214 protein-coding genes, 4 tRNA genes, 1 other RNA gene, 1 pseudogene and 2 riboswitches (1 of these 222 cut by a window edge) are annotated in these 228,016 nt (G+C 61.1%); of the genes and pseudogenes, 141 read left to right on the top strand and 79 right to left on the bottom strand.

All coding sequences use genetic code 11. The features are described 5' to 3' along the window. The 3 genes in view from LY631_RS08150 to LY631_RS08140 are tightly spaced (each overlapping or abutting the next) and all read right to left on the bottom strand, a layout consistent with a single transcriptional unit that may run on beyond the window. Positions 1–405, bottom strand: partial view of a CoA-binding protein gene (locus LY631_RS08150; protein ID WP_274424725.1) — the 5' portion only. It extends 117 nt beyond the left edge of the window; 405 of the gene's 522 nt are visible here — the first part of the coding sequence; the start codon lies at positions 403–405; its stop codon lies off the left edge, out of view. Then, complete coding sequence (locus LY631_RS08145) at positions 402–851, bottom strand: VOC family protein (RefSeq protein ID WP_274424724.1); 450 nt, start codon at positions 849–851, stop codon at positions 402–404. The genes LY631_RS08150 and LY631_RS08145 overlap by 4 nt, the downstream gene beginning before the upstream one ends. Beyond that, entirely contained in the window at positions 851–1,672 is an 822-nt protein-coding gene (locus tag LY631_RS08140) for an enoyl-CoA hydratase (RefSeq protein WP_274424723.1), read from the bottom strand. Before LY631_RS08140 ends, LY631_RS08145 begins: the two co-directional genes overlap by 1 nt. A gap of 129 nt (positions 1,673–1,801) precedes the next feature. On the opposite strand from LY631_RS08140, the gene LY631_RS08135 reads away from it, so the two are divergent. The 5 genes from LY631_RS08135 (at position 1,802) to argC (ending at position 5,472) form a co-directional block, all read left to right on the top strand. Continuing rightward, positions 1,802–2,269 (top strand): PaaI family thioesterase, encoded by a 468-nt coding sequence (locus LY631_RS08135; RefSeq protein WP_274424722.1) that lies wholly within the window; start codon positions 1,802–1,804, stop codon positions 2,267–2,269. Between the two features lie 196 nt (positions 2,270–2,465). Continuing rightward, complete coding sequence (gene rplM / locus LY631_RS08130; RefSeq protein ID WP_274424720.1) at positions 2,466–2,939, top strand: 50S ribosomal protein L13; 474 nt, start codon at positions 2,466–2,468, stop codon at positions 2,937–2,939. Then, on the top strand, positions 2,932–3,414 hold the full coding sequence (gene rpsI / locus LY631_RS08125) for a 30S ribosomal protein S9 (RefSeq protein WP_274424719.1): 483 nt from the start codon (positions 2,932–2,934) through the stop codon (positions 3,412–3,414). The genes rplM and rpsI overlap by 8 nt, the downstream gene beginning before the upstream one ends. Before the next feature lie 105 nt (positions 3,415–3,519). Further along, on the top strand, positions 3,520–4,467 hold the full coding sequence (speB, locus tag LY631_RS08120; protein ID WP_274424718.1) for an agmatinase: 948 nt from the start codon (positions 3,520–3,522) through the stop codon (positions 4,465–4,467). 72 nt (positions 4,468–4,539) lie between these two features. Continuing rightward, entirely contained in the window at positions 4,540–5,472 is a 933-nt protein-coding gene (argC, locus tag LY631_RS08115) for an N-acetyl-gamma-glutamyl-phosphate reductase (RefSeq protein ID WP_274424717.1), read from the top strand. A 58-nt stretch (positions 5,473–5,530) separates the two neighbouring features. On the opposite strand, the gene LY631_RS08110 is transcribed toward argC, so the two are convergent. Further along, positions 5,531–6,622: a COX15/CtaA family protein gene (locus tag LY631_RS08110; RefSeq protein ID WP_274424716.1), complete on the bottom strand. Its 1,092-nt coding sequence runs from the start codon at positions 6,620–6,622 to the stop codon at positions 5,531–5,533. Between the two features lie 153 nt (positions 6,623–6,775). Between LY631_RS08110 and LY631_RS08105 the strand changes: the two genes are divergently transcribed. Beyond that, on the top strand, positions 6,776–6,994 hold the full coding sequence (locus LY631_RS08105; protein ID WP_274424715.1) for a DUF2842 domain-containing protein: 219 nt from the start codon (positions 6,776–6,778) through the stop codon (positions 6,992–6,994). Between the two features lie 31 nt (positions 6,995–7,025). Here the strand turns inward: LY631_RS08105 and LY631_RS08100 are convergent, their stop codons facing one another. After that, a complete protein-coding gene (locus LY631_RS08100) occupies positions 7,026–9,179 on the bottom strand; it encodes a GumC family protein (RefSeq protein WP_274424714.1) in 2,154 nt (717 codons plus the stop codon). Positions 9,180–9,354: 175 nt separating this feature from the next. Here LY631_RS08100 and LY631_RS08095 point away from each other — a divergent pair, with 175 nt between their 5' ends. From LY631_RS08095 to LY631_RS08080, 4 genes are all read left to right on the top strand, one after another. Further along, positions 9,355–9,918, top strand: coding sequence for a polysaccharide biosynthesis/export family protein (locus LY631_RS08095; protein ID WP_274424712.1), 564 nt, complete (start codon positions 9,355–9,357; stop codon positions 9,916–9,918). 25 nt (positions 9,919–9,943) lie between these two features. Then, positions 9,944–11,062 (top strand): glycosyltransferase family 4 protein, encoded by a 1,119-nt coding sequence (locus LY631_RS08090; RefSeq protein ID WP_274424711.1) that lies wholly within the window; start codon positions 9,944–9,946, stop codon positions 11,060–11,062. Between the two features lie 66 nt (positions 11,063–11,128). Then, complete coding sequence (locus LY631_RS08085; protein ID WP_274425090.1) at positions 11,129–12,661, top strand: undecaprenyl-phosphate glucose phosphotransferase; 1,533 nt, start codon at positions 11,129–11,131, stop codon at positions 12,659–12,661. Between the two features lie 149 nt (positions 12,662–12,810). Further along, positions 12,811–13,932, top strand: a complete 1,122-nt coding sequence (locus LY631_RS08080) for an O-antigen ligase family protein (protein WP_274424710.1) — start codon at positions 12,811–12,813, stop codon at positions 13,930–13,932. Here LY631_RS08080 and LY631_RS08075 read toward each other — a convergent pair. Beyond that, on the bottom strand, positions 13,920–14,495 hold the full coding sequence (locus tag LY631_RS08075; RefSeq protein ID WP_274424709.1) for an acyloxyacyl hydrolase: 576 nt from the start codon (positions 14,493–14,495) through the stop codon (positions 13,920–13,922). The genes LY631_RS08080 and LY631_RS08075 overlap by 13 nt on opposite strands. 572 nt (positions 14,496–15,067) lie before the next feature. Further along, positions 15,068–15,144, bottom strand: a tRNA-Pro gene (locus LY631_RS08070). 355 nt (positions 15,145–15,499) lie between these two features. Here LY631_RS08070 and LY631_RS08065 point away from each other — a divergent pair. Together LY631_RS08065 and LY631_RS08060 are read left to right on the top strand one after the other, a co-directional pair. After that, positions 15,500–16,663 (top strand): CaiB/BaiF CoA transferase family protein, encoded by a 1,164-nt coding sequence (locus LY631_RS08065; protein ID WP_274424707.1) that lies wholly within the window; start codon positions 15,500–15,502, stop codon positions 16,661–16,663. Between the two features lie 20 nt (positions 16,664–16,683). Then, positions 16,684–17,799: an extracellular solute-binding protein gene (locus LY631_RS08060; RefSeq protein WP_274425089.1), complete on the top strand. Its 1,116-nt coding sequence runs from the start codon at positions 16,684–16,686 to the stop codon at positions 17,797–17,799. 5 nt (positions 17,800–17,804) lie between these two features. Here LY631_RS08060 and LY631_RS08055 read toward each other — a convergent pair whose 3' ends face one another. Together LY631_RS08055 and LY631_RS08050 are read right to left on the bottom strand one after the other, a co-directional pair. Then, positions 17,805–18,641 carry an amidohydrolase family protein gene (locus LY631_RS08055; protein WP_274424706.1) on the bottom strand — a complete coding sequence of 279 codons (837 nt, stop codon included), beginning with the start codon at positions 18,639–18,641 and terminating at the stop codon, positions 17,805–17,807. 50 nt (positions 18,642–18,691) lie between these two features. Next, positions 18,692–19,516 (bottom strand): IclR family transcriptional regulator, encoded by an 825-nt coding sequence (locus LY631_RS08050; protein ID WP_274424705.1) that lies wholly within the window; start codon positions 19,514–19,516, stop codon positions 18,692–18,694. Between the two features lie 188 nt (positions 19,517–19,704). On the opposite strand from LY631_RS08050, the gene LY631_RS08045 reads away from it, so the two are divergent. The 19 genes from LY631_RS08045 to kynU all read left to right on the top strand — a co-directional run bounded on the left by LY631_RS08045 (position 19,705) and on the right by kynU (position 38,226). After that, the gene (locus tag LY631_RS08045; protein WP_274424703.1) at positions 19,705–21,024 is read left to right on the top strand and encodes an ABC transporter substrate-binding protein; all 1,320 of its coding nucleotides are present in this window, start codon (positions 19,705–19,707) and stop codon (positions 21,022–21,024) included. A 117-nt stretch (positions 21,025–21,141) separates the two neighbouring features. Next, positions 21,142–22,038, top strand: coding sequence for a carbohydrate ABC transporter permease (locus LY631_RS08040; RefSeq protein ID WP_274424702.1), 897 nt, complete (start codon positions 21,142–21,144; stop codon positions 22,036–22,038). Positions 22,039–22,040: 2 nt separating this feature from the next. After that, positions 22,041–22,907: a carbohydrate ABC transporter permease gene (locus LY631_RS08035; RefSeq protein WP_274424701.1), complete on the top strand. Its 867-nt coding sequence runs from the start codon at positions 22,041–22,043 to the stop codon at positions 22,905–22,907. Positions 22,908–22,911: 4 nt separating this feature from the next. Beyond that, positions 22,912–24,009 carry an ABC transporter ATP-binding protein gene (locus LY631_RS08030; RefSeq protein ID WP_274424700.1) on the top strand — a complete coding sequence of 366 codons (1,098 nt, stop codon included), beginning with the start codon at positions 22,912–22,914 and terminating at the stop codon, positions 24,007–24,009. Positions 24,010–24,013: 4 nt separating this feature from the next. Then, the gene (locus LY631_RS08025; protein WP_274424698.1) at positions 24,014–25,123 is read left to right on the top strand and encodes a mandelate racemase/muconate lactonizing enzyme family protein; all 1,110 of its coding nucleotides are present in this window, start codon (positions 24,014–24,016) and stop codon (positions 25,121–25,123) included. Between the two features lie 17 nt (positions 25,124–25,140). Continuing rightward, positions 25,141–25,470, top strand: coding sequence for an L-rhamnose mutarotase (locus LY631_RS08020; protein ID WP_274424697.1), 330 nt, complete (start codon positions 25,141–25,143; stop codon positions 25,468–25,470). Next, positions 25,463–26,539: a Gfo/Idh/MocA family protein gene (locus LY631_RS08015; protein WP_274424696.1), complete on the top strand. Its 1,077-nt coding sequence runs from the start codon at positions 25,463–25,465 to the stop codon at positions 26,537–26,539. The genes LY631_RS08020 and LY631_RS08015 overlap by 8 nt, the downstream gene beginning before the upstream one ends. Before the next feature lie 29 nt (positions 26,540–26,568). After that, on the top strand, positions 26,569–27,021 hold the full coding sequence (locus LY631_RS08010; RefSeq protein ID WP_274424695.1) for a MaoC/PaaZ C-terminal domain-containing protein: 453 nt from the start codon (positions 26,569–26,571) through the stop codon (positions 27,019–27,021). A gap of 31 nt (positions 27,022–27,052) precedes the next feature. Continuing rightward, positions 27,053–27,787, top strand: coding sequence for an SDR family oxidoreductase (locus LY631_RS08005; protein ID WP_274424693.1), 735 nt, complete (start codon positions 27,053–27,055; stop codon positions 27,785–27,787). Between the two features lie 16 nt (positions 27,788–27,803). Further along, entirely contained in the window at positions 27,804–28,649 is an 846-nt protein-coding gene (locus tag LY631_RS08000; protein ID WP_274424692.1) for a fumarylacetoacetate hydrolase family protein, read from the top strand. Between the two features lie 40 nt (positions 28,650–28,689). Then, a complete protein-coding gene (locus LY631_RS07995; RefSeq protein ID WP_274424690.1) occupies positions 28,690–29,967 on the top strand; it encodes an L-fuconate dehydratase in 1,278 nt (425 codons plus the stop codon). 144 nt (positions 29,968–30,111) lie between these two features. Then, entirely contained in the window at positions 30,112–32,403 is a 2,292-nt protein-coding gene (locus LY631_RS07990; protein ID WP_274424688.1) for a bifunctional salicylyl-CoA 5-hydroxylase/oxidoreductase, read from the top strand. Between the two features lie 46 nt (positions 32,404–32,449). Then, positions 32,450–33,208, top strand: a complete 759-nt coding sequence (locus tag LY631_RS07985; RefSeq protein WP_274424687.1) for an SDR family NAD(P)-dependent oxidoreductase — start codon at positions 32,450–32,452, stop codon at positions 33,206–33,208. Beyond that, the gene (locus tag LY631_RS07980; RefSeq protein ID WP_274424686.1) at positions 33,202–33,678 is read left to right on the top strand and encodes a MarR family winged helix-turn-helix transcriptional regulator; all 477 of its coding nucleotides are present in this window, start codon (positions 33,202–33,204) and stop codon (positions 33,676–33,678) included. Before LY631_RS07985 ends, LY631_RS07980 begins: the two co-directional genes overlap by 7 nt. A gap of 11 nt (positions 33,679–33,689) precedes the next feature. After that, positions 33,690–34,493: an enoyl-CoA hydratase family protein gene (locus LY631_RS07975; RefSeq protein ID WP_274425088.1), complete on the top strand. Its 804-nt coding sequence runs from the start codon at positions 33,690–33,692 to the stop codon at positions 34,491–34,493. Positions 34,494–34,724: 231 nt separating this feature from the next. Then, positions 34,725–35,873: an acyl-CoA dehydrogenase family protein gene (locus LY631_RS07970; RefSeq protein ID WP_274424685.1), complete on the top strand. Its 1,149-nt coding sequence runs from the start codon at positions 34,725–34,727 to the stop codon at positions 35,871–35,873. Between the two features lie 83 nt (positions 35,874–35,956). Next, positions 35,957–36,352: a RidA family protein gene (locus LY631_RS07965; RefSeq protein WP_274424683.1), complete on the top strand. Its 396-nt coding sequence runs from the start codon at positions 35,957–35,959 to the stop codon at positions 36,350–36,352. Between the two features lie 12 nt (positions 36,353–36,364). Continuing rightward, positions 36,365–36,937 carry a DNA-3-methyladenine glycosylase gene (locus LY631_RS07960; RefSeq protein ID WP_274424682.1) on the top strand — a complete coding sequence of 191 codons (573 nt, stop codon included), beginning with the start codon at positions 36,365–36,367 and terminating at the stop codon, positions 36,935–36,937. Positions 36,938–36,978: 41 nt separating this feature from the next. After that, positions 36,979–38,226 carry a kynureninase gene (gene kynU / locus LY631_RS07955; RefSeq protein WP_274424681.1) on the top strand — a complete coding sequence of 416 codons (1,248 nt, stop codon included), beginning with the start codon at positions 36,979–36,981 and terminating at the stop codon, positions 38,224–38,226. A gap of 53 nt (positions 38,227–38,279) precedes the next feature. Here the strand turns inward: kynU and LY631_RS07950 are convergent, their stop codons facing one another. The 7 genes from LY631_RS07950 to LY631_RS07920 all read right to left on the bottom strand — a co-directional run bounded on the left by LY631_RS07950 (position 38,280) and on the right by LY631_RS07920 (position 45,312). Next, on the bottom strand, positions 38,280–38,966 hold the full coding sequence (locus LY631_RS07950; RefSeq protein ID WP_274424680.1) for an ABC transporter ATP-binding protein: 687 nt from the start codon (positions 38,964–38,966) through the stop codon (positions 38,280–38,282). After that, positions 38,963–39,712: an ABC transporter ATP-binding protein gene (locus tag LY631_RS07945; protein WP_274424679.1), complete on the bottom strand. Its 750-nt coding sequence runs from the start codon at positions 39,710–39,712 to the stop codon at positions 38,963–38,965. Before LY631_RS07945 ends, LY631_RS07950 begins: the two co-directional genes overlap by 4 nt. Beyond that, positions 39,705–40,688 (bottom strand): branched-chain amino acid ABC transporter permease, encoded by a 984-nt coding sequence (locus LY631_RS07940; protein ID WP_274424677.1) that lies wholly within the window; start codon positions 40,686–40,688, stop codon positions 39,705–39,707. The genes LY631_RS07945 and LY631_RS07940 overlap by 8 nt, the downstream gene beginning before the upstream one ends. Beyond that, positions 40,685–41,605 (bottom strand): branched-chain amino acid ABC transporter permease, encoded by a 921-nt coding sequence (locus LY631_RS07935; protein WP_274424676.1) that lies wholly within the window; start codon positions 41,603–41,605, stop codon positions 40,685–40,687. The genes LY631_RS07940 and LY631_RS07935 overlap by 4 nt, the downstream gene beginning before the upstream one ends. An 82-nt stretch (positions 41,606–41,687) precedes the next feature. Continuing rightward, positions 41,688–42,824: an ABC transporter substrate-binding protein gene (locus LY631_RS07930; RefSeq protein WP_274424675.1), complete on the bottom strand. Its 1,137-nt coding sequence runs from the start codon at positions 42,822–42,824 to the stop codon at positions 41,688–41,690. A 29-nt stretch (positions 42,825–42,853) separates the two neighbouring features. Continuing rightward, entirely contained in the window at positions 42,854–43,690 is an 837-nt protein-coding gene (gene kynA, locus LY631_RS07925; RefSeq protein WP_274424674.1) for a tryptophan 2,3-dioxygenase, read from the bottom strand. Beyond that, positions 43,687–45,312, bottom strand: a complete 1,626-nt coding sequence (locus LY631_RS07920; protein WP_274424673.1) for an AMP-binding protein — start codon at positions 45,310–45,312, stop codon at positions 43,687–43,689. The genes kynA and LY631_RS07920 overlap by 4 nt, the downstream gene beginning before the upstream one ends. Positions 45,313–45,567: 255 nt before the next feature. On the opposite strand from LY631_RS07920, the gene LY631_RS07915 reads away from it, so the two are divergent. Beyond that, positions 45,568–46,398 carry an alpha/beta hydrolase gene (locus LY631_RS07915; protein WP_274424671.1) on the top strand — a complete coding sequence of 277 codons (831 nt, stop codon included), beginning with the start codon at positions 45,568–45,570 and terminating at the stop codon, positions 46,396–46,398. Positions 46,399–46,446: 48 nt separating this feature from the next. Here LY631_RS07915 and LY631_RS07910 read toward each other — a convergent pair whose 3' ends face one another. From LY631_RS07910 to LY631_RS07900, 3 genes are all read right to left on the bottom strand, one after another. Continuing rightward, positions 46,447–47,508, bottom strand: coding sequence for a GGDEF domain-containing protein (locus tag LY631_RS07910; RefSeq protein WP_274424670.1), 1,062 nt, complete (start codon positions 47,506–47,508; stop codon positions 46,447–46,449). Between the two features lie 402 nt (positions 47,509–47,910). Continuing rightward, the gene (locus LY631_RS07905) at positions 47,911–48,054 is read right to left on the bottom strand and encodes a hypothetical protein (RefSeq protein WP_274424669.1); all 144 of its coding nucleotides are present in this window, start codon (positions 48,052–48,054) and stop codon (positions 47,911–47,913) included. Between the two features lie 396 nt (positions 48,055–48,450). Continuing rightward, positions 48,451–48,924: a c-type cytochrome gene (locus LY631_RS07900; RefSeq protein WP_274424668.1), complete on the bottom strand. Its 474-nt coding sequence runs from the start codon at positions 48,922–48,924 to the stop codon at positions 48,451–48,453. 196 nt (positions 48,925–49,120) lie between these two features. On the opposite strand from LY631_RS07900, the gene LY631_RS07895 reads away from it, so the two are divergent. The 7 genes from LY631_RS07895 to hupB all read left to right on the top strand — a co-directional run bounded on the left by LY631_RS07895 (position 49,121) and on the right by hupB (position 56,962). Beyond that, the gene (locus LY631_RS07895) at positions 49,121–49,351 is read left to right on the top strand and encodes a DUF378 domain-containing protein (protein WP_274424666.1); all 231 of its coding nucleotides are present in this window, start codon (positions 49,121–49,123) and stop codon (positions 49,349–49,351) included. 258 nt (positions 49,352–49,609) lie between these two features. Continuing rightward, the gene (locus tag LY631_RS07890; protein WP_338000424.1) at positions 49,610–50,674 is read left to right on the top strand and encodes a DUF3182 family protein; all 1,065 of its coding nucleotides are present in this window, start codon (positions 49,610–49,612) and stop codon (positions 50,672–50,674) included. Further along, positions 50,664–51,392, top strand: a complete 729-nt coding sequence (locus LY631_RS07885) for an alpha/beta hydrolase family protein (RefSeq protein WP_274424665.1) — start codon at positions 50,664–50,666, stop codon at positions 51,390–51,392. Before LY631_RS07890 ends, LY631_RS07885 begins: the two co-directional genes overlap by 11 nt. A 271-nt stretch (positions 51,393–51,663) precedes the next feature. Continuing rightward, positions 51,664–52,296: an ATP-dependent Clp protease proteolytic subunit gene (locus LY631_RS07880; RefSeq protein WP_274424664.1), complete on the top strand. Its 633-nt coding sequence runs from the start codon at positions 51,664–51,666 to the stop codon at positions 52,294–52,296. A 269-nt stretch (positions 52,297–52,565) separates the two neighbouring features. Next, positions 52,566–53,840 (top strand): ATP-dependent Clp protease ATP-binding subunit ClpX, encoded by a 1,275-nt coding sequence (clpX, locus tag LY631_RS07875; protein WP_274424663.1) that lies wholly within the window; start codon positions 52,566–52,568, stop codon positions 53,838–53,840. Positions 53,841–54,078: 238 nt separating this feature from the next. Further along, a complete protein-coding gene (gene lon / locus LY631_RS07870) occupies positions 54,079–56,493 on the top strand; it encodes an endopeptidase La (protein WP_274424662.1) in 2,415 nt (804 codons plus the stop codon). A gap of 196 nt (positions 56,494–56,689) precedes the next feature. Continuing rightward, entirely contained in the window at positions 56,690–56,962 is a 273-nt protein-coding gene (gene hupB, locus LY631_RS07865) for a DNA-binding protein HupB (protein WP_274424661.1), read from the top strand. Positions 56,963–57,106: 144 nt separating this feature from the next. On the opposite strand, the gene LY631_RS07860 is transcribed toward hupB, so the two are convergent. Then, positions 57,107–57,183 (bottom strand) — tRNA-Asp (locus LY631_RS07860). A gap of 197 nt (positions 57,184–57,380) precedes the next feature. Here LY631_RS07860 and LY631_RS07855 point away from each other — a divergent pair. Next, a tRNA-Val gene (locus LY631_RS07855) sits at positions 57,381–57,456 on the top strand. 259 nt (positions 57,457–57,715) lie between these two features. Next, the gene (locus tag LY631_RS07850) at positions 57,716–58,612 is read left to right on the top strand and encodes a Wzz/FepE/Etk N-terminal domain-containing protein (protein ID WP_274424660.1); all 897 of its coding nucleotides are present in this window, start codon (positions 57,716–57,718) and stop codon (positions 58,610–58,612) included. Between the two features lie 82 nt (positions 58,613–58,694). Here the strand turns inward: LY631_RS07850 and LY631_RS07845 are convergent, their stop codons facing one another. Further along, a complete protein-coding gene (locus LY631_RS07845; RefSeq protein ID WP_274424659.1) occupies positions 58,695–59,912 on the bottom strand; it encodes a winged helix-turn-helix domain-containing protein in 1,218 nt (405 codons plus the stop codon). A gap of 354 nt (positions 59,913–60,266) precedes the next feature. Here LY631_RS07845 and LY631_RS07840 point away from each other — a divergent pair, with 354 nt between their 5' ends. From LY631_RS07840 to LY631_RS07740, 21 genes are all read left to right on the top strand, one after another. Further along, complete coding sequence (locus LY631_RS07840; RefSeq protein ID WP_274424657.1) at positions 60,267–60,632, top strand: NADH-quinone oxidoreductase subunit A; 366 nt, start codon at positions 60,267–60,269, stop codon at positions 60,630–60,632. Next, a complete protein-coding gene (locus LY631_RS07835; RefSeq protein WP_274424655.1) occupies positions 60,623–61,195 on the top strand; it encodes a NuoB/complex I 20 kDa subunit family protein in 573 nt (190 codons plus the stop codon). The genes LY631_RS07840 and LY631_RS07835 overlap by 10 nt, the downstream gene beginning before the upstream one ends. A gap of 9 nt (positions 61,196–61,204) precedes the next feature. Continuing rightward, on the top strand, positions 61,205–61,807 hold the full coding sequence (locus LY631_RS07830) for an NADH-quinone oxidoreductase subunit C (protein ID WP_274424654.1): 603 nt from the start codon (positions 61,205–61,207) through the stop codon (positions 61,805–61,807). Between the two features lie 15 nt (positions 61,808–61,822). After that, positions 61,823–63,013 (top strand): NADH-quinone oxidoreductase subunit D, encoded by a 1,191-nt coding sequence (locus LY631_RS07825; RefSeq protein WP_274424653.1) that lies wholly within the window; start codon positions 61,823–61,825, stop codon positions 63,011–63,013. After that, on the top strand, positions 63,013–64,032 hold the full coding sequence (gene nuoE, locus LY631_RS07820; RefSeq protein ID WP_274424651.1) for an NADH-quinone oxidoreductase subunit NuoE: 1,020 nt from the start codon (positions 63,013–63,015) through the stop codon (positions 64,030–64,032). The genes LY631_RS07825 and nuoE overlap by 1 nt, the downstream gene beginning before the upstream one ends. Before the next feature lie 10 nt (positions 64,033–64,042). Beyond that, a complete protein-coding gene (nuoF, locus tag LY631_RS07815) occupies positions 64,043–65,347 on the top strand; it encodes an NADH-quinone oxidoreductase subunit NuoF (protein WP_274424649.1) in 1,305 nt (434 codons plus the stop codon). A 51-nt stretch (positions 65,348–65,398) separates the two neighbouring features. Then, positions 65,399–67,480: an NADH-quinone oxidoreductase subunit NuoG gene (gene nuoG, locus LY631_RS07810; protein ID WP_274424648.1), complete on the top strand. Its 2,082-nt coding sequence runs from the start codon at positions 65,399–65,401 to the stop codon at positions 67,478–67,480. Between the two features lie 10 nt (positions 67,481–67,490). Next, complete coding sequence (gene nuoH / locus LY631_RS07805) at positions 67,491–68,534, top strand: NADH-quinone oxidoreductase subunit NuoH (RefSeq protein ID WP_274424647.1); 1,044 nt, start codon at positions 67,491–67,493, stop codon at positions 68,532–68,534. 43 nt (positions 68,535–68,577) lie between these two features. Continuing rightward, a complete protein-coding gene (nuoI, locus tag LY631_RS07800; protein ID WP_274424646.1) occupies positions 68,578–69,069 on the top strand; it encodes an NADH-quinone oxidoreductase subunit NuoI in 492 nt (163 codons plus the stop codon). A 123-nt stretch (positions 69,070–69,192) separates the two neighbouring features. Further along, positions 69,193–69,807, top strand: a complete 615-nt coding sequence (locus tag LY631_RS07795) for an NADH-quinone oxidoreductase subunit J (RefSeq protein ID WP_274424645.1) — start codon at positions 69,193–69,195, stop codon at positions 69,805–69,807. A gap of 2 nt (positions 69,808–69,809) precedes the next feature. Beyond that, positions 69,810–70,118, top strand: coding sequence for an NADH-quinone oxidoreductase subunit NuoK (gene nuoK, locus LY631_RS07790; protein WP_159586338.1), 309 nt, complete (start codon positions 69,810–69,812; stop codon positions 70,116–70,118). Positions 70,119–70,130: 12 nt separating this feature from the next. Further along, entirely contained in the window at positions 70,131–72,116 is a 1,986-nt protein-coding gene (gene nuoL, locus LY631_RS07785) for an NADH-quinone oxidoreductase subunit L (RefSeq protein WP_274424644.1), read from the top strand. Positions 72,117–72,119: 3 nt separating this feature from the next. After that, positions 72,120–73,628: an NADH-quinone oxidoreductase subunit M gene (locus LY631_RS07780; RefSeq protein ID WP_274424643.1), complete on the top strand. Its 1,509-nt coding sequence runs from the start codon at positions 72,120–72,122 to the stop codon at positions 73,626–73,628. 15 nt (positions 73,629–73,643) lie between these two features. Beyond that, positions 73,644–75,080: an NADH-quinone oxidoreductase subunit NuoN gene (gene nuoN / locus LY631_RS07775; RefSeq protein WP_274424642.1), complete on the top strand. Its 1,437-nt coding sequence runs from the start codon at positions 73,644–73,646 to the stop codon at positions 75,078–75,080. A gap of 20 nt (positions 75,081–75,100) precedes the next feature. After that, positions 75,101–75,919 (top strand): biotin--[acetyl-CoA-carboxylase] ligase, encoded by an 819-nt coding sequence (locus LY631_RS07770; protein ID WP_274424641.1) that lies wholly within the window; start codon positions 75,101–75,103, stop codon positions 75,917–75,919. Between the two features lie 78 nt (positions 75,920–75,997). Further along, the gene (locus tag LY631_RS07765; protein WP_445082862.1) at positions 75,998–77,605 is read left to right on the top strand and encodes a ribonuclease J; all 1,608 of its coding nucleotides are present in this window, start codon (positions 75,998–76,000) and stop codon (positions 77,603–77,605) included. Positions 77,606–77,616: 11 nt separating this feature from the next. Next, positions 77,617–78,021, top strand: a complete 405-nt coding sequence (gene mce / locus LY631_RS07760; protein WP_274424638.1) for a methylmalonyl-CoA epimerase — start codon at positions 77,617–77,619, stop codon at positions 78,019–78,021. A 132-nt stretch (positions 78,022–78,153) separates the two neighbouring features. Further along, a complete protein-coding gene (locus LY631_RS07755) occupies positions 78,154–78,423 on the top strand; it encodes a DUF1467 family protein (protein ID WP_274424637.1) in 270 nt (89 codons plus the stop codon). Between the two features lie 391 nt (positions 78,424–78,814). Next, positions 78,815–80,140 carry a proline--tRNA ligase gene (proS, locus tag LY631_RS07750; RefSeq protein ID WP_274424636.1) on the top strand — a complete coding sequence of 442 codons (1,326 nt, stop codon included), beginning with the start codon at positions 78,815–78,817 and terminating at the stop codon, positions 80,138–80,140. Further along, the gene (locus LY631_RS07745; RefSeq protein ID WP_274424635.1) at positions 80,140–81,423 is read left to right on the top strand and encodes a lipoprotein-releasing ABC transporter permease subunit; all 1,284 of its coding nucleotides are present in this window, start codon (positions 80,140–80,142) and stop codon (positions 81,421–81,423) included. The genes proS and LY631_RS07745 overlap by 1 nt, the downstream gene beginning before the upstream one ends. Beyond that, positions 81,424–82,116 (top strand): ABC transporter ATP-binding protein, encoded by a 693-nt coding sequence (locus LY631_RS07740; RefSeq protein ID WP_274424634.1) that lies wholly within the window; start codon positions 81,424–81,426, stop codon positions 82,114–82,116. A gap of 100 nt (positions 82,117–82,216) precedes the next feature. On the opposite strand, the gene LY631_RS07735 is transcribed toward LY631_RS07740, so the two are convergent. Beyond that, positions 82,217–82,301: transfer RNA gene (locus LY631_RS07735), tRNA-Leu, on the bottom strand. 172 nt (positions 82,302–82,473) lie between these two features. Here LY631_RS07735 and lipB point away from each other — a divergent pair. Further along, complete coding sequence (gene lipB, locus LY631_RS07730; protein ID WP_274424633.1) at positions 82,474–83,187, top strand: lipoyl(octanoyl) transferase LipB; 714 nt, start codon at positions 82,474–82,476, stop codon at positions 83,185–83,187. 322 nt (positions 83,188–83,509) lie between these two features. On the opposite strand, the gene LY631_RS07725 is transcribed toward lipB, so the two are convergent. Then, positions 83,510–84,016, bottom strand: coding sequence for a tyrosine phosphatase family protein (locus LY631_RS07725; RefSeq protein WP_274424632.1), 507 nt, complete (start codon positions 84,014–84,016; stop codon positions 83,510–83,512). Further along, the gene (cobD, locus tag LY631_RS07720; protein WP_274424631.1) at positions 84,013–85,062 is read right to left on the bottom strand and encodes a threonine-phosphate decarboxylase CobD; all 1,050 of its coding nucleotides are present in this window, start codon (positions 85,060–85,062) and stop codon (positions 84,013–84,015) included. Before cobD ends, LY631_RS07725 begins: the two co-directional genes overlap by 4 nt. On the opposite strand from cobD, the gene cbiB reads away from it, so the two are divergent. Further along, positions 85,061–86,029: an adenosylcobinamide-phosphate synthase CbiB gene (gene cbiB, locus LY631_RS07715; protein ID WP_274424630.1), complete on the top strand. Its 969-nt coding sequence runs from the start codon at positions 85,061–85,063 to the stop codon at positions 86,027–86,029. The two genes, cobD and cbiB, sit on opposite strands and share 2 nt — an antisense overlap. Here cbiB and LY631_RS07710 read toward each other — a convergent pair. Genes LY631_RS07710 through LY631_RS07690 form a run of 5 tightly spaced genes read right to left on the bottom strand, consistent with a single transcriptional unit; the run spans position 86,013 to position 89,534 of the window. Continuing rightward, positions 86,013–87,473 (bottom strand): cobyric acid synthase, encoded by a 1,461-nt coding sequence (locus LY631_RS07710; protein WP_274424629.1) that lies wholly within the window; start codon positions 87,471–87,473, stop codon positions 86,013–86,015. The genes cbiB and LY631_RS07710 overlap by 17 nt on opposite strands. A 2-nt stretch (positions 87,474–87,475) precedes the next feature. Continuing rightward, positions 87,476–88,090 carry a cob(I)yrinic acid a,c-diamide adenosyltransferase gene (gene cobO / locus LY631_RS07705; RefSeq protein ID WP_274424627.1) on the bottom strand — a complete coding sequence of 205 codons (615 nt, stop codon included), beginning with the start codon at positions 88,088–88,090 and terminating at the stop codon, positions 87,476–87,478. A gap of 1 nt (position 88,091) precedes the next feature. Further along, on the bottom strand, positions 88,092–88,607 hold the full coding sequence (gene cobU, locus LY631_RS07700; RefSeq protein WP_274424626.1) for a bifunctional adenosylcobinamide kinase/adenosylcobinamide-phosphate guanylyltransferase: 516 nt from the start codon (positions 88,605–88,607) through the stop codon (positions 88,092–88,094). After that, on the bottom strand, positions 88,600–89,340 hold the full coding sequence (locus tag LY631_RS07695; protein ID WP_274424625.1) for a CbtA family protein: 741 nt from the start codon (positions 89,338–89,340) through the stop codon (positions 88,600–88,602). The genes cobU and LY631_RS07695 overlap by 8 nt, the downstream gene beginning before the upstream one ends. A 17-nt stretch (positions 89,341–89,357) precedes the next feature. Beyond that, positions 89,358–89,534, bottom strand: a complete 177-nt coding sequence (locus tag LY631_RS07690) for a CbtB domain-containing protein (RefSeq protein ID WP_274424624.1) — start codon at positions 89,532–89,534, stop codon at positions 89,358–89,360. Between the two features lie 38 nt (positions 89,535–89,572). Next, positions 89,573–89,768: riboswitch (cobalamin riboswitch) on the bottom strand. Between the two features lie 59 nt (positions 89,769–89,827). Beyond that, a riboswitch (cobalamin riboswitch) is annotated at positions 89,828–90,038 on the top strand. A gap of 32 nt (positions 90,039–90,070) precedes the next feature. Between LY631_RS07690 and LY631_RS07685 the strand changes: the two genes are divergently transcribed. From LY631_RS07685 to LY631_RS07655, 7 genes and pseudogenes are all read left to right on the top strand, one after another. Continuing rightward, positions 90,071–90,514, top strand: coding sequence for a DUF1636 family protein (locus LY631_RS07685; RefSeq protein WP_274424623.1), 444 nt, complete (start codon positions 90,071–90,073; stop codon positions 90,512–90,514). Further along, the gene (gene cobW / locus LY631_RS07680) at positions 90,511–91,548 is read left to right on the top strand and encodes a cobalamin biosynthesis protein CobW (RefSeq protein ID WP_274424622.1); all 1,038 of its coding nucleotides are present in this window, start codon (positions 90,511–90,513) and stop codon (positions 91,546–91,548) included. The genes LY631_RS07685 and cobW overlap by 4 nt, the downstream gene beginning before the upstream one ends. 4 nt (positions 91,549–91,552) lie before the next feature. Then, entirely contained in the window at positions 91,553–94,963 is a 3,411-nt protein-coding gene (gene cobN, locus LY631_RS07675) for a cobaltochelatase subunit CobN (RefSeq protein ID WP_274424620.1), read from the top strand. After that, positions 94,960–96,444 (top strand): hypothetical protein, encoded by a 1,485-nt coding sequence (locus tag LY631_RS07670; RefSeq protein WP_274424619.1) that lies wholly within the window; start codon positions 94,960–94,962, stop codon positions 96,442–96,444. Before cobN ends, LY631_RS07670 begins: the two co-directional genes overlap by 4 nt. Next, a complete protein-coding gene (locus tag LY631_RS07665) occupies positions 96,441–97,076 on the top strand; it encodes a precorrin-8X methylmutase (protein ID WP_274424618.1) in 636 nt (211 codons plus the stop codon). The genes LY631_RS07670 and LY631_RS07665 overlap by 4 nt, the downstream gene beginning before the upstream one ends. Continuing rightward, a pseudogene (locus LY631_RS07660) lies at positions 97,073–97,792 on the top strand (precorrin-2 C(20)-methyltransferase); the annotation flags it as partial. The gene LY631_RS07665 and the pseudogene LY631_RS07660, both read left to right, overlap by 4 nt. A 275-nt stretch (positions 97,793–98,067) precedes the next feature. Continuing rightward, positions 98,068–98,832 carry a precorrin-3B C(17)-methyltransferase gene (locus LY631_RS07655; protein ID WP_274424617.1) on the top strand — a complete coding sequence of 255 codons (765 nt, stop codon included), beginning with the start codon at positions 98,068–98,070 and terminating at the stop codon, positions 98,830–98,832. Here LY631_RS07655 and LY631_RS07650 read toward each other — a convergent pair. Beyond that, the gene (locus LY631_RS07650) at positions 98,796–99,566 is read right to left on the bottom strand and encodes a cobalt-precorrin-6A reductase (RefSeq protein ID WP_338000419.1); all 771 of its coding nucleotides are present in this window, start codon (positions 99,564–99,566) and stop codon (positions 98,796–98,798) included. The genes LY631_RS07655 and LY631_RS07650 overlap by 37 nt on opposite strands. Before the next feature lies 1 nt (position 99,567). Here LY631_RS07650 and cbiE point away from each other — a divergent pair, with 1 nt between their 5' ends. From cbiE to cobF, 8 genes are all read left to right on the top strand, one after another. Beyond that, a complete protein-coding gene (gene cbiE, locus LY631_RS07645) occupies positions 99,568–100,809 on the top strand; it encodes a precorrin-6y C5,15-methyltransferase (decarboxylating) subunit CbiE (protein ID WP_274424613.1) in 1,242 nt (413 codons plus the stop codon). Positions 100,810–101,129: 320 nt separating this feature from the next. Further along, positions 101,130–101,555 carry a cobalamin biosynthesis protein gene (locus tag LY631_RS07640; protein ID WP_274424612.1) on the top strand — a complete coding sequence of 142 codons (426 nt, stop codon included), beginning with the start codon at positions 101,130–101,132 and terminating at the stop codon, positions 101,553–101,555. Continuing rightward, positions 101,552–102,316, top strand: coding sequence for a precorrin-4 C(11)-methyltransferase (gene cobM, locus LY631_RS07635; protein ID WP_274424610.1), 765 nt, complete (start codon positions 101,552–101,554; stop codon positions 102,314–102,316). Before LY631_RS07640 ends, cobM begins: the two co-directional genes overlap by 4 nt. Next, positions 102,313–103,119, top strand: coding sequence for a uroporphyrinogen-III C-methyltransferase (gene cobA, locus LY631_RS07630; protein WP_274424608.1), 807 nt, complete (start codon positions 102,313–102,315; stop codon positions 103,117–103,119). The genes cobM and cobA overlap by 4 nt, the downstream gene beginning before the upstream one ends. Beyond that, positions 103,116–104,426 carry a cobyrinate a,c-diamide synthase gene (locus tag LY631_RS07625; RefSeq protein ID WP_274424607.1) on the top strand — a complete coding sequence of 437 codons (1,311 nt, stop codon included), beginning with the start codon at positions 103,116–103,118 and terminating at the stop codon, positions 104,424–104,426. The genes cobA and LY631_RS07625 overlap by 4 nt, the downstream gene beginning before the upstream one ends. Positions 104,427–104,441: 15 nt before the next feature. Next, the gene (gene cobS, locus LY631_RS07620) at positions 104,442–105,194 is read left to right on the top strand and encodes an adenosylcobinamide-GDP ribazoletransferase (protein WP_445082858.1); all 753 of its coding nucleotides are present in this window, start codon (positions 104,442–104,444) and stop codon (positions 105,192–105,194) included. Between the two features lie 10 nt (positions 105,195–105,204). Beyond that, positions 105,205–106,218 carry a nicotinate-nucleotide--dimethylbenzimidazole phosphoribosyltransferase gene (gene cobT, locus LY631_RS07615; RefSeq protein ID WP_274424604.1) on the top strand — a complete coding sequence of 338 codons (1,014 nt, stop codon included), beginning with the start codon at positions 105,205–105,207 and terminating at the stop codon, positions 106,216–106,218. A 4-nt stretch (positions 106,219–106,222) separates the two neighbouring features. Next, the gene (gene cobF, locus LY631_RS07610; RefSeq protein WP_274424603.1) at positions 106,223–106,978 is read left to right on the top strand and encodes a precorrin-6A synthase (deacetylating); all 756 of its coding nucleotides are present in this window, start codon (positions 106,223–106,225) and stop codon (positions 106,976–106,978) included. Positions 106,979–106,985: 7 nt separating this feature from the next. On the opposite strand, the gene LY631_RS07605 is transcribed toward cobF, so the two are convergent. Further along, the gene (locus tag LY631_RS07605) at positions 106,986–107,984 is read right to left on the bottom strand and encodes a helix-turn-helix domain-containing protein (RefSeq protein ID WP_274424602.1); all 999 of its coding nucleotides are present in this window, start codon (positions 107,982–107,984) and stop codon (positions 106,986–106,988) included. 232 nt (positions 107,985–108,216) lie between these two features. On the opposite strand from LY631_RS07605, the gene LY631_RS07600 reads away from it, so the two are divergent. From LY631_RS07600 to LY631_RS07570, 7 genes are all read left to right on the top strand, one after another. Next, the gene (locus LY631_RS07600) at positions 108,217–108,633 is read left to right on the top strand and encodes a cupin domain-containing protein (protein WP_274424601.1); all 417 of its coding nucleotides are present in this window, start codon (positions 108,217–108,219) and stop codon (positions 108,631–108,633) included. Positions 108,634–108,743: 110 nt separating this feature from the next. Next, entirely contained in the window at positions 108,744–109,112 is a 369-nt protein-coding gene (locus LY631_RS07595; RefSeq protein WP_274424600.1) for a DsrE family protein, read from the top strand. A 64-nt stretch (positions 109,113–109,176) separates the two neighbouring features. After that, positions 109,177–110,022: a class I SAM-dependent methyltransferase gene (locus LY631_RS07590; protein ID WP_274424599.1), complete on the top strand. Its 846-nt coding sequence runs from the start codon at positions 109,177–109,179 to the stop codon at positions 110,020–110,022. A 27-nt stretch (positions 110,023–110,049) separates the two neighbouring features. Then, positions 110,050–110,835 (top strand): methyltransferase domain-containing protein, encoded by a 786-nt coding sequence (locus LY631_RS07585; protein WP_274424598.1) that lies wholly within the window; start codon positions 110,050–110,052, stop codon positions 110,833–110,835. A gap of 10 nt (positions 110,836–110,845) precedes the next feature. Continuing rightward, complete coding sequence (locus tag LY631_RS07580; RefSeq protein WP_274424597.1) at positions 110,846–111,526, top strand: sigma-70 family RNA polymerase sigma factor; 681 nt, start codon at positions 110,846–110,848, stop codon at positions 111,524–111,526. Continuing rightward, positions 111,523–111,756 carry an anti-sigma factor family protein gene (locus LY631_RS07575; RefSeq protein WP_274424596.1) on the top strand — a complete coding sequence of 78 codons (234 nt, stop codon included), beginning with the start codon at positions 111,523–111,525 and terminating at the stop codon, positions 111,754–111,756. Before LY631_RS07580 ends, LY631_RS07575 begins: the two co-directional genes overlap by 4 nt. A gap of 57 nt (positions 111,757–111,813) precedes the next feature. Continuing rightward, a complete protein-coding gene (locus LY631_RS07570) occupies positions 111,814–113,037 on the top strand; it encodes a MerC family mercury resistance protein (RefSeq protein WP_274424595.1) in 1,224 nt (407 codons plus the stop codon). 8 nt (positions 113,038–113,045) lie between these two features. Here LY631_RS07570 and LY631_RS07565 read toward each other — a convergent pair whose 3' ends face one another. From LY631_RS07565 to LY631_RS07555, 3 genes are all read right to left on the bottom strand, one after another. Continuing rightward, positions 113,046–114,326, bottom strand: a complete 1,281-nt coding sequence (locus tag LY631_RS07565) for a sensor histidine kinase (RefSeq protein WP_274424594.1) — start codon at positions 114,324–114,326, stop codon at positions 113,046–113,048. A gap of 75 nt (positions 114,327–114,401) precedes the next feature. After that, entirely contained in the window at positions 114,402–116,882 is a 2,481-nt protein-coding gene (locus LY631_RS07560; protein ID WP_274424593.1) for a putative bifunctional diguanylate cyclase/phosphodiesterase, read from the bottom strand. 3 nt (positions 116,883–116,885) lie between these two features. Further along, positions 116,886–117,413, bottom strand: coding sequence for a molybdopterin-dependent oxidoreductase (locus LY631_RS07555; RefSeq protein ID WP_274424592.1), 528 nt, complete (start codon positions 117,411–117,413; stop codon positions 116,886–116,888). Positions 117,414–117,631: 218 nt separating this feature from the next. On the opposite strand from LY631_RS07555, the gene LY631_RS07550 reads away from it, so the two are divergent. The 3 genes from LY631_RS07550 (at position 117,632) to LY631_RS07540 (ending at position 119,407) form a co-directional block, all read left to right on the top strand. Beyond that, positions 117,632–117,988, top strand: a complete 357-nt coding sequence (locus LY631_RS07550; protein WP_274424591.1) for a 6-carboxytetrahydropterin synthase — start codon at positions 117,632–117,634, stop codon at positions 117,986–117,988. A 169-nt stretch (positions 117,989–118,157) separates the two neighbouring features. Beyond that, positions 118,158–118,697: a hypothetical protein gene (locus tag LY631_RS07545; RefSeq protein ID WP_274424590.1), complete on the top strand. Its 540-nt coding sequence runs from the start codon at positions 118,158–118,160 to the stop codon at positions 118,695–118,697. A 254-nt stretch (positions 118,698–118,951) separates the two neighbouring features. Then, positions 118,952–119,407: a hypothetical protein gene (locus LY631_RS07540; RefSeq protein ID WP_274424589.1), complete on the top strand. Its 456-nt coding sequence runs from the start codon at positions 118,952–118,954 to the stop codon at positions 119,405–119,407. 1 nt (position 119,408) lies between these two features. Here LY631_RS07540 and LY631_RS07535 read toward each other — a convergent pair whose 3' ends face one another. Further along, complete coding sequence (locus LY631_RS07535) at positions 119,409–121,934, bottom strand: ATP-dependent helicase (protein ID WP_274425084.1); 2,526 nt, start codon at positions 121,932–121,934, stop codon at positions 119,409–119,411. Positions 121,935–122,101: 167 nt separating this feature from the next. Between LY631_RS07535 and LY631_RS07530 the strand changes: the two genes are divergently transcribed. Then, positions 122,102–122,977 (top strand): dienelactone hydrolase family protein, encoded by an 876-nt coding sequence (locus tag LY631_RS07530; protein WP_274424588.1) that lies wholly within the window; start codon positions 122,102–122,104, stop codon positions 122,975–122,977. Positions 122,978–122,993: 16 nt separating this feature from the next. On the opposite strand, the gene LY631_RS07525 is transcribed toward LY631_RS07530, so the two are convergent. The 3 genes from LY631_RS07525 to LY631_RS07515 form a co-directional block, all read right to left on the bottom strand. Continuing rightward, positions 122,994–123,200 carry a hypothetical protein gene (locus LY631_RS07525; RefSeq protein WP_274424587.1) on the bottom strand — a complete coding sequence of 69 codons (207 nt, stop codon included), beginning with the start codon at positions 123,198–123,200 and terminating at the stop codon, positions 122,994–122,996. Positions 123,201–123,343: 143 nt separating this feature from the next. Beyond that, entirely contained in the window at positions 123,344–124,978 is a 1,635-nt protein-coding gene (locus LY631_RS07520; RefSeq protein ID WP_274424585.1) for a chloride channel protein, read from the bottom strand. Between the two features lie 6 nt (positions 124,979–124,984). Next, entirely contained in the window at positions 124,985–125,470 is a 486-nt protein-coding gene (locus tag LY631_RS07515) for a thioesterase family protein (RefSeq protein ID WP_274424584.1), read from the bottom strand. Between the two features lie 159 nt (positions 125,471–125,629). Here LY631_RS07515 and LY631_RS07510 point away from each other — a divergent pair, with 159 nt between their 5' ends. Next, entirely contained in the window at positions 125,630–127,048 is a 1,419-nt protein-coding gene (locus tag LY631_RS07510; RefSeq protein ID WP_274424583.1) for an FAD-binding oxidoreductase, read from the top strand. A 77-nt stretch (positions 127,049–127,125) separates the two neighbouring features. Beyond that, positions 127,126–130,908, top strand: coding sequence for an AsmA family protein (locus LY631_RS07505; RefSeq protein ID WP_274425083.1), 3,783 nt, complete (start codon positions 127,126–127,128; stop codon positions 130,906–130,908). A gap of 27 nt (positions 130,909–130,935) precedes the next feature. Here the strand turns inward: LY631_RS07505 and LY631_RS07500 are convergent, their stop codons facing one another. The 3 genes from LY631_RS07500 to LY631_RS07490 form a co-directional block, all read right to left on the bottom strand. Beyond that, positions 130,936–131,157 carry a ribbon-helix-helix domain-containing protein gene (locus LY631_RS07500; RefSeq protein WP_274424582.1) on the bottom strand — a complete coding sequence of 74 codons (222 nt, stop codon included), beginning with the start codon at positions 131,155–131,157 and terminating at the stop codon, positions 130,936–130,938. An 18-nt stretch (positions 131,158–131,175) separates the two neighbouring features. After that, complete coding sequence (locus LY631_RS07495; RefSeq protein ID WP_274424581.1) at positions 131,176–131,697, bottom strand: SspB family protein; 522 nt, start codon at positions 131,695–131,697, stop codon at positions 131,176–131,178. 114 nt (positions 131,698–131,811) lie between these two features. Continuing rightward, the gene (locus tag LY631_RS07490) at positions 131,812–132,462 is read right to left on the bottom strand and encodes a TetR/AcrR family transcriptional regulator (protein ID WP_274424580.1); all 651 of its coding nucleotides are present in this window, start codon (positions 132,460–132,462) and stop codon (positions 131,812–131,814) included. A 182-nt stretch (positions 132,463–132,644) separates the two neighbouring features. Here LY631_RS07490 and LY631_RS07485 point away from each other — a divergent pair, with 182 nt between their 5' ends. After that, a complete protein-coding gene (locus LY631_RS07485; RefSeq protein WP_274424579.1) occupies positions 132,645–133,853 on the top strand; it encodes a multidrug effflux MFS transporter in 1,209 nt (402 codons plus the stop codon). Between the two features lie 30 nt (positions 133,854–133,883). Here LY631_RS07485 and LY631_RS07480 read toward each other — a convergent pair whose 3' ends face one another. Both LY631_RS07480 and ssrA read right to left on the bottom strand, forming a co-directional pair. Next, positions 133,884–134,450, bottom strand: coding sequence for an AAA family ATPase (locus tag LY631_RS07480; RefSeq protein ID WP_274424578.1), 567 nt, complete (start codon positions 134,448–134,450; stop codon positions 133,884–133,886). 130 nt (positions 134,451–134,580) lie between these two features. After that, positions 134,581–134,939, bottom strand: a transfer-messenger RNA (tmRNA) gene (gene ssrA / locus LY631_RS07475). 138 nt (positions 134,940–135,077) lie between these two features. Between ssrA and LY631_RS07470 the strand changes: the two genes are divergently transcribed. From LY631_RS07470 to LY631_RS07435, 8 genes are all read left to right on the top strand, one after another. Continuing rightward, positions 135,078–135,389 carry a DUF2853 family protein gene (locus tag LY631_RS07470; RefSeq protein ID WP_274424577.1) on the top strand — a complete coding sequence of 104 codons (312 nt, stop codon included), beginning with the start codon at positions 135,078–135,080 and terminating at the stop codon, positions 135,387–135,389. Between the two features lie 87 nt (positions 135,390–135,476). Beyond that, complete coding sequence (locus tag LY631_RS07465) at positions 135,477–136,271, top strand: thymidylate synthase (RefSeq protein ID WP_274424576.1); 795 nt, start codon at positions 135,477–135,479, stop codon at positions 136,269–136,271. Positions 136,272–136,289: 18 nt separating this feature from the next. Then, complete coding sequence (locus LY631_RS07460; RefSeq protein WP_274424575.1) at positions 136,290–136,808, top strand: dihydrofolate reductase; 519 nt, start codon at positions 136,290–136,292, stop codon at positions 136,806–136,808. A gap of 155 nt (positions 136,809–136,963) precedes the next feature. Next, entirely contained in the window at positions 136,964–138,127 is a 1,164-nt protein-coding gene (gene hflK / locus LY631_RS07455; protein ID WP_274424574.1) for an FtsH protease activity modulator HflK, read from the top strand. After that, complete coding sequence (hflC, locus tag LY631_RS07450) at positions 138,127–139,146, top strand: protease modulator HflC (RefSeq protein WP_274424573.1); 1,020 nt, start codon at positions 138,127–138,129, stop codon at positions 139,144–139,146. Before hflK ends, hflC begins: the two co-directional genes overlap by 1 nt. A gap of 43 nt (positions 139,147–139,189) precedes the next feature. Continuing rightward, positions 139,190–139,375: a DUF2065 family protein gene (locus tag LY631_RS07445; RefSeq protein ID WP_274424572.1), complete on the top strand. Its 186-nt coding sequence runs from the start codon at positions 139,190–139,192 to the stop codon at positions 139,373–139,375. Between the two features lie 135 nt (positions 139,376–139,510). Continuing rightward, positions 139,511–141,016, top strand: coding sequence for a DegQ family serine endoprotease (locus tag LY631_RS07440; RefSeq protein ID WP_274424571.1), 1,506 nt, complete (start codon positions 139,511–139,513; stop codon positions 141,014–141,016). Positions 141,017–141,322: 306 nt separating this feature from the next. Next, positions 141,323–141,847: an inclusion body family protein gene (locus LY631_RS07435; RefSeq protein ID WP_274424570.1), complete on the top strand. Its 525-nt coding sequence runs from the start codon at positions 141,323–141,325 to the stop codon at positions 141,845–141,847. Between the two features lie 73 nt (positions 141,848–141,920). On the opposite strand, the gene LY631_RS07430 is transcribed toward LY631_RS07435, so the two are convergent. Continuing rightward, positions 141,921–142,484 (bottom strand): GNAT family N-acetyltransferase, encoded by a 564-nt coding sequence (locus tag LY631_RS07430; RefSeq protein ID WP_274424569.1) that lies wholly within the window; start codon positions 142,482–142,484, stop codon positions 141,921–141,923. Then, the gene (serB, locus tag LY631_RS07425; RefSeq protein ID WP_274424568.1) at positions 142,481–143,368 is read right to left on the bottom strand and encodes a phosphoserine phosphatase SerB; all 888 of its coding nucleotides are present in this window, start codon (positions 143,366–143,368) and stop codon (positions 142,481–142,483) included. Before serB ends, LY631_RS07430 begins: the two co-directional genes overlap by 4 nt. Positions 143,369–143,389: 21 nt before the next feature. On the opposite strand from serB, the gene miaA reads away from it, so the two are divergent. From miaA to LY631_RS07410, 3 genes are all read left to right on the top strand, one after another. Continuing rightward, entirely contained in the window at positions 143,390–144,268 is an 879-nt protein-coding gene (miaA, locus tag LY631_RS07420; RefSeq protein WP_274424567.1) for a tRNA (adenosine(37)-N6)-dimethylallyltransferase MiaA, read from the top strand. A 104-nt stretch (positions 144,269–144,372) separates the two neighbouring features. Continuing rightward, positions 144,373–145,152 (top strand): GGDEF domain-containing protein, encoded by a 780-nt coding sequence (locus LY631_RS07415; protein ID WP_274424566.1) that lies wholly within the window; start codon positions 144,373–144,375, stop codon positions 145,150–145,152. A gap of 181 nt (positions 145,153–145,333) precedes the next feature. Further along, the gene (locus tag LY631_RS07410; RefSeq protein ID WP_274424562.1) at positions 145,334–147,592 is read left to right on the top strand and encodes a mechanosensitive ion channel domain-containing protein; all 2,259 of its coding nucleotides are present in this window, start codon (positions 145,334–145,336) and stop codon (positions 147,590–147,592) included. A gap of 14 nt (positions 147,593–147,606) precedes the next feature. Here the strand turns inward: LY631_RS07410 and LY631_RS07405 are convergent, their stop codons facing one another. Continuing rightward, complete coding sequence (locus tag LY631_RS07405) at positions 147,607–149,412, bottom strand: ATP-binding protein (protein WP_274424561.1); 1,806 nt, start codon at positions 149,410–149,412, stop codon at positions 147,607–147,609. A 399-nt stretch (positions 149,413–149,811) separates the two neighbouring features. On the opposite strand from LY631_RS07405, the gene LY631_RS07400 reads away from it, so the two are divergent. The 4 genes from LY631_RS07400 to LY631_RS07385 all read left to right on the top strand — a co-directional run bounded on the left by LY631_RS07400 (position 149,812) and on the right by LY631_RS07385 (position 154,171). Further along, positions 149,812–151,614 carry an acetolactate synthase 3 large subunit gene (locus LY631_RS07400; protein ID WP_274424560.1) on the top strand — a complete coding sequence of 601 codons (1,803 nt, stop codon included), beginning with the start codon at positions 149,812–149,814 and terminating at the stop codon, positions 151,612–151,614. 50 nt (positions 151,615–151,664) lie between these two features. Further along, positions 151,665–152,237 (top strand): acetolactate synthase small subunit, encoded by a 573-nt coding sequence (ilvN, locus tag LY631_RS07395; RefSeq protein WP_274424559.1) that lies wholly within the window; start codon positions 151,665–151,667, stop codon positions 152,235–152,237. A gap of 4 nt (positions 152,238–152,241) precedes the next feature. Further along, a complete protein-coding gene (locus tag LY631_RS07390; RefSeq protein WP_274424558.1) occupies positions 152,242–152,841 on the top strand; it encodes a LysE family translocator in 600 nt (199 codons plus the stop codon). Between the two features lie 202 nt (positions 152,842–153,043). Beyond that, positions 153,044–154,171, top strand: a complete 1,128-nt coding sequence (locus LY631_RS07385) for an ATP-dependent DNA helicase (protein ID WP_274424557.1) — start codon at positions 153,044–153,046, stop codon at positions 154,169–154,171. Positions 154,172–154,179: 8 nt separating this feature from the next. Here the strand turns inward: LY631_RS07385 and LY631_RS07380 are convergent, their stop codons facing one another. Further along, complete coding sequence (locus LY631_RS07380) at positions 154,180–154,584, bottom strand: SpoIIAA family protein (protein WP_274424556.1); 405 nt, start codon at positions 154,582–154,584, stop codon at positions 154,180–154,182. A gap of 118 nt (positions 154,585–154,702) precedes the next feature. Between LY631_RS07380 and LY631_RS07375 the strand changes: the two genes are divergently transcribed. The 4 genes from LY631_RS07375 to LY631_RS07360 all read left to right on the top strand — a co-directional run bounded on the left by LY631_RS07375 (position 154,703) and on the right by LY631_RS07360 (position 158,746). Further along, positions 154,703–155,458, top strand: a complete 756-nt coding sequence (locus tag LY631_RS07375) for a pyridoxine 5'-phosphate synthase (protein WP_274424555.1) — start codon at positions 154,703–154,705, stop codon at positions 155,456–155,458. 130 nt (positions 155,459–155,588) lie between these two features. Next, complete coding sequence (locus LY631_RS07370) at positions 155,589–156,197, top strand: hypothetical protein (RefSeq protein ID WP_274424554.1); 609 nt, start codon at positions 155,589–155,591, stop codon at positions 156,195–156,197. 158 nt (positions 156,198–156,355) lie between these two features. Beyond that, positions 156,356–157,573 carry an MFS transporter gene (locus LY631_RS07365; protein WP_274424552.1) on the top strand — a complete coding sequence of 406 codons (1,218 nt, stop codon included), beginning with the start codon at positions 156,356–156,358 and terminating at the stop codon, positions 157,571–157,573. 132 nt (positions 157,574–157,705) lie between these two features. Then, on the top strand, positions 157,706–158,746 hold the full coding sequence (locus LY631_RS07360) for a cysteine synthase A (protein WP_274424550.1): 1,041 nt from the start codon (positions 157,706–157,708) through the stop codon (positions 158,744–158,746). Positions 158,747–158,757: 11 nt separating this feature from the next. Here the strand turns inward: LY631_RS07360 and LY631_RS07355 are convergent, their stop codons facing one another. Continuing rightward, a complete protein-coding gene (locus LY631_RS07355; protein ID WP_274424549.1) occupies positions 158,758–159,975 on the bottom strand; it encodes an alpha/beta fold hydrolase in 1,218 nt (405 codons plus the stop codon). 143 nt (positions 159,976–160,118) lie between these two features. On the opposite strand from LY631_RS07355, the gene LY631_RS07350 reads away from it, so the two are divergent. From LY631_RS07350 to LY631_RS07335, 4 genes are all read left to right on the top strand, one after another. Beyond that, a complete protein-coding gene (locus tag LY631_RS07350; RefSeq protein ID WP_274425082.1) occupies positions 160,119–160,856 on the top strand; it encodes an alanyl-tRNA editing protein in 738 nt (245 codons plus the stop codon). Between the two features lie 100 nt (positions 160,857–160,956). After that, positions 160,957–161,808 carry a 3-mercaptopyruvate sulfurtransferase gene (sseA, locus tag LY631_RS07345; protein WP_274424548.1) on the top strand — a complete coding sequence of 284 codons (852 nt, stop codon included), beginning with the start codon at positions 160,957–160,959 and terminating at the stop codon, positions 161,806–161,808. Further along, complete coding sequence (locus tag LY631_RS07340) at positions 161,805–162,380, top strand: GNAT family N-acetyltransferase (protein ID WP_274424547.1); 576 nt, start codon at positions 161,805–161,807, stop codon at positions 162,378–162,380. Before sseA ends, LY631_RS07340 begins: the two co-directional genes overlap by 4 nt. 84 nt (positions 162,381–162,464) lie before the next feature. After that, a complete protein-coding gene (locus LY631_RS07335; RefSeq protein ID WP_274424545.1) occupies positions 162,465–162,953 on the top strand; it encodes a DUF1203 domain-containing protein in 489 nt (162 codons plus the stop codon). Between the two features lie 29 nt (positions 162,954–162,982). Here LY631_RS07335 and ald read toward each other — a convergent pair whose 3' ends face one another. Continuing rightward, entirely contained in the window at positions 162,983–164,098 is a 1,116-nt protein-coding gene (gene ald, locus LY631_RS07330; RefSeq protein WP_274424543.1) for an alanine dehydrogenase, read from the bottom strand. A gap of 142 nt (positions 164,099–164,240) precedes the next feature. On the opposite strand from ald, the gene LY631_RS07325 reads away from it, so the two are divergent. The 4 genes from LY631_RS07325 (at position 164,241) to mgtE (ending at position 168,761) form a co-directional block, all read left to right on the top strand. After that, positions 164,241–164,714: an Lrp/AsnC family transcriptional regulator gene (locus tag LY631_RS07325; RefSeq protein WP_274424542.1), complete on the top strand. Its 474-nt coding sequence runs from the start codon at positions 164,241–164,243 to the stop codon at positions 164,712–164,714. 119 nt (positions 164,715–164,833) lie between these two features. Then, on the top strand, positions 164,834–166,807 hold the full coding sequence (locus tag LY631_RS07320) for a bifunctional 2',3'-cyclic-nucleotide 2'-phosphodiesterase/3'-nucleotidase (RefSeq protein ID WP_274424541.1): 1,974 nt from the start codon (positions 164,834–164,836) through the stop codon (positions 166,805–166,807). Between the two features lie 108 nt (positions 166,808–166,915). Beyond that, positions 166,916–167,206 (top strand): Dabb family protein, encoded by a 291-nt coding sequence (locus LY631_RS07315; protein ID WP_274424539.1) that lies wholly within the window; start codon positions 166,916–166,918, stop codon positions 167,204–167,206. Between the two features lie 136 nt (positions 167,207–167,342). Further along, on the top strand, positions 167,343–168,761 hold the full coding sequence (mgtE, locus tag LY631_RS07310) for a magnesium transporter (RefSeq protein ID WP_274424538.1): 1,419 nt from the start codon (positions 167,343–167,345) through the stop codon (positions 168,759–168,761). Positions 168,762–168,814: 53 nt separating this feature from the next. On the opposite strand, the gene LY631_RS07305 is transcribed toward mgtE, so the two are convergent. From LY631_RS07305 to LY631_RS07295, 3 genes are all read right to left on the bottom strand, one after another. Continuing rightward, positions 168,815–170,053, bottom strand: a complete 1,239-nt coding sequence (locus LY631_RS07305) for an MFS transporter (RefSeq protein ID WP_274424536.1) — start codon at positions 170,051–170,053, stop codon at positions 168,815–168,817. A 213-nt stretch (positions 170,054–170,266) separates the two neighbouring features. Further along, positions 170,267–172,144 (bottom strand): ribosomal protection-like ABC-F family protein, encoded by a 1,878-nt coding sequence (gene abc-f / locus LY631_RS07300; RefSeq protein ID WP_274424534.1) that lies wholly within the window; start codon positions 172,142–172,144, stop codon positions 170,267–170,269. A gap of 45 nt (positions 172,145–172,189) precedes the next feature. Next, entirely contained in the window at positions 172,190–172,702 is a 513-nt protein-coding gene (locus LY631_RS07295) for a DinB family protein (protein WP_274424532.1), read from the bottom strand. A 266-nt stretch (positions 172,703–172,968) separates the two neighbouring features. Here LY631_RS07295 and LY631_RS07290 point away from each other — a divergent pair, with 266 nt between their 5' ends. Both LY631_RS07290 and ndk read left to right on the top strand, forming a co-directional pair. Then, a complete protein-coding gene (locus LY631_RS07290) occupies positions 172,969–173,658 on the top strand; it encodes a glutathione S-transferase family protein (RefSeq protein ID WP_274424531.1) in 690 nt (229 codons plus the stop codon). 72 nt (positions 173,659–173,730) lie between these two features. After that, positions 173,731–174,153, top strand: coding sequence for a nucleoside-diphosphate kinase (ndk, locus tag LY631_RS07285; protein ID WP_274424530.1), 423 nt, complete (start codon positions 173,731–173,733; stop codon positions 174,151–174,153). Between the two features lie 37 nt (positions 174,154–174,190). Here ndk and LY631_RS07280 read toward each other — a convergent pair whose 3' ends face one another. From LY631_RS07280 to folP, 8 genes are all read right to left on the bottom strand, one after another. Then, complete coding sequence (locus tag LY631_RS07280; RefSeq protein ID WP_274424529.1) at positions 174,191–176,269, bottom strand: ASKHA domain-containing protein; 2,079 nt, start codon at positions 176,267–176,269, stop codon at positions 174,191–174,193. A gap of 75 nt (positions 176,270–176,344) precedes the next feature. Then, positions 176,345–177,316, bottom strand: coding sequence for a methyltetrahydrofolate cobalamin methyltransferase (locus LY631_RS07275; protein ID WP_274424528.1), 972 nt, complete (start codon positions 177,314–177,316; stop codon positions 176,345–176,347). 129 nt (positions 177,317–177,445) lie between these two features. Beyond that, on the bottom strand, positions 177,446–178,543 hold the full coding sequence (locus LY631_RS07270) for a methylenetetrahydrofolate reductase (RefSeq protein ID WP_274424526.1): 1,098 nt from the start codon (positions 178,541–178,543) through the stop codon (positions 177,446–177,448). After that, positions 178,540–179,130 (bottom strand): methylenetetrahydrofolate reductase C-terminal domain-containing protein, encoded by a 591-nt coding sequence (locus LY631_RS07265; protein WP_274424524.1) that lies wholly within the window; start codon positions 179,128–179,130, stop codon positions 178,540–178,542. Before LY631_RS07265 ends, LY631_RS07270 begins: the two co-directional genes overlap by 4 nt. Next, complete coding sequence (locus LY631_RS07260; protein ID WP_274424522.1) at positions 179,117–179,419, bottom strand: virulence factor; 303 nt, start codon at positions 179,417–179,419, stop codon at positions 179,117–179,119. Before LY631_RS07260 ends, LY631_RS07265 begins: the two co-directional genes overlap by 14 nt. 98 nt (positions 179,420–179,517) lie before the next feature. Beyond that, a complete protein-coding gene (folK, locus tag LY631_RS07255) occupies positions 179,518–180,045 on the bottom strand; it encodes a 2-amino-4-hydroxy-6-hydroxymethyldihydropteridine diphosphokinase (RefSeq protein WP_274424521.1) in 528 nt (175 codons plus the stop codon). After that, a complete protein-coding gene (gene folB, locus LY631_RS07250) occupies positions 180,029–180,388 on the bottom strand; it encodes a dihydroneopterin aldolase (protein ID WP_274424520.1) in 360 nt (119 codons plus the stop codon). The genes folK and folB overlap by 17 nt, the downstream gene beginning before the upstream one ends. Positions 180,389–180,403: 15 nt before the next feature. Further along, positions 180,404–181,240, bottom strand: coding sequence for a dihydropteroate synthase (gene folP, locus LY631_RS07245; RefSeq protein WP_274424519.1), 837 nt, complete (start codon positions 181,238–181,240; stop codon positions 180,404–180,406). Positions 181,241–181,401: 161 nt separating this feature from the next. Between folP and LY631_RS07240 the strand changes: the two genes are divergently transcribed. After that, positions 181,402–182,016, top strand: coding sequence for a DUF922 domain-containing Zn-dependent protease (locus tag LY631_RS07240; RefSeq protein ID WP_274424518.1), 615 nt, complete (start codon positions 181,402–181,404; stop codon positions 182,014–182,016). 280 nt (positions 182,017–182,296) lie between these two features. Here the strand turns inward: LY631_RS07240 and rpmG are convergent, their stop codons facing one another. Further along, positions 182,297–182,464 (bottom strand): 50S ribosomal protein L33, encoded by a 168-nt coding sequence (gene rpmG, locus LY631_RS07235; RefSeq protein ID WP_274424517.1) that lies wholly within the window; start codon positions 182,462–182,464, stop codon positions 182,297–182,299. Between the two features lie 252 nt (positions 182,465–182,716). Between rpmG and LY631_RS07230 the strand changes: the two genes are divergently transcribed. After that, positions 182,717–183,319 (top strand): glutathione S-transferase family protein, encoded by a 603-nt coding sequence (locus LY631_RS07230; RefSeq protein ID WP_274424516.1) that lies wholly within the window; start codon positions 182,717–182,719, stop codon positions 183,317–183,319. Between the two features lie 73 nt (positions 183,320–183,392). Here the strand turns inward: LY631_RS07230 and LY631_RS07225 are convergent, their stop codons facing one another. Genes LY631_RS07225 through topA form a run of 4 tightly spaced genes read right to left on the bottom strand, consistent with a single transcriptional unit; the run spans position 183,393 to position 189,428 of the window. Then, the gene (locus LY631_RS07225; protein ID WP_274424515.1) at positions 183,393–184,118 is read right to left on the bottom strand and encodes an NUDIX hydrolase; all 726 of its coding nucleotides are present in this window, start codon (positions 184,116–184,118) and stop codon (positions 183,393–183,395) included. Positions 184,119–184,133: 15 nt separating this feature from the next. Further along, positions 184,134–184,571: a DUF983 domain-containing protein gene (locus tag LY631_RS07220; protein WP_274424514.1), complete on the bottom strand. Its 438-nt coding sequence runs from the start codon at positions 184,569–184,571 to the stop codon at positions 184,134–184,136. Then, positions 184,572–186,875 carry a ribonuclease R gene (gene rnr, locus LY631_RS07215; protein WP_445082857.1) on the bottom strand — a complete coding sequence of 768 codons (2,304 nt, stop codon included), beginning with the start codon at positions 186,873–186,875 and terminating at the stop codon, positions 184,572–184,574. Between the two features lie 3 nt (positions 186,876–186,878). Then, the gene (gene topA, locus LY631_RS07210; protein ID WP_274424512.1) at positions 186,879–189,428 is read right to left on the bottom strand and encodes a type I DNA topoisomerase; all 2,550 of its coding nucleotides are present in this window, start codon (positions 189,426–189,428) and stop codon (positions 186,879–186,881) included. 236 nt (positions 189,429–189,664) lie between these two features. Between topA and LY631_RS07205 the strand changes: the two genes are divergently transcribed. Further along, positions 189,665–189,874: a hypothetical protein gene (locus LY631_RS07205; RefSeq protein ID WP_274424511.1), complete on the top strand. Its 210-nt coding sequence runs from the start codon at positions 189,665–189,667 to the stop codon at positions 189,872–189,874. On the opposite strand, the gene dprA is transcribed toward LY631_RS07205, so the two are convergent. The 4 genes from dprA to LY631_RS07185 are packed head-to-tail and all read right to left on the bottom strand — an operon-like array spanning position 189,836 to position 193,847. Then, a complete protein-coding gene (gene dprA, locus LY631_RS07200; protein WP_274424510.1) occupies positions 189,836–190,972 on the bottom strand; it encodes a DNA-processing protein DprA in 1,137 nt (378 codons plus the stop codon). The genes LY631_RS07205 and dprA overlap by 39 nt on opposite strands. Then, a complete protein-coding gene (gene plsY / locus LY631_RS07195) occupies positions 190,969–191,583 on the bottom strand; it encodes a glycerol-3-phosphate 1-O-acyltransferase PlsY (protein WP_274424509.1) in 615 nt (204 codons plus the stop codon). Before plsY ends, dprA begins: the two co-directional genes overlap by 4 nt. An 18-nt stretch (positions 191,584–191,601) precedes the next feature. Continuing rightward, positions 191,602–192,888, bottom strand: coding sequence for a dihydroorotase (locus LY631_RS07190; protein WP_274424508.1), 1,287 nt, complete (start codon positions 192,886–192,888; stop codon positions 191,602–191,604). Next, positions 192,885–193,847 (bottom strand): aspartate carbamoyltransferase catalytic subunit, encoded by a 963-nt coding sequence (locus LY631_RS07185; RefSeq protein ID WP_274424507.1) that lies wholly within the window; start codon positions 193,845–193,847, stop codon positions 192,885–192,887. Before LY631_RS07185 ends, LY631_RS07190 begins: the two co-directional genes overlap by 4 nt. Positions 193,848–194,182: 335 nt before the next feature. Here LY631_RS07185 and LY631_RS07180 point away from each other — a divergent pair, with 335 nt between their 5' ends. From LY631_RS07180 to LY631_RS07170, 3 genes are all read left to right on the top strand, one after another. Then, entirely contained in the window at positions 194,183–195,811 is a 1,629-nt protein-coding gene (locus tag LY631_RS07180) for an acyl-CoA dehydrogenase family protein (RefSeq protein ID WP_274424506.1), read from the top strand. A 162-nt stretch (positions 195,812–195,973) separates the two neighbouring features. Beyond that, positions 195,974–197,797: a glutamine--fructose-6-phosphate transaminase (isomerizing) gene (gene glmS / locus LY631_RS07175; RefSeq protein WP_274424505.1), complete on the top strand. Its 1,824-nt coding sequence runs from the start codon at positions 195,974–195,976 to the stop codon at positions 197,795–197,797. 122 nt (positions 197,798–197,919) lie between these two features. Continuing rightward, entirely contained in the window at positions 197,920–198,627 is a 708-nt protein-coding gene (locus tag LY631_RS07170) for a DUF502 domain-containing protein (protein ID WP_274424504.1), read from the top strand. On the opposite strand, the gene recG is transcribed toward LY631_RS07170, so the two are convergent. Both recG and LY631_RS07160 read right to left on the bottom strand, forming a co-directional pair. After that, on the bottom strand, positions 198,579–200,687 hold the full coding sequence (gene recG / locus LY631_RS07165; protein ID WP_274424503.1) for an ATP-dependent DNA helicase RecG: 2,109 nt from the start codon (positions 200,685–200,687) through the stop codon (positions 198,579–198,581). The genes LY631_RS07170 and recG overlap by 49 nt on opposite strands. 296 nt (positions 200,688–200,983) lie before the next feature. Further along, on the bottom strand, positions 200,984–201,511 hold the full coding sequence (locus LY631_RS07160) for a TetR/AcrR family transcriptional regulator (RefSeq protein WP_274424502.1): 528 nt from the start codon (positions 201,509–201,511) through the stop codon (positions 200,984–200,986). 87 nt (positions 201,512–201,598) lie between these two features. On the opposite strand from LY631_RS07160, the gene LY631_RS07155 reads away from it, so the two are divergent. Continuing rightward, a complete protein-coding gene (locus tag LY631_RS07155; protein ID WP_274424501.1) occupies positions 201,599–203,119 on the top strand; it encodes an MFS transporter in 1,521 nt (506 codons plus the stop codon). A 327-nt stretch (positions 203,120–203,446) separates the two neighbouring features. On the opposite strand, the gene LY631_RS07150 is transcribed toward LY631_RS07155, so the two are convergent. Beyond that, complete coding sequence (locus LY631_RS07150; protein WP_274424500.1) at positions 203,447–203,878, bottom strand: DUF4112 domain-containing protein; 432 nt, start codon at positions 203,876–203,878, stop codon at positions 203,447–203,449. Continuing rightward, a complete protein-coding gene (locus LY631_RS07145; RefSeq protein ID WP_274425080.1) occupies positions 203,850–204,008 on the bottom strand; it encodes a YqaE/Pmp3 family membrane protein in 159 nt (52 codons plus the stop codon). The genes LY631_RS07150 and LY631_RS07145 overlap by 29 nt, the downstream gene beginning before the upstream one ends. Positions 204,009–204,734: 726 nt before the next feature. On the opposite strand from LY631_RS07145, the gene LY631_RS07135 reads away from it, so the two are divergent. From LY631_RS07135 to LY631_RS07110, 6 genes are all read left to right on the top strand, one after another. Then, positions 204,735–205,019: an FAD assembly factor SdhE gene (locus LY631_RS07135; protein ID WP_274424499.1), complete on the top strand. Its 285-nt coding sequence runs from the start codon at positions 204,735–204,737 to the stop codon at positions 205,017–205,019. 3 nt (positions 205,020–205,022) lie between these two features. After that, the gene (gene mfd, locus LY631_RS07130) at positions 205,023–208,529 is read left to right on the top strand and encodes a transcription-repair coupling factor (protein WP_274424498.1); all 3,507 of its coding nucleotides are present in this window, start codon (positions 205,023–205,025) and stop codon (positions 208,527–208,529) included. A gap of 110 nt (positions 208,530–208,639) precedes the next feature. Further along, positions 208,640–211,423: a valine--tRNA ligase gene (locus tag LY631_RS07125; RefSeq protein ID WP_274424497.1), complete on the top strand. Its 2,784-nt coding sequence runs from the start codon at positions 208,640–208,642 to the stop codon at positions 211,421–211,423. A gap of 62 nt (positions 211,424–211,485) precedes the next feature. Beyond that, positions 211,486–211,806 (top strand): hypothetical protein, encoded by a 321-nt coding sequence (locus LY631_RS07120; protein WP_274424496.1) that lies wholly within the window; start codon positions 211,486–211,488, stop codon positions 211,804–211,806. 14 nt (positions 211,807–211,820) lie between these two features. Further along, entirely contained in the window at positions 211,821–212,933 is a 1,113-nt protein-coding gene (locus tag LY631_RS07115; RefSeq protein WP_274424495.1) for an outer membrane protein transport protein, read from the top strand. Between the two features lie 185 nt (positions 212,934–213,118). Continuing rightward, on the top strand, positions 213,119–214,051 hold the full coding sequence (locus tag LY631_RS07110) for a TerC family protein (RefSeq protein ID WP_274424494.1): 933 nt from the start codon (positions 213,119–213,121) through the stop codon (positions 214,049–214,051). Positions 214,052–214,781: 730 nt separating this feature from the next. Here the strand turns inward: LY631_RS07110 and gltX are convergent. Further along, positions 214,782–216,209, bottom strand: coding sequence for a glutamate--tRNA ligase (gltX, locus tag LY631_RS07105; RefSeq protein ID WP_274424493.1), 1,428 nt, complete (start codon positions 216,207–216,209; stop codon positions 214,782–214,784). 100 nt (positions 216,210–216,309) lie between these two features. Between gltX and LY631_RS07100 the strand changes: the two genes are divergently transcribed. Next, positions 216,310–218,655 (top strand): ComEC/Rec2 family competence protein, encoded by a 2,346-nt coding sequence (locus LY631_RS07100; protein ID WP_274424492.1) that lies wholly within the window; start codon positions 216,310–216,312, stop codon positions 218,653–218,655. A 9-nt stretch (positions 218,656–218,664) separates the two neighbouring features. Here LY631_RS07100 and lexA read toward each other — a convergent pair whose 3' ends face one another. From lexA to LY631_RS07080, 4 genes are all read right to left on the bottom strand, one after another. Beyond that, positions 218,665–219,369, bottom strand: coding sequence for a transcriptional repressor LexA (gene lexA / locus LY631_RS07095; protein WP_274424491.1), 705 nt, complete (start codon positions 219,367–219,369; stop codon positions 218,665–218,667). Positions 219,370–219,484: 115 nt separating this feature from the next. Continuing rightward, complete coding sequence (locus tag LY631_RS07090; protein WP_274424490.1) at positions 219,485–220,030, bottom strand: hypothetical protein; 546 nt, start codon at positions 220,028–220,030, stop codon at positions 219,485–219,487. Positions 220,031–220,405: 375 nt separating this feature from the next. Further along, on the bottom strand, positions 220,406–221,473 hold the full coding sequence (locus tag LY631_RS07085; protein WP_274424489.1) for a YcjF family protein: 1,068 nt from the start codon (positions 221,471–221,473) through the stop codon (positions 220,406–220,408). Next, positions 221,470–222,933 (bottom strand): YcjX family protein, encoded by a 1,464-nt coding sequence (locus LY631_RS07080; protein ID WP_274424488.1) that lies wholly within the window; start codon positions 222,931–222,933, stop codon positions 221,470–221,472. Before LY631_RS07080 ends, LY631_RS07085 begins: the two co-directional genes overlap by 4 nt. Before the next feature lie 205 nt (positions 222,934–223,138). Between LY631_RS07080 and dksA the strand changes: the two genes are divergently transcribed. Then, positions 223,139–223,555: an RNA polymerase-binding protein DksA gene (gene dksA / locus LY631_RS07075; protein ID WP_274424487.1), complete on the top strand. Its 417-nt coding sequence runs from the start codon at positions 223,139–223,141 to the stop codon at positions 223,553–223,555. A gap of 10 nt (positions 223,556–223,565) precedes the next feature. Here dksA and LY631_RS07070 read toward each other — a convergent pair whose 3' ends face one another. Further along, a complete protein-coding gene (locus LY631_RS07070) occupies positions 223,566–224,144 on the bottom strand; it encodes a transglycosylase SLT domain-containing protein (protein ID WP_445082861.1) in 579 nt (192 codons plus the stop codon). Positions 224,145–224,434: 290 nt separating this feature from the next. Between LY631_RS07070 and LY631_RS07065 the strand changes: the two genes are divergently transcribed. The 4 genes from LY631_RS07065 to LY631_RS07050 all read left to right on the top strand — a co-directional run. Continuing rightward, positions 224,435–225,661 carry a quaternary amine ABC transporter ATP-binding protein gene (locus LY631_RS07065; RefSeq protein WP_274424484.1) on the top strand — a complete coding sequence of 409 codons (1,227 nt, stop codon included), beginning with the start codon at positions 224,435–224,437 and terminating at the stop codon, positions 225,659–225,661. A 42-nt stretch (positions 225,662–225,703) separates the two neighbouring features. Beyond that, on the top strand, positions 225,704–226,636 hold the full coding sequence (locus LY631_RS07060) for an ABC transporter permease (protein ID WP_274424483.1): 933 nt from the start codon (positions 225,704–225,706) through the stop codon (positions 226,634–226,636). Positions 226,637–226,716: 80 nt separating this feature from the next. After that, entirely contained in the window at positions 226,717–227,745 is a 1,029-nt protein-coding gene (gene proX / locus LY631_RS07055) for a glycine betaine/L-proline ABC transporter substrate-binding protein ProX (protein WP_274424481.1), read from the top strand. A 79-nt stretch (positions 227,746–227,824) separates the two neighbouring features. After that, positions 227,825–228,016 (top strand): hypothetical protein (locus LY631_RS07050; protein WP_274424480.1); only part of this gene is annotated, 192 nt, incomplete at its 3' end.

Raw genomic sequence — 228,016 nt, 5'->3', positions numbered from 1 at the left:
GATTTTGGGGCAGCGGTCCATCACGACCTTGATGCCTTTTTCTTCCAGGCGGGCGGCGGAAGCGTCGTCGCGGATAGCCAACTGCATCCAAACCACCTTGGGCAACGGGTCCATGGCCAGGATTTCGTCCGTAATGCCGGGCACGGCGCTGGAGGCGCGAAAGATATCGACCATGTCGACCGGCTCCGGCAAGTCCGCCAACGAGGCGTAGGCCTTCGCACCGGCGATCTCTTTGCCGGCCTGGCCGGGATTGATCGGGAATACGCGATAGCCCTTGTCGATCAGGTATTTTGTGACAAAGAAGCTGGGGCGCACTTCATTGGCCGAGGCGCCGACGATGGCGACGCTCTTCACGCCGTTGAGAATGTCGCTGATATAGGATTCTTCGTAACGATCGTGGTTCATTCGGGTAGCGTAATATTGCCTTCGGCGTCGATTGGGAAGTCGGGATTGTGCGCGACTTCCCAAAGATTGCCTTCGGTATCCTCGAAATAGCCCTGAACGCCGCCCCAGAAGGCGCGCTGGGCCGGTTTCACGATGCGGCCTCCGGCCTTCTCGGCGCGTTCAAGGGTATCGCTGACCTCCCATTCCTCACGCGTGTTGTAGGCCAGCGCGACACCGGAGAAATCGTCGCCGCCGGCCTGTCCATGAGAGGCTCGATAGTTCTCCCTGCCAACGTCCGCCGCAAGCTCGTCTCTTGGCCAGAGCGCAAGCGCCATGCCGCCCATTTGAAAGAATGCAACGCCTTCGGTGAAGCGCTCGTTCCGCTCCAGCCCCATGGCTTCATAGAAGCGGACAGCGCGCTCCAGATCGTCCACGCCCAGGGTGATGATCGAGATGCGCGGTTCCATCACTCGCCTTTCCACTCCGGCCTGCGCTTTTCGATAAAGGCACCGATGCCTTCTTCCGCGTCGCGCGCCAGCATGTTCTCCACCATCACGCGCGCGGTGTATTCATACGCGTCCGAAAGACCCATCTCGGCCTGCTCGTAGAAAGCTTCCTTGCCGATCTTGAGCGTCAGCGGGGATTTGGACGCGATGGTCTCGGCTAGTTCCAGAGCGGTGCGGGTAAGCGCCTCCGGCGCCACGACACGGTTGACAATTCCGAAGGAAAGGGCGGTTTCGGCGCCGATCATCTCTCCCGTGAGAAGCATTTCCATCGCCTGCTTGCGCGGGATGTTGCGCGAAAGCGCCACCATCGGCGTGGAGCAGAACAGGCCGATGTTCACGCCGGGTGTGGCAAAGCGCGCCGCGTCGCTTGCCACGGCGAGATCGCAGGAGGCGACAAGCTGGCACCCCGCTGCCGTCGCCACGCCCCCGACCGACGCGATCATCGGCTTGGGATGGCGCACCACCGTCTGCATAAGGCTGGCGCACAGCTCCATGGTCTCGGCGAAAAATGCCCGTCCCCGGTCGGGGTCGCTGCGGTGCGCCGTCATCTCCTTGAGATCGTGCCCGGCCGAAAAGACCTTGCCCTCGTGCGCCAGGATGATGACGCGCACTGCCTTGTCATCCCGCGCTTCGTCGAGAGCGCTCTTCAATGCCGTCATCATGCCGGTGGAGAGCGCATTGGCCGGCGGGTTCTTGAGCGTCAGCGTCAGGATGCCGGTCTCAAGCCTGCGTTCCACCAGTTCCTGCGCGTCCTCGCGGCTGGGTGTCGCTACCTCGGCCATGACTTTTCTCTCCCTGTCATGCATTCCGCCTTCCGGCGGCTTCCGATTATGTGGGCCTAACACAGGATAGCTTGAAGATCATGGAGGAAAAGGTCATCGTCTTGCAAACTGAAGCAGGGAGGACGTGGAATGAATGTGCGCGCGGGGAGGGAGCTTCAGCCGGTCTTGTCGGTCGAGGAGGTCAACGCCTATCTCGCGGAGGTCTACCCGCAGCTCAACGATGACCGTTCGGATTACTGCGCGGTCGCCGTGCGCCCGGGCGGGTGCACGGTGCGGCTGGAAGCAGGGGAGCGCCACCTGCGCCCGGGAAACACCGTTTCGGGTCCCTCGCTGTTCACGCTTGCCGACATCGGCGGTTATGTCTGCGCATTGTCGCATGTCGGGCGCGAGGCCCTGGCCGTGACAACCAACCTCAACATCAATTTCATGCGCAAGGCGCAGGCCGGCCGTGTCGACGGCGCGTGCCGCATTCTCAAGCTCGGCAGATCGCTGATGGTGTTCGACGTGGCGATCACCGCCGGCCCGGATGAGGTGCTTGTTGCCCATGCCACGGGCACCTATTCACTGCCGCCCGCGCCTGCGGGTGTGGTAAAATAATACCTATTCTATAAACCATTGTTTTTGCGTGCATATTTCATATATCTGGCAGGAAGATGCGCTTGACTCGTGCGGCACCTGTCCATATAAGCACGTCATCGCAGCAAAGCTGCATTTTCGAGGGTCTTCGGGCCATCGGTTCAAGCAACAAGAAAAGCCCTGCTTCGGGCAGGGTCCAGACACGGATAAGACAACCATGAAAACCTTTTCGCAGAAGCCTGCGGAGGTGGAGAAAAAGTGGGTGCTGATCGACGCCGAAGGGCTCGTCGTCGGCCGCCTTGCTTCCATCGTCGCCAACCGCCTGCGCGGCAAGCACAAGCCCACCTATACGCCGCATGTCGATGATGGCGACAATGTCATCGTCGTCAATGCCGACAAGGTGGTGCTGACGGGGCGGAAATACCGCAACAAGAAGTATTACTGGCACACCGGTTATCCCGGCGGCATCAAAGAGCGCACGGCGCGCGATATCCTCGAAGGCCGCTTCCCGGAGCGGGTGGTCGAGAAGGCCGTGGAGCGGATGATCCCGCGCGGGCCGCTCGGACGCCGCCAGATGAAGAACCTGCGCATCTACGCCGGTTCGGAACATCCGCACGAGGCGCAGCAGCCCGAGAATCTGGACGTCGCGGCGATGAGCAAGAAGAATGTAAGGGTCAAGGCATATGGCTGAAATTAACTCCCTTGAGGATCTGGGCGCCGCAACGCAGGCGGAGAGCGCCGAGCAGGCCGCACCGGTTTACGTGCAGAAGCTCGATGAGCAGGGCCGCGCCTACGCCACCGGCAAGCGCAAGAACGCGATCGCCCGTGTCTGGGTGAAGCCGGGCTCCGGCAAGATCACGGTCAATGGCAAAGAGTTTGCACAGTATTTTGCCCGCCCGGTTCTGCAGATGATTCTGCAGCAGCCGATCATGGCATCGAACCGTAAGGGCCAGTACGACGTGGTTGCCACGGTGGTGGGTGGCGGACTTTCCGGCCAGGCCGGTGCCGTTCGCCACGGCATTTCCAAGGCGCTGACCCATTACGAGCCGGATCTGCGCCCTGTGCTCAAGAAGGGCGGTTTCCTGACCCGCGACAGCCGCGTTGTGGAGCGCAAGAAGTACGGCCGCGCCAAGGCCCGCCGTTCGTTCCAGTTCTCCAAGCGCTAAAGCCGCTGCAAAAGCAACTTTCGAAAAAGCGGGCCTTGCGCCCGCTTTTTTATTGCGCACACAAAGGTTCGTTTAATAGCCATAGGCTGGTCTAGAGGAGCGTGCATGCCATCAAAGACCATCGACCATGCTTTCACAGCGCGCCAGAGCGTCGGCGCGGCCAGCGACCCGACTTACGCGGGGGCGCTCTCCTTCATGCGCCGCAAGTTCACCAAGAACGTCAAGGGCGCGGACGTGGTGGTCTGGGGCATTCCCTTCGATGCCGCGGTTTCGAACCGGCCGGGCGCGCGCTTCGGGCCGCAGGCGATCCGCCGTGCCTCGGTCATTTTCGACAACGACCCGCAGTATCCCTTTGGCCGCGACCTGTTCGACGCCCTTGCGGTGATCGACTACGGTGACTGCCTGCTGGACTACGGCCGGCACGATAAAGCACCCGGCATCATCGAGCGGGAGGCGTCGAAAATTCTGCGCGCCGGCGCCTTTCTCGTTACGCTCGGGGGCGATCACTTCGTCACCTGGCCGCTTCTCAGGGCTCATGCGGCCCGGCATGGACAACTGGCGCTCGTTCAGTTCGATGCACATCAGGACACCTGGGATGACGACGGCAAGCGCATCGATCACGGCTCCTTCGTCGGCCGGGCGGTGCGCGACGGCGTGATCGACCCCGCGCGTTCCATCCAGGTCGGCATCCGCACGCACGCGCCGGAGGATTGCGGTATAGAGATCGTCCACGGTTACGATCTCGAAGAGATCCGCGCAGCCGAGGTCGCGAAAATGATTGTGGAGCGCGTCGGTGATGCGCCGGCCTACATCACCTTCGACATCGACTGCCTGGACCCGGCCTTTGCGCCCGGCACGGGCACACCGGTTGCGGGTGGCCCTTCCTCGGCAAAGATGCTTTCAATCCTGCGCCATCTCGGCAAACTGAATTTGGTTGGCGCCGACATCGTCGAGGTTGCACCGGCCTATGATCATGCCGACATTACAGCGGTCGCGGGCGCGTCGGTGGCGATGCACTACATCGGCCTGTTGGCCGAGAAGCGACGAGAATAGATCGCCTACGATATGCTTGCGCCTTGAGGCGCGTTAGAACTCCTCATTACCGTTTTCTTTGGGGCCCCAGGAATGACCGCAAAAATCTTCATCGACGGCGAACACGGCACGACCGGATTGCAGATCCGCTCCCGGCTCGCCGACCGCAAGGACATCGAACTCATCTCCGTACCCACGGAGCGGCGCAAGGAGAAGGCGGCGCGTGCCGAGTGCCTGAATGCCGCCGATATCGCCATTCTCTGCCTGCCGGACGATGCCGCGCGCGAAAGCGTTTCCCTGATCGAGAATGACACGACACGCGTGATCGACGCCTCCACCGCCCACCGCGTGGCGGACGGCTGGGTCTATGGCTTTCCCGAACTGGACCGGCAGCAGGGCAGGGCAATCGCCGAGGCCAGGCGCGTGGCCAATCCCGGCTGCTGGCCCCAGGGCCCCATCGCGCTCCTGCGCCCGCTGGTCTCCGCCGGCCTGCTTCCCGCGGATTTCCCGGTGACCGTAAACGGCATCACCGGATATTCGGGCGGCGGGCGGACGATGATCGAGGACTATGAGGCAAAGGGCGAGGATGCACCTGAATTTCTGCTCTATGGCCTTTCGCTCAGTCACAAGCACCTGCCCGAGTTGCGGCAGTATGCAAACCTTGCGCGCGACCCGCTCATGCAGCCGGCAGTCGGCAATTTCGCGCAAGGCATGGTCGCGGCCGTGCCGCTCCAGCTCGGGCATCTTGACCGAGTGCCCAAGGGGGAAGAGCTGCACGCCGCTATAGCCGACCATTATGCTGGGTTGGAGGAAAGCGTCCTCGAGGTGGCGCCGCTAGAGGCGCTGGAGCGTTCCCCCGAAATCGAGCCCGAGCGCTACAACGGCACCAACACCATGCGCCTCCACGTCTTCGTCAACGATACCCGCGCCCAGGCGCTGCTGATCGCCGTCTACGACAATCTCGGCAAGGGCGCCTCGGGTGCGGCGGTCCAGAACCTGGATTTGATGCTCGGCGACATGGCTTGATGCGCCCATCGCGGGTCACCGCCCCAGGCGGCCTCTCAGAAAGACCGGCTCCGGACATTCACTCGGCGGGTTGCGGCACCTGGGCAGGGAGAGGGTAGCTGCCCTTCGCCGCGCGCCAATGGGCAGTGGCGAAGCCCAGAACGATGAGCGCCATGCCTTGGTGTACGAGCGCCCAGTCCATGGGCACGACCATCAGCAGCGTGACGATTCCGATGGCTGCCTGGAGGCCGACGAGTGCGAAAAGAAGCCATGCCCGGCGGGCGTGAGTCGTGCCAGGTTCGGCGCGCCAGGCCGACACCGCATGCCAAAGGGCGAGCGCCAGAACAGCGTAGGCGCCCAGACGGTGGATGAATTGCACCATCTTTGGATTTTCGAAGATGTTGATCCACGCCGGCGTGTGGGTGAACAGTCCGCCGGGAATGAGAGCGCCATCCATCAGCGGCCAGGTGTTATAAGCCATGCCTGCATTGAGCCCGGCCACGAGCCCGCCAAGATAAATCTGCGCAAGGACGGCAACAACGAGCCAGCCGGCGAACCGCCGCGTACTGCCGACTGCTTCTCCGCGGCTGTGCGGTGCAAGCCCGCGTGCCACGGCCATGACCGCGACAAAGATGATGCAGGCGATTGTGAGATGGGTGGCAAGGCGGTACTGGCTGACATCGGTTCGCTCGACAAGGCCGGAGGCCACCATCCACCAGCCGATGGCGCCCTGCAGCCCACCCAGCGCCAGGATGCCCAGAAGCTTGGGCTTGAGTTTATCTTCCAGGCTTCCGGTCAGCCAGAAGAATGCGAGCGGCAGGGCGAAGAGGAAACCGACACCACGCGCCAGCAGCCTATGGGTCCACTCCCACCAATAGATCGTCTTGAAGTCGTCCAGGCTCATACCCCGGTTGATTTGCTGATACTCCGGAATCTGCCGGTATTTCTCGAACTCCTCATTCCACTCCGTCTCGGTGAGCGGCGGGATGACGCCGTGGATTGGTTTCCACTCCGTGATCGAGAGGCCTGACTCCGTCAGCCGCGTGGCGCCGCCGACAACCACCAACGCGAAAAGCGTCACCAGAACTACGTAAAGCCATACGCGCACCCACGCTCGGTTTCGGGCGGTCTCGGTGACAGGTTCAAGGTTCGATGCTGTGGACGTGGCCATTCTCAAGGTCCGCTGCGCGGGAAAATCGAATGTTAGGTGAACCAGCGCGGCCCGTCTTGCAAGCCTTCGCTGCGCGACATGCGGTCGCCACGGGCCTTAAGGCCTGTCGGGCTGCACACGAATGGTCTATGGAGGCGCCGAAAGGAACTTGCGATGCCCATTCGCCTGAAGAAGTTTATCGGCATGCTGGCGCTGGTAGCGCTTGTTATTGTCTATGCACTCGTATCGACCGCCATTGCCGTCGCGCACCTGGCGGACAGCAGCGCCGTCGTTCACCTGGCTTTTTATCTGTTTTCAGGCCTTTTGTGGGTCTTGCCGGCCATGCTGATCATCAAGTGGATGGAGGGCAAGCCACGTGAGGGGCGCCGGTAAGTGCGGCTGAACGCGGGAGCGTTAGCCGCGATCAGGCGACGTCCCGGTCGGGGGTCGGGGAGGGCGCATTCTCATCGGGCGTGACGAGCAGGGGCTTGTCGAAGCCGCTTTCCTCCAAGGCCTGTTCGGTTTCCGCCACCCGGGCTTCGTGCGGATCGAGCACGCTGATCAGAAGCTGTGTATTGCTGTCCATCAGCGGTGCGACTCCGTCCGCGTCGGTCGGGCCGCACTCGATGACCAGCAGATCATAGGCCGTACCCAGCGAATCCATGATGATCGGCAGACGCTCGACGGCACGCATCGCGCGCTCCCGGTCCGCCGTGCCGATGGGAATCACATGGCAGGAAGAGTGAAGGTCGGCGTGAATGACATCGGCGAACTGCGCTTGTGCTGCCAGTAGATTGGTGATCCCGCTGTAGGACTTGCTCTCCAGCGTCGGTTGTGAAGCCGCACCGGTATCGGTCAGGTCGAGCAGGATGACGCGCTGCCCCTGATCGGCCACCTGGCGCGCCACCAATACGGCGGAAGCGGCAGCTTCGTCGCCTTCCGGCGAAATGAAGATGGCGCGCGACACACCCGATGAAATCAAGGTCTTGGCGGCATCGTCGATAGTCAGTTCGGCCGTCGCGGGAACGTCTTCCTCGACATCTTCTTCGTCTTCTCTGTCCATAGCGGCCCCGCCAATAGCCGCGCCGGCAGCGGCGCCTGTGGCGGCTGCGGAAGCCGTATGGTCGACCTGCTCGATCAGCGCGAGTTCCTGCGGTTGCGGCGTGACTGTCGTGCTGCCCTGCGCCGGCCGCATGGCGCGTCCGCTAAACAGCTCCCGAAGCAGGACCAGGACGACCATCAGGAGGAGAGAGCCGGCAAACGCGGCGGCGGTGAGCGGCATAACCTTCGGGAAATATGGCTCGCTCGGCACCACGGCGCGCGAAAAGACACGCGCATCGACGGGCAGATAGTCCCGGCTGCCACGTGCAGCCGCTTCGCGGAATCGGGTGAGATAGCTTTCAAGAAGTTCTCGCTGGGCGGTCGCATCGCGCTCCAAGGCACGAAGCTGAACCTGCTGCTCGTCGGCGCGGGCGGCCTCCGTCTTTAGCTCGTCGAGATTGGCCCTCAGCTCGGCTTCGCGCCTGCGCGCAGCATCCGCCGAGGTCTCCAGTCCCTCCACGATATTCTGCTCCTCGGCGCGGATTTGGGCCTCAATATCGGCAATCTGGGAGCGGAGCGCGCGAAGGCGCGGGTGATTGTCCATGAGGTCGGTCGAGAGGTCGGCAAGTTGCGCATCCAGCCTCACCTGCTGCTCGCGCAAGACTTGGATGAGGCTGGAATTCTGCACAGCTGGAAGGCTCTGCAAACTGGCTCCCCGGTCCAGAGAAGCCTGTGCGCTTTCCAGTGTGGACTCGGCGGTGGCGCGCTCGGCACGGGCGCGCGAGAGCTCACTGGAAATCTCGGCAAGCTGCTGGGTGGCCAGAACCGTATTGTTCTGCCCGATCAAAAGATCCGACTGAGCGCGGAAGTTCGCAACGCGTTCCTCCGCTTCGCGTACCCGTTGCTGCAGGTCCTCAATCTCCGGTTCAAGCCATGCGGTTGCGCTTGCGTTGGACTCCCGCTCAGCCTCGCGCAAGTCCGCCACATAGGCCGCGGCAATCGCATTGGGCACGCGCGCGGCAAGCTCCGGGTCTTCGGAGGAGTACTGGATGGTGATAACGCGCGAGTTCTCAACGCGATAGATGTCGAGATTCGTGCTAAGTGTGCCGAGGACGCTTTCCTCCGACGCCGCATTGTCGGGGTCGGATTCCAGCCCGAACGCCATGAGAATGCGGTCGATGCGAGAGGGCTGGCTCTCGAACTCCGGATGGTTGGCGAGATCGAGCTCATTGGCCACGTTGCTGAGCAGGTCCAAGGAGGTCATGACCTCGACCTGGCTCGCTACACCCTCCGCATCGAGGATCGCCCGGTCGTTCTGCACCGAACCTTCCGGGCGCGTGTAGACGGATTCCCGCGGCTCGATCAGCACGCGCGTTTCCGCACGGTAGAGCGGCGTGGCCGTGACCAGAAGCGCATACACGATCGCCGTCATGACCAGCGCGACGAGAGCGATGCGCCACCAGTTCCGCCTCAGACTGGCCAGCAGCCGGCCGAGGTCGACATCGACATCGTTGGCCATCGGCTCACTGCTTTTCATGCGTCGCCCTCCGGGAAAGTATCTCCATGCAACTTAAGTGTGCATGGTAACCATAGGGTTAACCCTTTATCAGCCGCACAGCAGCTGTTGGTTAACCGCCCATTAACCGTAAGTGTTCGATAAAGCCAATCACGAAAGTTGGATGCCGGGTGCTACAGGTTAGGTTCCGAGACGCATGGGAAAGCCGTTTCAATTCGCTGTCGGGGTTATGGCGCTCGCCCTGCTGGCGGGATGCACCGGGTATCGCCCGCCACCTCCCGCCTTCCACGAGGCGCTGTACCAGCCTTATCTGATCGGTGCGGGCGACCAGTTGCGCATCACTGTGCTGGGGCAGGGGGAGCTTACCAACAGCTATAGTGTGGACCAGTCCGGTAACGTGGCCTTCCCGATTGTCGGCTCGGTGCCGGCGCGCGGGAGGACCGCGGCGCAGATCGAGAAGACAATCGCGCAAAAACTACGCGGCGGATACTTGCGCGACCCCGATGTAACCGTGGAGGTGGCCCAGTATCGCCCGATCTTTGTGATGGGCGAAGTGGGAGAACCGGGGCAGTATTCCTTTGTGCCCGGCATGACCGTCCAGAAAGCGATCGCAGTGGGGGGCGGCTTTACCCCTCGCGCCGAGCAGGCAAACGTGGACGTGACCCGCGAGATCAACGGCGAGGTCATGACTGGCCGCGTCTTCATCTCAGACCCGCTGATGCCAGGTGACACGATCTATGTGCGTGAGCGGCTGTTCTGAATGACGGCCGCAAGGTAGCCACTCCATGCGCATTGTCCATTGCTTCCGGTCTCCCGTTGGCGGAATCTTTCGCCATGTCCGCGACCTTTGCGAAGCACAGATCGCGGCCGGACACGAAGTTGGCATCGTTTGCGATTCCACGACCGGTGGTGATTATGAGGATCGGCGCCTCGAGGAAATCGGGAGAAAGCTTCCGCTCGGCCTGATCCGTACACCGATGCAGCGCAATGTCGGACTTGGTGACCTGGGTGCGGCTTGGCGTACATTGCGTGTGTTCCGGCGCATGCGGCCCGACATACTGCATGGCCATGGTGCGAAGGGCGGGATCTACGCACGCCTTTTCGGTACCGCGATGCGCGTGGGCGGGCGCCGCGTCGCGCGACTTTATTCCCCACACGGCGGCAGTCTTCACTACGATCCCGATACGCGGTCCGGACGGTTCTACTTCGGGATCGAGCGGATGATGGAGCGCGCGACGGACCATATCCTCTTTGTCTCGGACTATGAAAAACGCACCTACGAAAAGAAGATCGGCCGCCCGCGCGCGCCGGTGAGCGTGGTCTACAACGGGTTGCGCGCCGAGGAGTTCATCCCGGTCGGGAATGCGCCGGATGCGGCGGATTTTCTCTACATCGGCATGATGCGCGACCTGAAGGGGCCGGATCTCTTCCTGGACGCGCTCAAGGAAGCCGAGCGGCAGAGCGGGCGGACCTTGACGGCCGTAATGGTCGGCGACGGCGACGACCGCGACAAATACATCGCGCAGGTGGACGCGCTCGGCTTCTCCGACCGCGTCCGGTTTCACCCGGCCATGCCGGCGCGCGCGGCTTTCGCGCTGGGGCGGATAATGGTCGTGCCCTCCCGCGCCGAAGCGATGCCCTATATCGTTCTGGAAGCACTCGCCGCCGGCAAGCCGATGATCGCCACGCGGGTCGGCGGGATACCGGAAGTCTTCGCAAAGCAAACGGCCGCATTGTGCGACCCGAATACCGGCTCCCTTGCCGAGAGAATGACGTTTGCACTCTCAGACGAAGCCGCCTTTTGCCGGGAAATGCCGTCGGAGGAAACGCTCAAGGAACGGTTTAGCGTGGAGGCGATGACCTCGGCGGTCGATGCGATCTATCGCGGGGTGCGCACGAGTTAAGCAATCAATGATATGAAAATATCAAGGGAATGTTTAACTCTGAGTGCTACGCGACGAATAATGAAAATGAATCCCGTCGACCCGAAGAACCGAGCTGCCACGCCCGTTCACGCCGCTGACTCCAAGCGGGAGCAGCGCGCTCGACCGACGCTCGGTCCCGTGGCTCGACAAGTGGCCGAGCAGTACCGGCGTGACACCATGTCCCCCGTCATGGTGAGTGGGGTCATGCGCATTATCGAGTTTTGCGTTTTGCTTCTGCCCGGCTTTGCTATCTATGCCGGCCATGTGGGCCTCTCTACACACCTGTCACTTGAGTATCCACTGGTGATTGCCGGCGTGTCGCTGCTTTCGGTGATCCTGTTCGAGTTCAGCGACGCTTATCAGATGCCCGCTCTGCGCAATCCCATGTCTCACGCGGGGCGCATCTTCCTATGCTGGTCGTCGTCGTTTGCCGTTCTCCTCGTCGCGCTCTTCTTTCTCAAGATTTCTGAAGAGTTCTCGCGGCTCTGGCTGGGTGCCTGGTTCGCGAGCGGGCTCGGGGTGGTCTTCGTCCTGCGGCTGGTGACCTCGCGGGTTATCCGCCGCTGGACCCGCAACGGGCGGATCGAGCGGCGCGCGGTGATCGTGGGCGGCGGCAAAAACGCCGAACTCCTGATCCGCTCGATTGAGCGCCAGCCCTACAACGACATTCGCATTTGCGGCATCTTCGATGACAGGGACGACCGCCGCTCGCCGCCCATCGTGGCAGGCTATCCCAAGTTGGGCAATGTGGACGAACTGATCGAGTTCGCTCGCATCGCCCGCATTGACATGATGATCGTGTCGCTGCCGATCACGGCTGAGGCGCGCGTGCTGACCATGTTGAGAAAGCTCTGGGTGCTGCCGATCGACATTCGCCTTTCTGCCCATTCCAGCCACATGCGTTTTCGCCCACGCGCATACTCCTACATCGGCTCGGTCCCGATGCTCGACGTGCTCGATCGTCCTATCAACGATTGGGATTCGGTTGCCAAGCGCGCGTTCGACATCCTGTTCAGCCTGCTGGGAATTGTCGTCTTTTCTCCCGTCATGCTGGCCACAGCGATAGCCATCAAGCTCGATAGCAAGGGTCCGGTGCTTTTCAGGCAGAAGCGCCATGGCTTCAACAACGAAGAGATCAACGTTTTCAAGTTCCGCTCGATGTATATTGAGCAGTGTGACCCGACGGCGCGGAACCTGGTCACCAAGGATGATCCTCGAGTTACCCGGGTAGGGCGGTTCATTCGCAAGACTTCGATTGATGAGCTACCACAGTTTTTCAATTCACTTTCGGGCAGCCTGTCGCTGGTGGGCCCGCGTCCCCACGCGCCGACCGCCAAAGCAGAGAACAGGCTCTATGATGAAGTCGTCGACGGGTATTTTGCACGCCACCGAGTCAAACCAGGGGTGACCGGCTGGGCACAGATCAACGGCTGGCGCGGTGAGACGGATACGGAGGAGAAGATCAGAAAGCGGACCGAATTCGATCTTTATTACATCGAGAACTGGTCGTTGTGGTTCGATCTGAAAATCCTGTTGCTGACGCCGTTTCGGCTCCTCGGTTCGGATAACGCCTATTGACGACGCGGCTGGACAACACAGACCCGATCACTTTGCCAAGAGCGGCCGTTAATCGGCGGCTACTTGCAATTGTGCGAGCCGGCGCGATTTCGCTTGCGGTGTTCCTTTCGGGTTTCGTGATCCAAGAACCTGCGCCATACGAACTATACATGGCCGGATTGATCCCCATTTGGGCGTTGTTCGGCCTGCGACTCTCGCGGCATCAGATGCCGTTGTTGCTGTTGCTCGTTCTGTTCAACATCGGCGGCCTCATTTCCATGAGCCAGCTTGCGGATCTCGGTGACATTCCGCTTTACTTGGCAGTGTCGTTCTTTCTCGCCATCACTTCTGTGTTCGTCGCCGCAGTCATAGAGACCCAACCGGGTATTCTCCCCGCCATCATCGGCGGCTGGATTGTCGCAGGTATTTTCACTGCCCTTTTTGGCATAGCGGGTTATTTTCAAGCCTTTCCCGGTGCCGAAATGTTTACTCGTTACGGACGGGCGACCGGTGTTTTCCAGGACCCTAATGTTTTCGGTCCGTTTCTGACGCTCCCGGCCGCGTTTCTTCTCTACAAGATCATGACCGGCAGATTGACGCTCGCGCTTCTCGCAGTACTGCCATTCCTTGTTATCGTGCTTGGTATCTTTCTCTCCTTCTCGCGCGCCGCATGGGGCCTCTTTTCCTTCTCGGCCGTAGGATTGGTCGTGGCGCTTTTCATTCACTATCGAGAAGGGCATGTGAGGCTGCGTATCGTCACCATGAGTCTTGTTTCGACGGTGATCGTTGGGCTGGCTCTGCTTATCCTTCTTCAGATTCCAGCCGTTGCCGATTTGCTCAGCGTGCGCGCGCAACTCACCCAGGACTACGACGGCGCCCGGCTCGGCCGTTTTGCCCGCCACTTCATCGGTTTCATGCTGGCTACGGAAAATCCTCTCGGCATCGGCCCGCTGGTCTTCGGGAGGATGTACGGCGAAGACACGCACAATATCTGGCTCAAGGCATTGCTCGCCTATTCATGGTTGGGTTTTGCGGCCTATTTTCTCCTCATCGTCTGGACGATCGCCGGCGCATTTCGCTACATCTTTCGCGCGCGCCCGTGGCAGCCCTATTTCGTATGCACCTTCATCGTCTTTGTGGGCCACGTTGCGCTAGGCACTGTCATCGACACGGACCATTGGCGCCATTTCTATCTGATGCTTGGTATGCTCTGGGGGATGATGGCGCTGGAGCAGCGACACCAAAGCCAGCTTGGGCGAGGGGAATTCACCCCCGTCGATCAGAAGCGATAACCGATCCGAACTCCCGCCGCCTCGGCTCCAGCATTCGGCTCGCAAAGCTGCCCGTTCGAGAAGTGATCGGCATAGGCCTGAACCGTCCACCGGTCATTCACATCGTATCCGAGCGCGGCGCCGAGATGAAAAAGCGCCCGGCAACCGAGCGCTTTATAGCCTGTCGGATCTTTCAGATTGTCCGCCGTGGTCACCGCGCCGCCAAGGCTGGTGCTCAGATAGAAGCGGTCGGTAAGGCGGAAATCCCAGTTCAGCCCCGCATAGGCAAAATGGAACGCATCATCGGCTATGGCGATGTCCGTTCCGATATAGGGTCTTGGAGATCCGATCGCGCTCAAAAATTCCGGAGACTTGAAGAGGAATTCGCCATTAACGACGATGCCGCTGAATTGATCCGTCGTGAACGGGCCACGATCATAGGCCAGCACACCCAACCGAAGTTCATAATGGTCCGAATGGATGCCGGGCTGAAGAAAATATCCCGTATTGTCTTCAGCAAAGCCCGCGGACGCTAGAAGACAGCTTGCGCCAACAATCGTGGAGGCGAGACGGAATTTTTTCATGCGTATAGGACCCCGCAGGCAGGACGCGGCTCTCTGGATAACGCGACAGTACGCCTATGAACACGAATCGCTGCCAGTATAGATGCAATGCGGCTGCGAATATATCAGCGCCTGAGCATTGAACCCTCGGAATTTCAGAGAAGGGCAACCAGATCAGTTGCAGAGCGAGTTACAATACCGCTGCCGGACGGTTGAAAGGTAGCGGTCCGCACCTCGTAAGAACGATAGTGCGCCGGGCACCATTCCTTTCGTCCTAAATGTCGTGTCAGGAGAATGGCGGGGCGATCGGGGGGACGAAAAAGCCCGCCAGGGGAGGAGATCTGGCGGGCTTAACTCGATTGCGGCGCGGGAGGAGGTGCGCCGCTTTCGCCGTCGGCATCGCATCTGGGAGGAGGAGATGGCCGACACATGCGAGATAGTGCCATTCCAGGCAATCGGCAAGACGTACGGATTGTCGCAGGGGGCACGAGGGACGTGCTCCCCGCGGTCCAGCCCGCTTCCACAGGCTTTGCCTGCGTGGCTACAAGGATTTCCCGTGTAGACAGCCGTGCAATCCAGGCTTTGATTTTAAATGGTCGGAGCGGCGGGATTCGAACCCACGACCCCTTGACCCCCAGTCAAGTGCGCTACCGGGCTGCGCTACGCTCCGAGCCGTGCAAATGCCTATATTCTCGCGACGTCAGACGCAAGTGCAAAATCGTATCTCAGAACGATAGCAGGTCACCTTGGGCCTACTTCACGGTCTGCGCAAACGGATCTTCCCCCGGCAGAAGATCAGGCGTGTCGTCGAAAGCCTTGAAGTGCAAATCATATGTGAATAAACTCTTCATTTAAGAAAACGTGAGCCGATTCCTGTGCGGCAGCAGTGGCGTGCGAAGGGGAGGAGATTTGACGATGTGGGAGACCTTGATGCGGACGGCACGGATGTCGTCGGTGGGAATGCGACGACCGGCAGGAAGAGCTTGCGCCGATTTCATTGAACAACGCAAACAGAAGATATCCTGATGACAGCCACCCAGTCGGACCTGCCGCTCGAGGGCATTACCGTCCTTGACCTCAGCCAGTTTCTATCCGGGCCGTACTGCTCGTTACGCCTGCTTGATCTGGGGGCGCGGGTTATCAAGGTAGAACGCCCGAACCTCGGCGATCTCTCGCGCCAGCTTTACCTGAGCGATACGGAGATCGGTGGCGATTCCACCATCTTCCACGCCATCAATCGTGGAAAGGAAAGTCTGGCCGTTGACCTGAAGGATGAGGAAGATCTGGCCTTTCTGCGCCGCCTGATGGAGAAGGCCGATGTGGTGATCCAGAACTTCCGTCCCGGCGTGATCGCCCGTCTCGGCCTGGATTATGATAACGTGCGCAAGCTCAATTCCGGCATCGTTTACGCCTCCATCAGCGGTTATGGCGAGGAAGGCCCCTGGGTGAAGCGACCCGGTCAGGATCTGCTCGCCCAGGCGCGCTCGGGCGTGATGTGGCTGAACGGTGATGACGGACAGGGGCCGGTCCCTTTCGGTCTGGCTATAGGCGATATGCTGGCGGGCGCGGCGGCTGCGCAAGGCATCCTGGCGGCGCTGGTCAAGCGCGGCGTCTCCGGCAAAGGCAGCCATGTCGAAACAAGCCTGCTGGAAGCCTTGGTCGATTTGCAGTTCGAGGTGCTGACGACATTTCTCAATGATGGCCAGCGTATGCCGCGCCGTTCCAGTGTGCGCAGCGCACATGCGTATCTGGCCGCTCCGTATGGTGTCTATCCGGCGCGCGACGGCTTCCTTGCAATCGCGATGACACCCATTCCTAAGCTGGCCGATATTCTCGAGCTCGAGGAACTGGCGCCCTATCGAGATCAGCCCGAGAGCTGGTTCACGCGCCGGGACGAGATCAAGACCATCATCGCCGGGCGGATTGCCGCGCGCACGATTGACGAATGGGTGCAGCTTCTGGAACCGCACGACATCTGGTGTGCGAAAGTTATGGATTGGAACGATCTGATGAACAGCGAAGGCTTTGGCGTGCTCGATATGCTCCAGACCGTTGAGCGGGGCGGTGAGGTTTCCATCCGCACCACCCGCTCGCCAATCCGCATCAACGGTGTGCGCCCCTCATCGGACCGGGCGGCACCGGGCATAGGCGAGCACAGCGCGAAGATCCGAGCGGAGTTCGGACTGTGAGCGGCGTCCGGCTGAAGGGCATGACATGGAGCCATCCGCGCGGCTTCGATCCCATGCAGGCCTGTGCCAAGGAGTGGCAGGCAAAAACCGGCGTTTCCATCGACTGGGAAAAACGTTCTCTGCAAGATTTCGAGTCCTTCCCCGTCGAGACGTTGGCACGTGAGTATGACCTGATCGTCATCGACCATCCCCATGTGGGGGAAATCACGGCCCAGGGTTGCCTTGCGCCGCTGGATGTGCCGGGCCGCGAAGCCGAGCGCGCCGCATTGGAGGCGGCGAGCGTCGGCGCCTCTTACCCGAGCTACGAATGGGAGGGCCGGCAATGGGCCTTTCCCATCGACGCTGCCGCCCAGGTGCAGGCCTGGCGCCCTGATCTGATCGACAGCCCGGCCGCGGACTGGAACGAGGTCATGGAACTTGCCGGGCGCGGCATGGTGTTGCTTCCGCTGCGCCCGCCGCATTCGCTGATGACGTTCTACAGCCTCGCCGCGAACACGGGTCGTCCCTGCCGCAACGATGGCGGCGGCGATTTCGTCGATGCGCCAGCTGGCGAAGAGGTTCTGGAGACGATGCGCGCCATGGCGGCGCTGATCGACCGCGAATGCCTTGGCATGGATCCCATCGCGGTGCTCGAGCGCATGGCGGAAAAGGATAGCCCGATTGCCTGCTCTCCGCTCATTTATGGTTATGTCAGCTACTCCGTGGAAGGTTTTCGGGACCGGCGGGTTCTGTTCGGCGACCTGCCGCCGGCAGGCACGGCGGGCCCGGTGGGCTCGGCCATCGGCGGAACGGGAATTGCCGTTTCGGCCTTCTCGAGCGACCGCGAAGCGGCCAAGGATTTTGCCTATTGGGTCGCAAGCGGCGCCGTGCAGCGCGGCCTCTATGCGCAGTCCGGTGGACAGCCCGGCCATGGCGAGGCGTGGGAGGACGATGCAGTCAACGCCATGACAGGCGATTTCTACCGCGCCACGCGCGAAACGCTGGAGGGCGGCTGGTTGCGCCCGCGCCATCGCGGGTACATGGACTTCCAGCAGTCCGCCTCTGAGGTGGTCAATGCCGTTTTCGCGGAGAATGAGCCGGCGGCCGCGGCGGTCAAGCGCCTCAATGCGCTGTTCCGCGAAAGCTTCGAGGCATAACGTCGTTACAGCCGCCAGATCCGACGGGCATTCCCCGCAAAGAGCTTTTCACGCTCATCCGCGCTGGCGTTGGCAAAAAGCGCATGGGTGGCGGCGACCCAGGTCGCCAGCCCACCACCCAACGTGCAGACGGGCCAGTCGCTGCCCCAGACGATACGGTCCCAGCCGAAGCAGGCGACCACGTGCTCGACCCATGGACGAAGCGTGTCGATTGTCCAGTCGTCCTGATCGGCATACGCAACAACGCCGGAAATCTTGGCCGTCACGTTGGAACGACGGGCGATATCCTCAATCCGGCTCCGCCAGGGCTCACGCGCATCGCCAGCGATATCCGGCACGCCACAATGATCGAGAATGAATTGTACGTCGGGTGCCGTATCCGCAAGCGCGATCGCCTTGTCGAGTTGTCGTGGAAGCACGCACAGATCGAATGTCAGGCCGGTGCCGGAGAGCCGCTTTATGTTCTCGCGAAAGATCGGCTGCTCGGAAACTTCATCGGGTACGACGTGGAGGGGCCGGCGGAACCCGCGCACGAAAGGGTTGGCCCGTTGCTCTTCGAGATAGACGGCAAATCCTTCTTCCTCGGGCCGGCAGGCCGCGATGGCGGCCGTGATCAGGCTGTCCGGTTTTTTTGAAAGGCCTGCGACATAGGCGTTCTCATTGTCGATTCGTGCCGGATCGACATCGACTTCCATATGCATGGCCTGGCTGATCCCGGCGCGGCGTGCCTGACGGGCGTAGTCGGCATAGAGAAAGTCGCGGTTCAGCGCGTCGACGCCCGCAAGCCAGGGATAGCTGAGGGCCGACTGGTCTATGATATGCAAATGTGTATCGATGAGCATACGTGTCCTCCTGAAATGCCGCCATTCTCGACGATGGTCTCATATGGAAATTACGTTTCCAAAGAAGAACTCTTCGCCTGGTGCGCGATGTCGGCGCCCGCGAGCCTCGAGAGTTCGTCGGCCGTTCGCCTGAGAAGTTCGATCGTGCCGGAAATGTCCGGAGCAGAAGGGGTGTTGATGATCGTGATATAGGGGACGGTGAGGGCGGCGAACGCCTTTCCATCCGGGCCGAGAATGGGGGCGGATAGATTGAGCACACCTGCGGTCTGCACGCTCGGCATCATTTCGTAGCCGCGCTCGCGGATCTGATCGAGCCGGTCGTAGAAATCCTGCGTCAGCTTTGGCGTTTCGCGGTTGCGCGCATTCTCCGCAATCATCATCTCTCGCTCTTCCGGGGAGCGGAAGGCGAGGAGGATGTGCCCCGAACCGGTATCGAAGAGGCTGATATGCGATCCGACCCGGATCGAGATGCCCCAGTAATTCGGCGCTTCCTGCTGGGCGATGACGACGGCCGCGCCGCGGTCGAATACGACCAGCTGATTCGCCTGCAGCGAATTCTCCGCCAGTTCGCGCATCAGCGGGGTGGCGTAGGAAACGATCCGGCGGATCGGCGCGTGCATCTGCGCCAGTCCGAAGAGCTTCAGGCTCAGTGAGTAACGGTCGCTGTCGGTGCGTGTGACGTAGCCGCGCCGTACCAGCCTGTCGAGCATGCGATAAAACTCGTTTGGATTGCGCCCGAGCCTTTTGGCGATTTCCGCTTGCGTCAGACCGCCTTCCACGGATGCAAGCAGCTCGAGAATGTCGAGTCCCTTGTCGAGCGCCGGCGCGCGGTAGCGCTCACCATTGTTCTGCTCCGTTCCGATGTCGTTAGCCAATCGTTCCCCCAGGTTAGCCCATTCCAGGTGAATGGTGACCTTCATATATACAAAACATACTGGCGCAACCGGCGGAAGCGCTTGACACGATCCGCCGAGACATTCATTAATGAATTAAAGCATCACCTATGAGATGACGCAAGTGACCGTCTGTCTCGCACGTATGTAAATGCAACTGGGAGGATTCCATGAGGCGTACTTATCTCGGCGTTTCCATAGCCACTGTCGCGTTGGCGCTATCAGGGGCGGGAGGATATGCACAGGAGTTGCCGGGCAGCTTCGAGGGTGTAAGGCTCGACGTAAAATTGATCGGCGGTCAGCAATACGAGGCGCTTTACGAGCGCATCGGAGAATGGGAGGAGGCGACCGGCGCCACGGTCAACATTGCCTCCAAGCAGAACCACTTCGAGCTCGACAAGGAAATCAAGACGGACCTCGCAACCGGCCTGATCAACTGGTGCGTCGGCTCCAACCATTCGTCCTTCGCTCCGCAATATCCGGGCATCTACACGGACCTTGCCGCACTCCTGCCGCAGGAGGAGATCGACGCCTTCGTGCCGAGCACGATCGAAGCGTCGACTCTGGACGGTCGTCTCGTCATGCTTCCGCGCGCCCAGTACGACGTTTCGGCGCTCTATTATCAAAAGAGCCTCTACGAGGACGAGGAGAGCAAGGCGGCGTTCGAGGAAGAGTATGGCTACGAGCTTCGTCCGCCGGAAACCTGGGACGAAGTCAAGGATCAGGCCATTTTCTTTGCTGACCCGCCGAATTTTTACGGCACGCAGTTCGCCGGGAAGGAAGAAGCCATTAACGGCCGCTTCTACGAGATGCTGATTGCCGAGGGCGGTGAATATCTCGACGCCGAGGGACGCCCGGCTTTCAACTCGGAAGCCGGTGTACGCGCTCTCCAGTGGTTCGTCGATCTTTACGAGGCGAAAGCCGTACCGGCCGGTACCACCAACTATCTCTGGGACGATATTGGCCAGGGCTTCGCCTCCGGCACCATCGCGATCAACCTGGACTGGCCGGGTTGGGCCGGATTCTTCAATGATCCGGAGTCTTCCAAGGTCGCCGGCGATGTCGGCATCACCATGCCGCCAAAGGGATCTGCCGGAGAATACTCGGCATGGTCAGGGCATCATGGCTTCTCGGTCACGGAAAGCTGCGATAATAAGGAAGCGGCCGCATCTCTCGTCTGGTTCCTCACCAATGAGGAGAGCCAGCAGCTTGAGGCTTCCGCCGGTCCATTGCCGACACGCAGCGCCGTATGGGACTGGGTGATCGAGGAAGCGGCCGACGATCCCTTCCGCAAGGAGGTCCTGACTGCATTCCAGGGTGCTGCCGAAGTTGCCTATCCCGTGCCGCAGACTGCTGCCTGGATTGAAATCTCCAATGCAGTTTATCCGCAGCTGCAAGCGGCGATCCTTGGTGATAAAACCGCCAAGCAGGCGCTCGACGATGCCGCCGCTCAGGCCACGGAAATCCTCGAGGAAACCGGCGAACTCTGACGCCGAAACTACAGGGGCGGCACCCGTTTGAGGTGCGCGCCCCTTTTTCTTCAGCCGGTGCGTGCGAAGATGCCCTCAGGCTGAGCCCGATTATTGCGAGACGACGGATAGAAAATCATGAAAGCATGGAGATTGCCGGCGCCGGTTCTTCTGCTCATGCCGGCCTTTATCGTGCTTTCCGCGGTCGTTGTCGTACCGCTTTTCCTCTCACTTTATTCCAGCTTTACGCCATTCAGGCTGACCCGCCCGGACAGCATCTGGGTATTCATCGGGCTGGACAATTACATCCGCCTGTTCGGGGACTGGGCGTTCTGGACGGCTTTTGGCCGCACTGTCCTGTTCCTCGCCGTGGCGCTCAATCTGGAGATGGTCCTGGGGCTAGGCCTTGCAATGCTGGTGGAAAAGGCCACTCGCGGGCAGCGCATCCTCAGAACCATGATGATGTTCCCGATGATGTTCTCACCGGTCCTGGTGGGTTTCCAATTCAAGTTCATGTTCAACGACAATGTCGGGCTCGTGAACAACGCGTTGCAATCGCTCGGTCTCACCGATCAGGCGATACCCTGGCTTATCGACGGAAATCTCGCCTTTTTCGCCATTCTCACCGCTGAGATATGGTCATCCACCTCGGTCTTCGCGATCTTCATCCTGGCCGGATTGATGGCGATGCCGCGCGAGCCGATCGAGGCGGCGCGGGTCGATGGGTGCACCCCATGGCAGACCTTTCGCTACGTAGTATGGCCCTTCATCATGCCTTTCGCTTTTATCGCCATGACGATCCGCTCGCTCGATATCGCGCGTGCATATGACATCGTAAAGATCATGACGGACGGCGGTCCGGCCGGACGCACCGAAATTCTATGGACGCTGATCGCGCGCACCGGCTATTCCGACGCCCGCATGGGGCTGGCCAACGCCATGGCCTACATCGCGATCCTCCTGTCCATTGTCTTCACTCTGATTTTCTTCCGGCAGCTTGCCAAGGCACGCCAGCAGGTGGGAGCGGAGTGGTAACGATGGAGGCAAACACGCTCAACCGCCTGAACCGGCGCCTCTTGAAGATCGGCCATCTAATTAGCCTCTTCCTGGCCATGTCCATTATCTGTCTGCCGGGCTTGTGGGTCGTGCTCAGTTCGCTGCGCCCGACAGTAGAGATCATGGCCAAGCCGCCGGTCTGGATACCGCAGCAGCTTTCCTTTGACGCCTATGTCAGCATGTTCAGCGGGGCGGGACGCGGTGGAATTCCCGTCCTCGACTACTTCATCAACTCGGTCATCATCGCGGCGAGCTCGACAATTATTGCCCTGGTGGTTGGAATGGCCGGTGGCTATGCCTTTGCGCGCTACCGTTTCCGTGGAAAGACGGCGATATTCGTCGGCTTCATGTTGACCCGCACGGTTCCCGGCATCGCGCTTTCGCTCCCGCTTTTCTACGTCTATGCGCGGCTCGGCGTCATCGATACCCATTTCGGCATGATCATGGCCTATGTCGCCTTGAACGTGCCGTTTACCGTCTGGCTCATCGACGGCTTCTTCCGCCAGGTACCGAAGGATCTGGCCGAGGCGGCGCAGATCGATGGCTGCACGCGCTGGCAGGCCTTTTGGCAGGTGGAGTTCCCGCTGGCGCGTCCGGGTATCGCGTCGGCGGGCATTTTCGCCTTCCTGATTTCATGGAATGAATTCGCCCTGGCTTCACAACTCACGCGCTCGACGAACTCCAAGACGCTGCCCGTTGGTCTTCTCGACTACACCGCCGAGTTCACCACCGACTGGCGCGGCATGTGCGCGCTGGCCGTGGTCATGATCATTCCGGCGCTCGCCCTGACATTCATCGTGCAAAAACATCTCGTGTCCGGCCTGACTTCCGGCGCGGTGAAAGGATAGCTCCATGGCAACTGTGTCCCTGCACAAGCTGGTAAAGCGCTACGCGTCAGTAGAGGTCGTGCACGGCATTGACCTGGAGGTCGCGGATCGCGAGTTCATCGCGCTTGTGGGTCCTTCCGGATGCGGCAAGTCCACGACCCTGCGTATGATTGCCGGGCTGGAGGACATCTCCGGTGGTGAGATTCGCATCGACGGCGAGGTGGTCAACGACCTGCCGCCGCGCTCGCGCAACATTTCAATGGTCTTTCAGTCCTACGCGCTCTACCCGCACATGTCGGTGCGCGAGAACATGGGCTTTTCGCTGAAGATCGCCCGGCGCCCGCAGGATGAGATCGACCAACGTGTGGCCGAGGCCGCGCGGACACTGGATCTCGAGCCGCTTCTCGATCGTCGGCCCTCACAGTTGTCCGGCGGACAGCGCCAGCGCGTCGCCATGGGCCGTGCCATCGTCCGCAATCCGGCGGTCTTTCTGTTCGATGAGCCTCTTTCCAATCTCGATGCCAAGCTGCGCACGCAGATGCGCACCGAGATCAAAAAGCTGCACGCCAAGGTGCGTTCCACCGTTGTTTACGTGACCCACGACCAGATCGAGGCCATGACGCTTGCCGACCGCATCGTCATCATGCGTGACGGCCATATCGAGCAGGTGGGCACACCGGAGGATGTTTTCCATCAGCCGGCCACGCGCTTCGTGGCAGGTTTCATCGGTTCGCCGCCGATGAACCTCCAGGAAGCGGTGGTGGACGACGGAGGGCTTGTATTCGCCGGCGGAACGCGGCTTCCCCTACCGCGTGCCTTCAAGGACAAGACCGAGACGGGCAGTAAGGTTGTTTTCGGGCTGCGACCGGATGATCTTTATCCGGAAGGCCATGGCCTTCATTCCGGTGGCGAGTCCGATGTTCACGCCATCGACCTGCCTGCCGGCATCATGGAGCCGCTGGGCAACGAGACGCTCATCTACACCGAGGTCGACGGGCATGAATGGATTGCGCGCATGCTCAATCCGAAGCCGTTGGCAACAGGCGAGGCACACCGTTTCAACATAGATCTATCCAATGCGCATCTCTTCGATTCCGAGACCGGCCGCAGGCTAGGAGGCTGAGCGAATGGCCCGCGTCGAGAAAGTCGAGCTGTGCATGGTGGACCTGCCTCCGCAAGTTCCGCGCAGCGATGCGATCCAGAGTTTCGTTAGCCAGGAAACGCCCATCGTCACCATAACGGATTCCGACGGAGCCACGGGAACCGGTTACAGCTACACCATCGGTACGGGCGGTTCCTCCGTCATGCGCCTGCTTCGCGATCACCTCGCGCCGAGGCTTATCGGCCGCGATGCCGATATGATCGAGGCGATCTGGCACGATCTGGAATACGCCACCCACGCCACCACGGTGGGCCCCATCACCGCAATCGCGCTTGCCGCCATCGACACCGCGCTTTGGGATTTGCGCGCCCGCAAGCAGGGCTTGCCTTTATGGAAGCTCGCCGGCGGCGCGAAGGATAGCTGTCCTCTCTATACCACCGAGGGCGGTTGGCTGCACATCGCGCCGGAAGCTCTCGTGGAGGACGCTCTCGATGCCCGCTCGAAAGGTTTCCGCGGTTCTAAGGTGAAAATCGGAAAGCCGCACTGGTCGGAGGACTTCCAGCGCCTTGCCGCGGTTCGGAATGCGGTCGGCGACGACTACGAGATCATGACCGACTGCAATCAGAGTTTTCGTGTGGACGAGGCCATCCGCCGCGCCGCGCGCCTCGCCGAGCTCGACATTGCCTGGTACGAGGAGCCGCTGCCGGCCGATGACATCGACGGGCATATCAGGCTGTCGACCGCCACTTCGGTTCCGATCGCCGTCGGCGAGTCGCTCTATTCCATCCGCCATTTCCGCGAGTACATGCAGAAGGGCGCTTGCAGCGTTGTGCAGGTCGATGTGGGCCGCATCGGCGGCATCACGCCTTGGCTGAAGGTGGCACATGCCGCGGAAGCCTTCGACATCCCGGTCTGCCCGCATTTCCTCATGGAGCTGCATGTCAGCCTCGTTTGCGCCGTGCCGAACGGAAAGTATGTCGAATACATCCCTCAACTTGATGAGCTGACCCACACCGGCATGACCGTCGAGGACGGCATGGCTTTGGCGCCAAGCACGCCGGGACTCGGAATAGACTGGGATCATGAGGTGATTGCGCACCGCGCAGTCGAAGAGTTCACTTGCGAACTGACGTGAAACGCAGGGAGGACGAGATGCAACGCATGGGCATGGTCATTGGTCTCAAGCCCGACAAGGTGGCCGAATACAAGCGCCTGCACGCGGAGGCGTGGCCGGATGTCCTGGCCATGATTTCCGCCTGCAACATCCGAAACTACTCGATCTTCCTCAAGGAGCCGGAAAACCTGCTGTTCGGCTACTGGGAGTATCACGGCGAAGACTTCGAGGCCGACGCCGCCAAGATGGCAGCCGATCCCGTGACCCAGGAATGGTGGTCGGTCTGCATGCCCTGTCAGGAGCCGCTTGAAACCCGTAAGGAGGGCGAGTGGTGGGCCATGATGGAGGAGGTGTTCTATCATGACTGACGCGCTATTCGATCCGGCGAGCCTGCGCCAGCACTGGCCTGCGCCCGCCAACCCCCGCCCGGTCGTCACCTTCGGTGCTGGCTCCATCGTCGGCGATGCTCACTTCCCGGCCTGGAAGAAATCCGGCATCCCCATTGCCGGGCTCTACGACCCGGATCGGGAAAAGGCCGAAAAGCTGGCACGAGAATGGAACGTGACGGCCTTTGAGACGCCCGAGGAGGCCGCCGCCGTCGAAGGTGCGCTGTTCGACCTCGCCACGCCGCCCGCCCGCCATGCCGACGTCCTGAGGGGCTTGCCCAATGGCGCACCGGTCTTGATACAGAAGCCGATGGGCGGCGATCTTGGCGAGGCGACCGACATATTGGCCGTGTGCCGCGAGAAAGAACTGGTTGCTGCGGTCAATTTCCAGCTTCGCTTCGCCCCGATGATGTTGGCGCTAAGTGATGCCATTGAGAAGGGTCTGCTTGGCGAAATCGTCGACTTCGATGTCTGGCTCGCGCTCGACACGCCCTGGCACCTGTGGGCCTTCCTGAGAGACCTGCCGCGCGTAGAAATCGCCATGCACTCCATCCACTATCTCGATGCCATCCGGCATATGCTGGGCGATCCGAAAGGCGTGCACGCCAAGACCATCGGCCACCCTAACCACGATATGGCGCAGACGCGCACAAGCGCGATCCTCGACTATGGCGACCGCGTCCGCTGCCAGCTTTCGGTCAACCACGACCACCCGTTCGGCCGCCGCCACCAGGCCTGCGAGTTCCGCGTCTGCGGAACGAAAGGGGCGGCCTATCTGCAACTCGGCGTCAACCTGGATTATCCGCACGGCGAGCCGGATATCCTCGAGGTTTTTCCAGCCGGCGGTAGCGAATGGGTGCAGGTGCCGCTGGAAGGTACGTGGTTTCCCGACGCCTTTGTCGGCCGCATGGCCAATCTTCAGCGCTTTGTCAGCGGCGAGGATGACCGCCTGATCGGCTCCGCGGAAGATGCGTGGAACACCATGGCGCTTGTGGAAGCCGCCTATCGTTCGAGCGCAGCACCTGCGACGCCGCTTGAGCAGCGCCCCTGAGCGGGTCGGAACACGGGAGCCAATCGCAAATGGAACGAACACGCTATTTCGAGGACTATGAGATCGGTGACGGCCGGGAGACCAACGGACGCACGATAACCGAGACGGATTTCGTCGTACATGCCGGCCACACGGGCGACTTCTTCCCGCATCACATGGATGCGGAATTCATGGAAGATACGCCCTTCGGCCAGCGCATCGCCCATGGCACGATGGTGTTTGCCATCGGCGTCGGCCTGACAGCGAGCGAGATCAATCCGGTAGCCTTCTCCTACGGCTATGACCGGTTGCGTTTCGTCAAGCCGGTGTTCATCGGCGACACAATCCGCACCCGCATCAGCATCGTTGCAAAGGAGGACGATCCCAAGCGCCCCGAGGCAGGCCGTGTCTTCGAGCGGTGCGAAGTCATCAACCAGAACGACGAAGTTGTTCTGGTCACCGATCACATTTACATCGTCGAACGTCGTAAATCCGCCGGCTGAGGCGCGGCAAACACGGAGGCCTTCAGAAGCCATGACAGAAAAGCTGCAAGGAAAACGCGTGCTGGTGACAGCGGCCGGGCAGGGGATCGGACGCGCAAGCGCTCTGGCCTTTTCCGCAGCCGGTGCCCGCGTACTCGCTACCGACATCAATGATGAGGCGCTCGACAAACTTGCTGGTGAGGCAGATCTGGAAACGGCGCATCTCGACGTGCGTGACGATGCGGCTGTGACATCGCTTGTCGCCGAGCATGGCGCGTTCGACGTTCTTTTCAATTGCGCGGGCTTCGTCCACTCCGGCACTATACTGGAAGCGACAGATGAGGACTTCGAATTCGCGCTCGACCTGAATGTCCGCTCGATGATGCGCACCATTCGCGCCGTCCTGCCGGGCATGCTTGAGCGCGGTGAGGGCGCCATCATCAACATGTCCTCCGTCGCCTCCAGCATGAAGGGCGTACCCAACCGCTTCGTCTATACGACGACCAAGGCCGCGGTGATTGGCCTGACCAAGTCGGTTGCCGCCGATTATGTCGACCAGGGCATCCGCTGCAACGCCATCTGCCCCGGCACGGTGGAAAGCCCTTCGCTGCAGGAGAGAATGAAAGCAGGCGGCGACTACGAGGCCACACGGGCCGCCTTCATCGCGCGCCAGCCGATGGGCCGTCTCGGAACGGCCGAGGAAATCGCCGACCTGGCGATGTATCTAGCCAGCGCCACCTACACGACGGGCCAAGCCTACGCCATCGATGGCGGCTGGACCATCTGACTGTGAAAGGATCACTATGAAACTGCTGCGTTACGGCGCTCCCGGTGAGGAACGCCCCGGTCTTCTCGACGAGAACGGCACTCTCCGCGATCTCTCCGGCCATTTTTCCGATCTTTCCGGTGCTGCACTCGATCCGGCAGCGCTTGCCGGGTTGAATCGTATCAACACCGCTGACCTTCCCGCCGTCGAGGGCAGCCCGCGCCTCGGCCCCTGCGTGGCCGGTACCAGGAAATTCATCTGCATCGGCCTCAACTACTCCGACCACGCCGCCGAAACAGGCGCGACAGTCCCGCCCGAGCCGATCATCTTCATGAAGGCAACCTCCGCGATCTGCGGACCGAACGACGATCTGATTATCCCGCGCGGTTCCGAGAAAACCGATTGGGAGGTTGAACTCGGGATCGTCATCGGCAAGACGGCAAAATACGTTTCCGAGGACGAAGCGCTGGATTATGTGGCCGGCTTCTGCACGGTGCACGACGTCTCCGAGCGTGCCTTCCAGATCGAACATCACGGTCAGTGGACCAAGGGCAAATCGGCCGATACTTTCGGCCCGGTCGGCCCGTGGCTGGTCACGCGCGACGCGGTGGCCGACCCGCTCGACCTCAAGATGTGGCTCAAGGTGAATGGCGAGACGATGCAGGACGGCTCAACGAAGACGATGGTCTACGGACCGGCCTTCCTCGTCTCCTATCTTAGCCGCTTCATGTCGCTGCAGCCCGGCGACGTCATATCCACCGGCACGCCGCCGGGCGTCGGTATGGGCATGAAGCCTCCCCGATACCTGAAGTCCGGCGATACGGTCGAACTCGGTATTGAAGGTCTGGGAAGCCAGAGACAGGCCGTTCGCGCCGACGACTGACGCCCGCTGAAAATTGAATCCGCGAAACAGGACAGCATCCGTGACCAAGATCACAGACCTCAAAACTTTCGATCTACGCTTCCCGACCTCGCAGAACCTGGACGGCTCGGACGCGATGAATACCGCTCCCGACTATTCGGCGGCTTATGTCGTCCTCGAAACCGATACGGAGGGGCTGGCGGGTCATGGACTGACCTTTACGACAGGGCGGGGCAACGACATCTGCTGTGCCGCGATCGAGGCGATGCGCCATCTCATCGTGGGGCTCGACCTCGAGTGGATCAAGGCTGATGCTGGGCGTTTTTGGCGCCATGTGACCGGCGATAGCCAACTGCGCTGGATCGGGCCCGACAAGGGCGCGATGCACCTGGCGACCGCCGCCGTCGTCAATGCCGTCTGGGATCTCTGGGCAAAGGCGGAAGACAAGCCAGTCTGGCGTCTGGTTGGCGAGATGAGCCCGGAGGAAATCGTCCGGCTTGTCGACTTCCGTTATCTGCACGACGTCCTCACGCCCGATCAAGCGCTTGAACTTCTGAAGAAGGCTGAACCGGGAAAAGCTGAGCGTATCACCAAACTGGAGGCGGAAGGCTATGCCTGTTACACAACGTCGGCCGGCTGGCTCGGCTATGATGACGACAAGCTGAGGCGGCTTTGCCGAGAAGCGGTCGAGGCCGGCTTTGACCATATTAAGCTGAAGGTCGGCGGCGATCTCAACGATGACATCCGCCGTCTGCGGATCGCGCGTGAGGCGCTCGGCCCGGACCGCCGCATTATGGTCGATGCCAACCAGGTCTGGGAGGTGAACGAAGCCATCGATTGGATGAAGGCGCTGGCTTTTGCCGATCCCTATTTTATCGAGGAGCCGACCAGTCCCGACGATATTGCCGGCCATCGCAAGATCCGAGAGGCCGTCGCGCCGGTGAAGGTGGCCACGGGCGAGATGTGCCAGAATCGGATCATCTTCAAACAGCTGATTGCCCAGGGCGCCATCGATATCGTCCAAATCGACGCCTGTCGCATGGGCGGACTGAACGAGGTCATCGCCGTCCTCCTCATGGCCGCGAAATACGAGCTCCCGGTGTGGCCGCATGCCGGCGGAGTTGGATTGTGCGAATACGTTCAACATATATCCATGATCGATTATCTGGCGATCTCGGGAACCAGGGAGGACCGCGTCATCGAGTATGTCGATCATCTGCACGAGCATTTCCTCGATCCCTGTCGCATTGAGAACGCTGCCTACATGCCGCCCGAGAAATCGGGCTTCTCGATTGAAATGAAGCCTGCATCTATCGAGAGTCACCGGTTCCGCGGCTGATCGCGGCCCCGTCGCCTTCCACAGGTCGCTCATGGGTCTGGAGGGACCGCCGGCTTCTGCACTCGGCCGGCGCATAAATTTTATACTTGAAATATCTTCCTTTCAGTGCGAGTCGTTGGATGGCCTGCAAGGAGGATGGATGGAATGAGAGTTGCGGTTCTTGGAGGTGGACCAGCCGGGCTCTACTTTGCAGTTTCCATGAAACTGCGTGATCCGGATCATGCGGTCGCGGTCTATGAGCGCAACCGGTCGGACGACACGTTTGGCTGGGGCGTCGTTCTGTCGGACGAGACGCTCACCAATCTTGAAGCGAACGATCCCGTAAGCGCCTCGGCGATCCGTGAACATTTCGCCTATTGGGACGACATCGCCGTCGTCTATCGCGGGACGCGGACAGTCTCCACCGGCCACGGTTTCTGCGGCATCGGGCGCAAGAAGCTGCTTACGCTCCTGCAGGAGCGGGCGCGCGCGCTGGGCGTCGAGATGCACTTTCAGTCGGAAATCGACGATCCGCGCCCGCTTATGGCTAAGCACGATCTTGTTATTGCTGCGGACGGGTTGAATTCCAAAAGCCGCGCCGCATTTGCAGACGTCTTCAAGCCCGACATCGATGTCCGCAAATGCAAGTTCGTCTGGCTTGGGACGCATCAGAAATTCAACGACGCCTTCACCTTTGTCTTCGAGGAGACGGAACACGGCTGGGTCTGGGCCCATGCCTACCAGTTCGACGACGATACGGCGACGTTCATCGTCGAGTGCTCGGAGGAGACCTGGGCGAAGTTCGGCTTCGGCGACATGTCGAAGGAAGAGTCGATTGCCACCTGCGAGCGGATTTTTGCCGCGCATCTGGACGGGCACAGGCTCATATCAAACGCCGATCACGTCCGTGGCTCGGCCTGGATCAACTTCCCGCGCGTGCTGTGCGAGCGCTGGTCGCACGAGAATCTGGCCCTGATGGGCGATGCGGCGGCGAGCGCGCATTTCTCCATCGGCTCCGGCACCAAGCTAGCGCTCGAAAGCGCCGTGGCGATGGCTGACCATATCCATTCGGAACCGACGCTGCCGGCTGCTTTCGAAAAGTATGAGGACGCTCGCCGCACGGAAGTTTTGAAACTGCAGTCGGCCGCACGCAATTCGCTGGAGTGGTTCGAAGATGTGGAGCGATATCTCCATCTCGATCCCGTCCAGTTCAACTACTCGCTGCTGACACGCTCACAGCGCATCAGCCACGAAAACCTTCGCATGCGCGATCCTGACTGGTTGAACGAAGCGGAAGCGTGGTTCCAACGCCGCGCCGGCAACAACATCAACGGCCCGCGTGCCCCGATGTTCGCCCCCTTCAGGCTGCGCGACATGGATCTGAAGAACCGCGTCGTGGTCTCGCCCATGGCGCAGTACAAGGCGGTGGATGGCTGCCCGACCGACTGGCATTTCGCGCATTACGCCGAGCGCGCCAAGGGCGGAGCGGGCCTCATCTACATCGAGATGACATGCGTGAGCCCCGAGGGACGTATTACCCCGGGTTGTCCGGGTTTTTACAAGCCGGAGCACGAATCCGCTTGGAAGCGGATCGTGGATTTCGTGCACAGCGAAACCGAAGCCAAGATCTGCGCCCAGATCGGCCATTCCGGAGGGAAAGGCTCGACTCAGCTAGGCTGGGAGGAGATGGATGCCCCGCTCGCCGAGGGCAACTGGCCCGTCATGGCGGCCTCGGAGGTGCCCTGGTCCGAGGTTAACCCGGTGCCGAAAGCCATGACCCGGCAGGATATGGATGAGGTGCGCGACGCCTTCGTCGCCTCAGCGGAAATGGCCGACCGCGCCGGCTTCGACATGCTTGAATTGCACATGGCGCACGGTTATCTGCTGTCGTCCTTCATCACGCCTTTGACCAACCGGCGTACCGACGAGTACGGCGGTAGCCTGGAAAACCGCATGCGCTACCCGCTAGAGGTGTACCGTGCGGTTCGCGCGGCATGGCCGGAGGAGAAGCCGATTTCCGTGCGCATCTCCGCCAATGACTGGGTGGGCGACGAAGGCATAGAGCCGGAGGATGCGGTCGAGATCGCGCGCATGCTGCAGGCGGCCGGCGTGGATATCTGCGATGTCTCGGCCGGACAGACCTCGAATCGTGCACGGCCCGTCTACGGCCGCATGTTCCAGACGCCGTTCTCCGACCGCATTCGCAACGAGACGGGCATGGCGACCATGGCGGTCGGCAATATCTTCGAGCCGGATCACGTGAACTCGATCCTGATGGCGGGCAGGGCGGATCTGGTCTGCCTCGCGCGGCCCCACCTGGCCGATCCTTATTGGACGCTGCACGCCGCGGTGAGCCTGGGCGATCGGCATATGAAATGGCCGGATCCCTATCTGCCCGGCCGCGATCAGGCCTATCGCCTCCAGGAGCGGCAGGACGCGATGTCGGGTAAGGTGTGACGATGCTGCTTTACCGAAACACCTGCAGACCTAGGAGGCCTCTCCCATGATCGCCGGACGGCACGCATTGGTAACAGGCGGCGGCTCGGGTGTCGGCCGTGAGATCGCCCTGGCGCTCGCCGAGGCCGACGTTGCGGTCACCATATGCGGGCGAACCGCCGAGGCTCTCGAGGCGGTGGCCAGCGAGCATCCGCACATTCATGCCATCCCCGCCGATATCACGGATCCGGAATCGGTCGAGCGCCTGTATTCACAAGCCGAGTCCGAGCGCGGCCCCTTTGATATCGTGGTCGCCAATGCCGGCACGGCCACCAGCGCGCCGGCGGCAAAAACGAAGCTTTCCGACTGGAAGAAGACGCTCGACGTCAATCTCACGGGATCTTTCCTGACCGTCCAGCCCGCGCTGGCGGGAATGGCTGAGCGAAAGGCCGGACGCATCATTTTCATTGCCTCTGTGGCAGGGCTGAAGGGCTACGGCTATGTCGCCCCTTACGTCGCATCGAAACATGGCGTTGTCGGACTGATGCGCGCGCTGGCCACCGAGTTGGCCAAAACCGGCGTGACGGTGAATGCCGTCTGCCCGGGTTACGTCGAAACCGAGATGCTGCAGGAGTCGGTTGCCCGGATCGTCGAAAAGACCGGACGAACGGAAGAAGAAGCACGCGCAAGCCTGCTCGCCGGCAACCCGCAGAAGAAATTCATTCAGCCCGACGAAGTCGCCTCCGCGGTCGTCTGGCTCTGCAGCAAGGGCGCCGGCTCCGTGAACGGGCAAGCGGTTTCCATTTCGGGGGGCGAGACATGGTGAGCGCGTCGTTGTCGGTGATCGATCCGAAGGGCGGAGACAAAGAGCGCCTGAGGCTTTGGATCCGGCTCTTGCGCACGACGCGTATTGTGGAATCGGAACTGCGCGAGCGGCTCAAGCGTGAATTTGATTCAACGATGCCGCGTTTCGACGTGATGTCGGCGCTCTATCGTCAGCCGGACGGCATGTTGATGAGTGACCTGTCGCGCTTCCTGCTCGTCTCGAACGGCAATGTGACGGGCATTGTCGACCGGCTGGTGACGGATGGACATGTGGTCCGAGCCAAGCGCGACGGCGACAGGCGCACTTCCGTCGTCAAGCTGACGCAAACCGGGACAGAACGTTTTCGGGAAATGGCGGCGGCGCACGAGAAATGGATTTCGGAACTTCTGGGTGGCATTGATGCGCACGAGGTGAAGCGCCTGTCCGAAATGCTCCATGCGTTCCGCAGCAACTGGGAGGCTGAACATTGAAGCCTGTGCAGATGGCCGATTTTGCGCCGAAACATTTCCGCTGGCGGGTGCAGCGGCGCGTGGGGATTGTGCAGCTTGATCGGCCGGAACGGAAGAACCCGATCACTTTCGAATCTTACGCCGAACTACGCGATGCGTTTCGCGACATTGCTCATGCCGATGATGTCGACGCGGTGGTGCTGCTGCCCAATGGCGGGAATTTCTGCTCCGGCGGCGATGTCCACGACATCATCGGCCCGCTGGTCGGCATGGAGATGAAGGAATTGCTCGCCTTCACCCGCATGACTGGCGATCTGGTCAAGGCGATGCTCAATTGCGGAAAGCCGATTATCGCCGCCGTGGATGGTGTCGCCGTGGGCGCCGGCGCGATTCTGGCGATGGCCTCGGACATGCGCATTGCCACCCCCGAGGCCAAGACGGCCTTCCTTTTCACGCGCGTCGGCCTCGCCGGCTGCGACATGGGCGCGTGCGCCATCCTGCCGAGGATAATCGGACAGGCGCGTGCCGCCGAGCTTCTCTATACCGGCCGCACGATGAGCGGGGAGGAGGGCGAGCGCTGGGGCTTCTTCAACCGCCTTGTTGGGGCCGAAGAACTGGACGAGGAGGCGCTCACACTCGCCGAGCGCATCGTCTCAGGCCCGACCTTCGCGCACGGAATCACCAAGACCCAGCTCAATCAGGAATGGTCGATGGGCCTGGAGCAGGCGATCGAGGCGGAAGCCCAGGCGCAGGCGATCTGCATGCAGACGAAGGATTTCGAACGCGCCTACAAAGCCTTCGTCGCCAAGGAAAAACCGGTCTTCGAGGGGAACTGATGAGCGCTGGACTTCACACCCGATCGTCCCGGCTCTGGTTAGCTGTCCCACCTCCCCGTCGAGGGGGGAGGTGGACTGCCGAAGGTGGGCCGGAGGGGGTGCTCGTCCCTCGCTGTCCACGCAGGCGCACCCCCTCCGCCTCGCTGCGCTCGGCACCTCCCCTGTCGAGGGGGAGGAGGGGCGCCTCTCATCACGGCCTGCGATTGCTCGTTTCCACTCAGGAGCTTGGAAATGCCTGATCGCTCCTTTCTTTCCTGGCCCTTTTTCGAGGACCGTCATCGCCACTACGCCGAGCGGCTGGAGGAATGGTGTGCGGCCAACCTGCCCGTTGCCCATGATGATGTCGATACCGCCTGCCGGGAACTGGTGGCGAAGCTCGGGAAAGATGGCTGGCTGAAACCGACGGGCGTCGATCCCGACACTCCCGCACCGCTCGATGTGCGCACGCTTTGCATCACGCGGGAGACGCTGGCGCGTCATGACGGCCTGGCTGATTTCTCCTTCGCCATGCAGGGTCTCGGCACGGGCGCGATCAGCTTTTTCGGTTCGCCCGAGCAACAACGCTGGCTGAAAAAAACGCGCGCGGGGAAGGCGATTTCGGCCTTCGTTCTCACGGAGCCGCGCTCCGGCTCCGACGTGGCCAATATGGACATGACGGCCGAGCGCCAGGGCGACCATTACGTGCTTAACGGCGAGAAGACGTGGATATCCAATGGCGGCATTGCCGATGTCCATGTGGTCTTCGCCCGTACCGGAGAGGCTCCGGGCGCCAAGGGCCTTTCGGCTTTTCTCGTCCCCGCTGATACCAAGGGGCTGAACATCGCCGAGCGGCTGGAGGTTATGGCGCCGCACCCACTCGCGCGCTTGTCCTTTGAAGATGCGCGCATTCCCGCCTCGGCCCTGATCGGCGAGTCGGGCAAGGGCTTCCGCATCGCCATGTCCGTGCTAGACGTATTCCGCTCCACTGTGGGCGCGGCGGCGCTGGGTTTCGCCCGCCGCGCACTCGATGAGAGCCTGAAAAGGGCGAGCGAACGCGAACTGTTCGGCGCGCCGATGGCCGAGTTGCAGATGGTTCAGGGCCATATCGCCGACATGACACTCGACGTCGACGCGGCGGCCCTGCTCGTCTACCGCGCCGCATGGACGAAGGACATGGGTGCGGACCGTGTCACGCGCGAGGCGGCCATGGCAAAACTCTTCGCTACCGAGCGCGCCCAGCAGGTCATCGACAAGGCAGTGCAGCTTCACGGCGGAGACGGCGTGCGTAAGGGCCACATCGTCGAGAGCCTTTATCGCGAGATACGCGCCCTGCGCATCTATGAAGGTGCAAGCGATGTCCAGAAGGTCGTCATTTCCAGGCAGACAATGGGTATGAAATGAATTTAATGATCCGCTCTGCCGCCGGTGTCGTCCCGCCGGCCCCATTGCTCGCTTCTATTCCCGCCAATCGCCCGGAGATTTGAATGCACGAAATTCTGCAACCCGATGGATGGGCCAAGCCCGTCGGCTACGCAAATGGAGTTGCCGCGCGCGGAAGGCTGGTCTTCGTCGGTGGCCAGATCGGATGGAACAGCCACTCCGAATTTGAAAGCGACGATCTGGTGGGGCAGGTGCGCCAGACGCTTGCGAATGTCGTCGCGATACTCGGCGAGGCCGGCGCCCGGCCCGAGCACATCACTTCGATGACCTGGTATTATACCGATAAGCAGGAATATCTGTCGAACCTGAAGGAAATCGGACGCGCCTATCGCGACGTAATCGGCCGGCATTTCCCGGCAATGGCCGCGGTGCAGGTCGCTGCACTCATGGAAGACCGTGCCAAGGTCGAGATACAGGCCATGGCAGTGGTTCCGGACTGAGCGACGGTACAGATGTGTGCACCGAATACGTCCCATAGCACCAAACTGATTGAGTTTTTTTCGCAGCCCGCGCCTGCGGTGGCGAAGGACCTTGTAGGGGCGCAGCTCTCTTTGGGTTCTGCGGGCGGCCTTATTGTAGAAACGGAGGCTTACGATCACGAGGACCCGGCCTCGCACAGCTACCGAGGGCCGACGCCCCGGAACAGGGCTATGTTCGGGGCGCCCGCGCATGCGTATGTCTATCGATCCTACGGGATTCATTGGTGTCTGAACTTTGTCTGCCTTCCAGGAAGTGCGGTGCTGATCCGTGCGCTACAGCCGACGGCGGGTATAGAACGGATGCAGGAGCGGCGGCGAATGACCTCTCCCTTGCAGCTCTGCTCGGGTCCGGGCCGCCTCTGTCAGGCGCTCGGTGTGGACGGGACGCTGGACGGAGCACCCCTTTATGCGGCACCTTTTGCGCTAAGGCTTGCAACGGAGAATGTTCCTGTCGCTGTCGGGACGCGTATTGGCATCACTCGCGCGGCTGAAACGCCGTGGCGCTTCGGACTGAAGGATTCACCCTATGTCAGCCGCCGATTCTGAGCGTCCGGTCCAACCCCTCGGCTGCCTTGGAGGATATCAGTATGACTGGAACGCCGGACTCAGCCGCTATTGAAGCGATGGATGCTGCCGACCCGTTACGCTCCATGCGTAAACGCTTTACTCTCCCCGAAGGCGTTATTTATCTCGACGGCAATTCCCTGGGGCCGGCATCGCAGGAAGTATTAGGCGAGCTTGAAAGAGCCACGCGGGAGGAATGGGCTGAAGGGCTTATCCGCAGTTGGAACGATGCAGGATGGTTCGACCTGCCACTGGAACTCGGCGATAGGATCGGCCGCCTTGTCGGTGCCGCCGCCGGGCAGGTGGTCGTCAGCGACACAACGTCGATCAACATCTACAAAGCACTGCACGCGGCCATGGGCTTGCGGCCGGATCGCACCGTCATTGTCGCGGAAGGCGACAGCTTTCCCACTGACATTTACATGGCAGCGGGAGCGGCAGCATCCCGGCCGCAGACGCAGGTTCGGCTCGCAGGCGTGGATGCGCCCGTCATTGAGGATCTGCTCGACGAGCGGGTCGCCGCCGTCCTCATCAATCACGTCAATTACAAGACAGGCGAGCTGCAGGATATGGCGGCGCTGACACGCAAGATCCATGACGCCGGCGCGCTGGCGATCTGGGACCTCTGCCACTCGGCCGGCGCCTTGCCGGTCGAGCTTGACGCTGCAGGCGCGGACTTCGCCGTCGGCTGTACATACAAATATCTGAATGGCGGCCCCGGAAGCCCGGCCTTCATCTACGCGGCCAAACGGCATCAGGCCGAGGCACGCCAGCCATTGAGCGGCTGGTGGGGCCATGCGCGCCCCTTTGCATTCGAACAGAGTTTCGATGCGGACCCCGGCATCCGCAAGTTCCAGTGCGGCACGCAGGCGGTTTTATCACTGCGGGTGCTCAAGGGTGCCCTCGACATCTGGCAGGATGTCGATATGGCCGTCGTGCGCGAAAAGAGCATTGCTCTCACCGATCTTTTCATCGATCTGGTGGAGGTCAGGTGCGGCTCCTTCGGCCTGTCGCTCGAGAGCCCCCGTGAAGGAGCCCGGCGCGGAAGCCAGGTCTCCTTCGCCCATGAGCACGCTTACGAGATCATGCAGGCGTTGATCGCTCGCGGGGTGATTGGTGACTTCCGCGCGCCGTCCACCATCCGCTTCGGCTTTGCTCCGCTCTACATCGGATATGAAGATGTTTGGCGCGCTGTCGATATTCTGGACGAGGTTCTGCGCACCGCCGCGTGGAAAGACGAACGCTATGCCGTCAGGGCACCGGTGACTTAGAACACGAAAATTCGGGGATCATGCCAGCGAACCTGGTCTGAACTCGTCAGCTTTCAAACCCCCAGATAGCGGTCCTGAAGCTCCGGTGTGAGCGCCTGGGGCGAGCCTTCGAAGACGGTTACGCCCTTTTCCAGAACAAAGCAGCGGTCGGCCAGGGCCAAAAGCTCCAAGAGCGTCTTGTCGACTATGAGAATGGACTGGCCTTCCGCCTTGAGCCTGGCGATCGCACGCCAGATATCATGGCGGATGACGGGTGCCAGCCCCTCGGTCGCCTCGTCGAGGACGAGGAGTCTCGGATTGGTCATCAGGGCTCGGCCTATCGCCAGCATCTGCTGCTCGCCTCCGGAAAGGGAGTCGGCGTACTGGTCACGCCGTTCGCCCAGCCGGGGAAAGAGCTCGACGACCTTCTCAAATGTCCAGTCCTCTCCGCGCGCCGCCGCCATGAGATTTTCCGACACTGTGAGGTTGGGAAAGCAGCGGCGGCCTTCGGGCACAAGACCGAGGCCCAGCCGTGCGATACGGTGGGGCAGCATACCGGCAATCTCCCGGTCCGCGAAACGGATCGATCCCGAACGCGGACGGGTGAGGCCAAAGATGGAGCTGATCGTCGTCGTCTTGCCCATACCGTTGCGGCCCATGAGCGCAACGACTTCTCCCTCCTTCACATCAAGACTCACGCCGAAGAGCGCCTGTGACGCGCCATAGAAGGTTTCCACGTTCCTGACGTCCAGCAGGCTCATGCGGCGTCTCCAAGATAGGCCCGGCGGACCTCCGGATCGTTGCGGATTTCCTCGACCGTTCCCGATGCGATAATCCGTCCGTAGACCAGAACGGAAATGCGATCGGCCAGCGCAAAGACGGCATCCATATCGTGCTCGACCAGGAGAATCGGCGCTTCATGCCGCAGATCGTCGAGAAACCCGGTCAGCACCTTGGAGCCTTCCGGCCCCATGCCGGCCATCGGCTCGTCCAGGAGAAACGCCTTCGGCTCCAGCGCCAGCGCGATGGCAATCTCGAGTTGCCGGCGCTCGCCGTGCGACAGCTCCGCCGCGGGGACATGCGCGCGCCCGGCCAGTCCGACGCGCTCGAGTATCGCCAGCGCAGGCTCGATCAGGCTGCGGTCGCGCATCACCGGGCGGAAAACGCGCAAACTGGAGCCCTGCTTGGCCTGAACCGCCAGCATGACATTGCGCAAGGCCGAGAATTCCTGTGCGAGTGACGACGTCTGGAAACTGCGTGCCAGTCCAAACCGGGCCCGTGCTGCCACATCCAGCCCGGCCATGTCCTGGCCGAGAAAATGGATCGTGCCGCGGTCAGGCTTGATGGAGCCGGAAACCTGATGGATCAGTGTACTCTTGCCGGCGCCATTGGGGCCGATGAGCGCATGGATCTCGCCCGGCATCAGATCGATGCTCACCCCGTCGGTAGCCTTCAGCGCACCAAAGCTCTTTTCGAGCTCCCGGATTGTCAGGACCGGCTCAGCCATGGCGCGCTTTCCCCGCGATCATGCCCAGAAGGCCGCCACGCGCAAACAGGACGACGCCGAGCAGAATGAGCCCCAAGAAGAGCTGCCAGCGCTCGGTAACCCCACCGAGGAAATGCTCGAGCAGGACGAAAAGCATCGCTCCGGCGACCGGACCGAAGAGGCGGCCGATGCCGCCCAGGACGATAAGAACGATCAGCTCGCCGGACATGTGCCACGACAGCATTGAGGGGCTGACGAACCTGTTCAGATCGGCAAATAACGCGCCGGCCAGCCCCGTGACCATCGCCGAGATGACGAACGCAACCAGCCGCACATTGAAAGGGGCGATGCCGACGGCGGAAACCCGCACGGAATTCTGCCTCGCGGCCTGCAGTGCGGCGCCGAAACGTGAATTGCGCAACGACCAGAACATGAGAAGCGCCAGAAGAAGCGCAGCGTAGCACAACAGGAAGAATGGCAGGGGCTGCGCGGTGTTCACTCCGGGAAAGGTGTTGCGAATGAAGATCGGAAGGCCGTCCTGGCCGCCATAAGCCGGCCAGGAGTTCGCGAAATAGTAGATCATCTGCGCGAACGCGAGCGTGATCATGATGAAATAGACGCCCGAGGTGCGCAGGCTGATGGCCCCGATGGGTAGCGCCACGAGCCCACACGTCACGATCGCGACCAGCCAGATCACCGGCATGGAGGTCGTGGAGTCGAGGCCGAGGAAGAACGGTTCCGCATTGAACGCATGCGCCGCCATGATTCCGGCCGCGTAACCACCGAGGCCGAAGAAGGCCGCGTGGCCGAAGGATACCAGCCCGCCCAGGCCCAGCGCGATGTTGAGCCCCGCCGCCGCGAGCGCCAGGATGGTGATGCGCGTTGCAAGCGTTACGTAAAACGGCTCGCCCATCGCGGACGCGGCCAGCGGAACGGCCAGAAGCAGCAGCGCGATGGTCGCGTTGGCGATGATTTCACGGGCTCCCGTCGCCTTCATGACTGCGCCCCGAAAAGTCCGCTGGGCCTGAACGCGAGGATCAGCGCCATCACGATGTAAATGAGCATCGAGGCCAAGGCCCCGCCCACCAGCCCGGCCTGGGATGGCGGGAGCATAAGGGAGAGCGCCTGGGGCAGGAGAACCCGTCCCATGGTATCGACCACGCCGACGAGGATCGCACCGAAGAGCGCGCCCTTGATCGAGCCGATGCCGCCGATCACGATGACCACGAATGCAAGAATGAGCACCGGCTCGCCCATCCCCACCTGCACCGACTGCAATGCACCCACAAGCGCCCCGGCAAGGCCTGCCAAGGCAGCCCCCAGCGCGAACACAACCGTATAAAGCGTTTTGATATCGACGCCGAGCGCGGCGATCATCTCACGGTCGGATTCGCCGGCGCGGATGCGCATGCCGAGCCTCGTGCGCGAAATCAGGAGATAAAGGCCGATGGCGACGGCGATGCCGACGCCGATGATGGCCAGCCGGTAGAGCTGATACTGGCCTCCTCCCGGCAGTGGAACGGCGCCCTGAAGCAGCGGGGGAATGTCGAGATAGAGAGGGAAGGAGCCGAACACCCAGCGCGTCCCCTCGGAAAATACGAGAATAAGCGCGAAAGTGGCGAGCACCTGGTCGAGGTGGTCTCGGTCATAGAGGCGGCGGATGACCGTGACCTCCACAATAGCGCCCGCAGCAGCCGCCGCGACGAGACTGGCGGCCAGCCCGATCCAGAACGACCCTGTGGCCGCCGCGACGATCGCGCAGGCAAAGGCGCCCACCATGTAGAGGGAGCCGTGCGCAAGATTAATCAGCCCCATGACTCCGAAAATGAGCGTAAGGCCCGCCGCCATGAGGAACAGCATGACGCCGAGCTGAAGCCCGTTGAGGAGTTGTTCGATCAGGAGCGCGAGGGACAAGGGTGATCCGGAAGGCGTTCGGGAAGGCTCAAAAAGCCCGCGCCGGCTGCCGCTCAGGGCCACCGGCGCGGGATGAATCAGCTTACATGCTGCAGTCTTGTGCGAACGCATCCTCGTGATCTTCGAACGCGGTGGCGACCACCTTGTTGGTCAACTCGCCGTCTTCCTCCACGACCTCGCGGATATACACGTTCTGGATCGGGTGATTGTTGGTGTTGAAGGCGAACTCGCCACGCACCGAGTCGAAATCGGCTTCCTTGAGCGCCGCGCGGAAGGCTTCCTTATCGTCGGGGCTTGCCTTCTCGAGCGCCGAGAGGATCAGGTTCGCGGTGTCCCAGCTCTGCGCGGCGTAGACCGAGGGCAGGCGGCCATACTCTTCCGTGAAGGCTTCTACGAAGGCTTTGTTGGCCTCGTTGTCGAGATCCTTCGACCAGGTCGCCGAGTTCTTCACGCCGAGAGCGGCTTCACCAACGGCTGGCAGGACATCCTGGCTGAAGGAGAAGGCAGGGCCCATGACCGGAATGTCGAGCCCGGACTGGGCATACTGCTTCATGAAGGAAATCCCCATGCCGCCGGGCAGGAAGAAAAAGACCGAGTCCGCCCCTGACGAGCGGATCTGCGCGATCTCCGCCGCATAATCGGTCTGACCCACCTGGGTGTAGATTTCGCCGGCCAGTTCGCCCTCATAGAAGCGCTTGAAACCAGTGAGCGAATCCTTCCCGGCCGGGTAGTTGGGCGCGAGGATGAATGTGTTCTTGTAATCCTCGTTGGCGTACTGCCCCATCGCCTCGTGGAAATTGTCGTTCTGATAGGCGACGTTGAAATAGTTGGGGTGGCAGCGCTCACCGGCAAGGGCCGAAGGGCCGGCGTTGGGTGAGAGATAGATAACGTCCTGCGCCGTTACGCTGGGCACGACCGCCATAGCGAGATTCGACCAGATGATGCCGGTCATAAGGTCGACATTGTCGCTTTGAATCATCTTGTTGGCGATCTGCACCGCCATCTCGGGCTTCTGTGCATCGTCTTCTATGACAAGCTCGACATCCTCATTGCCGGACCGATCGATAGCCAGTGTGAAAGCGTCGCGCATATCGATACCAAGGCCCGAGCCACCGCCCGAGAGCGTGGTGATCACGCCGATCTTGACCGGTTCGGCATTGGCAAGACCTGAGACCGAGAGCGACAAGCCGAGCAGGCCCGTGGCCAGAATACTTCTCATTTTCATTTCCTCCCACTAAAGATCGTTTGTTACAGTTGTGTACGTACTTTCCAGAGTTCCGGAAAGAGTTCAACCTCCAGCATCTTTCTCAGATAGGTGACGCCGGACGTGCCGCCGGTTCCCCGCTTCATGCCAATGATGCGTTCGACGGTCGTTACGTGATTAAAGCGCCAGCGCCTGAAATAGTCTTCAAAGTCGACCAGTTTTTCCGCCAGTTCGTAGAACATCCAATGTCGCTGCGGCTCCCGATAGACCGCTCGCCAAGCCGCAAGCACCGCCTCGTTTTCCTTCCGCGTCTCGCGCCAATCCGTGCGCTTTGCATCCGCACCGATATCGAAGCCATTGCGCTCAAGCAGAAGAATGGCCTCGTCATAGAGAGAAGGCTTGATGAGGATTGCCTCAAGCTTTTCCAGGAGGTCTGGCTGGTGCTCATGCGGCCGGAGCAAAGCAGGATTCCGGTTACCAGCCATGAATTCGATGGCCCGGTATTGCCATGACTGAAAGCCCGAGGACTGGCCGAGCGCATCACGAAAGCTTGTATATTCGCTGGGCGTCATCGTGCGCAGCACGTCCCAGGCGCTGTTCAACTGCTCGAAGATCCGGGCGACCCGGGTCAGCATCTTGAAGGACGGCTCCAACTGATCGGTGCGGATAGCGCGCATGGCCGATCCGATTTCATGGATAGCAAGCTTCATCCACAATTCGGAAGTCTGATGCTGAATGATGAACAGCATTTCGTCATGCGCGGACGAAAGCGGCGCCTGCGCGTTCAAAACCTGCTCAAGATGCAGATAGTCGCTATAGGACATGCGGTCCTCGAACGAGATCTGCGCACCTTCCTTTGCCGGATCGTAGGGCTTGCTCAAGCCGTCTCCTTTGTCCTCAACCGAAAGCGCTGGATCTTGCCGGTCTGGGTTTTGGGCAGACAGTCCAGGAATTTCACCGATCGCGGATACTTGTAGGGCGCTATCGTGGCCTTGACGTGGTCCTGCAGTCGCTTGATGCACATCTCGTCCGGTGTCACGCCGTTGGCGAGGACGACATGCGCCTCAACGATCTGCCCCCGGTCGAGATCGGGCGCGCCGACAACAGCGCATTCGGCGACATCCGAATGCGAAAGCAGGGCCGCTTCGACCTCCGGTCCGGCGATATTGTATCCTGCGCTCAGGATGATGTCGTCAGAGCGGGAGACGAAATGGAACGCGCCTTCCTCGTCCTGCAAAAATGAGTCCCCGGTAAGGTTCCAGCCATCCCGCACATACTCCCGCTGGCGATCATCCGCCATGTAGCGGCAACCGGTCGGCCCACGAACAGCCAGGCGCCCCACCGTACCGCGCGGTACTCCCTGCATTTCCTCATCGACAATCCGCGCCTCATAGCCACGCACCGGTCGGCCGGTGCATCCCGGCCGCATGTCGTTGAAGCGGTTGGAAATGAATATGTGCAGCATCTCGGTCGCGCCGATTCCGTCCAGGATCGGAGTACCTGTCTTCCGGACCCATTCCTCGAACACCGGGCCCGGCAGGGTCTCGCCCGCAGAGACGGCAACGCGTAGGGAGGAGAGATCCGCGCCTTCATCCAACGCCTGGAGCATTGCACGATAAGCCGTCGGCGCGGTGAATGTGATCGTTGCCCGGTAGGTCTCGATAAGTTCGATCATATTGGCGGGCGTTGCCTGTTCCAAAAGGGCGGCTGCGGCACCGAAACGCAACGGGAAAACGGCCAGCCCGCCGAGGCCGAAAGTGAAGGCGAGGGGCGGCGAACCGACGAAGATATCGTCCGGTGTTACGCCAAGCACATCCTTGGCGTAGCCATCGGCGATGATGAGAAGATCGCGGTGAAAGTGCATCGTGGCCTTCGGCACTCCGGTCGTACCGGAAGTGAACCCAAGCAGCGCGACATCGTCGCGCCCGGTCTTCACGGCATCAAAAGTGACCGGTTTGTCCAACGCTACACGGTCAAGCTCGGCATCGTGGTTGGCCGTACCGTCGAAGCCGACCACTTTCTCGAGGAAGCGGCTGCCCTTTGCGCACGCCACCATCTCGTCCATCAGCCTTGTGTCGCACAGGGCCAGTGAAATCTCCGCCTTGTCGACGATCTTGGCGAGCTCGCCGGCGCGCAGCATGGGTATTGTGTTGACCACGACCGCTCCGGCCTTGGTCGCGGCCAACCAGCACGCAACCATGGCGGGATTGTTGGCCGAACGGATCAGGACCCGATTGCCCGGCTTGACGCCATAGTTTTCGATCAGCGCATGGGCCAGCCGGTTGGTCCAGTCGGAAAGCTCTTTGTAGGTGCGCCGCCGGCCGTTGCCGATCAGGGCGACGTGGTCGCCAAAACCGCGCTCCACCTGGCGATCGGTCAGTTCCACCGCTGCATTGAGAAACTCAGGGTAGTCGAAGCCATCGAGCAGGAAATCGGGCCATTCTTCCTGCGGCGGGAGATTGTCCCGCGTAAACGTATCGACATGAACTGTAGGTCCCAGCATGTCCGCGCTCCCTATCTATGGCCGGTCCAGGGACAGATTTTGGGAGCGGGGTACGCTGACCGAGCGTCGCGCCAGCAGGGGCGCTGTGTTTCGCATAGCATGGTGGGGCCTCCCGATCTTCCTCCATCGGGCGCAGCATCGCACCCAATAGAAAATACTTCAAGCATAAAGCTTTCAAAAGTCGCAGGTTGACTCTCCGGTGATGCGTCCGCTCCTATGCAACTTGAAACGGGACGAAACGGGGGGAGGACTCGCGTGTTGGAGCGCTCGATCAAGGATTGGGATGACGCATATGCAAACGGGCCGCATATTCCCGGCGGGGACCGTTGGCCGGCATTGTGGGCGGAGAAGGCGCAGGCGTTTCGCGAAGAGTTAGCCGCCACGGGCCGCGCGAAACTGGACGTTCCGTATGGCGACGCGCCTCGCCAGCAAATGGACTTGTTCCAGCCGGCGGAATTATCCAGGGGGTTGGTTGTCTTCGTTCACGGAGGGTATTGGCAGAAGTTCGACAAGAACCACTGGTCTCAATTCGCGGCCGGTTCACTCGCCCGTGGTTACGTTGTCGCTTTACCCTCCTATACGCTTTGTCCAGGCATTCGAATCGGCGGCATCGTTCGCGAGATCGCAACGGCGATCGAAAAGGCGGCGGAGATGGTCGAAGGACCGATCATGCTTGCCGGCCATTCCGCGGGAGGGCATCTCGTCAGCCGCGTGGTTTCTGAGCCGACACCGCTTTCAACCGCGGTACGCGGGCGCATCCGCCGCGTCATCTCGATTTCCGGCGTGCATGATCTGCGCCCGCTGATGCGCACGGCAATGAACGAGAACCTGGGGCTCGATGAGGCCGAGGCGCTGGCCGAAAGCCCCGCGCTGCTGTGCCCCGTGGAGGGCGCCCGCATCACGTGTTGGGTGGGCGGTGGCGAGCGCGCGGAGTTCCTGCGCCAGAATGCGCTGCTCGCTAATATCTGGACCGGATTGGGCGCGACAACCTCCACTGTGGTCGAGCCGGATAGACACCACTTCAACGTTATTGACGGGCTGATCGATCCGCATCACGCGCTAACGCGGACGCTGCTTTCAGAATAAACCAGGAGATTTTAACGTGAACGATCTGCGCCCTTCAAGCGAAGCAGTTTACGCTCTGGTCTTGATAGAGCCGCCGCCGTTCACACTAGGGCCTTCCTCACCGGCGTATATCGTATAGCCGTTTCGCCCTGCGCTTTTGGTCCAGTAGAGTGCCGCATCGGCATCAATGAGAGCGTCGCTGATCTCGTCATCTGTATCGGGCCGCCATTCACTCAGACCCACGCTGATCGACAATGAGATGAGATGACCCCTCCATTCAAGGGGCGAGGAAGCGACGGCCCTTGTCAGCCTCTCCGCCATCGCCGCCGCTTGCTGAACATTGGTATCAGGCAACAGCAGGCAAAATTCGTCGCCGCTTAAACGGGCCAGAAAGTCGCTTCTGCGTCGCATGCTGTCAGCGATCGACACCATATGCACCAGACATGCATCCCCGGCGGCGTGTCCATACTGATCATTGATCGTCTTGAAGTTATCGAGATCGATCATCATGACGGCGGCTCCCGTCCTCCTTTGCCGGCCCGTTCTCTCGTATAAACGTGCCCTTTCGCGGAATCCGCGCCGGTTCGGCAGTCTCGTGAGATCGTCCTTGCTTGCAAGAGTAGCGAGATCCGCCCGCAGATGATCGATCGCCATGAGCAGAAACCCGAGATTCCAAATGCTGCCTCCGATGATGGCCGCAACCAGGAACCAGGCCGCGAAATCATAGTATCTTTCAGTACTCATGTACCCCGCCAGCCGTGCGAGATTTGTTCCGATCTCGCCGGCGTGACCAGCAAAAGCAATGAAGATGGCGCCGGCAGCCACCAGCGCGCCCAACTGTCGAGGGCGAGCAAAAAAGAGGGTCAACATTGCCAGCGCAATGGGAACGATCTGAATGCTCGCATAAACCACGTTCTGCGCGCGACGGTCCTCGAACATTGCTACGCAGATCGCGCTTATCGCAACGATAAAAGCGAGGACATTCCAAAGCGGCTGCTTGCCGTAAAATACCCTTACGCCCTGCCACACAAAACAAAAGCCGGTTCCAATGAGCCACATGCCGACAAAGGTGGAGGCAGCCGGAGGACCTGAACTGTCAATCGCCAGCAAGACGCCGCCGGTGCCGCTCATCAGCATGGAGGCGAGCCAGTATCGCGCCGCGATAAAGGATTTATAGACCACGACTATGGCCGCCCAGACCACGATAAGGCTGAGCGAATTTAGAAAAATGATGACGTAGAGGGTGGGAAAATCGAGTTGCATTGTCCCGGCGCGGCCCGTCCCTATTTGTCCCGATCGTGGCGCGGTTATGTCTCAATCATGGCGTGTTGGGCTGATACGGTATACAATGTGAACGGAACCTGAATGCCGGCTAACTTATGATGCCTTACACCGATAATGCTCAATGGCACGGGCGAGGTAAGGCCTATCGAGAATGTCCCCGTGCACAGCAGACCCAGCGAATCGTAGCCCGTGGGGCTCAAAGCCCCTTTAGGCCAGGAGCTTCGCCGTAGACTGCCGATGTACCTGACGTCAAAAGAATGCGCTCTGCGAAAATCGGGCAACCTCGACGAACTCCAAAACCTCGCCTGCCAACGGGCGGGTCGAAACGTGGATGGTCTTCTTCAGCGCCTCGGTCAGCGGGGTGCGAACATGCCCCGAGGGGCAACTTCTCATTTCAGATCCTGGCGGCCTATTCTCTTCGGGTGAGAAGCTGCTCGCTGCCAATTATGCGGATCCGAGACGCCGAGCAGCCGCGTCTGGCATGTCGGACAGAGCTCATAGTCCGCACAAAGCAGGGGAGGGCCGTTCGCAGGTGCGATCGAAAGTTGAACGATGCGCCATTCATCGATCTTGCGGAGGGGGCGTTCGTCCCCGCAGCCATCGCAACGCCATATCCGTCGTGCCCCCATCACATGCCCATCTCGCCAAGTGCCGGGAATGTTTATCACTCAACGTAAAGGTTGAAATCAAGAAAAATACAATCATAACGAGTATGCTATGGCGAGATCCATCGCTCGGTGGCTGCTCCCCTTTGGTTGGTCGGATTAATGGGGAATTTTATTCGTCGCGCTACGTGTCGTCCGGTTCTCCGGCTTCTGGAGACGTCGGCGAGTCGTTTGGCGCGGCGCCCTCGGATCCGGCATCGGATTCCCCGTCGGACTCCGAGATATCTTCCAGAAACGCGACCACTGCCGTGCGCTCGTCTTCGTCGGGCATTCCAGTGAAGGGCATCCGGTTGCCCGGGATAAACGCCTGCGGATCGGCGATGAACTGGTCGATGTTGTCGGGTGTCCAGGTGATATCCGATTCTTCCATCGCCTCCGAGTAGTCGAAATCGTCCACCGCCGCCGCTTCGCGGCCGACTATGTTGTTCAGATGCGGTCCCAAACCGTTCTGGCCTTCTTCAAGGCTGTGGCATTGCTGGCATAGCTGCTGGAACAGTGTCTCACCTTCCGAAACCTGGTCGCCATCTTGCGCAAAGGCGGTAGCCCCAAGCGCGAGAGTTGCCGGCAATCCTGCTGTGATCAGCAATATGCGTTTCATAATTTCCTCCAACTGCACGGTCGCGTCCGCCGCGTCCGTTCTTCGGCGGCCAAACCTGCGCTTTTGCCGAATTGTTCCGGTTGGAGGGCTAAACTTTCCCGAACACCCCTCGATCTTGAGAGGCCGCACCGAATGCGGGAACGGACTGCCCCGATCGGCGTTTAGAAAGTGTAAACCTTCAGTGTGGAGGAAAGCCATGCGTGCGATGAATCTGATAACGTTGGTGCTGGTTATCATCGGTGGGATTAACTGGGGCTTGGTCGGCGCATTTCAATTTGATCTTGTGGCGGCCATCTTTGGCGGGCAGGAGTCCGTAATCTCGCGGTTGATCTACATCCTTGTCGGCCTTTCGGCGCTCTGGCAGCTCATGCCGCTGGTTCGGAGCTTTTCCGAAGGCGAAGTAGCCGCCGAGCGCCATACGCACTAACTCTGATCGCCCGGCTGGCAGACAGCGGGTGATGGTGCGATTTTTGTCAGTCGGGCGTATTCAGCGCGTGCTTATTCGAGCGGCGAGACACGTGATGTAGTGTCCCGCCGCTAGCCTTATTGCGGAAATCTGGCCGACATTACACGGAACAATCCCCTATTTCGGTCTGTTCAACGCTCTCACGCAACCGAAAAGGCGCGGAATGACAGGATCGGGCAGTAGTATTACGCCCAAAAGGCGGGTTGTGTTCACTCACGGCTGTATGCAGAACGGTCACGAAACGGCCGCCCACCAGGTCCTGGCGCGGCGATTGGCCATCTGCTAGGCTTTGAATACGGTGGAGAGTGCGAGAGCGCCAGACTGGATGAGTCGTGCTATCTGATTCCGAGAGACACTCTCTGCGGAACGGACAGCGTACCACGTTTCCAGATTGCCGGTGAGGGCGATATCCTGGGCGGCTGGGTGCCGGAGGCCTATATGGCCACCAAGGCGATTTTGCACCCGCTTGTTTCTCCGGAAGCGTCGGCGCCCCCTGGATGGCCTCAGAAGCTGGCTGCAATGGCGGAAGAATACGTGCTTCCCGGAGCATCAGCCTTTTCAGCGGCTGATACCGTCGCCGGAGGCCAGGATCTTCTCTTGGAAGGACCGGTCCGGCTGAAGCCGGTTTACGGCAAGGGAGGCCATGGACAGATGGTTGTGACGGATATCCAGGCGCTTCCCAACACTGTCTCGCAGCTTTCTGCCGTCAACGCTCCGGAGAACGGGTTCGTAATCGAGGCCAATCTTTCTGATGTGGATACCTATACTGTCGGCCAGTCGCGTTTGCCGAGGTGCACGGTCAGTTACTGCGGAACCCAGTTTCTGACCGAGGACAATACGGGCGGTCCGGCCTATGGCGGCTCGGAACTGACTGCGGTGCTGGGCGGGTACGACAACCTGCCTGCCGATATCCTGCCGGAGGAAATGCTTCAGGCAGTCCGCTACGCCGCCGGCTTCGATGACCTCGTGGACGAGTATCTGCCGGGGTTGATCGCCTCGCGCCGCAACTATGACGTTGCCTGCGGCCGGGCGCACGACGGCGCTTTGAGAATGGGAATCATCGACCAGTCCCGGCGCGTCGGGGGTGCAACGGGAGCGGAACTTGTTGCCGCGGAAGTTCTCGTTAAAGATCCTGACGCGAGAGCCGTTCGTGCCCGATCCGCCGAGATATACGGAGACGAGCAGAGCGTGCCCGAGGGTGCCTTGATCTGCTTTCAGGGTGATGACCCGGAGGTCGGTCCCTTGCTCAAATGCGCATTTGTGGAGGAAACTATTGCGCGTTAAGCCATTGGCATTTCCTGTTGGAAAGGACTCGATTTCGGCCCGTCTGGTGGAGCCGCGGACGGGCGTTCCAGGCGTCCTGTTCGTTCACGGCTGGGCCGGCAGCCAGGAGAGGGACACGGCTCGGGCGAGGGCACTTTCGCAGTTCGGCTTTATCAGTCTCACCTTTGATCTTCGCGGGCATGGCGGTTCGTCCAACGATATTCAGGAAATGACCCGGGAAGATCACCTTCACGATGTCTGCGAGGCATACGACACTCTGGCCAAGCAGCCGCAGGTCGATCCTTCGTCCATTGCTGTGGTGGGCAGCAGCTATGGCGGCTACCTCGCCGGCATTGCCTTGGCGCAGCGCCCGGTGCGCTGGTTGGCTTTGCGTGTGCCGGCACTCTACCGCGATGACGATTGGGGTCTGCCAAAGGCGCAACTCGACAAAGAGGATCTCGCCGCCTACAGGCGTTCATTGGTCACGCCCGACAGCAATCTGGCCTTGCGGCACTGCAGCCGGTTTACTGGAGATGTCCTTATCGTTGAATCAGAGTATGACGAGATCGTCCCCCACCCCACGATTGCCAGCTATCTCTCGTCATTTGTCCGGGCGCACTCGGTCACTTACCGGGTTATCTCCGGCGCGGACCATGCACTCTCGAGCGAGGCCAGCCGCAGAGCTTACGATCAGCTGCTTTCCTTCTGGCTCCGCGAAATGATCTTCGGCGCACGGTAATTTGCATCGCTTACCAATGGCAGGTCAGCCGCTCCATACCATGGAAGTAATAGGTGTCGCGGTGGCGCGGCGTTTCTCTTGGGCGATCGTCAATCGATTCCCTAACAGCTTCTCGGTTCTCATTTCGCGGCTATTCGCGTTAACTGAGGCGGCGCCTTGTGAAACCCGGCCTTGCGCAGGCGGGAGTGTGCACCTTATATCGACGGAAAGCGAATCTGCTGCTAGCGAACCTAATCTTTTGGCGCAAGCTTCCGAACTGAAAGGCGTTTCTATGAGCAACCCTGTTGAAACCGCGATGAACCTCGTCCCGATGGTTGTCGAGCAGACAAATCGCGGCGAACGCGCCTATGATATTTTTTCACGCCTCCTCAAAGAACGCATCATCTTTATCACCGGCCCGGTTGAGGACGGCATGGCCTCGCTGGTTTGCGCACAGCTTCTCTATCTGGAAGCGGAAAACCCGAAAAAGGAAATCGCCCTATACATCAACTCGCCGGGCGGCGTGGTAACGAGCGGTATGGCGATTTACGACACGATGCAGTTCGTTCAGCCGCCGGTTTCCACGTTGTGCGTAGGGCAGGCGGCTTCCATGGGGTCGCTGCTTCTGTGCGCTGGTGCCAAAGGCATGCGCTTTACCACGCCGAATTCGCGCATCATGGTGCATCAGCCCTCCGGCGGCTTCCAGGGGCAAGCCTCGGACATTGAGCGTCACGCCCAGGACATCATCAAGCTGAAGCGGCGCTTGAACGAGGTTTATGTCCAACATACAGGTCAGGACTACGATACGATCGAACGAACCCTGGATCGCGATCACTTCATGTCTGCCGATGAGGCCAAGGACTTCGGCCTTGTGGACAATGTCATATCGACGCGCGAAGCGATCGAGAAGCAGACCGGTTTGTAATCAACAAACACTCAATCACGGCAGGGTCGCGCAGATTTGCATCGATTCTGCCACGATTTCCTGTTCCCTAACCGCTGGCAACGGCCTAGGTTAAGCCTATGTTGATTTGGGTGCCTTAGCGTGTACGGGATTGAGTTGTTGCCGGGCTTTCCGATTTATGGTTCGTTCGGAGATGGAAAAACGTGAGGCAACGGTTGGCGAGCGCCGTCGTTTCACTCCCTGCAGCTTCCGCGTAAAGGGGAGCCGGTGGTACTGAAAGGACATGAGAAATGAGCAAGATCGGCAACGGCGGTGGTGACTCCAAGAACACGCTGTACTGCTCGTTCTGTGGCAAGAGCCAGCATGAGGTCCGCAAGCTGATTGCGGGGCCTACCGTGTTCATCTGCGATGAATGCGTTGAGCTGTGTATGGATATCATCCGCGAGGAAAACAGGTCCTCGATGGTGAAATCCCGCGAGGGTGTACCGACTCCGCAGGAGATCCTCGGCATCCTTGATGATTATGTGATCGGCCAGAGGTACGCCAAGCGGGTGTTGTCCGTGGCCGTGCATAACCATTACAAGCGCTTGGCCCATGCGGGTAAAAACCAGGAAGTCGAGTTGGCCAAGTCCAACATCCTGCTGATCGGCCCGACCGGTTGCGGCAAGACGCTGCTGGCCGAGACGCTGGCGCGCATCATTGATGTGCCCTTTACCATGGCCGACGCGACGACGCTGACGGAAGCCGGCTATGTCGGCGAGGATGTGGAAAATATCATTCTGAAGCTTCTGCAGTCGGCCGACTATAACGTCGAGCGTGCTCAGCGGGGCATTGTCTATATCGATGAAATCGACAAGGTATCGCGCAAGTCGGACAATCCCTCGATCACGAGGGACGTGTCGGGCGAGGGCGTACAACAGGCTCTGCTGAAGATCATGGAAGGCACGGTCGCCTCCGTGCCGCCCCAGGGCGGGCGCAAGCATCCGCAGCAGGAATTCCTGCAGGTGGACACGTCCAATATCCTGTTCATCTGCGGTGGCGCATTCGCCGGGCTGGAGAAGATTATCTCCGACCGCGGCCGCAACACCTCCATCGGCTTCAGCGCCGACGTCGCCCGTCCGGAGGACCGGCGCATGGGCGAACTGTTGAGCCAGGTTGAGCCGGAAGACCTTCTGAAGTTCGGTCTCATTCCTGAGTTTGTCGGCCGCCTGCCAGTTCTGGCTACGCTGGAAGATCTCGATGAGGAGGCGCTGATCGAAATCCTGAGTGAGCCGAAGAACGCGCTGGTCAAGCAGTATCAGCGGCTCTTCGAGATGGAGGACGTGGAACTGACCTTCCATGAGAACGCGTTGCGGGCAATCGCTCTGAAGGCCATTGAGCGCAAGACCGGCGCGCGCGGCCTGCGGTCCATCATGGAGGCCATACTGCTGGAGACGATGTTCGAGTTGCCCGCGCTGGAGGGTGTTCAGGAGGTTGTGATCTCCGAGGACGTCGTCGCTGGCAATGCGCGGCCCCTCTACATTTACTCCGAGCGTGAAAGCGAGAAGGACAGCGTCAGCGCGTGATCCGGGTTGCTTTCAACACGCCGGGGCGGTGGCAAAGCAGTTTGTATAGGGGGCCGATTGTCACCCCGATGGGGTTGATATCGGGGTGACCCGTCGCCACCTAGAGGGCAGTTGGTGGCGAGGGTTTCATTCCCCAGGATCGGTGTTGCAAGGCAAGCCCTTCCGGGGCGGGACGCCGCCCCTAGACGGTAACAACTGCGGTCGGCTTTTTCGCGGCCGCGGCTTGAAAGGCTGAAAAATGACTGAAGTCACAAAAACATCCGGTGAAACGCTTTTTCCGGTGCTGCCCTTGCGGGACATCGTGGTCTTTCCCCACATGATTGTGCCGCTCTTCGTCGGGCGTGAAAAGTCGATCAAGGCTCTGGAAGAGGTGATGGGCGCCGAGAAGCAGGTTCTGCTGGCGACCCAGATGAATGCGGCCGACGACGATCCCGACCCAAGCGGGATCTACGATGTCGGCACGCTGGCTAACGTTTTGCAACTCCTCAAGCTCCCGGACGGCACCGTGAAGGTGCTGGTCGAGGGCGCTTCGCGCGCGCGTCTTGCCGGCTTCACCGAGCGTGAAGATTACCACGAGGCGCGGGCAGAGATTCTGCATGATCCGGAAGAGGATCAGGTTGAGATAGAGGCGCTGGCGCGATCCGTCGTCGGCGACTTCGAGAACTACGTAAAGCTCAACAAGAAGATTTCGCCCGAGGTCGTGAACGCAACCAGCCAAATCGAGGATTATTCGAAGCTGGCCGACACGGTAGCCTCGCATCTGGCCACCAAGATTCCCGAGAAGCAGGAAATGCTGGCCACGCTCTCTGTGCGTGAGCGCCTGGAAAAGGCCATGGGGTTCATGGAGGCCGAGATCTCCGTGCTGCAGGTGGAAAAGCGCATCCGCTCCCGCGTCAAGCGGCAGATGGAGAAGACTCAGCGCGAGTACTATCTCAACGAGCAGATGAAGGCGATCCAGAAGGAGCTGGGCGAGGGCGAGGACGGCCGCAACGAGAACGCCGAACTCGAGGAGCGCATCAAGAAGACGAAGCTCTCGAAGGAAGCGCGCGAGAAGGCGGAAGCTGAATTCAAGAAGCTCCAGACGATGTCACCCATGTCGGCCGAGGCCACGGTGGTGCGCAATTACCTGGACTGGCTTCTGTCCATTCCGTGGAAGAAGAACAGCCGGGTGCGCCATGACATCGGTCATGCTCAGGAGGTGCTGGATATCGATCACTTCGGCCTGGAAAAGGTCAAGGAGCGCATCGTCGAGTACCTGGCCGTGCAGAGCCGGCAGAAGAAGTTGAAGGGGCCGATTTTGTGCCTTGTCGGCCCTCCCGGTGTCGGTAAGACCTCGCTCGGCAAGTCGATCGCCCGCGCTACGGGCCGTGAGTTCGTGCGCATGGCGCTTGGCGGCGTACGCGACGAGGCCGAGATCCGCGGCCACCGCCGCACCTATATCGGCTCGATGCCCGGCAAGGTCATCCAGTCGATGAAGAAGGCCAAGAAGTCCAATCCGCTCTTCCTGCTCGATGAGATCGACAAAATGGGCATGGACTTCCGTGGTGACCCGTCTTCGGCCCTTCTCGAGGTGCTCGATCCGGAGCAGAATTCGACCTTCATGGACCACTACCTTGAGGTCGAATACGACCTGTCGAGCGTGATGTTCGTGACCACGGCGAATACGTTGAACATTCCGCCGGCCCTGATGGACCGGATGGAGATCATCCGGATCGCCGGTTACACCGAAGATGAGAAGGTCGAGATCGCAAAGCGGCACCTCCTTCCCAAGGCAGTGCGTGAGCACGCCCTGAAGGAAGAGGAGTTCTCCGTCACCGACGAAGCGCTGCAGTTGGTCATCCGCACCTATACGCGGGAAGCCGGCGTGCGTAACCTTGAGCGCGAGCTGATGAAACTGGCGCGCAAGGCGGTCACGGAGATTGTCAAAACCGGCACCAAGAGTGTCGAGGTTACCAAGGACAACCTGCCCGACTATCTCGGTGTCCAGCGCTTCCGCTTCGGCGAGGCCGAGGGTGAGGACCAGATCGGTGTTACGACCGGGCTGGCGTGGACCGAAGTTGGCGGTGAGTTGCTCACTGTCGAAGGTGTCATGATGCCCGGCAAGGGCAAGATGACCGTGACCGGTAACCTGCGGGATGTGATGAAGGAGTCGATTTCCGCCGCGGCATCCTATGTCCGCTCGCGGGCCGTCGATTTCGGAATCGAGCCGCCAGTCTTCGACAAGAAGGACATCCACGTGCACGTGCCGGAAGGTGCGACACCTAAGGATGGTCCGTCGGCTGGTATCGCCATGGTCACGTCGATCGTCTCGGTGATGACGGGAATCCCGGTGCGCAAGGAGGTCGCCATGACCGGCGAAGTTACCCTGCGCGGACGGGTTCTGCCCATCGGCGGCTTGAAGGAGAAGCTTCTGGCCGCACTTCGCGGAGGCATCAAGAAGGTGCTGATTCCGGAAGAGAATGCCAAGGATCTGGCGGATATTCCGGAGAACGTGAAGAACGCCCTGGAAATCGTGCCGGTCAGCCGCGTCGGCGAGGTGCTGCAGTACGCTCTGGTGCGCCAGCCAGAGCCGATAGAATGGGTCGAGCCGGTCACGGCGCCGACCGCCGTGGATGTCTCTGACGAAGCGGCGAACCAGACCGTCGCCCACTGATAGGCGCATAAATACCGATTGAATGGGGTCGGCCCTCCGGGGCCGGCCCTTTTTGTATGAAGAATGGCCAAAAACCCGCGTTTTTCCCCGGTTTCAGCGCATTTCATACTTGGTCAGCTATTTACTTCTTCATACACTGCCGACCTTGCCGGTTGAGTCGCTCTTCCGGCCACACACAGGAAGGGGTTATTCATTTATGAACAAGAATGAGCTAGTTTCCGCCGTTGCTGAGAAGGCCAGCCTTTCCAAGGGTGACGCTCAGTCGGCTGTCGATGCGCTTTTTGCGACGATCACCGACGAACTCAAAAAGGGGGGCGACGTGCGGCTGATCGGCTTCGGCAATTTCAGCGTTTCGCGGCGCGAGGCGTCGACGGGCCGCAACCCGCAGACGGGGGCAGAGGTTCAGATCCCGGCACGCAACGTGCCGAAGTTCTCTGCCGGCAAGGGGCTGAAAGACGCGATCAACTGATCTCTCGTCCAATGAACCGAATTGAAAAGGCCGGGAAAGCTTCCTGGCCTTTTCTTCGTTAAGACGAATTTGCGCGCGCTGGCCATTGCTGTTGCGCAAGACAACGCATCGGCATGTCGAAAATTTTATCTGTTGAGAGAAGAATGGCGCGAGTGACGGGGCTCGAACCCGCGACCTCCGGCGTGACAGGCCGGCACTCTAACCAGCTGAGCTACACCCGCGCTTGATGTCGTCGTTTCGACATCGTGGCGGTCACTTAGGCGGTTCCAGCCAAGCTGTCAAGCAGGCATGGAGGCTTTGTCGCCCAAGAATCCACACCGGAGCGAGATATGTGTTTCCGGGGTTATTTCTTCTTGCGCAGAAAGCGTGAACCGCCTAAACGGACGGGCTGAAACGCAATGGCAAAAAGCCATTCGGAGGGCGATTAGCTCAGCTGGTAGAGCGCTTCGTTTACACCGAAGATGTCGGGAGTTCGAGTCTCTCATCGCCCACCATTTCTTCGCCGGTCGTGATCGTCTTGTTAGAGGTTCGGCTGGCAGGCATTTCCCCATCCGTCGATCTTGCTCCTCCAATCCGCCATATTGCGCTGAAATGATGTTTCATCCTAGGAGACCTGAAAAGGTGGATGCTGGGACGTAGCTATCGAAGTTTAGGTCCAGCGTTGGCGTCTGTAAAACCGGTGACGAGCGCTTGCGGTGGCTATCGGGAGGCATTATGCGTGTAACAAACTGTCAGCGATGTAAGTGAGACCTGATGACTGAACCCTTGCCCGAGTCTGATAACGAGATCAGTCTTTTGGATATTGCGGCGGCAATTGCTCAGTTCTGGGTATTGCTGTTGGTCGTCCCGGTTCTCGTCGGCGCCGCCGCTTTTGTCGGGCTGCAATTTTTCCAAAGTGATCGTTATGAATCCAGCGCGATTCTCCAGATTTCGGCGGGTGAAGCCGCCCTGCTGCAGAGTGCTAGAGTGATCGATCCGGCCATCAGAGAATCGGGGTGGCTTCAAAGGTTCGACGGGCGCTTGACGGAAGCGCGCGGTGCGCTCTCCAGGAACATGACCGTCGAAAAGATGAATGAGGTCGATTACTATCGGGTCAGCATCGTTGACCGTTCTCCGGACGCAGCCAATCGTTTGCTAAATGGGCTTGTGGAGGCGCTCATCGCGAGTTCCGTGCCGCGCGGAAATGCGCGAGCAGCGCTTGAGAACAGACTTCAGACGCTTGAGCGCACCCAATCCGAACTGAGCGCCAGCCTGAACCGTGTCAACGAGTACTATGAAAACGCAACGGATGGCGGCTCAGGTGGCACGGTGGTGTTCACGAGCGAGATCGGAAGCTCGCTGGTTGCCTTGATCAACGATATCGCAAGCAATGAGCGGGAGATCTTTACCACCCGGATGGCGCTGGCAGGCTCCGTCTCCGAATCGGATATCATACAAGAACCCACGCTGGCCGATGCACCGATGGCAAACCGTGCGCGAATGATTGCGCTCTTGGCGGCAATGGCGGCTGGCTTCCTGACACTCGTCGGCGTGCTGATTTACTCAGGATTGCGTAACGCGAGCCGGAACCCGCAGGACTCGGAAAAAATTGAGCGGATCAGAAACGCTTTCCGCTTCCGCAAGATTCCTGAACCACAGAAGACTTCCTGACGATACGGCACCGCGTGGGGCGTCGCGTACGGAACTGGGAGCCATGAAGCCGGCACGACGGCGTTGATCCTGTCATAGTGTTTTATACCTCGATTTTCGCGTCGCCTGCAGCCATCAGCCTCGATCCCAGGTCGCCCGCCGGGCAGATATCGACCGCTCCTAGTCCCAGCCACTGTGCCATTTTTCTCAATTCTTGCAGCAATTCGGTGGCGGTCTCCGGCGGGGCTTCGGGCTCGGCATGAGCCGACTGAACACGCAAAACACCATTCTGGCGGTCCGCCTTGAGGTCGACGCGCGCAACCAGTTGTTCCCCGAGCAGGAAGGGGAAAACATAGTAGCCATAGATACGCTTCTCCGCCGGCGTGTAGATCTCGATGCGATAGTAGAAATCGAACAGCCGTTCAGTGCGTGAGCGCTCCCAAATCAGTGGGTCGAAAGGAGCGAGCAGAGCGCGCGCCTCGACCTTCCGGGGCAGCTTCGCGTCACGATGCATATAGGCCTGTTGTGTCCAACCCTTGACGGTGACGGGAAGGAGCGTCCCGGCCTCGATCAGTTCCTCGATGCGGGGACGGCAATCCTCCGGGGACAGGCGGAAATAGTCGCGCAAGTCGCTTGCCGTAGCCACTCCCAAAGCCCGGGCTGCTTTTTCCACAAGTGCCCGCTGCGCATCCTCCGGCGTTGGGGTCGGCGTGGACAGAACCGCCTCCGGAAGTACGCGTTCAGGCAGATCGTAAAGGCGCTCGAAACTTGGTCGGCGCGAATGGGTGGTGATCTGCCCGGCCCAGAACAGCCACTCCAGCGCGCGTTTGGCATCACTCCACTCCCACCATCCAGAAGTACCCTTATGGCCGTCAATGTCGGCGGCGGCCAGCGGCCCGTGACTGGCCACCTCGGCCAAAACCGTTTTGATGAAATCACGCCGCTCCTGTCCGAATCGTGCAAGCCCGCCATAGATCCCCTTGCCCTCGGCCGCCCGTTCCATGCGCCAGCGAAGGAGAGGTTGTGTTTCCACGGGTAGCAGCGAGGCCTCATGCGCCCAATATTCGAAAAGAGCCCGCGGCTTGCGCGCGGATGCCCTGTCCAGAGTTTTGCAAGGGTAGGGGCCGAGTCTGGAGAAAAGCGGCATGTAGTGCGCGCGAACGGCGACATTCACCGAGTCGATCTGAAATAGGTTTATGTGATCAAGGACCCGGGCTATATGCCGTCTTTCCACAACACCGGCCGGTGGTCGTCGGGTGAAGCCCTGCGCGGCAAGGACGATTCGCCGCACCTGCTTGCGTGTCAGTCGCTCATTCGCCATCAACATGTCCTTCTTCGATTTTGCGGTCGGAAATTACAGGCTGAGACGCGGGCAAACCACCCGAATGCGCTCGTGACGGCGCAGACTCCTGACAGTTTCTTCCGAACAAGAACCTACGGTCTTAAATCAACGCCCTCTTGATCTTACATGAGGGTCGGTACCCTACGGGGGAGGCGGTTTATGGTCGCGAGACCGGGGCATAATCGACAAGGTTTGACTTGCGTCCCCTGACTGCCTGCGCTAACCCTCGCCGCGTCGCAACATGGGCTTGCCGCGCTGCGGGGGCGAGCGTATCACAAATCGCAACGCGCCCAGTACGGAGCCTCGCATCAGCGGGCAACGGAAAGTCGAGCAATGAACGATCTTTTGAGTTCATATCTTCCTATCATCATCTTCCTCGGCGTGGCCCTAGGGTTGTGTCTGGTGCTGGTGATCGCGCCCTTCGTGGTCGCTTACCGCAATCCGGATCCGGAGAAGCTGTCAGCATACGAATGCGGGTTCAACGCATTCGACGATGCCCGGATGAAGTTCGATGTACGCTTTTATCTGGTGGCCATCCTTTTCATCATCTTCGATCTTGAGGTGGCCTTTCTCTTCCCTTGGGCAGTCTCTTTCGGAGAAATCGGCTGGCTGGGCTTCTGGTCGATGATGATCTTCCTGGGCGTGCTAACGATCGGCTTCATCTATGAATGGAAGAAGGGAGCGCTGGAATGGGATTGAATAATACCCTGGTTGCGCCCAAACCTCGCGGCATTGTGGACCCCAAGACGGGCAATCCCGTGGGGGAGAACGATCCGTTTTTCAATTCGATCAGCGATGAGTTGACGGATAAGGGATTCCTCGTCACATCGTCCGATGCACTGATCACATGGGCGCGCACCGGCTCGCTCATGTTCATGACGTTCGGGCTTGCCTGTTGCGCGGTGGAGATGATGCAGACCTCCATGCCGCGGTATGATAGTGAGCGTTTCGGCGTTGCGCCGCGCGCCTCGCCGCGTCAGTCGGACATCATGATCGTTGCCGGCACGCTCACCAATAAGATGGCGCCGGCGCTCCGCAAGGTCTACGACCAGATGCCGGAGCCCCGTTACGTCATCTCCATGGGCTCCTGCGCCAATGGCGGCGGTTATTATCACTATTCCTACTCGGTGGTGCGCGGCTGCGACCGCATCGTGCCCGTTGACATCTATGTGCCCGGCTGTCCGCCGACCGCCGAGGCATTGCTCTACGGCATTCTTCTTCTGCAGAAGAAGATTCGCCGGACCGGCACCATCGAGCGCTAGGGGTGGGGTATGAGTGAAGCGCTGAAGGATCTTGCAGCCTACATTACGGAAAAGCTCGACGCGCAGATTCAAGACGCGATGGTTGCGTACGGCGAACTGACGCTGTTCGTGGAATCTGGCGACATCATCGACGTTCTGAACTTCCTGAAGAACGACGTTCAATGCCAGTTCTTCGCGTTCATCGACATTTCGGGCGTCGACTACCCCGCGCGCGACAAGCGTTTCGAGGTCGTCTATCACCTGCTCTCCCCGCGCCAGAACCAGCGTGTCCGCGTCAAGCTTTCGACGGATGAGGACACGCCCGTGCCCTCGGTCGTGGAGGTCTTCCCGGCGGCCGATTGGTACGAACGCGAGATCTATGATTTGTACGGCGTGCTTTTTACCGAGCATCCGGATCTGCGGCGTATTCTGACGGACTATGGGTTCGAAGGTCATCCGCTCAGGAAGGACTTCCCGCTGACGGGCTTTGTCGAGGTGCGTTACGACGACGAGTCGAAGCGGGTTATCTACGAGCCGGTAAATCTGCGCCAGGAGTTCAGAAATTTCGACTTCCTCTCGCCCTGGGAAGGCACGGACTATGTGCTGCCCGGGGACGAAAAGGCCAAGCAGTGATCAGGAAGGTGTCACGTGCCTGAGACTTCCGTCCGCAACTTCAACATCAATTTCGGCCCGCAGCATCCGGCCGCGCACGGCGTTTTGCGCCTTGTGCTCGAGCTCGATGGCGAGGTCGTCGAGCGTGTTGATCCACACATCGGCCTGCTTCACCGCGGGACGGAAAAGCTGATCGAGCACAAGACGTATTTGCAGGCGATTCCTTATTTCGACCGGCTCGACTATGTCGCGCCGATGAATCAGGAGCACGCTTTTGCGCTGGCGGTTGAGAAGCTGCTCGATCTCGATGTGCCGATCCGTGGGCAACTCATTCGCGTGCTCTATTCCGAGATCAGCCGCATTCTGAACCATCTCCTGAACGTGACCACACAGGCCATGGACGTCGGCGCGCTCACGCCACCGCTCTGGGGCTTCGAGGAACGCGAGAAGCTGATGGTCTTCTACGAGCGGGCTTCCGGTTCCCGAATGCACGCGGCCTATTTCCGCCCCGGCGGCGTTCATCAGGACTTGCCTGAGAAACTGGTGGAAGACATCGGCAAGTGGATCGATCCGTTCCATAAGACGCTGAACGATCTTGACGAGCTTCTGACGGAAAACCGGATCTTCAAGCAGCGCAATGTCGATATTGCTAAGGTTTCACTGGAGGATGCCTGGGCTTGGGGCTTTTCCGGGGTGATGGTGCGTGGCTCGGGCGCGGCCTGGGACTTGCGCAAGAGTCAGCCGTATGAATGCTACCCGGAAATGGATTTCGACATTCCGATCGGCAAGAACGGCGACAATTACGACCGTTATCTCCTTCGCATGGAGGAGATGCGTCAGTCCGCAAAGATTATGCGCCAATGCGTGGAACGTCTTCTTGGCAAGGAGCGCGTCGGGCCTGTTTCCAATGAGGACGGCAAGGTCGTGCCACCAAAGCGCGGTGCCATGAAGCGCTCGATGGAAGCGCTCATTCACCACTTCAAGCTTTATACAGAGGGCTATCACGTGCCGGCCGGCGAGGTTTATGCTGCCGTCGAGGCGCCCAAGGGCGAGTTCGGCGTCTATCTCATCTCCGATGGTACGAACATGCCATACCGCTGCAAGCTCCGTGCGCCGGGCTTTGCTCATCTACAGGCTATGGATTTCCTGTGCCGCGGGCATCTTCTGGCCGACGTTGCCGCCGTGCTCGGCTCCCTCGATATCGTGTTTGGTGAGGTAGACAGATAATGTCAGTTCGCCGTCTCGCAGACGAAGCTATCCAGCCCTCGGGCTTTGCCTTCACCAGGGAGAACAAGGCCTGGGCAAAGGAGACGATCAAGAAGTATCCGAAAGGGCGCCAGTATTCGGCTGTCATCCCGCTTCTCATGCGGGCGCAGGATCAGGACGGCTGGGTGACGCGGGCGGCCGTCGAGCACGTTGCTGAGATGCTGGACATGCCGCTGATTCGCGTGCTCGAGGTTGCCACCTTCTATACGCAGTTCCAGCTTGAGCCGGTGGGAACCAAGGCACACGTACAGGTCTGCGGCACCACGCCCTGCATGCTGCGTGGGGCAGGGGACCTGATCGATGTGTGCAAGAAGAAGATCGGCCCGGAGCCATTCAAGACGAATGGCGCAGGCACGCTGTCCTGGGAAGAAGTGGAGTGCCAGGGCGCTTGTGTTAACGCACCGATGGTGATGATCTTCAAGGATACCTACGAGGATCTGACTCCTGAACGCCTGGAAGAGATCATCGATGCATTCGAGGCGGATAAGGGCGACAGCATCGAGCCTGGACCGCAGGTCGACCGCTACACTTCGGCGCCGGCCTCTGGATTCACCACGCTCACCGATGAAAACGCGATCCTGAAACAGCCGCAGAGCGCTCAGTCCGCGGGTGATGAGACGGCGGGAACGATGATTCCCCCCTCCCGTGCCGGCAAGCCGAAAACGGGAGCTATGGAGACGAGCAAAGCGGTCAAATCGCCTTCGCCGGTTAAAGCATCCGGCGCTGACGAGAAAAGCGCCAGCGCCGAAGCGCCGAAGGAAAACGATACCCAGGCGGATCGGCCTGCCGAAGAGACAGAGCAGACCGAGCGCACACGCACGCACAGCGACCGGCCGAAATCCGAAGAGCCGGAGCTGCGGTCGCCGCAATTGAAGAAAGCGAAGGCCAGCAAGGAAACGCAGCCTGGTCCCGAGACGCCGGTCGAAAGTGAGAGGCCGGCTGCGAAATCACGACGCGGCACGCAGAAGAAGCCGCGCTGAGGAGATAGAGATGCTTCAGGACAAGGATCGCATCTTCACGAACATCTATGGCCGCTTCGACCGTTCATTGAAGGGCGCGATGGCGCGCGGCCACTGGGACGGCACGAAAGGTCTCCTGGAGAAGGGGCGGGATTGGATACTCAACGAGATGAAGGCCTCCGGCCTGCGTGGGCGCGGCGGTGCGGGCTTCCCGACCGGCCTGAAATGGTCCTTCATGCCGAAGGAGCCAGGCGACCGGCCGCACTATCTCGTCGTTAACGCTGATGAATCGGAGCCGGGCACCTGTAAGGATCGCGACATCATGCGTCACGATCCGCACACGCTGCTAGAAGGTTGTCTCGTCGCGGGCTTCGCTATGGGCGCGCATGCGGCCTACATCTACATACGCGGCGAGTTCGTCCGCGAGCGCGAGGCGCTGCAGGCCGCGATCGACGAATGCTACGAGGCAGGCCTGATCGGCAAAGACAACAAGAATGGCTGGGATTTCGAAATTATTCTCCACCACGGCGCCGGCGCCTATATCTGCGGTGAGGAAACGGCCCTGTTGGAGAGCTTGGAAGGCAAGAAGGGACAGCCGCGCCTGAAGCCACCGTTCCCCGCCAATGTCGGCCTTTACGGCTGTCCGACGACAGTCAACAACGTGGAATCGATCGCAGTCGCTCCCACGATCCTGCGCCGCGGTGCATCCTGGTTCACATCTTTCGGTCGCGAGAACAATGCGGGGACGAAGCTCTTCTGCATTTCCGGGCACGTGGAGAACCCGTGCACGGTGGAAGAGGAGATGTCGATCCCCTTCCGCGAGCTCATCGAACGCCATTGTGGCGGCATTCGCGGCGGTTGGGACAATCTCCTGGCCGTCATCCCCGGTGGTTCCTCGGTGCCGTTGGTGCCGGCCGATCAGATCATCGATGCGCCGATGGATTTTGATTCGCTCCGGGATTTAAAGTCGGGTCTCGGTACTGCCGCAGTGATCGTGATGGACAAATCCACAGACATCGTGAAGGCGATTGCGCGCCTGTCCTACTTCTACAAGCACGAAAGCTGCGGCCAGTGCACGCCATGCCGCGAGGGCACAGGCTGGATGTGGCGTGTGATGGAGCGCTTGGTGCGCGGCGAGGCACACAAGCATGAGATCGATATGCTGCTTGACGTGACGAAGCAGGTGGAAGGCCACACGATCTGCGCCTTGGGCGATGCGGCCGCCTGGCCGATCCAGGGACTGGTCCGGCATTTCCGCCCGGAGATCGAGCGGCGCATCGACGAATTTACTCTCAACGCCCATCGCGCGGAGCCCGCGCTGGTGGCGGCTGAGTAGGGAAGAAAACGGTTTTTGCTCGTGTGAGCAGATAGTTAGCGGACGGCGATAATGGCAAAGTTGAAAGTCGACGGCACGGAGATCGAGGTTCCCGATCACTACACGCTGCTGCAGGCTGCCGAGGAGGCGGGAGCGGAGATTCCGCGCTTCTGCTTCCATGAGCGCCTCTCCGTTGCCGGCAATTGTCGCATGTGCTTGGTGGAGGTGAAGGGCGGGCCGCCCAAGCCGGCCGCCTCCTGTGCCATGGGCGTGCGTGATCTGCGTCCCGGTCCCGAAGGCGAGCCGCCGGAGATCTTCACGAAGACCCCGATGGTGAAGAAGGCGCGCGAAGGCGTGATGGAGTTCCTGCTGATCAATCATCCGCTCGACTGCCCGATCTGCGATCAGGGCGGCGAGTGCGACTTGCAGGACCAGGCGATGGCTTACGGCGTCGATTCCTCGCGCTATCACGAGAACAAGCGCGCCGTAGAGGACAAGTATATCGGCCCGTTGGTCAAGACGATCATGACGCGCTGCATTCACTGCACGCGCTGTGTGCGTTTCTCAACCGAGGTCGGCGGCGTTTCCGAGCTCGGCGCTACCGGGCGCGGCGAGGACATGGAGATCACGACCTATCTGGAAGAGGCGATGACCTCCGAGCTCCAGGGCAATGTCATCGATCTTTGCCCTGTTGGCGCTCTGACGTCCAAGCCCTATGCCTTCCAGGCGCGCCCGTGGGAGCTTTCCAAGACGCAGTCCATCGACGTCATGGACGCCGTGGGCTCGGCCATCCGCGTCGATGCGCGCGGCCGTGAGGTCATGCGCATCCTGCCCCGCGTCAACGAGGCAGTGAACGAGGAGTGGATTTCGGACAAGACCCGCTTCGTCTGGGACGGGCTGCGCACGCAGCGCCTCGACCGGCCCTATGTGCGCAAGGGAAAGCGCCTCCAGCCGGCGAGCTGGCCGGAAGCGTTCGAGGCCATCAAGAAGAAGCTTGCAAAAACAGCGCCGGAGAAGATCGGCGCGATTGCTGGTGATCTCGCGGGCGTCGAGGAAATGTATGCGCTCAAGGGCCTGATGCAGTCGCTCGGCTCCCCGAACATCGACTGCCGGCAGGACGGGACGGCGCTCGACCCCGCTCTCGGACGCGCAAGCTACCTTTTTAATCCCACGATCGAGGGCATCGAGGAAGCCGATGCGCTGATCATCGTCGGCGCCAATCCGCGCTTTGAAGCGTCTGTGCTCAACGCGCGCATTCGCAAGCGCTGGCGCATGGGCGAGTTTCCCATCGGAGTCATCGGCGAGCCTACCGATCTGCGTTATGATTACCAGCACCTGGGCGCCGGCCCCGAAACGCTTGCCGAACTGGCTGGCGGCAAGGGCAAGTTCGTCTCCGTGCTGAAGAAGGCAAAGCGTCCGATGATCATCGTGGGGCAGGGGGCGCTGGCCCGGCCCGACGGCCGTGCCGTGATCGGGCAGGCAGCGAAGCTCGCCACTGCCGTGGGTGCGGTTTCGGATGAATGGAACGGTTTCGCCGTCCTGCACACGGCTGCGGCGCGCGTGGGCGGCCTGGATATCGGCTTTGTACCAGGCGAGGGCGGAAAGGATGTCGCCGGCATGATGGGCGCGATGGATGTGCTCTTCCTGCTCGGAGCCGATGAAGTCGACATGAACGCAATCGGCGACGCCTTCACCGTTTATATCGGGACCCACGGCGATGCCGGCGCGCACCGCGCCGACGTCATCCTACCCGCGGCCGCCTATACGGAAAAGTCCGCGACCTATGTGAATACGGAAGGGCGTGTCCAGATGACCTCCCGTGCCGGCTTTGCGCCCGGCGACGCGAAGGAGGACTGGGCGATCCTGCGTGCCCTTTCTGACGTCCTTGGTCACAAGCTTCCTTTCGACTCGCTTGCAGCACTGCGTGCAAAGCTTTATGCGGAACATTCGCACCTGGCGGCGGTGGACTCCGTTGAGCCCGGCAATCCGGCTGATGTGTCGGGACTGGCCAAGCTGGAAGGCGTGCTCGACAAGGCGGTTTTCGCTTCGCCCGTTGGGGATTTCTACCTGACCAACCCAATCGCGCGGGCCTCTGCCATTATGGCCGAATGCTCAGCGCTAGCATGCGGCGAACTGAAACAGGCGGCGGAATAGAGACGGAACCATGGAATCATTTATCAATATCTATGTGCTTCCTGGGCTCTTGGTCGTCCTCCAGTCGGCCCTGTTGATCGTCATACTGCTGATCAGCGTGGCGTTCCTGCTCTATGCCGACCGCAAGGTCTGGGCAGCCGTTCAACTGCGTCGCGGCCCGAATGTCGTCGGCCCCTGGGGGCTGTTGCAGCCTTTTGCCGATCTTTTGAAGTTCGTGTTCAAGGAGCCGGTCATCCCCTCCGGCGCGAACAAGGGGGTTTTCCTTATAGCCCCGGTTGTGGCGGCCGTTCTGGCGATTGCCGCCTGGGCGGTCATTCCGGTCAATGAAGGGTGGGCGATCGCCAACATCAATGTCGGCATTCTCTATGTTTTCGCCATTGCTTCTCTCGAGGTCTATGGCGTCATCATGGCCGGCTGGGCGTCCAACTCGAAATATCCGTTCCTCGGCGCCTTGCGCTCGGCGGCACAGATGGTTTCGTACGAGGTCTCCATCGGCTTCGTTATCGTCACGGTTCTGCTGGCAGTCGGCTCGCTCAACCTGACCGATATCGTGCTGTCGCAGCAGACCGGTATTGGCACGATGGTGGGCCTGCCCAACAGTTTCCTCGATTGGCACTGGCTGGCGCTGTTCCCCATGTTCATCGTCTTCTTCATCTCCGCGCTCGCGGAGACGAACCGCCCGCCTTTCGATCTCGTCGAGGCCGAGTCGGAGCTCGTGGCTGGCCACATGATCGAGTATTCCTCGACGCCGTTCCTTCTCTTCTTCCTCGGTGAGTATGTGGCGATCGTTCTGATGTGCGCGCTGTCCACCGTCCTTTTTCTGGGAGGATGGCTGCCGCCCTTCGATTTCGCACCGTTTACCTGGGTGCCGGGCGTTATCTGGTTTGCGCTGAAACTCGTGGCGATGTTCTTCATGTTCGCGCTGGTGAAGGCGTTCGTGCCACGCTACCGCTACGATCAACTCATGCGTCTTGGCTGGAAGGTTTTCCTTCCGATTTCGCTCTTCATGGTCGTGGCGACGGCGGCGTTCCTGAAATTCACAGGTCTGGTGTGATCATGCCGTTGACGCGCTCGACCATTTTTGCCGGAGAATGACCATGTCAGTTCTCGCACAAGCTGCGAAATCCTTGCTCCTCAGGGAATTCGTCGGTGCCGTTGTCCTCTCGATGCGGCAGTTTTTCGCGCCGAAGGCGACGCTGAACTATCCGCACGAAAAAGGGCCGATCGGCCCCCGTTTCCGTGGTGAACACGCGCTGCGCCGTTATCCTAATGGTGAGGAGCGCTGCATCGCATGCAAGCTCTGCGAGGCGATCTGTCCGGCGCAGGCGATTACCATCGAGGCCGGGCCGCGCCGCAACGACGGCACGCGCCGTACCGTGCGGTACGACATCGACATGGTGAAGTGCATCTATTGCGGTTTCTGCCAGGAGGCCTGTCCGGTCGATGCCATCGTCGAGGGGCCGAATTTCGAGTTTGCGACGGAAACGCGCGAGGAGCTCTACTATGACAAGGAGAAGCTCCTGGCAAATGGTGACCGCTGGGAGCGGGAGCTTGCCCGTAATATCGCTTTGGATGCGCCGTATCGATAATCCGGCGGGAGTGGACGAGGGCGGGTCGCTCGTTTAAGACGCCCGCAAACAACAATGCTGCCGGCGGCAGTCAACAACAATCGGGACACCTGTTCCGGGCGTGGGAAAGTACCGAGGGAATCGATGCTGACAGGACTTGGGGCGATATTCTTCTACCTGTTCGCCTTTGTTACGGTCGCGGCGGCCTTTATGGTCATTTCCGCGCGCAATCCCGTTCATTCGGTGCTTTACCTGATCGTTACCTTCTTCAATTCGGCCGCGCTGTTTCTTCTGACCGGTGCCGAGTTCCTCGCGATGATCATGCTGATCGTTTATGTCGGCGCTGTGGCGGTGCTCTTCCTGTTCGTGGTCATGATGCTGGATGTGGATTTCGTTGAGCTGAAGCGCGGCGCGCTGCAATATGCGCCCATTGGCGCTACTGTCGGCATCATCCTGGCAGTTGAATTGGTGGTTGTGCTCGGCGGCTACGTCTTCTCGCCCGAGGTTGCGGCGGACATTGCCCAGCCCATACCCGCCGACAGGCATAACACCGCGGCTCTCGGCGATATTCTCTATACGCAATACATTTTCTTCTTTCAGATTGCGGGCCTCATTCTCCTGGTCGCGATGGTCGGCGCCATTGTGCTGACGCTGCGCCACAAGGAGGGTATCAAGCGCCAGAACATCTCCGAACAGGTGGCACGCACGCCGGCCACGGCTATCGAGGTCCGCAAGGTCGAAACGGGCGAGGGGATCTAACGATGGAAGTCGGCATCGCGCACTATCTGACCGTCTCGGCGATTTTGTTCACGCTGGGCGTCTTTGGTATCTTTCTCAACCGAAAAAACGTCATCATCATCCTGATGTCGGTCGAGCTGATTCTGCTCGCGGTGAACCTTAATTTCATCGCCTTCTCGGCAGTTCTGGGGGATCTCGTCGGCCAGGTTTTCGCGCTCTTCGTGCTCACCGTTGCTGCGGCCGAAGCCGCAATTGGCCTTGCCATCTTGGTGGTCTTCTTCCGAAACCGCGGCTCTATCGCGGTGGAAGACATCAACATGATGAAGGGCTAGAGGGGAACCTTCATGTATCAAGCGATCGTATTTCTTCCGCTTGTCGGCTTCCTGATTGCTGGGCTCTTCGGGCGTGCCATCGGCGCGAAAGGGGCGGAGTTCATCACGTCCGGCCTGCTCGTGATTGCGGCCGTTTTGTCCTGGATCGCATTCTTCTCGGTCGGGCTCGGCGGTGGCGAGACCTTCACCATTCCCGTGCTGCACTTCATCTCCTCGGGCGCGTTGGACGTCTCTTGGGCGCTCCGGATCGATACATTGACCGTGGTCATGCTGGTGGTCGTCAACTCGGTCTCGGCGCTGGTGCACATCTATTCCATCGGATACATGCACCACGACCCGCACCGTCCGCGCTTCTTCGCCTATCTGTCGCTGTTCACCTTCGCCATGCTCATGCTGGTGACGTCGGACAACCTCGTTCAGATGTTCTTCGGCTGGGAAGGCGTTGGTCTGGCTTCCTATTTGCTGATCGGCTTCTGGTACAAGAAGCCGTCGGCCAATGCCGCGGCCATGAAGGCCTTCATCGTAAACCGTGTCGGAGACTTCGGCTTTGCGCTCGGCATCTTCGGCCTGTTCGTACTGTTCGGTTCGGTCAATCTCGACACCATCTTCGCCAATACGGCCAATTTCATGCCGGGCGAGGGCAGCGAAGCTGCCCAACCGGCGCTGACGTTTCTCGGGTTCGCGCTCGACAATCATGCGGCACTGACAGTGGTCTGCCTGCTTCTGTTCCTGGGGGCGATGGGTAAATCGGCACAAGTGCCGCTGCACACCTGGCTACCGGATGCCATGGAAGGTCCGACACCGGTTTCGGCGCTCATCCACGCCGCGACCATGGTGACGGCGGGCGTGTTCATGGTGGCGCGGCTGTCGCCGATTTTCGAGCTGTCCTCGACGGCGCTGGTGGTCGTGACGGCGGTCGGCGCCTTCACCGCATTCTTCGCCGCTACAGTCGGGCTCGTGCAGAACGATATTAAGCGCGTCATCGCCTACTCGACCTGCTCACAGCTCGGCTACATGTTCGTCGCGCTGGGCACGGGATTTTATAGCGCGGCCATCTTCCATCTTTTCACACACGCATTTTTCAAGGCGCTGCTCTTCCTGGGGGCCGGCTCGGTCATTCATGCCGTCTCCGACGAGCAGGACATGCGTAAGATGGGCGGGCTACGCACGCATATCCCCAAGACCTACTGGATGATGATCATCGGCACACTGGCCCTGACGGGCGTGGGCATTCCGGGTACGATCCTCGGCACGGCCGGTTTCTTCTCCAAGGATGCGATCATCGAAGGCTCGTTTATGGCACACAATGCCGTGGCGCCGATTGCCTTTACACTGCTCGTCGTGGCGGCGATCTTCACGAGCTTCTATTCGTGGCGGCTCATCTTCTTGACCTTTCATGGCAAGCCGCGGGCTTCCGCCGATGTCATGCATCATGTGCATGAATCGCCGATGGTCATGCTCGTGCCGCTCTTCCTGCTGGCAGCCGGCTCGATCTTCGCGGGCGTGGTGTTCCATGAATACTTCGTCGGCCACGACTATGATCAGTTCTGGAAGGGGGCGCTCTTCACGCTACCCGGCAACGAGATCCTAGAAGAATTCCATCATGTGCCGCTTTGGGTGGCGTTTTCGCCCTTCGTGGCCATGCTGCTTGGCCTAGCAGTTGCCTGGCACTTCTACATCCGTTCGCCGGAAACGCCTAAGCGGCTCGCGGGGCAGCATCGCGGACTGTATGCCTTCCTCCTCAACAAGTGGTATTTCGACGAGGTCTACGACTTCCTCTTCGTAAATCCGGCTAAGCGCCTTGGCCACTTTCTGTGGAAGAAGGGTGACGGCTGGTTCATCGACGGCTTCGGCCCGGACGGCATTTCCGCTCGCGTGGTCGACGTGACGAACCGCGTCGTCCGGATGCAGACCGGCTATCTCTACCATTACGCCTTTGCGATGCTGATCGGCATCGCAGCCCTTGTGACCTGGATGATGCTCGGGAGCTCGTTCTGAACCATGACCGATTGGCCAATCCTTTCCACGGTCACCTTTCTGCCGCTTGTCGGTGCGTTGCTCATCCTGCTCATTCGGGATGACGGAGATATCGCGCGCCGCAACATCCGCAACGTCGCACTACTGACGACCGTATTCACGTTCATCCTGTCGCTCTTCATCTGGATCGGCTTCGACAATTCCTTGCCGGGTTTCCAGATGGTGGAGCAGCGGGATTGGCTGGATTCCGGAATTACCTATTACATGGGCGTCGACGGCATTTCGGTGCTGTTCGTCATTTTGACGACATTCCTGATGCCGTTTTGTATCCTCGCGAGCTGGGAAGCGATCCAGAACCGCGTTAAGGAATACATGATCGCGTTCCTCATCCTGGAAACGCTGATGATCGGCGTTTTCTGCGCGCTCGACATCGTTCTGTTTTACGTGTTCTTTGAGGCGGGCCTGATTCCGATGTTCATCATCATCGGTGTCTGGGGCGGAAAGCGGCGCGTCTACGCCAGCTTCAAGTTCTTCCTCTACACGCTGTTGGGCTCCGTTCTCATGCTGCTGGCCATGATGGCCATGTACTGGCAGGCCGGTACGACAGAGATCCCCACCTTGCTCACGCACGTCTTCCCCGTGCAGATGCAGTTCTGGTTATGGGCGGCCTTCTTCGCCTCTTTCGCCGTGAAAATGCCCATGTGGCCCGTGCACACCTGGCTGCCGGATGCCCACGTGGAGGCTCCCACCGCTGGTTCGGTCATCCTTGCCGGCATCCTGCTGAAAATGGGCGGCTATGGTTTCCTGCGTTTCTCGCTGCCCATGTTCCCGGTTGCCTCCATGGAGTTGGCCCCCTTCATTTTTGTCCTGTCGGTCATCGCCGTTGTGTACACATCGCTGGTGGCCCTGATGCAGGAGGACATGAAAAAGCTCATCGCCTATTCATCCGTGGCGCATATGGGCTTTGTCACCATGGGGATATTCACGCTTAACCAGCAGGGACTTCAGGGCGCGATTTTTCTGATGATCTCGCACGGGCTGGTTTCGGCCGCACTGTTCCTCTGCGTTGGCGTGATCTATGACCGCATGCACACGCGCGATATCGCCGCCTATGGCGGTCTCGTGAATAATATGCCGAAATACGCTGTCGCCCTGATGGTTTTCACCATGGCCAATGTGGGCTTGCCGGGGACGAGCGCTTTCGTTGGTGAGTTTCTGACCCTGCTCGCCGCATTCCAGGTCAATACCTGGGTGGCCCTTTTCGCCACGACGGGGATCATCCTGTCGGCGGCCTATGCGTTGTGGCTCTATCGCAGGGTGATATTCGGTTCCCTCACCAAGGAAAGTTTGAAGGGCCTTCAGGACCTCACCTTGCGCGAGAAGACAATTCTTTATCCGCTCGTCGCCCTGGTTATCTTCTTCGGTGTCTATCCGGCTCCGCTGCTGGATGCGACGGCGACCTCGGTCGATGCCCTGCTCAACCAGATAAGTGTTTCCACCGATGTGGCGCAGGCCGGCGTGGCGGCCAATTAAACTGGGACATCACGCATGACGTTTGATCTGACCTCGAGCCTGATCCTCGCCCTCCCTGAACTGGTGATGGCGATAGGCGCCATGGCGCTCCTTATGGTAGGCGTTTTCTCCGGTGACCGGGCGAACACCACGGTCACTGGTCTGTCGGTGGCGCTGTTTCTCGCCGTTATCGCATGGGTGGTGATTTTCCCGACGGAGGGTGCGGCGTTTGGCAGCGCTTTCATCAGCGATCCGTTCTCACGCTTCATGAAGCTTCTGACCCTGATCGGCGCTGTGGTCACGCTCGTCATGTCCGTTGGTTTCGCCAAGGCCGAACGGTTCGACAAATTTGAGTATCCCGTGCTCATCATGCTCTCCACGCTCGGCATGATGTTGATGGTGTCGGCCAACGACATGATCACTGTCTATCTGGCACTTGAGTTGCAGTCGCTCGCCCTCTATGTGGTCGCCGCGATCAACCGCGAAAGTATCCGTGCGACTGAGGCGGGCCTGAAGTATTTCGTTCTGGGCGCGCTCTCCTCGGGTATGCTGCTCTACGGTATATCCCTCGTCTATGGCTTTACCGGCAACACGGGGTTCGATGCGATTGCGGCGGCGCTGTCCGGCGAAGAGCGGCAGCTCGGCTTGATTTTCGGCCTTGTCTTCGTGCTGGCTGGGCTCGCCTTCAAGCTTTCAGCCGTGCCCTTCCACATGTGGACTCCGGATGTCTATGAGGGCGCGCCGACGCCGGTGACCGCCTTTTTCGCGGCGGCGCCGAAGATGGCGGCCATGGCGCTGCTCGTGCGCATAACAGTCGGCGCATTCGAACCAATTGCGTTCGACTGGCAGCAGGTGGTGGTGTTCATCGCGATCGCCTCGATGTTGCTCGGTTCCTTCGCCGCTATCGGCCAACGCAATATAAAGCGGCTGATGGCCTATTCCTCTATCGGCCATATCGGTTTTGCGATGGTCGGGCTGGCGGCGAATTCGCAGGAAGGTGTGCGCGGCGTTATCATCTACATGCTGATCTATCTGGCCATGACGCTGGGCACCTTCGCCTTCATCCTGGCCATGCGGCGTAACGATACCAATGTCGAGCAGATCGATGATCTGGCGGGGCTGTCCGCCACCAATCCTATGATGGCGACGATCATGACCATCCTCATGTTCTCGCTGGCCGGAATTCCGCCGCTCGCCGGGTTTTGGGCTAAATGGTACGTATTCCTCGCCGCCATCGACGCCCAGCTCTATGCACTTGCGGTTATCGGTGTCTTGGCATCGGTTGTCGCAGCCTACTACTATCTGCGCGTTATCAAGGTCATGTGGTTCGACGAGTCGGTCGGCGGCTTTCAGCCGATGGCAGGGGAACTGCGCTTTGTTCTCTCCCTGTCAGGTGCGTTCGTTCTGTTCTACGTCTTCTTCGGCGGTCCTGTCAGTCGCCTTGCGAATGCCGCAGCCATGACCTTCTTTTGAGCAAAGGCGTGGTTTCGGCCATGTTTGCCCTTGCGCCTCATGCATCCGCCGCCGGTTATCGGCTGGAGGCGCATGAGAGTGTCGGTTCCACAAATGCGATGGCTCTTGAAAGGGCGCGCGCGGGCGATCCTGGAAAGCTTTGGATCGCAGCCTCGCAGCAGACTGGTGGGCGGGGCCGGAGAGGGCGGCCATGGGCCACGCCGCCGGGTAACCTGGCTGCCACCTTGTTGGTTGTGGGCGAGCTTGAGGCGTCGGCTGCGGCCACACTCGGCTTTGTTGCGGGCCTGTCGTTGGGCGATGCACTGTCAGCCATTGTGCCGGACGGAAAGGTGGCGATGGGGGTGGATAGTGCGAGTGCTGGACGTGATCGCTTTGAGTTGAAGTGGCCAAATGATGTTCTGGCGGACGGCTCCAAGCTGGCCGGTATCCTCCTGGAATCGTCCGTGCTCGACGAAGGACGCTTCGCGCTGGCGATAGGAATAGGCGTGAACGTTACCAGCCATCCGGAAGATGTGCCTTATCCCGCAACTTCGCTTGCGCGTCTCGGGGCGGGCGTAAGTGCTGCAGAGCTTTTCCTTGCGCTCTCGGACGCATGGGTGGACAACATCCGCCTGTGGAACGGCGGTCACGGATTGGCTGCAATCCGAGAGCGATGGCTTGCTCGCGCGGCCGGTCTCGGTAGTGAGGTTTCACTTCGGATAGATGGCCGTGTCGTTCGCGGAGTCTTTGAAACAATCGACGAATCGTGCCGGTTTGTAATTCGTGAGAATGATGGTTCGCGTCTACGGATCGCAGCCGGTGATGTGCATTTCGGTGCAGTGGCGTCCGCTCGCGCGTGACCGCCAATGGAAGGAGAAAGCGTGTCCGACAAAGCGGAACTGGTTTTTTGCCCGTTGGGGGGCGTCGGCGAAATCGGAATGAATTTTGCGCTTTACGGCTATGGCCCGCCGAATGCGCGCAGATGGATCGTTGTCGATTGCGGTGTCACCTTCCCCGGGCCGGACTTGCCGGGCGTCGACTTGGTTCTGCCGGACATTCGCTTTCTCGAAGAAGAGGTCGAAAATCTAGCCGGCATCATCATCACCCATGCCCATGAGGACCACTATGGCGCGGTGCTCGATCTGTGGCCTCGCCTGAAAGCGGACGTCTGGATGACGGCCTTTGCCGCCGGCCTTCTCGAGGCGAAGCGGGCTGGTGATCCCACGGCGCGTGATGTGCCGGTGACGATCTTTCAAGCGGGGGAGACCTTTACGGTTGGTCCCTTCTCAATTGAGGCGATCCAGGTCACCCATTCGATTCCCGAGCCTGTGTCGCTCGCGATGACCACGCCAGCCGGCACCATTATCCACACCGGCGATTGGAAAATCGACCCGGCACCCGCACTCGGCCCCAAGACGGACGAGGCGCGCTTCCGCACGCTGGGAGAGAATGGCGTCCTGGCGCTCATTTGCGATTCCACAAACGCAATGCGTGAAGGTGAATCGCCTTCCGAGGAGGCGGTGGGTGCCGGCCTGAGGGGAGTCATCGAGGAAGCCGAGGGCCGCGTGGTCGTCACCACATTCTCGTCCAATGTCGGCCGCATCCGCGCGGTTGCTGAAGCCGCACGCGATTGCGGACGGCAGGTTCTCGTCCTCGGGCGATCCCTTCAGCGGGTCATCGAAGTGTCCGCTGAACTCGGCTATATGGAGGGCCTGCCGCCGTTCCTGTCGGAAGAGGATTTTGGCTACATACCACGCGAAAACGCCGTCGTTCTGTGCACAGGAAGCCAGGGTGAATCACGTGCGGCATTGGCAAAGCTGTCTCGGGATGAGATGCGCAATGTTGCGCTGTCCCCTGGCGATACCGTTGTGTTTTCGTCACGCGTAATTCCCGGCAACGAAAAGCCGATTCTCACCATTCAGAACCGGCTCATTGAGCAGGGTGTAAAGATCATTGAGGATAAGGACGCGCTTGTCCATGTCTCGGGCCACCCCCGCCGCAGCGAACTGAAGCAAATGTACGAATGGGTGAAGCCGCGAATCCTTGTGCCTGTTCACGGCGAGGCGGCGCATCTTTCCGCTCATGCCTCGCTCGCAGCTACCGCGGGCATTCCGGAAGTTGCACAGGTGCGCAATGGCGACATGCTGCGGCTTGCGCCGGGGCCGGCCGAGATCATTGACGAGGTGCCAGTAGGGCGCATCTTCAAGGACGGAAAAATCGTCGGCAACGATGATGAAGTCGGTGTGCGTGAGCGGCGCAAGCTGTCCGTTGCCGGCCATGTTGCAGTCAATGTCGTGCTCGATGAAGGCTATGAGTTGGCTGGCGATCCCGACCTTGTCGCTCTCGGAGTTGCAGAGAACGACGCGCGCGGTGCGCCCTTGGAGGAGATCATGCTGCAAGCGGCGATCGGAGCCGTATACGGTATTCCGCGCTCGCGAAGGAAAGATCTTGATCTGGTGGGGGAAGCGGTCCGGCGTGCTGTCCGTGCCGCGGCCAACGATGCGTGGGGGAAGAAACCGATTACCACGGTCTTCGTCACCCAGTAGGAGTGAGTGAAGTGCTCGGCAGGCTAAATCATGTAGCGATTGCTGTTCCCGATCTGGAAGCCGCCACCGCGGTGTATCGGGACACGCTGGGCGCGCGCGTTTCCCAGCCGCAGAGCCTGCCGGAGCATGGCGTATCAGTCGTGTTCATCGATCTGGATAACACGAAAGTCGAGCTGCTCGAGCCACTGGGGGATGCCTCTCCCATCGAGAGTTTCCTGCAGAAGAACCCTTCCGGTGGGATACATCATATCTGCTACGAAGTGGATGACATCCGGACTGCCCGCGATCGGCTGCTTGCCGATGGCGCCCGGGTGCTGGGAGATGGACAGCCGAAAATCGGGGCCCACGGCAAGCCGGTTTTGTTTCTCCATCCCAAGGACTTCATGGGCACGCTTGTTGAGCTGGAACAGGTGTGACGGCACGCCGCGTCGCACAAGAATTTAAACCATTGCCCTTCAGCGCTATTTTGGCGCAAAGCAGACCAACCGTTAAGCAGCCTCTAGTGGCGTTTACACCAGCGGCATTTGCCTCAACTTTCGAGCTTTCCTATGGACTGGATTTCACTCCTCGCCGTTTTCTTCATCATCTGGTGGGTCGTATTGTTCGTCTCGCTCCCGATCGGGCTGCGCACCCAGGATGATGAGGAGGACGTTGTTCTCGGCACGACATCCAGTGCGCCACGCGGACCCCATATGCTGAGAGCTCTGATCCGCACAACTGTGCTGACCACAATTGTGTTTGCGATTTTTTACGTGCTCACGCGTGTGCTGGGATATTCTATCGACGATATCCCGCGCATTGTTCCTGATTTTTACTGATAGTGCTTTAGGGAAGAATAGGGCAAAAAAAATGCAAGGCATTACGCCTTGCAACTAAACGCGTCCGGCCTTCTTCCGTTTCTTAAACGGCGGCTGCGAGACACCGCGCCAAGACCGTATCCTCCCAAGACTTTTGACCGCGCTTATGGGAAGCGGATTGAACTCCACTCCCTTTTTTGTACGTGCTACACTAGACTATATTGTCATCCAATGTCACGAAAAATTTTGCAATATCGCTTTCCTGTTACCGACATGGTTACCACGCGCGATGAGATTGCGTGAGCCGCGTCCTCATGCCTGGCTTTTCAACGCGCCACGAAATGGATAAGAAGCGAAGGCCATATTCATCGGCGGATTTGATTCCGTTCTCACCTCTCATGCAGGCTCATTCATGCGATTGTCGCGCTATCTCCTACCGATCTTGAAGGAAAACCCCCGCGAGGCTGAGATCATCTCGCACAGGCTCATGTTGCGTGCTGGAATGATTCGCCAGCAAGGGGCGGGCAGTTTCTCCTGGCTACCGCTGGGAAAGCGCGTGCTTGACCGGGTTTGCCGTATCGTTCGCGAGGAGCAGAACCGCGCCGGCGCCCAGGAAATCCTGATGCCCACGATCCAATCGGCCGACCTGTGGATAGAGAGCGGACGCTACGACGATTACGGCAAGGAGATGCTGCGCATCACCGACCGGCACGAGCGCAAGATGCTCTACGGCCCCACCAACGAGGAGATGGTCACCGACATCTTCCGCGCCTATGTGAAGTCATACAAGGACCTGCCGCTGAACCTCTATCACATCCAGTGGAAGTTCCGTGACGAGGTGCGCCCCCGCTTTGGCGTCATGCGCTCGCGCGAGTTCCTTATGAAGGACGCCTATAGCTTCGACCTGGATTTCGAAGGTGCCAAAGCCGCTTACAACCGCATGTTCGTCGCCTACCTGAGAACCTTCACCCGCATGGGGCTGAAGGCCATTCCCATGCGCGCCGATACCGGGCCTATCGGCGGCGATCTTTCCCACGAGTTCATTATCCTCGCCTCGACGGGCGAAAGCGAGGTGTTCTGCCACAAGGATTTCCTGGACCTCCCCGTGCCGGGAGAGAACGTGGATTTCGGCAACGATGCCGAGGTTGCCGGTATCGTGTCGGAGTGGACTGCACCTTATGCAGCGACAGACGAAATGCATGATGAAACGGCCTGGACCGAGGTGCCGGAGGACAAGCGGCTTACGGCGCGCGGCATCGAGGTGGGGCACATCTTCCACTTCGGCACCAAGTATTCCGAACCCATGAAGGCGTCCGTCACGGGGCCCGACGGGCAGGAGCATTTCGTGTCCATGGGCTCCTACGGCATCGGTCCTTCGCGCCTTGCCGCCGCCATTATCGAGGCGAGTCACGACGACAATGGCATCATCTGGCCGGAATCCGTGGCGCCATTCGATATCGCGCTCATCAACATGAAGGTTGGAGATCCCGAGTGTGATCGCATCTGTGGGGAGATCTATGGCGGGCTGCAGAATAGCGGCCGCGAAGTGCTCTATGACGACACGGACCAGCGGCCTGGCGCGAAATTCGCCACTGCCGACCTGATCGGTTTGCCCTGGCAGATCATCGTGGGTCCGCGCGGCATTGCCAATGGCGAGGTCGAGGTGAAAAATCGCGCGACCGGGGAGCGCGAGACCGTCCCGATTCCGTCCGTGGCCGATCGGTTCGGCGCACGCTGATGGCGGAAGCCGCGAAGGCACACGGGGGCATAAAGCCCTTCTCCTACTTCGAGCGTCTTGTAGCGTGGCGTTACTTGCGCTCGCGGCGCAAGGAGGCCGTGGTCTCGGTCATCGCCTCGATTTCCTTCATCGGTATCATGCTTGGCGTTGCGACCTTGATAGTCGTTATGGCGGTCATGAACGGATTTCGCGATGAGCTGATGACGCGGATTCTCGGCGTCAACGGCCACATCGTGGTCCAGCCGATCGACATGCCGCTGGACAACTACGATGAGATCGCCGCCCGCATTGCCGAAATTCCGGGCGTGGAACTCGCCGCGCCTCTGGTTCAAGGGCAAGTGCTGGCCTCCGGCCGAAGCGGTGAAGGGACTGGTGCCATCGTTCGCGGAATGCGAACCGAGGACCTGACCAGCATGGACCTTATCGCTGGAAACGTTAAACAGGGAAGTCTGGTAGACTTCGCAGCGGGTGAGGGGGTGGCTATCGGCTCGCGCATGGCGCAGTCTCTCGGTCTCGTGGTGGGGGACGCTATCACCCTGGTCTCCCCTGAAGGAGACGTCACGCCTTTCGGGACGACGCCGCGGGTGAAATCTTATCCGGTCACCGCGATCTTTGAAGTCGGCATGTCGGAGTACGACGCGACAATCGCCCTGATGCCGCTCCAGGAAGCGCAGATTTATCTCGGCGTGGAAGATCTGGCGCAGCTGATCGAGATTTTCGTGAACGACCCCGACGATGTTGATTCCTACCGGCCACTGATCGAGGAAGCCGCGCAGCGTCCGGTGGCCATTTCAGATTGGCGGCAGCGGAACCGCACGTTTTTCTCCGCGCTCGAGGTGGAGCGCAATGTGATGTTCATGATCCTAACCATGATTGTTTTGGTTGCCGCGCTTAACATTATCTCCGGCATGATCATGCTGGTGAAGGACAAGGGGCACGACATCGCGATACTGCGCACCATGGGTGCCACGGCCGGCTCGATAATGCGCATTTTCCTGATGGCAGGCGCGGCCATTGGCGTGACCGGAACGTTTGCCGGATTCCTTCTCGGAACTCTCCTGTGCCTCAATGTCGAATCCATCCGCCAGTTTTTCTCCTGGCTTTCCGGAACCACCATTTTCAATCCGGAAGTCTATTTCCTTAGCCAATTGCCCGCCAAGATGGAGACGGGCGAGACCCTCTCGGTTTTGTTGATGGCGCTGATCCTGTCCTTCCTGGCCACGTTATTCCCTGCTTGGCGCGCCTCGCGTCTCGATCCTGTCGAAGCGTTGAGATACGAATAAATGTCCGAAACCATCCTTGAGCTGAAGTCGGTCGAGCGGCATTTTATCCAGGGGACGGACAGGCTAACGATTCTCAACGGTGCCGCCTTTACGTTGAAGTCCGGCGAGATGGTGGCTCTTGCCGCCCCGTCGGGAGCGGGCAAGTCGACGCTTCTGCATATCGCCGGCCTGTTGGAACAGCCCGATGGCGGCGATGTCGTCATCAATGGGCGCTCCTGCGCCGCGTTACCGGACGACGAACGCACGGCGATACGCCGGAGCGAGATCGGCTTCGTGTACCAGTTTCATCATCTGCTGCCGGAATTTACGGCGCTGGAAAACGTGATGATGCCGCAGCTTATCTCAGGCCTCGGGCCGGCCGACGCGCGCGAGCGCGCCGGCCAGCTTCTTGCCTACATGAAGCTTGAGAAGCGCATGGAGCACCGTCCGGCAGAGCTTTCCGGCGGCGAACAGCAACGCGTGGCCATCGCCCGGGCCGTGGCCAATGCACCGCTGGTGCTCCTGGCGGACGAGCCGACGGGAAATCTCGATCCTACTACGGCTAGTTACGTTTTCGATGCGCTGGAAGCGCTGGTGCGCCAATCCGGTCTTGCGGCTCTGATTGCCACGCACAACGAGCAACTTGCCGCCCGGATGGACCGGCAGGTGACCCTTTCGGAGGGGCAACTGGTAGAGGTCGGCGGCGCGCAGTAGGCTTTGGCGCTGGGAGCGTGGAACAATCATTTCCTCGCACTTTGCAGACATGTGCGGAGGATTCCAAAATCAGCTAGCGATTTCAGATAAAAGGAAAGAATGGTGCGGTCGAGAAGACTCGAACTTCCACGGGTTGCCCCACAGCGACCTCAACGCTGCGCGTCTACCAATTCCGCCACGACCGCACACGGAAAGACCGGTTCGCACCGGCCAACGCGCATGTAGCAAATCGCTTTTCGCGAGACAAGCCCGATGATTGGCAAAACCCGTTAAAAAGATTGCAAGGTCGCATTGCCGGTCGCGCGCGCCTATGTAGGAACAAATGTGCAGATCACGCCGCCCTGTGGAGCCAAGAACATGAGCCAAGCCGTTGCATCGCGCCCGGGATTCCTCCCCCACGTGCCGACACAGCCGGTGGAGTGGAGAATCGAGCCGGGTCTGACGCCCTATGACGAAGCGATTGCATTTATGGAGAGGCGGGCGGAGGCCATTCGCGCGGACAATGCCCGCGAAATGGTGTGGCTTGTCGAGCATCCGCCGCTCTACACAGCGGGAACGAGCGCCGATTCGCACGATCTGCTCGATGCCAGCCGTTTTCCGGTTTATAAGACCGGGCGCGGCGGTGAATACACCTATCATGGCCCGGGCCAGCGGGTCGCCTATGTTATGCTGGATCTTAAGCGGCGCCGGGAAGACGTCCGCGGGTTTGTCACCGCACTTGAGGATTGGGTTATCACCGCTCTCGCGTCATTCAATGTGCGCGGCGAGCGCCGGAACGGGCGTGTCGGCGTCTGGGTTCAGCGCCACGATAAGGCCCCCTTGCCCGACGGCACACCGATGGAAGACAAGATCGCTGCCATCGGAATTCGCCTTCGCCGCTGGGTCAGCTTTCATGGCATAGCTGTGAACGTCGAACCCGACCTTTCACACTATTCTGGCATCGTGCCCTGCGGTATTTCCGGCTTCGGCGTCACGAGCCTCGTCGATCTTGGCTTGCCGGTCACGCTGGACGATTTCGACATCGCGCTCAAGCAGGCCTTTGAGGAGATACTCGGGCCTGCCCAATTCTAGAATCGGACAAGCCGGACCGAAAAATCTGATTGGCGGTTTCTGCCGGCCAACGGGCCGGACGCGCTCAAAGAGCTCCGATCCATGTTGCGGCGACGACGATAAACGAGCTGACGGCCACGAGCGACACAACGTCCTGAACGAGATCAAACATTTCAATTCCCTGTGCATAAGGTGCAATATGATCTTGATATGAGCCTTATATGTTCTGTAAATGTTCTCGTCAACAGTCAAAGTGATTTGAAAGTGGCGCCTGGGTACGTCGCGTAAGCAGGGATAAAATCGGCGCAAATGAGAAATGGGCGTGAGGGTGAAGCGAACTGCCTCAGGTGAGGGGCAACGTGAAGGCTTCGCCCTCGAAGGCATTCGCTCCCCGGCCGATGCTCCGAATAGCCTCCACCATCCGGCCCTGACGCTGCAATACTTCGTCGGCGAGCGCGACGATGCGGATATTCGGCGTGGCAGATGGAGAAAACCTGCGTAGTTCCTGTGCGATCGCGGTCTCACTACGATCCGGCTGCAACGCGGCGGCGATCGAGTATGCGGCGGCCGTGGAGCGGCTTATGCCGGCAAAGCAATGGACGACCAGTGGCGATGAGCGGTCCCAGGTGCGCGCAAACTCCAGAAGTGTTTCGACATGCATGCGCGAAGGCACGACATAGCCCGGCATCTCCTCGATGATGTCGTGCATGGATAGGTGCAGGCAGCAGGCGGGTTCAAGATGGGCCGGGCGTTCAAAAATCGATCCGGTAGAAAGCAGCGTGATCAGATGCTTGGCACGCGTGGTCTGGAGTGTCGCTTCAAGACGGGAGAGGGGGGTTACATGGATCATGCTTGCACCTTGCTCTCGTTCTCGCGCCAATGCCGCAATGCGGCTGATAGCTTTTCAAACGCCGCTTCGCTGCCCGGTAACCCGATCCGTAGTGCATCGCGATCGCGGTCGAACGCGCGCACGAGAATTCCCGCTTTCCCGAGTGCATTAAAGAGATTTTCGGCCTCGCGCGTGCGCAGAAAGCGGAACAGCGGCGTACCGCCGGCGGCGGCAAATCCGCTTTCGGCGAGCAGAACGTCAAGCGCGGCCATTCGTTTCGCCAGCCGCGCGCGCATTGCCGTCTGCCAATCGATATCAGAAAGGGCGGCAAGGCCGACCGCAAGCGCGGGACCGCTGACTGCCCAAGGACCGAGCCTGGAACGCAAAGCCTCGGCAAGGGGGCGCGCGGCGACGGCGAAGCCGAGGCGCAGGCCGGCAAGCCCGAAGAACTTTCCGAAGGAGCGCAGCACCACGATTCCGCCCGCCTCCACATCCGCGTCGAGACGCTCCTCCTGCGGTCCCACGTCCATGAAGGCCTCGTCCACCATGAGAAGCCCGCCCCTCGCCCGCATATGCTCGGCGAGCGCTAGAAGATCGCGGCGGCGGATGACCCGGCCGTCGGGATTGTTCGGGTTGACGAGAATGGCCAAATCCGCCTCGAAGAGCCCAGCGAACTCGGCGACCTCGCAGACCGAGTGCCCGGCAAGCGCCGCCGCGCGCCGGTGCTCGGCATAAGTCGGCGAGAGCACGGCCGCCTTACCGGGCGATATCAGTCCGGCGACCAGCGGCAACAGGATCTGCGTTCCCGGCGCAGGCACGATATTGGCGCCGTCCGGGGCGTCATAGGTCCGGGCGGCGATGCCTGAGAGCTCCTGAAGCGATGTCTCTTCTGGAAGTCGCGCAAAGGCGCTGGCCGGAAAGTCGGGAAGCGGATAGGAGTAGGGATTGATGCCTGTGGAAAGATCGAGCCACGGCTTCGGAGCGTTCGGGAAAAGCGCTTCCGCGCTCGCCAGGCTGCCGCCATGATCGGTCACGTCTTTCACCGGGTTGTCCATACGAAGTGCCATGTCGATTCTTCTAGCCTTCCTGTCGCTCACCATTGAACTGGCGTTCGGCTATCCGGACCGCCTGTTCCGCGCCATCGGTCATCCGGTCACCTGGATGGGCCGGCTGATCGGCTCTTTGGACGGGACGCTCAACCGGGAAGAATGGACCAAGCAAAGCCGCCGCGCCGGCGGCGTCGCGGCGCTCATCATACTGATTGCAATTGCTGGAATCACCGGTTGGGCCATCCAGTCGCTCCTCGGCGCGGGCGTGGGGCTTGCGGTCACGGCCGTCCTCGCCAGCACGCTTCTCGCCCAGCGAAGCCTCCGCATCCATGTCGAGGCGGTCGCCCACGCGTTGGAAACGGAAGGGCTGGACGGCGGGCGCAGGGCCGTCTCGCAAATCGTCGGCCGCGATACCGCGGCACTCGACGAGGCAGGCGTCTCCCGCGCGGCCATCGAAAGCCTGGCGGAGAATTTCTCCGACGGCGTGGTGGCGCCGGCCTTCTGGCTGGCAGTGATCGGCCTGCCGGGGGCGCTCGCCTACAAGGCCGTCAACACCGCCGACAGCATGATCGGCCACCGCACCCCGCGCCACGAAGCCTTCGGCTGGGCTGCTGCCTGCTTCGACGATCTCGTCAATCTTCCGGCGTCGCGTCTGAGCGCGCTGCTCATTCTCATCGCCGCGCACCTCACCGGCGAGGGCTCTCCGGCAAAGGCTTGGCGCACGGTGTCTCGGGACGCCGGCCGGCACCGTTCGCCCAATGCGGGATGGCCGGAAGCGGCGATGGCGGGGGCGCTGGGCCTGGCGCTTGCCGGACCGCGCAATTATGGCGGCGTCTTGGTGCAGGACGCCACCATGGGCGAGGGCGGACGGCACGAGGCGACGGCCGCCGATATCCGCCGCGCCCTCAGACTCTACCGCGCGGCCGATGCGGTGCTGATCACTCTTCTCGGCGTATTGGCGGGGCTCTTCATGCTGCATGGCTGAGAAGACCGTCGAGGCCGAGATGGGCTTCAAGATGCCGCGCCAGCGCGTCCAGCGTATTCTCGACCCCGGCCTCGTAGTCGAGGCTCGAGGCTGCACTGCCCAGCCGCCTGAGCCAGGCCGAGCGTTGCCGGTCGTCGGCGAAAAGCCCGTGCACATAGGTCCCGAAAACCTGCCCGTTTGAAGATACGGCGCCGTCCGCCCGTCCGTCGGCAAGCTGCGCGAACGGTCGTGCGCAGTCCGGCCCTTCGGTCCGCCCCATGTGCATTTCATAGCCCTTGAAGGACGTACCGTCCGCCGTCCGGCCCTCGGCAGCGGTGAGCGTCTTTTGCGCGATGAGCGTGGTCGCGACATCGAGGAGGCCGAGGCCCTCCACCGTGCCGGGCGCTCCCTCGATCCCGCTCGGGTCGGCGATCGTTCGGCCGAGCATCTGATAGCCCCCGCAAAGGCCGAGCACATAGCCGCCGCGCCTCAGATGGGCGGCGATGTCGATGTCGAATCCGGCGGCCTTCAGGGCATTGAGGTCCGAGATCGTGGTTTTGGAGCCGAGGAGCAGCACAAGCGCGGCATCGCCCGGCAAGGCCGCACCGGGCCAGACCCGCACCAACTCCACGTCCGGTTCGGCCTCAAGCGGGTCGAGGTCGTCGAAATTCGAGATATGCGGCAGGATCGGCACGGCGATCTTGATGCGGCCACCGACACTGCGTGGGACATATTTCTGCGTTAGTGCCAGCGCATCTTCCGCCGGCAGGCGCCGCGCCTCTTCGAAGAAGGGGATGAGCCCGACGGGCGCCCATCCGGTCAGCCGCGCGATCTCCTCCATGCCCGATGAGAACAGGGCCGGGTCGCCGCGGAAGCGGTTGACGACGAAGCCACGGATCAGCGCCGCGTCCGCCGGATCGATCACGTGCTTCGTCCCCACGAGACTGGCGATGACACCGCCGCGGTCAATGTCGCCGATCAGCATCACGGGAAGCTTCGCCGCCTGCGCGAAGCCCATATTGGCGATATCGTTTTTCCGCAGATTGGTTTCGGAGGCACTGCCTGCACCTTCGACAAGGACGAGATCGGCCTCCTCCCGCAGGCGGTGAAAGCTATCGAGCACGCGGGGAAGCAGGTCAGGTTTCCAGGACTGGTAAGCGGCTGCCTTGGCCGTGCCGAACACATTGCCTTGGACCACCACCTGCGCGCCGACGTCACTTTGCGGCTTCAAGAGCACCGGATTCATGTGAACGCTCGGTTCCACGCGCGCCGCGCGCGCCTGCAGCGCCTGCGCCCGGCCGATTTCCCCGCCGTCGGCGGTCACGGCGGCATTGTTCGACATGTTCTGCGGCTTGAACGGCCGGACGCGGAGACCGCGATTGACGAAGGCGCGGCAGAGACCGGCGACGATCAGCGACTTGCCGACATCGGAACCGGTGCCCTGGAACATCAGCGCGCGGGACATTGCTAAAACTCGATGCCCTGCTGCGCCTTCACGCCGGCGGAGAAGTGATGCTTCACCTGTCCCATTTCCGTGACCAGATCGGCGGCCTCGACGAGTAGCGGCTTGGCGTTGCGCCCGGTCACCACGACATGCAGGTCGGGCCGGCGTGCTCCCAGCGTCTCGACGACCTTCTCGAGATCCAGATACTCGTAGCGCAGCGCAATGTTGAGTTCGTCCAGAATGAGGAGGCCGACGGACGGGTCGGCCATCAGCTCCGTCGCCTTTTGCCAGGCACGCTCGGCAGCGGCGATGTCGCGCTTCAGGTCCTGCGTCTCCCAAGTGAAGCCTTCACCCATCGTGTGCCACTCGACCTGGTCGCCGAAGCGGGCGAGGGCATCCTTCTCGCCCGTGTGCCAGGCACCTTTGACGAACTGCACGACGCCGACGCGACCGCCATAGCCCAGCGTCCTCAGCGCCAGGCCGAAGGCGGCGGTGGACTTGCCTTTCCCCGGACCCGTATTGACGATCAGAAGGCCCTTTTCGATCTTCTTCTCCGCCACCTCGGCGTCCTGAACGGCCTTGCGCTTGGCCATCTTCGCCTTATGGCGTTCGGCGTCCTTTTCTTCGATCTCGCGCATTTCACTTCACCTTCATCGGCAGGCCGGCGACCATGAAGACCACATTGTCGGCCTCCGCCGCGACCAGTTGGTTGAGGCGTCCCGCCGCATCGCGGAAACGCCGGGCGAGCGCGTTCTCCGGCACGATCCCCATGCCCACCTCGTTCGAAACGACGTACCAGGGGCCATGCGGCTTTCCAAGGATCTCGACGAGGCGTCGGCATTCCTCGTCGATGTCGCCTTCCGCCAGCATCACATTGGTCAGCCACAATGTCAGGCAGTCGGTCAGCACCGGGCCTCCGCCCGAATTCCGGACGAGGGCGCCGGCAAGGTCCAGCGGCGCCTCGACCGTTTTCCAGCGTCCGTCGCGCCGGTCACGATGCTCTGCGATCCGCTCCCGCATCTCTTCGTCATAGGCTTGGGCCGTGGCGATGTAGGTCCACGGTGCGGGATGACCCTCGACGAGCGCCTCAGCGTGGCGGCTCTTACCCGAGCGCGCGCCGCCGAGGATGAAGGTCAGATGCCTCTTGTCACGCAAAGCTGCTGCGCGCCGCGCCCAGCCCTTCGGCAAAGCGCGTCCGGAGAATGCCGACCGCTGCCCCCAGAAGCACCCAGAACACCAGATTGGTCAGCGTCACCGCCACCACGAAGCTGTGATGCAGTTCGGCCGGCACCGCGGTGTCGTGCGTTGCCGGTTGCGGTGCGCCGACGAAGTGGGGCGCGATGATCAGCGCCACTCCGAGCACGGCCAGAAGCGGTTGCCTGCCGAAGGCGATAAGCGCCAGGCCGCCGGCAGTCGCGCACACGGTTGCGATCCACCACGTCTGCCTGGCGAGCAGGTCTGCTGCCGGCATCCCCGGCAGTTCCGGCGGCAGGCCAAGTCCCGGCGCGAGCGTGAAAACCGCAAATCCGGCAAAACCCCAGACGAGCCCCTGGCGCCAGCTGCTGATCCCACCGGCGAGTTCTGAAACAGCGACCAGCAGCAGGCCGAAACCAACCCCGGTCACGACGTTGGCGAGAGCTGTGTAGATTGTCCGCTCGGCACCATCCGCCGGCGCCCAGGCATCTTCGTTATGATGGTGCCCGGACGCAGCCGCATCCTCGTGGCCATGCTCATGGGCGTGGCCGTGGGCGGCGTTGGCGCCTGCCTCATAGGTTTCCGCTTCGAGAATCAACGGCACGGTGAAAAAGGTCTGCAGGCCCGTCATCGCGATACCCGCGAACAGACCGGCGATCGCGGCGAGGAACACCGCGTTGCGTAAAACCGACATATCTGAGCCTCGGCTGCTTAGTGGCAGGGAAATGCCATGGAATGCCGGTAGTCATGCCCGGCATTGTGGAGCACGTCGGATTGGGCAAAGCCCACGAATCCGACGATGAACGTCCCCAGGAGGCCGGCCAACAGAAGTGGAAAAAGACGGGATCTTACTGATTCGGCTGCGCCGAGTGTCGTTGATGCAGTCATTGGTCAGTCCTTTTACCCTCCACCCGAGGGAGTTGGAGGCTTCGTTTCCGCCGGCGGCAGGTCTCCTGGCTCGCGGGTCTCGGCTTCGCCCGCCTTCCCGGAACGCAAAGGCTCCAGTGGCGCTCGGGCTAAGCTCATCGCTCACAGTTGCGGGGGCAGCCGCGGATTGGGGTGTTCGCCCGTACCGCGTTCCCTCTTTCATCCCCAAAGGGAACCGACGACGCGCGAACCTTAACTGAAATGTGCGCGCGGGCAAGATGATTTTTCTCGCGTTGACAGCGTCGTCGTCCCGGCTCTAAATGGCCGCCGATGGTTCTCTCGCCTGTGACGGGCGGGAGCTAAGAGGGAATGCGGTGCGCCTTCGGGCAACTCCGCAGCTGTCCCCGCAACTGTAATCGGAGAGCCTCCGCCACGAGGCCACTGAAAGCCCGCCCGGGCGTTCGGGAAGGCGGCGGAAGGCGCGGATCCGTGAGCCAGGAGACCTGCCGTCGTAATTGTGAACTCCGACCGCCTGGCGGGTGACCCGGGCAAAGGATATGACTTTGAAAAACGACTTTTCAGAACCGGCGGACTCCCTCCCTGCCTGCAATGTCACTGAACCGGACCCACTTGGCTCGGTAACCGTGGTGGTCTGCAGCTCATGCCGCCGCCCCGGCGATCCGGATGACGTACCCCGTCCGGGCAGCAAGCTTGCCAAAGACACGGTTGAAGCCGGAGCCGAAGCCGGCGTGCGCGTTCGGCAGGTGGCCTGCCTCGGCAACTGCAAGCGCGGCCTCTCCGCCGCTCTGCTGCGCGAGGGGTGCTGGTCCTATGTCTTCGGCGATTTGCAGCCGGACAGCGGCGCAGACCTCGTTGCCGGTGCGACGCTGTTCGCCCGCTCGGAGGACGGCTTCATACCCTTCCGCGAACGGCCACAAGCACTCAAGCGCGGCCTCATCGCGCGCATTCCCACCTATGACAGCTTGAAGGAGATAACATGACCGCCGCTCTCCAACGCGTACCCTGCACGGTGATCACCGGTTTCCTGGGTGCCGGCAAGACGACGCTGATCCGCAACGTGCTGGAGCAGGCGAACGGCCGCCGCATCGCGGTTCTCGTCAACGAGTTCGGCGATATCGGCATCGACGGCGAGGTGCTGCGCGGCTGTGGTCTCGAAGGCTGCTCGGATGACGACGTTCTGGAGCTCGCCAATGGCTGTATCTGCTGCACCGTGGCCGACGATTTCGCTCCTGCGCTCGATAGGATCCTAGCGCTCGAGCCCAAAGTCGATCACATCCTGATCGAGACTTCCGGCCTTGCCTTGCCGAAGCCGCTGGTACAGGCCTTCAACTGGCCAGGCATCAAGAGCCGCGTCACGGTCGATAGCGTCGTGGCCGTGGTCGACGGGCCGGCGCTGGCAGAGGGCCGCGTGGCCGCCGATATGGAGGCGCTGGAAGCGCAGCGGGCAGCCGACGAGTCGCTCGACCACGACGACCCCATCGAGGAAGTCTTCGACGATCAGGTCGCCTGCGCCGATCTCATCATTCTCTCCAAGGCCGATCTTCTGGACGAGGGCGATCTGGTCAGTGCCGAGGGCCGGATGAACGGCCACGTGCGCCCCGGTGCCAAGATCGTGCCCGGCATGAACGGCAAGGTCGATGGCGGTGTGCTGCTCGGCCTCGGGCTTGCTGTCGAAAACGACATCGAAAACCGAAAGACCCATCATGACGGTGCCGACGATCACGAGCATGACGACTTCGACACTTTCGTGCTCGACCTGCCGACGGTGACTAGCCCTGACGAGCTGGCGCGCAAGGTGTCTGCCGCGGCGGAAGCGGAAAACGTGCTGCGTCTCAAGGGCTTCGCCCATGTGGAAGGCAAGCCGATGCGGCTTGTGGTTCAGGCCGTTGGCCCGCGCGTGACGCATCATTATGATCGCCCTTGGAAGCCGGATGAAGAGCGCGGAACGCGCCTCGTCGTCATCGGGCTGAAGGGCCTCGACAGGGCGGCAGTCGAAAAGCTTCTGGCGGCATGAAGCCATGCATATCCTCGCCACCAGCTCCGCCTCGCTCGACGACCTGATCGAGCCGGTCGACCTTCGCCAGTCCCCGGCGGAGATGGTGGCGCTGTCCTTCACCGACAGCGATCTGGCAGGTCTGGCCGCCGCGTGGAAGGCGGACGAAAACGTGCTGCCGTCACTTCGGCTCGCACCGTTGCGCGAACTGCGCCACCCCATGTCCGTGGATCTGTGGATCGACAGTGTCGCGGCCCATGCGCGCGTCGTCGTCGCCCGCGTTCTCGGCGGCTATGACTGGTGGCGCTATGGCTGTGACCAACTCGCCGCGACGGCGCGCGAAAAGGGCATCGCGCTGGCGCTGTTGCCGGGTGAAGGCGGTGAACGCGACGACCGGCTGGCGTCGCTCTCCACGGTTTCCGGGGAAGCCTACGAAAGGCTGCTCGCCTGCTTCCGCGAAGGCGGGCCGGAGAATATCGGCCTTGCCGTGCGTCATATGGCGCGGCTGGCGGGTCATGAAGTAGAGGCAGGCGAGCCCCGCCCGCTGGAAAGGGCGGGATATTACGCGCCGGGCAAGGGCGTGGTGGACTTGGAGCATTTCACCGCCTTACAGGGCCAAGCGGCCCATGCTGGCGCCAGCCTTGCGAGCATCGCGCGCGCAGCCGATGCCGATGGTCCATCACATCGCCCCGTCGTACCCATCATCTTCTACCGCTCAATGTTGCTGGCCAGCGACGTCGCCCCCATCGACGCTCTGACAAAGGCGCTGGAGGAGCGAGGCATCCTCGCCGTGCCCGTTTTCGTCGCCACCCTGCGCGACGACATCTCCCGCCAGCTCCTCGATGAGATGGTGAAGGCACTGCAGCCCGCCACTCTCATCACCGCCACCGCCTTTGCCAGCAGCATGGAAGGCGAGGATGAGGCGCTTTTCGACCGCCTCGGCCTGCCGGTCTTCCAGGTCGCCATCGCCACCACCCGGCGCGAGGCGTGGGCGGATGGCGACCGAGGCCTTGCCCCGGCCGATCTCGCCATGCATGTGGTTTTGCCCGAGTTGGATGGGCGCATCATGGCCGGCGCCATCTCCTTCAAGGAGCCGCAGGAGGCCGACCCCGCCCTTGCCGTCGGCCTGCAGGTGAACCGGCCCGAGCCCGACCGGGTGGAACAGGTGGCCGACCGCATCGCCGCCAATCTCAAGCTGCAGGTTACGCCCCGTGTGGATCGAAAGCTCGCCATCATCCTCCCGGATTATCCGGCGGCGACCGGGCGCAGCGGCTACGCTGTGGGCCTTGACGTACCGCAAAGCGCGATAGAAATGCTGCGCGACTTAAAGGCGGAAGGCTATCACGTCGAAGATATTCCCGAGACGCCGCGCGATCTGATGCGCCGCCTCGAACGCGAAGGCGCGGCGCTTCCCGCCGAGGATTATGCCGCCGCCGCTACCCAAGTGCCGAAGGAAGCCCGCGAAGTTGTTGAAGCCGCATGGGGCGCGCCGGAAGACGATCTCGTCGACGGTGCCTTCCAATTCCGCGCCGCCCGCTTCGGCAATGTCACCATCTGCTTTGCGCCCGACCGCGGCCGCTCGGCCGACCGGCGGGTGGACTATCACGACCCGTTCCTCCCACCCCGGCATCACCTGATCGCCTTTGGCATATGGCTGCGCGAGGGGCTTGGCTGTCACGCGCTCGTGCATCTGGGCGCCCACGGCACGCTCGAATGGCTGCCCGGCAAGGCGGTAGCGCTGAGCCGGACCTGCTTTCCGGAAATCGTCGCGGGACCGCTGCCCGTCGTCTATCCTTTCATCGTCAGCAATCCGGGCGAGGCGGCTCAGGCCAAGCGCCGCATCGCCGCCGTCACGCTCGGCCATCTCACGCCGCCGCTTGCCGGCGCTGGTCTTTCCGAGGACCAGCAGGCGCTCGAGCGCCTGGTCGATGAGTTCGCGCAGGCCGAAGGCCTCGACCGCCGCCGCCGCGACCGGCTGGCCGGACTGATCGTCGAGACGGCACAAAGGACCGGGCTTGCCGGCGAGGCCGGGGTATCGCAGAGCGACGATCCGGAAGAAGCCCTGCTCAGGATCGACGCCTGGCTCTGCGACCTCAAGGATTTCGCCGTCAAGGACGGCCTGCACATCTATGGCCGATCGGAGGAGAACGCCGAACCCATGCGGCGGCAAAGCGCGGAACGCGAGCGCATGGCCTTCATCGCCGCACTTGACGGCAAGCGCGTGCCTCCCGGCCCCTCGGGCGCGCCGTCGCGCGGACGCACCGATGTGCTGCCTACGGGCCGCAATCTCTTCACAGCCGACCCACGCACCCTTCCGACACCGACCTCCATGGCGCTCGGCCAAGCCGCCGCCGAGGAGATCGTGCGCGGCTACATGCAGGAGCATGGCGACTATCCCCGCGCGCTGGTGATGGATCTTTGGGGCAGCGCGAGCTTGCGAACCGGCGGCGAGGAGATCGCGCAAGGCCTGGCGCTCATGGGTTGCCGCCCGCAATGGGACACGGCCACCGGCCGCGTCACCGGCATCGAGGTGCTTCCGCCCGCCGCCATCGGCCGCCCGCGCATCGACGTGACCTGGCGCATTTCCGGTCTCTTCCGCGACATGTTCCCCGTCCAGATCGCGCTTATCGACGCGGCTGTCGCTGCCGTCGCCGCGCGTGAGGAGGCGGAGGACGAAAACCCACTGGCGCAGGCCGCGAGAGGCGAGGGCAGAGCGCCCGCGCGCATCTTCGGCTCCGCGCCCGGCACCTATGGCGCTGGTATAGAGGAGCGTCTATCACGCGGCGAGTGGGAGGAACGCACGGAATTGGGGCAAGCCTATCTCGGCGCCGCCTCGCACGCTTTCGGCGGCGCGGAAGGGGAGGGGCGCGAGGTGCCCGGCGCCTTCGCCGAGCGCGTGGCCGGCGCCGACCTCCTGGTGCACACCGGGGACGACCCCGGCCGCGACATTCTCGAAGGTACGGCCGACGTGGCCTTCATTGGCGGCTTTTCGGCGGCCGTTTCCGCACTGGGCGGCAAGGCCGATCTCGTCGTGCTCGACACCACCGACCCTGCCCGCCCGCGCGCCCGTTCGCTTGCTTCGGCGGTTACCCGCGCCGTCCGGGCACGTGCCCTCAACTCGCGCTTCATCGAGGGCCAGATGCGCCACGGACCGCGCGGAGCGGCGGAATTCGCCGAGACCGTGGACCGGCTGGTCGGCTTTGCCGAGACGACCGAGGCCATTTCTCCTGCGCTGATCGAAGCGGTGCACGAGGCCTATCTGGAAGACGAGCACGTGCGCGACTTCATGCTGCGCGAAAACCCGGCCGCACTCCGCGCCGTGGCCGAGCGCTTCGCCGACGCCCGCCGCCGCGGTCTATGGCACCCGCGGCGCAATTCCGTCGACAACGATCTTGCCGAATTGATCGCCGAAGCACAGGCGGAGGAAGCGGCATGAGCTTGGCACGCGGCGCCTGTCCCACACTGTTCCAGCCGATGCAGACCGGCGACGGCCTGCTCGCGCGCCTCAATCCGGTGGGCGGAGCCCTCAACGGGCGCCAACTCGCCGGCCTTGCGCAGGCCGCAAAACGCTTCGGCAACGGCATCATCGAGATCACCGCGCGTGGCAGCCTGCAGATCCGCGGTCTGACGGAGGAAAGCACCGGCGGGCTAGCTGCCGAAGTCGAGTCGCTCGGGATCGCCGTGCGATCCGGGCTGCCGATCGACACCAACCCGCTCGCCGGACGCGATAGCGAAGAGGTGGCTGACCCGCGCGATCTTGCGCGCGAGATCGCCGAGCGCGCCGCGGCGCTCGGATTGTCGGAGCGGCTGGGGCCGAAGGTGTCTGTTACTGTGGATGGCGGCGGAGCGCTTGGCCTCGGTGGCATCACCGCGGATGTGAAACTGGAGGGGATGGCGCAGTCTTTCGCGGACACTGTTGAAGTGGATTCTAGTCGGTCCGGTGGAGTGCCCCCCTCACCGACCCGCTTTGCGGGCCACCTCTCCCCCGCAAGCGGGGGCGAGGAAGGGCGCGCGGGCATCGCGGCCGGCGATTCCTCGCCCCCTCTATGGGGGAGAGGTGCCGAGCGAATGCGAGGCGGTGAGGGGGTCACGCGGCACAAGAATATCCGCTCGAACGAAAATGAGACGGTAAGGGGGAGCGGCGGCGGCAATACCGGCCATTGTGCTTCCAATATAACGTGGGTTATCCGCGTCGGCGGCACATCGGCTACCGCCCGCGTGCTCGGCCACTTCTCACAAGACAATGCGGTCGAGACCACCGTCCGTATCCTTCGGGCCATCGCCGAGCGAGGTCTGAACGCTCGCGCCCGCGATCTTTCCGAAAGCGACCTGGCCGCGATCACCGGTCGCGGATCCTCACCCACAGCTGCCCGCACCGAACCAACGCGCCCACCAGTTGGCCGTTATGCGCTATGCGATGGCAAACAGGCGCAAGGCGTCGCGCTCGCCTATGGCCAGATCGAAAGCGAAGCGCTCGCCGGTTTCGCCCAAAGCATCGGCGAAATCCGCCTGGCGCCAGGTCGCGGCCTGATCGTTCTCGACGTTGCGGGCGGAGAAGAAACAGCGCTCTTGGCCGCCGCCGAAAGGGCAGGCCTCGTCACCGAGCCTGCCGACCCACGCCTCGCTATCGCCACATGCGCGGGCAGTCCCGCATGCGCTTCGGCGCATCTGGCCACGAAACGCCTGGCCGACCGGCTGGTGGCGCGGCGGCCGGATCTTGCGCGCCAAAGCCCGGTCCACATTTCCGGCTGCGAGAAACAGTGCGCCCGGCCTTCAGGCCCCGTGATATCGCTTCTGGGCAGCGGCGAAGGCTATCGCATCGTGAACGACGGCGCGGACCCCGCACCGGATCTCAAGGCGCTGCTCGTCGAACTGGCCGAGGAAGAGCGCGCCTCCACGCAAGGGCAACATTCATGAGCACCCATTCCGACTACATCCGCGACGGCGCCGCCATCTACGAAAAGTCCTTCGCCATCATCCGGGCGGAGGCGGACCTGTCGCGATTTTCCGAAGCCGAAGCCGCTGTGGCGATCCGCATGATCCATGCTTGCGGCATGGTGGAGGCGGCGCGAGATTTCATCTTCTCATCCGGCTTCGTGGAGGCGGCGCTGACCGCACTGGCAAACGGCGCGCCGATCTTCTGCGACGCCGAGATGGTGGCCCACGGCATCACGCGCGCCCGGCTCCCCGCCGGCAATGATGTGGTCTGCACGCTGCGCGATTCGCGCACGCCCGAGATGGCGGAGAAGGTCGGCAACACCCGCTCGGCCGCCGCGCTCGAACTTTGGCGCGACCGGCTGGAAGGTTCGGTTGTCGCCATCGGCAACGCGCCAACGGCACTCTTTTATCTCCTCGATATGCTCGCGGCCGATGCGCCGAGGCCGGCGGCCATCATCGGCATGCCGGTCGGCTTCGTCGGCGCGGCGGAATCGAAGGAAGCGCTGGCGGCGGGCGACCATGGCATTCCGTTCGCCGTCGTGCGCGGGCGGCTCGGCGGCAGCGCCATGACGGCGGCGGCGGTGAACGCATTGGCGAGGGCAGGCATATGAGCGGACAATTGATCGGCGTCGGCACCGGGCCGGGCGACCCGGAACTCATCACGCTCAAGGCGGTCAACGCGCTCGCGCGCGCCGATGTCGTGGCCCATTTCGCAAAGCGCGGCCACGTTTCCAATGCGCGCACGATTGCCGCCGCGCATATCGGTCGGAAAGCAGTGGAATTACCGCTTCTTTATCCGGTGACGACGGAAATCCCCAAGGACGACCCGGCCTATAAAAAGGTCATCCAGGACTTTTACGAGGAATCCGCCCGGACCGTGGAAGAACACCTTGCGGCGGGCCACACGGTCGTGGTGCTGAGCGAAGGCGACCCGCTGTTCTTCGGCTCCTACATGCACCTACATGTACGGTTGGCGCACCTTTATCCGACGGAGGTCGTCGCCGGCATCACCGCCATGTCCGGCTGTTGGTCGGCTGTCGGCCTGCCTATCGCCCAGGGCGACGATGTGCTGTCCGTACTGCCCGGTACGCTGCCGGAGTCGGAGCTTGCCCGCCGGATGGACGGCGCGGACGCCGCGATTATCATGAAGGTCGGCCGCAACCTGCCGAAGATCCGCCGCGCGCTCGAGACCGCCGGCAAGCTTGGCGAGGCTGTCTTCGTAGAGCGCGGCACCATGGAGGCGATGGTGACCATGCCCCTTTCCGAGAAGCCGAACGACAAGGCAGCCTATTTTTCCATTGTGCTCGTGCCGGGATGGCGTGGGCAAGAGATCAATGCGGACGTCGCGGACCACCCCGGATCAAGCCCGGGGCAGGCTCTCTCCCCCGCCCTTCGACAGGCTCAGGACGAGGGAGAGGAATCGCTGGCCGCGATGAAAGGTGCCCATTCCTCTCCCCCACAAAATGTGGGGGAGAGGTGGCCCCGCGAAGCGGGGTCGGTGAGGGGGTCCCCGGCAGAGGAAATTCCACAGGCGAAAGCCAACCATTTGGATGAAACCAACGCTGCAGCCGCTGACGCCCCCGCAAGCCCGAGGACACGCCCATGACCGGCAGCCTCACGGTCATAGGCCTCGGCCCCGGCAGCCCCGACCAGACGACGCCCGAAGCGCGCGCCGCGGTCGAGGCGGCGAGCGACTTCTTCGGCTACGGCCCCTATCTCGACCGGCTGGAGCTTGCCTCCGACAAGAGGCGCCATGCCTCCGACAACCGCGAAGAGCTTGCCCGCGCCCGCGCCGCGCTGGAAATGGCGGCGGCTGGGCGTAGCGTGGCCGTGGTCTCGGGCGGGGATGCCGGCGTCTTCGCCATGGCCGCGGCCATGTGCGAGGCGATCGAGGAAGGTCCCGCCGCCTGGCGCGAGATCGATTTCCGGCTCGTGCCCGGCATCACGGCCATGCTTGCCGTCGCCGCACGTGCGGGCGCGCCGCTCGGGCACGATTTCTGCGCCCTTTCCCTTTCCGACAATCTGAAGCCGTGGGAACTGATCGAAAGCCGCCTACGCGCGGCCGCTGGCGCCGGCTTCGTGCTCGCCTTCTACAATCCCATTAGCCGCGCCCGCCCGTGGCAGCTTGGCCGTGCCTTCGAGCTTCTGCGCGAGATTTTGCCCTCCGCGACGCCGGTCATCTTCGGCCGCGCGGTCGGCCGTCCGGACGAGCGCATGGCGGTCGCTACGCTGGCTGAGGTCCATCCCGATCAGGCCGACATGGCGACCTGCATTATCGTCGGCTCGCAAGAAACACGCGTGATCGCACGCGCGGGAAAGGCGCCGCTCGTCTACTCCCCGCGCTCGGCCGGGAGGCCCGTCAGATGACGGATGCGCGCGACCGCCTCTTCGACAGTCGCAACACCGTCTTCCGCCACTGGGCGGGGGCGGCGCACCATGATGACGGGCAGCGCAAGCGCGCGCGCCGCGGCGATCTTGCCATACGTGGCATCGCCGCCGCTGTTCTTGGCAACGACGATTTCCACGCCGTTTTCCGCGAAAAGCGCCCGTTCCGCCGCTTCCCCAAAGGGACCGCGTTCGAGAATGAAGCGCGCATTGGCCGGGGCCTCCGCTCGATCGACCGGATCGACGCTGCGAATAATGTAGCGGTGCCGGGGCAGGGCGGCGAAAGGGGCAAGTTCCTGCCGGCCGATGGCGAGGAAGACCGTGCGTGGGGGCTCGCCCAGAAGGCGCGCGGCGTCAGTGGCGTCCATCGCCTCGATCCAGCGGTCGCCCTCGACAGCCTGCCAGGGCGGGCGCTCCAGCTTAACGAGCGGCACCGCCGCCTGAGCCGCCGCATGCTCGGCATTTTCCGAAATGCGGGCAGCGAAGGGATGGGTGGCGTCGACCAGAATCCCGATGCCCTCGTCACGAATGCAGCGCGCCAGCCCCTCGGCCCCGCCGAAGCCGCCGACGCGCACTTTCCCCGCTTGCGCGCGCGGCTGCGCCGTGCGCCCGGCAAGCGACAGGGTGATTTCGAGCGCGGATTCGCCGGCCAGCGCTTCGGCAAGCCGCCGCGCCTCGCCCGTGCCGCCGAGTATGAGAACGCGCCGAGGGGTCATCATGCCATCTAGGGAATGGACCCATGCCGACGCAACGGGAAAATGGCTCGCTCTCGTCGGCATCGGCGAGGACGGAAGCGACGGCCTGAGCCCTGATGCGCGCGCCCTCGTTGCGGGCGCTGAATTCGTCTTCGGCGGCCGGCGGCATCTCGACCTCGCCAGAGCGCTGATCGAGGGCGAAACACGGCCCTGGCCGGCACCCTTCGACAGCGCCATGAAGGACGTGCTCTCCTTACGCGGCCGCCGTGTCTGCGTACTCGCTTCGGGCGATCCGTTTTACTACGGCGTTGGTGCCACGCTCGCCCGCCATGTCGATAGCTCCGAGATGCTGGTCTTGCCCGCCCCATCGGCCTTTAGTCTGGCTGCAGCATGGCTCGGCTGGGCCTTGCAGGAAGTGGAGACCGTCTCGCTGCACGGCCGCCCGGTCGAACATATCCTGCCGCTCCTGCATCCCGGCCGGCATATCATAGCGCTAACCTCGGATGGCGAGGGACCGAGAACGGTCGCCACCCTGATGGCGCGAAAGGGTTTCGGCGCCTCACGCATTCATGTGCTGGAGGCGCTGGGCGGTTCCCGCGAGACAGTGAGCACCTTCCGTGCTGAAGAAGTCGGCGAGCGAACCTTCGATCCGCTCAATGTGGTGGCGATCGAGGTGGAGGTAGCTGAGGACGCGCGTATCCTGCCGCTTGCCCCCGGCCTTTCCGACGATCTCTTCGAGCACGATGGCCAGATCACCAAGCGCGAGATCCGCGCGCTCACGCTCTCCGCGCTCGCGCCCCGGCGCGGGGAGATGCTGTGGGACATCGGTGCCGGCGCGGGCTCCGTCGCCATCGAGTGGATGCTGGCCGATCCATCGATGCGCGCCGTGGCGGTGGAAGCCGCTGCCGAGCGGGCCGGACGCATCCGCCGCAACGCGGGCGAACTCGGCGTGCCGGATCTGAAGGTGGTCGAAGGCGCCGCGCCTGCCGCGCTCGAAGGGATGCCCGCGCCGGACGCCGTATTTATCGGCGGCGGGGGCAGCGATGCCGGGGTGGCGGACTCGGCAATGGAAGTGCTGAAGCCCGGCGGGCGCCTCGTCGCCAATGCGGTAACCTTGGAAATGGAGACGGTGCTGCTCGGCCTCCACGCCCGTTTCGGTGGCGATCTCACCCGGATCGCGCTCTCCCGTGCCGCCCCCATCGGCGGCATGAACGGATGGCGTCCGGCTATGCCCGTGACCCAGTGGGTCTGGAGGAAGCCATGAGGGTGGCGGGGATTGGATGCCGGAAAGGTATTTCCGCGGGCGAGGTGATCGCAGCGGTGGAGGCGGCGCTTGCTGTTTTGTACGATTCGCCAATGCGGAGAGGAGAAGTGTACGGCAACTCGGCTGGAATTTCTTCTCCTCCTTTGCGGGCAGGTTTTTTGGATGTGGAGACGCCGTTCCCCCACTCCGTCTCGGGGCTTCGCCCCGATCCACCTCTCCCCCGTAACGGGGTAGAGGAAGCGCCGGCCGCGATGCGGCGCGCCTTTCCTCTCCCCCAACAGCGTTGGGGGAGAGGTGGATCGGCCGGAGGTCGAGACGGAGTGGGGGAATCGGCAGAAGAGTCTCCACGCGAAACGGCCCTGCCTCTACAAGGCAAAGGTGCCAAGCGAGTGCGAGCCTGTCACTACGGGGGGCGCGCCTCGAACGAGACCGGTACGGAGAACGACATTTCTTACGAGCGATTGGAAGCCCTCGCCACATCCGAAGCAAAGGCTCTCGAGCCGGCAATCATCGAGGCGGCAAAGGCCCTCGGCCTCCCGCTCATCGCCGTCGCTCAAGCAGACCTGCAGCGCGCCTCCGACCGCTGCCTCACACGCTCGGAGGCTTCCCTCGCGGCGACCGGGATTGCCTCACTCTCAGAAGCGGCGGCGCTCGCGGCGGCCGGGGAGAGAAGCCGGCTCTTGGGCCCGCGCATCGCCGAGGGCAACGTGACATGCGCCATCGCGCAGAACAGGGACGAGACATGACCGTACACTTCATCGGCGCCGGTCCCGGCGCTGCGGATCTCATCACCGTCAGGGGACGCGACCTGCTCGCCCGGTGCCCGGTCTGCCTCTATGCCGGTTCGATTGTGCCGCCCGAACTGCTTTCCTACTGCCCGGCGGATGTGCGACTGGTTGACACCGCGCCCATGGCGCTGGACGAGATCGAGGCCGAATATGTGGCCGCGCACGAGGCGGGGCAGGACGTGTCACGGCTGCACTCGGGCGATCTGTCGGTCTGGAGCGCTGTGGCCGAGCAGATCCGGCGGCTGGAGCGGCACGGCATCCCGTATACGCTCACGCCCGGCGTTCCGGCCTTCTCCGCCGCCGCGGCAGCGCTGGGGCGGGAGCTGACGATCCCGGAAGTCGCGCAGAGCCTGGTGCTGACGCGGGTTTCCGGACGCGCCTCGAAAATGCCGGAAGGCGAGACGCTGGAGGGTTTTGGCCGCACGGGCGCGACGCTTGCTGTCCACCTCGCCATCCACAAGCTCGGAGAGATCGTGGCCGAGCTCACCCCGCTCTACGGGCCGGACTGTCCGGTCGTCATCGTCGCCCGCGCAACCTGGCCGGATGAGCGCATTCTGCATGGCACGCTGGCGACCATCGAGACGGAAGCCGCGCGCAATCCAATCGAGCGCACGGCCATCGTCTTTGTCGGACATGGCCTGGCAGCCGGGGATTTCCGGGAGAGCGCGCTCTACGATGCCGGCTATCAGCGCCGTTTCAGGGGACGGGAGAGCCTATGAGCCTTGGTGAAGCCATAGCGCGGCTGCCTTATGCATCCGCACCTTTCGAGCCGGGTCATGTCTGGCTTGCCGGTGCCGGACCGGGCGGGCTCGGCTGTTTGACGCTTGACGTGGTGGCGGCGCTCGGACAGGCCGACGTGGTGATTTATGATGCTCTTGTCGATCAGGATGTGTTGCAGGTAGCCGTGCAGGCGGAGCATTTCTTTGTCGGCAAGCGCGCGGGCAAGCCCTCGACGCCGCAGGAAGAGATCAATAGACTCATGATCGAGCACGCCCGGGCAGGGCGCCGTGTCTTGCGGCTGAAGGGTGGCGACCCGAACACCTTCGGGCGCGGCGGCGAGGAGGCGCTGGCCCTCGCCAAGGCCGGCATTCCCTTCCGCTTCTTGCCGGGCATCACCTCCGCCGTCGGGGCGTTGGCGGGGGCGGGCATTCCGGTGACGCTTCGTGGCGTCAACAAGGCCGTCATCCTCGCCACCGGCCATGCGGCGGGAACGTCGGACGATCTCGACTGGGCCGCGCTGGCGAAAACCGGCCAGCCGCTCGTCATCTATATGGGCATGCGCAATCTGGACCGGATCGCCGACGCCCTCATGGAAGGCGGGCTTTCCGGCACCACGCCAGCCGCCATCCTCATGTCCGCAACAACCACTGACGAAAGAGTACTGACCGGTACGCTCTCCGAGATAGCCGAAAAGGCGCGCGCGGAAGGCTTCGGCGCTCCGGCGCTGATCGTGGTGGGGGAGATCGTCCGCATGCGCGAAACGCTGCGCCAGTTGCAGCAGGAAGGAACATTGATCCCATGACCCGTGGCCTCATCATCGGAGCCGCGCGATCCGGCTCCGGCAAGACCAGCGTCACCATCGGCCTTATGCGCGCTTTGCGGCGGCAAGGGCTGACGGTCGCTGGCGCCAAGTCCGGGCCGGACTATATCGATCCCGGCTTCCACGCCGCCGCAACCGGTCGCCCCGGAGTCAATCTCGACAGTTGGGCGATGGCACCCGGCCTGCTGGATTCGTTGCTCTCGAAGCAGGTGGATGGCGCCGACGCGCTGATCGTGGAAAGCGCCATGGGGCTTTTCGACGGGGTGCGCAAGGAGGATGGTCGCTCGGGGGCCGCCGCCGATCTGGCGCGGCACTATGGTCTCCCGGTCCTCCTGGTGCTCGACATTTCAGGCCAATCGCAAACAGCCGCCGCCATCGCCCACGGCTTCGCCACCTTCGATCCCGGCGTGAAAATCGCCGCCGTCGTGCTCAACCAGGTCGCCAGCGAACGGCACGAGGCGCAGGCGCGCGCGGCGATCGAAGCGTCGGGCATCCCCGTGCTCGGCGCGATCTACCGCAACCCCGACATGGCGCTTCCCGAAAGGCATCTGGGCCTCGTCCAGGCGAGCGAGCACGCCGCGCTAGAAGCCTTTATCGAGCGGCTGGCAGACACGATGGAGAAATCGCTAAACCTCGATGCGGTCCTGCGTGCGGCGGGTCCCGTATCCACCGTCAGCGGGGCGGACGGGCACTTCCTCCCGCCTCCGGGCCAGCGCATCGCCATCGCACAGGATGCGGCATTCTCCTTCGTCTATCCCCACGCCGCCCGGCATTGGCGCGAGGTAGGCGCCGAACTCGTCCCCTTTTCGCCGCTTGCCGACGATGCGCCGGACGCCTCCTGCGATGCCTGCTGGCTGCCCGGAGGCTATCCGGAGCTTCATGCCGGCCAGCTCGCCGCGGCCGCTAATTTCAAGGCGGGGCTCGTCAGTTTCGCCGAAACGCGCCCGGTGCACGGCGAGTGCGGCGGCTACATGGTTCTGGGTAAGGCGCTGGAGGATGCCGAAGGCGTGACCCACGAGATGTCCGGCCTGCTTAGTCACGTCACAAGCTTCGCCCGGCGTAAGATTAATCTCGGCTATCGCGAAGCGCGCCTTCTTTCCGATTGTCCGCTTGGAAAGGCGGGCGAGACGGTGCGCGGGCACGAGTTTCACTATTCGCGCCTGACCGAGCCCGGCTCCGACGAACCGCTGGCCGATCTGGCCGATGCGATGGGCAATGCGCGCGGCCACTCCGGCGGGCGGCGCGGACGTGTTACCGGCACCTATTTCCACGCCATTGCGCGGGGTTGAGTCATGGAGCGCGAGGTGTCCAGCCGCAGCTTAGGCGCCGATCTCCTGGCCTGCATCGGCTTTTATACGCGCCTGCCGGTCGGGGCGCGGGTGGACGACTTCGCCGCCGCGCAATGGGCCGCACCTGTGGCCGGCGCCGTGGTGGGACTCATCTCGAGCTTGGTCCTGCTTGCCTGCCTCTGGGCCGGTATTCCGGCAACGGTCGCAGCGGCGATCGCGCTCGGCGTTGCCATGCTAGCCACAGGCGCGCTGCACGAGGACGGGCTGGCCGATCTGGCCGACGGTTTTGGCGGCGGGCGGAGCCGGGACGAGAAGCTCACCATCATGCGTGACAGCCGCATCGGCACCTATGGGGTGCTCGCGCTCGGCACTACGATATTGATCAAGTGGGCGGCGTTGGCATCCCTGGCGGGGATAGGGGCCGGCACGGCGTTTTTCGCCCTTCTGGCCGCCCATACGGCCTCTCGCGCGCTGATGGTGCTCTTCACCTCGCGTGTTGAGCCGGCGCGCGAGGATGGGCTTTCGGCCAATCTCGGGCGCATCGAGGGGCAGACTGCCCTTGTAGCGCTGTTGATCGGCGCCGCCTCGCTGGTCCTGCTGGGGGCGGGCCTGGCGCTGCTCGCCGCCATCCTCCTGGCGGTGTGGTTCTGGGGGCTGGAGCGGCTTTGCCGCCATCAAATCGGCGGTCAGACCGGCGACGTGCTCGGCACGCTCCAACAAGGCGGCGAAATCGCAATCCTCGTCACCGCGTCCGCAATTCTTACCTGACGGAGACCTGATGACCGAACTTTCCTCCCTCGACGCCATCCGCGCCGCCTGCCGCCACCTGCCGGAAGGCGACGAAGGGGCCGCCGGCGCGGCGACCGAACGGCAGAACACGCTGACGAAGCCGCCCGGCAGCCTCGGCAGGCTGGAGGAGATCGCGGTTTTTCTGGCGAAGTGGCAGGGAAGGGAGAAGCCGGCACTCGACCGGGTGGATATCCTCGTCTTCGCCGGTTCGCACGGCGTGGTGGCGCAAGGCGTCTCCGCCTTTCCTGCCGAGGTGACCCACCAGATGGTGGCGAATTTCGAGGCCGGCGGGGCCGCGATCAACCAGCTTGCGAAGACGTCCGGCGCCCAGCTCAGCGTCATGGCGCTCGACGTCGAGCAGCCCACCGGCGACTTCACGCGCGAACCCGCCATGTCGGAAACCGAATTCGCTGAGGCGGTGCAAAAAGGTTTTGACGCGGTGTCGGACGATGCCGACCTCATCTGCCTGGGCGAAATGGGAATCGGCAACACGACGACGGCAGCCGCTGTCGCCGCAGCCCTTTTCGGCGGCACGGGAGCGGAGTGGGTCGGGCGTGGCACAGGGGTGGACGAAGCGGGGTTGAAGCGCAAGGCAGAGGTGGTCGACGCCGCGCTCGCTTTCCATGGAGATGCGCTCGCCGATCCGCTCGAAGCGCTGCGGCTTGTTGGCGGGCGGGAGCTTGCCGCCATGTTTGGCGCCGCCCTCGGCGCGCGGCGGAAGCGCATTCCCCTGCTGATCGACGGCTTCGTCTCTACGGCGGCGGTCGCGCCGCTGGCACGTATCGATCCGGAAGGCTTGGCGCATGCGCTCGCCGGCCACGTCTCGGCGGAAGCCGCGCATGGCAAGCTGCTCTCCGCGACTGGTCTCGATCCGCTGCTCAATCTCGGCATGCGGCTGGGCGAGGGCTCCGGCGCCGCCGTAGCGATCTCGATCCTGCGCGCTGCGCTCGCCTCACACAACGGCATGGCGACCTTCGCGGAAGCCGGCGTTTCGGGAGGGTAGGGCGATGCGCAAGCTCCTCGTCATCGGCATAGGCACGGGCAATCCCGAGCACATGACCGTGCAGGCCATCAACGCGCTCAACCGCGCCGACATCGTGCTGGTGCCGCGCAAGGGTGAGGAGAAGGAGGATCTGGCCGAACTCAGGCGCGAGATCTGCCGGCGTTTTCTGACCAATGAACAAACCCGGCTTGTCGAATTCGAACTGCCGGTGCGCGACGAGGCGGAGCCTTCCTATGCAAAACGCGTGGCCGACTGGCATCAGGCGATCGCCGCCACCTATCGCGACCTGATTGCAGAACACACAGGCGGAGACGGCACAGCGGCCTTCCTCGTCTGGGGCGACCCTTCGCTCTACGACAGCACGCTGCGCATTCTCGACCGCTTGCAGGCGATGGCCGGCTACGATTTCGAGCGCGAAGTCATCCCCGGCATCACCAGCATTCAGGCGCTGGCCGCCAGCCACGGCATAGCGCTCAATACAGTGGGCGGGGCGGTGCAACTCACTACTGGCCGCAACCTTTCCGCGGGCTTCCCCGAGAATGCCGACACGGCCGTGGTGATGCTCGATGGCAGGACGGCCTTCCGGGCGCTACCCGGTGACGATTACACCATCTATTGGGGCGCCTATCTCGGCGCGGAGGACGAGATCGCGATATCCGGCAAACTCGGCGATGTGGCCGACGAGATCGCCGAAAAGCGCGAAGAGGCCCGCCAGCGAAAAGGTTGGATCATGGACACCTATCTGCTGCGCCGGCGCTGAGGCTGCATCAACGCTGCTCGAAACTGTTGCGCGTCCGGCGTGCCGCACCTGGCGTTATGCCGTAGCGTTCGCCGAAGCGGCGGTAGAATGTCGACAGGTCGTTGAAACCCGAAAGAAAGGCGATCTCGGCGATGGAGAGGTTGTCCGAGGCGGGATCCTCGAGCAGCATGCGACTGCGTTTCAGACGGCGGCATGCCACGAGCTCGCAAAAACCAGCGGCCATGTCTTCCAGGAGAGCATGCAGCCACCGCGGCGATATTCCGAGATCCTTCGCCGCACGTCCTGCAGTGAGGCGAGGATCGGCCAGATGCGTTTCGATGTAGGTAAGGACCCGCTGGCGCTGGAAGGTACGGTAGTTGCTGGTTCGCGCCTGGCGTGGCCTTGCCGCCGCCTCCAATGCCAGCCCCAGAAGACCGCATAGATGCGCGAGCACACCGTGTTGAGTGGCGTGATCCAGCCGTTCTGCTTCCCGGGCGAGTTCGCGCGTGTGCCGCATCAAAACCGTGTTCAGGCCGTTGCTCGCGGGAAGATGCAGTATCGCATCGCTGTCGCGCTGCGGCAGGAAAGGCGCGACGAGCGCCTCGGGAAAGCTCCATCTCACAAGGCGTGTTTCCACCGGTGATATTACCTGGGACCACTCGGCGGTATCTATGAGAACGATGTCGCCGGGGCTCTGCGTAACAGCGCCGTTCATCCACGCGTACCTGCCGTGCCCCTCGAGAAGAAGAATGAGATGGTAGCGATGGGGATCGCCTGCGGCGACGTTGTTCTGCGTCACGGTTACGGGGGGAGAGCTGATTTCCGCGAGAGCGGTTTCGGCGATGGATCGACTCTGGATTCTGAATGCGTTCGGGCGATCGCAGAGGATTTCGATCGTCTTGTTCCAGAGTGCAGGGTAGGCGATGTTCCGGCTTTCGCCGTGATCGTCGCATGAGTCCGGCTCTCTGGGGGCTGCCGGCACCCGCGTTGCCGGTTCGTGTGGGCGCACATAAGCGGTTTCGGTCATATCTTCCCCTCAGCACTGTGTTTGGCAGCACAGGACGCAATTTGTTCAAGAAAGTTCCCGGGGCCGAAATCGGCCATGCCGGCCGAGCGTAGTGCGCAAATCGCAAACTCTGCCTTCCCGAAACGCCAAGACCCGTAACCTGGAAGCCCGCTAGGCTCCGGTATCGTTTTTAAGACCCTCTGCCCCGAAAGGATGGGCCGGACGAGGCCGAGCGGAAAAGGGAGAAGAGTTCATGGTGAGAAGATCTGCCAGCTTCGCGGCGGTTACCGCTGTAGCAACATTGGTATTGCCCGCCACCGGCGTGACAGGTGCTTCCGCCCAAGAGGCCGAGACGACGGCGGTGCTCCAGACCGAACTCGTGGGCGATGAAGGGACGGAAGCCAACATCGTGCTGTACGAGGTGGAAGCCGGATGGGAAACGGAGCGTCATATCCATCCGGGCCATGTCTTCGTGTATGTGACGGAAGGCACTATCGACGTTGACGTCGAGGGAGAGGAGCGCAGAAGCGTCTCCGCCGGCAACGCTTTCTATGAACTGCCGGACAAGCCGATGGTGGCGGGCACCGCCTCTGCCGACGAAGGCGCCAGTTTCATCGTCTTTCAGGTGGGACCCGCCGGCGAGCCGATCATGGTTCCGCATACGGAATGATTCCGGGCCGGTCCGGGGACGCGGTCAGCTGCGCCCGGATCGATCCTTCGCGCGACAACTCGCCGGATACGGCAGCGCCTTTCTAGTCCAGTAACGTGAGGAGGAATGCAATGGCCAATGCAACGGAAGAACTCGTCGTACTGATGACTCATGGCGCCGACCATGAACTGTCATCGGTTGGTTTCACCATCGCCAATGGCGGGCTGACCGCCGGCTTGAATGTGTCGATTTTCCTCACGAGCGCTGCCGTGGATCTCGTCCGCAAGGGCGGGATCGAAATGACCCATGTGGCGCCGTTGGAGCCGCTCTCGGCGCTCATTCGGGATTTCCTGTCCCGTGGCGGAACTCTCTGGGCCTGCACCCCATGCGTCAAGGCACGCGGCTATTCCGAGGAAGACTTGCTTGAGGGCGTGATCGTCACCGGAGCAAGCCCCATGCACGAGCGCATCAAGGCTGGGGCCGCGACACTGAGCTTCTGAAGTCTGGCCGCCGATCGCGTGGCTGCGCGCTCCATGGGCGCACACCTGCACTGGAGGAACTATTATGCAGAAACAGACGAACCAACAGCAGCCGGCCGGGGGAGCGTCGCCCGATCTCGCTGCGCTTAAGCAAAAACAGCAGGGTACGTGGTCGTCCGGGGACTATTCGGTCATCGGCGTGACGCTCCAGATCGTCGGAGAGTCGCTGTGCGAGGCCGTAGATCTGAGATCCGGCGAACGTGTCATCGATATCGCGGCGGGAAACGGCAACGCTTCGCTCGCCGCTGCCCGTCGCTTTGCTGAGGTGACATCGACCGATTACGTTTCCGCTCTGCTCGACAAAGCCCGTGCACGCGCCCAAGCGGAGGGGCTTGAGATCGATTTCCGGGAGGCGGACGCGGAAGCGTTGGATTTTCCGGACGGCTCCTTCGACGTGGCGCTGTCCACATTCGGCATCATGTTTACCGCCGATCACGCCCGCGCCGCAGCCGAGATGAAGCGCGTCGTCCGCTCGGGCGGCCGTATCGCGATGGCGAACTGGACCCCGGAGGGATTCATCGGCCGGCTTTTGAAAACGATCGGCAGTCATGTTTCGCCGCCTCCCGGTGCCGTGCCCCCGGTGCGGTGGGGGACGAAAGGCTGGCTAGAAGAAGCCTTCGGCGAAGAGGCCGAGGAAATCAGCATCACCAGCAAGGATTTCGTCTTCCGTTATCGCTCGCCCGAGCATTGGCTCAATGTTTTCCGGAAGTGGTACGGGCCGATGCTGAAGGCCTTTGGCGCCCTGGACGAGGAGGGGGCCAAGAATCTTGAGGCCGACATTCTCAACCTTATTCGGCAGGCCAACCAGGCATCAGATGGCACGATGGTGGTGCCGTCCGAATATCTCGAGATCGTCATCCGCAAGGCGTGAGCACCGAGCAAAATGGAGAGAACCGTCATGAACAGCGCAACAACTACGACCGCCTTCGACCCCCGGGAACTGGAATCGAAGGTTCAGGACATGTACAGAGACGTCGCCCGGGATCCTACGGGAGATTTCCACTTCGAAATGGGACGGGCGCTTGCCGAGCGGCTCGGATACGATCCGGCGGAACTCGACCGGATCCCCGCTGAAGCGATCGATTCCTTTGCCGGTGTCGGGCATTTCTTTCACTTGGCGGCAGTCAAGCCGGGCGAAACGGTTATCGATTTGGGCAGCGGATCGGGAATGGATGCGTTCATCGCCGCCTTTAAAGTCGGCGAGGGCGGGCGCGTGATTGGCGTCGACATGACCGATGCGCAACTCGAAAAGGCCGAGAAACTGCGCAAGGACGCGGGTTTTGGAAACGTCACGTTCGAGAAAGGATACATCGAAGAGGTCTCACAGCCCAACGGCACAGCCGATGTCGTCATTTCCAATGGCGTCGTCAATCTCTCGCCGACGAAAGATCGGGTGTTTCGGGAAGCTGCGCGCCTGCTGAAGCCTGGCGGACGATTCGCGATCTCCGATATCGTGACCGAGACCCAGCTTCCGGATACGATTGTCGGCAACTCGACGCTCTGGGCCGCTTGTATCGGTGGGGCGGCTCAGCAGGAAAACTATCGCTCCATGATCGAAGCGGCTGGCATGCGCATGGAAACCGTCGAGGACAACACAAGCTACCGTTTCATTTCGGAGAATGCACAGGGCGCAAGCCGGAAGTTCGGCGTCAAGAGCGTGTCGTTGCTCGCAATCAAGCGCTAGGCAGCCTAGAATGTCTCGGAACGGTGGCCTCGGCTTTGAACGGCCGGGCCGCCATGGGGCCTTTACGATGACAAGCTCCGGCGGTGACAACTGGCAAACGTGTCCGCCTCGGGAGTTTTTCGAGGTGCAAGCCGAGCGCCTGATGGACCGGCTCTACGGCACGGCCCTGCGTCTGACCCGCGAACAAGCGGACGCAGAGGATTTGGTTGCGGAAACATTCGCCAAAGCTTGGGCAAGATTGGAAAGCCTGGAGGACCGCCAGAGCTTCGAGAAATGGATTTTCCGCATTCTCGTGAACACCTTCATCAGCGCCCAACGGCGGGAGAAAGCGCGTCCCAAGGAAGTCTTGGCTGAGGAGGATGCGCCACCGGGAGAGTTTTCCCTGTTCGAGAAGATGCACCAGCCGTTCCTGCTATGGTGGGGCAATCCCGAGCAACGGCTTTTGGACAAGCTGCTGCGGGAGGATATCGAGTCCGCGCTCGATACGTTGCCCGAAACGTTTCGGCTGGTGATCGTCATGGTCGAGTTTTGGGGGTTCAGTTACGCCGAAGCGGCAGACACCCTCGGGCTTCCGGTCGGGACTGTGCGTTCGCGTCTCAGCCGCGGCCGCTCTTTGATGCAGCATGCGCTGTGGGAGCAGGCATGTCAGCTCGGTATCGCTGCGGGACCGGAGAAAGGGGCGGCCAAATGATAAACGATCTGCGCTGCGAGGAAGTGATCGAGAAGCTTCTGGATTATCTCGACCGCGAGCTGGATTCAGAAACGGAGCAGGCCTTGGCCAATCACATGGAGACTTGCCGCGCCTGCTACTCGCGGGCGGAGTTTGAACGCAGGCTGCGCGCCCGGATCAACGAGGCCGGGCGGGCTGCGGCTCCCGATTCATTACGCCACCGCGTTCGCGCACTTGTGGAGCGCTATTGACTTTCGAGTTCCCGCGCGTCGACCGCTCGGGACATCCATTATTCGAGGGAGGCGAAGATGGTTGCTATTCTAGGCTTTTCAAAGGACCAGATCGCTGCGGCTGTGCAAGCTATGTATGGAGACGTTGCGAAAGATCCCGGGCAGTACTTCCATTTCCCGATCGGCAGGCCGGCCGCCCTTGCCGTGGGGTATCCGAAAAGCCTGCTGGATCAGGTGCCGGAAGCTGCAGTCGACCGGTTCGTCGGCGTAGGATATCCGTTTCGCGCCGATGCGATCGAACCGGGCGACACGGTGCTCGACATTGGTTCGGGTGCGGGAACCGACACGCTTCTCGCCAGCCGGAAAGTCGGTTCCGGTGGAAAGGTGTTCGCGTTGGACCTGACTCCCGAGATGGTGGCACAACTGAAGAAGACCCTGCGCGAGGCCGGGATTAAGAACGTTGAGCCCATAGAGGCGAATGCGGAAGAAATCCCGCTGCCGGAACAATCGGTGGATGTGGTGACCAGCAACGGCGTGCTCAATCTCGTTCTGGACAAGAGAAAAGCGTGCGCGGAGATTTTCCGTGTCCTCAGGCCAACAGGGTGGGTGCAAATCGCTGATATCGTCATCGCCAAGCCTGTCCCGGTTGGCGGGCGCAGCGATCCGAAATTATGGGCCGAATGCGTTGTCGGCGCCTCGATTGACGAGGATTATCTGAATCTGTTCCGGGAAGCCGGCTTCGAGGACATCGAAGTGCTGCGGAGCTTTGACTATTTCGCCGAGAGCCCCAGTGCCGATACGCGGCGCATTGCCGCCGGGCTCGGCGCACGAACGATCGAACTGAGGATGCGCCGGGGTGTCGAGGAGAAGGCGCCCGTACCGTGGTGGAACCGCTTTGCGCGGCGACTGCATCCGCGTCGCTTGAGATTGATCGGAGAGCGTGGGCTATGGGGCGCGGTCTCCGCCTGCGTATCCCTGGTGGCCTGCTATGGTACGCTCGGCCTGCTCGGGATTCTGTCGCTTTTCGGGATCGGCATGGCCCTGCCGGAAGCCGCGTGGGCTGGCTTCATTGTGGCGGCCGCACTGATCGCGGTGATTGCAACGGGCTTCAATCTTCGTCTCCACCGCCAGCCGGCCCCCCTTTTCTTGACGGGGCTGGGGGCGGGGATGCTCGCCTATGCGATGTTCGTCAACTACAGTTTTGCCGTGGAGATTACCGGCTTCGTGGTCCTGTTCACCGGTATCGTTTTCGATCTCTACAAGATCTACGAAACACAATGCCTACCGAAGGCATCCGGCTGAGGCCCGGCTCACTCATGATGATCGTGCGGGCTTCCGGCGATCTCCGCCGGGTTTGTTTCGACCGGCGGTGGCGCCACCCTGTCGGAGAGATCGGAGGGAGTGAAAGTGAGTGTGAAGCGTGTTCCCGGGTCTGCGTTCTGCCACTCATAGTGTCCGCCAAGATGCCGGCACAGGTTCAGGATGACCCGGCTGCCGGTGCCTTTCGTGGACTCTGCTGACTCTCCGTGGGGCCTCCCGACGCCGTAGTCACGGACCGTGAGACAAAGATCGTGCGGTCCAGCGCGCTCGAGCGTGATCGATATGGGGCCGGAACTCCCGGGATATGCGTGCTTCAGCGCGTTCGTGATCAACTCGTTGGTCAACAAGCCCAGCGAAATCGCTTCTTCGGCTGGGATCGTCACCGGTGCGATCGTATAGGTCAGATCGTGGGAGGACGATGCCGCACCGACATGCTCGCAAAGCTCTCCGACAAATTCCGCCAGATTCACGGCGTGAACCTCGTTCGCCCGCCACAGGCGATCATTCACCTTGGCTATTGTCTCGACTCGGGTTTGTGCTTCGAACAGGGCCTGCTGCAGGTGCGGATCGGAGGAGAGGCGACTCTGCGCCCGCAGGAGGCCGGCGACGATCGAGAGGCTGTTTTTCACGCGGTGGCTGATTTCCTCGGAGAGGGTCTCCTGGTGTTTGAGCGCGCGTTGAAGCTGAGCTTCTTTTTCTTTCAGCATCTCCTCGCTCCGCTGGCGCTCCAGAGCAACTCCGAGCAGATCGGCGAATCCTCTGACGAAAACGAGGTCCGCATTGGTGAACTTTCCGTCTAGCGGACTATCCACTTCCAGAACACCGAATCGGGTCCCGCCCCGATGGATCGGCGCGTTGATTGCTCGCTTGACGCCGTATTCGGCAAGGAGACGCGGTGTGCGGAACCGGCGTTCGTGTTCCAGGTGATTGGATATGAACGCCTTGCCGACCTTGTAGGCGTACCCGGTGGGGCTTTTTGTATCGGCCCGCGCCCGTGACTGGCCGACCACGCCCGGCCGCCAACCCACGCCCGCACGCACGAGGAACTCGTCTTCCTCCGGCAGATACTCCATGATCTTGCACAGCTTGCTTCGCAAGCCGCGCGCACAGACTCGGGTAGCTTCCTGAAGTAGCGCCTGAACGTCGTGTGTTTTCAGTGCGAAAAGTGCAAACTGGCCCATCAATGCCTGCTGGCGCAGGCGGTACTTCAGTTCGTCGTCCAGATCGTCGGTTTCCGCATCCTGGTCTGAGGATTCGGTCTGCTCGCTCATCACGTCCGTCCCTCCTCGCTCTCTTTAACCCGCAAGGAAAGGTTCGCGTTCCGCAACTACTGAAGAAGATACTCGTTATCGGCGCGAGCGCGATGCTCCGTGCGAGCCGCTCGAGAGCGAACCGGAAGCTTGTTCCCGAAGCGGAAGAACACCATTTTCCGGTAAATTCTTGATGTAACGGTCTAGCGCCTCCTTCGGCATTGGTAGGCCAACAAGGTAGCCTTGGATTTCGGTGCAGCCGGCGGCGCGCAGAATCTGAAGCTGATCCTCGGTCTCCACGCCTTCCGCGATCGTCGCCATGCCTAGGTTGGAGGCCAGGTTGATGATGGTGGCGACGATGGCGTCGTGGTCGCGATTTCTCCCGATCTCTTTGACAAAGACCCGATCGATTTTGATCGTATCGACTGCAAACTTCCTCAGATAGTTGAGTGAGGAATAGCCGGTACCGAAATCGTCAAGTGAGAGGCTGATCCCCAACTCCTTCAAGGCCTTGAATTCCGTCGTGATTTTGGTGTTGTCCTCAAGCAGGAGCGTTTCCGTAATCTCCAGAATCAGGCGCTTGGCCGGCAGATTCGTCTCCTTCAGAGTGTCCGAGACCGTTTTTACGATATCGGTCCGGTTGAACTGGACCGCCGAGATGTTCACCGCCATGCGAATTTCATCCGGCAACTGCGTGGCGAAAAGGCAAGACTCCTTCAAAACCCACGCGCCGAGGTCCACGATAGCCCCGGATTCTTCAGCTATACGGATGACTTCAGGAATTTCGGTTGTGCCCCGCGAGGGACTTTTCCATCTGAGTAAAGCCTCGACACAACTCATCCGTCCCGATGCCAGATTGGTGATGGGTTGGAAGGCGAGCGCGAACTCTTCGCAAAAATTTTCAGCGCGAAGCCGTGATTCGACCGCTACCTTCCGCTCGATCTGGTCGCCCATTTCATCCGTATAATGTGCATACGTGCCGCGGCCTGAGCCTTTTGCGGCATAAAGCGCTAAGTCGGCGAACCTCAGGAGCTCATCAACGCTGTCGGCAGCTTGGCGTGTCGTCGCGATTCCAATGCTGCAGCCAGTCGTCACCTCGCGTCCTTGTATCTGAAATGGCTCAGACAGCGTTCGGACCATACGTTCTGCGGCCCTATCGACCTGGTCCATCCGTTCCATATCGCTGCAGACGACGATGAATTCGTCCCCGCCGATGCGTGATATCGTGTCCTTGTCGCGGCACACCGAGATAAGCCGCGCGCTGACCGCGCATAAAAGCTGGTCCCCGAAAGGATGGCCGTAGGTATCGTTGATCTTTTTGAAGTTATCCAGATCGATGCACATGACGGCCGCGATCTGCTGTGTCGCATGATCGCGTGCCAACGTGGCCTCCAACCTCTCCCGAAGCAGTGTCCGGTTCGGCAGGTTGGTAAGCGCATCGTGGCGCGCCATGTGGGATATCTGTGCCTGCGCCTTGTAGCGGTCGGTAATGTCCTCGAAGGTTGCCGTCCAACCGCCGCTCTCCATCGGTTGGTGGGAAACCATCACCCGCCGTCCGTCTGCCAGCGTTTGCTCTGCGGTGTGCCGGGCCATGGACTGCGCGGGGCCCGAACGCATCCGAAGCAGCCGCGCCGCGCCGCGCGGTGAGCAAAGCCCCACTTGATGCAGAACGCCTTCGAGTTCGGCCAGCGTCGTTCCATGCCTGATCGAATGGGCGGGCAGTCCGAAGATTTCGGCCGTCCGACGGTTGGTAACAATGATGTTGCCGTCCCGGTTAAACATGCACAAGCCATGGGACATGTTGTCCAGGGCGGTTTCGAATAGTTCGTTTTGCCGAACCAGCTTCGTGTTGGCATCTCGGGTTTCCGCGACCGATGCGGCAAGACGCGCGCTTGCGCGTTGCAAATCCTCGTTTGAGCTTGCCAGCGATCTCTGGGCAGCGATCAACAGCCGGTTCTGCCATCCATTGAAGAGGAAAAGCACGAATCCACACAGCGCAAGCGCGATGGCAACAGTCGTAAATTGCCAATGCAGACCGAATAGTTCTTCCTGATCGCGAGCGACAAGTCTGCCCCCGTAGGCATTCGCCCTGGATAGGATTTCGACGAACGCCGCTTCTAGAGGATTCGTAACCGCGAGTACGGTGTCTGCTTCCTCTGGCTCGCCGATAAGCGGGGCGATCTCCAACAGGGTGTTTTCAATTTGGTCAATAAGCTGCTGGATGTCCGGCTGACTTCTGGTGAACCCGTCGAATTCCCCGGATTCGAAGAGGTTCATCCGGTTCATCAGGATTTCGTAGCGCAGCCGTGTGTTGCGCGCCTCATCCGTGGATTCGGGGTTCAATGCTAGTGAGTAGAGCGCTGTCCGGAGTCGCAGGAACTCGTTGGCGCCTTGGCCGGCGCTAAAGGCGACATTGTATCGGGAAAGCCGTTCCAGCGCTGATTGCCGCTCAAGCACAAGCCCTGTGATATAAATTCCGGCGGACAAGAGGATTGCCATCAAGACAGCAAGTGCGATCCGGATTGTCCGGACGTTCCACTGCTGCTTCACGGCAGCCGTTTTGTAAGCACCTGTCATCGGCTATTGGACAATCAATTTATAGACCTGCCAGACGGATCGCGCGTAGTAGTCCTGATTCTGGAGGCGCGATTCCTCATCGTATGGGTAAACTACGAAGAGCGGACCTTTGTCGCGAATAGGCATTTCCTCGCCATTGCGTTTCAGTGCGAGGATCGTACCGAACGTTGAAAAATCCGAAATAGGGATCTGTGCACGGTAGTCGTTAAGAGCGACCACTTCGACCTCAGTTCCCTGCGCACCAACCCGTTCCATCAACTCCGCCAGGGGAACACCTTCGAATTCCGACGGCTCGGAGTACCAGGGGGTCGAAGTGACGAAGGAAACCATCCCCATGGATTCCAGCATAGCGCGGTCGAACTGAGCGGTATCGCCGACATTCGTATTGGTGATATTACCTTCAATCGTAAGGATTGGCTCACCGGACGGAGCATCCAGGGGTTGTGCGAGCGCAGAGCTTCCCGCAATAATATAGAAGAACGTTGTCAGAAGGCGGAACAATCCGAATTTTTGTCCCATTTTGTTATACATGCTTCGGTCTCCGGGATGGATTGGCTTTAAAGGTGATTGTCCGGCCTCCGTTCGGCAGCATCTAAGATGGATGATGCTGCAGACTGACCGATACCGTATAGCTGATCTATACAAAGTTAACCGGCGCGTGGCACAGGGTACCGGGTGAAGCAGCCTGACGTGTTGGTAAACAGAGACTTAGTTTTACGCGCACCCCAATTGGACCGGGAGTAGGGAAGATGACGACGACTGTGGAAACCTTTACGGAATTTACGTTTGAAGCCGCCCATGAGCTGAAGCCCCACGAGGGGCTCCATGGCCACTCTTTCAAGGTGCGTATCCATCTTACCGGTGAGCCTGACCCGACATTCGGGTGGCCCGCCAATCTTTACGAGGTCGAAAAGCATGTTTCAGTTGTCAGAAAAAGGCTGGACCATTCGTTCCTGAACGAGATTGAGGGTTTGTCGGTGCCTTCGCTGGAGAACGTTGCCGGATGGATCTGGAAAGAGTTGGAAAGCAAGGTTTCGACGCTGAGCCATGTCGTTGTGTCCCGCGGCGTGGATGGACAGGCCGAAGGGTGCATCTATCGTGGTTGAAGCTCTCGATGCCACTGGCGGCAGAGATCGCCCCTAGTTGGCCCCGCTCATTTCCGCCCCAAATTTTCTGTGATTGATAGCTCCGGTTTCGCTGGCTCCGAAGCGGAACCCTCGGGCCGCCTTTCCCGTTAGGCGGCCTAGAGACGATCACCAAAACGGAGTGATTTTTATGAAACGAATTCTCAAAGTGGCAGCGGTACCCCTGTTGGTCTCTGGCGCATTTACCGGAGCTGCGTTCGCCGATAGCAACAACGTTGAGGCCGATGCGCAGATAAACGGAAATGCCGATGTGGGCTCCAGTGAAGCCGATGCAGGTGCTGATGCTGGCATAAGCGCTGATGGTGGAAACGACATGAGCGGACAGAGCGGCATCGACACAGGCACGACCGCAAGCACGGGCGGCGAGGCCAATTTCGGTTCAGTAATCTCGGCTATCCAGGCGGGTGGCACCGCTGCCGGAGATGTAGAGGCGGTCACCGACGCTTCGAATATTGAGATTGTGCGCGTCAGCGATCTTGCCCAGGGTGAGAGCATGAACGCGGTGGACGAGGCGTTGGCGAATAACCAGACCAGCATCGATGAGCTACGCACGGCGGTCGAGGCCAGCTCCACGGTGTCTCAGCGTCTTGAGCAGGAACAGTTCCAGACGGAAGACGTCGTGGCGGCCGAAAGCTCGGCGGACGGCTCTCTGACTCTTTACGTCCGCTAATCCTCAAAGGCGGATTCTTCATTGTACGGGCGCCGGAGAACCGGCGCCCGTTTTTTATTTGGTTCTCAAAATTTAAAGCGAGATGAAAGCTGTGGACCGTTTTCTAGCAATCTTCATTGCGAACAGTCCCCCTTAATTCTGGCGCTGAGATCGCGTCGATTACAGCCCTGTTCTCGATATTGACTTACCCCATGGTTATACCGCCATATACAAGGTGGGATAAGGGGCGAGGCTGTGAACAGGGGGCGGGATTGATGGATGACGGATTCCGGGAATTAAAACAGCAGCTCGTAGAGCTTTCCGAGACTATAAACAGGTTCGAATCCGAAGCTGTGCAATTGCGTATTGTTGAGCTTTTTTTTGAAGAGCGAGCTCAACATTTGGGACATCTGTCCGAAGGCGAAGCCGTGTCTTACGTATCGGGTCCTGGACAGCTTGGAAGAGCCGGAGAAAGGGCACCCCGGTCTTCACGGAAGCAAGCAGCAAAGGGGCCGAGCGCCAGCGGCGCCGTCGCGGTTCTGGAAAAGTTGGTTGCAAGCGACTTTTTCGAGGAAAAGCGAACGATCCGCGACGTGGTGTGGGCCAGCGAGGAACGATTTGGCGCGCAATACAGGGCCAACGCTTTCTCTGGTCCTTTGTCCCGTTACGCCAGAAAGGGCGAGTTGAAACGGGAAAAGAACGCCGAAGGCAAATACGTTTACTTCAAATAATCTAAACGCGCTCCACGTATCCGTCGAGCACCCGTTTCTGCCCGGCCTTATCGAAGTCGACCGTCAGCTTGTTGCCGTCGATCGCGGCGATATTCCCGTTTCCAAACTTCAGGTGGAAGACCCGATCGCCAACCTTGAAGGCTGATGGGGTGTCCGAAACCGACTTTGCCACGAACTCGCCTTCTATGGTGCGTCCTTTGACCGAGCCGCGTCCCGCGCCATAGCCTGAGTCGGGCTCACCATAGCCGACACGCTCCACCTGGTGCCCTGAGCGCGTGCCCCAGTTGCGTGCAGTCGCTTCGCTCCGGTTTCTCTGCGCGCGCTGCCAGCCAGGCGTTGAATAGGGGCTTGAGAAAACCTCGCCCGGCTCATCGAAGCGCGAGCGCCCGTAAGGATTGGGCCGACCGGGCTGTTGACCGCCGTAGGATTGGCCATAGCCGCCATAGACGCTGCCGTCCTCTACCACGTCGACGTGCGCTTCTGGAAGTTCGTCCAGAAATCGCGAGGGGAGGGTGGATTGCCAGAGGCCGTAAATACGCCGATTCGACGTAAACCAGATATGCAGGTTCTGTTTCGCCCGCGTTACGCCGACATAGGCAAGGCGGCGCTCTTCTTCGAGACCGGAGCGCCCGCCTTCGTCAAGCGCTCGCTGATGGGGAAAGAGGCCTTCCTCCCAGCCCGGCAGGAATACCGTGTCGAACTCCAGCCCCTTGGCGGAATGGAGTGTCATCAAGGAGACAGCGTCGAGTGCCGCGTTCTGATCCGTGTCCATGACGAGAGCAACGTGCTCCAGGAATGCGCGCAGGCTCTCATATTCCTCCATGGAGCGAATCAGTTCCTTGAGGTTGTCCAGCCGGCCCGGCGCTTCGGCCGAGCGGTCGTTCTTCCACATGTCGGTGTAGCCCGACTCCTCCAGAATCTGCTCCGCCAGTTCCGTATGCGGCATACGGTCGAGCAATCCCTGCCAGCGCTCAAAGCTCTCGACAAGATTGCGAAGCGACGCGCGCGGCTTCGGCTTCATCTCCTCTGTTCCAGCGAGATCACGCGCCGCCTGAAGCAATGGAACGCCGCGAATCCGTGCGACATCGTGTATCTGGCGCACGGCCGCTTCGCCCAGACCGCGCTTGGGCACGTTCACAATGCGCTCGAAGGCGAGGTCATCCGCATTCTGCGCAACAACACGGAAATACGCCAGCGCGTCGCGGATTTCCTGACGTTCATAAAAACGAGGACCGCCGATGACACGATAATTAAGACCCAGCGTGACGAAACGGTCCTCGAACTCGCGCATCTGGAAGGATGCGCGCACCAGGATTGCCATATCATTGAGCGCATGGCCCTTGGCTTGTAGCGCCTCGATTTCCTCGCCGACCGCGCGCGCTTCTTCTTCGGAGTCCCAGGCGGCATGTACCTTGACCTTGGGCTCGTCCGGGTCCGGCTGGTCCGTAAACAGCGTTTTGCCAAGCCGGCCTTCATTATGAGCGATCAGGTGGGAGGCAGCCCCGAGGATATGAGCGGTGGAGCGATAGTTGCGCTCCAGGCGAATGACGGTGGCACCGGGAAAGTCTTTTTCGAAGCGAAGAATGTTGTCCACCTCCGCCCCGCGCCAACCATAGATCGACTGGTCGTCGTCACCCACACAGCAGATGTTGATATACGCGCTATCCTCCCTCGATGAGGAGGCAGAGCCTTTCGAGCGCTGTGCGAGCAGCCTCAACCACATATATTGGGCGGTGTTGGTATCCTGGTACTCGTCGACCAGTATGTATTTGAATTTTCGATAATATTCCCGCAGAACGTCGGGGTGATCGCGAAAAATTCGGATGGGATGCAGCAGCAGGTCGCCGAAATCGACAGCGTTAAGTGTTTTCAGCCGCTCCTGATAGGCCGCGTAGAGTTCACGGCCTTTGCCGTTGGCAAAAGCGCGCGCATCTCCCTCCTGGATTTCGGAAGGCCCCAGCCCCTTGTTCTTCCAGCCGTCGATCATTTGCGCGAACTGCCGCGCAGGCCAGCGCTTATCGTCCAGCCCCTGGGCCTGAATCAACTGCTTCAGAAGGCGGATCTGGTCGTCCGTATCGAGAATCGTGAACGATGATTTGAGGCCGGCGAGTTCCGCATGGCGACGCAGGAGCTTCACCCCGATCGAGTGAAACGTGCCGAGCCACGGCATGCCCTCAATGGCCTCGCCGACGAATACACCAACGCGCGCCTTCATCTCGCGTGCGGCCTTGTTGGTGAAGGTGACGGCCAGGATCTGCGATGGATAGGCGCGCCCGGTGGCAAGTATGTGCGCGATGCGCGTCGTCAGCACACGCGTTTTTCCCGTACCTGCGCCTGCCAGCACCAGAACCGGCCCCTCGGTGGTCTCGACCGCCTGGCGCTGTTCGGGGTTCAATCCTTCCAGATATTGTTGTGGTGCCTGGTGTCGCGCTGCCATGGCGCGTGCAGCGATTCCGCCCTCCCGCGGGGTTGGACGGGGCGCTTCTTCATCGCCGAAGAACGGCAGATCGTCGGGAGAACCTGACATGAGTCTCGCAAATGTTGAATCGGCCATTCGAGGCCGAACGTTTTCCTTTTGTACCGGTTTGTGGCGGACGGGCCAAGGGCAGTCTCGTCACGTAGCGTTGATTGGACCGATGATACGGCACTTCATATGCTCTTGCTGCCGGGGGGCGCAATGATAGGGAGCAAGAAATGCCCGGATCGCGAATTACACAGGCGATGATCGATGCTTATGACGAGTACACGCATTTAACGCTCGACCGGCGCGGCTTCATGGAAAAACTGACGAAACTCGCCGGTTCGAGCGCGGCTGCGGCCGCTGTGGTGCCGATGCTTGCTGCAAACTCGGCCCGTGCGGCGATCGTGCCGGAGGACGATGAGAGATTGAACATCGAAGAGATCACATATCCGGGCAATGAACGCGAGATGCGCGGCTATCTCGTTCGCCCGGCCGACGAGGATCAGCCTCTCGGTGCTGTGATCGTAGTGCACGAGAATCGCGGTCTCAACCCCCATATCCAGGACGTGGCCCGGCGCATGGCGCTGGAGGGATTCGTGGCTCTGGCACCGGACTTTCTGTCACCGCTCGGCGGCACCCCGGACGATGAGGACGAGGCACGCAGCATGTTCGGCGATCTCGACCCGGAACAGACGATCGCGAACGGTGTGGCGACGATCGAGTATTTGCAAAACCAGGACTTTACCAACGGCAATGTCGGTGCGATCGGCTTCTGCTGGGGTGGCGGCACTGTAAACAATCTCGCCGTCAATGCCCCTTCGCTCAAGGCGGCGGTGGCCTATTACGGCTCTCAGCCGGACCCGGAGGAGGTGGACAGTATCAGCGCCCCGCTGCTGTTGCACTATGCGGGCCTGGATGATCGCATCAATGCGGGAATAGATCAGTACCGGGAGGCACTGGATGCGGCAGGAAAGGACTACACGATCCACATGTATGAAGGCGTGAATCACGCCTTCAACAACGACACCTCCGAGGCACGCTATGATGAGGAGGCAGCAAATCTCGCTTGGGAGAGGACGGTCGATTTCCTGAAAGAGAACCTCGGCTGAAACCTCACGAGCGTTTTCAGAAGACTGCTCCACAATCGCGGCTTTGTCGCGCGCGCCGCAGGATGGCGCGCGCAAAGATCAGGTCGATCGGTATAGGATCACTCGTAATCCTGAGGTGGTAAAGCTCGTCTTCGAGCGATTTCAGTGCGCGCCAGAAATCGTAGTCGCTGATGGTCGGGTCACGCGCGAGTCTGTCCGACATTTGCTGCACGTCGATCTTCAAGAACGCCTCCTGCGGCGAATCGGTGTCGCGTATGGGGAATTGTGACGCGGAGGCGGGCGGCATCAAAGGAACGGGCAGTGCCAAACTTGTGCAAAGGTCCGTGGGTTAAGGGCCTTGGTTAACGGCTGGTAAATGATCCGTCGCTACCGGTGCTCTTCCTCACTGAGCTCCACCAATGCCTTGTTGAATGACCGCAGCGCACGGACATGGGATGCCCAGGCAATGATGCTGGTGTTCTCACGTGGGTCCACGACGGGCAGGCGGCCATAGCCGCTCTGGTCGAACGCGCGCAGGGCCGCATCCAGCGAATCTGTGGGCTTCAAGGCCGGCAGTTTGGAATCGGGGTCATGGATCTCCGGTTCAGCATCCTCCGCGACCGGTTCCATGAAGTCCATTACACGGGTTGTCTGGCTGTATACGCGGTGCGGCCCTTTTTGAATGAAGATGCCGCGCATTTCGAGCTGCCACTGGAACCAGGAGTGTCCATGAATAGCCTGGCAGATGCCGTGAGCCACTGCGACGGAGAGCAGGAGCGCGACGGACAGCGTATAGCCGCCCGTCAGCTCGAACACGATCACAGTGGTTGAAATCGGAGCGCCCAGCACAGCGCCCGCCACGGCGCCCATGCCGATGATGGCGTAAAGACCTTCGCTGGAAGCCAGGTCCGGAAACACGCTCGCTGCGATCACACCAAAGGAGCAGCCGGTCAATGCACCGAGATAAAGCGAAGGTGAAAAAATGCCGCCGCCGAAGCGGGTGGCGAGCGTGACCGACGTGGCGATCGTTTTTACGACGATGAGCGCAAGCATCATGGAAAGCGGCAATTGCTGCCAGAGCGCCATGTTGGTTACCTCATAGCCGACGCCCAGAACCTGAGGAAATGCAATGCCGATAGTACCGACCAGTACGCCGCCCGCAAGCGGTGTCAGCCATACGGGAATCTGGATCCCGCGGGCGATATACTCTCCGGCGAAAAGCGCAAACTGGAACAGGATGGCGACCACGGCGGCCGTTACCCCAAGCAACGCGAAGGCGGGGAACTCCCAATATGATGTGATCGCATGTTGGGGAATCACGAACGCGGCCGAATTGCCGAACCAAAGCCGCGAGGCCACGCCACCCGCGGTCGAGGCGATCACGATCGGCACGAAGGATCGCATGGAATAGTGGCCGAGAATGACCTCGTGCGCGAAAAGAACGCCGGCAATCGGGGCGTTGAATGAGGCGGCAATGGCGCTCGCCACACCGGCGCCCAGCAGTGTACGCCGGCACCAACCGGAAAGTTCGACCCGCCATGCAGCGGCCGAGGCCAGGACAGCGCCCAGGTGTACGACCGGACCTTCACGGCCAGCACTTCCGCCCGACCCGAGAGACAGGGCGGTGGTCAGTGCGGAAAGCAGCCCGTCGCGCAGGGAGAGCTTGCGGCCCGCTAGGGCACGCGCCTCGATCACATCTGCCACGACACCCGTGCCCCGTGAGCTGAGCTGCGTGAGAAGCAGCCCCACAGCCAGCCCGCCGAGGATGGGGCCGGCCATTACCCAGTACCAGGGCAGATCCATCGCCGTGGAATAGACCTGCTCCGAGCGCGTGCCGAGCCAGAAGAGCTGGAAAAGACCTATGAGCTCGCGAAAGATAATCGCCGCAACGGCCACGCCAAAGCCCAGCAGCAGCGCCAGAAACCAGACGAAAGGCTGCCGGGCTTCCAGAAACGCGCGCAGGTTCGGCTCGAACCAGGAGCGCAGTACATAGGGAAGCCGAAGCAGGAGCCTAAAAGACATTTCCCATCAGCTCCGGCGCCGGATTCCAATGGAGCGGCCCGCTCCTTCCGGTCGGGGGAGCGAAGCATGTGCTTTGGCAAGCGTTCTGACATTTTCCATGATATCCGCAGGGAATGGCGCAACTTTCGGCCCACTCATATCCACGTGCAGCGTCATGACTTCGCAGCTTGCCGCCAGCCATCCGTCCAAGTGGTACAGTTCCTGATATGAGTGAATCCGCTTTTCGTCGTGGTCGAGGAGTTGATAAGTTGCCTTGACGCGATCGCTGAGATGAAGTTCACGCACGTAGCGTAAGTGAATCTCGGCCGTGTAGGTGGTCAGGCCGCGCACCCGGGCATAATCCGGACCCATGCCGACCATCTCGCACATTTCATCAGATGCGCGATCGAAAAGGACGGTGTAATAGGCCATATTCATATGACCGTTATAGTCGATCCAGTCCTTCTCGATTTCAAAGATGCGCGAAACATGCGGGGCGTGGGTCAAATCCATGCTTTCTCCTTTCGTCGCATCCGACATCGGAGCTAAAGGCTGGTATGGGGCTAGCGCTGCACTGCAGCACTAGCCCAAGTCCAAAACAGCCTCTAGGATCATAGAAACGAAATGGCCCTTGCTTCACAAGGGCATAGAAGGAATTAGCGGAGGAAAAACATGGCCATTGCGGCAAAGGCTGAAGCAGAGCGCAACGAGAAAGGGATTGCTACCGCGATCGAGCGATTGGCTTCCCGCTTCGGCGACCGTCTGCAAACGGGCCATGCTCAGCGCGAGCAGCATGGTCACACGACCACTTACATCCCGACGCAGGCGCCGGATGCCGTCTTTTTTCCCGAAACTCAGGAGGAGGTACAGGAAGCTGTTCGCATCTGCGCGGAAAACCAAGTGCCCATAATTCCCTTTGGGGCGGGTTCTTCGCTCGAGGGTCATGTGAATGCTCCGCAGGGCGGCGTCTGTTTCGACATGTCGCACATGAACCGGGTGCTTTCGGTCAATCAGGAGGATCTGGACTGCACGGTGGAGCCGGGGATCACCCGCGAGGAGCTAAACCACTACCTGCGCGACAGCGGACTGTTTTTTCCCATTGATCCCGGCGCGAACGCCAGCATTGGCGGTATGGCGTCGACCCGCGCTTCCGGCACCAATGCCGTACGCTACGGTACGATGCGCGAGAACGTGCTTTCGCTGACAGCCGTTATGCCGGATGGGCGCCTCGTTACGACGGCCCGCCGAGCGCGGAAATCTTCTGCCGGCTACGATCTGACGCGGCTTCTTGTCGGCTCCGAAGGCACGCTGGGAGTAATCACCTCGGTGACCCTGCGGCTTCACGGCATTCCACAGGCGATTTCGGGTGGAGTTTGCCCGTTTCCCACCGTGGAGGCGGCCTGCAATGCGGTCATAATGACCATTCAGATGGGTATTCCGATTGCGCGCATAGAGCTGGTCAACGCGCTCGGCATGCGTGCCATCAACACCTATTCCAAGTTCGACTATCCGGAGAGCCCCTGTTTGTTCCTGGAGTTCCACGGAACCGAGTCCGGTGTGGCTGAACAGGCCGAAACCTTCGGCGAGGTCGCCGAGGAATTCTCCGGCGGCCCGTTCTCATGGGCCCGCGCGGCCGAGGAGCGCCAGAAGCTGTGGAAAGCGCGCCACGACTTTTATTGGGCAGGCTTTACGCTCCGGCCGGGCACCAAGGCGCTGGCCACGGATGTGTGTGTGCCCATCTCGAGGCTGGCCGAGTGCATCATCGAGACGGAGGCTGATATCGAAGAATCCGGCCTCGTCGCGCCGATTGTCGGGCATGTCGGAGACGGTAATTTCCACGTCACCGTTCTGATGGATATGGAAGACCCGGAAGAAATCGCGCGCGCCGAAGCATTTGTCTCCGGGCTTAACAAGCGTGCATTGTCGATGGAGGGCACGTGTACCGGCGAGCACGGTATCGGGCAGGGCAAGATGCGCTATCTGCGAGAGGAACATGGAGACGGCGTTGACCTGATGCGCTCCATCAAGCAGGCGCTTGATCCGTTTAACATCATGAACCCCGGCAAGATTCTCGGCCCGGCTCTGGATTAATTGCTTTGGGTCACTTTATGAACACTGCAGTCGGCCTTACCTGTTGGATGCATTCGATACGAACGGGGAGACAGTAACTGGCGCGCCTTTTCGTCTTTCTTGGTGGCCTCGTGGTGCTGGCGCTCACGGCGGCGCTGGTGGCCCCGTATTTTATCGACTGGAGTTCTTACCGCTCCGCGTTCGAGCGCGAGGCGGGGCACATATTAGGACGTGAGGTCCAGGTGGAGGGAACGGCCCGCGCGCGTCTTCTGCCTTTTCCTTCGGTGACGTTCACGGATGTGGTCGTCGTTGATCCGGAGACCGGCGAACCAGCGATGACCGTGGATGAATTCTCCATGGACGCGGAGCTTGCGCCCTTTCTGAGAGGCGAGGTCTTCATCTTCGACATGCGCCTCGTCCGGCCGAATATGCGTGTCGAAATCGCCCCTGACGGAACGGTGGACTGGGCCGTTCGCCCTTCCTCACGGTTCAATCCACGGCAAGTGACGCTGGAGAATGTGACCGTCTCGGACGGCACGATCGCTGTCCACCAGCAGGCCAGCGGACGCACGGTGAGGTTGAGCGATATCGAGAGCGAGTTGTCCGCCCGCAATCTGTCCGGACCCTGGCGCGTCAACGGATCTCTTGAGATCGACGGAATGCCGGCCTCCCTATCCGCCGCGACCGGCTCTGTTGGAGAGGACGGCCGGATGCGCGTCCGTATATCCCTTGAGCCGCGGGATTTTCCAATTGCATTAACCACCGATGGTCACGCCAGCTTCGTTGAGAAAGAGGGGCTCTACGCAGGCACCTTTCAGGTGCGTACAGTGGATCAAGACGGTGAAGAGCGGCAGAACGACCAGACCGAAAGCCTGGGCAACCGGGTCTCGGGGCGGTTCTCTCTTAATCACCAACATTTGGCAGTCGACGAATTTCTGTTCGAGACCGGGCCGGAGGATGACCCCTACACGGCAGAAGGCCGGGCGATGGTTATGCTCGGCGCGGAGCCGTCCTTCTCGATTACGGCCGATGGGGCACAGATCAGAATTGATCCATCGGACACATCCGGCGATGGGGTTGCCGGGGTCTCTGCACAAGAGCGCTTGGCCGCGCTCACCGAATTCATGGCTAACCTGCCGAAGCCTACGATTCCGGGGACGGTTGCTGTCAATCTGCCGGCTATCGTCGCGGGCGATACGACCATCCGCAATATCCGGATTGAGGCGGAGCCGGTGGATTCGGGCTGGTCCATCCATTCCGCCGCCGCCACGCTACCCGGCCGAACCCGCTTCGAGGGGGAAGGGTTGCTTGAGACGGGCGAGAGCCTGTCTTTCGACGGTCACATGCTCCTCGCGATCGGGCAGCCGTCAGGCTTTGCCTCTTGGCTTGCCCGGGATGTTGACGACGTCATTCGTCGTTTGCCTTCGGCAGGTTTTGCGGCCGATGTCGTGCTTGCACCGGAACGTCAGACTTTCGATAACCTCGAGCTGATCCTGGGAGACGCCCGGTTTGGCGGGGCCATCGACCGCCGAAATCCGCAGGATGCACGTCCTTCCCTCGTGCTGAACCTGGATGGTGATCGACTGGATGTCGAGGGAATGCAGGCTTTTGCCTCCCTGTTTCTCGACGACACCGGGCGCAATCGGCTGGCAAGCCACGACGTCGATCTCGAAATCAGTGCCGGTCCTGTCACTGCCCGTGGCGTGACCGCCGAGCGGCTCGAAACCGCGTTGCGGCTGCGGGAAGGGGCAGTGGAGATCGACCAGCTCACCATCACGGGCCTTGCGGGTGCACGCATCAGCGCGACGGGACAAGTGCGCGATCTCGGCTCTACACCGACGGGCAGGGTGGATGCCACGATCATTTCCGTGGATCTTGCGCCGCTGACGGAATTGCTAGCGCGGCGCTTTCCGGAGGCCGGTCCTCTCTCGGCACTGGCCCGCAACGCAGAGAATTTCCCCGGCCTCCTTTCCGATGGTGAAGTGAACATTGTGGCCAGCGCCGCCGATAACGGCGACAGTTCCAGCAGCCTTGCCGTGAGCGCTGACGGAAGAGCTGGCGGCACCGAGTTCAGCGCTTCGATATCGGGCCAGGGAACACCGGCGGATTTGGCATCGTCCCGGACGACCGTGAATTTCACCGCACGGAACGGGGCGGCGGTACTATATGCGCTATTCGGCTTGCCGGCCCTGCCGCTCGATCTCGCCGGCGAAGCCGAGGTGGACCTTACCGCCACGGGAGTTCCAGCCGACGGGATGGAGACAACGATCAAATTTGCTGGGGACGATCTCTCGGCCGATTTTGAGGGCGAGGTAGCATTCACGAACGAAGGGTTTGGCGTGCACGGCGCAGCCAGCTTGGAAAGTGCGGACCTGGAACCGTGGCTCGCCGTCACGGGTGTCTCTTTCCCCGGTTTCGGATTCGGCTTGCCGGTTAACCTCACTGCTGCGCTGGAATACAGCAATGAGCTTGCCGTACTGAGCGACATCAGCGGCCATGTTGCCGAAAGTGCGGTCAGCGGCGATCTCAACGGTGAGTTACGTGAGGGAATTCCGCATTTGACGGGAGAATTGACGCTTAGCCTCCTCGATCTAGGGATCGGCGCGGAAATGATTGCGGGCAGCAATGCCTTTCAGCCTGATGAAGGGGCGTGGCCGCAAACGCCATTCCGGCAGAACACGAGCGTTCCATTTTCCGCTGACGTGGCGCTCTTCGCCGATAGCCTCTGGTTCGGGAACACGATTGGTGCGGAGAACGCACAAATGCATCTGGTGCTGGAGCCGGGCGAGTTTTCGGTTTCGGAATTGACGGCGACGATGTTCGACGGCTCGGTTGAAGGCCTTGCCGAGTTTCGAAACAATGAGGGAACCGGCCTGCTTTCGGCACAACTCTCCCTGGACGATATCGTTCTTGAGGACCTCCTGCCGGATGCGAGCCTCTCTGGTCGCGGTGATCTCAGCGCCAGCCTGACATCCAGCGGAAGATCTGTGAACGCGATGGCGGCTTCACTCTCCGGTTCCGGATCGGTGAGTTTGAGCGATTTGCGGATCATGGGTATCGAGGACGAGGCGCTTCCGGCGATTCTCGACCGGGCGGACCCGCTCGGCATCGATATAGATGCCGAGGATGTTGCCGCTTTTGCGCCGCCGCTGGTGCAAGGCGGCGATTTTAGAGCTAACGATGTGGAGTTCGCCTTTTCCGCCGCTAATGGCGTTGTACGTACGCCGCCCGTGCAGCTTGAGAGCGAACACGCGTCGGTGAGTGTCGAGGCTGTCGCTGATGTCGGAGAGCGGACCGTTTCCGCCACGGGGACCATAGCCTACGATCCCGAAGAGGAGGGCATGGCCGGCTCCGAGCCGAGTGTTTTCTTCACCGCCAGCGGCCCCATGGGAGGAGCGCGGTTCGACATAGACACCGAGCCACTGGCACAATTTCTCACCCAGCGTGCGCTTGAGCGGGAGCAGCGGCGCGTCGAGCACATGCAGGCTGTCCTGCTGGAGACGCAGCGTTTACGGCGCGAGGAGCGTTACTTCGAAGCCCGGGCAAACGAGCGCAGGGCGGTGCAGGCCGAGCGTATTCGCCTTGAACGCCAGGCGGAAATGCAGAGGAGCCAACGTGCCGAGCGCGAGCGGCAAAGGGCGGAGCAAGCCGCCGCGGAATCCGAAGATGACTCAACGCAGGAAATGCAAGGGGGGGATATTCCGGACGCACAAGTTGATGAGCCGCAATCGTCGCAAAGCCCCATCGAGCGAGGACCGCTTCCGCCCGCGCAAGGGAATGCAAACAGCTCCAACAACCAATCGCAAACCGGCCAGACCGGAATCGATATTCAGAGCCTCACAGTCGACAAGCTTCTGGAACTGCTTGACAACAAACCGTAGCCTCGCTTTGGGCTTGATGTCTCTCGTCTATCGGCGCTCGCTCTTCACAGCTTCAAGCACATAAAGCCGTAATGCCGAGGAAAGATTGGTATCCGGCGCGCGGCTGGCGTCGATTTCGGCAATGAGCGCCGCCATGGTCATTTCGCGTCTCGCTGCGATCCGCTCGAGTTCCGATACAAAGTCCGTTTCAAGCGAAAAGCTGGTACGGTGTCCTCGAATGGTGACCGAGCGCTTTTCCGGCCGGCTCATCTCGCTCTAATCGCGCCGCTATTTCTTGCGAAAGGCGTCCAGGGAAACAACTTCCGCGCCTTTGCCATTGTCGGTGTTTTCCTCGGCTTCGTTTTCCTCCGCCGCCGCTTCGGCAAGTGCGACCTGGTCTTTTTCAGCCGGTTGATCATTGTCCTTCACGGGCGCTTCGGATTCGGCCGTTTCCGACTTCACCTCGAACTCGACTTCGAAGTTGGCTGCCGGATCGTAGAAGCCATGCACCGCCGAGAAAGGAACCTCCAGCTTTTCCGGTACGTCGGAAAAGGAGAGAAGGATCTCGAAACCCTTCTCGGTCACCTTGAGATCCCAATATTGATACTGGATGACAATCGTCATCTGCTCGGGATAGCGCTCCCGCAACCGGCTGGACATGCGCACGCCCGGCGCCCCGGTCAGGAACGTGACGAAGAAATGGTGGTCTCCAGGCAGCCCCGCGCGCGCTACTTCCTGCAGCACTTTGCGCACGACACTGCGCAGAGCCTCCTGGACGAGTATGTCGTAGCGAATGCGGTCCTCGGACATAGGCGTTGCGGATTCCTGATCTGTGGCGATTCCGCCTAGCTCTACTGAAGCTTAGTGCCGTCGTAAACCGAAGAAAGGTTGCTGAAAGAAAAAAGGAAAATGTTTCCTTTATGCTCAGCCGCGTATCGTCTCGGTTTCCGGTGTTCGAATCGGCTTCCGGCCGAAGGCGCGCAGAAACGTGCTCACGGCGCACTTCGTGGAGGCCAGCAATTGCTCGTCACTGAGTTGCCTGCCGAAAGTGGATGGCAGGTGAATGTCGGATTGATTCAGCGCCATGAAATGCCGCGCGGCGACATCAGGATCGTCTATTTCCAGATAACCGCTATAGGCCAACCTTGCAAAACGAGCGGCAAGCGCCGACTCGATCTTGCCCGGCCCTTCCTCGCGCCAGACGTCGAAGAGCTCCGGATGACGCTCGCCTTCCAACTGGATGAGCTTGTTCAGAAACTCCCCATCCTGGCAGCACAGGCAGATCTTATTCATACGCAGGGCGAAGTCCGTCAGGTCACGCTCCAGATCAGTCGGATGATCTGGAAACGTGTCCAGAACGGCGTACGCTCGCGCGTTGCACCGATCGGTAACCTGGCGCAGCACCGCGTCGAAAAGTTTTTCCTTGTCGCCATGATGATTGTAGATCGTTTGCCGCGAAACGCCCGCTTCCGCCGCAATCAGATCGATATTGGCGCCGGCGAGCCCTTCCCGGCAGAAAACCGCTGCTGCTGCATTAATGATCGACTGGCGTTTGGCCGCGTGGCTGCGTGTCATGAGACTGGCAGGAGGTTTGTTTGTTGCATCACAAAGCCTATATAGGCATGATTGACAATTTGGACAAGAATGTATAAAAATATTGGCAAGCCCCCTTCCGATGATTGTCGGATAAACCGTCTCCGCAACGTCCTTTAGCCAGGGCACCATTCCCGTGTCCTGAAAATTCGAAAGCGCAAATCATGACGACTGCTTTTTTCCGTATGGCGGTGGTGCTCGGCCTTTTGACGGCCATGGGACCCTTCGCCATCGATATGTACCTTCCAGCTTTGCCTACCATTGGCGATGATTTGAATGCGGGGACCACGGCCGTTCAGCTTAGCCTTCAGCTGTTTCTGCTCACGATGGGGCTTGCGCAGCTCGTCGTCGGTCCGCTCTCCGATATGCTGGGCCGCAAAACGCCGCTATATATCGGCATTGGGCTTTTTATGGCCGGCAGCATTGGCGCTGCGCTTGCGCCGACAGTCGAATGGCTGGTCGCATTTCGCGTTCTCCAGGGGTTCGGAGCTGCAGCGGGCATGGTCGTGCCCCGCGCAGTCGTGCGCGACCTGCACACGGGCAACGAGGCGGCACGACTCATGTCGCTTCTGATGCTGGTGTTCTCCGTCTCACCTATTTTGGCGCCGCTCACTGGCAGCCTGATTATCGAAGCGTTCGGATGGCGCGCTGTCTTCTGGGCGGTGACGATTGTCGGGTTAATCGGGCTGGTGCTTCTTTTGACCGCGCTGGAGGAAACGCGTCCCCCGGCACAGCGCATCGGCAGCTCATTCCGTTCGGCCCTGGTGGGATATCGTTTCCTGTTGGGCCACGGCCGGTTTCTAGGGCTCACCTTCATCGGTGGTTTCAGCATCTCCGGGCTGTTCGTCTATTTAATGAACTCGCCCTTTGTGTTGATCGACCACTATAATCTCTCGCCGGTGCTTTACAGCCTTTGCTTTTCGGTCAACGCGATCTCCTTCTTCTCCATGTCGCAACTCACCGGAATGCTCGCCGACCGGTTTGGTCTTCCCGCGCTGGTGCGTTTCGCAGTCGCCGGGTTTGCGGTCGCCAGCATCGCGCTTTTTGCTATCATGGCCACCGGATACCAGCCGCTGTGGCTCTTGATCTCACTGTTGTTTATTGGCTTCGGGTTTCTGGGGCTTGTCATTCCGACAACGTCTGTCATGGCCATGGATGATCACGGCGAAATAGCTGGCACGGCGTCCGCGCTGATGGGGATGCTGCACTTCGCTACGGGCGCCGCGATCATGGCTGTTGCCGGGTTGTTCTTCGACGGTACCCCACTGACGATGGTCGCCGCGATCGCGATCGGCGGCCTGCTCGCGCTGACGCTGACGCAGGTCACCCTTGGACGAGAGCCCGAGCAAGCGGCACAAGCACCAGCCGAGTAGAAAAAGAGCGCGGCTTGCAGCCGCGCTCATTCATTCATTCATGTGATCGTCAATGGCCGCCAGCATAGACTTTACGCGCTCCTCGACTGATGAGCGCGGTAGAAGGACCGGCCGGTAATCGAGCTCCAGATAGATTTGGCGGAGCGCTTCAAACGTCCGCTCTGCGTCGTCGAGCGTCTGCTTGCGTTCCGTATCGGGCGCGTAGATTTCCGGCCAAGGCGGGAGCATGAAAACAGCTTCGTTATATCGAAAGGCCTCCGCAGCCCGCCACATATGCGAGGGTATAGCCTGGCCGACGAGCCGTAGATAGCCGAGCGTATCCGGTACACCGCGATCGAAGAAGACATTACCGGGGTGGCTCGATGCTTCCTCATAGGACCGCAAGTCCCAGGAAAGCATCAATTCCGCGTAGAGCGCGGGATCGTGGTCGGGCCGGGCAGGGCCGCCAATCGCAGTTTGCGCGCGAATGATGGCTCGCCCCGCCTCGGGCGCAGTTGCTGCTCCCGCGCTCTGCAGATGTGAAAGAAGGGTTGTCTTGCCTGACCCGGGACCGCCGCTGACGATGAAAAAATTCCGCGACGACGCAAGATAAGTCATCGATTTTACTCCATAGCGAAATAGACGCGCCACCCGCAGCGATGCGGGCGCCATCAATGATGTTGCTGTTAAGGAGAAGGAGAAGGAGAAGGAAAAGGAGAAGGAGAAGGAGAAGGAGAAGGAGAGGGGAAGTGGAGGCTTCTGTTGCCAGGTGCCTCCGAACCCCGCTTAGACCTGCGACGGCCTAAGGCTTGAATTGAAGCTATCGCACCGCTTACGCGGCGAGACGTGCTTCCGCATAGTTGTCGTTGGCAACTATAAGGTTCGGTCCGATATCGGTGGTACCATGCCGAGCGAAAGTCCGATCTTTACACCCTCGTCGATCCTGTTTCGCCCCCATCAGAAGCCGTCATGGACTGGCGGTTTCTGGTGGAGGCGCCGGGTACCGCCCCCGGGTCCGATAGGCTTATTGCATCGGCAGTTTATCGCCATAGTCAGCTCACGGCTGACGTCCCCTATATAGGCCCGTCACGGTGACAGGAAAAGGGTGGCGTTTCAATATTGGAGATTTTTCGTTGACCTATAATAAAGAATTTCCAGCCTTCAATACAAGATGAACAGGTGATCTGTTCGCTTGTGGTATTGTTCGGTATTGAAAGTGCCGAATCGACAGGAGGGAGTAATTTCATGCAAAATCACATTGAAGACGTCAAAAAGTATCATGCGGATGCTAATGAGGATGTTGTTGGGAAAATCGTCAGCCACCTGGGCATCGCGTTGCGCAACCGGGATTCAGCGCTGGTGTCGTGTACAGATCCAGAAGAGCTTGCCCGCGTACGGGAGAGTTGGTGCAAGAAACATTTGGGCGAAACTGATGATACGCACTGCGACAGTGTCATAGAGAAGGTCTGTGAGACAATGAGCGGGGATCGCGCCAAGAACCGCGTGACATTCTATTATCTCACCGCGAAGCATTTGAACAAACTGACCGACCTGTAAGACGGGCGGAGCCGGGTTGACCGCTTTACGGCGTGATGATTGTTCCTAGTATCATCCGCAAAGCAACACGATTCGGCTCCGTCATTCATGCGCCAATATCTCGACCTGCTCGCCCACGTTCTGGAAAACGGTATCGACCGGGACGACCGCACCGGCACCGGGACACGAAGCGTTTTCGGTCACCAGATGCGTTTCGATCTGGAAGCTGGTTTTCCGGTGCTGACCACCAAGAAGCTTCATCTTCGGTCGATTATTCATGAGCTTCTGTGGTTCCTGAAGGGCGATACCAATATCCGCTATCTGAACGAGAACGGCGTCACCATCTGGGATGAATGGGCCGACGAGAATGGTGATCTCGGCCCGGTTTATGGCGCGCAGTGGCGTTCGTGGCCGGCTCCGGACGGCCGCCAGATCGACCAGATTGCCAATCTTCTCAAGGGACTCCGCGAAAAACCTGAATCAAGACGACATATCGTGACGGCGTGGAATCCGGCGGAGGTCGACGACATGGCGCTGCCGCCCTGCCATTGTCTCTTCCAGTTCTACGTGGCCGAGGGCAAACTCTCGTGTCAGCTTTATCAGCGCTCGGCCGACATTTTCCTGGGCGTGCCTTTCAACATCGCCTCCTACGCGCTCATGACGATGATGGTCGCGCAGGTTACGGGCCTCCGGCCTGGTGAGTTCGTTCACACGCTGGGCGACGCGCATCTTTACAAGAACCATTTCGATCAGGCGCGGGAGCAGTTGACCCGGAGTCCCAAGGCGCTGCCCACCATGTGGATCAATTCGGTAATCGACGATCTCTTCGCCTTTCAGTATGAGGATTTCCGCCTGGAAGGTTACGTGGCCGATCCGCCCATCCGGGCGCCGATCGCGGTATAGCGCTGGCCTGGAGCTGATATGGAACTTTCATTCGTTGTTGCCGTGACGAAAAACGGCGTCATCGGCCGCGAGGGCGGCCTGCCTTGGCGCCTATCGACCGATCTGAAGCGCTTTAAGGCCATCACCATGGGCAAGCCTATCGTCATGGGGAGAAAGACATGGGAAAGTCTTGGCAGGGCCTTGCCCGGCAGGCTCAATATCGTTGTAACGCGGGATCCTGATTACAGCGCGGAAGGCGCCAAGACGGCAACTTCCCTAGATGAGGCTGTTGCGATTGCGGAGGAGGGGAGCGAAACGGGTTGCGACGAAATTTGCATTATCGGCGGCGGTGATATCTTCCGCGAAGCGATGCTAAAAGCCGACCGTCTCTATGTCACCCATATCGAAGCCGAGATCGATGGCGACACCTTCTTCCCGGCAATCGATGAGGATATCTGGCAGCCGATTTCCAGTGAGACGGTTCCCGTGGGTGAAAAGGACATTTACCCGACGCGCTATGTCGTCTACGAACGGCGAACACCGCGTGAAAACGCGTAAGAATGCGTGAGTGTGGCGAGACCGCTTGGTCGAGAGTGCCAGGTTACGGCAGTAAACCGGTTGGCATCGCGTTGAAAGCGCGCTTCCACATACTTATAACAGTCCGGACGTCAGAATCGGTGCACATCGGCCGACAATAAGCAAAAGGAACAATAATGCCCTGGAACAATCAAGGCGGCGGCGGCCCTTGGGGCAGTGGGAACTCGGGGGGGCCCTGGGACCAGGGGCCGCGCGGTCCCAGTGGACCACAGGGTTCTCCGCCCGATCTGGAGGAAATTATCCGGCGCGGACAGGATCGGCTCCGCGGGATGCTGCCGGGAGGCGGTGGCCCGAGCCCCGCCATGTTCGGCCTCATTATACTTGTGCTGGTCGGGCTTTGGCTCTTCCAGGCGGTTTACACCGTGCAGCCGGATGAGCGCGCCGTCGAGCTTCGCTTCGGCCAGCCGAAACAGGAGCTTTCCGAGCCGGGACTGCACTTCCATTGGTGGCCTGTCGAGACAGTCGAGAAAGCTTCGATCGCAGAGCAATTGATCGATCTCGGAGACATTCGCAGCGGCGGCTCGTCCGGCTTGATGCTTTCCGGCGACCAGAACATCGTGGATGTCTACTTCTCCGTGGCTTATCAGGTGTCCGATCCTGCGGCTTACCTCTTCAACGTGGAAGACCCGGATGGGATGATCCGTCAGGTTGCCGAAAGTGCCATGCGTGAGATTGTGGGACGACGTCCGGCTCAGGACATCTTCCGTGATGATCGTGAGGGCATTGCTATTGCTGTTCGCGATGTCATCCAAAGCACCATGGACGAGTATGGCGCGGGTCTGCAGGTCAACGCGCTCTCCATCGAGGATGCGGCGCCGCCGCCGGAAGTCGCCGATGCTTTCGATGAAGTGCAGCGTGCCGAGCAGGACGAAGACCGCTTCGTCGAAGAGGCAAATCAATACTCAAACCAGCAGCTTGGTCAGGCGCGCGGTGAGGCTGCCCAGATCCGCGAGGCTGCCGCAGCCTATAGTAACCGCGTCGTGCTGGAAGCCGAAGGTGAAGCTCAGCGCTTCATTTCCGTGTTCGAACAGTACGCCAATGCGCCGGACGTGACCCGTAAGCGCCTCTATCTCGAAACCATGGAGGATGTTCTGCGCGGAGCCAACAAGGTTATCGTCGAGCAGAACAACGGTCAGGGCGTCGTTCCGTATCTTCCGTTGCCCGAGCTGCGCCAGAGGTCGCAAGGCAATATGCAGAACAACAACAACAACAATAATAACAACAACAACAGTAACCCCGGCGTACAGAATCCCGGCCAGGTGCAGGGAGGAAATAGCTGATGTCCAATCGTCTCCCTATTATCCTGGTCATTGCCGCGGTCGCGCTTTACCTGCTTTATTCGTCGATTTTCGTCGTTAACGAGCGTGAGCAGGCCATCGTCATCCGTTTTGGTGAGATCGTCCGCGTCGAACGCGTGCCGGGGCTTTACTTCAAACTGCCGTTCGCCTTCGCCGAGGCCGACAATGTGCAGATTATCGAAGATCGCATCATGCGTTTCGATCTTGATGATATTCGGGTTCAGGTCTCGGGCGGTAAGTTCTACGAGGTGGACGCCTTTGTCGCTTATTCGATCGAGGATCCGCGTCGTTTCCGGTCGGCTGTATCCGGTAGCGTCATGCTGGCGGAGCAGCGCCTAAGGACACGCCTCGATGCCGCACTCAGGCGGGTCTACGGTCAGCGCGGTTTTGAGGCTGCTCTGTCGGAAGAGCGTACCTCGATGATGCGCCAAGTCGCCGAGCAGTTGCGTCCCGCCGCGGCCTCCCTCGGCCTTCAGATCGAAGATGTGCGTATCCGGCGGACGGACCTGACCGACGAGGTCTCGCAGCAGACCTATGATCGGATGACAGCCGAGCGTCTCGCCGAGGCGGAGCGCCTGCGCGCTCGCGGTCGTGAGGCCGCAGCTCGCATCCGTGCCCGTGCCGATCGCGAGGTGGTGGAAATCCTGGCTGCCGCGCAGCGCGAATCCGAAATCCTGCGCGGTGAAGGCGAAGGAGAACGTAACGCTATCTTCGCAGACGCGTTCCAGCGTGACGAGGACTTCTTCGACTTCTATCGCTCAATGGCCGCGTATCGTGAGGCATTGGACCCATCGGGTACGACAATGCTGCTTTCGCCTGACTCGGAGTTCTTCCGTTTCTTTGGTAGCGACGGCGGCCGTACTGGTGATGACGACGCACCTGCCGATGCCGAAGGGCCGTTGACCGGCTCGCTTACGCCCTCGCAGCAGGGGCAGGACCCTCAGCCGCTGGCCCCGGAGACCAGCACTTCTCCGGCCTCCGGTGCAGCAGTGACACAGTAGGGCTCGTGTCCGCGAAGATCTGTAAAGTTCGGGAGCGGGGGCAGTGAGTGATTTTCTCGCTGCCCTCGGCCTCGTTCTTGTCCTTGAAGGGCTGCTTTATGGTGGCTTTCCACATCTTGCCAAGCGTATGGCGAAGGACGTGACCGAATTGCCGGAGAACGTCATGCGTACCCTCGGGTTGGCGGTTATGGTCGGGGGAGTCTTGATCGTCTGGCTGGTGCGCGGATGAGGTTCCGGTGCTTGACCGGTTGGCGGTGGGAGGTCCAGCGAAATCACAACTTCGTAAAGCTCTCGACGCCGCCACAATTCGCCTTATCCTATTACGTGGGATATTGCCCACTTCGCCCGGCGGGAGATTGACAGGATGGCATCGCCAAGACCGTTTCACACGACGTCTCAATTTTTCATGATAGCCGGCCTCACGGCCGGTCTTCTTTCATGGCCCGCCCCGGCCATCGCGCAACAGCAAGGCGATGCCGTGGCCGGGACGCGCGGGCCGGAATCCGTTGCCGATATGGCCGAACAACTGCTGGATGCCGTGGTCAATATCTCTACCACGCAAGGTGCCCCATTCGGCGGGCCCGGGCAGATTCCCGCACCGCAATTGCCCGAGGATTCCCCCTTTCACGAGTATTTCGATGACTTTTTTCAGGACGGGGACCGCGGGCCACAGATGCCGGGCCCCGGCTCATCTCTTGGTTCCGGTTTCATCATCGATGCCGATGAAGGCATCATTGTTACGAACAACCATGTCATCACCGAAGCGGATGAGATCGTTGTAAACATGGCCGATGGCTCCACCTATAACGCGGAACTGGTAGGCACCGACACCAAAACGGACCTTGCCGTTCTAAAAATCGATGCAGGTGAGCGTACGCTGAAGGAAGTGTCTTTTGGTGATTCCGACGCTCTGCGCATCGGCGATTGGGTGATGGCGATCGGCAATCCCTTCGGATTTGGTGGGTCGTTGACAGTAGGGATTGTCTCGGCACGCAACCGGCAGATCGGCTCCGGGCCTTATGATGACTACATTCAGACAGACGCTGCTATCAATCGCGGTAATTCTGGCGGACCGCTATTCAACATGGACGGCGAAGTCATCGGGATTAACACCGCTATTATATCACCGACCGGCGGTTCGATCGGTATCGGCTTTGCCATTCCATCCGAACTGGCCGTCAATGTAGTCGATCAGCTCCGCGAGCATGGCGAGACCCGGCGTGGATGGCTTGGCGTGCGCATACAGCCGGTGAGTGAAGAGGTTGCGGAAAGCCTTGGCCTCGATGAAGCCGCGGGTGTTTTGATCAGCGGGGTTGAGGAAGGCGGCCCTGCCGAAGGTGGCCTGCTTGAGGCCGGCGATGTCATCATCGGTTTCGAGGGCAGAAAGATCGAAGATGTGCGTGAACTGAGCCGCGCGGTTGCCGAAAGCCCCGTAGGAGCCGAAGTGTCTGTCGACATTCTGCGCGATGGCGAGAGCGAAACTGTCAACATCACGCTTGGCCGCCTGGAAGAGGCGGAGAGTGCCTCTGTGGAACAAGACGAGCCGGATGAAGGAGCTTCTCCAGCGGCGGCCGCCGAGGTGCTTGGAATGACCCTCCAGGAACTCGATGAGACGCTGAGAACGGAATTCGGGCTTGCCGAGGACATCAATGGTGTTCTCGTCTCCGAGGTGGACGCAAGTTCTGCCGCAGCGGCGGAAGGCGTACAGCCCGGTGATGTCATTATCGAAATCGCCCAGACTTCGGTTTCCACTCCCCAGCAAGTTCTCGATCAGATATCGGCTCTGAAAACGCAGGGGCGCAGAAACGCGCTGATTATGCTGGCTACTGAAACCGGCGACTTACGCTTCGTCACCTTGCGTATGGACTGAAGAAGCCGGCCAACTGTAGCCTAGGCAATCTCTTGATCCTCACCACGGCCCGTTCTGAAACTCAGGCAGTGCCGGAGTGTCCAGAGCCTCTAGGATCTGTGGCGGAACTGCGTCCCAGGGCAATTCCGTCACGAGTCGGTTCCTTCAGGACGATTGTAATTTTCTACAATATATAAAATAAAAAAATAGAATATGGTTCCTAAGTCACTTGGAGGTTGTCATCTGTAGTGGTTTGTTCAAGTATTATTTTTAATTACCTAGTAAATTAATAAATTCTAGTTTGCTTGTCTGATAAGGAGCCGCATAGTGAGTGAAAATATCAATATTCTTGTAGCGATCGACACGAAAAAACTGAAGGCTGACCATCCGACGCTCAGTCAAGATCCGGATAATCCCACGGGTCTCCATCACGCAGGAAAGTTCATGATTTGCAATCACGCAAACCTTGTCGCGAGGGAAGCCACTGCAGATCTCGAATTTACGGCCAATGTCGGCGATATGGTTTCGTTTTCCGGCGTCTCGCTTTCCGCCAATTCACAGGATGCGGTAATCGTATACGGCATTGAGCATTGGAAGCAGGACTACGTTTTCAACTCATTCCGCCCGGACACGATCGTTCGGCAGAATGCTGCAATGCCGGATTGGAAAACGGATGGCGGCCTGCCGGCCACCCATCAGCAGGCCAGCTTCGCCAGCTTCGATTCTGTCGTCAGGCAGAAGGGAACCGAGTATTACTACGTCAAAATTGCAATCTACACGCTTTCTGACGATGGCGAGAGCCAGGAACTCCTCGGCTATGGCTACTGGGATCCTTCCATCACTGTAAGCTGACGCAGGAATTCGCAGTGATCTTCTGTGATCACCCGGCGGCGCGGAGCGAGTTGCTTGACACCTTCTCCGCGTCTTATCGTATCCGGCTCTGCCACTCTTCTCGCGCGATGCGGTAGAGCACATGCCGTTTCAGGTGAGGGTGCGTGTCGGGAACCGTTGGGTGGTCGAAATCCCGTTCCGGCGCAGCGGTCATGCCGATGCGCTCCATTACCGCGGTGGATCGCGTATTGTTCCAGACGGCGAAGGATACGATCTCCTCCAACCCGAGTGTTTCGAACCCAAACGCGAGCCAAGCACGCGCAGCCTCGGAGACGTAACCTTTGCCCCAATACTCCGGCACGAGACGCCAGCCGATCTCGATGGTTCCGGCAGGCAGCGAGGGAACGCCGGTCACTTCATGCAGTCCCGCAAAACCTATGCACGTTTCGCTGTCGCGAATCTCGAGCGCGGAGAATCCAAACCCGCGTTCCGCAATCCCGCTGCGCAAACGGTCGAGCATCCGGTCGGATTCCTCCCTGTCTCTCCGAAAGGGATAGAATTCCATGACTTGGCTGTCCGAGTTGATTCGATGGAAGAGCTCCCGATCCGCATCCGTCCAATTGCGGATGATGAGCCGCTCAGTCGTGATCAGGGTCATTCGGCAAATTCCGCTTTAGCGTAGCCTTGCAGGTAGAGCAGGGCGGTCAGATCACCATGGTCGATCCGGATGCTCGCCTCGGCAGCAACGGACGGCTTTGCATGGAGTGCTACGCCCATCCCGGCGAGATGAAGCATCGAAAGATCGTTCGCGCCATCTCCCACGGCGATGATTTCGCTGTGCTCAAGCCGGAGGCGCTCAGCAATTTCTGTAAGAGCATCGGCCTTGGCCTGCCGGCCAAGAATAGGCTCGGCAACCTTGCCCGTCAGGCGTCCGGCGCGCTCCATCAGCCGGTTGGCGCGATGTTCATGGAAGCCGAGATTGGCCGCGATGCGTCCCGTAAAGAGATCGAACCCTCCAGAGACGAGCGCCGTGTAGGCGCCGTCGGCATTCATCGTCGCCAGCAAAGTGCGACCGCCGGCGGCAAGCGAAATACGATTTTCGATAACGCGCTCGATGACGGCGGTCTCCAGGTCCTCGAGCAGAGCGACGCGCTCGCGCAGCGCCGGCTCGAAATCGACCTCGCCATTCATCGCGCGCGCTGTAATGGCCGCAACGTGCTCTTTGATGCCGATCTCGTCCGCCAGCTCGTCGATGCATTCCTGATCGATCATGGTGGAATCCATGTCGGCGATCAGCATCTTCTTGCGTCTCCCTTCCGCCGAATGCACCGCTATGTCGATCGGTCGCCCGTCCAGCACTTCGCGGAGACGTTGGTCCGCTGCCTCGGCTTCAAGCCCGTCCGGAAGGGGAATATCGCAGGCGATTTCTTCGGCCAGCCAGTTCACACCGCTTGCGCCGAGCGCTTGGCTTGCCATATTCGCGGCTGAAGGAGTCAGCGCGCGGGTCTGCGGATTGGAGATGAGCGTGGCGACAAGTGTCATGGGAATTAAGGCCGCAAGAGTTTGCTGAAAGACGTCACCCTGATAGCGGGCCCAACGGCCAGCGGCAAGTCGTCCGTGGCGCTCGAGCTGGCGCAGCGCGATGGTAAGGTCATCGTCAACGCCGATTCCATGCAGGTTTACTCCGTGCTGTCGCTGCTCACCGCCCGCCCCGGGGTTGAGGACCTGAAGGTCGTGCCTCATCATCTCTATGGCCATGTGCACCCAGGCGGGGCCTATTCCACCGGCAGGTGGCTGCGCGACGTTGAGAGGCTGATCGAAACGGAAGATCTCCACCGGAGGAAAGTGATTTTCGTAGGCGGAACGGGGCTTTATTTCCGTGCCTTGATTCACGGTCTCGCACAGATTCCAGATGTATCGCCCGCGGTTCGCGAGCATTGGCGCGCGCGGCTCTCCGACGAGGGCGCCGAAGCCCTCCACAGGCTCCTGTCCCAAGTCGATCCCGTGTCCGCGGCGCGCATTTGCCCGCCCGACGGGCAGCGCATCGTACGAGCGTTGGAAGTCCATGACTCCTCCGGTACGCCGATCAGCGAATGGCAGGCGAGGCATTCCGCACCCGTCGTGGATACGCAAGCGGCGCGAAAACTGATCCTGGCCCCTGATCGGGCGCTACTCGCAAAGCGCATTGAGGCGCGCTTCGACCGCATGATCGAGCAGGGTGCTCTGGAAGAGGTGAGGGCGCTCCTGGCCCTCGATTTGTCTCCGTCGCTGCCCGCGATGAAGGCCATCGGTGTTCCGGAGCTTTCTGCCGTCATTCGGGGGGAAATGTCCGCTGATGAAGCGATCACCCGCGCAAAGGCCGCAACCCGTCAATATGCCAAGCGCCAGATGACGTGGTTTCGCAATCAACTTGGACCGGACTGGCTGCGCGTGACGCGCTGATGGAATCCCCCGATGTGGAGTTTATTTCAGTCTGCGGAATTTGTTTAACCCATTATAAGGCGCGCTGTGAAAGAAGAAGGCGATAGGCATGTAGCAGGTTCGGCATGCGCCTTCACAAAGCGGAATCCGCCTTTTTTGTCTTCATGGCACTGGTCTTCGGGGCTGGTGTTTTGCTGGTTTTTGCCTACGGCATGATGCGGCTGAACGCGCCGGCTTTCGAGCCGCGCGAACTCAGTGACTTCACCCGTCTGCTTCTGGGCACCGGCATTCTATTGACACTAGCCGTTCTGTTCGGCCTCTTCTTCATCTATCCCATTATCCGTACCCAGGTCCGCGAAGAAGGAAAACTGCGCGCCATGACAGAGTCTCTGAGCGCCCGCTCGGAGTCATTGCAACACGCCGCTCTCACCGACGGACTGACAGGGATGCAAAATCGCCGCTTTTTCGACGATGCGCTGCGGGAATACCTTCGGGAGTTCGGCCGCATCGACAAGCCGGTTGGCCTCATGGTGCTGGACCTCGACCACTTTAAGGATGTCAACGATACGCACGGTCATGACATCGGCGACGAGGTTCTGCGTCAGGTGTCCCGTACGCTGAAGGACATGACGCGCTATCACGACGTTGTGGCGCGGCTTGGCGGTGAGGAGTTCGCCATCGTAGCTCCGAATATGAACCAGGACTCCCTCGTGAAGCTGGCCGAGCGCATTCGCAAGGTGATTTCCGACCTGGTTGTGGAAGCCGGCAGCGCGCGGCTGCGGGTGACGACAAGTGTTGGCCTGGCTGTCTGGAACGGAAAGGAAACGGCGGACGACTTCTACCGCCGCGCCGATCGAATGCTGTACGAGGCCAAGCGCCTCGGGCGCAATCGCGTTCGCGCCTGACGATCTCCCTGGCCGATGGGATTTAACGGCGTGGCCGCATGGATGTCTGTACACTCATTTATTGTATTAGTTCCTTGCTAATAAATCGCAGGTTATCAATGATTCTGCTGAGGCTTTGCCTCTGACCGTAACCAGCGGCGTAAAGCGATCCATGCGGCTTGTTCTGCTCTTGATATTGCTAATGTTGGTTTCGCCGGCACTTGCGCAGTCGAACCCCGGGCAGGTTATGACTGGCGGGTCGGCAGATGTTGCTGCTTCCGATGCAGATGTCGACGCTCTGATCCGCGTGCTCGAGGATGATCAGGCCAGGGAGCGGCTGCTTGAGAGGCTTCGCGAAGCGGACCCGCAGGCGCAACCCGATAACACGTCCATTCTCCTTGCTTCGGAGCAGGCGATTGCCCATCAGATTGCCGCATATGCGCGCGGAGCGGTTGCTGGGACGGTCGATCTCATCCGCGCGGTGATCGAGTTCGGTCACCATGCTACCGACATCGCAACGGGCAATGCCTCCGTCGATACGCACCATATCTGGGTTGCGGTTCGAGACGTCGCCCTTGTGGTCGGCATCACGTTCGCGGTGTTCACGGCTCTGCGCGTTATTTTCCGGCGCTTTCAAGGCACGATGGCCCGCGCTGCCACCGCCCAGCCGGACATGATACAGCGCGCCGGTCCCATTGTGCTCTCGGCGGCCGCCGATCTTTTGACAGTCCTGCTTGCCTGGGCGGCCGGCTATCTGCCGACGCTCTACGCGGGTTGGTCGGACCAGATCGGCAGCGGACAAGCGCATTTCCTGAGCGCCTTCCTTTTTATCGAACTCGCCAAGGCAGCCGCGCGCGTCCTCCTCGCGCCGAAATGGCCAGGCTTACGCTTTACACGGCTGGAAGATACGACAGCGGCTTACTGGTATTTCTGGCTAAGTCGCCTTGTGAGCATTGTCGGCTACACCTTTCTTTTTCTCGCGCCATTGCTGGCGGTGGATGTATCGGCGGGCGCGGCCGATGCTCTCCGCGTCGTCGTGGTTTCCTGCGCGCTGGCCATGGCCTGCCTCATTATCCTGCAAAACCGTGATGCGGTGCGCCTGCGCCTGATGCGCCTTGCCGAAAATGGCCAGCCCGGTCCGTTGACCCGGGTCGTGGTCCCGCTATCCAGGATATGGCATATCGCGGCGATAGGTTATCTGTTGATGGTTTTCATCCTATGGCTCGTTGAGCACGAGGCCGCGCTGCCCTTCGTCCTCTTCTCCACCTTGGAGTCGCTCGCGGCTATCGCGGCGGGTGTCGTCCTCTCGTTGGCCATTAGCCGGATTGCCGAACGCGGGATGCGCCTCCCGCCCGATGTCAAAGCGCGGCTGCCGCTGCTCGAGCGCCGCCTGAATGCCTTCGTTCCGAATGTCCTTCGGGTGGTGCGCGTGGTAATTGCCGTTTCGGTTCTTCTGGTCATGGCCCAGATATGGAGCGTAGCCGACCTGATCGGCTGGCTTTCCAGCGAGTTCGGCCAGCGCATCGCAACGGCCCTGGTCTCTGCCGCGCTCATTCTCCTCTTGGGCGCGCTGATCCACCTCGCAATCCATTCCTGGATCGAATACCGCCTCAATCCCGAGTATGGGCGCGTCCCAAGTCCGCGAGAGCGCACGCTGCTCGCTCTGTTCCGTAATGCCTTCAGCCTCGCCCTTGCCGTGATCATCACCATGCTCGTTCTTTCCGAGCTTGGCGTGAACATTGGGCCGCTCCTTGCCGGGGCCGGCATAATCGGGCTGGCCGTCGGGTTCGGCGCGCAAAAGCTGGTTCAGGATATCATCAACGGCGCGTTCATTCAGTTCGAGAACGCACTCAACGAGGGCGATGTCGTCACCGTGGGTGGTGTCACGGGCGCGGTCGAGCGCCTGACCATTCGCTCAGTCTCCCTGCGGACGCTCGACGGCGCCTATCATCTGGTCCCCTTTTCCTCGGTCGAGGCAGTTGCCAATTTCACGAGAAATTTCAGCTATCACGTTGCAATGATTCGCGTCGATTATCAGGAGAACATCTCCGAGGTGAAGCTCGCCATGCAGGAAGCCTTCGAAAGGCTCAAAGCCGGCGAGGCGGGGCAGCATGTTATCGGAAATCTCGAGATGCACGGCGTAACCGAGTTCGGCGATTCATCGATTATCGTGCGTGCCCGCATCATGACCGCTCCCGGCCAGCAATGGGCCTTGGGCCGCGCCTACAACGAGATCATCAAGGAGGTGTTCGACGAGCGCGGTATCGAGATTCCGCTTCCGCATTACGCGATTCATCTCAGTCGTGGTGCTCCCGCGCTGCAGACACCTCTACCTCCTGCCGGTTCCGAAGATCAGGCTGGTGGGGGCCACGCCAAGCGCCGTGCGACACCAGGGAAAAAGCGCCGAGGCAAAACAATCGAGCAGGATGGGCCGGCCGCTGGAGGCGAAACGGAGGTTTGATCCTGCGGCAGTCGCTACCGCCGAAAAGGGCTATAGGCGGAGGGTGGACGACCTGGAGCGGCGCCGCGCGGTTCCTCATAGACCGGTACTTTCTGCAGCGGTTCCGACTGCTTTTGTCGCTCCGCGCTATACACGCTCGCGCCCGTTCGGCTCCGCTTTCCGGTATAGCGCATTCGCGCGACGATCGGCGCCAACTCGACATCGTCGATCGATCCGCTGTCCGCCTGCTCACCGTCGGGAACTTTTGCGCCGGGCAGAAGATGTTCCGGCAGCTTTTCAAACTTCATGCGCATGGCCGTCGCCACGCCATCGCCGAAGGCGATCGCTTCCCGTTGTCCCATGGAGGACAAAAAGCTGAGGGTCGAGGCGGCCGAATCCGCAATAGCCGACCTGATTATTGCCTGGTCCTGCTCGTTCGCGAGCCGCATGGCGAAAATGGTTGAACACTGCGAAAGCACTGTCGGGTCGAGATCACCAGGGCGTTGGGTCACCACTCCGAGATAGCAGCCGTATTTGCGTCCCTCCTTGGCTATACGCGAGAGTGCATGGCGCGTAGGCGCGAAGCCAAGGCGCGTGTCCGCCGGCATATAGCGGTGCGCTTCTTCGCACAGGACGAGAAGCTTCAGCTTTCCGTCGCTCCACAGCGCGAGGTCGAAAGCGAGCCGCGCCAGCACGGAACAGACCGAGTTCACCACCTCCGAGGGGAGCCCCGCCATTTCGAAACAGGTCACCGGTCGGCCCTCGCTCGGTACGCGGAATATCCGGCCTATCGTTTCATGGATGGAATCCTCGATAAGGCGCGATGCGAACATGAAGCGATAGCGCGGATCAGCCATGGCAGACTCGATGCGCGTGCGAAGCTGGCGGTAGTGGGGACGCTCGTTCTTGGCATCCAGATGGCCGATGCGCTCGTCGATTTCGCTGATGATATCGGTCATGCGGTAAGGCACGGGCGTATCGGCGGTCAGCCCGCCATGGTCCGTGCCGCGGCGTAGAATGCTCGTGCCGGTGGATGTGTTATAGACCTGCTTGGCATGGCCAACGAGATCCCGCAGAAGTTCCACTTCCTCCAAGACCGGATCGCGGCCGCGGTAAAGGACCTCCACGAGTTCCTCCAGTCTGAAAAGCCAGAACGGCAGGTCGAGCGAGTTGGTGTCGATCCGTACGCAATGGCCCGGAAGCGACGAGGCGAACTCGTTGTGGGGATCAAGAATCAGCACACGCAAATCCGGACGCGTGGCAATGGTTTTACGCAGGAGAAGCGACACCGCGCTCGATTTGCCGACACCCGTCGTGCCCACGACGGCGAAGTGCCGGTTGAGAGCCTCATCCACCGCCACGCAGGCTTCAACCGCGCTATCCTGGGAAAGGTTACCGACCGTGACGGACCGCCGCCCGCCCAGATCGTAGATGGCGCGCAGGTCGCGCGCGCGGATGCGGTGCGCGATCGCACCCAAATGGGGGTATTCGGTGATGCCGCGGTCAAACGCGGGTACGCCGTTTTCGTCGCGCACCTCACCCATCAGCTCGACAAAGATCATGATAGGGTTGCTGCCGTCGTCATCCCAGCGCCGTTGCGGGCGCTCGATGGCGTAGATAAGCCCAACCGTGCGGATTGATCCCAGGTTGATGGAGATCACCTTGCCGACGGTCCAGTTTCCGCTCGCGGATAATTCGTTCGTATTGAGGCTTGTTGCAATGATCGCACGCGCGCCGTCGCATTGAACCACATGGCCCAGCACGCGACGCTGCGGCTGTCCGGCCTCGCGCCGGTCCTGCACAGGTGTTTCGCCTGAGCCGGCAGACCCGCCAGTATCCATGAAAGCCTCTTCCCCTGTTCTATTTTGCGCAAGCATAGGCGCAGAGGGTTAAGGCCGAATAAGGCGGGATGGTTGAGACGGGATTAATGCGTTCCCGATGGTGAGAATACGCGATGTCCTGCACGGCACCGGGGAAGGGCCTCAAACTCATTTACTCACCGCTTGCCACCGGAACTCTCCCGTCGCTTCTATTATTTATAGCGTTGACATTGCGGAGCGATGCGCCTTATTGTCCGCTACCATGAACACACAGCTTATTATCGTAGTAGGAATGCACATGGGCAAGGCGGCGTAGCCGCCGGCGGAAGCAGCTCATGTGCGAAAGACAGGCTCCTTCGGGGGCCTTTTTTATTGGCCGAACGACGACATGACGATAGACAAACGGGGCAGGATAAAGAGATGGACCAGCGAGCGCCGGCGCTTAAATGGCAGGAGACGAGCATGCAGGAGATGACGGGCGCGGAAATGGTGGTACAGGCGCTGCGCGACAACGGCGTCGAGCACGTTTTCGGCTACCCAGGCGGTGCGGTGCTGCCGATCTATGACGAGCTTTTCCAGCAGGATGACATCCAGCACATCCTCGTCCGCCATGAGCAGGGCGCCGGCCACGCCGCGGAAGGTTATGCCCGCTCGACGGGCAAGGTTGGCGTCATGCTGGTCACCTCCGGGCCGGGTGCCACCAACGCTGTTACGGCGCTGCAGGACGCCTTGATGGATTCGATTCCGCTGGTCTGTATTTCGGGCCAGGTGCCGACGGCGCTGATCGGTTCCGATGCGTTTCAGGAGTGCGACACGGTCGGCATTACCAGACCCTGTACCAAACATAACTGGCTGGTGCGCGACATCAGCGAACTGCCCGCCGCCCTGCATCAGGCCTTTCACATTGCCCAGACCGGGCGGCCCGGGCCCGTGGTCGTCGATATCCCCAAGGACGTGCAGTTCGCAAAGGGCTCCTACGTGTCGCCGCAAACGGCACCCCGCACGAGCTATCACCCGCGGGTCGAGGGCGATCAGGAAAAGATCAAACAGGCGATCGAATTGATGTCGACGGCCGAGCGGCCGGTCATCTATAGCGGCGGTGGCGTGGTGAATGCAGGGCCTGAGGCAAGCCATCTTCTGCGCGAATTGGTTGAGCTCACCGGATTCCCCATCACCTCGACACTGATGGGCCTCGGCGCCTATCCGGCCTCGGGTGAAAGCTGGCTCGGCATGCTGGGCATGCACGGCACGTACGAAGCCAATATGGCAATGCACGACTGCGATGTGATGCTGTGCATTGGCGCGCGTTTCGACGACCGCATCACGGGGCGCCTGGACGCCTTCTCACCCAATTCTCGGAAGATTCACATCGACATCGACCCGTCTTCGATCAACAAGAACGTCCATGTCGACATCCCAATAATTGGCGATGCCGGCCGGGTGATGGAGGATCTCGTGCGGCTGTGGCGCGCCGGCGCCAAGACAGAGAAGAAAACGCTCAAGCCCTGGTGGGAACAGATCGAAAAGTGGCGCGGGCGCAACTCGCTGGCCTACAAACCGAACAATAAAGTCATCATGCCGCAATATGCGATCCAGCGGCTCTATGAGTTGACCAAGGAGCGCGACGTCTACATCACCACCGAGGTCGGCCAGCATCAAATGTGGGCGGCACAGCATTTCGGCTTCGAGGCGCCCAACAGGTGGATGACCTCAGGCGGTCTCGGCACGATGGGGTATGGCCTGCCGGCGGCACTGGGCGTGCAGATCGCCCATCCGGACGCGTTGGTGATCGATATCGCAGGCGACGCTTCGGTGCTGATGACCATGCAGGAGATGAGCGCGGCTGTGCAGCACAACGCGCCGATCAAGATCTTCATTCTCAACAACCAGTACATGGGTATGGTCCGCCAGTGGCAGCAGCTTTTGCACGGCAACCGGCTCTCGCATTCTTATACTGAGGCGCTGCCTGATTTCGTCAAGCTCGCCGAGGCCTATGGCGGTCACGGCATTCGCTGCGAAAAACCGGACGAACTGGATGACGCCATCAACGAGATGATCGAGGTCGACAAGCCGGTGATTTTTGATTGCCGCGTGGCCAATCTCGCCAACTGCTTCCCCATGATCCCCTCAGGCAAGGCGCACAATGAAATGCTCCTGCCCGACGAGGCGACGGACGAGGCTGTGGCGAACGCCATCGACTCCAAGGGACGCTCGCTGGTTTAGGTCCACGTATAAGTCGTTTTCTATAAGATAAGATATGTGAGAGTGAGCGCATGAACGCCCAGCTAAAGCCAACCGGCTCAGCCTATTTCATTACCAGTGAGACGGAGAGGAGCGAGACCCGTACGCTCGCCGTCCTGGTCGATAACGAGCCGGGGGTGCTAGCTCGTGTGATCGGTCTGTTCTCGGGCCGCGGCTACAATATCGACAGCCTCACCGTCTCCGAAACCGAGCACGAGCGGCATCTCTCGCGGATCACTATCGTAACGCGCGGTACGCCTCACGTGCTGGAGCAGATCAAGCACCAGCTTGAGCGCATCGTTCCTGTTCATCGCGTCGTGGATCTTACCGTCACTGCCCATGAGCGCGGCCACGACCGCCCGCTCGAGCGGGAACTGGCTCTGGTAAAAGTAAGCGGAAACGGCGACGACCGCGTCGAAGCACTACGCCTGGCCGATGCGTTCCGGGCGCAGGTGATCGATGCGAATACGGAACATTTCATCTTCGAGATTACCGGGCGGATATCCAAAGTGGAGCAGTTCATCGCCATTATGCAGCCGCTCGGCCTGGTCGAGGTCTGCCGGACCGGCGTGGCGGCCGTGAACCGCGGACCGGAGGGGATGTAGGAGCTTGTCCCTCGACGTCTTCCTCGCCCTCCTGGTATTCTTCTTCGTCTCGTCGGTGACACCGGGACCGAACAACTTCATGCTCCTGGCGTCAGGTGTGAATTACGGTTTTATCCGCACGATCCCGCATATGCTTGGAATTGCAGCGGGTTTCGCCTCGCTGCTTCTGGCGGTGGGCTTCGGACTGGGCGCGCTTTTGACAGCCTATCCGCAATTGAACCTGGTGTTGAAGATCGCCGGCGGCGCGTATCTTCTGTATCTGGCGTGGCGCATCGCGATGTCGCGGTCCACCGGCAGCCAGGGTGCCACCGGTGCGGCCCGTCCGATGACGTTCTTTCAGGCGGCAGCCTTTCAGTGGGTCAATCCAAAGGCCTGGGTTATGGCCGTCACAGCCATGGCCATTTACACCAATCCCCAGGCGCCCTTCGTCTCGATCCTGCTCGTGGCGCTGGCCTTCACACTGGTGAACTTTCCCAGCGTGTCGGTCTGGGCTGGCTTCGGCGTCGCCCTGCGGGGGTTTCTAGCCGATCCGGTGCGCCTGAAATGGTTCAACATCGTCATGGGGATCGCGTTGGCAGCAACGCTCTGGCCGATGTTGCGCTAAGGTCTGTTGGCTTTCATGCCTGAACGGGCTGCAAATGGCGCTTCTTCGCTTCGATGCGGAAGTATCCTAATGTCGTCTCGCTCCGGTTTTAAAAAGCCCATTCTCGCCGCGTACAACTCGCACCATTCCCATCCGCCTCGACAAAGATGACACGATCGATTTGCGGTCTGTTCATCGCGGGCAGAATCTGGTTTGTGAGCGCATGGATTTCTCTCCGCAACAGGACGCGGCGCTCAAGGCCGTTGCGCGCTGGCTCCGGGACGGTCAGACACCGCTCTTTCGGCTTTTCGGCTATGCCGGAACGGGCAAGACCACGCTCGCCCGGCACTTTGCCGAACATGTCGACGGAGACGTGCAGTTTGCCGCCTTCACCGGAAAAGCCGCGCAAGTCCTGCGCTCCAAGGGCGCTTCGAACGCCCGCACCATTCACTCGTTGATCTACCGCCCCCGTGGCGAAGAGCAGGTCGAAGACGAGATGACGGGCAGAAAGCTCATCTCGCCCACTTTCTCGCTTAACCGGCAAAGCCCGATCGCAAAGGCGAAACTGGTCATCATCGATGAATGCTCGATGGTGGATGAGGAACTCGGCCGCGATCTCATGTCCTTCGGCACGCCGATCCTGGTGCTGGGAGACCCCGGCCAGTTGCCTCCGGTCTCCGGCGGCGGTTTCTTCACCGAGCATGAGCCGGACTGTCTGCTCACCGAGATTCACCGCCAGGCGCGGGACAATCCCATCATCCGGCTGGCGCTGGATGTGCGCGAGGGCAGGGAGTTCATGCTCGGCGACTATGGCACGGCGCAAGTGGTCTCCAAGAGAGATATCAACCAGGACATCGTACTGGACGCGGATCAGGTGCTCGTCGGAATCAACCGCACGAGGCGGCGCTACAATCAACGCCTGCGTGAGTTGAAGGGATTTGAGACGGTCCTGCCTCAAGCCGGGGACAAGCTTGTCTGCCTGCGCAATGATCCCACCAAGGGCCTGCTGAACGGCTCGCTTTGGAAGGTCATGACCGCGTCGCGAGAGACCACCAAGCCCGGGATCAACCTCCTGGTGTCACCGGAGGAGGACGACACGGACCGGGGCGTGGCCAAGATCAAGCTGCTCAAGGCGGCCTTCGAGGATCCGGAAGCCGATATCGCCTGGCAGACAAAGAAGCGCTTCGACGATTTCGACTTCGGCTACGCGCTGACGGTGCACAAGGCCCAAGGCTCACAGTGGGACAACGTCGTCTTGTTCGATGAGAGCTTCGCTTTCCGCGACACACGTCAGCAATGGCTTTACACGGCGATCACGCGCGCGGCGGAGCGGTTGACGATCGTGAGGTGACGACCGTCCTAAGCGCGAGACTCCGGCTTCGCGCCGATCCATTCCCAGGCGGCTTCGATGTCGTCGTCCTCGAAATGTTTCATCTCGATTGAGAGAAACGGCTTGAAGACGCTGACCATTGGCTGAATCCAGCCAGGACCGCCGACAACGGCATATTTGCGGATGTGCTCGAGCGCGCGCCCCTTTCCGCTCATGGTGTTCTCGCTCCAGACGGCGCTCCAATCGGTGCCTTCGTAATCATGGAAGATGACGATCACATCGATCTGGTCGTGCAATTCGTACGCGCCCTCGAGAAGCCCATAGATGTTCTCGACATCGGCTGCTTCGATTTCACCGGTAATCTCGAAGGCAAACGCGTCCTCCCGGTTGGTATCGATCCGGCGTATGCTGGGTGGCGTCTCGTTGATAAGCATAGCGCTTCACGTTTCTCCGTTCGGACTTGTCCACCAGGACAACACCATCTGGCCCTGTCAGTTCCGCTCAAAGCGAGTATAGGAAGAGCCAACACAAATCCGCCACAGGGGCTCGACCATGCCGGCCAAGCTTTCGGTCAATCTAAATGCCATCGCCATGCTGCGTAACCGGCGCGATTTACCGTGGCCGAGCGTAACCGGGCTGGGCCGCATCGCGCTTGCCGCGGGCGCGCACGGATTGACCGTTCATCCGCGTCCCGACCAACGGCACATCCACTTTGCCGATCTGCCCGCGATCCGGGCCCTCATTGATGATGAGTTCCCCGGCTGTGAATTCAACGTCGAAGGTTATCCTTCTGAATCGTTTTTGAAACTGGTGGAGGATAACGAGCCGGAACAGGTCACTCTGGTGCCCGACGATCCGAGCCAGGCAACTTCCGATCACGGATGGGACTTCAGGCAGCATGCGGATTTTCTCAAACAGTCCGTGGCCCGGCTGAAGCGGCTTGGAGTCCGCGTTTCGCTTTTTTGCGATCCCGGTACCGATGAGCCCCAACTCGCCGTTGCCAAGGAGGTGGGCGCGGACCGGATAGAGCTTTACACCGGCCCCTACGGCGCTTGTCACAACAGTCCAGAAAAAGCGGCCAGCGAATTGGAAAGACTCGGGAAAACCGCAGACATTGCAGTTCCCTTGGGGCTGGAAATCAACGCCGGCCATGACCTGACCGTTGCCAATCTCCCGCCACTCGCCCGCCGCGTACCGACCCTGGCGGAGGTTTCAATCGGCCATGGTCTGACCGCTGACGCGCTGGAATATGGCATGGCGGAAACCGTCAGGCGGTTTCTGAGAGCAGCGGGAAACGAGCTTTCCTGAGCAATGACCGGGTTTATTAAAAGAATCGTTCATCTTGATCGGCCAAACTTCGCTTGTCTTTTCGATGAGGTTTGTGATGGGTGTGCGGCCAAGTAGAGGGATCGGTCCGGCGCTTTGCGCCGCGTTTTTGTTGGTCGCGCTGGCAACGCCGGCTGCCGCCCAACCCGCTGGCGAGACTGAGTGCGATACGGACTTCCTCGAGATCGCGCCCGGAATTTCGGCCTGCGGCTTCTCCTTAAGCCGGACCGGTGCTTTCTCCAAGGATGGTGACGTTCTCGCTGATCCGCTGATCGCAGCGTATGAGGATGACGGGTCAGCACAGAAACCGATTGCAGCAGGTCAGGCTATTTTGTTTCCGCCGTCGCCGTCAGGGCGGTTTCGCATCGTTCAAGCGTGTGATGGAACCGGGGCTAACGCGCTCTGCTGGTCGGTCTTGCTGCTTGACGCGGAAGAGGAAGAGTTTCGCAAGTCCCTCGCTGGCCACTATGGCCCCGAGCGTTGGCAGAGCTGGGGGCCTGAAGGGCGGTTTGTTGCGCTGACCAACAGCGAGGAGGGCGCTCGGTGGCTCTACATGATAGAAGCAGAAAGCGGTGAATCGCACGCTTTTCCGCCGTTCGATCTGCAGGAAAACTGGACAATCGATCTGCAAAGCCTGCGCTGGATCAAGCCAGGAAGTCTCACCGTGAAAGTGAAGACCTGCGAAACCTGCGCTGTGGAAGACAAAATGCTGCAGTTCTGATCCCGCACGCCGGGCGGGCAAGTCTGGCCGTTCTTTACAGGCGGCGTGGCACAATTGCCCGGTACTGCAAGCTGCGATAGATCAGCGAGCGGGCATACCCGTCGCCGGAACAAATCGGCGATGACAGGCGAATTCACGCTGATGAGGAGAGTGTCTCGATGGCAGGAATTGCCGCCCTGGCGGTGGCCTACGTTCTTTCGCAGTTTTACCGCTCTTTTCTCGCCGTCCTCACACCTGCCTTAGTATCGGAGCTGGGCGCGACCAAGGCCGAGCTCTCCATTGCTTCCGGCGCCTGGTTCATCACTTTTGCCGCGATGCAATTTGTCATCGGCGTATCGCTTGACCGATACGGGCCGCGCAGAACGGCGTCCGTCCTCCTTGCGTTCGGCGGCGGTGGTGGTGCCTTGTTGCTCGCATTTGCCATGACGCCCTGGATGGTTGTTCTCGCGATGGCGCTGATCGGCATTGGATGCGCGCCGATTTTAATGGCCTCGGTTTTCATTTTCGCCAAGGCCCATTCGCCGGCCCGCCTGGCGGTCATGACATCGTGGCTGATTGGCGTCGGCGCAATGGGCAACATCATCGCGGCGTCGCCCTTCGCAGCTGCGGCCGAAGCGTTTGGCTGGCGTCAGGTGATCGCTGGCGTTGCGATAGCGACGTTCGCGACTGCGGCCATGCTCTGGGTCATCGTACGCGACCCCGAGCGAGAAGTAACTGAGGGGGCAGGCTTCTTAGGTTATCTGGAACTTTTGAAACTGAAATCCCTGTGGCCGATTATTCCGCTTATCGGACTGAACTACGCCGCCGCGGTCGGCATTCGTGGCCTGTGGGCCGGGCCCTATCTCGCCGAGGTTCATGGCGCCGAGACGCTGCTCATCGGTCAGGTAACACTGTTCATGGCCGTGGCTATGGCCGCCGGATCCTTCATCTATGGACCGCTGGACAACATCTTTGGCACGCGCAAATGGGTTGCCGTAACAGGAAACTCGATCAGCATCGCCGCGCTGACCTGGCTGGCGGTATTTCCGGCTGCTGCCATCAGCAGCGTGACCATGGCCATGGTGCTCATCGGTGTTTGTGGCGGCAGCTATGGTGTGTTGATGGCCCATGGGCGCGCGTTTCTTCCCGCGCATTTAACCGGCCGCGGCATGACGCTGCTTAATTTCTTTTCGATCGGCGGCGCTGGCCTGATGCAGTTCGCCACCGGTGGAGTGGTCACGGCAGCCACCGTTCCAGCCGAACCGACGGCAGCCTACAGTGTTCTGTTCGCCTTTTATGCCGGGACATTGGCGACGACCGTCCTCATCTACCTCCTCTCGCGTGATGTTCGCCCGGAACCAGCTGAGCGCTCCGACGCGCGAGTTGCAGAGCGCTGACGCAGGAAAAATCGACCCTGCTGGGCAGACTTCGCCGAAGCTTTTGCCAGCAGCTTGGCTGCTCGTGCAAAAAGACGCCTTGCCAGTTTCCTTGCCGGTTTCTACTTTTCGCGTTCAAAGCGAGGGTTCATTATGCATCATTCGGTGATCGATACTATCGGCGACACGCCGCTTATCCGTCTCAACCGCGCTTCCGAAGAAACCGGCTGCGAGATCTACGGCAAGGCGGAGTTCATGAATCCTGGCCAGTCCGTGAAGGATCGGGCAGGGCTGTTCATCATTCGTGATGCCGAGAAGCGGAAGCTTTTGGGGCCCGGTGGCATCATTGTCGACGGCACGGCGGGCAACACCGGAATCGGCCTGACACTTGTGGGTAAGGCGCTCGGCTACCGCACGGTGATCGTCATTCCTGAAACACAGAGTCAGGAGAAAAAGGATGCGTTGCGCATCCTTGGCGCCGAACTGCTTGAAGTGCCTGCGGTGCCCTATCGCAATCCAAACAACTACGTGAAGCTTTCGGGCCGCTTGGCGGAGCAGTTGGCACGCAGCGAATCGAATGGTGCCATCTGGGCCAACCAGTTCGACAACACCGCCAATCGCGACGGCCACCGGGAAGTGACGGCCCGCGAGATCTGGGAACAGACCGGGGGAAAGATCGACGGTTTCGTCTCCGCCGTCGGAACGGGCGGCACGCTGGCAGGCGTTGCCGAAGGTCTGCGTGCGCGAAAGGCCGACGTCAAGATCGCATTGGCGGACCCCAAGGGCGCGGCCCTTTTCAGCTACTACACCACCGGCGAGCTGAAGTCCGAGGGCAGTTCGATCACCGAAGGCATAGGGCAGGGGCGCGTGACCGCCAATCTGGAAGGCTTCACGCCCGACCTTTCCTACCAGATCCCGGACGAAGAGGCGCTGCCCATCATTTTCGATCTGGTCCAGGAAGAGGGGCTTTGTCTCGGCGGCTCGACGGGCATCAATATAGCGGGGGCGATTCGGCTGGCGAAAGAGCTGGGCCCCGGCCACACCATCGTGACCGTCCTTTGCGACTACGGTACCCGCTACCAATCCAAGCTCTTTAACCCCGCCTTCCTTCGGGAGAAGGGGTTGCCCGTGCCGGACTGGATGGAACGCAAACCCGATATCGCGGTGCCGTTCGAGGAGGTCGCGGAGGGCTGAGCCGCAGGCGCTCAGCCGCTGTTTCCCGACAGTGTCGGCATATCGTTGCAATCGGTGGCTGGCGCTGAGCCCTCGAGGCGTGAGATGATCCACGCGATGGCTTTATCCGCGCCCTTTTCCACGACGCCCATATGGTCCAGGCCGCTACGCAGATCGAGCCGGACAGGCTGTCCGGCTCCGCAGGCGGCCTGAGCGTATGCCCGCGTCACCCGGGGATTGATCACCTGATCGGCCGTTCCCTGCAGGAGATAAAGCGGCGCGGTCGTGTTCTGCCCTTTCGGTGAGTTGCGCAGGAGCAGCGTTCTCCAGGGTTCTGTTTCGGTAAGGTCCTTCTGGAGAAAGTCCTGATCGATTGCCCGCTCGCGCGTGGCGATCACGAGCCCCTGCACCGTGCCTTCCAGGCACCCCTCCGCGATCCGGTCGATGGCTGAGACCGTCGATGGCGACACCAGTTTGTCAAGCGGGGCGCCGAAAACACGGTGCCAGGACCATAGGGCAAAGGCGGTGAAGACCTTGCCGGCTCTCGTCCCCCAGTCATCGTGTAGAAGCACGGAAAGATCCGTCGCCGGCGCCGCCGCGGCCACACCCGCCAGTTCGAGATCGGCTGCATAGGACGAGGCCATCTGGCCCGTATAGAGCGCGGCATGTCCGCCCTGCGAATGCCCCCACGCGATAAAGCGGGGTGCGGCCCCGGCATCCTCGATCCGTGTAGCGGCGCGAACGGAATCCAGGACGGCGCGGCCTTCGCTCACGCCGATAAGGTAGGGATGCGGGCCTGGCGTGCCGAGGCCGGAATAATCCGTCGCCGCGACAACATAGCCGCGTTCCAGAAACTGCTTCAGGCCCGGGATCTTGTCTTCAAAGCTCTCCGAAAGCGATGGCGCACAGCGGTTCGCGACACCCGTCGTACCATGCGCCCACGCGACCACCGGCCGCTTGCCGCCCTGCGGTTTATCCGCCGGCGCGAAAATGACGCCGGAGACGGCAATCGGTTCTCCCTTCAGCCCGATCGAACGATAAAGTACACGCCATGCACGGGCGCCGTCCGGTGCCTTCGCGTGCTCGTCTATGCGCAGGATCGTTCCCGGCGGGCCTTCCGGTGTGTTCGCATCGACCTGATAGAATGCGCCAGGCTCGGACGGCTCGAACCAGCAACCGCCCGTCAACAACAGTGTCATTCCCAGGCATATCGCGAGCGCGGCTTTGCCGCGTGCTCTCCAGTGCGCCATCCGACCTCCCGACATGAGATCCACTATTAAAGAAAGAATCTTGCTACAACTTATACAGGAATGCAAAGCCGCCCGCTTTCATTGCGGGGCTGACGAAGTTATTAAATGCGAAACTACCATGCCGGAGGAAGAACGTGGAGCAGATGATACGCACCGAGCCGCTCTTTCGTGAGCAGGGCTATTTGAAAACGGTCGAAGCGAGCGTCGTCGGCATTAACGATCGGGGTGGCATTATCCTCGACCGCACGATCTTCTACGCAACGTCGGGCGGCCAGCCGGGTGATACGGGCTATCTCGAGCGTGAGGATGGCTCGCGGATCGCGATCGCGGCGACGGTGACCGGGCGCACGAAGGACGAGATTATCCACGTACCCGACGCCCAGCAGCCGGTGCCTGAAATCGGCGAGAAAGTGACCGCGGCCATTGACTGGGATCGCCGCCATAAGCTGATGCGCATGCACACGGCCTGCCATTTGCTGAGCGCCATCTGCCCGCACCCTATCACCGGCGCCTCGGTGGGCGAGGAGGATTCGCGCATCGACTTCGATCTGGCGGAAACGGACTGGACAAAGGAGATCGCCACCGAGCGCCTCAAGGAGCTGGTCGAAGCCGATCACCCGGTCTTTACCCGTTGGATCAGTGAAGAAGATCTGGCGGAAAATCCGTCGCTGGTGAAATCTAAGAATGTGCGTCCACCGGTAGGTGTCGGGCGGGTCCGCCTTGTTTGCATTGGTGAAGGTTCCTCCGTTGATAGCCAACCCTGCGGGGGAACCCATGTCGCCCGGACCGGTGAAATCGGTGAGGTGCATATCGGCAAGATCGAGAAGAAGGGGCGTGAGAACCGCCGCTTCCGCATTCGCTTCGGTCCGCTGCCGGCGTAACGAGACTGCCGATATGCGGGACTTGTCCCGCCGCCCGCGTTCCTATCTATTGGGTGTCGGATCTCTCTACCGAGAATACTGCCACCGAAACGGGTGCCGTATGAGTGAAAAGCATCCCTTTGTAGTCTCAGCCTACTGGCTGGAAGAAAACCTGGAAATGCCGGGCCTCTCGATCGTCGATGGCTCCTGGTATCTTCCGGTGCAGGAACGAAACGCGCGGGCGGAATATGACGAAGCCCATATTCCCAGCGCCGTGTTCTTCGATCAGGATCGGGTGGTTGATCCCGATTCCGACCTGCCTCACGCGCTGCCCGAACCCCTGACATTCGAGCAATTTGCCAGCTCGATGGGCATTTCCGAGCGGGACACCATCGTCGTCTATGACGGCCCTGGTTTTTTCTCCGCGCCGCGCGTGTGGTGGATGTTCCGTGTCATGGGCGCCGACAAGGTCTTTATTCTCGATGGGGGCTTCGACCGCTGGCGCGCCCAAGAGCGCCCTGTTACGGACGAGCCGACCCGCATAGCGCCGGCCGCGTTCGTGCCGCGCTTCGATGAAAGCCGCGTGGCGTCTCTCGACGAGATGCGTGGCATCGTGGAAGACGGAAAGATGCAGATTGCCGACGCGCGTCCGCCTGGCCGCTTCACCGGCGCAGAGCCGGAGCCGCGCGCCGGGATGCGTTCGGGCCATATGCCGGGCGCGCGCAACGTGCCGGCCACAGCGCTTTCGGAGAATGGCAGCCTTCTGCCGCCCGAACGCTTGCGCAAGACGCTTCAGGAGGCAGGTCTCGACCTGAACAAGCCGGTCGTCACTTCCTGCGGTTCAGGTGTAACGGCCGCCGCCATCACCTTTGCGCTGGAGACGCTAGGACACAAAGAAAACAAGCTTTATGATGGCTCCTGGAGCGAGTGGGGTAGCCGTAACGACACGCCGGTGGTGACGGAGGATGAATGACCACGAACTTCTCCAGTCTTCGACGAGGAAGGACCTTGCAGGCCACGGTCACGCATTTGCAGATGAAAGAACCGCCGGGCACCTATCCGCCGGCGCCAATTGGCCAGCAACTCGCGCTTCTCAAATGCGAATCCATGCCGTTGCACTTCTACCGGTACCTCTATGATCGTGTTGGGCGCGACTGGCATTGGACGGCGGCGCTCTCGCTCTCGGACGCTCAACTGGCGGAACGCCTGGAAAGTGAGCGCACGGATGTTTGCGTGTTGAACTTGGATGGCTGTCCGGCAGGCTTTTTCGAGCTGCGCCTGATGTCGGAGCAAGAATGCCGTCTGGTCCATTTCGGACTGATGAAACATGCGATCGGGCGCGGCCTTGGGCGCTGGTTTCTCGGTACGGCCATACGCACGGCCTGGTCCCACAGGCCGCAACTAATCTCGGTTGAAACGTGCACGCTCGATCACCCGGCAGCTCTGGGGCTGTATCAGAAACTGGGTTTCACGGCCGTTGATCGCCGGGAAGAAACGGTGAAAGAGCTCTCTCCGGAAGAGAAGGCGCAGGTTCTGCTTCGATAACAACATACAAGTGCCCGCGTGAATCGGGTGGCCCCGCAGAAGAGCCCGGCTAATCTCCACGCAGTTTTAGCATGGAGATCACAGATGGGACTCATCCGGTTCATTGCCATGGCCAGCAACGAGGCGCGTGCCTATCAGCGAGGAGAGTCTGATGCTTACGGCATCCCGCCAGAACGTCACGTTTCCGACGGTGGCGGTCTGCCGTGCCGCCATTGCTTGCGATATATACCGCAAGGCAAGGCTTATCTGATACTCGCCTATAGACCATTCCCGCGCCTCCAACCCTATGCTGAGACCGGCCCGATCTTCCTTTGCGCCGACGAATGTCCGCGTGCGGAAGACAGTGACGTGATGCCGGAGATGCTTCGAGCTTCAACGGAATTTCTGATGCGCGGCTATGATCGCGACGACCGCATCATTTACGGAACGGGAGAGATTACGCCGAAACGGCTTGTCTGCACGCAGGCCCATGAATTGTTGCAGAGGCCGGACGTTGCCTATGTGCATCTGCGCTCGGCCAGAAACAATTGCTACCAGTGCCGTATAGAACGCGCACAAAAAACGCCCGCCTGATGGCGGGCGTGGAGTTGGGGAGGAATACCTCAGGCGGCCAGAACCGCTTTCGGTTCAATCATCTCATATCCGAGCGCTTCCGCAACGGCCTTGTTTGTGATCCTGCCCCTATGGACATTGAGCCCGTTGCGCAGGTTCGGGTCGTCCGTCAACGCGTTAAGTCCCTTGTCAGCGAGCTGAAGTCCATAGTGCAACGTAGCGTTGTTGAGCGCATGGGCCGAGGTCACCGGCACGGCGCCCGGCATGTTCGCCACGCAATAATGGACAATGCCGTCGACATCATAGGTCGGGTCAGAGTGGGTGGTGGGGTGGGAGGTCTCGAAACAGCCGCCCTGGTCGATGGCGACGTCCACCAGAACAGCGCCTTTCTTCATGCCCGACAGCATCTCGCGCGTCACCAGCTTTGGCGCTGCCGCTCCCGGGATCAGCACGGCGCCGACCACCATATCAGCTGAGAAGGCTTCTTCCTCCAGCGCCTCCACGGTCGAGTAGCGGGTGTGGACTCGACCATTGAAAATGTCGTCGAGCTGACGCAGCCGCGGAATGGAACGGTCGATGATCGTGACATCCGCGCCGAGTCCGACAGCCATCTTCGCCGCGTTCAGGCCCACGACGCCGCCGCCAATGATCGCAACCTTTCCGGGCAGCACGCCAGGCACGCCCCCCAGCAGCACGCCGCGTCCGCCATTCGCTTTCTGAAGCGCGGTCGCACCGGCCTGAATGGCAAGGCGCCCGGCCACTTCCGACATGGGAGCCAGCAGCGGCAGCCCGCCGCGCTCGTCCGTCACCGTCTCGTAAGCGACCGCGGTAACGCCGCTCTCGACCAGGCCCTTGGTCTGCTCCGGATCGGGAGCCAGGTGAAGATAGGTATAAAGGATCTGATCGTCGCGAAGCTGCACCCACTCCGAGGGCTGAGGCTCCTTCACCTTAACGATCATATCCGACTTGGCGAAAACCTCTTGCGCGGATTTAGCGATTGCGGCACCGGCGGCGCGATAGGCATTATCATCAGCGCTGATACCCGCACCCGCACCGCTTTCAACCAGCACCTCGTGGCCGTGAGCAACGTATTCGCGCACCGCACCCGGCGTGAGGCCGACACGATATTCGTGATTCTTGATCTCCTTCGGGCATCCGATGCGCATTTCCCTGCAGCTCCAAATATGTGAATCTATGCGCAAGAAACCACAAAATGCCCGGAACGTCCTTGCGAATACCTTTGCTGGCAATGACGGGATTCGGTAATAATTGCATAGAAGCCAGGCGCGGAGGGAGGAAATTCGAAAGATGCCGCTAGACAGGATTGATATTGCGCTTCTGGAGACACTCCAGAAGAACGGACGTATCTCCAATGCCGCCCTGGCGGAAAGGGTCGGGCTGTCTCAGTCCGCGTGCTCGCGCCGCCTCGACAACCTGGAGAAAGCCGGTGTCATCACCGGGTACCACGCGCGGCTCTCCAACGAGGCACTGGGCCATCGGATCACGGTTATCGTGCACGTCTCCTTGTCGGGCCAGTTCGAAAAGACCTTGAGCGAATTCGAGGCGGCGATCAAGCGCTGTCCGAACGTGGTCTCCTGCCATTTGATGTCCGGGGATTACGACTACATTCTCAGGGTCGCCGCCCGGGATCTAGAAGACTACGAGCGCATCCACAAGGAATGGCTGACGGGAATGCCGCACGTCATCAAGATCAACTCCTCCTTCGCCCTGCGTGAGGTGGTGGACCGTACCGGAACCGGCATTCAGCCCGATATGGCATAGCCCTCAGCAAGGTTGATCTGTTCATCGCCTTGTCACGGGAATCTGCTGGATGAAATCCTAACGGCGCAAAGTCTCTCGCGTCACTAGAGGAAGAATCGCACTTCCAGAGGAGATCACCTGTGAACGCCCACCAAGCTTTTTCCCGTCGTTCGTTTCTCGCTGGCGCAGGCGCGGCCGGCGCCTTGATCGCGCTGCATCCATTCTCAGTGCGGGCGGCGGCCAATCAGGCCCACCTGCGCATTATGGAAACGACGGACCTGCACGTGCACGTGTTTCCCTACGACTATTACGCCGACAAGCCCAACGATACCATGGGCCTTGCCCGCACGGCGACCATCATGGACCAGATCCGCGCCGAGGCGACGAACGCGATGCTGATCGACAATGGCGATTTCCTGCAGGGCAACCCCATGGGCGACTACATCGCCTATGAGCGCGGCATGAAGGAGGGCGACCTCCATCCGATCATCAAGGCCATGAACACACTGGGCTACGAGTGCTCCACACTCGGCAATCACGAGTTCAACTACGGCCTGGACTTCATGTTCAAGGTCCTCGCCGGAGCCAACTTCCCATTCGTTTGCGCCAACCTGACCAAGGGCAACCTTGCCGCAAACCCGCGCAAAGACGAGCTTTTCATGAAGCCCTACGTCATTCTCGACAAGACGGTGAAGGACGGCGCGGGCGAGGAGCATCCCGTTCGCATCGGCCTGATCGGCTTCGTACCCCCGCAGATTATGACTTGGGACGCCGGCCACCTGACGGGCAAGGCGATGACCCGCGATATCGTGAAGGCCGCGGAGGCCTGGGTGCCGCAGATGAAAGAAGAGGGCGCTGACGTGATCATTGCGCTCTCCCACTCAGGCGTCGGGCCCGCGCGCTACGAGGAAAATCTGGAAAATGCATCGCTGCAGGTCGCCGGCATTGACGGCATTGATGCAATCGTGACCGGCCATAGCCATCTCGACTTTCCGGGTCCGAAATTCGACGGCGTCGCGGGCGTGGACAACGCCGCCGGAACGATCGGCGGCAAGCCGGGCGTCATGGGCGGCTTCTGGGGCTCTCATCTGGGGCTGATCGACCTGATGCTCGAGCGAGACGGCAATGAGTGGCGCGTTGTGGGCTCCACCAGCGAGGCGCGGCCCATCTTCGAGCGGGTCGACGGCCAGGTCGAGCCGTCGGTTGAGAGCAAGACGGAAGTCGAAGAAGCCGTTCAGTCCGATCATGAAGCGACGCTGACCTATGTGCGCACAGCGGTCGGCGAGACCTCGGCTCCATTGCACTCCTACTTTGCCCTTGTCGCGGATGACCCATCCGTTCAGATCGTCGCCAATGCGCAGGTCTGGTACATTGAGGAGATGCTGAAGGAGACGGAATACAAGGATATTCCGGTGCTTTCTGCGGCTGCGCCCTTCAAGGCCGGCGGTCGCGGCGGTCCAGAATACTACACCGATGTGCCGGCGGGCGATATCGCCATCAAACACGTCGCCGACCTCTACCTCTACCCCAACACGGTGCAGGCGGTGCTGATCACGGGCGCGGACGTCAAGGAATGGCTGGAGATGTCGGCGGGCATCTTCAATCAGGTGGAACTGGGCAAGCCGGACCAGCCGCTTATCAATCTGGCCTTTCCCTCATACAATTACGATGTCATCGATGGGGTTACCTATACGATCGATCTCAGCCAGCCACCGCGCTATTCGTCGGAAGGCGAGTTGATCAACCCCGATGCCCACCGCATCAAGGACGTGAGGTTCGACGGTGATCCGATTGATCCGACTCAGAAATTCGTCGTCGCCACCAACAATTACCGCGCCGGCGGTGGCGGGAATTTCCCAGGCATCGGTCCGGACAAGGTCGTCTTTGAAGCGCCGGATACAAACCGCGACGTGATCGTGCGCTATATCGTGGAGCAGGGCACCATCAACCCTTCAGCCGATGCCAACTGGACTTTCGAGCCGCTCGAGGGAACGAGCGTGCTTTTCGAGACGGGGCCGAAGGGCGCGGAGTTCGCCGCCAATGTGAAGGGCGTTTCCATCGAGCCGGCGGGCGATGGCGAAGGCGGCTTTGCGCACTATCGCATCACCCTTTGATATTCAGACGCTGACGCTGCGCCCTTTCGGCGCGGCGTCCTTTCGCTGCGTTGACATTTCGGGCTCACGCGCAAACTTGCCTCGACAGCAAGCAATCGGAGGCGTTCCATGATTCGTCACATCGTTTTTTTCAGTGCCAGGGAGCGCGAGAATGTTTTGCGCATAGCCGATGAGCTTAATGCGCTCGGTCAAATCCCGCATTCCGATTTCTTCGAAGTCGGGCTCAACCGGCGGATCGATCAGCTCTCCGGTGAGGTGGACGTGGTGGTCTATGGCGAATTCCGTGACCAGGCCGCGCTGGATGCCTATAAGGCCCATCCGATCTATGAGGAGACAATCAAGCGGGTTCGCCCGCTCCGGGAATTGCGTGTTGCGGCGGATTTCGATTCGAAGCGGTAAGACAGGACGGTCCGGACCCACGGTTTCGGAGACAGGATAAGCTTCGCCCGGGCTTGTAATCCGGCCCGCGCGCGTTACAGGTGCTGCACTGCGACATAGGGCACGAGACGCTATCGGATAAACGGGGAGAATGCCGTTGAGCGAGCCGGAAACGCGCGTGAGTGAAACCGAGCCGACCGATGCGCCGGAGCACGGCCTCTACGACGAGGGCGGCATTGTGTCCGCGCCCTTTCTCACCCACATAGGCGCGGCGATCGCCGACCGCGATGTGCTCACCCTGAAGGAGGACGTCGGCCGCCTGCACCAGTCGGAGATCGGTGATCTGCTGGAGGCTCTCTCGCCCGAGCAGCGCCGCGCCCTCGTCCAGCTCATGAGCGAGGATTTCGACTTCACGGCGCTCACCGAGGTGGACGAGGCGATCCGCCTCGACATTGCCAGCCACCTGTCCAATGCGCAGATCGCCCACGCGGTCCAGCAGCTCGATTCCGACGACGCCGTCTACATCCTCGAGGATCTCGACCCGGCCGACCAGGACGAGATCCTGGCGCGCCTGCCGTTCACCGAACGCGTGCGCCTGCGCCGCTCGCTCGGCTATCCGGAAGAGACCGCCGGGCGGCGCATGCAGACGGAGTTCGTTGCGGTCCCGCCGTTCTGGACCGTCGGCCAGACCATCGACTACATGCGCGAAGACCAGAATCTGCCGGACAGTTTCTCCCAGATTTTCGTCGTCGACCCGACCTTCCGGCTCGTGGGCGCCGTCGACCTCGATCGTATCCTGCGCACCAAGCGTGCAGTGAAGATCGAGGAGGTGATGCACGAGACGAGCCACGCCATCCCCGCCACGATGGACCAGGAGGAAGCGGCTCAGATCTTTGAGCAATACGACCTGCTTTCGGCCGCCGTCGTGGACGAGAACGACCGGCTCGTCGGCGTGCTGACCATCGACGACGTCGTGGACGTTATCACCCAGGAAGCCGAGGAAGACATTCTGCGCCTGGGCGGTGTCGGTGACGAGGAGCTTTCGGATTCCGTGCTGGCTGCCAGCCGTTCCCGCGTGCCCTGGCTGATGGTCAATCTCGTGACCGCCTTTCTGGCCGCCTCGGTCATCAGCCTGTTCGATGCCACGATTCAGCAGGTGGTGGCGCTGGCCATCCTCATGCCCATCGTCGCCGGCATGGGCGGCAATGCCGGTTCCCAGACCATGACGGTGACCGTGCGCGCGCTCGCCACGCGCGATCTCGATATCTATAATGCCGGCCGCATCATCCGCCGCGAAATGGGTGTCGGCCTGCTCAACGGCGTCATCTTCGCCACGCTGATCGGTCTCGTGGCCGGGATGTGGTTCCAGGAACCCACGATTGGCGGTCTCATCGGCACGGCTATGATCATCAACATGTTCGTCGCCGCGTTGGCCGGCATCATGATCCCGCTCCTGCTCGACCGCGTTGGGGTTGATCCTGCGGTCGCCTCCGCCGTCTTTCTCACCACGGTGACGGATGTCGTCGGCTTCTTCGCTTTCCTGGGATTGGCCACCTGGTGGCTGGGAATCGGGTAGAGCAGGGGACAGGAACAACGCTTGCTGACCCGCTCTAACCCGCTCTTAGACCTCTAAGCTTTGACAGTCTCCGTTCTCGGCCGGCGCAGCAGGATCAGCAGCATCACGCTGATATTGAGCAGGTTCCAGGCAATTCCATTCAGGAATGCCGCTTGGTATGAGCCGGTGAGGTCATAGATCCACCCCGACATCCAGCCGCCGAAAGCCATGCCGCCGATTGTCGCCATGATGACGATGCCCACGCGCTGCCCGGCCTCGCGCGCGGGCAGGTATTCACGCACGATGATGGCGTAGGAGGGCACGATTCCGCCCTGGGCAAGGCCGAAGACGAGGGAAACCATATAGAGTGAGGCAAGCCCGTCGAAGGGGATGTAGAGCAGCAGCGACAGCCCCTGAAGCACCGAGCCGATGAGCAGCGTGCGCACGCCGCCGATATAATCGGCGACGAAACCGGAGGCGAGCCGGCTGACAATCCCGCCGGCCAGCATCAGCGAGAGCATTTCCGCACCGCGTGCGATCCCGAAACCGAGGTCGACGCAATAGGCGACGATGTGCACCTGCGGCATGGCCATCGCCACGCAACAGGCAATGCCCGCGACGATAAGGAGACCCTGCAACGCATTGGGCGAAAACGGGCTTGGCGCGAGCGGTTTGCGGAGCAGGCTGGGCTTTCGTTGTGAATCATCGGACGGCGCCGGCGGCCGCGGGCGCAGCAGCAGCGAAAGCGGCAAGATGCCTGCTATGCAGATGACCCCGATCCAGATAAACGCCACCCGCCATCCTGTGCCGGCGAGCATGAGCTTGATCACGGTCGGCCAGACCACGCCGGCGACATAGTTGCCGCACGCCACCGCGGCCACTGCGATTCCGCGCCGCCGCTCGAACCAATGCGAGATATCGGCAATCAGCGGTCCGAAAGTCGCGGAAGCACCGAAGCCGACCATGACCTGAAGCAGGGCGAACTGCCAGATCGACTGCGTGAAAGAGGACAGGATGTAGCCCAGACCGAGCAGAGTACCCGCCACCGCGACTGGCAGCATCACCCCAAGGCGATCCACATACCGCCCAATCAGCACATTGCCGATTCCAAAGCCGACCATGGTCATCGTGTAGGGCAGGGAGGCCTGCGCGCGTTCCACGGCGAAGTCGACCTGCACCGCCGGCAATACGACCACGACAGCCCACATGCCGACGCTGCCAAGCGTTCCCAGAAGCACGCACAGCACGAGCCGCAGCCACGCATAGACATCGTCAGGCCGTCGCTGATCCGCTGTCGGTATGGGCGCGGGCATATGGGCTCCGGTGATGGTTCAGAATGGACCGTTACCCCGCAGTCCCGGGGCGGGATAGGTCCAGCACATCGCTATCGACTGGCCTGCACGCGGCCACCGTTCCTCTCCCCGTCACAAGGGAGAGGTGGACTTGGGTAAGGCCTGGAAAGGGAGCGAGGGGCAGCTCCCATTTGCAATTGCCCTCGGCTGTTGAGACGATGTGAGTGGGCGCGCCTATCCGGCCACGCCCTCCTCATACTCACTTGAAAGCGACAGCCATTTTTCTTCCTGCCGCTCTATGATCTGCGCGAGCTCCGCGCGCTCCTTGGCGAGTGTGGAGACCTTGCCGGGATCGCGCTCGTACAGGCTCTGGTCAGCCATCTGCGCCTCGATGGCTTGCATGCGCTTTCGCGTGCGCTCGATCAACCCTTCGGTCGCCTTGATCTCCTTGGCCAGCGGCTCCATTGCAGCGCGCCGTTTTGCCGCCTCGCGCCGGCGGTCCGCCTTGGAAGCCTTTTCGGCCTCCCGGCGTTCGCGCGAGCGGCTGGCCCCGCCGGTGGTCTGCGCCCGGTAATCCTCCATATCGCCCTCAAAAGGCTGGACCGTCTTGTTGGAGACCAGCCAGAGGCGGTCGGCACAGGCTTCGATCAAATGCCGGTCATGGCTGATCAGGATCACCGCGCCGTCGTAGCTGTTCAGTGCTTCCACCAGCGCCTCGCGGCTGTCGATGTCGAGGTGGTTCGTCGGCTCGTCCAGGATGAAAAGATGCGGCGCATCGAAGGCGGCAAGCCCCATGAGCAGCCGCGCCTTCTCACCGCCGGAAAGATCGCGCGCCGGCGTGTCCATCTTTTCCGTCGCAAGCCCGAACTGCGCCACCCGCGCCCGCACGCGGGCTTCCGGCGCACCGGGCATCAGTCGGCGCACGTGCTGACAGGCGTTTTCATCCGGCCGCAGGTCGTCGAGTTGGTGCTGCGCGAAGATGGAGACCTTCAGCCCCGGCGCGACCGTCACGCTGCCTTCTTCGAGGCCCAACCTTCCTGCAATCAGCTTGGCGAATGTGGACTTGCCGTTCCCGTTTGCGCCGAGCAGGGCGATCCGGTCGTCATTGTCGATGCGCAGGTTGAGGTTTTTCAGCACAGGCTGTTTCGGCTCGTAGCCGACCGATCCACCCTCGATGGCGATGATGGGCGAGGCGACTTGCTTTGCCGGATCGGGAAACCGAAAGGGCGTCACGTTTGCGTTCACCGTCGCCGCGACCGGCCGCATTTTCTCCAGCGCCTTGAGGCGGGACTGCGCCTGGCGCGCCTTGGAGGCCTTGTAGCGGAAGCGCTCGACGAAAGATTCCATATGCTTGCGCTGGGCTTCCTGCTTCACGCGCATTTTTTCCTGCAGTTCCGCCTTTTCGGCATATTGCCGCGCAAACTGATCGTAGCCGCCGCGCCAGAAGGTCAACTTACGCTGTTCCAGATGCACGATAGAGGAGACCGCGCGGTTCAGAAGGTCCCGGTCGTGGCTGATCAGGAGCACCGTATGTGGATACCGCGAGAGATAGCCCTCCAGCCACATGGTCCCTTCTAGGTCCAGGTAGTTGGTGGGCTCGTCCAGAAGCAGGAGATCCGGCTGGGCGAACAGGACGCCCGCCAGTGCCACACGCATCCGCCAGCCGCCCGAGAAAGACGAAGCGGGGCGCTTTTGTGCTTTCGCGTCGAAACCGAGACCGGAAAGGATGGATGCGGCCCGCGCCTCCGCCGAATGGGCGTCGATATCGGCAAGCCGGGTCTGAATTTCGGCGATGCGGTGCGGATCGGTTGCGGTGTCCGCCTCGCGCATCAAACGTTCGCGCTCCGTGTCCGCCTTCAGCACGATATCGATCAACGGCTCCTCGGTGCCGGGCGCCTCCTGCGCGACCTGACCGATCCGCGTGCTCTTCGGCAGGCTGATAGAGCCCGTTTCGGGCGAAAGCTCCCCGGTGATCGCGCGAAACAGCGTTGTCTTGCCGGTCCCGTTTCGCCCGACTAGCCCCGCTTTCGTGCCGGCAGGCAGGGAGACCGAGGCATGCTCGATAAGCAGGCGTCCTGCGACGCGCAGTGATATATCTGTAATATTCAACATGATTGCGGTTTTGTCCGAGCCGGGCGGCTCATGCAAGCTTTAAAGCTACGCGTAATCTCGCCCGGCGGCGGTCCTGTAGAAATAGATGAGGTCGAGTGACGGTGGCTCCTGGCCCAGAACGGACAGGATCATGTGAGCGTGGCCCCGATGATGGGTCTGGTGGTTGAAAAGATGTGTCAGCGCGGGAGCCAACCGCTGCGAAATCGTTCGCGGATTGACCACGGTCATATAGCTGAACCGTCCTTCGAGCGCGTTCTCATCCAGGCTGTCCACCCATTCGATAATGCGCCGGTCCTCCGCCTCCCGGGAAAGTTTCAGTGCCGGAAAAGCATTGTGCAGGATGGCATCGAGGCGCGTCGGCGCGTCGCCCTCGCCGGTGAAACGCCTCATCCAGATCCGGTCGGCCACCAGGATGTGGTTGAGCGTTCCCTTCATGGAGCCGAAGAATGCGCCCGTATCCTGCGAGAATTCATCCGGCGTCAGCTCCGCCGCCGCCTGATAGAGAAGCTCGTTCGCCCAGCGATTATAGGCGGCCATCATTTCGAAATGCCGTTTCATCTGCTCGCCTCTTGCCGCCCTTCATGCTGCACCCGGCGGCAAACCACAAAGAATGAGGAATGGCAATCCTGTTTATGCGCGCCGGCGGGATGTAGTCGTCGGGAACCTGGCTCCCATCAGGACACCAGAACCGCGGTACTTGGCGTAAGCGAACACGAATCCCTTTCCTCCCTTGCAATTCAGCCCCCGGAGTGTCCATCCTGCGGTCCACCGGCGTGATGTCGCGGGCTCATTCCGGCCGGCCTAAAAATAGAGAAGGAGAGGGGATGACAATCCTGTTTTACGAACTCGTCGGTCAAGATCCGGCACGGCCCTTCAGTCCCCATTGCTGGAAAACGGCGTTCTCTCTGGCGCACAAAGGCCTGGCGTTCAAGCGCATACCCACGCGCTTTCACGAGATTTTGCAGGTGGAGGAGGGCGCATCCAAATCGGTCCCGGTCATCCGCGATGGTGAGCGCGTGGTGCGGGATTCCTTCGCCATCGCGCTCTACCTGGAAGAATCCTACCCTGATCGGCCCAGCCTCTTTGCCGGCGAGGGCGGGAAGGCCATGGCTCGCTTCGTGGAGCGGTGGACGCAACCGACCCTCACCGCCTTTATCGGCCAAGCAGCACTTCTGGACATCTTCGCCATGCTCGGGGCGGAGGAACAGGCTTATTTCCGCAAGAGCCGGGAGGAGCGTTTCGGCATGCCGCTGGAGGAGGTTCCTGTCGGCCGTGAGGACAAGCTGGAAGCATTTCGCGCCTCGCTCGCGCCGTTGCGCACCCTATTGCGCCACCAGCCGTTCATTGGCGGTGAGGGGCCGCTTTTTCCCGACCACATCGTCGCCGGCACGCTGCAATGGGCGCGGGTGGCTTCGCCGTTCCCCTTCCTCGAAAGCAACGATCCGGTCGCGGAATGGTTCGAGCGGTGTCTGGATCTATACGACGGGTTGGGGCGCCGCGTCGCGGCGGCCTGATCACTCTTCACATCACGCGATCGCGCGGCTATAGACCCGCCATCCACGAGTTTCCCCAGACAAGGAGCCGATATGGCCATTGAACGTACTTTTTCCATGATCAAGCCGGACGCGACGCAAGGCAACCTGACCGGCGCCATAACAAAGATGCTCGAGGACGCGGGCCTGCGGGTCGTCGCCTCCAAGCGCGTATGGATGAGCCGCCGCCAGGCGGAGGGCTTTTATGCCGTCCACAAGGAGCGTCCGTTTTTCGATGAGCTTTGCGAGTTCATGTCGTCGGGCCCGACCGTGGTGCAGGTTCTTGAAGGCGAGAACGCCATCGCCAAGAACCGCGAAGTGATGGGTGCCACCAACCCGGCTGATGCAGCCGAAGGCACGATTCGCAAGCTTTATGCCAAGTCCATCGGCGAAAACTCCGTTCACGGTTCCGATGCGCCGGAAACGGCCGCCGAGGAAATCCGCTACTGGTTCTCTGAGACCGAGATCGTTGGCTGAGGCGATACTTTTCTCGTTGTTAAAATCGGGGGGCGTTTCAGCCCCCTGAATTTTTTGCGGCATCCGCTGCTTTGGCGCGCCTTTCGCGTGAGCGGCGGCGACGTTCGCCACCGGCTTCATCCGAACCCAATACTTTGCGCGGCGGTAATTCCACCTGTTCAGCAAGCTTCGGAAACGGGTCGACCTTGTTGGGCAGCGCCATCGCGTAGACAAAGTGTTCCTGGAATTTGGGCTCCAGCGCTGTTTCGATCTTTTCGACCCGCCGCACTGTCTCTTCGATTTCGCGCCTGTGCTGTCGATTGAGAAGCGCCATCCGCGCGCCAGTGCCGGCTGCATTGCCGACGGCTGAAACCTTGTTCAAGTCGCAATCGGGAATGAGGCCGAGAACCATCGCGTAGCTGGGGTCGATGAAGGAGCCGAAGGCGCCGGCAAACCGGATGGCGTCCACCGTCTCGACGCCTTGCTTCTCCATTAGAAGCTTCGTGCCGGCATAGAGCGCGGCCTTTGCAAGCTGGATCGCGCGCACGTCGTTCTGGGTCACCGTTATGCGCGGCGCGTGTTCTTTCAGAACATAGGAATAGGTCCGCCCCTCGGAGATGATACGGGACGTCTTCGCCGCCAACGCGCCGTCGATCACACCGTCTTCCGAGATGATTCCGGCAAGATACATCTCCGCAATCACCTCGATGATTCCGGAGCCGCAGATACCCGTCACGCCTGTGGAACCGACAGCCTCGGCGAACCCTTCGTCATCGGACCAGAGCTCCGATCCGATAACGCGGAAGCGCGGTTCCAAGGTCTCGCGCTCGATCCGGACGCGCTCGATCGCGCCGGGGGCGGCGCGTTGGCCGGAGGAAATTTCAGCGCCCTCGAAGGCAGGGCCGGTGGGCGAGGAGGCGGCGACGACGCGCTCGCGATTGCCGAGAACGATTTCCGCATTCGTTCCCACATCGACGACCAGCATCATTTCGTCCTGCCGGTGAGGGCCCTCCGAGAGGGTTACGGCAGCCGAGTCCGCGCCCACATGGCCCGCGATGCAGGGCAGCACGTAAAGCCGCGCACCAGGATTGAGGCTCAGCCGCAAGTCTTCCGCACGAGCCTTTATGGCGCCGGAAACGGCCAGGGCAAAGGGAGCACCGCCAATCTCGGTCGGATCGATGCCGAGGAAGAGGTGATGCATGATCGGGTTGCCGACAAAGACTGCGTCGAGAATATCGGCGCGTTCGATCCCGCCTTCGGCGGCCACTTTGTCCACGAGCTTGGAAATTTCCAGGCGCACCGCCTTCGTCATGGCCGGTCGGCCATCCGGGTTCATCATGACGTAGGAAACCCGGCTCATCAGGTCTTCCCCGAACCGGATCTGCGGGTTCGTTGCCCCCGCCGAAGCCACTACGCGCCCGGAAAGAAGCGAGACGAGATGCATGGCGATCGTGGTCGAGCCGATATCGCAGGCAATGCCGTAGGCCTCGTTCTTCAAACCCGGCCACAGAGCGATGATCTGCGCGACGTCGTCGTCCTGATCCTGATGGATCGCTGCCGTCACGGTCCATTCGCCCTGGCGCAGAGCCGATTGCACCTGATTCAGAATATGAAAATCAGCCTCCAGGCGCTTGAATCCCCAGTCCTTTGCAAGTGCGGCTTTCAGCCGATCCACGTCGCCGAGCGGTTTGTGCATGTCTGGCTCGTCCACCTCGACATAGCAAAGTTGCACGGCCGGGTGCCGGTGGATGATGCGTTGGTCCGCATCCTTGCGAACCACCTGCGCGTTGACGATGGCATCCTGCGGCACGTCCACGACGAGATCGCCCTGAACGGTCGCGGAGCAGGAGAGGCGGCGACCGGCCGGCAGATTTCGCTTTTCGGCATAGCGCGCCTCCTTTGGGCCAACTGCTGAGATACTGTCCTTGGACGAAGAGATCTTGTGCTTGGCGAAGTGACCTTCTTGCACTTCGATCTGGCACCGCCCGCATGTCGCCCGCCCGCCGCACACGCTCTCGACATACACGCCGAGTTCCCGCGCGGCGTCCAGAATAGCCGTACCTTTGGGAAAGCGTCCGCGCTTGCCCGAGGGCATGAACAGCACCAGGTGATCTTCGGTGTTGGCTGGTGCGTTCATTGGACACGCGCCTCCGGAGGGTTGCGGATACAGGCATCCACGGGGTGAAGGGTCACCGCAGCCTCCGCTGACCAGTCAGACCCGGGTACGCCGTGCCTCTCGTCCGCCGCGGCGGCGTCCGGCCGCGCTGGCCTGGGCCCCACTACTGCTTGACGCTGCCGAGGCGTTTGAGTTCCCAGAGGATGCCGGCTGATGGTCCTTGTAGGTCATGATCCAGGTGTAGCAATTTGCGTCCGTACCGTTCAGTACGTTGGCGCCGCGCACCATCTCCATCTCCTGCGGTCGGCAGGGGTTCATGATGGCGCTCGTCATGCCCGCACCGATGACCATAGGAATGAAGGCGGCATTGATGCCGTGGCGATGGGGAAGGCCGAAAGAGATGTTGGAAAGCCCGCAGGTCGTGTTGACCTTCAACTCCTCGCGCAAGCGCCGCAGAAGCGCGAAGACCTGCCTTCCGGCCGTGCCCATCGCGCCGATAGGCATCACGAGCGGATCGACGACAATGTCATGCGCGGGGATGCCATAGTCCGCCGCGCGCTGAACAATTTTCTTGGCGACTTCAAAGCGCACATCCGGGTCCTCGGAAATGCCCGTTTCGTCGTTCGAAATCGCCACCACCGGCACGTCGTATTTCTTGATGAGCGGGAGGATTGCCTCAAGCTTCTCGTCTTCACCGGTCACGGAGTTGATCAGTGGCCGACCCTTCGCCACTTTGAGGGCCGCCTCGATGGCTGCGGAAACCGAGGAATCGATGGACAGCGGCACACCCACAAGATCCTGAACGATCTGAAGCGTCTGCACGAGCAGGTCAGGCTCGGTGGCGTTCGGATCGACAGCCGTCACGCCGGCGTTCACGTCCAGCATGGTGGCGCCGGCTGCGACCTGGTCGAGCGCATCCTTCTTCACCGTCTCGAAATTGCCGGCCACCATCTCGGCCGCCAGCTTTTTCCGCCCGGTCGGATTAATACGCTCGCCGATCACACAGAAAGGCTGGTCGAAGCCGATGACGACTTCTTTGGTCGCTGAGGCGACAATGGTGCGGGTCATGCGCGGTTCTCCAACGATATAAAGACTTCTTTATATGGTTATCTCTGCAATTTCAAGCTGAGGGAGGGAACGTGGCAGTTTGCGCGTTTCACTATTTCCCTACTCCCGGATCCCTTATTCTCTGGCCCCTTATCCCGCGGCATCCTTGACCATATCCACCGGTTCTTCGCTGGGATTGTCGAGAATATGGTCAAGCCGCTCGGCCACCAGCGCGTCGTCGGGACCGGGCTCGCGCTTCCAGGGGCGGCGGCCTTTCAGAACGCCGGATTCATGGACGATCTCGGCCACATACTCTTCCTGGCGGTAGGCCATGACATGGATGCCGGAAACGCCCTCGATCTCCTTCACCTCGTTGATGATGTCGATGCACAGGCGCTTGCCTTCTTCCTTCTGTTTGTCGGCACCTTCCAACCGCGCAATTACCGAGTCCGGGATATGAACGCCGGGAACATTGGAGCGGATCCAGCGCGCCGCCTTGGCCGAGGCGAGGGGGCCCACGCCGACCAGAATGAAGCATTTCTCGTGCAGGCCCATGTCGCGCACACGCTTCATGTACTCACGCAGCATGGGCACGTCGAAGCAATACTGGCTCTGCACGAACTGCGCCCCCGCTGCCACCTTCTTGGCAAGCCGCTGGGGTCGGAAATCGTAAGGGGGTGCGAACGGATTGATAGCCCCGCCGAGGAAGACCGCCGGCGCCGTCGTGAGTTTACGCCCGGAGAGAAACTTTTCCTCGTCCCGCATGGTCCGTATCGTCTCCAGCAAAGACATGCAGTCGAGGTCGAAGACCGGCTTGGCGCCCGGCTGATCGCCTGCCTGGACCCCGTCTCCCGTCAGGCACAGGATGTTGCCGACACCCATGGCTGCCGCGCCCAGCACGTCACCCTGGATGGCAATGCGATTGCGGTCGCGGCAGGCGATCTGCATGATCGGTGCATAGCCCATGCGCGTCAGCAGCGCGCAGATTCCCATGGACGACATGTGGCAATTGGCGCCCGAGGCATCGACGGCGTTAATCCCGTCCACCCATCCGTCGAAGACCGCGGCACGCTCATAGACGTCCTGCGCATTGGCACTGTCCGGCGGGTTGAGCTCGGCCGTGACGGCGAACTCGCCACGTTTCAGAACGCGCTCCAACCGCCCGTGCGAAGAATGACCGGGGAGCGGATCGAGCGGAAGATCAATGCCTTGCGGGTTTTCGTCCGGCTGGCGCGGGCGTTGGTTCATTGTGCCTCCGATGCCTTCTCCCGCTCCGCCGCGGTTGCCGCGGTGACGCGGAGCCAGGCGGATGTTTCGCGCAGGGACTGGTCGACCGGCTTTTGTATGTTGCAGATCGCGTTCTGATCACGCATGCGCTGCGCCCCTTCCCAGGCTTTCACCCAGACGCAGGGCATATCCGGCTCCACCTCGCAACTGCCGTTCGCCCGCACACCGCCGCATGGCCCGTTTCTGAGCTGCTTGGGACAGTTCATCGGGCACGACATGCCCGTGGACGACAGAATGCACTGCCCGCACATGCGGCAGTCGAACATAAGGCCCTTCACGCGCTTCTCGACGAATTTGACTGGTCTTTCCGCACGGCCGTAGCCGACTGCTTTCCACACGGGGTGAAGCGTAAGAAACATGTCCGCGAAACGTGCATACAACCATTCGAGAAAGCGGGCATGGCGCACGGACCACAGCCGCATGGTGTAGTGTCGCTGGACCCGCCTCTGCGGTGAAACATCGGCCGGCTTATAGGCCAGGAGGCTGCGCGCTTTGCGCACCAGCGTGCCCTGTGTGATGGCCGCCTTGTGCTGCTCAGGTCCCGGCATGACCGCCTGCCTTGACGAGCGCCTTCAGGCGCTCTTCCGTGAATTCCTGTTCGATTGCCGTCATGGCCCTGTCTGCCTCGGCGTCCAGATCGTCGCTCACGGTTTGAGGCTCTCCACGCCGCCACTCGGCCAGATAGGAATCGGTGTCGCGCGCGCCGACGCGCATGGCGCACATGTCGATGGCTTCGGTGAAGCGCAGCGGCAGCTCCCGCTTGGCTGTCTTGCGCCCCTTGCGCACGATAACCTGCGCGGGAATGTCACGCCAGTAAACCACGTACAGATCGGCCATAGAGCCATCCTCCATAAGTTGAGCATTGCAGTATGAATGGAAGGCTCGCTTGCTGCGAGACGACGCCGGAGGTATCAAAAACGACGCGGGATTATTCTCTACTCGGCGCCGGTACCCTTCCACCAGCCTGTCCCGTTGCTCACGCGGTCGATCCCGCCGGTGTCGAGCCGGGAAAGGTGGTCGCGGACAGTCAGGCCGTCCAGCGTCAGGCCGGGTGCGATCTCGGCAAGCGGGACGAGAACGAAAGCGCGCCCCAGCATTCGTGGATGGGGGATCTCCAGGCCGTCCCCCGCGATCCGTTCCTCCCCGTAAAGAAGAATGTCCAGATCGATGAGTCGCGGTCCCCATCGCTCGCGGCGCTCGCGTTTCAGTGCTCTTTCGGTGGAAAGGCAGGCGTCGAGAAGTTCACGCGCGGAGAGCCCAGTTCTGACTTCCGCCACCGCATTCAGGAAATCCGGCTGGTCGACCTCGCCCCACGGTGGTGTCCGGTAAAGAGACGAGACCCGCTCCACCGATACGCCGTCCGTCGCGTCAAGCGTACGCAGCGCGATGGCCATTGTCGTTGCGGGATCGCCGATATTGCCGCCCAGGCCGAGGAATGCGCGTGTTTCAGGACGGCCAGTCAACCGTTACCTCGACATAGTCCAGCACGCCAGGGACCGGCGCATTGGGCTTCCTGATGGTGATGGAGGCATGGACGATCTCGGGGAATCGGTCACAGAGGGCCTTGCCCACCTCGAGCGCCAGCGATTCGATGAGATAACGACGTTTGCCCGTAATGATGGTCTGGATGACCGAAAAGGCGACGCCATAGTCCACCGTGCCCTCGATCGAGTCCTTGGCGAGTGCACCGCCGGGATCCACGGTCAGCTCCGCATCAACATAGAAGCGTTGGCCCAGCGTTTCCTCTTCGTCGCGCACACCGTGGCGTGCGAAGAAGGCGCAGTTCTTCATGCGGATGACATACATGCGTGCCGCCTTGTCCTATTTTTCCGCCGCCAGCATAGCATCCGCAATGCGAAGCGCATCTCTATTGCATGCGACATCGTGTACGCGGAAAACCGACGCGCCCTTCATTCTCAACAGCGCGCAACTGGCGGCGGTTCCCGTGTCCCTGTCGTCTGCTTCGCGCCCGGTGAAATGACCGATGAAGCGCTTCCGCGATGTGCCCACAGCAAGCGGATAGCCGAGCCCGGCCAATTCGCCGAAACGTGCCATGATCTCCGCGTTCTCTTGCGGGTCCTTGGCGAAGCCGAAGCCGGGATCGAGCACGATCTGCTCGTCCTTCACCCCGGCGCCATGCGCGATCTCCAGCGAACGGCGCAGATAGGCGAATTGATCGGCGATGACGTCAGGGAGTTTATTCCGCTCCCGCCCGGTATGCATCACCATGAGCCCCGCTCCGCTCTCCGCGGCCACGCCGGCAATCTCTGGTTCTTTCTGCAGGCCCCAGACATCGTTGATGATATGTGCGCCGGCCGCAACGGCCATCCGCGCCGTCTCGGCACGATAGGTATCGATCGAAATGAGAATGTCGGGTTCACCAGCCAGGGCTTCGATAACGGGCAGGGCACGCGATTGCTCTTTCTCGGCGGTTACGGGAGCGCCGCCCGGCCGTGTGGATTCGCCACCGATGTCGATGATCACCGCGCCTTGTTCCACCATGGCGTGCGCATGCTTCACCGCTTCCTCCAACGCCGTATAGCGCCCGCCGTCGGAAAAGCTGTCCGGCGTGACGTTGAGCACCCCCATGATCGCGGCATCGCGGCCAAGCTCGAGCTGACGTCCGTGAGCAAGGTGCCAGGATTGCGGATTCGTCATTTGCCTCGTTCCCTCCCACTTCGGGCTGCTGTTGTGCGGTCGGCCGCCGCCAAAAATCAATTGCCGTTCACATGTGTGCCCAGCAATTCGTTTGCGGACCAACGTTTAGTGACTTGCATTGCCGTTGCGATTGCCGCACGATTCCAGATGGAAGGAATAGTATGAAACGCATCATTCTTGTCTCTTCCCTATTGGCCGTTACAGTGATGTCGGTCTCGGCGGCGAGCATTTCCAGAACCTATAATTACTTTCCCGTCAGCGGTGTGACACTGGCCGAGATCGAACGCGAGTTGCAGGCGCACGGACCACGGCTGGACGGAAGGCGCGGCGGGCATCCCGGCGCAACGCGGCTCGAATTCTCCGCGAAGGTCGAATACGCTGAAGCCCAACGCTTCTGTGAGGTTGCGGGTACGCGCGTGTCCGTCGAGGCTGAAGTTATACTGCCCCGATGGCGCACTCGAAACCGCGCGGAATCACACGTCCGGCTGATCTGGGATACGTTGGAGCGGGATATAAAGCGCCACGAAGAGAGCCATCTCGTCATCGCCAAGAATCATGCGCGAATGTTGGAAGATGCGTTGAAAGCCTTGCCTCGGCGGCGGAATTGCGGCGCACTTGCTTCAGATGTGGAACAGACGACCAGCAAAATCCTCGCACAACACGACGCTGCCCAGGTGAGATTCGACCGCATCGAATCCATCAATTTCGAAAGTCGCATGATGCGGCTTTTGAAATACAGACTGGAACAGATCAAGGCCGGTCGGATTTCGCACTAAGCGGCGGCGACAAAAAGCTTACGGAAATGTAATCCGGCGGACAGCGCCTCGTAATGCACGGTGTAGGAACATAATGGCCGTGAAGGCACTGCCGCGCTACGGCAAGGCTCCGCCTGACGAGTTAAGCACCGCAAGGTGCGACCGTCGAGGTCGCGCCGAATAACACGCCGGCAGACTGACAATGCCGAGCGAGCGGTGCATCGTGGCCCAAAGAGGGTCACCATTGGAAACGGCGCCTGGATGGGCGCCGTTTTTTCATGCAGCAAGGCAGGAGGAAAGATTACTTGATCTTTGCTTCCTTGAACTCGACGTGCTTACGCGCAATCGGATCGTATTTGCGCTTGGTCATCTTCTCCGTCATGGTGCGGCTGTTCTTCCGGGTGACGTAGAAGTAACCCGTATCGGCCGTCGACTGGAGCTTAATCTTTATGGTCGTGGCCTTCGCCATGTCAGTCGTCCGTTTCTGGTGATTGGTATGCCGCCCGGTGACGCATCGGCGATAGGGCGCGCGAAAACTCGCGGCACACATAAAGCCACACTGCGGAAAGTCAAGTCTTTGTTATACTGAGGGTTCGCTTTGAAGGTCGACGTTGGCGACCCGACAGGGCGGACGACCCGATTGAGCCGAAGGGACGTGTCATTACTGCCGAACTCTCGTAGGATGCCAATCGGAAATGCTTGGCGGCAGGAATTCATTCGGATGATACTCTTTTTTACACCGAACTCCCCATATGCCCGGACAGCTCGGATTGCGCTGCGCGAGTGGGGCGTTCTGGAGGCTGCAGAGGAACGGCTAGCCACCAACCGTCAAGTTGACAATCCAGTATTGCAGTTCAGCCCCGTAGGCCGCGTTCCGACCTTGGTTCATAATGGTCTTGTCATTACCGAAGCACGAAGCGTGTTCGCTTACATCAGGGACATCGCCGGCGCGGGAAACGCTGAATGGACCTCCCCGGCCGATTGGGCAGCAATTGCCGATGAGGGGCAGATTTCCGGTTTTCTTGAGGGGATTGCGTTTTGGGTACGCGAAAACCGTCGCTCCGTGGCTGAGCGATCGGGCTTTCTGCTAAAAGTTGAACGGAATAGAACTCTCCGGTGCCTCGATTATATTGATACCCTTGCGACTACCCGACCGCTACCGACCGTCAAGGAATTCAGGGGAGCGGCACTTGCTTCAGCCTTACACTTGATGGACGTACATCGCTTCTACCCTGATTGGAAGATGAATAACAAGGCGTTGGGCGCTTGGTTTGAACACCAGCTCGACAGACAGTCCATGCGAGAGACGGCACCTCACGTTTGAAGGGCCGCTCCATTCTGCAAAGCGATCGTCACCCGCGCTTGATTCTTTGCCATGCTGCGTTAGGCCACCCCTGCTACAGCACTTCGCGCCGGAACCGCTTTCCCCGCATGAAATAAAACGGTACCGGACCGCCGGGTTCAAGCTGCGGATCGACAGCGAGTCGTTCCTTCAACTCGCCGAGAATCGTGCGCGTAATGCGCGGGACGTCTGCTTCCATCGCCTCTTCGAGCGGCAGCCACGCGATTTCCTGCAATTCGTCCGTCGGGCCGCCGTCGGCAAGTTCGACCGCCACATCGTCCCGCCAGGCGGCCAGAAACCGCGTGTCGAACCGGCGCACGCGCCCCGGCGGCGTGATCGCCCGCGCAAAATAGCGCAGTTTTTCAAGCGATGGCTGTATTTGCCGGGTCTCGAATTCCCGCCAATGCGGGTTGGGGCTGACGAAAGGGCCTTCGCGCCCGATCAGCAGGCCGGCTTCCTCGTAGGTTTCGCGAATGGCCGAAAGTGCGATCGCGCGTGCGCGGGCCGCGGTCACCCGCCTGCCGGCGTTCATCAGCTTTTCTTCTTCTTTCGGGTGAAGGTCACTCGCAACCCGAATGCGGCTGTCGGTCGGATCCGTCCGGCCGCCGGGAAAGACGAAACGATCCGGCATAAAGGCGTGGCCTTTGTGGCGCCGGCCCATGAGCACGAAATATTCGCCGCCACGACGGTCAATCAGGATGAGGGATGCGGCATCGCGGGGACGCAAGGGTTTGCTGGCCAGCTCGCGCGCTTCGACGTCCGCCTTGCTCAACCCCTCCACGCGCCAATCTCCCCCTCAAAGTTCCGGATGCGACTCTACGACGTCCTTTTCGCCACCGAAACCGTGCATCCGCAAGGCCCATTGCAGTCCGACGACCGCTCCCTTGATGGGACCGATCAGGGCAAGGGACATGATGATCGTGATCGGCACCCATATCGAGAGGTGAAGCCAACTCGGCCATGCCGTAGCGACCTCGACGGCCATGAAACCGGCGACCACGATGTGTCCGACAATGGCGATCACCAGATAGGCCGGCAGGTCGTCGGCGCGATGGTGGTGCATTTCCTCGTCGCATCCCGAGCAGCTTTCGACCGTCTTCAGGTATGCGCGGAAAAGGCGTCCCTGGCCGCAGTGCGGACAGCTTCCAAGAAAGCCGCGCTGCATGGCCTCGAACACGGGCCGCTGCCGCTGGCCGGTTTTGTCGGTCGTATTACCGAAGACATGTTCTTCCATCTATCGTCCTCTGGCGTTTCCTGAACGCCGCGTGGTGCGTTTCCCCTTGGCTGCCGTACGCTTCGTCTTGTGATACGATTTAGACGAGCCGGGGAGGCGGGTCGGATCGGTCATCATTTCGAAGCGCATCGCGCCGGCAAGCGGGGTGACTTCTACCAGACGCACGTCCACGACGTCGCCGAGCTGATAGCCGCACCCGCTCCGTTGGCCAACCAGCGCGTGCCGCGCCTCGTCGAAGATATAGTAATCGTTGCCCAGCGTTGACACCGGTATAAAGCCGTCCGCGCCATATTCCGGCAGCAGCACGAAAATACCGGCCTTCGTCACACCCGAGATTCGGGCCGAGAATTCCTCGCCCACGCGCCCCGACAGGTGCTCCGCCACGAGCCGGTCGACGGTTTCCCGCTCGGCCGCCATGGCGCGCCGTTCCGTTGCCGAAATCAGCGCTGATATCTCCTCCAGCCGTTCCTCATCCTGCTTGCGCAGGCCGTCTTCGCCAAGACCGTTGGCGCTGATTAAAGCGCGGTGAACAATCAGGTCGGCATAGCGCCGGATCGGCGAGGTGAAGTGCGCATAGCGGCGCAGGTTCAAGCCGAAATGACCAATGTTTTCAGTAGTGTAGATCGCCTGGCTCTGGGTGCGCAAAACCACTTCGTTGACGAGCTGCTCATGTTCACTGCCTTCGACGCGGCTCAGGATTCCGTTGAACTGGGCAGGCCGCAACGAAGCGCCGCGCGCAAGCGACAGGCCGATGGACGCCAGGAACTCGCGCAGGGATTCCTGCTTGGCAAGCGACGGCTGATCGTGCACGCGGTAGACCAGTGGCTGGCGCGCGGCTTCCAGCGTTTCCGCCGCCGCCACATTGGCCTGGATCATGAACTCTTCGATCAGCTTGTGCGCATCCAGCCGGGGCGGCACAATGACGCGGTCGACCGTGCCATCTTCCTTGAGCAGAATCTTGCGTTCGGGCAGATCGAGATCCAGCGGTTCACGTTCCGAGCGTCCGCGTTTGAGAATGCCGTAGGCATCCCATAGCGGGCGCAGAACCGTCTCCAGCAGCGGTTCTGTCTTCTCGTCCGGTTTGCCGTCCACTGCCGCTTGAGCCTGGCTATAGGAAAGGCTGCCGGCCGAGCGCATCATCACGCGATGAAAACTGTGCCCGAGCTTACGCCCGTCGCGCGCGAAACGCATGCGCACGGCAAGCGCGGGCCGGGTCTCGCCTTCGCGCAGGGAGCAAAGATCGTTCGAGATGCGTTCGGGCAGCATCGGCACCACTCGGTCGGGGAAATAAACCGAGTTCCCGCGTCTCAAAGCCTCCCGGTCGAGCGGACTGTCGGGCCGCACATAATGGGCCACATCGGCGATGGCGACGGTGACGATCACACCGCCTTGGTTTTTCTCATCCGTATCCGGCTCCGCGAACACGGCATCATCATGGTCCTTCGCATCCGCCGGATCGATCGTGATGAGCGGCAGCTTTCGCCAATCTTCCCGGCCCTTCATAGTAGCCGGCTTGGCCGCCTCGGCTTCTTCAACAACACTGGAAGGGAAGATATGCGGGATTTCGTGGGCGTGGATCGCGATCAGAGAGACCGCTTTTTCGGTCGTGACCGAGCCGACGACCTCCAGCACCTTGGCCTTGGGCAGGCCGTAGCGCTTGCTCGAGACGGCCTCCGCCTCGACCAGGTCGCCATGCTTCGCCCCACCGCGAAATTCCTCGTCCACCTGAAGTTCCGGCTGGCCCCGCCGCACCGGCTCGATGCGCAGGTCTCCGTTCGGCAGCTCTCTAAAGACGCCGAGCACCGCTCGCCGACGCTTGTCGAAGACCTTCATGATCCGCCCGTTATAAGCAGGGCCGGTATCGTCCTCGGTCGCAAAGACGCGGGCGAGCACCCGGTCGCCGACGCCGGCAGGGCGCGTTCTGCCGCTTTTCTGAGGACGAATGGCCACCATTGGAACGGGTCCGTCCTCCTCCTCTTCCTGCTCGGCGGGACGGGCAAGCAGCCCGCCTCCCGCATCACGCGAGAAGATGTCCAGCACGACGACATGGGGAAGGGTGCCCGGACGCATCAGCCGGCGGCGCTTCTTTTTGAGAAGACCCTCGTCCTGGAGGTCGCGCAATATGTCCTTCAGCCAGACCCGGTCACCCCCTTTGAGGTCGAAGGCCTTGGCGATGTCGCGCTTGCCCGTGCGGTCGGGGTTTTCCGATACGAAGCGCAGGATATCGTCACGCGAAGGAAGATGCGCGCCGCCCGATTGCTTGGCAGGCTTTGCCTCCGCGCGCCCTGGGATCCTGCGAGCCAATCCTCAAGTCCTCGCTTTGCTGCGGGTCGTTTTCTTGCTCGGCTTCGAGGCCTTCGCCGAAATCAGCTCAAGAGCCTCTTCTTTCGTCACGGACATCGGATCCTTGCCCTTGGGAAGCGTGGCGTTGACCTTCCCGTAATTGACATAGGGCCCGTAACGTCCATCGCGAACCGTAATGACTCCGCCGTCGGGATGTTCCCCGAGTTCCTTGAGTGCCGCGGGTTTCGCCCGCCCGCGAGGGCCCTTGGCCTGCTTCTCGGCGATGACCGAAACCGCCCGGTTGAGGCCGACGGAAAAGACATCTTCCACCGACTCCAGGTTCGCATAAGTGCTGTCGTGCCGAAGGAACGGTCCATAGCGGCCGATCCCGGCGGAGATCATCTTGCCCGTCTCGGGATGCTGGCCGACATCGCGAGGCAGGGAAAGCAGTGCCAGCGCCTTTTCATAGTCCACTGCTTCAACCGCCCAACCTTTAGGAATGCCAGCCCGCTTGGCCTCCTTGCCTTCGCCGCGCTGCACATAGGGGCCGAACCGCCCCGACCGCAAAGTGATCTCTTCCCCGGTGTGCGGATCGGTGCCCACCACCTTGTTTCCGTCGATCGCCGCGCCCGCTTCGCCGTTTTCGGTCCCGCTCTCGCTGAGCTGGCGTGTATAGCCGCATTCGGGATAATTGGAGCAGCCGATAAAGCCGCCATAGCGTCCGAGCTTCAACGACAGTTTCCCCGCTCCGCATTTGGGGCAGAGCCGCGGGTCGCCGCCATCCTCGCGCGGCGGGAAGATCAGCGGCGCAAGCTCCTCGTTCAGCGTATCGAGAACCTCCGCGACGCGCAGCTCCTTGATATCCCCGACCGCGGCGGAAAACTCCCGCCAGAAATCGCGCAGCACGTCCTTCCAGGAGAGCTGCCCGTCGGAAATCTTGTCGAGCTTTTCCTCAAGGTCGGCCGTAAAGTCGTATTCCACATAGCGCTGGAAGAAGTTCTCCAGAAATGCCGTGACGATCCGCCCCTTGGCCTCTGGTACCAGCCGGCGCTTGTCGATGACGACGTATTCGCGGTCCTCGAGCGTCTTCAACGTTGCAGCATAAGTGGACGGGCGGCCGATGCCGAGCTCTTCCATCTTCTTGATGAGAGACGCTTCGGAATAGCGCGGCGGCGGTTCCGTCGTGTGTTTCGTGACGTTGATATCTTTCCGGTCAAGCATCTCGCCGGTGTTGATCTCCGGCAGCCGGCGGTTGTCATCGTCCTGCTTGTCGTCTTCCTTGGCTTCCGTATAGGCCGCGAGAAAACCATCGAAGCGGATAACGGAACCGACAGCCCGCAATGCGGCGATGCGCCCGTTGCCCTTCGCCTCGATTTCGGCGGTGGTCCGCTCGATCTCGGCCGCCTGCATCTGGCTGGCGATGGCGCGCTTCCAGATCAGTTCGTAAAGCCGCGCCTGATCGTTATCCAGGCGCTTTTTCATCTGCTCCGGCGTACGCGAAAAGTCGGTCGGTCGGATCGCTTCGTGCGCTTCTTGGGCGTTCTTCGCCTTCACGGAATAGTGGCGCGCCTTTTCCGGCAGGTAGCGCTCGCCGAAGGTCGCGCCCACAGCGGCCCGCGCCTGCTCCAGCGCTTCCGGCGCCATTTGCACGCCGTCGGTACGCATATAGGTGATAAGGCCGGTCGTCTCGCCGCCGATGTCGAGACCTTCGTAGAGCCGCTGGGCCACCTGCATCGTACGCGAGGCGGAAAAGCCAAGGCGCGAGGACGCGGCCTGCTGCAGCGTGGAGGTGGTGAACGGCGGAGCCGGGTTGCGACGCGTGGGTTTCGCCTCGACCGACAGCACCTCGTAGGATGCGCCATCGAGCATCGCCTTGATCTCGTCCGCCTGCTCCTGGCTCTTGATGTCGAGCTTCTGCAGTTTCTTGCCGTCGAATGCGGTCAGCCGCGCCTCGAAGCTCTCCTTGCGGGGTGTATCCAGCAGCGCCGCTATCTGCCAATAGTCCTCGCGCACGAAGCGCTCGATCTCCGCCTCACGGTCGCAAACCAGCCTGAGCGCGACTGACTGCACCCGGCCGGCCGAGCGAGCACCGGGCAGCTTGCGCCACAGCACGGGCGAAAGCGTAAACCCGACGAGATAATCGAGCGCGCGGCGGGCGAGATAGGCGTCCACCAGCGATGCATCGACTTCACGCGGCTGGGCCATCGCGTCGAGAATTGCCTGCTTGGTAATGGCATTGAAGACAACGCGGCGCACCGGCTTGTCCTTCAGGGCCCGCTTTTGGCGCAGCACCTCCATGACGTGCCAGGAGATCGCCTCGCCCTCCCGATCCGGGTCGGTAGCGAGTATCAGGCCATCGGACTCCTTCACCGCCTTGGCGATCTCGTTCAGCCGCTTGGCCGAGGGATTGTCCACTGTCCAGGACATCGCGAAATCCTCGTCAGGACGAACGGAACCGTCCTTCGCCGGCAGATCGCGCACATGCCCGAACGAGGCCAAGACCTTATAGTCTTTCCCCAAATATTTGTTGATCGTTTTCGCCTTGGCGGGCGACTCCACAATAACGACGTCCATACGCTGGCAATACCTTGTTCGGTACCTCTGGTTGACCGGCACCGTTGTTTTCGATTCGGGCGTGGCAAGGCCCGGCAGTCCGTGAAATGGCTGTGGAAGGTCGCGCGGTCAAGGGCTTCGACGCATTTCGCGCATTTGCCCGGCGCAGCCAATCGTTCCGCCCTATCGTTATTTGTTCATAAATGGCGGCGTTGTTCAGATCGCACGCAAGCTGCACTCATCGGGAAACTCGGCCTATGGAAAATACCCGCCGCAGCCATGAATCACTGGAATACATCCAGTCCATGGTGGACGAACTGGCCCATATGGCGAAGCGGGAACGTTACGAGGTAATCGCCTATCTGCTTGAATTGGCGAGCATCGAGGTAAGCGAGGTTCTCCGCGCCTCGGAGGCGGGCGGCGCTGGCTCAGTCACCGGTCATGATGAGGGAAACGGTACCGCCTGAGTGGCGCTCCAGCCGACCGGCAAGATCGAGCTCCAGAAGGATAAGCTGCACCTGTGCAGGATGCAGCCCCGTGTGGCGGATGATCTCGTCCGGGCTGACAGGCGTTGGGCCCAGCGCTTCCAGAACCCGGCCACGGTCGCTCTCGTCAGGCGGGGGAACGGCGGAAGGATCGGTCGGTTCGTCCATACGTTCGGGTCCGGGTAACGGTTGGCCGGCGAGCGGCGCGACGGCATCGAGAACGTCCGCCGGATCAGTTGCCAGAATCGCTCCCTCCTTGAGAAGCTTGTTGGCGCCGGCTGCCCTCGGGTCAAGCGGAGAGCCGGGTATGGCGAAGACGAGCCGGCCCATCTCGTTGGCAAGCCGCGCGCTGATCAACGAGCCGGAGCGGTGCGCCGCCTCAACCACCAGCACACCATAGGAAAGACCGGCAACGATCCGGTTGCGCCGGGGAAAATCCTTCGCCCGCGCCGTCCAGCCGAACGGCATTTCCGTCACCACCACGCCCTCTTCGCAGATTTCGCGAAACAGTTCGTGGTTCTCCGGCGGGTAGGGACGGTCGAGCCCGCCCGCAAGAACCGCCAGTGTTCCCGTCTCCAGGCTTCCGCGGTGCGCGGCCGCGTCGATGCCGCGGGCAAGGCCCGAAACGACGAGATACCCTTCCTGGCCGAACTTGCGCGCGAAGCGCTGCGCCAGCTTGATACCCGAGAGCGAGGCGTTGCGCGCACCCACCATTCCGATGGCCGGTTGCGACAGCAGGTCGAGGCGGCCTTTCGCGGCTATAAGCGGCGGCGGGTTTTCCGCCCGCATTAGAAGAGGTGGATACTCCGGTTCACCCACGGCAACGAAATGGGCGCCCATGCGCCGCGCTGCTTCCATCTCGGCGTCGATCTCACCCTCCGAGGGGATTTTGATACGCCGCGCCCCGCCGCGCCGCGCCAACTCCGGCAAAGCCGTTAGCGCCGCCCGGGCGGACCCGAATTGGTTGACGAGTTGGCGAAAAGTTGCCGGCCCGACGTTTTCCGACCGGATCAGGCGCAGCCAGTCGTGGCGCTGTTGATCGGTGAGCCTGCGCTCCCTGCCGGCATTCTCCTCGCTCAACTCTTCGCCCCGATGCGCGATTCGCTGCCATCGATCAGCCGCGCGATGTTGCCGCGATGCTTGAAGAAGACGAGAAGGGTGAGGAGAACGAATAGCTGGGCGGGATGAATGTAGTCCAGCAGGAACAGTGAAACGGGCACGCACACTGCGGCAACCAGCGCGGCAAGCGATGAATAACGCGTGAGCGATGCGGTCCCCAGCCACGCAATTGCAAAGACAAGCGCGCCGGGCCAGGCGATCGGCAGGAGGACGCCCAGGTAAGTTGCCACCCCCTTGCCGCCCTTGAAGCCGATCCAGATGGGGAACAGATGACCCAGAAACGCGCCGAGGCCAGCGGCGAGGGCGGCATAGTCCGGCCCGAAAAGGCCGGCGAGCAGCACCGCTGCCGTGCCCTTCAACGCATCGAGAAGAAGCGTCAGCGCCGCAAGCGCCTTGTTGCCGGTACGCAGCACATTGGTGGCGCCGATATTGCCGGAGCCGATCTTGCGCACATCCCCCAGCCCCGCCAGGCGCGTCAGCACCAGCCCGAAGGGGATAGAGCCCAGCAGATAACCAAAAACGAGGCTGGCCAGCAGGACGGGCAGGGCGGACCAGCTAAGGAATTCCGACATTGCATTCCTCGGGAAAAATCAGGCTGAAAACACTGTGCGACCTGCAACTATGGTTTGCAAGACCCGCCCTTGCATGCGTGCGCCCTCGAACGACGTGTTCTTTGAGAGCGAGCGGATTTCGGCTTCGCGTACGATCCACGGTGCATCCAGATCGACAATCGCGAGATCAGCCGGCGCTCCTGGTTTCAGCGTTCCTCCAGGCAGGCCGAAAAGCTTCGCCGGAGCCGTCGACAGGGTCTCGACCAGGCGTAACAGCGCCACCTCGCCGTTGTGATAGAGGCGCAACGCCGCCGGCAACAGCGTTTCCAGCCCGATCGCGCCCACTGCCGCTTCAGAGAAGGGCAGGCGCTTGGTGTCCACGTCTTGCGGATCATGGGATGAGACAATGATGTCGATCGTGCCGTCCTTCAGCGCCTCCACTATTGCAAGGCGGTCGTCCTCGGCGCGCAGGGGCGGCGAAAGGCGGAAGAAGGTGCGGTATTCCCCGACGTCGTTCTCGTTAAGGCAGAGATTGTTGATGCTCACGCCGGCGGTCACCTTCGTGCCCTCTCGCTTGGCCCGCTTTACAGCTTCCGCCGACATAGCCGTCGAAATCTCGGCCGCGTGGTATCGCCCGCCGGTCAGCCCCGCCAGCATAAGGTCGCGTTCCAGCGGAATGGCCTCCGCCTCGCGCGGGATGCCGGGCAGACCGAGCCAGCTTGCCAGGAGTCCCTCGTTCATCACGCCGGAGGAGGCGAGATCCGGATCCTGCGTACTGTGGGAGATCACGATGTCCATGTCGCGCGCATAGGTCAGCGCCCGGCGCATGACGAGTGCGCTAGCGATGGTCTGCCGCCCCTCGGTCAGCGCCACCGCACCCGCGTCGCGCAAGAGGCCGAACTCGCTCAGCGCCGCGCCCTCGAGTCCTTTCGTGATCGCCCCGGCAGGAAAGACATTAACGGAAGCCGTCTCGCGCGCGGTGCGCAGAACGAATTCCACCAGCGCCACGTCGTCGATGACGGGCGAGGTATCCGGCATCATGACGATTGAGGTCACGCCGCCTGCCGCTGCTGCCTGGCTGGCCGAGGCGATGGTTTCGCGGTGCTCGGCCCCCGGCTCACCGATGAATACACGCGCATCCACCAGTCCGGGCATGATTGTCTTGCCCGCGCAATCGACTACCTTCGCCCCTTCCGGTGTGCCCTGGTTGTGCGCACCTGCACCAGCCTCGGCAACGTTGCCGTTTTCAATGACCACCGCCCCGGTCTCGTCGATTCCACGGGAGGGGTCGACGACGCGGGCGTTCTTGAGGAGAGTGATGCTCATGGCTGCCCACCCTCGTTGCGGCGTGGATCGAGCAGTGCTTCCATCACGGCCATGCGCACCGCCACGCCCATTTCCACCTGCTCCTGGATGACGCTTTGCGGCCCGTCGGCGACTTCCGAGGCTATTTCGACACCGCGGTTCATCGGCCCCGGATGCATCACCAGCGCGTCGTCCTTCGCCAGTTTCAGCTTTTGCGCGTCCAGCCCGAAGAACCGGAAGTACTCGCGTATGGAAGGCACGAAGCTTCCGCTCATGCGCTCCCGCTGCAAGCGCAGCATCATGACGACGTCCGCCCCCTCCAGCCCGTCTTCCATCCGGGTGAAGACTTCGGCCCCCATCTGCTCAATTCCGATGGGCAGCAGCGTGGACGGTGCGATGACACGCACGCGCGCCCCCATAGCGTTGAGCAGGATGATGTTCGAACGGGCTACACGCGAGTGAAGCACATCACCGCAAATCGCCACCGTCAGGCCGGCGATTCGCCCTTTGGCGCGGCGGATCGTGAGCGCGTCGAGCAGCGCCTGGGTCGGATGCTCGTGCGCGCCGTCGCCCGCATTGACCACCGAACAGCCGACCTTTTGTGCAAGGAGTGCCGCGGCACCGGCGGCGGAATGGCGGATGACGAGAATGTCCGGCCGCATGGCGTTCAGCGTCACCGCCGTATCCAACAGGGTCTCGCCTTTTTTGGTGGAGGAGCTCGCGACCGCCATGTTCATCACATCGGCGCCGAGTCTCTTGCCCGCGAGCTCGAAGGAGGACTGGGTGCGTGTGGAGGCTTCGTAGAAAAGATTGATTTGCGTGCGGCCGCGCAGGGTGGCCAACTTTTTCTCCGGCTGGCGCGAGATGGCGACGGCCGCGTCCGCGCGATCAAGCAGAAGCGTGATGTCTTGGGGCGATAGCCCATTGATGCCAAGCAGGTGGCGATTCGGAAAAAGCGGAAGGCTGGGGGCGTTGCTCATCTCAAAGCGGTGCTATAGGGCGCGCAGGCGGCTCCTGCAAGCACGCCATTTCCTTGTGCGTGAATTCTCCCCGCCATTTTCTCCTTTCCAGAAAGCATCTCGCCCCTTGCGGAAGCCAAGATTTCGGTGCACCCACGGCGAAAGGTCGATATGATCGGTGAGCGCGTCGCCGCCTAAGGCTTGTTAAAATTCACGGCTGAACGAGGCGAAGTGGTGCTTTTTAAGAACCGGAGCAGAACGTACATACGTGTACTTGAGCCGGAAGCGCGAAAAAGTGGCATTTGCAGTCCGTTCAGGAATGAATCTCAACAGGCTGTAGATTCTAGAGGATTCCGTTGGAACATAAGGTAGAAAACCAGTCCCCGCCGATTGCCGGCACGAACGCGTGGCGCTCGGACCCGCTTTTGATGCAACTGGCGGAAGATTTTTCCGAGCCGGCCCGAAAGGACCTGGATGCGCTGGGGCGTTTCGTGCGCACGCAGGAGGCGCTGGATCTCGCCCGTTTGGCCAACACCGAAACACCCCGGCTGAGGACGCACGACCGCTACGGAAGCCGTATCGACCTTGTCGAGTATCATCCTGCGTACCATGCGCTGATGCGTCGTTCCATCGGTGGCGGTCTGCATGCCTCCATCTGGGAGGACAGTACTCACGACAAGTCGCTTAGGCACCGGGTGCGCGCGGCGCACTTTTTTCTGACGGCGCAGCTTGAGTGCGGTCATCTGTGTCCGCTCACAATGACCAACGCCTCGCTCGCCGCGCTTATGTCTAATACGGAGCTTTTCCGCGCCTGGGCTCCCAGGGTGATTGCCCGCAAATACGACCATGCAAACCGCCCCGCGTCGAAAAAGGCCGGCGTTACCCTCGGCATGGGAATGACTGAGAAGCAGGGCGGCACCGATGTCCGCGCCAACATGACGATGGCCGAACCGGCTAGTGACGGTATTTACCGCATCAATGGCCACAAATGGTTCCTCTCCGCGCCCATGAGCGATGCATTTCTTGTGCTGGCGCAGGCACCGGAGGGACTTTCCTGTTTCCTGCTGCCGCGTGTTGCGGAAGACGGGACGAGCAACGGCTTCCGTTTCCAGCGGCTGAAAGACAAGCTTGGTAATCGTTCCAACGCCTCCGCGGAGGTCGAGTTCGAAAACACGCTCGGCCATCTCGTCGGTGAGCCGGGAGAGGGCATCCGCACCATCATGGATATGGTGACGCTGACCCGCCTTGACTGCGCGCTCGGCTCAGCCGGGCTCATGCGCGCCTCGGTCGCCGAGGCGGTCCATCATGCCCGACACCGGCAAGTCTTCGGCAACACCTTGGTCCAGCAACCGCTCATGCAGCGTGTGCTGGCCGACCTGGCTCTTGAGGTCGCCGGCGCGACGGCGCTGTCCATGCGGCTTGCGCGCGCCTTCGATCTTGCCGCAGAAAACCGGGGGGAGGCGGCCTTCGCCCGCCTCATGACCCCGGTGGTGAAATACTGGGTATGCAAGGTCGCCCCCGCCGTCACCTATGAGGCGATGGAGTGCCTGGGCGGCAATGGGTATGTCGAGGAAGCGCCGCTTGCCCGCCACTACCGCGAGGCGCCTGTCAACGCCATCTGGGAAGGTTCGGGCAACGTCGTCGCGCTCGACGTTCTGCGGGTTCTCGATCGCAATGCCGGTTTGTTTGACGACGTGCTGGCCCTCATTCACCAGGATCTCGGGGATACAGGCCGCGGCACCATGGATGTGCTTCAGGCCGCCGTCCGCGTCTGCCAAAGCGATCCCGGCTCGGCGCGCATCCTGGTCGAACAGATGGCGCTGGCCGCCGCCGCGGCGGAACTGAGACGGCTTGGCGCCGGGCGGGTCGCCGATGCTTTCGTGGAAACCCGGCTCGCGGGCCATTGGCGCGGGACTTACGGCATTCTCGACGCTCGCCACGACACTGCCGCGATCATCGATATGCTTTATCCCGATGCAGGATAGCCTCATCCAAATTCGGGAACCTGGTGACAGTCCTGAAACGATAAGTGTCTTGGGAACATTTAAGGGCAGCGTTACAGATTCGCGCTAATTTGCTGCTGCGCCACTCCATTTTCCTGGCGTCGGCGGAAGGTAGATAAACAAACTCTCGGGGAGAGGTGGGACATGTGCGGAATTGTGGGGATCGTCGGGCACACGCCGGTTGCGCCGCTGATCGTCGATGCATTGAAGCGGCTCGAATATCGCGGATACGATTCGGCCGGTATCGCGACGATCTGCGAGGGGCAACTCGCCCGCTGCCGTGCCGAGGGGAAGCTGATCAATCTCGAGCAAAGGCTCACGACCGAGCCGCTCAACGGTCATATCGGCATCGGCCACACCCGTTGGGCCACCCATGGCGTGCCGAACGAGACGAACGCCCACCCCCATTTTTCCGACGATGTGGCGATCGTCCACAACGGCATCATCGAGAACTTCGCCGAACTGCGTGACGAACTGGTTGCGGAGGGCTTTAGGTTCTCCTCGCAGACGGACACCGAGGTCGTGGCGCATCTGGTTGCGCGCGAACTGCGCAACGGCGCAACGGCCCAGCAGGCCGCTTTCGCCGCGTTGAAGCTCCTCCACGGCGCCTTCGCCCTGGCCATCATCTTCCGCAAGGATGAGAACCTGATCGTCGGCGCCCGCAAGGGGCCGCCTCTGGCCGTCGGCCACGGCGATGGCGAGATGTATGTCGGTTCCGATGCCATCGCGCTCGCGCCCTTCACAGACGCGATCACCTATCTCGAAGACGGGGACTGGGTGGTCGTGCGCCGTTCGGGCATGGAAATCTTCGACATGGAAGGTCAGCGCGTCGAGCGCGCACGGCATAAGTCCGTCGGCACCAGTTTGCTGGTAGACAAGGGCAACCATCGACACTTCATGGAAAAGGAGATCCACGAGCAGCCGGAGGTGGTCGCCCACACGCTTGCTCACTATCTCGATTTCGCCGATGGCGGCGTGAAGCACTTCGAGTCGCCGATCGACTTCGGCAAAATCGACCGGCTGGCGATCTCGGCCTGCGGCACGGCCTATCTGGCCGGCGTCGTCGCCAAATACTGGTTCGAGCGCTACGCGCGCCTTCCCGTCGATATCGATATCGCTTCGGAGTTTCGCTATCGCGAAATGCCGCTATCCAAGAACAGCGCCGCGCTTTTCGTCTCGCAATCCGGCGAGACCGCCGACACGCTGGCATCCCTGCGCTACTGCCGCGGCGAAGGCGTTCCCATCGGCTCGATCGTGAACGTCAAGGATTCCACAATCGCCCGCGAAAGCGACGGCGTTTTCCCTACGCTCGCCGGTCCGGAGATCGGCGTGGCCTCCACCAAAGCCTTCACCTGCCAGCTTTCGATTTTCGCGGCGCTTGCCGTGCGCGCCGGGTTGGAGCGCGGCACGCTTTCCGAGGAAGAAGCAAAGAAGCTCGTCCGCTCGCTTTCCGAAGTGCCGCGCTATATGTCCCAAAGCCTCAAGCTTGAAGAGGGCATCGAGAAGATTTCGCGTGAGCTCTCCCGGGTCAGCCATGTGCTTTATCTCGGCCGCGGCACGAGCTACCCGCTGGCGCTCGAAGGCGCGCTCAAGCTCAAGGAAATCTCCTATATCCATGCCGAAGGTTATGCCGCCGGCGAGTTGAAGCACGGCCCTATCGCGCTGATCGACGAGAAAATGCCCGTGATCGTCATCGCGCCCCATGACCACATCTTCGAGAAGACCGTTTCGAACATGCAGGAAGTTGCCGCGCGCGGCGGACGGATCATCCTCATCACCGATCAGGAAGGCGCCAAACGTGCCTCGCTCGAGGACTTCGAGACCATCATCCTGCCGCCCATGCCGGAATTCGTGGCCCCGATCGCTTACGCGGTCCCGGTGCAAATGCTGGCCTATCACACGGCCGTCGCCATGGGTACGGACGTTGATCAGCCGCGCAATCTGGCCAAGTCGGTCACGGTGGAATAGGGCGCCGATACAGGCCGCCCTGCGACGTGATCACGCTGGACGAATGTGGTGCCGGCGGGTAAAGTTGCGCGCGTGTCAAGTCCGCTTTCCCAATTCGTGCTGATCCGAGGTGCCGTCCGGTGATGACCCGTCTGCGCAATTATTTTCTGACGGGGTTCATCATAACGGCCCCGTTGGCGATCACCGCGTATCTGGCCTGGTCTTTCGTCGGCTGGGTGGATTCCTGGGTAAAGCCGCTTATCCCGTCGCGCTACAATCCGGATACGTACCTGCCCTTTGCCGTTCCCGGTTTCGGCTTGATCGTGGCCCTGGCGCTGATCACCCTAGTAGGCTTTCTGACGGCCAACATCATCGGCAGGACGATCGTTTCATCGGGCGAGTATCTGCTCGGTCGCATGCCGCTGGTACGCAGCATCTATCGCGCACTAAAGCAGATATTCGAAACCGTCTTGGCCGAGCGTTCGGAATCCTTCACCAAGGTCGGCCTCATCGAGTATCCGCGCAAGGGGCTCTGGGCCGTGGTTTTCCTGGCCACGGATGCGCGTGGCGAAGTTGATGCTCGCACCAAGGAGACCGCCGGCCCAACAGTGGCGGTGTTTCTGCCGACGACGCCCAATCCGACATCCGGTTATCTGCTCTACGTGCCGAAAAACGAGATCACCGAACTGACGATGTCGGTTGAGGAGGGCGCAAAGCTGATTATCTCGTCCGGGCTCCTCTCCCCAGAGTATCAGGAGAAGACCAGGGAACTCGCGGAGGAAGCGTTGGAGACGGCTGCCGATCAGCCGGCGCGCAGCAGACGCACGGCTTCGTCTTTACCGAACAAATAGAGAAGCAGGCGCAGCGCTTCGCCGCGCTCGGACTGCAACTCCGGATCGCGGTTCAACATGAGGCGGGCGTCGTCGCGCGCGGTCTCCAGCAGGTCGGCGTGAAACTCCACCCGAGCGACCTGAAACCCGGGCATGCCGGACTGGCGGGTGCCCAGAAGATCGCCTTCGCCACGCAGCTTCAGATCCTCCTCGGCAATTACGAAACCATCCTCCGTATCGCGCAACGCCGCCAGCCGCCGTTTCGCCGTCTCGCCGAGAGGCGGCTTGTAGAGCAGCACGCAGGACGACGCCTGATCCCCGCGCCCCACACGGCCGCGCAACTGGTGCAGTTGCGACAGGCCGAAACGCTCGGCGTGCTCGATCACGATGATCGTGGCGTCCGGCACGTCGACGCCCACTTCAACCACGGTCGTGCCCACAAGAAACCGTGTTTGCCCCTCCTTGAAGGCGCGCATGGCGTCGTCTTTCTCCGCGCCCGCCATGCGGCCGTGCACCAGCCCGACCTGCTCACCGAAAACGGTCTTGAGCGCCGCGAAGCGGTCCTCCGCGGAAGTCAGCTCGATCGCCTCGGACTCCTCCACCAGAGGGCAGATCCAATAGATCTTCTGGCCTTCTGCCATGGCATTGCCGAGCCGCTCCACCAGTTCGTCCAGCCGGTCGGTGGGCATGGTGACGGTGCGGATGGGCTTTCGTCCGGCCGGTTTTTCAGTAAGCCGCGAGACATCCATGTCCCCGAATGCCGAAAGCACGAGCGTGCGCGGTATCGGCGTCGCAGTCATCACCAGCATGTCCGGCGCGTCACCCTTGGCGCTGATCGCCAGGCGCTGATGCACACCGAAGCGATGCTGCTCGTCCACGATGCTCAGCACCAGGTCCTTGAAACGCACCGTTTCCTGAAAGAGGGCGTGGGTCCCGATCACGAACGAGACTTCACCGGCAGCGATGCTCTCCAGCGCCGCCCGCCGCTCCCGGCCCTTGTCGCGCCCGGTAACAAGAACGGTCCGTAAGCCGGCCTTTTCGGCAAGAGGAGCAATGGTGGCGAAGTGCTGGCGCGCCAGAAGCTCCGTCGGCGCCATGAGCGCGGCCTGCCCGCCGGCCTCCGCCGCCCGGGCCATGGCCATGAGCGCCACCACCGTCTTGCCCGCGCCGACATCGCCTTGCAGCAGCCGCAGCATGCGTTGGTCATGTGCAAGGTCGTCATGGATATCCGACACCGCGCGTTCCTGAGACGGAGTGAGCGTATAGGGCAGCGCCGCGCGGATCTGCGCAGCGAGCCTGCCATCGCCGGTCAGCGGCCTTCCGGCAAGCTTTCGCGTGCGGGCGCGCACCAGGGCGAGCGAAAACTGGTTGGCCAGGAATTCGTCATAGGCAATCCGCCGCCAGGCCGCGCTCTCGGGCGAAACGTCCTCGTTCGTGGCCGGATCGTGCAAACGCTCCAGCGCATCGGCAAAAGGCGGAAAATCGTGTCGCGCCATTACGCTGCGGTCCTGCCATTCGGGCAGCTCGGGCAGGCGCTCGCGCGCTTGCCCGATGGCCCGGCGCAGCACCTTTGGTGAAAGCCCGCCCGTCAGCGGATAGACGGGCTCCAGCGGCGGCAGCGTATCGGCCTCCGCCGCCGGCACTATATAGTCGGGGTGGACCATGCTTGCTCGCCCGTTGAACCAGTCCATCCGGCCCGACGCCAGCACCTCCGCTCCGGTAGGCAGAATCTTCTCCAGCCATTGCTGGCGCGCATGGAAGAAGGTGAGGGCGATCTCGCCCGTCTCATCGAAGGCATAAACGCGATAAGGTACATTCTTCCGCCCGCGCGGCGGCGGCTGGTGCCGGCCGACAGTCAACGCAAGCGTCACGATGGCGCCCTGCGGAGCATAGGCAACTTCCGGCCGGTTGGTGCGGTCGATCAGCGAATGGGGCAGGACGAAAAGCAGATCCCCCACGCGCAGCGGCCGATTCGCCAAATCCGCGGGCACGACATTGCTGATCAACCCCGCAATACGGGAACCGACGCCATCCAGGGTCGTGGCTGGTGCAAACAGAGGATCGAGAAGCGAGGGGCGCATGGGCTCAGCTTAAAGCCGCAAACGCACAGGGCAATGCTTTATCCACGCGCAGGTATCATCAACATGCGCTCCAAGGTCCGGTAAGAGCCCAGTCCAGTCGTTCCCGCCACCCCTCACGAACGACTTCTGTGCGCCCTCATTTCGGTCGCTCGGTCTCCTTTGAATTTTCTGGAAGCCGCCGTCCGGCTAATCAGACAAAACGACTGACTTGGGGTGGGAAGCCGAACGACCGCTTATGGGCGAAAATCGTCCGTTTTTGCTGATTGTTAGTCGTCAGCGCAGCATTCCTTGATCGACTAAACCGGCTCCATACTCGCCTCGACATCGTCCAGAAGAGCGTTCCATTCCTCGGTGTCATCGACACCGGTGATCCGCATCAACATGAGCCCCTCCACCGCCAAGAACGCAGTGCGGGCTGCTCGGGCCTCTTGTGAGTTCCCGAATTTTCTGAGGATCGACCGATACCAATCGGCCGTTTCCACGCGATTATTGGGGTTCTGCAGATACGCTATCATTAAGCCTGCCAACTTCGCGTCGAGCGCCCCTTGGGATGAACGCATTGCGGCAATGTAGCTACGAACAAACTCAATCGGGCCGGATTTCTCGATATCAACAACCAAGGCATCGAACTGGTTGTTCCAACGATCGATTAGCCCTTTGATCAACTCGTCCTTGGACGCAAAGGAATACTGAACCCCGCCCTTTGATATGCCCGCCGCTTTCGCCAAGGCATCTATGGTCAGCGCTTGCGGCCCTTCGCTGTTCACGATGTCTTCGGCGATCGTGAGAAGGCCATCCCGGCTGATCGTCGGCTTTCTGCCCATTTCTTATCCTTCCTGAGCCAAACATGCGGTTGAAATCCATACGTATGTATTTATATGAGCGGCGTCCAGTTTTAATCAGGTGTAATTATGTCTGCCTCATACCGCGATCCGAAGCGATGGCTCGTGCTCATAGCCGTAATGCTAGCGTTTCTTCCTGTTGTCATAGACATGACCATCCTTCATGTCGCCGTGCCGACCTTGACCCAATCACTAGGTGCGTCCAACACAGAGGTGCTTTGGATCATCGACATCTATCCGTTGCTGATGGCAGGTCTTCTTGTGCCCATGGGCACTCTTGCGGACCGGATCGGCAACCGAAAGGTTCTGCTCACGGGCCTCTTAATCTTCAGCATTGCTTCAGTCTTCGCCGCGTTTTCCCCGAGCGCTCCGATGCTGATCGCGGCGCGTGTCCTCCTTGCTCTGGGGGGGTCGATGATCGTGCCCTGTGTGCTCGGTGTCATTCGCAGAGCCTTCGAGGATGATGGCGAACGTGCAATCGCTCTTGGACTTTGGGGAACAATCGGCTCTGCCGGTGCAGCTGTTGGCCCGCTCGTCGGTGGTGCACTTTTGGAGCACTTCTGGTGGGGTTCGGTTTTCCTTATCAACGCGCCGGTAATGCTCATTGTCGCACCGGCGTGCTACTTCTTTTTGCCACGCACTGAAGCCACGACGCCCGGCAAGTGGGCTATCGGCCAAGCGCTATTGTTGATCGTCGGCATGATATCGCTTGTTTATGCCGTAAAGGCCGGATCAGGCGGCAGTCATCCGCTCGCAGTCGTTCTTGCGATCGCGGCTTTCGGTAGCTGGATGATGTGGCTGTTCGTGAGAAAACAGCTTGGTTCAGATGAGCCAATGTTGGACCTGTCTCTGTTTTCCCACCCTGCAATTGTCGCAGGCATAATCATGGCCCTTGTTGCCACCGGCGCCTTGGCTGGCGTCGAACTGACCCTGGCTCAGGAACTGCAGTACGTCCTTGGTAAGACGCCGCTCGAAGCCGGTTTGTTCATGATGCCGATCATGGTGGCAGCAGCGATCGGCGGGCCTGTCGCAGGTGTTCTATCGAACACGTTCGGCTTGCGACAAGTGGCAACCATATCGCTGCTTGTCGGAGCCGGATCAATAGCCTATTTGGGCGGTGCCGACTTCCATGAACCGGGCCTACTTGTCCCAGCCGCTCTCGCGGTTGTCGGGCTCACGCTGAGCATTGGACTGACGGCGTCATCCATCGCCATCATGGGATCTGTGGAAGCTGAGAAAGGTGGTGCAGCTGGCTCGCTGGAGGGCACGGGTTATGAACTGGGTACGGCGCTCGGTATAACCCTGTTTGGCGTATTCATGGCGAGCGTCTTCAGTCAAACAATCCAGTTGCCGCCGGACTTGTCGGTGTCATTGGGCCAGCAGGCCAGCCGTTCTATCGGTGATACCTATCTGATTGCCAAGGAGCTCTCGGAAGAACAAGGCGCGGCCCTCATCGAGGCGGGCAAGATGGCCTTTAGAGCCGCCCATGTCACATTGTTATCGGTGGCTGCTGCTGTGGTCGCAGTTTTGGGTATCGCTGTATTCTTTTTACTGGCCAGCTACCGGCCAAATGAGAACCCAGTTCACTGATACTATCTAAATCGAGCACTCGGCCTCCCTGCGAAGCCGGGTGCCATTTCGACAGCATGCGAATGGCTACTTTTAGGACATCGCCAATAGAGCGCTGATGTCCGATATGGGGTCGGAAGCGGTCATGGAGGTCGCCCGTGCTTATGGCAGCTATTCATCCTCAACCTCCAGGACCGGATGGTCAGGAATCGGCCCCAAGGCGATCAGGCGGCTTCGCGCCTAAACTCGGTCATAGCGCCGGCCGCCCCCGATTCCAGAAGCGGACATCGCTGATGACAACGCGACAGCCGAGGTTACGGCAATAGTTATCAAGCACCCTACCGCGCATCAAGCCGAATTCTTCTGAATTTCCCCGCTCAGCCATTCCACATCCCTTCCTTCCGCGGCTTCAATACGGGCCAGTTCGCGTTTCAGTATCTCGATATTGCGGCGATGAGACTTGAAGACAACGTCGAATGCGTCCCCGAGGATCGGAATGCCGCCGAGCAACATGTCGATACCGGTGTTGGACGCAATCAGTACCATGGCGCGTTTCCGTGCTCCCATTCGGGTGGCTTCATAGAACATGATCACACCGGGCCCAGCGGTCACGACATCGCCGACCCCGGGGATCAGGCCTAGGATCGAATCCCAACCGACCGGAACTCCAAAGACGCGGAACTTGGCGTCGAGGCTGTGGGCCAGACGGTCTAACCGGGCGATGCGCGCGCGGCGGGAACGTGCGTCGGCATCAGCGGCGGGCGATGATGTAGACGGCATGAACTATCCCCGGGATGTAGCCCAGAAGCGTGAGCAGGATATTGAGCCAGAAATGCTTACCGAGCCCGACCTCGAGAAACACGCCGAGTGGCGGCAGCAAAACGGCGATGATGATTCGGACGATGTCCATCATGAGGGTTCACACTGGGTCAATTTACAGTGCTACCGAATGCGGGCCTGTTTAAAATGATAACGTATGAGAGTCCGTGCTGGTTCCAGACGACTGGAAGGGGAGGGATAGGCGAGACTCCGCTCAGAGGACTGTTCCCAACTCCGGCTACTCGCAGAGAATCTTGCTAGAAGACGCCCGATGCGATTGCGCACTCTCGCCGTAGCTGAATGTGCGGGCGGCTGAAAAACGGCTTTGGCGCTTTGCGCAGCGCCAGGCGGCGCGCTTCCAGGTCGTCAAAGCCTCGACAGCTTCGACTAAACCGCCATCCCCAAGCTCAACAAGATGCAGGTGCTGGAACTGGCGCCCTGCGAATGGCCCCAAGTCGGACATTTAGAACAGCTTTCGGCGATCTCGAAAGGTTCCTTCAAGGCCGGTAAACGCTTAAGCACTGCAGACAACCTTCCGTGTACATTTAGGCGTTGAGCTTATGCGACAAATGGCGAAAATGAATGTCCCATTCGGTCGGTCACCGCCCGTCAGCGGACTGTCTCCTTCCGGCCCCGAACACGTCATTCGGCGATCGGCTTTGCGACGACTGGTTTGTCCACAAAGCCGCCGCCCCGCACCTTCGCATTGGACTTCTGCTCTACCGCCAAAACCCAATCCCGCCATCCGAGAAACAGAATGGTTCCAAATCGCCAGCCGATGCTCTATATGCGCTTTTCGCATTCAAAAGGCACGAGAATGACCGGAACAAGCCGTACGAGCGCTGATCTCGACCCGCGCAGGCGCCGCGTGCTGGTGCGTGCGTGGCGGCGCGGCATGCGCGAGATGGATCTTGTTTTGGGTGGCTTCGCCGATGCGCATATCGGCACGTTGAGCGATGCTGACGTAGCTGAGTTCGAAGCTTTGCTGGAAGTGCCCGATCCCACGCTTTACCCTTGGGTGACTGGTGCTGCACAGGTGCCGCAAGCATACGATACGCCGCTTCTTGCGTGGATCCGCTCAACCGCCGGCGCGACGGCCTGATATATGACCGCATTACTTGAAACCATTGGCTTGAAGCGCCGAAACGGGCCGGCGATCGTCGACGGAGTCGCGGACGGCTATGAATCCTTTGCGCTTGCGCGGGTATCAGCCGAACTCGCACCGGACGGGCCGCTAATCTTCGTCGTGCGCGATGGTCAGCGTCTTCCAGCGATTGCCGAGGCGCTGCGCTTTGCTGCTCCCGGTCTGCCCCTTCTGGAACTGCCGGCCTGGGACTGCCTGCCTTATGATCGCGTCTCGCCGGGCTCGGATGCGTCTGCGCGGCGTCTGGACGCGCTTTCGGCCATGGCGGCTCTGAAACGGAAACCCCACCGCGCCGTGGTTCTGGTCAGCGCCAATGCGCTTTTGCAGCGGATGCCGCCGGCCGAAAATGTCGAAAACCAAAGCTTCCGTGCCCGGCCCGGTAACCAGATCGATATGGAAGAACTCGTTTCGCGTCTGGAGAGCAGCGGTTTCGAGCGCGTGCCGACGGTGCGCGATGTCGGGCAGTACGCCGTACGCGGCGGCATTCTGGATCTGTTCGCTCCGGGCTGGGAGGAGGCGCTGCGACTCGACTTCTTCGGCGATACGCTGGAATCCGTCCGCGCCTTTGACGTCGCCAGCCAGCGCACCACGGGGCAGCGCACGGAAATGACCCTGCAGGCGATGAGCGAGGTCACGCTCACGCCTGATGCGATCAGCCGTTTTCGCAGGAACTATATCGAGACTTTCGGTGCACCCTCGCGGGATGATGCGCTTTACGCCGCGATCTCGGAGGGGCGGCGGTTCTCCGGCATGGAGCACTGGCTGCCGCTCTTTTACGACCGTCTCGAGACGATATTCGACTATCTGCCGGATGCGCCGCTCGTCCTCGATCACCTCGCGCAGGAGGCTATCGGCGAGCGCCATACACTCATCACTGACCACTATGACGCGCGCAAGCGCCAGCTCGACGAGGGCGCCAGCCTGGGCGAAGCCATTCCCTACAAACCGGTCGAACCCTTAAAGGTCTATCTTGACCCGGAGGAAATCGCGGCTGTCGAGGAAGAACGCGCCTTCATTCGCTTCACACCATTCGCCACACCCGACGCGGGGGCCGCAAAGATCTTCCACGCGGGCGCTGCCGCCGGCCGCAACTTCGCCGAGGAACGCGCCGATCCGAACGCCAATGTCTTCGACCATGCGGTCCGGCACATCAGCGATCTGCGCGCCGACGACAAGCATGTTCTGATCGCGGGTTGGAGCGAAGGCTCGGTCGACCGGCTCGGCCAGATCCTTGCAGAGCATGGTTTGGGCGGCGTTTCACGGGTGGACAGTCTTGATGCACTCGGAAAATTGCCGCGGGGCCAGGCCGGCATCGGTATTCTGCCGTTGGAAGCAGGATTCGAAACCGCGAACTTCGCTGTCGTCAGCGAACAGGACATTCTGGGCGACCGGCTCGTCCGCCGCACCAAGAAGCGCAAGAAAGCCTCTGATTTCATTTCGGAAGTCAACGCACTTTCGGCGGGCGATATCGTTGTCCACGCCGACCACGGCATCGGGCGGTTTGTAGGCCTGCGTACCATCGAGGCGGCCGGCGCCCCGCACGAATGTCTGGAACTGCGCTATGCGGGCGACGACCGGCTGTTCCTGCCGGTGGAAAACATCGAGCTTCTCTCCCGCTACGGGTCCGACGCTGCCGAAACCACGCTCGACAAGCTCGGCGGTGTTGCCTGGCAATCGCGCAAGGCCAAGCTCAAGAAGCGCCTTCTGGAGATGGCCGGGCAGCTTATCCGCCTGGCTGCGGAGCGCGAGATGCGAGCCGCGCCGCGGATAGTGCCTCCCGACGGCGTCTATGGGGAGTTTGCCGCGCGTTTCCCTTATGATGAAACCGAGGATCAGCAGACAACGATCGAGGCGGTTCTCGAGGATCTGGGCGCTGGCCAGCCGATGGACCGGCTGGTCTGCGGCGATGTCGGTTTCGGCAAGACCGAGGTGGCCCTGCGTGCCGCCTTTGCCGCGGCGATGGAAGGTTTTCAGGTTGCCGTCGTCGTCCCGACCACGCTCCTTGCCCGCCAGCACTTCAAAACGTTTCAGGAGCGCTTCAGCGGTCTTCCGGTTCGCATACGCCAGGCCTCGCGTCTGGTCAGCAGCAAGGAACTGGCCGAGACGAAGAAGGGGCTTGCCGATGGAACGGTCGAGATCGTCATCGGTACCCATGCGCTTCTCGGCGCTGCGGTGAACATCAAAAACCTGGGCCTCCTCATCATCGATGAGGAACAGCACTTCGGCGTGAAGCACAAGGAGCGGCTGAAGGAGTTGAAGGCGGATGTCCATGTCCTGACGCTGTCGGCCACCCCGATCCCGCGCACGCTGCAATTGGCAATGTCCGGCGTGCGCGAACTCTCGCTCATCGCCACGCCGCCGGTCGACCGCATGGCCGTGCGGACCTTCATCTCGCCCTTCGATCCGTTGGTCATCCGCGAGACGCTGCTGCGCGAGCGCTATCGCGGCGGCCAGAGCTTTTATGTCGTGCCGCGCATCTCCGATCTTACGGAAGTGAAGAACTTTCTCGCCGAGCATGTGCCGGAGCTCAAGGTGGCCACGGCCCACGGCCAGCTTGCCGCGGGCGAGCTGGACGACATCATGAACGCCTTCTACGATGGCAAGTACGATGTGCTCCTGTCGACCACCATCGTCGAATCGGGGCTCGACATTCCCACGGCAAACACGCTGATCGTGCACCGCGCCGACATGTTCGGCCTGTCGCAGCTTTATCAGCTTCGCGGCCGCGTCGGCCGCTCCAAGGTGCGCGCCTACGCGCTCTTCACCCTACCGGCCAACCGCAAGCTCACGCCCACCGCCGAGCGCCGACTCAAGGTGCTGCAATCGCTGGAGACCCTCGGCGCGGGCTTCCAACTCGCCAGCCATGACCTCGATATCCGCGGTGCCGGCAATCTTCTGGGCGAAGAGCAGTCCGGCCACATCAAGGAAGTCGGCTACGAGCTTTACCAGCAGATGCTGGAGGAAGCCGTCGCGGAAATGCGCGGCGAGGCCGAAACGGCCGATACCGGCTGGTCCCCGCAGATCACCGTCGGAACTGCCGTCATGATCCCGGAGAGCTACGTTCCCGATCTTCAGCTTCGCCTGGGGCTTTACCGCCGGTTGGGCGAACTGGAAACGGCCGAAGAGATCGACGCTTTCGGTGCCGAGCTCATCGACCGTTTCGGGCCGCTGCCGGAGGAGGTCCAGCATCTCCTCAAGATCGTCTATATCAAGGCGCTCTGCCGCCGGGCCAATGTCGAGAAGCTGGATGCAGGGCCGAAGGGCGCCGTGCTGCGCTTCCGCAATCAGGAGTTTGCGGATCCCGCGGCCCTGGTTGGCTACATTGGCGAGCAGGGGCCGCGCGCCAAGATCCGCCCGGATCAGAGCATTGTCCTCATCCGCGATTGGCCGACGGCGGAGAAGCGCCTAGCGGGTGCTGCGACGGTCATGACGCAATTGGTACGCCTCGCGGAGAAAGTGGCCGCCTGAGGTGCGGTGTATAGCTTTCGCTGCCGAAGGCGGTATGGTTGACTTGCCGACACCCTTCGGCTTTACACCGGACAGCCGAATAACACGCGGGCAGAACGCGGAAATCCTTCATGCTTGAAAAGACCTATGACGCGACGAGCGTCGAGCCGAAAATCGCGGAAATCTGGGACGACGCAGGGGCGTTCGAGGCCGGAGCCGGCGCTGAACCGGGCGCCGAGTCCTTTACGATCGTCATCCCGCCACCCAACGTAACCGGCTCGCTGCACATCGGCCACGCCCTCAACAACACGCTGCAGGACATCATGGTCCGCTTCGAGCGCATGCGCGGCAAGAATGTGCTCTGGCAGCCGGGGATGGACCATGCCGGCATCGCCACGCAGATGGTTGTCGAGCGACAGCTCATGGAGAAGCAGGTCCACCGGCGTCAGCTCGGCCGCGAGAAGTTCGTCGAGAAGGTCTGGGAGTGGAAGGACCAATCCGGCGGCGTGATCCTCAACCAGTTGAAGCGTTTGGGCGCCTCCTGCGACTGGTCGCGCGAGCGCTTCACCATGGACGAGGGGCTTTCGAAGGCCGTTCTCGAAGTGTTTGTATCGCTCTACAAGCAGGGGCTCATCTATCGCGACAAGCGGCTGGTAAACTGGGACCCCAAGCTCTTGACCGCAATCTCCGACCTCGAAGTGGAGCAGGTCGAGATCAACGGCCATCTTTGGCACTTCCGTTATCCCATCGAGGGCATGACCTTCGACCCGGAAGATCAGAGAACCTATCTCGTCGTTGCCACAACACGGCCGGAGACGATGCTGGGCGACACCGCTGTCGCAGTGAACCCGGACGATGAGCGCTACAAACACCTGATCGGCAAGAACATCATCCTGCCCATCGTCGGCCGTAAGATCCCGATCGTCGCCGACGAATATTCCGATCCGGAAAAGGGCAGCGGCGCGGTGAAGATCACGCCGGCGCACGACTTCAACGATTTCGAAGTCGGCAAGCGGCATCGCCTCCCTGCGATCAACGTGATGACTGCCGAGGCCGCCATAGATATCGTGGAGAACGAGGATTTCCTCGAAGGCCTCGAGCCGACCGAGGCGCAGCGCAGCCTGTGGGAGCAACTGCAAGGGCTCGACCGTTTCGAGGCGCGCAAGCTGATCGTAAAGATCATGGAAGAGGGCGGCCTGCTCGGCAAGGTGGAAGACCACGTCCACATGGTGCCGCACGACGAAAAGTCGAAATCGACCATTATCGAGCCCTTCCTCACCGACCAGTGGTATGTGGATGCCAAGACGCTGGCCAAGCCGGCGATTGAAAGCGTCCGGGCGGGCCGCACGAAATTCGTGCCCAGGAACTGGGAAAAGACCTATTTCGAGTGGATGGAGAACATCCAGCCCTGGTGCATCTCGCGCCAGCTCTGGTGGGGCCATCGCATTCCGGCCTGGTACGGGCCGGACGGCCAGGTTTTCGTCGAGAAGGACGAGGAGACGGCGCTGGAAGCTGCCATCCAGCACTACATCTCGCATGAAGGCGCATGGAAGGCCTGGGTCGAGGAGAAGCTGGAGAACTACCAGCCGGGCGAGATCCTCACCCGTGATGAGGACGTGCTCGACACCTGGTTCTCCTCCGCGCTCTGGCCCTTTTCCACGCTCGGCTGGCCGGACAAGACGCCGGCGCTGAAGACCTATTATCCGACGTCCGTTCTGGTCACCGGCTTCGACATCATCTTTTTCTGGGTCGCCCGCATGATGATGATGGGCCTGCACTTCATGGACGAGGAGCCGTTCCACACGGTCTATGTCCACGCGCTGGTGCGGGACAAGAACGGCGCCAAGATGTCAAAGTCCAAGGGCAACGTCATCGACCCGCTGGAACTCATGGACGAGTATGGCGCTGATGCCCTGCGCTTCACGCTGGCCATCATGGCCGCGCAGGGCAGGGACGTGAAGCTCGACCCTGCGCGCGTGGCCGGCTACCGCAATTTCGGCACCAAGCTGTGGAACGCCACCCGCTTCGCCCAGATGAACGGTGTTGAGCGCGATCCCGATTTCATCCCGGAAGATGCCACGCTCACCATCAACCGCTGGATCCTTACGGAGCTGACGCGCGCTTCCGATGCAATTACGGAAGGGATTACCTCTCACCGCTTCAACGAGGCGGCGGCGTCCGCCTACCGCTTCGTATGGAGCCTGTTCTGCGACTGGTATCTGGAGCTCCTGAAGCCCGTCTTTTCCGGTGATGACGAGCAGGCGAAGGCCGAAGCGCGCGCCTGCACGGCCTATGTTCTGGATCAAACCTACAAGCTGCTCCATCCCATGATGCCCTTCATGACCGAAGAGCTGTGGGCGCAAACGGCCGGTGAGGGCGGTCGTGATGAAATCCTGGCGCTGACGCGCTGGCCTTCGCCCGACTTCGAGGACGAGGAAGCCGCCGACGATGTCAACTGGCTTGTCGATCTCGTTTCCGGCATTCGTTCTGTCCGTGCGGAGATGAATGTCCCGCCGTCGGCCACCGCGCCGCTTGTCGTTGCCGGGGCCGAGGAGACGACGCGCGAGCGCGTCGCCCGTCACCAGCCCGCCATCCAGCGCCTGGCGCGCATCGATGATGTGGTCTTTTCCGACGAGGCGCCAAAGGGCGCGGCTCAGATCCTGCTGGGCGAGGCGACCTTCAGCCTCCCGCTCGGCGAACTGATCGATCTGAAGACCGAGGTTGCGCGCCTGGAGAAGGAGATCGCCAAGACGACGGGTGAGATCCAACGCCTGGAAAAGAAGCTCGGCAATGACAAGTTCGTCGCCAATGCGCCGGAAGAGATCGTCGCCGCCGAGCGAGAGAAGCTGGCCGAGTTCGGCGAAGCCAAGACGCGCCTCGAAGCCGCCCTGGCACGCGTGCGAGAGGCGGGCTGAACGCGCCCGTCTCCGTTAACAGCAACGGTAAAACCTAGCTGCAAAGCCCCAGGTCGGATCGAATGATTCGTGTCAGCATCGGTGCGCGGGCTCAGAAAGGGACGGTATCGGGCCCGTTCGGCTGCCGATTCATCTTTTCGGAAAATTGTTACGTTTTTGCAACAGAAGCATTCGCCGACCGCGATTGTTGCTGTAAAAAGGCGGATTTGCGGCCAAAACGTGCATCATTGCGCCGCTTTCTGCGCCGCTATAGCGCCGCCGGCAAAAATAATGGGGCTTACGTACAGGTAAAATCCGCCTTCATTTCCCATCAGGCGCGCGAAGTTGTTTGTATGCAATGGCAGCCTTGGTATCCTGCCTTCACACGAGCGCTTGAAAGGTAAGGGAGGGTCCTCGTATGCGATTCAGTCTTTTCGGATATACCGCTCTGGGGGTTGTTCTTGTAGCCGCAAGTGCCCAGGCGAATGGTTTTTCGCGCGGCGCGGCGGATACCGACATTCTTTACGAAGAAGGCAATTTCAACATACGCGCCGGCGCGACGGTTGTCATGCCGAGCCACAAGTTCTCTGCTGCTTCAGACCCACGCCTCGTCGGTACGAACTATCTGGATAATTACGTCATTCCGTCGGCGGCCTTGAAACTCGGGCTGACGGAAAACCTTGCCTGTGCCGGCACCTATACGGACGCTTATGGAGCCGCTTCAAGCTTCGACGTACCCTACGGCCCTTCAGGGAAGGAATCCGAAGAATTCATCGTGAACGAGTTCGGCCTTACCTGCGCGGTCTTCGTGGACGTCGGACAGGGCCGCCTGTCGGTGCTTGGCGGCGGATTTCTTGAGCGGTTTGATTACGATCTTTCCGCGGCACCTCCTCTTCTGGGGGGCGCCCCGTTGGATGTCGGACTTGAAAGCGATGCCTATGGCTGGCGTGCGGGCCTTGGCTACGAAATTCCGGATATCGCCCTGCGTGCACAGCTTATGTACCGTTCGGGAACGAAGCACGAAGCGACCGGCATTGCCAACACTCCGTTTGGCCCAGCGCCTGCTTTTGGTGAAGGTGAATTGCCGCAAAGCGTAGAGTTAGAGGTCCAATCTGGCATTGCGCCGGGATGGCTGGCTTTCGGTTCGGTCAAATGGACGGATTGGTCCGTCAACGAGACGCTTGATTTTTCCATCGCCGGGTTCCAGCCGCAGCAGAACCAGTATTACTGGCGCGACGGTTGGACGGTCACCGGTGGCCTTGGCCATTCCTTCAGCGAAGATATTTCCGGTGTCGTCAGCCTCCAGTGGGACCGCGGTGTTTCTACCGGTTACGATTTCCGGAGCGACAGGTGGCGTCTTGCCGGCGGCGTGAATATGAGTGACTCCATTGGTGGAGAGTTGCGCCTGGGCGGTGGTGCTACTTACCTTGCCTCGGCAACGATCGACCAGCCGGATGCAGACCATTACGGAGACGCAGTCGATTCCGGCTGGGCCGGATTCATTTCCGCTTCTTACAGCGTGAACTGGTAACGGGGTCTCGTGCCGGGCCGGGACCGTATGGCCCGGCACTGAGCCACGGGGTTGAAAACGCGTGACACCTTGCGCAGATAGATACGGTGTCACGCGGGCCGGGCCCCTCTGACAGGCAAGGCGTTGCCTGTGATGTCGGTCCGATCATTAACGCGCGGACGCGGCGCATTGTCCGATCCGCCGATATGACACTGCACGATTGGCTGTGGCCTGGCTTCCTGGCATTCGTTGCCCTCATTCTCTTTACCGATCTGTTCGTGCTTCACCGCCGCGATCGCGTAATCTCGACACGCGAGGGTGCGCGAACGGTGGCGGGCTATGTCAGCCTGGCGATGCTCTTTGCCGCTGGTGTGTTCTATTTCGGAGGATCGCATCGTGGCGCCGAGTTTCTCACCGGCTATTTGATCGAGCAGGCTCTTTCCCTCGATAACATTTTTGTCATCGCGCTGATCTTCACCTATTTCAAGGTGCCGGCCGAGGCGCAGTATCGGGTGTTGTTCTACGGGATCATCGGCGCGATCGTCATGCGCCTGTCTTTGATCGTGCCAGGCGTCAAGCTGGTGGATCAATTCTATATTGTCGCGATGGCGCTGGGGGCGTTGCTCATCTTCTCCGGCTTCAAGATGATGATGTCGGGTGGGGACTCGGTTGATCCGGGAGAAAGCCGTGTCGTCAAGCTGCTGAGGCGCACCGGGCGCGTGACCAAAGAATATGAAGGCTCGAAGTTTCTGACGCGCCGCGACGGCATGCTTTACATGACGCCGCTGTTCGTCGTGCTCGCCACGGTCGAGGTGACGGATCTGGTTTTCGCGATCGACTCGATCCCCGCTGTGCTGGCTGTTTCCAACAACGCCTTCATCGTCTTTTCCTCCAACGTATTTGCCATTCTGGGCCTGCGCGCGCTGTTCTTTGTCCTTTCGGGCATGTTGCGAACGTTCCGCTATCTCAAGACGGGACTCTCGCTGGTCCTGATCTTCATCGGCCTGAAGATGATTCTCGGCCATTACATCGAAATCCCCTCCGTGCTCGCATTGACGGTGACGGCCTTGATCATCGGCGGATCGGTCCTTGCATCCATCTTCTTTCCGGAACGAGGGAGCTCGAAAGCCGAGCGTTAGGCCGCTTCGCTCTGTCCAAGGATGATAGGGGAGCCTCGGCCAATTACCGACGCTCAAGAATAGCGCAGACCTCCCCACCTTCATCATACCAAGGTGCTGAGCAAACCCGAACACCCCTGGCATCCATGCCTGAGCGGCAACGAAACGCGCCGGCGCCTCCGGATAAAGCATCCCGCGCGGGGATAAAAAATGGCGCCTCATACATTCTTTCGGCAGATAACCAATTGTTTTTGCTCGATATCAGAAAAAAGTTCGGATTTTTTTCGGCGGATTTTATCCTACAACGCCCAGCCGCTCTTATCATCCAACCCATCGCTCTCGCGGGAACCGGGTCCGGACCGGGGATCAGGGAGGGCGGCGGCAGCCTCCCCCTCCAGGGATCCGGTACCTGGAGGCATGTGAGGGCCCGCAACAGGCCGGCGGCGCCGGGGTGCTGGGTGACAGACAGCATCGCCGGAAAAACCGGGCACCGGGTGAGAGACGGTGCCGGGCAGCCGCGGAGAAGCCGCTAGAGCTTCTTCTTCGGCCCGGCCAAGACCACCCCCTAATTGGGTGCAGCCGGGAAGGAGGGGAGGCCCGAGTGACCGGCCAACCGCGGGACAGCGGCCGGCGGGGCGCGTGGAACGCGCCACTTAAATTAATAGAGAGGCTCGGACCACGCGCCCCGTTTCCCGATCTTTGAAATGGCCAGACGGTGACAAGCCGGGCGTGGCGACGATGACGCGCGCGCCTACGAGCCGCTCACCTGATCGCGAATCCGGCCGAGGGATTCCTCCCGCCCCATAACGGCGAGGACGTCAAAAATGCCGGGCGAGGTGGTGCGGCCGGTCAGCGCGGCGCGCAGCGGCTGGGCCACTTTGCCAAGCTTGCGCTCGGTGCGCTCTGCAAATGCGCGGACGACCGCTTCGGTGCTCTCGGCCGACCAATCCGGGACATCGTCCAACTCGGAAGCCAACTCGCCAAGCATCGCGCGCGCATCACCATCAAGCAGTTTCGCTGCCTTTTCATCGAGCGCCAGCGGCCGTTCGGCAAAAAGGAACTGGGCGCCGTCAGCAAGCTCAATGAGCGTCTTGGACCGCTCCTTGAGGCCGGGCAGGGAGGCGCGAAGCTGGGCCTTGCGGGCCTCGTCCATCCGCCCAAGCAGCGCTTCACCGCCCTCCAGATAAGGCAACGTGTCGAGAAGAAGAGCGAACAGCGTAGCGTCATCGCTCTGGCGGATGTGAATGCCGTTCAGTGCTTCGAGTTTCTGGTAATCGAAGCGAGCCGCACCCTTGTTGATGTCCTTGATCTCAAACCACTCGATCATCTGTTCGGTGGACATCACCTCGTCATCGCCGTGGCTCCAGCCCAGACGGGCGAGATAGTTGCGCAGTGCGACCGGCAAATAGCCCATGGCGCGATAGGTTTCCACGCCGAGAGCACCGTGCCGCTTGGAGAGCTTTGCGCCGTCGGGACCGTGAATGAGTGGGACATGCGCCATGACGGGCACGTCCCAGCCCATGGCCTTGTAGATCAGCGTCTGCCGGGCGGCGTTGGTCAGATGATCGTCGCCGCGGATGACGTGCGTGATACCCATATCGTGATCGTCGACCACCACCGCGTGCATGTAGGTGGGCGATCCATCCGAACGCACGATGATGAAGTCATCGAGGTCCTTGTTAGGAAACCGCACCTGACCTTGCACCTCGTCGTGGACGACGGTGTCGCCCTCTCGCGGCGCCTTGATGCGGATCACGGGCTTCACGCCTTCCGGCGCTTCGCTTGGGCTCCGGTCGCGCCAGCGGCCGTCGTAACGCGGCGGACGGCCTTCGGCACGCGCCTTCTCGCGCATCTCCTCGATTTCCTCGGCGCTTGCATAGCAATAATAGGCTTCCCCCTTGCGCACGAGCTCCTCGGCCACCTCGCGGTGGCGATCGGCGCGGGCGTACTGGGAGATGGGGTCGCCCTCCCAGCTGAGCCCCAGCCAGGAAAGTCCGTCGAGGATTGCCTGCGTCGCTTCCGGCGTCGAGCGTTGCCGATCGGTATCCTCGATGCGCAAAAGCATCGTGCCGCCGGTATGCTGTGCATAAAGCCAGTTGAACAATGCGGTGCGCGCACCGCCAATATGCAGGAAACCGGTAGGTGAGGGCGCAAAGCGTGTGACGACGGGTTTTGTCATGATCATCTCGATTGTTGCGAGCCAAGCTCCGCTCGACTGGAAATCGGCGGCCCGTCCTGTAGCATAGGCAGGTCGCGGCGCAAGCGCCTGTGGAGAGAAAATGGGCAAGGGGGGCAACAGCGGGGAGGCTGTGGGGGACGAGAGTGCCCAGTTTCTCCCTGCGGACGAGCGGGTTTCCTGGCCGTTGGCTGGCAGCGCAGATGCCTTTCCGGCATCGGCGCCGGGCGGTGCCGCGCCGCCGTGGCTCGTTCGCATGTGGCGCGCGGTTCTCCGCTTTTTCCAGGTTGAGACTGCAAAGGACGCCGCGCGCGGCGCGGGCTTTCTCTGCCTGCCCGTGCTGCTCGCCGCCGGAGCAGCCACCTATTTCGCGCTTCCCTTCGAGCCCGGCGCGCTGCCGCTTACCCTTTACTGTGCGTTTTTTGCCATCGCGGCATGTGTCACTCGGCAACGTCCGTTCGCGATGGCTCTCTCCACCGCACTTCTGGTCTTTGCACTCGGTCTGGCCGTTGCCAAGCTGGAGACCTGGCGGGCGGACACGCCCATGGTCGGGTCGGATGTCACGACGAACATAACCGGCCGCCTTGTCCGCCTCGAACATCAGGCAAGCGGCCGCATACGCCTGACGGTCGATATTCAGACAACGGAGCGCCCGCAACTTCACTACCCGCCTGAACGCGTGCGGCTTTCGGCCCGATCCGTCCCGGATGGATTACAGCCCGGCGATGGTATCTCGGGGCTTGTCCGGCTCATGTCGCCATCCGGTCCGGTACGTCCCGGTACGTATGATTTCTCGTTTGCGAGCTACTTTGCGGGTCGCGGCGCGGTCGGATTCTTTATGTCCGGGCCGGACATAGCCGCTTTGGAAGAAGATCTGCCAGTCTGGGCATACCCGGCACGCTGGCTGGAAAGGAAGCGGGAAGCGCTGGCAGAGCGTATCAGGACGCATGTGGACGGATCGGAGGGCGAGATTGCCGTCGCTATCATCACCGGCTTCCGCAAGGGCATACCGGAAGAGGTGAATGAATGGCTGCGCCGGGCCGGGATGGCGCACATCCTCGCGATATCGGGGCTTCACATGGCTCTCGTTGCGGCGACCATGATGGTCATCGTGCGCACGAGCGCCGCTGCCTTCCCGGGTCTGGCCTCCCGCCATCCGGTCAAGAAATACGCTGCTGTCGCCGCGCTCGCCATGTGCACGCTCTACCTCTTCATTTCGGGCGCGGCCGTGGCGGCGCAGCGCAGTTACATCATGCTGGGAATAATGCTCGCTGCTCTCCTGTTCGACCGTGCGGCGTTGACCATGCGCAATGTGGCCATCGCCGCCCTCATTATCATCGCCTTGTCTCCGCACGAGGTGATCGGCCCCAGCTTCCAGATGTCCTTTGCCGCGACTGCCGCGCTCGTGGCGTCCTATGCCGCCTGGACGGATTGGCGCCGTGAACGTGTCGTGCGCTCCGATTTCACGCAGCGGTCACTGCTCCGGCGTGTTCTGCGCACTCTCCTGCTTTTCTTCGCGGGCGTGGCGGCGACCTCGATCATCGCGGGGCTGGCGACGACACTCTACGGTGTCTGGCATTTTCAGCGCGTGTCGCCGCTTGCGTTGGGAGCCAATCTGCTCGCCATGCCGCTTGTCTCGCTGATCGCCATGCCGTCAGCCGTCATCGCCATGCTGGCATTGCCATTCGGTCTCGATGGCGTCTTCCTGGCCATCATGGGGCGCGTCCTGGCCGCGGTAATAGCCGTCGCGAAGTGGTTTTCGGACAATTCGCCTGTCGATTCGGTAGGCCTCATACCGCTCCTTGCAATGCTTATGCTGACAAGCGCCCTGGTCATACTCGTCGTTTCGACCACGCGACTGAGGCTTTTGGCTCTGCCCTTCGCTGCCGCTGGCCTCGTGCTGCTAATGACTCGAGACCTTCCGGATGTTCTCGTTACGGAGGACGCGCGGCTGGTCGGGATTCTCGACGGGTCTGGAATTCTTGCCGTGAACCGAACCCGGCCGAACGGCTTCACGATGAGTGATTGGGAAAGGGCGCTGGCCGCCGAAACCGTCGTGAAGCCCGACAATAAAGAAGCGAGACCGGCTGCGAATTCTATCGATGGCAGCGATTTTCGGTTTTCGTGCGGGGAGGGGCTTTGCCTGACGCGGCTTGAGAGCGGCGCACTGATTGCCCACGCCGAAAATGAGGAAGCGGCGAGAACAGTCTGCGCCACTGCCGCACTCCTCGTGCTCGATGACGCGACGACCGAAAATCCCTGTCCGGGAATACCGGTTACCGTTCTTACCAAACGTGATTTGGCCCGAAATGGCAGCGCCGCAATTCACTTCCAGCGGGAAGGCTCAACTCTAGCGGTAGAAATTGTCTTTGCAACGCCCGAGCCATGGCGCCCTTGGCATGACCATCGGGCCTGGTCACGCTCTGCCCGCGGTCTTGCTTCCGACTGACGTGCCGGATCAGTAACGGCGTATCAGGCCGGTCAGGCGGCCCTGAATGCGTACACGGTCAGGACCGAAGATTCTCGTCTCATAGGCTGGGTTGGCCGCTTCCAGAGCAATGGATGCGCCTTTGCGGCGGAAGCGCTTGAGCGTGGCCTCTTGATCATCTACTAGCGCCACGACGATCTCACCGGGGTTGGCCGTCTGCGTCTTCCGAATAACGACAGTGTCCCCGTCGAAGATGCCGGCTTCGATCATCGAATCGCCCTTGACCTCCAACGCGTAGTGATCGCCGCTTGAAATCAGGTCCGGCGGAACGCTGATTTCATGCGTCTGGTGCTGAATTGCGTCGATCGGCACACCGGCCGCGATCCGCCCCATGACTGGAACAGCGATGCTTCCGCTATTTTCATTGCTGGTCGCAGGGCGGGGAACTGGCGCTGTGCGGCTTTGCCCGCCTTCGATGACGCTGGGGGAGAACTTGCGTCCGCCGAGGCCAGGGGCGATCGATTCGGGCAGACGAATAACCTCCATCGCACGCGCACGGTTGGGCAGTCTGCGGAGGAAGCCGCGCTCTTCCAACGCGGTGATCAGCCGGTGGATACCGGATTTCGATGCCAGGTTCAGCGCGTCCTTCATTTCATCGAAGGAAGGCGGAATACCGGTTTCCTTCAAGCGGTCGTTGATAAAGAGTAACAGTTCGTGTTGTTTGCGCGTCAGCATTCGTCAGAGCCCCACAATCACAGAGAAACGAAACCAGAACATAAAGTATATGTTCGGCTTGTGTTCCGCAAGCATAATGTGAATCACGGATGCTGCGCGGCACCGCGCGAGCGGGTCACTTCGATGTGATGGCGCCCACCGTCCGGTCGTCGGTTCGCTTCAGACTCACGCCGATTACCGGAACCAACTCATCGCCGACGTGGACCGAAATCGTGACATTCATTGTGTTTTCGTCGGCGATCCGCGCCTGCATCGCACCGGTCAGCTCTTGACGGTGAATGGAAAACACGACGTGCTTGTCGCCGACCCTTCCACCGGTCACATCTAGGCCTTCGCCATTGGCGCCGTCGAGGAACGTGCCGCGGTAACCGCCTCCTGCGCGCTCGACGCGAGCCGACATCTTCTTGTTGAAGAGGCCAACGCGGCATCCCCCTTCGAGAGCCATGCCGGCATTTCTGTCCGGCACTGATCCCGTGAGATTGCAGACAAACTTCGTGCCTTCGTACTTTCCGGCGACGATCTCTCCCGGGCCGGTCCACTGACCCTCGATCTGCTCGAAGAAGCGTCGTTCGCGGTCGGACGCGCCTGCAGGAATAGCCCCACCGACGGCGAATGCAGCGGCCAGAAATAAAGCGAAACTTTTGCGCGACAGCGAGGACATGGGGCACCCGAAAGATTGCTTATTGATCTAGGCCACGATCAGCATGAGACGTTTTGGTTAATGCTTTCTCACCGGTTGCATTTATGAGCGCAACAATTAGCCCTAATTATGCTCATTGCACCACCGTTGTCGCTTGTTACACAGCCTTTTGGCACAGGAATGTCAGGATGACCCGGCAAGCGTTTGGCAGCCGCAGGTGGTTATATTCTCATTCGCCCCTAATGAGGTCGCGATCTCCCCACGAGGCGGACGACCACATCTTCTTTGACCTCGGCAAGGCGCGTGATGAAGCGAAATAGGAAAATGCGACGCCATTCTGGAAACCGCAGCTCGGTGTAGTAGGCATAACTGCCACAGTACCGAGCGCGGCAAGCGTCACTTGAGCTTGTCTGCAGCCTTCTCCTGGCTCGCGGCAAAACGCGTGAGCGCTTTCAGAATGTCACCCATGCGGGGGCGTTCGACAGAATGAAAGGCGAGGGGGCGGATGGCCGTCATTGCAGCCAGACCTACACGGGCGGTCATCATGCCGTTGACGACGCCTTCGCCAAGTTTTGCCGAGAGTCGCGCGGCGATCCCGTGGCCGATGATTTGCTGGACCAGCGTTTCACCCATGGCCATGGAGCCGGTGATGGCGAGATGGGCGAGCACTTTTCGGAAAAGGCGCAGAAAGCCGAAAAAACCCGGACGCCCGCAGTAAAGTTCGCTGAGGCGACGGAGAAGACGGACAATCTCGAAAATCACATAGCCTACGTCCATCAACGCACGCGGGCTAACGGCCGTGACCACTGAAACGCGTTTGGCAGCGTCGAGTACCATTTTCTGCGCTCGTGCATCGATGGAGGCAAGCAGTTCCTTTTCCGCAATTTTCAGGAGGTCCCGGCCGTCGATGACATCCTGCTCCACCTCCTTGAGCGCCCGGCGCCCCGCGGCTGTTTCCGCCCGCCCGGCGAAAAGTCCGGAAAGATCCGAAACGACCGTCCGTGCCGCCTTCATATCGTCATCCGCATAGGCCTGGTCGGCACGGCGTCTTAGGCGCTCGACGGAAGTGAGGCGGGAGAGGGCATAAAGCTCGCGTACAAGGATTATGAGCAGCGATAGAGCCGCGACAGCAGCAAGCCCGAGGGCCAGCCATCCCAACCAGTCGGCGCGTGCGTACAAATCGCGGATCAGCCGATCTGTCCACAGTCCGAGCGCAAGTGAGATCAGCAGTCCGAACGCAGCAAAGAAGACCGGCCCGAAGCGAAAGAGCTTTCGCGGAGCGGTCGCGGGCGGCGGAGCGGCATCCGGTGGGTCGAGCGCCTCGATGGTATCGATTTCATCCGGATCGATGGTAACTGAGTCGACGGTGACGGCGCGCGGCTTGCGCGCGGCCTCGTCGGCCTTACGGTTGCCTGAATTTTCCGGCTTTAGGCGAAATGCGGCCGGGCGGCGTGAGTCGCTCATGCCAGCTTATCTCCCAACAGAAACTGCAGCGCCCGATCCAGTCGGATATGTGGCAGCGAGAGGGTTACGCCTTCGGCCGTCCGCTCCAGCTTGGGCGGGCGGAACCGGACGAAGCGGATCGAGGGTTCGGCCCCGGAGCCGGAGGATTTTTGCCTGAAGAGCGCTGCCGGACTTTCCGGCAGATCCCCGGGGAAAACAGCCGTTTCCGTTTGTCCGTCGAAGGTTTCGTCGCCGATAGTCTCGCCTGCGAGAGGCGTTCCCATGATGACGGGCAGTTTGTGACCTTCATGCGAGACAGTGCCTTCGCGCGTTGCCCGGATGGCAGCCATTGCCAAGGCCTCGACGGTCGCACCGGAAAAATCCGCACGGGACGTGGCGCGCTCGGTGAGACGGCGAACGATGGCCTGCATGCGGTCGTGACTCTCGTGGTGAATGTGGTCGGCCTTGGTGGCGGCAACGAGAATGCGGTCGATGCGCCGCGCGATGAGGTCGGTCAAAAAATTCCCACGCCCCGGCCGGAAACAGACGAGAATTTCCGTGAGCGCCCTTTCGAGGTCCTCCACGGCTGCCGCACCCGCGTTGATAGCCTGCATTGCGTCGATCAAGACGATCTGCCGGTCGAGCCGGGCGACGTGCTCCCGGAAGAACGGCTTGATCACATGCGTCTTGTAAGCCTCGTAGCGGCGCTCCATCATGGCTTGCATGGAACCGGGCTTGGATCTCTTGCTCAATCGTGAGAGTGGAGCAAATGTAAGTGCCGGTGAGCCTTCGAGATCGCCTGGCATCAAAAAGCGGCCCGGCGGCAGGGTCGAAAGCGCCCGGCCGTCCTGCTTGCACGCTTTCAGGTATGTCGCGAAAGCCGCGAACAGCCGCTGCGCCAGCACTTCGTCTGCCTCGGCATCCGGATCGATCCGGGAAGAGAGTTCCCGCCATTCCCGTGAGATATCGTCGCGAACAGGGGATTCGGCGAGTTCGACCGCTTCGCGGCTGAAGACGTCATAGCTTTTTCCCAAGAGTGGGAGGTCGAGCAGCCACTCGCCTGGATAGTCGACGATGTCGATCGACAATCGACCCCGCGACAAGAGGCGGCCCCACGCGGAAGCGGATTCATATTCGAGGGTCAGCCGCAGTTCCGATATAGCGCGCGTGGAGGCCGGCCAGACCCGCTCATCCACGAGATCGGCGATGTGCTCTTCATATTGGAAGCGGGGAACCGCGTCGTCCGGCTGATGCTCGAGGTAGGCCTTGGCGATTCGGCCGGACGCCTGCGATTCGAACATCGGCAAACGCCCGCCATGCACCAGATTATGCACCAGCGCGGAGATGAACACCGTCTTACCCGCGCGCGAAAGCCCGGTCACGCCGAGCCTGACCGCAGGTGACCACAAGCTGCTGGCGCGGTCGCTGACGGTATCAAACGCGATGCGGGTTTCGTCGGCCAGGGAAGTCAGGGCAGGCAAGGGCGGTCCTCAACAGGTTGCAGAAGCGATATAGGTGACGAAACGAAACGGCAAAACGAAGAATGGCGCGCGCGGAGAATGGAACGGTTGCCGTAAACTCCAGAGTTTTCCCCGTTTTTGACATTTGCGTTACACGCCATTGTTTGTACTTGTCGCCGCCGCTTTGCCCGAATATACAGGCGCCGGCAAGTTGTGGGGTGAATTCATGAGTGATCCCGTAGATACCCAATATGTCCCCTCCGAAGATGAGCCGTTTATGAACGAGCGCCAGCGCGCGTATTTCCGCCACAAGCTGCTTCAGTGGAAAGACGATATCCTCCGGGAAGCGCGAGAGACCCTGGAAGGCCTCCAGAACGAGAACGCCAATCATCCCGATCTGACCGATCGAGCCTCGTCGGAAACCGATCGCGCAATCGAGCTACGCGCTCGGGACCGTCAGCGCAAACTCATCGCAAAGATCGATGCGGCGCTGCAGCGTATTGACGACGGCACGTACGGGTTTTGCGAGGAAACGGGCGAGCCGATCTCGCTGAAGCGGCTTGATGCCCGCCCGATCGCAACGCTTTCCATCGAGGCGCAGGAGCGGCACGAGCGGCGCGAAAAGGTTTACCGCGACGACTGAGCCGTCGCGGTTATAAGCCGCACTGCTGCATCTGGACGGCATAATCTCGCGCCATATCCGCTGCGCGCTGCGCGGCCTGCTTCATGTGCGCATTGTTTTTCCACGTGCCCCGCGCATAGCCGCCATGGCCCGCATAGTAGGCGAGATAGAGATTGTAGGTGTCGTTGAGCGCGATACCGTTACGCTGATTGCTTTGGGTATGATACCAGCCGACGAAGTCGACGGCATCCGAAAAGCTGCTGCGCCGCGCTCCCCAATTACCGGTTGAGCGCTTGTATTCATCCCAGGTACCGTCCAGAGCCTGAGAAAAGCCGTAGGCGCTCGATGGCCGTTTCCACGGGATGAAGCCGAGCAGTTTTTTCCGGGGTGGGCGGGCGCTGGCGTGGAATCCCGATTCGATGCGTATCGTCGACATGAGTACCGGAACCGGGACACCGTACTTGCGTTCCGCGCTCTTGGCGGCGCTATGCCAGTTATTGAACCAGCCATCCTTCTGATTGAAGACGGAACAGACATTGTTGATATTGCTCGGCTTGCTCGCGCAACCGGCTAATATCAGGAGAACGGCTAACGGGGCGGCCCATTTCAGCAAGTATCTCATGGCGCGGAGCAATAAGCTAAAATTCTAACGAACCGCTTAACGAGGAGCTTAACGAAGTCATAGCGTCACACCCCTCGGCCCCGAGCAAGGAAGTTCATGGATTTGCGGTTGATTTGCCGGAGGGGGAGGAATACTGTCCGAAGAATAGATTTTCCCTTCATTCTCCGATTTGGGTGGGATTGCGCTCTGGCTGTGGCTTCTTCGCGCCTCAATCCTTTGAACCCGGAGCTTGGATCGAATGGAGGGATTGTAGGTCTAGGGGAACTATAAGGGGCCAGATGGAACCCAAGGTAAAAGTCAGGAATCTTTTTAAAATTTTCGGAGATGCTCCGGAGACCGCGCTTGAGCGCCTGAAGCAGGGACAGAGCAAGGAGCAGATCCTAGAAGAGACGGGCCACGTCGTAGGTGTACAGGACGCGAGTTTCGACGTAGGCGAGGGAAGCATCTTCGTCGTCATGGGTTTGTCCGGCTCGGGAAAATCGACGCTCGTGCGCATGCTCAACGGGCTTATCCCGCCGACCTCCGGTGAAATCCTCATCGATGGCGACGATGTTGCAAATTGCTCGCCCGAGCGGCTGCGGGATATCCGTCGCAACAAGATCGCCATGGTTTTCCAGCACTTTGCGCTCTTCCCGCACAAGACGATCGCGGAGAACACCGCGTACGGCCTGAAGATCAAGGGCGTCTCGGCGGCGGAGCGCCGCGAGAAAGCCCTTCAGTCACTTGATCAGGTGGGGCTGAAGGCCTGGGCCGATGGATATCCTTCTGAACTCTCCGGCGGCATGCAGCAGCGCGTGGGGCTCGCACGCGGACTGGCCACCAACCCGCAAATCCTGCTGATGGACGAGCCTTTCGGCGCGCTCGACCCCCTCATTCGCCGCGAGATGCAGGAGGAGCTTCTGCAGCTTCAGCGAAGCCTGAAGAAGACCATCATCTTCATTACACACGATCTGAATGAGGCGCTGATCCTGGGCGATCGGATCGCGATCATGAAGGATGGCCGTTTCGTTCAGGTAGGCACCGCGCAGGAGATCGTAGCCGATCCTGCAGATGATTATGTGAGCGCATTCGTGGCCGATATCGATCGCGGACGCGTTTTCACGGCCGGGCATGTCGCCAATGACGCGCAGGCAGTGCAGCTTTCAGATGACTCTCAAAATGCGCTAAAAGCCATGGAGGATCTGAACCGCAACGCGCTTTATGTCCTCGACGGCGAGAGGATCGTTGGCGTGGTGACCTACCAGGACTTGAGCACGGCGATACGCGAGAACGGGAAAGCAGATGGCGCTTTGGCCGATGTCCTGGTTTCCGACTATCCGGTCGCAAATCGAGACGCGCAGCTACATGAGCTCTATGGGCTGGCGAGCACAGGGCTGCCGATTGCCGTAACGGACAAGAACGGCAGCCTTATTGGTGTTGTTGAGCCTGAAGCCGTTTTTGCGCAGCTTTCCGGCGACGAGCAAACGCAGGACAGCGTTCGATCCGACACGCCGCCAGCGGCATGATCGTCGTGGTTGGTGCCAATAATACGAGAATGGGAGGCGCATGTGCTCAGCCCCGCTGATATTCTGACGATTCCCTTCGATGACTGGGTGAACACGCTGGTACGTGACTATCTCGTACCGAATTTCCGCCCCTTTTTCCGGGCGCTGCAGGTTCCAGTTACGACGGTGTTGAATGCTTTCGATGCATTCTTCCAGTTCATTCCGATGGTCGTTTTCACACTCGTCCTGGCATTCATCGCCTGGCGAGTGGTCGGGCGCGGCATCGCGATTTTCACGCTGTTGGCCCTTACCTTCATCGATATGATCGGCCTGTGGACGGAAACGATGACGACCTTGTCGATGATCGTGACGTCTGTGCTGTTTTGTACCATTATCGGCGTGCCGATCGGAATCCTCGTTGCCGGCAGCAACAAGCTGTGGTCGGTTGTCCGGCCCATTCTGGACATCATGCAGACGATCCCGTCTTTCGTTTACCTGGTGCCTATCGTCATGCTGTTCGGCGTGGGTATGGTTCCGGGGATCATCGCAACGATCATCTTTGCGCTCCCGCCGATCATCAGACTCACCAACCTGGGCATTCGCAATGTCCGCGGCGATCTGATCGAGGCAGCCGAAGCCTTTGGCTCGACGCGCTGGCAGATGTTGTGGGAAGTGCAACTGCCGCTGGCGCTCCGCACGGTGATGGCCGGCCTGAACCAGACGCTGATGCTTTCGCTGTCGATGGTGGTAATTGCCGCCCTCATTGGCGCCGGCGGGTTGGGGCTGACCGTTTACACGGGCCTTGGACGGCTTGACGTCGGTGGTGCGACGGCCGGTGGCGTCGGCATCGTTCTTCTGGCTATTATTCTCGACCGTATTACGCAGGCGCTGGGCGAGCAAAGCGGGGTGCGTACACCCTCATTGCGCCAGATGCTGGTTTCGGTGTTTCGCCCGCGCGGAGCCGTGACGGGCGAGACCAACAAGACGGGCAATTAAGCCCGCCTTTGCGGGGTGCAACCCCGCTTCGCATTGCGGGATACATCTCGCACTGAACGAAACATGAAAAGGAGAGGCATATGTTCACTGTTAAGAAAGCCGTGCCAGCGTTTGCTGCCGCCGCTCTCATGAGCGCCGGGTCGTTCGCGCCTGCTATCGCACAGGACCAGCCCGGTGAAGGAACGACGGTCCAGATGGCGCGCGCCACCTGGGATACCGGCTGGTTCCATGCCGAAATCTACAAGCAGTTGCTTGAGGAACTTGGATACACCGTGGAAGGCCCGACGACGCTCGACAACCCGCCTTTCTACCAGGCTGTCACCCAGGGCGATGTCGATCTGTGGGTGAACGGCTGGTTCCCGCTTCACAACACCTACCGCAGCACATTCGAGAGTGGCGCTGAGGTCGTCGGCGCTGTTGCCGAGGGCGGCGCGCTGGAAGGCTATCTCGTCGACAAGGCATCGGTAGAAGAGTTCGATATCCAGACGCTGGACGACTTCAAGCGTGACGAGGTGAAGGAAGCGTTTGACCGTAATGGCGACGGCAAGGCCGATCTCGTCGCCTGCCCTCCCGGGTGGGGCTGCGAAGTCAACATTGAGCATCACTTGGATGCCTATGATCTTCGCGACCATGTGAACCCGATCAAGGCCGGCTACTCCGCGTCGATGGCCGATGCGATCGCCGCTTACGAGAACGGTGAATCCATCCTGTTCTACACGTGGACGCCGAACTGGACGGTGAACGAGTTGGTTCCCGGCGAAGACGTGATGTGGATTGAGGTTCCGGAAGTCGACCTGCCGGAAGACATGTCCGATCTGGAAGACGCTGCTACGCTGGAAGGCGTTGAGGGCTGTGTGGCCGATCCGTGTACGCTCGGCTTCCCGGCCAATGACATCGTTCCGGTGGTAAACTCCAGCTTCTTGGGTGAAAACCCGGCGGTGGAATCCCTGCTTCAGGCCGCGAGCATCCCGCTGGCCGATGTTTTCGCCCAGAATGCGGCGATGAACGAAGGCGATGACGACATCGAGCAGCAGGCTGCCGACTGGATCGAGAACAACCGCGACATGGTTGACGGCTGGCTCGACGAGGCACGTTCCGCCGCGAACTAAGCGTTTGCTGGGTTGAACGAAGATGTGACCGGGCCTGCCTTGCGGGCCCGGTTTTCGATTCGTATGTAGACAGAGGCGCATGCTCCTGATCGCTGGAGTTTCGCCAACGCTCCGCCGCGGATCGCGCGAGGTGCTTTATGCATCGATTCACGCGCAAGAGGGCTTGTTTTTTGTGCGCTTTGCCGCTAATCGCCCCGCATCCGAAATCGACAACACGCCGCCAGGGAAATTCAGATGGCCAAGGATAAGTTTGAGCGCACGAAGCCGCATG

The sequence above is a fragment of the Chelativorans sp. YIM 93263 genome (assembly GCF_028767125.1).
Taxonomy (GTDB): Bacteria; Pseudomonadota; Alphaproteobacteria; order Rhizobiales; family Rhizobiaceae; genus Chelativorans.
The sequence above is the reverse complement of the archived record's forward strand: the minus strand, read 5'-3'. Positions and strand labels throughout refer to the sequence as shown.

Bases quoted from the DNA above. Each gene is read 5' to 3' on its own strand.
- LY631_RS08145 (WP_274424724.1), bottom strand. From the start codon at position 851: ATGGAACCGCGCATCTCGATCATCACCCTGGGCGTGGACGATCTGGAG.
- LY631_RS08140 (WP_274424723.1), bottom strand. From the start codon at position 1,672: ATGGCCGAGGTAGCGACACCCAGCCGCGAGGACGCGCAGGAACTGGTG.
- LY631_RS08135 (WP_274424722.1), top strand. From the start codon at position 1,802: ATGAATGTGCGCGCGGGGAGGGAGCTTCAGCCGGTCTTGTCGGTCGAG.
- rplM (WP_274424720.1), top strand. From the start codon at position 2,466: ATGAAAACCTTTTCGCAGAAGCCTGCGGAGGTGGAGAAAAAGTGGGTG.
- rpsI (WP_274424719.1), top strand. From the start codon at position 2,932: ATGGCTGAAATTAACTCCCTTGAGGATCTGGGCGCCGCAACGCAGGCG.
- speB (WP_274424718.1), top strand. From the start codon at position 3,520: ATGCCATCAAAGACCATCGACCATGCTTTCACAGCGCGCCAGAGCGTC.
- argC (WP_274424717.1), top strand. From the start codon at position 4,540: ATGACCGCAAAAATCTTCATCGACGGCGAACACGGCACGACCGGATTG.
- LY631_RS08110 (WP_274424716.1), bottom strand. From the start codon at position 6,622: ATGGCCACGTCCACAGCATCGAACCTTGAACCTGTCACCGAGACCGCC.
- LY631_RS08105 (WP_274424715.1), top strand. From the start codon at position 6,776: ATGCCCATTCGCCTGAAGAAGTTTATCGGCATGCTGGCGCTGGTAGCG.
- LY631_RS08100 (WP_274424714.1), bottom strand. From the start codon at position 9,179: ATGAAAAGCAGTGAGCCGATGGCCAACGATGTCGATGTCGACCTCGGC.
- LY631_RS08095 (WP_274424712.1), top strand. From the start codon at position 9,355: ATGGGAAAGCCGTTTCAATTCGCTGTCGGGGTTATGGCGCTCGCCCTG.
- LY631_RS08090 (WP_274424711.1), top strand. From the start codon at position 9,944: ATGCGCATTGTCCATTGCTTCCGGTCTCCCGTTGGCGGAATCTTTCGC.
- LY631_RS08085 (WP_274425090.1), top strand. From the start codon at position 11,129: ATGAATCCCGTCGACCCGAAGAACCGAGCTGCCACGCCCGTTCACGCC.
- LY631_RS08080 (WP_274424710.1), top strand. From the start codon at position 12,811: ATGGCCGGATTGATCCCCATTTGGGCGTTGTTCGGCCTGCGACTCTCG.
- LY631_RS08075 (WP_274424709.1), bottom strand. From the start codon at position 14,495: ATGAAAAAATTCCGTCTCGCCTCCACGATTGTTGGCGCAAGCTGTCTT.
- LY631_RS08065 (WP_274424707.1), top strand. From the start codon at position 15,500: ATGACAGCCACCCAGTCGGACCTGCCGCTCGAGGGCATTACCGTCCTT.
- LY631_RS08060 (WP_274425089.1), top strand. From the start codon at position 16,684: ATGACATGGAGCCATCCGCGCGGCTTCGATCCCATGCAGGCCTGTGCC.
- LY631_RS08055 (WP_274424706.1), bottom strand. From the start codon at position 18,641: ATGCTCATCGATACACATTTGCATATCATAGACCAGTCGGCCCTCAGC.
- LY631_RS08045 (WP_274424703.1), top strand. From the start codon at position 19,705: ATGAGGCGTACTTATCTCGGCGTTTCCATAGCCACTGTCGCGTTGGCG.
- LY631_RS08040 (WP_274424702.1), top strand. From the start codon at position 21,142: ATGAAAGCATGGAGATTGCCGGCGCCGGTTCTTCTGCTCATGCCGGCC.
- LY631_RS08035 (WP_274424701.1), top strand. From the start codon at position 22,041: ATGGAGGCAAACACGCTCAACCGCCTGAACCGGCGCCTCTTGAAGATC.
- LY631_RS08030 (WP_274424700.1), top strand. From the start codon at position 22,912: ATGGCAACTGTGTCCCTGCACAAGCTGGTAAAGCGCTACGCGTCAGTA.
- LY631_RS08025 (WP_274424698.1), top strand. From the start codon at position 24,014: ATGGCCCGCGTCGAGAAAGTCGAGCTGTGCATGGTGGACCTGCCTCCG.
- LY631_RS08020 (WP_274424697.1), top strand. From the start codon at position 25,141: ATGCAACGCATGGGCATGGTCATTGGTCTCAAGCCCGACAAGGTGGCC.
- LY631_RS08015 (WP_274424696.1), top strand. From the start codon at position 25,463: ATGACTGACGCGCTATTCGATCCGGCGAGCCTGCGCCAGCACTGGCCT.
- LY631_RS08010 (WP_274424695.1), top strand. From the start codon at position 26,569: ATGGAACGAACACGCTATTTCGAGGACTATGAGATCGGTGACGGCCGG.
- LY631_RS08005 (WP_274424693.1), top strand. From the start codon at position 27,053: ATGACAGAAAAGCTGCAAGGAAAACGCGTGCTGGTGACAGCGGCCGGG.
- LY631_RS08000 (WP_274424692.1), top strand. From the start codon at position 27,804: ATGAAACTGCTGCGTTACGGCGCTCCCGGTGAGGAACGCCCCGGTCTT.
- LY631_RS07990 (WP_274424688.1), top strand. From the start codon at position 30,112: ATGAGAGTTGCGGTTCTTGGAGGTGGACCAGCCGGGCTCTACTTTGCA.
- LY631_RS07985 (WP_274424687.1), top strand. From the start codon at position 32,450: ATGATCGCCGGACGGCACGCATTGGTAACAGGCGGCGGCTCGGGTGTC.
- LY631_RS07980 (WP_274424686.1), top strand. From the start codon at position 33,202: ATGGTGAGCGCGTCGTTGTCGGTGATCGATCCGAAGGGCGGAGACAAA.
- LY631_RS07975 (WP_274425088.1), top strand. From the start codon at position 33,690: ATGGCCGATTTTGCGCCGAAACATTTCCGCTGGCGGGTGCAGCGGCGC.
- LY631_RS07970 (WP_274424685.1), top strand. From the start codon at position 34,725: ATGCCTGATCGCTCCTTTCTTTCCTGGCCCTTTTTCGAGGACCGTCAT.
- LY631_RS07965 (WP_274424683.1), top strand. From the start codon at position 35,957: ATGCACGAAATTCTGCAACCCGATGGATGGGCCAAGCCCGTCGGCTAC.
- LY631_RS07960 (WP_274424682.1), top strand. From the start codon at position 36,365: ATGTGTGCACCGAATACGTCCCATAGCACCAAACTGATTGAGTTTTTT.
- kynU (WP_274424681.1), top strand. From the start codon at position 36,979: ATGACTGGAACGCCGGACTCAGCCGCTATTGAAGCGATGGATGCTGCC.
- LY631_RS07950 (WP_274424680.1), bottom strand. From the start codon at position 38,966: ATGAGCCTGCTGGACGTCAGGAACGTGGAAACCTTCTATGGCGCGTCA.
- LY631_RS07945 (WP_274424679.1), bottom strand. From the start codon at position 39,712: ATGGCTGAGCCGGTCCTGACAATCCGGGAGCTCGAAAAGAGCTTTGGT.
- LY631_RS07940 (WP_274424677.1), bottom strand. From the start codon at position 40,688: ATGAAGGCGACGGGAGCCCGTGAAATCATCGCCAACGCGACCATCGCG.
- LY631_RS07930 (WP_274424675.1), bottom strand. From the start codon at position 42,824: ATGAGAAGTATTCTGGCCACGGGCCTGCTCGGCTTGTCGCTCTCGGTC.
- LY631_RS07920 (WP_274424673.1), bottom strand. From the start codon at position 45,312: ATGCTGGGACCTACAGTTCATGTCGATACGTTTACGCGGGACAATCTC.
- LY631_RS07910 (WP_274424670.1), bottom strand. From the start codon at position 47,508: ATGAGCGGCACCGGCGGCGTCTTGCTGGCGATTGACAGTTCAGGTCCT.
- LY631_RS07905 (WP_274424669.1), bottom strand. From the start codon at position 48,054: ATGAGAAGTTGCCCCTCGGGGCATGTTCGCACCCCGCTGACCGAGGCG.
- LY631_RS07900 (WP_274424668.1), bottom strand. From the start codon at position 48,924: ATGAAACGCATATTGCTGATCACAGCAGGATTGCCGGCAACTCTCGCG.
- LY631_RS07895 (WP_274424666.1), top strand. From the start codon at position 49,121: ATGCGTGCGATGAATCTGATAACGTTGGTGCTGGTTATCATCGGTGGG.
- LY631_RS07880 (WP_274424664.1), top strand. From the start codon at position 51,664: ATGAGCAACCCTGTTGAAACCGCGATGAACCTCGTCCCGATGGTTGTC.
- clpX (WP_274424663.1), top strand. From the start codon at position 52,566: ATGAGCAAGATCGGCAACGGCGGTGGTGACTCCAAGAACACGCTGTAC.
- lon (WP_274424662.1), top strand. From the start codon at position 54,079: ATGACTGAAGTCACAAAAACATCCGGTGAAACGCTTTTTCCGGTGCTG.
- hupB (WP_274424661.1), top strand. From the start codon at position 56,690: ATGAACAAGAATGAGCTAGTTTCCGCCGTTGCTGAGAAGGCCAGCCTT.
- LY631_RS07850 (WP_274424660.1), top strand. From the start codon at position 57,716: ATGACTGAACCCTTGCCCGAGTCTGATAACGAGATCAGTCTTTTGGAT.
- LY631_RS07845 (WP_274424659.1), bottom strand. From the start codon at position 59,912: ATGGCGAATGAGCGACTGACACGCAAGCAGGTGCGGCGAATCGTCCTT.
- LY631_RS07840 (WP_274424657.1), top strand. From the start codon at position 60,267: ATGAACGATCTTTTGAGTTCATATCTTCCTATCATCATCTTCCTCGGC.
- LY631_RS07835 (WP_274424655.1), top strand. From the start codon at position 60,623: ATGGGATTGAATAATACCCTGGTTGCGCCCAAACCTCGCGGCATTGTG.
- LY631_RS07830 (WP_274424654.1), top strand. From the start codon at position 61,205: ATGAGTGAAGCGCTGAAGGATCTTGCAGCCTACATTACGGAAAAGCTC.
- nuoE (WP_274424651.1), top strand. From the start codon at position 63,013: ATGTCAGTTCGCCGTCTCGCAGACGAAGCTATCCAGCCCTCGGGCTTT.
- nuoF (WP_274424649.1), top strand. From the start codon at position 64,043: ATGCTTCAGGACAAGGATCGCATCTTCACGAACATCTATGGCCGCTTC.
- nuoG (WP_274424648.1), top strand. From the start codon at position 65,399: ATGGCAAAGTTGAAAGTCGACGGCACGGAGATCGAGGTTCCCGATCAC.
- nuoH (WP_274424647.1), top strand. From the start codon at position 67,491: ATGGAATCATTTATCAATATCTATGTGCTTCCTGGGCTCTTGGTCGTC.
- nuoI (WP_274424646.1), top strand. From the start codon at position 68,578: ATGTCAGTTCTCGCACAAGCTGCGAAATCCTTGCTCCTCAGGGAATTC.
- LY631_RS07795 (WP_274424645.1), top strand. From the start codon at position 69,193: ATGCTGACAGGACTTGGGGCGATATTCTTCTACCTGTTCGCCTTTGTT.
- nuoK (WP_159586338.1), top strand. From the start codon at position 69,810: ATGGAAGTCGGCATCGCGCACTATCTGACCGTCTCGGCGATTTTGTTC.
- nuoL (WP_274424644.1), top strand. From the start codon at position 70,131: ATGTATCAAGCGATCGTATTTCTTCCGCTTGTCGGCTTCCTGATTGCT.
- LY631_RS07780 (WP_274424643.1), top strand. From the start codon at position 72,120: ATGACCGATTGGCCAATCCTTTCCACGGTCACCTTTCTGCCGCTTGTC.
- nuoN (WP_274424642.1), top strand. From the start codon at position 73,644: ATGACGTTTGATCTGACCTCGAGCCTGATCCTCGCCCTCCCTGAACTG.
- LY631_RS07770 (WP_274424641.1), top strand. From the start codon at position 75,101: ATGTTTGCCCTTGCGCCTCATGCATCCGCCGCCGGTTATCGGCTGGAG.
- LY631_RS07765 (WP_445082862.1), top strand. From the start codon at position 75,998: ATGAATTTTGCGCTTTACGGCTATGGCCCGCCGAATGCGCGCAGATGG.
- LY631_RS07755 (WP_274424637.1), top strand. From the start codon at position 78,154: ATGGACTGGATTTCACTCCTCGCCGTTTTCTTCATCATCTGGTGGGTC.
- proS (WP_274424636.1), top strand. From the start codon at position 78,815: ATGCGATTGTCGCGCTATCTCCTACCGATCTTGAAGGAAAACCCCCGC.
- LY631_RS07745 (WP_274424635.1), top strand. From the start codon at position 80,140: ATGGCGGAAGCCGCGAAGGCACACGGGGGCATAAAGCCCTTCTCCTAC.
- LY631_RS07740 (WP_274424634.1), top strand. From the start codon at position 81,424: ATGTCCGAAACCATCCTTGAGCTGAAGTCGGTCGAGCGGCATTTTATC.
- lipB (WP_274424633.1), top strand. From the start codon at position 82,474: ATGAGCCAAGCCGTTGCATCGCGCCCGGGATTCCTCCCCCACGTGCCG.
- LY631_RS07725 (WP_274424632.1), bottom strand. From the start codon at position 84,016: ATGATCCATGTAACCCCCCTCTCCCGTCTTGAAGCGACACTCCAGACC.
- cbiB (WP_274424630.1), top strand. From the start codon at position 85,061: ATGTCGATTCTTCTAGCCTTCCTGTCGCTCACCATTGAACTGGCGTTC.
- cobD (WP_274424631.1), bottom strand. From the start codon at position 85,062: ATGGCACTTCGTATGGACAACCCGGTGAAAGACGTGACCGATCATGGC.
- LY631_RS07710 (WP_274424629.1), bottom strand. From the start codon at position 87,473: ATGTCCCGCGCGCTGATGTTCCAGGGCACCGGTTCCGATGTCGGCAAG.
- cobO (WP_274424627.1), bottom strand. From the start codon at position 88,090: ATGCGCGAGATCGAAGAAAAGGACGCCGAACGCCATAAGGCGAAGATG.
- LY631_RS07695 (WP_274424625.1), bottom strand. From the start codon at position 89,340: ATGTCGGTTTTACGCAACGCGGTGTTCCTCGCCGCGATCGCCGGTCTG.
- LY631_RS07690 (WP_274424624.1), bottom strand. From the start codon at position 89,534: ATGACTGCATCAACGACACTCGGCGCAGCCGAATCAGTAAGATCCCGT.
- LY631_RS07685 (WP_274424623.1), top strand. From the start codon at position 90,071: ATGACTTTGAAAAACGACTTTTCAGAACCGGCGGACTCCCTCCCTGCC.
- cobW (WP_274424622.1), top strand. From the start codon at position 90,511: ATGACCGCCGCTCTCCAACGCGTACCCTGCACGGTGATCACCGGTTTC.
- cobN (WP_274424620.1), top strand. From the start codon at position 91,553: ATGCATATCCTCGCCACCAGCTCCGCCTCGCTCGACGACCTGATCGAG.
- LY631_RS07670 (WP_274424619.1), top strand. From the start codon at position 94,960: ATGAGCTTGGCACGCGGCGCCTGTCCCACACTGTTCCAGCCGATGCAG.
- LY631_RS07665 (WP_274424618.1), top strand. From the start codon at position 96,441: ATGAGCACCCATTCCGACTACATCCGCGACGGCGCCGCCATCTACGAA.
- LY631_RS07655 (WP_274424617.1), top strand. From the start codon at position 98,068: ATGACCGGCAGCCTCACGGTCATAGGCCTCGGCCCCGGCAGCCCCGAC.
- LY631_RS07650 (WP_338000419.1), bottom strand. From the start codon at position 99,566: ATGACCCCTCGGCGCGTTCTCATACTCGGCGGCACGGGCGAGGCGCGG.
- cbiE (WP_274424613.1), top strand. From the start codon at position 99,568: ATGCCATCTAGGGAATGGACCCATGCCGACGCAACGGGAAAATGGCTC.
- cobM (WP_274424610.1), top strand. From the start codon at position 101,552: ATGACCGTACACTTCATCGGCGCCGGTCCCGGCGCTGCGGATCTCATC.
- cobA (WP_274424608.1), top strand. From the start codon at position 102,313: ATGAGCCTTGGTGAAGCCATAGCGCGGCTGCCTTATGCATCCGCACCT.
- LY631_RS07625 (WP_274424607.1), top strand. From the start codon at position 103,116: ATGACCCGTGGCCTCATCATCGGAGCCGCGCGATCCGGCTCCGGCAAG.
- cobT (WP_274424604.1), top strand. From the start codon at position 105,205: ATGACCGAACTTTCCTCCCTCGACGCCATCCGCGCCGCCTGCCGCCAC.
- cobF (WP_274424603.1), top strand. From the start codon at position 106,223: ATGCGCAAGCTCCTCGTCATCGGCATAGGCACGGGCAATCCCGAGCAC.
- LY631_RS07605 (WP_274424602.1), bottom strand. From the start codon at position 107,984: ATGACCGAAACCGCTTATGTGCGCCCACACGAACCGGCAACGCGGGTG.
- LY631_RS07600 (WP_274424601.1), top strand. From the start codon at position 108,217: ATGGTGAGAAGATCTGCCAGCTTCGCGGCGGTTACCGCTGTAGCAACA.
- LY631_RS07595 (WP_274424600.1), top strand. From the start codon at position 108,744: ATGGCCAATGCAACGGAAGAACTCGTCGTACTGATGACTCATGGCGCC.
- LY631_RS07590 (WP_274424599.1), top strand. From the start codon at position 109,177: ATGCAGAAACAGACGAACCAACAGCAGCCGGCCGGGGGAGCGTCGCCC.
- LY631_RS07585 (WP_274424598.1), top strand. From the start codon at position 110,050: ATGAACAGCGCAACAACTACGACCGCCTTCGACCCCCGGGAACTGGAA.
- LY631_RS07580 (WP_274424597.1), top strand. From the start codon at position 110,846: ATGTCTCGGAACGGTGGCCTCGGCTTTGAACGGCCGGGCCGCCATGGG.
- LY631_RS07575 (WP_274424596.1), top strand. From the start codon at position 111,523: ATGATAAACGATCTGCGCTGCGAGGAAGTGATCGAGAAGCTTCTGGAT.
- LY631_RS07570 (WP_274424595.1), top strand. From the start codon at position 111,814: ATGGTTGCTATTCTAGGCTTTTCAAAGGACCAGATCGCTGCGGCTGTG.
- LY631_RS07565 (WP_274424594.1), bottom strand. From the start codon at position 114,326: ATGAGCGAGCAGACCGAATCCTCAGACCAGGATGCGGAAACCGACGAT.
- LY631_RS07560 (WP_274424593.1), bottom strand. From the start codon at position 116,882: ATGACAGGTGCTTACAAAACGGCTGCCGTGAAGCAGCAGTGGAACGTC.
- LY631_RS07555 (WP_274424592.1), bottom strand. From the start codon at position 117,413: ATGTATAACAAAATGGGACAAAAATTCGGATTGTTCCGCCTTCTGACA.
- LY631_RS07550 (WP_274424591.1), top strand. From the start codon at position 117,632: ATGACGACGACTGTGGAAACCTTTACGGAATTTACGTTTGAAGCCGCC.
- LY631_RS07545 (WP_274424590.1), top strand. From the start codon at position 118,158: ATGAAACGAATTCTCAAAGTGGCAGCGGTACCCCTGTTGGTCTCTGGC.
- LY631_RS07540 (WP_274424589.1), top strand. From the start codon at position 118,952: ATGGATGACGGATTCCGGGAATTAAAACAGCAGCTCGTAGAGCTTTCC.
- LY631_RS07535 (WP_274425084.1), bottom strand. From the start codon at position 121,934: ATGTCAGGTTCTCCCGACGATCTGCCGTTCTTCGGCGATGAAGAAGCG.
- LY631_RS07530 (WP_274424588.1), top strand. From the start codon at position 122,102: ATGCCCGGATCGCGAATTACACAGGCGATGATCGATGCTTATGACGAG.
- LY631_RS07520 (WP_274424585.1), bottom strand. From the start codon at position 124,978: ATGTCTTTTAGGCTCCTGCTTCGGCTTCCCTATGTACTGCGCTCCTGG.
- LY631_RS07515 (WP_274424584.1), bottom strand. From the start codon at position 125,470: ATGGATTTGACCCACGCCCCGCATGTTTCGCGCATCTTTGAAATCGAG.
- LY631_RS07510 (WP_274424583.1), top strand. From the start codon at position 125,630: ATGGCCATTGCGGCAAAGGCTGAAGCAGAGCGCAACGAGAAAGGGATT.
- LY631_RS07500 (WP_274424582.1), bottom strand. From the start codon at position 131,157: ATGAGCCGGCCGGAAAAGCGCTCGGTCACCATTCGAGGACACCGTACC.
- LY631_RS07495 (WP_274424581.1), bottom strand. From the start codon at position 131,697: ATGTCCGAGGACCGCATTCGCTACGACATACTCGTCCAGGAGGCTCTG.
- LY631_RS07490 (WP_274424580.1), bottom strand. From the start codon at position 132,462: ATGACACGCAGCCACGCGGCCAAACGCCAGTCGATCATTAATGCAGCA.
- LY631_RS07485 (WP_274424579.1), top strand. From the start codon at position 132,645: ATGACGACTGCTTTTTTCCGTATGGCGGTGGTGCTCGGCCTTTTGACG.
- LY631_RS07480 (WP_274424578.1), bottom strand. From the start codon at position 134,450: ATGACTTATCTTGCGTCGTCGCGGAATTTTTTCATCGTCAGCGGCGGT.
- LY631_RS07470 (WP_274424577.1), top strand. From the start codon at position 135,078: ATGCAAAATCACATTGAAGACGTCAAAAAGTATCATGCGGATGCTAAT.
- LY631_RS07465 (WP_274424576.1), top strand. From the start codon at position 135,477: ATGCGCCAATATCTCGACCTGCTCGCCCACGTTCTGGAAAACGGTATC.
- LY631_RS07460 (WP_274424575.1), top strand. From the start codon at position 136,290: ATGGAACTTTCATTCGTTGTTGCCGTGACGAAAAACGGCGTCATCGGC.
- hflK (WP_274424574.1), top strand. From the start codon at position 136,964: ATGCCCTGGAACAATCAAGGCGGCGGCGGCCCTTGGGGCAGTGGGAAC.
- hflC (WP_274424573.1), top strand. From the start codon at position 138,127: ATGTCCAATCGTCTCCCTATTATCCTGGTCATTGCCGCGGTCGCGCTT.
- LY631_RS07440 (WP_274424571.1), top strand. From the start codon at position 139,511: ATGGCATCGCCAAGACCGTTTCACACGACGTCTCAATTTTTCATGATA.
- LY631_RS07430 (WP_274424569.1), bottom strand. From the start codon at position 142,484: ATGACCCTGATCACGACTGAGCGGCTCATCATCCGCAATTGGACGGAT.
- serB (WP_274424568.1), bottom strand. From the start codon at position 143,368: ATGACACTTGTCGCCACGCTCATCTCCAATCCGCAGACCCGCGCGCTG.
- LY631_RS07415 (WP_274424566.1), top strand. From the start codon at position 144,373: ATGCGCCTTCACAAAGCGGAATCCGCCTTTTTTGTCTTCATGGCACTG.
- LY631_RS07410 (WP_274424562.1), top strand. From the start codon at position 145,334: ATGTTGGTTTCGCCGGCACTTGCGCAGTCGAACCCCGGGCAGGTTATG.
- LY631_RS07405 (WP_274424561.1), bottom strand. From the start codon at position 149,412: ATGGATACTGGCGGGTCTGCCGGCTCAGGCGAAACACCTGTGCAGGAC.
- LY631_RS07400 (WP_274424560.1), top strand. From the start codon at position 149,812: ATGGACCAGCGAGCGCCGGCGCTTAAATGGCAGGAGACGAGCATGCAG.
- ilvN (WP_274424559.1), top strand. From the start codon at position 151,665: ATGAACGCCCAGCTAAAGCCAACCGGCTCAGCCTATTTCATTACCAGT.
- LY631_RS07385 (WP_274424557.1), top strand. From the start codon at position 153,044: ATGGATTTCTCTCCGCAACAGGACGCGGCGCTCAAGGCCGTTGCGCGC.
- LY631_RS07380 (WP_274424556.1), bottom strand. From the start codon at position 154,584: ATGCTTATCAACGAGACGCCACCCAGCATACGCCGGATCGATACCAAC.
- LY631_RS07375 (WP_274424555.1), top strand. From the start codon at position 154,703: ATGCCGGCCAAGCTTTCGGTCAATCTAAATGCCATCGCCATGCTGCGT.
- LY631_RS07365 (WP_274424552.1), top strand. From the start codon at position 156,356: ATGGCAGGAATTGCCGCCCTGGCGGTGGCCTACGTTCTTTCGCAGTTT.
- LY631_RS07360 (WP_274424550.1), top strand. From the start codon at position 157,706: ATGCATCATTCGGTGATCGATACTATCGGCGACACGCCGCTTATCCGT.
- LY631_RS07355 (WP_274424549.1), bottom strand. From the start codon at position 159,975: ATGGCGCACTGGAGAGCACGCGGCAAAGCCGCGCTCGCGATATGCCTG.
- LY631_RS07350 (WP_274425082.1), top strand. From the start codon at position 160,119: ATGATACGCACCGAGCCGCTCTTTCGTGAGCAGGGCTATTTGAAAACG.
- sseA (WP_274424548.1), top strand. From the start codon at position 160,957: ATGAGTGAAAAGCATCCCTTTGTAGTCTCAGCCTACTGGCTGGAAGAA.
- LY631_RS07340 (WP_274424547.1), top strand. From the start codon at position 161,805: ATGACCACGAACTTCTCCAGTCTTCGACGAGGAAGGACCTTGCAGGCC.
- LY631_RS07335 (WP_274424545.1), top strand. From the start codon at position 162,465: ATGGGACTCATCCGGTTCATTGCCATGGCCAGCAACGAGGCGCGTGCC.
- ald (WP_274424543.1), bottom strand. From the start codon at position 164,098: ATGCGCATCGGATGCCCGAAGGAGATCAAGAATCACGAATATCGTGTC.
- LY631_RS07325 (WP_274424542.1), top strand. From the start codon at position 164,241: ATGCCGCTAGACAGGATTGATATTGCGCTTCTGGAGACACTCCAGAAG.
- LY631_RS07315 (WP_274424539.1), top strand. From the start codon at position 166,916: ATGATTCGTCACATCGTTTTTTTCAGTGCCAGGGAGCGCGAGAATGTT.
- LY631_RS07305 (WP_274424536.1), bottom strand. From the start codon at position 170,053: ATGCCCGCGCCCATACCGACAGCGGATCAGCGACGGCCTGACGATGTC.
- abc-f (WP_274424534.1), bottom strand. From the start codon at position 172,144: ATGTTGAATATTACAGATATATCACTGCGCGTCGCAGGACGCCTGCTT.
- LY631_RS07295 (WP_274424532.1), bottom strand. From the start codon at position 172,702: ATGAAACGGCATTTCGAAATGATGGCCGCCTATAATCGCTGGGCGAAC.
- LY631_RS07290 (WP_274424531.1), top strand. From the start codon at position 172,969: ATGACAATCCTGTTTTACGAACTCGTCGGTCAAGATCCGGCACGGCCC.
- ndk (WP_274424530.1), top strand. From the start codon at position 173,731: ATGGCCATTGAACGTACTTTTTCCATGATCAAGCCGGACGCGACGCAA.
- LY631_RS07280 (WP_274424529.1), bottom strand. From the start codon at position 176,269: ATGAACGCACCAGCCAACACCGAAGATCACCTGGTGCTGTTCATGCCC.
- LY631_RS07275 (WP_274424528.1), bottom strand. From the start codon at position 177,316: ATGACCCGCACCATTGTCGCCTCAGCGACCAAAGAAGTCGTCATCGGC.
- LY631_RS07270 (WP_274424526.1), bottom strand. From the start codon at position 178,543: ATGAACCAACGCCCGCGCCAGCCGGACGAAAACCCGCAAGGCATTGAT.
- LY631_RS07265 (WP_274424524.1), bottom strand. From the start codon at position 179,130: ATGCCGGGACCTGAGCAGCACAAGGCGGCCATCACACAGGGCACGCTG.
- LY631_RS07260 (WP_274424522.1), bottom strand. From the start codon at position 179,419: ATGGCCGATCTGTACGTGGTTTACTGGCGTGACATTCCCGCGCAGGTT.
- folB (WP_274424520.1), bottom strand. From the start codon at position 180,388: ATGTATGTCATCCGCATGAAGAACTGCGCCTTCTTCGCACGCCACGGT.
- folP (WP_274424519.1), bottom strand. From the start codon at position 181,240: ATGACGAATCCGCAATCCTGGCACCTTGCTCACGGACGTCAGCTCGAG.
- LY631_RS07240 (WP_274424518.1), top strand. From the start codon at position 181,402: ATGAAACGCATCATTCTTGTCTCTTCCCTATTGGCCGTTACAGTGATG.
- rpmG (WP_274424517.1), bottom strand. From the start codon at position 182,464: ATGGCGAAGGCCACGACCATAAAGATTAAGCTCCAGTCGACGGCCGAT.
- LY631_RS07230 (WP_274424516.1), top strand. From the start codon at position 182,717: ATGATACTCTTTTTTACACCGAACTCCCCATATGCCCGGACAGCTCGG.
- LY631_RS07220 (WP_274424514.1), bottom strand. From the start codon at position 184,571: ATGGAAGAACATGTCTTCGGTAATACGACCGACAAAACCGGCCAGCGG.
- topA (WP_274424512.1), bottom strand. From the start codon at position 189,428: ATGGACGTCGTTATTGTGGAGTCGCCCGCCAAGGCGAAAACGATCAAC.
- LY631_RS07205 (WP_274424511.1), top strand. From the start codon at position 189,665: ATGGAAAATACCCGCCGCAGCCATGAATCACTGGAATACATCCAGTCC.
- plsY (WP_274424509.1), bottom strand. From the start codon at position 191,583: ATGTCGGAATTCCTTAGCTGGTCCGCCCTGCCCGTCCTGCTGGCCAGC.
- LY631_RS07190 (WP_274424508.1), bottom strand. From the start codon at position 192,888: ATGAGCATCACTCTCCTCAAGAACGCCCGCGTCGTCGACCCCTCCCGT.
- LY631_RS07185 (WP_274424507.1), bottom strand. From the start codon at position 193,847: ATGAGCAACGCCCCCAGCCTTCCGCTTTTTCCGAATCGCCACCTGCTT.
- glmS (WP_274424505.1), top strand. From the start codon at position 195,974: ATGTGCGGAATTGTGGGGATCGTCGGGCACACGCCGGTTGCGCCGCTG.
- LY631_RS07170 (WP_274424504.1), top strand. From the start codon at position 197,920: ATGACCCGTCTGCGCAATTATTTTCTGACGGGGTTCATCATAACGGCC.
- recG (WP_274424503.1), bottom strand. From the start codon at position 200,687: ATGCGCCCCTCGCTTCTCGATCCTCTGTTTGCACCAGCCACGACCCTG.
- LY631_RS07160 (WP_274424502.1), bottom strand. From the start codon at position 201,511: ATGGGCAGAAAGCCGACGATCAGCCGGGATGGCCTTCTCACGATCGCC.
- LY631_RS07155 (WP_274424501.1), top strand. From the start codon at position 201,599: ATGTCTGCCTCATACCGCGATCCGAAGCGATGGCTCGTGCTCATAGCC.
- LY631_RS07150 (WP_274424500.1), bottom strand. From the start codon at position 203,878: ATGCCGTCTACATCATCGCCCGCCGCTGATGCCGACGCACGTTCCCGC.
- LY631_RS07145 (WP_274425080.1), bottom strand. From the start codon at position 204,008: ATGGACATCGTCCGAATCATCATCGCCGTTTTGCTGCCGCCACTCGGC.
- LY631_RS07135 (WP_274424499.1), top strand. From the start codon at position 204,735: ATGACCGGAACAAGCCGTACGAGCGCTGATCTCGACCCGCGCAGGCGC.
- mfd (WP_274424498.1), top strand. From the start codon at position 205,023: ATGACCGCATTACTTGAAACCATTGGCTTGAAGCGCCGAAACGGGCCG.
- LY631_RS07125 (WP_274424497.1), top strand. From the start codon at position 208,640: ATGCTTGAAAAGACCTATGACGCGACGAGCGTCGAGCCGAAAATCGCG.
- LY631_RS07120 (WP_274424496.1), top strand. From the start codon at position 211,486: ATGATTCGTGTCAGCATCGGTGCGCGGGCTCAGAAAGGGACGGTATCG.
- LY631_RS07115 (WP_274424495.1), top strand. From the start codon at position 211,821: ATGCGATTCAGTCTTTTCGGATATACCGCTCTGGGGGTTGTTCTTGTA.
- LY631_RS07110 (WP_274424494.1), top strand. From the start codon at position 213,119: ATGACACTGCACGATTGGCTGTGGCCTGGCTTCCTGGCATTCGTTGCC.
- gltX (WP_274424493.1), bottom strand. From the start codon at position 216,209: ATGACAAAACCCGTCGTCACACGCTTTGCGCCCTCACCTACCGGTTTC.
- LY631_RS07100 (WP_274424492.1), top strand. From the start codon at position 216,310: ATGGGCAAGGGGGGCAACAGCGGGGAGGCTGTGGGGGACGAGAGTGCC.
- lexA (WP_274424491.1), bottom strand. From the start codon at position 219,369: ATGCTGACGCGCAAACAACACGAACTGTTACTCTTTATCAACGACCGC.
- LY631_RS07090 (WP_274424490.1), bottom strand. From the start codon at position 220,030: ATGTCCTCGCTGTCGCGCAAAAGTTTCGCTTTATTTCTGGCCGCTGCA.
- LY631_RS07085 (WP_274424489.1), bottom strand. From the start codon at position 221,473: ATGAGCGACTCACGCCGCCCGGCCGCATTTCGCCTAAAGCCGGAAAAT.
- dksA (WP_274424487.1), top strand. From the start codon at position 223,139: ATGAGTGATCCCGTAGATACCCAATATGTCCCCTCCGAAGATGAGCCG.
- LY631_RS07065 (WP_274424484.1), top strand. From the start codon at position 224,435: ATGGAACCCAAGGTAAAAGTCAGGAATCTTTTTAAAATTTTCGGAGAT.
- proX (WP_274424481.1), top strand. From the start codon at position 226,717: ATGTTCACTGTTAAGAAAGCCGTGCCAGCGTTTGCTGCCGCCGCTCTC.